Here is a 230,686-nt window from a genome sequence, read left to right on the forward strand (position 1 = left end):
TGAACAAGGCCGATCTGGCCGGGCTGCGGGCCGGCGGACCGGTGGCCGCCGCGGCCCGCGACTGTGCCGAGATCACCGCGCGCACCGGGATTCCGGCCGCGCCGATGGTGGCGCTTACCGCGCTCGCGGGTCTGGACGAGAGCATCCTCGACGACGAGACGGTCGCCGCACTGCGGGCACTGACCGGCGAGCCCGTCGCGTTGACCAGCCCCGATGCCTTCCTCGACGATGACGGAGCGCTGACCCGGCAGGTGCGCGCGCACCTGCTGGCCCACCTCGACCTGTTCGGCATCGCGCACGCCGTGGTGGCGCTGCGCGACGATCCGGCCGCCGGTGCCGCCGAGCTGCGCAGCCGCCTGTGCGAGGCGGGCCGGCTGGCCGGGGTACTCGACGCCGTCACGGCCGCCGGCGCGCGGGCCGCCTACCGGCGCATCGCCGCGGCCGAACGCACGCTGGCCGATCTGGCGGTCGCCGAACCGGACACCGCCGACGCGCTCGCCGGCCTGCGGTCCGACCCGCAGATCCTGGCCGCCCGGGCCGAGGTGGCCGCCGCCCTGTTCGGTGACGCCCCCGCCCGGTCCGCCGCGAACTGGCGAACCTGCGCCGACGGACCGCTGGACGAGCTGCACCGCGCCGCCGCGACGGATCTGTGCCGCGCCGCGCTGGCCGGAGTCGCGCGGTGAGCGCCCCGGCCGTCGTCGACCCGGTCGCCGCCGTCGACGAGCTGGTGCGGGCCTCGGCCCCCGGGCTGCCGACACCGCCGAACCCCGGCGGCCCGGTCCTGGTCGCCGGACCGGGGTGGGCCGGGGTCACCGCGGTCCGCGACGCGCTGGCCCGCCTGCTGCCCGACCGCGAGGTAAGTGAGAGCCCTACCGAGGCGGCCCCCGAGCTGGTGGTCTTCGTGGTGTCGGCGGCGGCGCCGCTGACGCCCTCGGACTGCGCGGTGCTCGACGCCGCGGCCGCGTACACCGACGCCGTGCTCGGCGTGATCAGCAAGATAGACCTGCACCGCGGCTGGCGAGACATTCTGCACCGCGACGCCGAGATCCTGGCCGCCCACGACGACCGCTACCGCGGCCTGCGGTGGGTCGGCACCGCTGCAGCCCCGGAGCTCGGCCCGCCGCGGGTCGACGAGCTGGCCACCGCCGTCACCGACGTGCTGGCCGACCCGGCGACGGCGTGCCGCAACCGCCTGCGGTCCTGGGCGACGGTGCTGACGGCCGCCGCCGGGGACCTGCAGCGGCGGGCCGAACGGCCCCGGGCCCGGCAACGGGACCTGATCGCCCGGCGCCGCGAACTGGTGGCGCGGACTCGGTTGGCCCGGGTGGAGTCCGACGTCGCCCTGCGCCGCGCGGTGCAGCAGACCCGCATCCGGCTCGGCTCCCGGGTGGCCGGGCGGTGCGCGGCGCTGCGTGCCGAGCTGTCCGTCGTGGCGGCGATGACGCCGCGGCGCATGCTGGCGGGATTCACCGACACCGCCGCCGACCGGGCCGCCGCGGCCTTCGGCGAACTCGACGACGAGATCTCGGTGCAGCTGACCCGGCTGTCCGAGCGGCTCGGGCTGCCGGTGCCCCCCGCCGGCCGCACCCCCGATCCACCTGTGCTGCCCGCTCCCGGACGTCCCGCACGACATCTGGAGACGCGACTCATGTGGGCGCTCGGCGGCGGGTTCGGGCTGGGCCTGGCCTGGACGTCGAGCCGGGCAGTCGCCGGTCTGGCACCCGCGCTGACCGGACTCGGGATGCTGTTCGGGTTGCTGGTGGGTCTCGTGGCGGGGTGCTGGGTGGTGACCGCTCGGTTGCTGCTGGCGCAGCGCGCCGCTCTGGACGGCTGGCTCTCGTCGGCGGTGGCCGAACTGCGCTCCGGGATGGAGCGGCTGGTCGCGGCCCGGCTGCTGGCCGCCGAGGCGGAGTGGTCCTGCGCGGCCGCCCGCCGGCGCCACCAGCGGGCGGACGCGGCCGCCGAGGAGCTGCGCGAACTGGACGCTCGCGCCCGGGAATGCGCGGGGGAGGCGGCTGAAACGGCCGCCGAATCCGGGCGCGTGCTGGCCGGAATCGAGGCGGCGCTGGCCGTCGTCGGCAAAGAATTGGCGCCACGGGACGAAGAAATAGGCAACTGAATCGTTCCTGTGAGTCACCGGACAGCACCTCGATTGTCCGGGACGGCCTCACCCGCGTTAACCTCTAAATTAGAGACTTACCGGCGCCTGCGTGATCGGGCGCCGGATCCGGTTACAGCCCGGAACCGAATGCACTCGGGGTAGGAGAATTTCGATGACCGCAGCGACCGTTCCCGGACTCGACACCGCGCCGACTAAGCATCAGGGTCTGCTGGCCTGGGTGGCCGAGGTAGCCGAGCTGACCCAGCCCGACCGGGTGGTGTGGGCCGACGGTTCCGACGAGCAGAACCGGCAGCTCTGCGAGCACCTGGTCTCCGTCGGCACCTTCCAGAAGCTCAACGAGGAGAAGCAGCCCAACTCCTACCTGGCGCTGTCGGACCCGTCCGACGTCGCCCGCGTCGAATCGCGCACCTTCATCTGCTCCGAGCGGGAGATCGACGCGGGCCCCACCAACAACTGGATGGACCCGGCGCAGATGCGGCCGCTGATGAACGACCTGTTCCGCGGCTGCATGCGGGGCCGGACCATGTACGTGGTGCCGTTCTGCATGGGTCCGCTGGCCGCCGAGGATCCCAAGCTCGGCGTCGAGATCACCGACTCCGAGTACGTCGTCGTCTCCATGAAGACGATGACCCGGATGGGCCGCGCGGCGCTGGAGAAGCTCGGTGACGACGGCTTCTTCGTCAAGGCGCTGCACTCGATCGGCGCCCCGCTGGAGCCCGGCCAGGCCGATGTGCCGTGGCCGTGCAACGACACCAAGTACATCACCCACTTCCCGGAGACCCGGGAGATCTGGAGCTTCGGTTCCGGCTACGGCGGCAACGCGCTGCTGGGCAAGAAGTGCTACGCGCTGCGCATCGCCTCGGTGATGGCCCGCGACGAGGGCTGGATGGCCGAGCACATGCTGATCCTCAAGCTGATCAGCCCGGAGGACAAGGCGTACTACATCGCCGCGGCGTTCCCGTCGGCGTGCGGCAAGACCAACCTGGCGATGCTGCAGCCCACCATCCCCGGCTGGCGCGCCGAGACCGTCGGTGACGACATCGCCTGGATGCGGTTCGGCAAGGACGGCCGGCTCTACGCCACCAACCCCGAATTCGGCTTCTTCGGCGTCGCGCCGGGCACCAACTGGGACTCCAACCCCAACGCCATGCGCACCCTGGAAAAGGGCAACTCGGTCTACACCAACGTCGCCAAGACCGATGACGACGACGTCTGGTGGGAGGGCCTGGAAGGCAATCCGTCGCACCTGATCGACTGGAAGGGCCACGACTGGACCCCGGAGTCCGGCACCAAGGCCGCTCACCCCAACTCGCGCTACTGCACCCCGATCTCCCAGTGCCCGACCCTGGCGCCGGAGTGGGAGACCCCCGAGGGCGTGCCGATTTCGGCGATCCTGTTCGGCGGTCGGCGCAAGACCACCGTCCCGCTGGTCAGCGAGGCGCACGATTGGCAGCACGGTGTGTTCATCGGCTCGACCATCGGCTCCGAGCAGACCGCGGCCGCCGAGGGCACCGTCGGCGCCGTGCGCCGCGACCCGATGGCCATGCTGCCGTTCATCGGCTACAACGTCGGCGACTACTTCCAGCACTGGATCAACATCGGCAAGAACAACGACGAGTCCAAGCTGCCGAAGGTGTTCTTCGTCAACTGGTTCCGCCGCGGCGACGACGGCCGGTTCCTCTGGCCGGGCTTCGGTGAGAACAGCCGGGTGCTCAAGTGGGTCATCGAGCGCATCGAGGGCCGCGGCAACGGCGCGACCACCCCGATCGGTGTGGTCCCCGGCGTCGAGGACCTGGACCTGGCCGGCCTGGACATCTCGATCGACGACGTCGCCGAGGCTCTGGCCGTCAACGATGACGAGTGGCGCGCCGAGCTGCCGCTGATCGAGGAGTGGTTCGAGTTCATCGGCGAGAAGCTGCCGACCGGTATCAAGGACGAGTTCGAGGCCCTCAAGCAGCGCCTGGCGTAGTTCGCCTCGACCGTCTGTCCGCCAAGCTCGTCGCAGCTCGTTCTTCGCTGCTCGACTTGTCAGTGGTCGTCGATCGCCCGGGTCCGATTGGACCCGGGCGATCGGCGTCTGCGGGGTATCGGCAAGGTCGTGGTGACCCCCGGAGGTCCTGATTGTGGATCACCGCGTCGAGCATTTCGATGCTCGACGCCGGACATTTCCGGTGAGTGCGGCCGACCCAAATTTTCTCATTGAATTCTTATTATTCAGGGGACGGTCTTGTCGGCTCCGGCCCATTTTTTGTCAGTATGCCGAACTAGTGTTCTAGATATGAGTAGGAGCGCGTACGCGGATCGGGAGGCGATATTCGCCGCCCTGGCCGCCGCCGAGGCTGCCTACGAGAAGCTCGCCGACTGCTCGCTGGACGTTTTGACCGCGGAGGAGGTGCTCGATGTCCTGGGGCGCCGGGAGGAGTTGGCGTGGCGCCAACCCGCCGTCGATCACCGGCTGCTGGCCCGCCTGGTCGCCGACGGCAACCCGGGCAAGCTGGGGGCGGCGTCGCTGAAAGTGGTGCTGGAGGAGCGGTTGCGGATCTCGCGGGCGGCGGCCACCCGACGGTTGCCGAGGCCGCCGACCTGGGCCCCCGGAACGCCATGGACGGCCAGCCGCACCCCTCCGTGCTGGTACGAAAGTGCGGCAGGGCACCAAGGATGACGTACCCGACAAGCCAAGGGACAGAGAAACATTCTCCCTTTCGGATCTTGACCCCGGTGGCAAGGTGACGGTTCGTTGGCAAGGTGATCGGCTAGGCAACGAAAAGACGTTGGGGACAACGGGAAGTGAGCCGGGTCGAGAACGTGAGAACCCTTCTCGACTTCGCCCACCTTCACGCCACGAATCAGGAGCAGACACGTGGAAACGATCTACCGGCGTGAGCGCTGCGGCAACAGGGTGCTGCCGGGTGACGGGTACATCCACACCACAAGCGTGACCCTCTGGGCCATTCACCATAAGGACTGCGCCCCGGATCTGACGAACGAAGTGTGCTTCGGCGTACCGCACCACTGGTCGGATCTATTGAGTAGTCACTACTGGCTGTCCCAGTGTGCAGGGTGTGCCCAGCGGAACCGCGAACGTGGTGCGTGAACTTGGCATGTAGTTAATAGGTCTGACTCTCAGTCCTCAGATTCGTCCCATGTGGCCAACGTTCCTGCGACGAGTTGAAGTGAAGTACCCCAGGTTTTGTTCCGATCCGTATAGGAGGATCAGGAATATGCCACGTCAGTATTCGCCGGAGTTTCGCCAGCGTGCGCTGCGGTTGTTGGACACCATGATGGAAGCCTCGGATGTTTCTGAGTTCGAGGCCATCAAGTCCGTGGCCAGCAAACTCAGTGCCTCGGAGGAGTCGGTGCGCCGTTGGCGGCGCAAAGCCCAGGTCGATGCCGGTGAGCGTGCCGGAACCAGCACCTCCGAGCACGCTGAGATCCGCCGGCTTAAACGTGAGAACGCCGAATTACGCAGGGCTAATGAGGTGTTGAAGTCGGCGTCTGCGTTTTTGCAGCGGAGCTCGACCGCCCCGCGACGAAATGATCGCCTTCATCGACACCCACCGCGATCAGTTCGGGGTTGAGCTCATCTGTCGTGTCCTGCGGGCAGCAATCCCGGGCTTTCTCACCTCCCGCGGCTACCGCGCCGCCCGCGCCCGCCCGGCCAGCAACCGCGCGATCCGCGACGAGCTGCTCATCGCCGAGCTCACGGTGGTGCATGAGAAGAACTTCTCGGTCTACGGGGTCAAGAAGATGCAGGTAGCGATGAAACGCCGCGGCTGGACCTTGGGCCGAGAACAAACGCGGCGGTTGATGCGCACCGCCGGCCTGCGCGGCGCGCACCGGGGCAAACCGGTGTTCACCACGATCAGCGATCCCGCTGATGCACGGCCGGCCGACCTGGTCAACCGGCACTTCGCCGCCCCAGCACCAAACCGGCTCTGGGTTGCCGACATCACCTACGTGCGGACCTGGGCTGGCTTCTGCTACACCGCGTTCGTCACCGATGTCTGCACCCGCAGGATCGTCGGCTGGGCCGTGGCGGCAACGATGCGCACCGAGGACCTGCCGCTGCAGGCATTCAATCATGCTGTATGGCAATCAAACTCAGATCTATCTGAGTTGGTGCATCATTCCGACCGCGGATCCCAGTACCTATCGCTGATCTATACCGAGCGTCTGGTTGAGCTTGGGATTGCGCCTTCGGTGGGCTCGCGCGGCGATAGTTACGACAACGCCCTCGCCGAGGCCGTCAACGCCGCCTACAAGACCGAGGTGATCCACCGAGGCAAGCCCTGGCGCAGTGTCGATGACGTCGAACTGGCGACCGCCCTCTGGGTGGCCTGGTACAACCAGGAACGCCTGCATGAAGCCCTCGGCTACGTTCCACCAGCCGAGTACGAGGCCGCCCTCACCGGCGCCTCACACCCCGCGAGCCAGCCAACCCCGGCCCTCGCAACCACCTAGGAACAAAACCTGGGGTATTTCACATTGTTGTTTGGGTTGCCAGGAGTACGAGTCACGCGTGTTGAGCGGCGCGCGGATGTAAAGCGAGAGTGGAATGTCCCGTCTCAGTGTGCGGGGTGCGTACTTTTGGGAGATTGGGCGCACCCAAGCACGGACCTCCGGCCCCCGTTAAGGCAGCTTCACTCCCTGTCATGCGGTTGAGGCTGGGGGTTTCGTGTGTTGTTTATTCCCAGTAGCGTGGTGCCCACTCTTCGATGGTGGACCACAGGATTCTGGGACAGTGCCGGAGTCGAACAGGGACCCTCGCAGGATGCGCTGACTGCGCCTCAAAAAGGGCCACTGCGCACTCCGTCATGATCACGGCAGAGGCAAATCCGTCTGCGAGTACTTTCATCGTGTCCTCGTCATCGCGGATGTAGTCAGACATCCACTTGAAGCCGTGAACGAAACTAGATGCGTAGGAATAGAACCTGTTGGATCCAAGCTCCATGCCAAGCGCCGACGTATCGGTCACATGTGGCGCAGGGTTTGCGTCGATCCACTTCGCAGACCACGACACAAAGTCAGCATAATTACCCGGCGGCTTCCGCTTGTTGGCTTTGGGCACAGCGGCGATGAGCGTAGCTCTCGCATCGTATTCAGCCCGGTGCCGTGAAAAGTTCTGATACTCAGGCGAATCCGCTGGGAGTCCCCGTGCCTCAAGTACCTTTTCCTCAATCCGAAGGAACGCCTGTTGCGGCTGGCGCTCGCTTTGTTCGAATCCAAGGGATCTGGCCCGCCGTTCTTCACGGCTCGGGTCGGCAAGCAGCCAGATGGTTTTCGCTGAAGCCTCCAGTGCGCAGCGGCAAAGTGACGCGACTGACGCGACGCTCGTACGTCCTTCCTGAAAAGCTGCAGTGTGTGCCTGGGCCGCTCCGACCAGGTTTTCCGTCCCACTCATCACGGGGAACCGGGCGGTTGAGCTAACGACAAAATCCCCCAGACCGGGCATGAAGTCCTGATCATCGAGTGCAAGACTGCTGCCCTTATCGGGCATCATCTTCCTCACGCCTACCTTGGTGTTGCCGCCATCGGCATCGACGCGCCGCCATAGCGACCACTCGTTCAGCGGGTAGGTCCGCACGGCCCGCTCGGTAATGCGCATGACTATGCCCATCTTCCTGAATTGGGTAGCGGGGTCCACGGCCTGCACCCTATAAGCCGGTCAGTGGCGTGCGCACGTCATTTGATGGCTGGCGACTGGGCGATCTAAGTCGCGCGTCCGTTACAGCACGCGGGTCGCCGGTGCTCCTGCAGAATTGAGGGGTGAGTCTTGGACACTACGATCCATACGGCCCGACGGAACCCGTTGGATTCCTCGGTAATGAGAAGTACGCCGGTCCTAGTCTCAACGAACCCTGTCCGTGTGGATCGGGCAAATTCGCTGGCGGCTGCCACCGCGACTTGTTCGGCTGGCACCTTCCACCCTTCGAGCCGCTCCTCACGGACGCTCGAACCGGCTTCGCCCACCAGGGTTGCTACGCAGCAGTGACCAACGATTGCAGCAGCAAGCTGTCCAACGAGCACTGGCTCTCCAAAGGCATCCTCTTGTCGGCTGGTGACGGTCAGCCTGTGTGCATCAGCGGCTTCAGTTGGCAACCCAATCACGAAGACTCCTTTTCCGCAGAGCGTCTCGGATCGAAAATTCTCTGCAGGCGGCACAACACGGCTTTAGCCCGCCTGGATAGGACAGCACTTCGCGTTTTCAACGCCCTCCGCCGCTACCAACAAGACCTGCTAGTCAAGCCCGATCCTCACGGCAATGAGTTCTTCTTGGCCAGCGGCGAAGAGATCGAACGGTGGCTGCTAAAGATGCTCTGGGGTGCCACCGCCGCAGGCGTGATCGCCGTCAACGGCAAGAAGGTCACAGAACTGACAGGGAGTGTCGACCGCGCGTCACTGGCCGACTACCTCTTTCGAGATGGTCCGCTACCCGATCAGTGGGGTTTGTACGTGGAAGGGCTTGAGGGACGAGAGGCGATGGCAAAGGCTGAAGTCGCGGTCACTGCTATGCCGGGGCCGGATGGTGGCTTGTGGCGTGGCGTCGCGGCCATGGGCGTAGTGGAGTTCGACTTTTACCTCGGAGTTCCCCCACCGGCCAAGGAGTCCGTTCTTTTCAGTCGCCCCGATGGGATCGGGTTGGGCGAAAGAGGCCAATCCACTGCGGTGACGTGCGAGGTTCAGAAGCTACTTGTCCTTGCCTGGGACCGCCCCGCTGGCGCAACCTTCAATCTTGAGTTCAAGGGGTCCAGTCCCGTGCCTGTCGGACCTCAACCAACAGTGAAAGTTACTTGACGAAGTACTCGCAGTTCACGGCATTGTTCCGTGCTTACGGATAAGTGCATCACCTACACGTTTTCGCACGCGACCGCGGATGCATCCGCCCGGGCTGCGACGCCAATGCCTACGAGTGCCAGGCCCACCACCTCGACCCGTTCGGCAAGGGCGGCGAAACCAACGTCGACGACATGTCGCTGGACTGCGGCCCCGACAACCGGATGGCCGACCAGTACGAGTGGACCACCGTGCTCAACGACGCCGGCCGAGTGGAGTGGCACCCACCCCCGACGCTGGACCGCGGCCAGGCCCATATCAACTCCGGTCACTTCCCCGAGGACCTGCTCGCCGATCTGCGCCGACGACGCGCCCAGCAACGCGGCGATTCCGATCCCGGCCCGCCGCCGGACCCGTACCCGCCGGCGCAGCCCGGTGAGGATCCACCCGGTACGGCGCCAACATGGTTCGGCAACGTCGCGGGATAAGGTTAGCCACAACCATAAGTTTGGGTGTCCTAAACCCTATTCAACGGGCCTGCTAACTGCATGAATCCTACGTAACGGCCCGGAAACGACTAGCTCGGCTAGGTTGCTGGCGTCGCGGGGTTGAGGTAAGGTTGCCCTCAGCGAAGGGGAGTAGTTCCGTTTCCGGTCCGACCGGGGACGCGGATGGTCGACATACTGGCGGCACTCGTGCGAACGGGTCCCGCCCGGTCATCCACCGGAGACATCCGGCGAGCGAGACCTTCAGGCCGACAACCCGTTGTCGACCCGAAGTCTCGCTGCGCACGTTCGAGAATCCGGGTCGCAGGACCGAAAAGGGACCGCGATGACCCCCCAGCTCCTCAACCGCCGACCCGCCTCGCCTCCCGGCCGACGGGTCCTGGTCCGGTCCCTGCTGATCACCGCCGTGCTGATCGTCCCGGCACTGGTGCTGCGGTTCGGCGGCGTGCACCCGAACCCGGTGGTCTCCCTGCTGATCTACGGCGCGGCCGTCGTCGCGGCCAGCTTCCTGCTGGCCTGGGCCGCCGAGGCCGCCCAGATCGACGTATCCGGCGGCCTGGCGATCGCCGTCCTCGCGCTCATCGCGGTACTGCCGGAATACGCCGTCGACCTTTACTACGCCTACGTCTCCGGCTCCGACCCGGTCTATGTGCAGTACGCGGCGGCGAACATGACCGGCTCCAACCGCCTGCTCATGGGCATCGGCTGGCCGGTGGTGGTGATGGTCAGCCTGTGGACGGCGAAACGGCTGACCGGCAGGCGGACCTCGGTGCTGGAACTGGAACCCGGCAACCGCGTCGAACTCGGCTTCCTGCTGATCGCCGGCGTCGCCGCGTTCGCGATCCCGGCCACCGGCAGCATCCACCTGGTCTTCGGCGTCGCGCTGCTGGCGTGGTTCGGCTTCTACCTCTACAAGATGATGCGCGGCGACGTGGAGGAGCCCGAGCTGATCGGTACCGCCGCCGCCCTGGGCGCACTGCCGCGCCGGGCCCGTCGCACCACGGTGATCACTCTGTTCGCGGTGGCCGCCGGCGCCATCCTGGTCTGCGCCGAACCGTTCGCCGAAAGCCTCATCGGAGCCGGCGCCCAACTCGGCATCGACCAGTTCCTGCTGGTGCAGTGGCTCGCACCGCTGGCCTCGGAGGCGCCGGAATTCATCATCGCGATCATCTTTGCCTCCCGCGGCAAGGGCACCGCCGCGATCGCCACCCTGATCTCGTCGAAGGTCAACCAGTGGACGCTGCTGGTCGGATCGCTGCCGATCGCGCACCTGGCCGGCGGTGGCGGTACCGAGCTGATGCTCGACGGCCGCCAGGTCGAGGAGATGCTGCTGACCGCTACCCAGACCATGATGGGCGTTGCGCTGATCCTGGCGCTGCGGTTCCACCGGTACTCCGCGCTGGCGCTGCTCGGGCTGTTCCTGGTGCAGTTCCCGATCACCTCCGAGCACGGCCGGGTGCTGCTGTCGATCGTCTACGCCGTGCTGGCGGTGGTCGGCCTGGTGATCAACCGCCACCACCTGTTGGCCACCCTGCGGGCGCCGTTCACCGGCGTTCCGACCGTGCACGCCGGGGGCGGCTCGACCGCGGAACGGCCGCTGCCAACAGCCTTATCGTAAAGTCCTCGGTATGCAGATCCGCGAGCACTGCGCGACACCCCAGGCAGCGGCGAAACCGGCGGTCGTCATGTACCCGTCGGGCACCGTGGTCACCTTCGGGGAGCTGGAGGCCCGCGCCAACCGGCTCGCGCACTACTTCCGGGCCAACGGGCTGCGCGAGGGCGACGTCGTCGCGATCCTGATGGAGAACAACGAGCACTACCACGCCGTCATGTGGGCGGCCCGGCGCGCCGGCCTGTACTACGTCCCGATCAACACCCACCTCGCCCCGGCCGAGGCCGCCTACATCATCGACAACAGCGGTGCCCGTGCGGTGATCGGCTCCACTGTGCTGGCCGACACCCTGAACGCGCTACCGGATGACCTCGAGAGGACGCCCGACCTGCTGTTGGTGGTCGGCGGAACCGTGGCGGGCTGGCACAGCTACCCCGAATGCGTGGCCGATCAACCCGACACCCCGATCGACGACGAGATCGAGGGCGACCTGCTGCAGTACTCCTCGGGCACCACCGGCCGGCCCAAGGGCATCAAACGCGAACTGCTGCACGTACATCCGTCGGAATCCCCCGGGCTGATGGCAATGCTGATCCAGTTCTGGATGCACCCCGACGCGGTCTATCTCAGCCCCGCGCCGCTGTATCACACCGCGCCGTCGGTGTGGAGTATGCAGGCCCAGGCCGGCGGCATCACCACCGTCATCCTGGAACGGTTCGACGCCGAGGGCTGCCTGGACGCCATCGCCACCCACCGGGTCACCCACGGGCAGTTCGTCCCGGTGATGTTCACTCGCATGCTGAAACTGCCTGCCGCCGTGCGGAATTCCTACGATATCTCCAGCCTGCAGCGGGTCATGCACGCCGCCGCCCCGTGCCCGGTGCCGATCAAGCAGCAGATGATCGACTGGTGGGGGCCGATCGTCGACGAGTACTACGCCTCCTCCGAGGCCATCGGATCCACCCTGATCAGCGCGCAAGAGTGGCTGGAACACCCGGGCTCGGTCGGCAAGGCCGCGCTGGCCACCATTCACATCCTCGACGAGAACGGCGTCGAACTGCCTCCCGGGCAGGCCGGGGAGATCTACTTCGAGGGCGGCCACGACTTCGAATACCTCAACGACCAGGCGAAGACTGCGTCCTCGCGGGACCGGCACGGCTGGCGCACCGTCGGCGACGTCGGCTACCTCGACGACGACGGCTATCTCTACCTGACCGACCGGCGGCACCACATGATCATCTCCGGCGGGGTGAACATCTACCCGCAGGAGACGGAGAACATGCTCGTCAGCCACCCCCGGGTGGCCGATGCCGCGGTGTTCGGCATTCCCGACGACGAGATGGGCCAGTCGGTCAAGGCCGTCGTGCAGACCGTCGACCCGGCCGACGCGACCGACGAATTCGGCGCCGAACTGCTCGGTTGGCTGCGAGATCACCTGTCGCACTACAAATGTCCGCGGTCGGTCTCCTTCGAGGCGGCCCTGCCGCGCACCGACACCGGCAAGCTCTACAAGCAGTCGCTGATCGACAAGTACTCGTGATGCGGGTCGTCGACCTTGCCGCCGAACCCGAGCCCACCGACCACACCACCGCCGGGGAGATCGTCGTCGGAATCGGCGACCCCGGCGCTCCGGGCGCCGAATACTGGCTGGACACAGCGACGTTCACCCTCGCCGAGGCGCACACCGCCGACCGGCGGGCGATCACCGTCGAGTCCGTCGACGACGCTGTCTCGGCGCTGCGGGCGCGGGTCGCCCGCTGGCCGCACGCCGCGACGGTGTGCGCCGACGTGCTGCGCGGCTTCGATCCCGCCGCCGATGCACTGGCCGGCGTGATCACCGAATCACTGGCCTACTCGACCCTGCAATCCGGCCCGGAGTTCGCCCGCTGGCTCGCCGAACGCGGGCCGGCCCGGGCTCCCGAGGACACCGGCGACCCGGTCCTGGTCGAACGTGACGGCGACACCGTCACCATCCGGTTCAACCGGCCGGGCCGGCACAACGCGTTCTCCACCGCCGCCCGGGCCGCGCTGCTCGACGGGCTGCGGGTGGTGCTGGCCGACCCGAGCGTCGAGGCGCTGGTGTTCACCGGCAACGGGCCGTCGTTCTGCAGCGGCGGCGACCTCGCCGAATTCGGCACGCTCGCCGACCCCGCGTCGGGCCACCTGGCCCGCACCCGGCACAGCCCGGCCCTGGCCCTGGATGCCGTCACCGCCCGGCTGGGCCGCGCGGCCCGCGCCGAGATCCACGGGCGGGTGCTCGGCAGCGGATTGGAGATGGCCGCCTTCTGCGGGTGGGTGGTCTGCGACGACACCGCGGTGCTGGGCCTGCCCGAGCTGAGCCTGGGACTGCTGCCCGGCGCCGGCGGAACGGTCAGCATCACCCGGCGCATCGGCCGCTGGCGCACCGCGTACCTGGTGCTGTCCGGGACCGACATCGACGCGCCGACCGCGCTGTCCTGGGGACTGGTCGACGAACTATCGGAAGGACGGGCATGACGCAGAACCGCGAAGGCGGACCCTATTTCGACGACCTGACCCGCGGCCAGGTGTTCGACACCGCACCGTCGATGACGCTGACCACCGGCGTCGCCGCCGTTCACCAGTCGATCCTCGGGGACCGGCTGCGACTGCCGCTGGACGCCGAGCTGTCGACGGCGGTGGCCGGCGGGCCGGTCGCCCACCCCGGTCTCGTGTGCGACGTCGCGATCGGCCAGTCCACCCTGGTCACCCAGCGGGTGAAGGCCAACCTGTTCTACCGCGGGCTGCGCTTCCACCGGTTCCCGCTCATCGGCGACACGCTGAGCACCCGAACCGAAGTCGTCGGCCTGAAACAGAACTCACTGCGCCCCGGGCGCGCGGCCACCGGGCTGGCCGCGCTGCGGATGACCACGACCGACCAGGACGGCCGGTTGGTGCTCGACTTCCACCGCTGCGCCATGCTGCCGCTGAGCGCGGAGCTGCACTCCGGGCACGCCGATGACCTGTCGACCATCGGTTCCGACGACGACGGGCCGGACCCGACGGCCGGCTGGGATCTCGGCGCCTACCGCCGGCTGGTCCCCGCCGTCGCCCCGCGCGGTGTGGAGATGACCAGCACCCCCGACGTGGTCAGCAGCGCACCGGAGCTGGCCCGGCTCACCCTGAATATCGCTGCAGCGCACCACGGTTCACAGCGACTGGTGTACGGCGGGCACACCATCGGCCTGGCGCTGGCGCAGGCGGCCCGGCTGCTGCCGAATCTGGTCACCGTGCTGGATTGGGACTCCTGCGACCACACCGGTCCCGTGCACGAGGGCGACGTGCTCTTCAGCCGGGTCCGGGTGGAAGCAGCCGCCGAGTCCGGTACCGGCGGCAAGATACTGACCCTGCGCTCGCTGGTCTACGCCGAAGACGACGAACGTCAGGTGCTGGACTGGCGCTACCGGGTCCTGACCGCCTGACACGCGGGACAATGAGCGGCGTGGACGACGCGGTGACGGCATGGGCGGCCAGCGGGCTGGCCGCGCTCACCGGACCCACCGACGGGCCCCCGGACTTCAGCCGCGCCCCGATCCTGGCCGCCGCCACCGACCTCGCCCCGGACGCGGCGACGCTGCTGACCGGGCGCGCCGGACTGCTCGGGGTGCGCCGGCGCGGCCGGATCAGCGCCGGCGGCGCCACCCGTCTGCTGGCCACGCTTGACGGCTGGGTGGCACTGACCCTGTCACGCCCCGATGACATCGCGGCCGTACCCGCCCTGCTGGAAGCCGACGCCGTCGACGCCGACCCGTGGCCGGAGGTGACGGCCTGGGCCGCCGGCCACCGCGCGGGCGAGATCGTGGCACGGGCGGTGCTGCTGGACCTGCCGGCCGCGGCGCTGGGGGAGACCACCGCGGCGCCACCGCGGATCCGGCAGTGCGGGCGCCGCGGGACGCCCCGGGCGGTGGCCGGGCTGCTGGTGGCCGACCTCACCTCGATGTGGGCCGGGCCGCTGTGCGCCCGCCGGCTGGCCGACGCGGGAGCGACCGTCGTCAAGGTGGAAAGCCCCCGTCGGCCCGACGGCACCCGCGCCGGCGACCCGCGCTTCTTCGACTGGATGAACGCCGGAAAGCTTTCCTGCACCACCGATTTCGACACTGACGCCGACCGGCTGCGGGCACTGCTCACGGTTGCCGACGTGGTGCTGGAGGGATCCCGGCCGGCGGCGCTGGCCCGGCGCGGGCTCGGTCCCGAGGACATCCCCGGCCCGCCCGGCCGGGTATGGCTGCGCATCACCGGTCACGGAGACGGCTCCGTCGAAGGTCGCGTCGCCTTCGGCGAGGGTGCAGCTCGCGTCGCCTTCGGCGACGATGCGGCCGTCGCCGGCGGGCTGGTCGGGCGGGCCCCCGACGGGTCGCCGGTGTTCTGCGGGGACGCCATCGCCGACCCGCTGACCGGTCTGGCCGCCGCGGCGGCCGTCAGCGAAGCACTGACCCGCGGCGGTGGTGAACTGATCGAGATCTCGATGGCCGCCGTCGCCGCCGAATACGCCGCACAGCCGTCCCTGCCGCAGGGCTATCCGCCGAACCCGCCGGTCGCCGCCGACCCCACCGCGCCGCCACCGGCCGCCGCCGCCTCTGCCCTGGGCGCCGACAACGCCGCGGTGGATGCCCTGGTCGCCGCCCGGAGCACCCGATGCTGATCACCCGTGCCGCCCTGCCGGACGGGCGCACCGTCGACATCCGGTGCACCGACACCCTCACCGCGGTCGCCCAGCGGCTCGACCCCCGACCGGGCGAGGACCTGCTCGACGCCGCCGGCGCCCTGGTGCTGCCCGGCCTGCACGACCACCACAGCCACCTCCGGGCGGCCATCGCCGCCACCGCATCGGTACCCGTCGGCCCACCGCGGGTGCGCAACCGTGCCGCGCTGGCCGTCGCGCTGGCCGCCGCGCAACCCGGCCCCGACGGCTGGATCCGAGCCATCGGCTACCACGACTCGGTCGCCGGCCCGCTGGACGCCGCCGCGCTCGACGCCCTGGTGCCCGATATCGCGCTGCGGGTGCAACACCGCAGCGGCGCGCTGTGGATCCTCAACACCGCCGGGCTGCGGCGCCTCGGCCGCGGCGGGCACCCCGACGGCCGGTTCCACCGAGACACCGAGGAACTGCGGCTGCCGCCCCTACCGCAGGACCCGGAACCGCTGAGCCGGCGGCTGGCCTCCTACGGCATCACCGGCATCACCGACGCCACCCCCGGCCAGAGCGCCGCCGACCTGGCGGAACTGGCGGCCCACGCCCGCACCGGCCGGCTCGTGCAGCGGCTGCACGCGATGGCGCCGGCCGGCACCCCCGCGGTCGACGGAATCACCCTCGGACCGGCCAAACTCATCCTTGACGACACCGATCTGGACCTGGACCGGATCACCGACTGGATCGCCGACCAGCACCGCCACCGGCACCCGGTCGCCGTGCACTGCGTCACCGACGCGCAGCTCGTCGTCACCCTGGCGGCGCTGCGCAGCACCGGCACCGCGCCCGGCGACCGCATCGAACACGCCGCCGTCGTCCCGCAGGACTGCCTGGACCAACTCGCCGAGGCGGGCGTCACCGTGGTCACCCAACCCAACTTCGTCGGCGAACGCGGCGACCAGTACCGCGCCGAGATCCCCGATGACGACCAGTCGGACCTGTGGCGGCTGGCCAGCCTGCGCGACGCGGGCGTGCCCGTCGCCCTGTCCACCGACGCCCCGTTCGGCGACCCCGACCCGTGGGCCGCCATCCGCGCGGCGGTGCACCGGCGCACCGGCTCCGGGGCGGTGCTGGGTGCCCGGGAACGGGTGTCCGCGGCCACCGCGATCGAGCTGTTCTGCGGATACCCGCAGGCCCCAGCCCGGCCGCGGACGCTGAGTCCCGGTGAACCCGCCGACCTGTGCGTCCTGTCGCTGCCGCCGGCGGAGGCGCTGTCCGAGCTGGATTCGGCGATGGTCGCCGCGACGGTGATCGCGGGGAAACTGTGTTATTCGGCGGGCTCGGACACCCGCCCAGGGTAGGGTCGCGCCATGTGGTCCCGTGCATCCAACATGCTGGCCGTCGATCCCGTCGAGCTGCTGGACGCCTCGGCCAAGTTGCCCGTCGTCGGCCCGTTCTTCGGCCAGCTCAGCGGCTACACCGCTATCGGCATGTGGGCCGGCCGGCACGCTCCGGGCATCGTCGGGGCGATCAGCAAGTCTTGGACCACCCCCAACCGCGGCTTCATCCGCCAGGCCGAGCGCGCCCGCACCCGCGCGGTGTCCGACGCCGCGCTGCGCGGGCTGGTTCCCGATGCGGACCTGGACATCGAGTGGCCGCGCACCGACTCGGTGCCGCCGGTGCTGCGGGCCGGTGAACACCTGCGCAACCGCTACCGCACCTCCGTGCGCTACGGCGACGACCCCGAGCAGGTGCTCGACGTGTGGCGCCGCAAGGACCTGTCCGGGCCCGCCCCGGTGATGATCTTCGTGCCCGGCGGTGCGTGGGTGCACGGCGGACGGATCCTGCAGGGCTACGCGCTGATGTCGCACCTGGCCGAGATGGGCTGGGTGTGCCTGTCGGTGGAGTACCGGGTGGCTCCCGGCCACCCCTGGCCGCGGCACATCCGCGACGTCAAGGCCGCCATCGCCTGGGCCCGCGCAAACGTGGACCGCTTCGGTGGCGACCGCGGGTTCGTGACCATCGCCGGCGCGTCGGCGGGCGGGCATCTCGCCGCGCTGGCCGGCCTGACCCCCGGGAACCCGGTATTCGAAACGGAACTGGCCCCCGGATCGGACACCTCGGTGGATGCCGTGGTCGGCATCTACGGCCGCTACGACTGGGAGGACCGGTCCACCCCCGAGCGGGTCGGCTTCATGGACTTCCTGGAACGGGTGATCGTCAAGCAGCGGGTCGAAGCCGCTCCCGAGCTGTACCACGATTCGTCGCCGATCGCCCTGGTGCACGCCGACGCCCCGCCGTTCTTCGTGATCCACGGCAGCGGGGACAACATCATCCCGGTGCAGCAGGCCCGCGACTTCGTGGCCGCGCTGCGGTCGGTGTCGACATCGATGGTCGGCTACGCCGAATTGCCCGGCGCCGGACACGGTTTCGACATGACCGACGGCGTCCGCACCCCGGTTATGGCCACCGCCGTCGGGCTGTTCCTGGAACAGGTACGACGGCAACCGGCGGACCTGGCGGCCCGAACCGCCATCTGAGCGGGCTGAGGAGATGAAGCGACTCACCGGCTGGGACGCGTTCCTGCTCTACAGCGAAGCGCCCAACGTGCACATGCACACCCTCAAGATCGCCATCGTGGAACTCGGCGACCTGGGCGAGCGGACCTTCGGCGTCGAGCAGTTCCGCGAGGTCATCCGCGGCCGGCTGCCCAAGCTGTACCCGCTGCGCTATCAGCTCGTCGACATCCCGTGGAAGTTCCATCACCCGATGTGGCGCGAACACGTCGAAGTGGACCTCGAATACCACATCCGGCCGCTGCGGCTGCCCGCCCCGGGTGGGCGGCGCGAGCTCGACGACGCGATCGCCGAAATCGCCGGCACCCCACTGGATCGCAGTAAACCGCTGTGGGAGATGTACTTCGTCGAGGGTCTGGAGGGCGGCCGGATCGCCATCGTCAACAAGATCCATCACGCACTAGCCGACGGGGTGGCCGCCGCGAACCTGCTGGCCTACGGGATGGACCTGCGCACCGGGCCGATCGGCGCCGAGGTCGACGACGCCATCGACCCCCCACCGACCCGGCGGCAGCTGATCCGTTCGGCATGGTCGGACCACTTCCGCCACCTCGCCGAGGTGCCGTCCACCATCGGCTACACCGTCGCCGGCCTGAACCGGGTGCGCCGCAGCTCCCGCAAACTCGCCCCGGACCTGACCCGGCCGTTCACCCCGCCGCCGAGCTTCATGAACCACGTGCTGACCCCCGAGCGGCGTTTCGCCACCGCCTCGCTGTCGCTGGCCGACATCAAGGAAACCAAGGCGCACCTGGATATTTCAATCAACGACCTGGTGCTTGCCATGTCGGCGGGGGCGCTGCGCAAACTGTCGCTGCGCTACGACGGGCACGCCGACTCTCCGCTGTTGGCGTCGGTGCCGGTCAGCTTCGACTTCTCCTCGGACCGGGTGTGCGGCAACTACTTCACCGGTGTGATGATGCCGGTGCCGATCCACCTCGAAGACCCGCTGGAGCGGGTGCGCCAGACGCACGAGGATGCGCTGCTGGCCAAGGAGACCAACCTGCTGATCGGCCCGGAACTGGTCAGCAGGTGGTCGAACTACATGCCGCCGGCCGCGATGGAATCGCTGTTTGCGTGGCTGTCCAAGATCGACGGGCCCAACAAGGTCCTCAACCTCAACATCTCCAACGTCCCGGGGCCGCGGGAATACGGCCGCGTCGGTGAGGCGGTGGTCTCCGAGCTGTACAGCGTCGGCCCGGTGACCGCGGCCGCGGGCTTGAACATCACCGTGTGGAGCTACGTCGACCAGCTGAACATCTCGGTGCTGTCGGACCTGGACACCGTCGAGGACGCCCACGAAGTCACCTCGGCCATGGTCGACGAGTTCGTCGAGATCCGCAGGGCCGCCGGTCTTTCCGAGGAGCTCACTCCGGTCCCGTTGGCGATGGGGCCGGCGTAGCTAGTCCGGAACCAGGTCCTGCAGTTCTCGGCGGGCGATCTTGCCGGTGATGTTGCGGGGCAGTTCGTCGAGCACCACGATCGACCGCGGCACCTTGTAGTTGGCCAGGTTGTCCCGCACGTGCTGCTTGAGGACCGCCTCGGCACCCTCGGCATCGGCGCCGGAATTCAGCACCACGAACGCGACCAGCCGCTGGCCGTACTCGGCGTCGTCCACGCCGAGTACCGCGGCCTCGGAGACGTCATCATGGCCGGTCAGGATCTTCTCCACCTCGATCGGGTAGACGTTCTCGCCACCGGAGACGATCATCTCGTCGTCCCGGCCGACGACGAAAAGCCTGCCCTCGGAATCGAACCGGCCCAGGTCCCCGGATGCCATGAAGCCCTCGTGGAAATCCTTGGTGCTGCCCGAGGTGTAGCCGTCGAACTGGGAACCGTTGCGCACGAAGATCTGTCCGACCTCGCCGGCGGGCACCTCGTGGAAATCGGCGTCCAGGATGCGCACCTCGGTGCCGACGGCCGGTCGCCCGGCGGTGTCCGGGGCGGCGCGCAGGTCCTCCGGCGTGGCCGTCGCGATCATCCCGGCCTCGGTGGCGTTGTAGTTGTTGTAGATCACGTCACCGAACTCGTCCATGAACCGGATCACCACATCCGGGCGCATCCGCGACCCGGAGGCGGTGGCGAACCGCAGGGTCCGCCCGGAATACCGGGCGCGCACGTCGTCGGGCAGATCCATGATCCGGTCGAACATCACCGGCACCACGCACAACCCGTAGGCGCCGTGGGTGTCGACGAGGGCCAGGGTGGCCTCCGGGTCGAACCGGCGGCGGGTGACGATGGTGCACGCCATCGAGGCCGCGAACACCAACTGCGAGAAACCCCAGGCGTGGAACATCGGCGCCGCGACGACGACGGTCCGGTCAGTGTGCCACGGTACCCGGTCCAGGATCGCCTTGAGCTCACCGAGACCACCACCGGAATGCTTGGCGCCCTTGGGGGTTCCGGTGGTACCCGAGGTCAGCAGAATGGTCTTGCCGGGCGCGGCCGGAGCCTGCGGGCGCTCGCCGGCGTGATCGGCCAGCAGCTTCTCGACGGTCTCCTCGGAGGTGTCCGGGTCCTCGCACCACGCGAGGATCCGCTCGGCGTCGCGCTCGGCGGTGGCCGTCTCGACGATGCCGGCGAACTCCTCGTCGTAGATCAGCACGTCGACGTTCTCCCGGGCCACCACCTCCGCCAGCGCCGGACCGGCGAAAGAAGTGTTGAGCAGCAGCGTGTTTGCGCCGATGCGGGTGGAGGCGATCAACGCATCGACGAACCCGCGGTGATTGCGGCACAGGATGCCGACACACGCCGCGCCGCGCTGCTGCAGTGCCGACGCCAGCGCGTCCGCGCGCCGGTCCACCTCCGCGTAGGTCAGTTCCCCGAGTTCGTCGATGAGTGCCACCCGCTCCGGTGCGCGCTGCGCCGACATGGCGAAACCGCTTGTTACCGAAAGCCCTTCGCGCTGCGCGGCGGCCATCACCTTCAGGTACTTGTCCGGGCGCATGGGGGCGATCACCCCGCCGCGGACCATGGTGTTGATCAGGCCGACGGCGCCGGCGACGCGGTCGAGCCCCGGAATGGCGACCATCGGATCAGCCGATCACCGGGAACCGGCGCTCGGCCGCCAGCTCGTCGAGCGCGGCCTGCATCACCGAGCGGACATGCGCGTCCACCTCGTCGACGTCGGGATCCTCGCCGAACTGCGCCACGATGTCGATCGGGTCCAGCACCCGCTGCACGATCTTGGTGGGCAGCGGCACGTTGAGCGGGACCACCGCCGAGAGCCCGAACGGGAAGCCGAAGGACACCGGCAGGATCTTCGCGCGCAGCAGCTTGTCCAGCCGCAGCAGCTTGGCCAGGCCGGTGCCGCGGGTCAGGTAGACCTGGGATTCCTGGCCGCCGATGCCGACCAGCGGGACGATCGGCACGCCGGCGTTCAGCGCGGCGCGGATGTAGCCGGTGCGGCCGTCGAAGTCGATGGTGTTGCGCGCGGTGGTCGGCCGGTAGGCGTCGTAGTCGCCACCGGGGAACACCACCACCAGCCCACCCGAGCGTAGCGCCTCGTCGGCGTTGTCGTGGTTGGCGTGGATGAAGCCGGTCTTGCCGAAGAACTCACCGGTCGGCCCGGCCAGCACCAGGTCGAAGGTGAGGGTGTAGATCGGCCGGTCGTAGCCGAACTGCTGGTAGAAGTCGGTGGCGAACACCGGTACGTCCATGGCGAACATGCCGCCGGAGTGGTTGGACACCACCAGGGCCCCACCGGTGGCGGGCACCTTCTCCAGGTCGTACACCTCCGAGCGGTGGTAGCCCTTGATCAGCGGCCGCAGCACGCTCATCACCTTGGCGGTCAGGCCCGGATCCCACTTGGTGATCTCGCCGGCCGGCAGGGTGTCGTCGGATGGTGTGGTGTCGTCACCGTCGGTGCTGCTCACCGGCCCCCCTCGCGGGTTAATTGGAACGTGTTCTAGTTATGGTATCGGACGCTCGTGCAGCAGGGTCGTGCGCAGCCAGTCGCACTGATCGTCGAACCAGCGCCGCACCAACTCGGTTCCCGGCGCCAGGCCGTCGAACCCGTGGAAGGCTCCGGGCACCACGGTGACCTCGCACGGCACCCCGGCGCGGCTCAGCGCGTCGGCGTAGGCCAGGTCCTCGTCGTGGAACAGGTCCTGGTTGCCCACGCCGATCCAGGTCGGCGGTAGTCCGGCCAGATCGGTGCGGCGGCCGGGCACCGCGATAGCGGGATCGGCGTCGCCCAGATAGCTGCGCCAGCCGAAGGCGTTGCTGCGCCGGTTCCACAGCCGTAGCCCCGGCGGCTGCGGGCAGTCATCGTGGGAACTGCGGTCGTCGAGCATCGGGTAGACCAGCAGTTGGCCGGCCAGCGCGATCTCGGCGCGGTCGCGGGTGTGCAGGGCCAGCGCGGCGGCCAGGCCGCCCCCGGCGCTGGCGCCGCCGATGGCGATCCGGCTCGGGTCGACGGCCGGCAGCCTCGTCAGCCAGCCCAGACCCGAGTAGCAGTCGTCGAGACCGGCCGGGTACGGGTGCTCGGGGGCCAGCCGGTAGTCCACCGCGGCGACCACGATCCCCAGCCGCTCGGCGAACCGCCGGCACAGCTCGTCGTCCATGGCGGCCGTGCCGATCACGTAGCCGCCGCCGTGGATCCACAGCAGCGCCGGCGCGGGTGCCGTCTGGTTCGGCGGGCGGTGCAACCGGACGCCGATGCCATCGGACGTGGTCAGCACGGTGACGCCGCGCGGACGCCGTCGGCTCATCCGCTCGGTGGCCGCCCGCACGATCGGGATGGTCCACGGCCGGACCGGGGCCTTCGGGGCCAGTCGGGCGGCGCGGCGCAGTTCGGGGTGGATATCGGTGACGGACATCGTCCTACACGCTAACCGGCGGCTTCGGCTTCGGCTTCGGAATCCAGCGGCGCCTCGGTGACGTCACGCCCGGTCACCGCCATGCCCCGCACCCAGTCCAGGAACCGGGCGATCGCGACCGCGGTGTAGTGCCCGTGCGAGGACCCGAAGATGTCGAATGCGTGCTGGGCGCCGGGGATCTCGGCGTACACCACCGGGGCCTGCGACACCGGTTCCAGCGCGGCGACGAAGTCGCGGGCCTCCTCGACCGCGATCAGCGAGTCGTTGGTGCCGTGCAGCACGAAGAACGGGGGAGCGTCGGGCCGGATGTGGTTGATCGGGGAGGCGTCGCGGTAGATCTCCGGATGCGTGCGCCAGTCCTTCTTCATCACCAGCCAGCGCAGCAACACCTTGACGAACGGGCCACGGCCCACACCCTCGGTGCTGACCATGTCGTAGCGGCCGTAGACCGGGACCGCGGCGACGACGGAGGTGTCGGCGTCCTCGAAGCCGGGCTGCCACTGCGGGTCGTTGGGCGTCAGGGCGGCCAGTGCGGTCATGTGGCCGCCCGCGGAACCGCCGGACAGTGCGATGAAGTCCGGATCGCCGCCGTAGTCGGCGATGTTCTCCTTCACCCAGGCCAGCGCGCGTTTGACGTCGACGATCTGGTCCGGCCAGGTGTGCAACGGCGACACCCGGTAGCCGATCGAGACGCACACCCAGCCCTCGTCGGCCAGGTGGCCCATCAGCGGGTAGGCCTGCGGGCGGCGCATGCCGATCACCCAGGCGCCGCCGGGGATGTTGACCAGCACCGGCGCCTTGGCGTCCGGGCGGAGGTCGCGGCGGTGCCAGATGTCGGCGCGGTTGGCGCGGTGCGGCCCGTAGCGAACGGTGTCGGCTCTCTCCACGTAGCGGCGTCGCGCGGAACCGGCACGGAAGAGACCGGCGGCCAGCCGGATCCGGCTGGGCCGGACCACCGCTTTGTAGTTCTCGCCGAGGGCGTCGCGCAGCGGTTCCTCGTAGTAGGGCATCGAGCGCAGGTTGCGCTGGTGGACGAACGCCAGCAGGACCCAGGACACCGCGGTCAGCGCGATGGCCAGCGGACCGGTGCGACCGTTGAAGTCGCCGCGGCGCCAGCGCCGCAGGGTGTCGATGACCGACGCGGTGCCCAGCCAGGGGGCGAGTTCGCTGGCCGGCCAGCCCAGGAAGAACACCGGGATGGCGTTCCAGCTGTCGCGGGTCAGGGGGCGAACGGCGTTGGCGGCGTTGGCCAGTTCGACGACGGCCCGCAGCAGCGGGCGGGGCCGGTTGCGTTTGCGCACGGAGGGCCTTCCTTTGGTTCGTCCCGATGCTACCGAGTCGGTGCCGCGCGCGAACGGGTCGGTGACCGGCGCAATGGGGCCCGCTCAACTTTACGAACATTGCCTATTCCGTAACGGGTTGAGTATCCTCTATTGTCGAGTCCGTGAGCGAAGAAGCTACCGAGAAACCCGCAGTCCTGGTCGAGCAGCGCGATCGTGTCCTGCTCATCACCATCAACCGGCCGGAGGCCAAAAACGCCGTCAACCTGGCCGTCAGCCAGGGCCTGGCGGACGCCATGGACCGGCTCGACGCCGATCCCGGCCTGTCGGTCGGCGTGCTGACCGGCGCCGGCGGCTCGTTCTGCGCCGGCATGGACCTCAAGGCGTTCGCCCGCGGCGAGCGCTGTGACATCGACGGCCGCGGACTGGGCTTCACCCAGAGCCCGCCGGCCAAGCCGCTGATCGCCGCGGTGGAGGGCTACGCGCTGGCCGGCGGCACCGAGGTGGCGTTGTCCTGCGACCTGATCGTCGCGGCGAACAACTCCGCCTTCGGCATCCCCGAGGTCAAGCGCGGCCTGGTTGCCGGCGGCGGCGGCCTGCTGCGGCTGCCGCAGCGCATTCCGTACGCCGTCGCCATGGAACTCGCGCTGACCGGTGACAACCTGTCCGCCGAGCGGGCGCACGAGCTGGGCCTGGTCACCACGCTGACCGAGCCGGGCGGTGCCCTCGACGGCGCCCTGGCGCTGGCCGCCAAGATCACCGCCAACGGCCCGCTGGCGGTGGCCGCGACCAAGAAGATCATCGTCGAATCCCGCTACTGGGGCGATGAGGAGCAGTGGACCGAGCAGATGAAGATCCTCGCCCCGGTGTTCCTGTCCAAGGACGCCCGCGAGGGTGCCGTGGCGTTCGCCGAGAAGCGCGCGCCGCAGTGGACCGGTAGCTGACGACGTGGCGGCGCCGGGCCGGGTGGGTGCTGCCCCTCGGCGCGGCGCCGTCGTCGTCGCCGGGCATTGAGTGCCCTGAATTTCCTGTGGTTTAATCGGAGAATCATGTTCTTCCATTTGGGTAATGGCGCTCCGCACTCGATCGGGCGTGACCAGGCCAGGCGGTTTCGATGAGCATTTCGCTGCTGTTGGAGATGGCGGTCTCGGCGAACCCGGACCGGGTGGCGGTGGTCGACGGTGACCTGCGGCTGAGCACCCAGGAGCTGTCCGATCTGGCCGACGGCGGCGCCGGCGTCATCGCCGACACCGGCGCGGACCACGTCGTCTACGTCGGCGTCGGCGGCGCCATGCTGCCGCTGCTGCTGTTCGCCTCCGCGCGCGCCGGCCTGGCCCTGACGCCGATCAACTACCGGCTCTCCGCCGAGGGCATCCGCACCCTCATCGACCGGCTGCCCGACCCGGTCGTCATCGTCGACGAGCGGTACCGGGAGATGGTCGGCGACGCCGGCATCGCGGTCATCGACTCGGCCGCGTTCCTGGCCGACGCGCGCACCCACGAGCCCGCCGCCGAGTTCGCCGACCCGGATGCCGTCGGGGTGGTGCTGTTCACCTCCGGAACCACCAGCGCGCCCAAGGCCGTCGAGCTCACCCACAACAACCTGACCAGCTACATCACCGGCACCGTGGAATTCGACTCCGCAGAACCCGGTGACGCGGCTCTGATCTCGGTACCGCCGTACCACATCGCCGGGGTCAGCGCCGCGCTGTCGAACCTCTATGCCGGCCGGAAACTGGTGTACCTGCCCGGCTTCGATGCCGACGAGTGGGTGCGACTGGTCGCCGAGGAGTCGGTCACCTCGGCGACGCTGGTGCCCACCATGCTGGACCGGGTGGTCGCCGTGCTGGAGGCCGGAGGTCACCGGTTGCCGTCGTTGCGGACCCTGGCCTACGGCGGGTCGAAGGTCGGCCTGCCGCTGGTCCGCAAGGCGCTGGCACTGCTGCCCGACGTCGGCTTCGTCAACGCCTACGGGCTCACCGAGACCAGCTCCACCATCGCCGTGCTGGGCCCCGACGATCACCGCGAGGCGCACGGGCACGACGACGAGGCGGTGGCCCGCCGGCTGGGGTCGGTCGGCCGCCCGGTGCCCGGCATCGAGGTGCAGATCCGCGACGAAGCCGGAAACGTGTTGGGCCCCGGTGAAACCGGCGAACTCTATGTGCGCGGCGAGCAGGTGTCCGGGCGCTACACCGGCATCGGATCGGTGCTCGACAACGAGGGCTGGTTCCCGACCCGCGACATCGCCTCGCTCGACGCCGACGGCTACCTGTTCATCGGCGGGCGCTCCGACGACACCATCATCCGCGGCGGAGAGAACATCGCCCCGGCCGAGCTCGAGGACGTGCTCATCGAGCACCCGGACGTGCATCAGGTGGCCGTCGTCGGCCCCGAGGACCCGCAGTGGGGGCAGAGCATCGTCGCCGTCGTCGTCCCGGTCGCCGGAATCACCCCGGACGCCGAGGAATTGCGCGAACATGTCCGCAAGAGCCTGCGTGGATCACGCACCCCGGACCGGGTGGTGTTCCGCGACGAACTGCCCACCAATGCCACCGGCAAGGTACTGCGGCGCGAGATCCTCGCCGACCTGGCCACCGACTGACCACACCGCTAGCGAAGGGACCATCCGATGGTGAAGAACGGCACCCGCCTGCAGAGCCAGGTCGACGACACCCAGGTGATCGTCGTCAAAACCGCCGACAGCCTCGACGACCTGCGCTGCGGCGGCGCCCCCATGGTGGCGCTGGACGCCGAGCGCTCCGGCGGCGCCCTGGACCCGGCGTTCGCCGGCGGCACGCTGATGGGCAAGCGCTACGTCGACGACGGCAACGCCGAGGTGCTGGTCACCAAGGCCGGCCAGGGCACGCTGTCGGTCGGTGACACCCCGCTGAGCATCAAGGAGGCCAAGCCGCTGCCCGCCAGCGACTGACCGCCGACGCAACGGGCCCGGGACTCTCGCGAGTCCCGGGCCCGTTGCGTTGTGCGAGCCGTTGCGGCTCAGGCGACCTCGATGACCATCGCCGCACCCATGCCGCCGCCGGCGCACATCGACAGCACACCGATGCCGCCGCCGCGGCGACGCAGCTCGTAGATGGCCGAGGTGACCATCCGGGCGCCGGTGGCCGCAATCGGGTGGCCCAGGCTGATGCCCGAGCCGTAGACGTTGACCAGTTCCTCGTCCAGGCCGAGCTGGCGGGTGCAGGCCACGGCCTGGGCGGCGAACGCCTCGTTGATCTCGAACAGCGCGACGTCGGAGATCTTCAGCCCGGCCAGCTCCAGCGCCTTCGGGATGGCGTAGATCGGGCCGCTGCCGGTGCGCTTGGCCGGGATGCCGACCTGCGACCAACTCAGGATGTTGGCCAGCACGTTCTCCTGCGTCTGCGGGGAGGCCAGGGCGACGACGGCCGCCGCGTCGTTGGTGCCCGAGGAGTTGCCGGCGGTCACCGAGAAGCCCTCGATTTCCGGGTGCAGCACCTTCAGGCCGGCCAGGGTCTCCATCGAGGTCTCCCGGCGCGGGTGCTCGTCGACGGCGAAGGTGACGGTGGACCCGTCGGCCTGCGGCACCTCGATCGGCACGATCTCGTCGACGAAGGAGCCGGCGTCGACGGCCTTGACGGCCCGCTGGTGGCTGCGCAGCGACCAGGCGTCCTGGTCCTCGCGGGTCAGTCCGTACTCGACCGCACAGTTGTGCGCGACGGTGATGGACATGTCGTACGGCGGGGCGCCGGGGGTGTCCAGCGGGTTGGCGGCCGGGGCGAAGCGCTCCCAGTCGCCTGCCTCCTTGCCGGTGGTGAAGGCCTTGCGCTTGAGGAACTGCGGCATGGTCGACAGCGACTCCATGCCGCCGGCCAGCAGGTGCCGGCTCATGCCCGAGGCGATCTGGCCGGCGCCGAATGCGATGGCGGCCAGGCTGGAGGCGCACTGCCGGTTGACGGCCGCACCCGGGATCGAGTCGTAGCCGAGGTCGACGGCGATGTAGCGGGCGCTGTCGCCGCCGCCCTGCAGGCTCTCGGCCAGGATCAGGTCCTCGAAGTCGGACGGGTCCAGCCCGGAGCGTTCGACGGCGGCGACGACGATCGGCTTGGCCACCTCGATGGCGGGCATGTTGGCCAGCGTGCCCTTGCGGGCGGTGCCGATTGCGCTGCGGGCCGCCGCGATGATCGCGGCCTTACTCTGTGCGGTCATGGGGTCTCCGGGGCTCAGGTTGGTTTACAGATAATGAGATTACCGTAACGGGATGGTTCGGCGGTAGACCGGTGTCCGCGGCGCCGGAATGGGGCGTCGATAGTGCGCAGACAGCGCGAGCGTGCGTGTCCCCGGCGGGGACACGCACGCTCGCGGAGACAGCCGAGGTGCAGGCAGCGTCAGCCCGCGTTCTCCAGGGCCACCAGCGCCTTGGCGATGGCGAAGAACTTGTTGGCGCCCAGCTGGCGGACGGTCTTGATGTTGAACGCCTGCTGCAGCAGTTCGGCGTCCTTGTCGGTCACTCCGGCCAGCGCGGCCGGGGAAGCGTCCAGGATCTCCTTGAGCGACTTCTCCTCGTAGGCCTTGTCCAGGGACTTGGTCAGATCGACCGATACAGCCATGCGAACTCCTTACAGGTACTGGCGCACGTGTGACGTGCATCGCCGGGCGGCGAGTGGGCCCAAGCTAGTGGAACTCGCTGTCAATCTGCTGTGAAGAACTACTCCGCGGGGGTGTAGCCGAAGGGCAGCAGCACGCTCTTGGCCTCGCAGTACGCGTCGATGCCCTCGGGACCGTTCTCCCGGCCGATGCCGGAGTTCTTGTAGCCGCCGAACGGCGCACCCGGGTCGAAGGCGTACATGTTCACCGCGTAGGTGCCGGTGCGGATTTTGCGGGCGATCTCGATGGCCTTGTCGTTGTCCGTGGTCCACACAGAACCGGCCAGCCCGTACACCGAGTCGTTGGCGATGCGCACCGCGTCGTCCTCGTCCTCGTAGGGGATCACCACGAGCACCGGCCCGAAGATCTCCTCCTGCGCGATGGCCATCGAGTTGTCGACGTCGGCGAACACCGTCGGCTCCACGAACCAGCCGCCCTCCAGGCCCTTCGGGCGCTGGCCGCCGGTGACGATGCGGGCACCCTCCTCGACGCCGGTGAGGATGTAGCGCTCCACCCGGTCGCGCTGCTTCTCGCTGATCAGCGGCCCGATCGCGGCTGTCGGGTCATCCGGCCGGCCGACCGGCATGGCGGCGACGGCGGCGGCGACCTTCTCCACCACCTCGTCGTAGCGCGAGGTCGGGGCCAGGATCCGGGTCTGGCCCACGCACGCCTGCCCGCAGTTCATCAACCCGGAGAAGACCAGCATCGGCAGGGTGGAGTCCAGGTCGGCGTCCTCCAGGATGATCGCGGCGGACTTCCCGCCGAGCTCCAGCGTGCACGGCTTGAGCCGCTCGGCGGCGATCTTGCCGACCTCCTTGCCGACGGCCGAGGACCCGGTGAAGGTGAACTTGTCGATCTGCGGGTTCGCGGTCAGCGCGCGGCCGGTCTCCGGGCCGCCGGGGACCACCGACAGCACACCCTCGGGCAGCCCGGCCTCGGCGAACACCTCGGCCAGCAGGTTGGTCGACAGCGGGGTCTCCGCGGCCGGCTTGAGCACGACGGTGCAGCCGGCCAGCAGCGCCGGGCCGAGCTTGTTGCAGGCCAGGAAGAACGGCACGTTCCACGCCACCACCGCGCCGACCACGCCGATCGGTTCGCGCAGCACCAGCGTCTGTCCGTACACGCCGTCGCGGATGTCGCGCCAGGTGTACTTGTCGGCCGCCCCGGCGTAGTACTGCAGTCCGGTCACCCCGGCGCCGAACTGCATGATGTCGACGATGGTCCCCGGCTGCCCGGTCTCGCACGTCAGCAGGTGCTTGAACTCGTCGGCGCGCGCGGTGATCAGCTCGACCGCCTTGGCGATGACGGCTTGCCGCTCGTGCGGCGTCATCCGGGGCCACGGGCCCTCGTCGAAGGCCTTGCGCGCCGCGGCGCAGGCGGCGTCGACGTCGGCGGCGGTGGCCAGCGGCGTCTGGCCCACCTTCTCGCCGGTCGCCGGGGAGAACACCTCGATGACCTCGGAGCCGGCGGGTTCGACCCACCGTCCGCCGATGAACAGCTTGTCGAAATCGGTGCGGTAGCCGGGGGTGGCGGTCTGTGTCATGAAACACACCCTACCCACTGCGCGGCAAAACGAGAACCTGTTTCAGTCCGGTGCCGAACCGGGCCGCAGCACCAGCACCAGATTGCTCACCAGGAACTCCCGCAGCACCGGAACAGCCGTCAATCCCCAGGCCCATCGTGGGTGGTAGCGGGGAAAAGCGGCCACCAGCATCCCGGTGCTGCGCGCCCAGTCCAGCCCGTCGGCCACCGACACCGCGAACAGCGACGACCCGTAGTTGTTCTTCGGCGGATGGCCGTGCCTGCGGGTGTACCGGGCCGCCGCCCGCGCCCCGCCGAGATAGTGCGTCAACCCCATCTCGTGACCGCCGAACGGCCCCAGCCACACCGTGTAGGACAGGATCGCCAGCCCACCCGGCCGGGTCACCCGCAGCATCTCGTTGCCCAGACGCCACGGGTCCGGCACGTGCTCGGCGACATTCGACGACAGCGTGACGTCCACGGTGGCGTCGGCGAACGGCAGCGCCAGCCCGGACGCCCGCACCAGGGTCCCGGAGCGGCCCGACGGCGGCGTCGGGCCGGCGTGTATCTCGGCCGGATCGGGCTCCACCCCGATGTAGGCCGCGCCGCGGGCGGCGAACGCGTCGGCGAAATAACCCGGGCCGCCGCCGACGTCGAGCACCGTCCGCCCGTCCAGCGCGGTTCCGGTCGCCCCGCGCCACAACTCGTCGACCATCGCCGCGGTATCGGCGGCCAGCGCACCGTAGAACCGGTCCGGCGCGGACTGCTCGAACCGGAATTCCCCCAGCAGCCGCACCGACCGGCGCAGGTCCGCGCGGCGCGCCAGGAACCGGGTCGGCGCAGGTGACGCGGGGCGGCGCATCGGTCCACCCTATGGGTTGCCGTCTTTGGGCGACCCGCGCCGCCCGCTATAGGCTGTCCGGGATGTCCGAGGTCCCGATCCGCTCCGTGCTGCTCTTGTGCTGGCGCGACACCGGGCACCCCCAGGGCGGCGGCAGCGAGGCGTACCTGCAGCGCATCGGGGCGCAGCTGGCCGCCTCGGGGGTCGCGGTCACCCTGCGCACCGCCCGTTATCCGGGCGCGGCGCCCCGCGGGCAGGTCGACGGCGTGACCATCAGCCGCGGTGGCGGCCGCTACACCGTCTACATCCGGGCCGGGCTGGCCATGGTCGCCGCCCGCGCCGGTCTCGGCCCGCTGCGGCGCGTCAAACCCGACGTGGTGATCGACGCGCAGAACGGGCTGCCGTTCCTGGCCCGGCTGGCCTACGGACGCCGGTCGGTGCTGCTGGTGCACCACTGCCACCGCGAACAGTGGCCGGTCGCCGGGGAGCGGCTGGCCCGCGTCGGCTGGTTCGTCGAGTCGAAACTGTCGCCCTGGCTGCACCGGCGCAACCAGTACGTCACGGTGTCGCTGCCGTCGGCCCGCGAACTGACCGAGCTGGGTGTCGGGTCCGACCGGATCGCGGTGGTCCGCAACGGGGTCGACGAGGCGCCGCCGGGGACCCTGGACGCCCCGCGGTCGGCGACGCCGCGGGTGGTGGTGCTGTCCCGGCTGGTGCCGCACAAGCAGATCGAGGACGCGCTGTCGGCCGTCGCCGCCCTGGCGCCCCGGTTCCCGGGCCTGCATCTGGACGTCATCGGGGGCGGCTGGTGGTCGGACCGGCTGGCTGAGCAGGCCGCCGCGCTGGGCATCGCCGACGCCGTCACCTTCCACGGCCACGTCGACGACGTGACCAAACATGAACTGGTGCAACGAGCCTGGGTGCAGGTGCTGCCGTCGCGCAAGGAAGGCTGGGGACTCGCGGTGATCGAGGCCGCCCAGCACCAGGTGCCGACCATCGGCTACCGGCACGCCGGCGGCCTGACCGACTCCATCGTCGACGGGGTGACCGGCCTCCTGGTGTCCGACCACCGAGAACTGGTGGACAGCCTCGCCGACCTGCTCGACGACGAGGTGGCCCGCACCGAACTGGGCCGCAAGGCCGCCGCCCGGGCCGCCGAATTCTCCTGGCCGCAGAGCGCCGAGGCGATGAGCACCGTGCTGGCGACCGTCGCCGCCGGCGGCTACGTCAGCGGCGTGCTCTGACGACGGCTCCCACCGCGCCGGCGACCAGAAGCGCCAGCCAGCACAGGTGCGCGGCGATCAGCACCCCCCGCCGCGGCGAGGGGGTCTGGCCGACGTCGGAGACCCGGTACAGCCGGATCTGATCGTCGGCGTACACCGGCGTCAGTGCCGCCAAAGTCGTCACCGCCGATCCCATCTCCCCGGCGGAGGTCTCCACCACCAGCCAGCCGACCCCGGCCCGGGCCAGCGCCTCCGGGGTAGCGCCGTCCAGCAGCAACCACTGCACCGTGCGGGCGTGGTTCCCCTCGCCGGGAACCGGCACACCGGCGATGAGCAGATCCCCGGTGGTCAGCACCTCGGCCGACACCCAGCGCGGCAGCGGGTCGAGCACCGGAGCCCCCGGCGCCCAGGAGAACTCCCGCATGGAGTCGGCGGGCAGTACCGCCACCGGGGCCGGATCGGCATTGATCCGCAGCGCGACGGCGGCGTACCCGCCGGGATAGCGCACCGAATGCACCGCACCGCCCACCCCGAACGCCAGATCCGGCAGTGCCGCCAGCAGCGCCGCGCAGCCCGCGGCGGCGACGACGGCCGGCCGCAGGACCGGCACTCGGCGCGCGATCACCGGCACCGCGGCGGCCGCGCACACCGCGTAGCCGGGGATCGCCAGGCCCACCCACTTCTGCGAATCGCGCAGCACCCCGAGCCCGGGCGCGAACTCGGCGGCGGCCTGCAGGACGGCCAGGCCGGGCGCGGTGGCGGCCAGCGCCGGAGCCACCACCGCGATCAGCGCCAGTACCAGCAGCGGCCGGGCCCGGGTATGCCAGGCGGCGTGCACCCCGGCGGCCACCAACGCCACCAGCGCCAGCGTTCCGACCAGCGCGAACCACGTCGTCCGTGACCCCGGCACGGAATCGGCGTTCCAGATGCCGCCGAGGCCGGCCAGTGTCCCGAGGGTGCCGAGCCCGGGCTCGGCACGCGACGCGAAGACGTCGAAACCCGGTGCGCCGGCCGCCCCGTAGGTCCGCAACGACCCGCCGGCGGAGGCCACCAGCCACGGCAGCGCCGCCACCGTCGCCAGCCCGGTCACCCCGAGCACGTCACGCCACCGGGCCCCGGCTCCCGGCGACGCGCAGCACACCAGCGCCACGACCGCGGCCATCAACCCGCCCGTCGGCGTCAACCCGGCCAGCGCCAGCCAGAAGCCGAGTGACCACCAGTGCACCTGCCGGGTGTTTTTGCGCAGCGCCAACACGGACACCGCGACCCACGGCAGACAGCCGAATCCCAGCAGCAGGCTCCAGTGCCCCTGCAACAGCCGCTCGGCCACATAGGGATTCCAGATCGCCACCGTCGCGGCCAGGAACTGCCCCGGCAGACCGGCGTCGACCAGGTCCGCGGCCAGCCGCGCCGCCCCCCAGCCGGCCAGCCACAGACCCAGGATCAGCAGCGCCTTGACCAGCACCCCGCCGTCGAGCACCGCCGAACCCAGCGCCACCGCGAAGTCCTGCGGCACCGCGCGCGCGGCCGACTCGGACAGCCCCAGGGCGGTGTCGGACAACCACGAGCGCGGGGTGGACACCGCGTCGCGCAGCAGCAGATAGCCCGGCGCCAGCAACGGCGCGGTGATCAGCAGACTGAGCAGCAGCGCGTAGCAGGGCACCGCGCGGCGGCGCGCCCGGGTCACCCTCGACCAGCCCCTACTTGGGGTCGCTGGACGGCCCCTGATCGAGCATCAGGTCGGGCCGATGCGCGGGCAGTTTCTCGGTCTCGGCCTCGGCCGCGGGCATCGGGCCGGTATCCGGCGGCCGTCGGCCGAACAGCCCGCCACCGTTGTCCAGACCCGGGTCGATCAGCGCGGCCTCGGTGCGCAGCCCGAAGGCGCCCAGCACGGCGCCGGCGATCAGCGCGACCAGCCCGGCCGCGGTGAACGAGATCGGCAGCACCCGGGTCCACAGCCCGATCCGGTCCCGCTCACTGCGCGCGGCAGCCACCTGGTGCTCGACGGTGTCCGACGTCGACGTGACCGTGTAGTCCGACAGTGTGCGCTCGGGGTGCAGGCCGTCGCGGGCGTAGTAGTGGTTGGCGTGTTCCTTGGTCTTCACGATGGTGCCCGACACCGGGTCCACCCAGAAGGTGCGGGACGCGGCGTAGAAGCGCTTCATGGTGATCTGCTCTTCGGGATCGACGCCCTCGAGCCCCCACATCGAGGCCAGCGCGGTGACCTCGGCGTCCTCGTCGTTCTCGTACAGCGACCGGTAGGCGACCGGCTTGGCCAGCTTCTCGCCGGTCGAGTCGTAGCCGATGTTCTGCACGAACTTGTAGGCGGTCAGCCCGTTGACGTCGTCCTCGCCGACGTAGTTGGCGTCCTCGGCGACCTGGGCGATCGGGTCGAACACCTGATACGACTTCTTCTCGGTGTCGAACGGGAACCGGTAGGTCAGGCCCTCGTGCGGCAGCGGCTTGGGCACGGCCGGCTCGGGGTGCTCGATGGTGCGCGGCCGCTGCAGGAAACCGCTGTCGGGAATCGGCAGGGCGGTCGAGCGGTCCAGCGACACGGTGTCCACCAGCGCCAGCAGCAGCCCCTGGTCCTCCTGCTTGTCGGTGCGCCGCACCAGGTCGCCGACCTGCAGCGTCACCTTGGTCGGGCCCGACGGCTGTTCGACGGTGATGGCGCGCACGGCCTCCACCGGGGTGTTCTCGGTGGTCCGGAAATGCGGGGTGGACAGCGACTGCGGGTCCAGGACCGTGCCGGTGCCCGAGCTGACCAGCCGGGCGTCCAGGTTCAGCGGTATCTGCTGAATGCGGCTGGAGGTGTAGGTGGACAACAGCAGTGCCGCGATCAGCAACCCGGAACCCAAGCCCAGCAATCCGCACGCCGCGATGCGCAAGAGCACTGCACGATTCACGTGGCGGTACCTTCCTTCAAAACCCGGGAGTAGGCGGCAAAACAGTCCGCTGCGACCCTAACAGTCGATTCTGGAATACGGGCCATCGAGCCCGCTCCCGATGGGCCGCGCGGCGGCGTCCGGCAAGATGATGCCATGGCAGCGCCGCGGGCACCCGAGGCCGTCGACCAGCAGGTCGGTGGCACCCGGAGCTTCCTGCCCGCGGTGGAGGGCTTGCGCGCCTGGGCCGCCATTGGGGTGGTGATCACACACGTCTCCTTCCAGACCGCGGCGTCACACGGCCCGTTGGGCCGGTTGCTGGGGCGCTTCGACCTGGCGGTCGCGGTGTTCTTCGCGCTGTCGGGGTTCCTGCTGTGGCGCGGGCACGCCGCCGCTGCCCGCGGACTGCGGCACCGGCCGCCGACGGTGCACTACCTGCGGTCCCGGCTGGTCCGGATCATGCCCGGCTACCTGGTGGCGGTGGTGGTCATCCTGTTGCTGCTGCCCGACGCCCGGGACGCCAGCCCGACGGTGTGGCTGGCCAACCTGACCCTGACCCAGATCTACGTGCCGTTGACGCTGACGCCCGGCCTCACCCAGATGTGGAGCCTGTCGGTGGAGGTGACCTTCTATCTGGTGCTGCCGCTGCTGGCGTTGCTGGCCGCCTTGCTGCCGGTGCGCGCCCGGATCCCGGTGATCGTCGGCGTCGGGGCGGCCAGTCTGGCCTGGGGACTGCTGCCGATCACGACGGCCGCCGGGGTCAACTTCCTGAACTGGCCGCCGGCCTACGGTTCCTGGTTCGCCGCGGGGATGCTGCTGGCCGAGCTGACGGTCAGCCGGGTCGGCTGGGTGCACCGGTTGGCCCGCCGTCGGATCCTGATGGCCGCCGTCGTGCTGGTCGCCTACGGCATCTCGGCGTCGCCGGTGGCCGGCCCGGAGGGGCTCACCCCGGCGACGCTGGGCCAATTCGTCGTGCGCACCGCGATGGGCGCGATCATCGCGTTCGGGCTGCTGGCCCCGCTGGTGCTCGACCGCCCGGACACGCCGCACCGGTTGCTGGGCAGTCCGGCCATGGTGACCCTGGGCCGATGGTCTTACGGGTTGTTCGTCTGGCACCTGGCCGCCCTGACGATGGCGTTCCCGGCGGTCGGCCGGTTCGTGTTCAGCGGCGACATGGTCGTCATCCTGGTGCTGACACTGATCTTCGGTTTCGCGATGGCGGCGGTCAGCTACGCGTTGGTGGAGCAACCGTGCCGGCAGGCGCTGCGCAACTGGGAGCGCTCACGGCGCGCCGCCCCGCCCCTGGACAGTTCCGTCACCGACACCCCCGAGCCCGCCGTCGCGGTGTAGCAGCGGCACGGCCGAGGCGGCCAGCAGCGCCAGCGAGATCAGCGCGAACAGCTGCACCCACATGCTGTTGCCTGCGTAGCCGTCGACCGACCGCCACGGATGCCGCGACAGCAGCGCACCCGCGAGTATCAGCGCGGTCGGCGCCCCGCCCAGGGTCAGCCGGCGGGTGGCCGCGGGCTGGTCGCGCAGCAGGTACAGCCCCCCGGTGGCCGCGGCGAAGATGACCGCGCCGGGGATCCCGGCGATCAGCGTGCCGACGCCGATCACCGCGGCGGCGCACACGCCCGGCGGCGGCGTCCACGGCCGGCACGGCGTACCGCCGGTCAACCTCCGGGCCGGCCACCAGGCCAGCAGCGCCAGCATCGGCAGCAGCGCCAGACCGCCGAACAGCCCGGCCCGGTAGCCGGTGTTGGACTCGAAGCGCAGGGTGATGGTGCCGTCGGTGCCGGCCGGCAGCACCCAGCCCTGCTGCCAGCCGTTGACCACCACCGGGGTCAGCGCCGACCCGTCGGGCCCGCGGGCGACCCACCCGGGACTCACGCTTTCGGGTACCACCAGCGCCCGCGCGCTCGGGGCGGGGCCGACGGTGATGTCCCGGCGGTCCGGGCTCCAGGCGTCCACCGCGGCGGGGGTGGCCGTGGCGGACGGCACCCGGGCTGCCGCGGGCGTGTCGAGTTCCGCGCCGTCGATGAAGAAGGCCGGGCCGGGGGAGACGATCAGTTCCTGCTGCCCGGCCGGCAGCTGGATCGGCCCGGAGATGCACGGGCGGGCCGGCACCGGGTCGCCGTCGAGCAACGCGCCCACGGTGGTCTGCACCGAGGTCTGCACGAACCGGCCGGCCAGCCCGATCACCGGGCCCTGACCGCACGCCAATGTGATGACCCGGTTGCGGTTGACGGCGGCGTCGGCCGGGGCGATCGGGCTGCCGTCCGGCCGCAGCGCCACCACCTCGGCCAGCCCGGGCGGCTTGACCTGGTCGAAGCCCAGTGACGTGCGGTCGATGATGTCGGTCCAGTTCAGCAGGCTGATCGACACGGTGTCGGTGTCGTGCGGGTACAGGCTCACCGTGGTCGACCCGTCCGGGGCCAGTTCGCGGACCTGCGGCCCGTTGCCCAGGTCGACGGCGACCAGGCTCGGGTGCGCGGGCAGCGCAGACGCGGCCGGGGTCAGCCGCAGCCCGCCGACCCGGGTCTGCGACGGCAGCTTCAGCGTCAGGGTGGGGTCGGCGTGGCTGGGCACAATGTGCTGCGGCGCCGTCCACGAGGTGCGCGGATCGCCGTCGGCGGCGGCGTAGGCCGACCCCAGCACGTCGATCAGGTCGGCGTCGCCCAGCGTGTAGGCCTTGCCCGGCTCCCGGATCAGGTCGGCGAGCTTGGGGCCCTGACGCGGCATCACCCACACGGTCGGGGTGACGGTGGTGGTCTGCGGGACGGTCAGCGTCCGGCTCATATTGACCGGTTCCTCGGGGGCCAGGGTCATCGCCGCCGCGCAGTGCACGCCGTCGGGGGCGTCCGCGCAGCCGGGCCGGCCGAGCAGCTCGGGGCCCAGATCCCAGCCGGCGACCGTCGCACCGGCCGGTGGGCCGGGCACCAGCAGCGTGTGCCGCAGGTTGACCGGGTGCGCGAAACCGGAGGCGTCGTACTGGGTGACGCTCAGGTCGGTGACGGCGAACTGCACGCCGGAGCTGCCGTCGTCGGTGCCGGCGGCGGTGATCCGCACCCACGGGGTCTCGCCGTAGGGCAGCGCGACGGTCAGCGGCTTGCCCGGCTCGGTGAACCGCAGCGTGCTGGTCCCGTTGACGGTGGAGATCTCCAGGCGGCGGATCTGCGCGCCGACGGCCGTGGCGCTGGGGGTGATGGTCAGGATCGCGTTGGTCACCGGGTGGTCGAAATCCACCTGCAGCCATTGCCCTACGGCGGGCTCCAGCGCATTGGACACCCACGCGGTGCCGCTGTCCCCGTCGATGGCGGCCGCCGGGCCGGACCCGGGCGTCACCGACGGCAGGGTGGTGGCGTCCGACGACGAACTGGAGGCGCTCAGCCGCCCGCCGGACCAGCCGGCGCGCACCTGGTCGGTGCCGGGGGCCGGGTAGTCCGGCACCCGGTTGGTGGTGTGGCGTTCGTCGCCGTCGGCCCGGGCGGCCGACGAATGGTTGTCCACCCGGCCGTAGTCGGTTTCCCGGCGCACCGGGGTGTCGGTGACTGTGACCAGCGGGGTGGGCAGACCGGCCGCGGCGGCGTCGCCGGTCAGCAGCACCGGGCCCAGCGGTGCGCGGGCGAGCAGCCGGCGTCGCTCGTCGATCCGCAGCAGCGCCTCGGGGCCGCCGTCGATGCGGGCCATCGCGTCGATGTCGGTCAGATACGGCGCACCCGGATTGCCGGCCGAGGACACCCGGTAGATCTCCACCGCCGGGTACAACGGCCGCAGCCCGCTGTCGGAGACGAAGCCCTCGAGTCGGCCCGGTCCGACCGGGTCACCGAACTGGGCCGCCTTGTGCAGGCCGGGGGAGCCCTCGATGGCGCGGTGCACCAGGATCGGCCGTGCCGAGCGGGAGGTGTCGGGGTCCAGGTCGTTGCGCAGCACCAGATAGGAGATGCCTTGACGGGCCAGGGTGTCGGCCAGCCCCGCCGACGGCCGTCCCGCGGCGAGCTGACGCTGCACCGAGTCCAGCGCCCGAATGGTCTGCGGCGGGTTCAGCGGGATGGAGTCGCGCACCCCCCACGGGGTGCGGCCGAGCACCTGCAGCGGCTCGTCGTGGCTGTTGCCCCACACCTGGGTGGCGAACGGCGCGCCGGGCACCACCAGCACCCGGCCCGGGGTGGGGTGGCCGGTGTTGTTCTCGGCGAGCCAGTCGGCGGTCTGCTGCCAGTAGTCGGGGATCTTGCTGAACCCGCCGGGCGGCATCAGCCGGCCGGACCAGGCCAGCGACGACGCCACCGCCAGCGCGGTCAGCACGACGATGCCCACCGCGACCCGCTTGTCGTCCTCGGGGTGGGTGAAGGCGCGCCGCCACACCGCCACCGGCGCGCTGCCGGGCAGCGGGATCCGGCCCAGCAGGTGGGCCAGGCCCAGGATCAGCGGGATCCGCACCACCGGTTCGAGCTTGTGCACATTGCGCAGCGGGGCCCCGGACGCGTCGAGGAAGTCCTGGACGCTCTCGGCGATCGGCGAGCCGAGCACACCGGAGTAGCCGATGGCCAGCAGCGTGATCCCGACGAACGCCATGACGATCAGCCGGCCCCGCGCCGGCATGGTCTTCAGCGCCAGGCCGGCCAGCCCGCCGGCGGCGACCAGGGTGGTGGCCAGCACCGCCGTCGTCCCGGTGACCAGCGACGAGGCCGCGGTGGCATCCGGTGCGACGAACGGGGTCCAGGCGTCGGTGCCGCGCAGCACCTCGGTCAGCGACGTCCACCGGGTGGTCACCCGGGAGGATTCGATGAAGTCCAGAAACGGTGGCGATATCCGGCCCAGCAGCAGCAGCGGGATCACCCACCAGGTGACCGCCAGCGCCGATGCCGCCAGCCACCAGCCGCTGAACTTCCACCAGCGGCCGTCCGGGCGGTGGCAGGCCCACCAGATGATCGCCGGCAGGCACGCCAGCAGGGTGGCGACGGCGTTGACCGCGCCCATCAGGGCCAGTGCGATCCCGGCCTGGCCGGCCAGCCGGCGCAGCGAGCGCCCGTCGTCGCGCAGGGCCAGCACCACCGGCAGCGCCACCCACGGCGCCAGCATCATCGGCAGGGTTTCGGAGCTGATGGAGCCCAGCGTGGTCAGCACCCGCGGCGAGACAATGAACGCGGTTGCCGCGACCACCCGCGACGACGTGCTGCCGATGCGCAGCGCCTCGGCCAGCCGCAGCAGCCCCCAGAAGCCGACCGTCAACAGCAGGGCCCACCACAGGCGCTGGGTGACCCAGCCGGGCAGGCCGAGCACGTCGCCGAGGACGAAGAACGCGCCGTGCGGGAACAGGTAACCGTAGGACTGATTCTGCGTCTGGCCGAACGGCAGGTCGGAATTCCACAGGTTGGCGGCGCGGGCCAGGAACTGTAGCGGGTTGGCCGTCAGATCCAGCTTGGTGTCCGGCGAGATCAGGCCGGGGGACTGGCCGAAGGTGGTGGCCAGGGCGACCGCCGAGACCAGCCACAGCCAGCGCCGGGACAGTCTCGGCGGCAGGATGTCGGCGGTACTCAGGGCCGTGCTCGGTTCCTTGGCGGGTGGTCCCGAACCACCCAGGGGGTTAGCGCTTGCCGTACTCGACGCGGTTGAGCACACCCGAGGAGTTCGGGTCGCCCGCGGTGATCTGCGGCTTGGTGTCCTGCTGAACCATCAGCGTCACGCCGAACACCGAGGCCGCACCGAGCAGCAGCCCGACCACCACGCTGGCGGCGGCCGGCACCACGAACCGGGTCATGTGGGCTCCTCGACGACATCGGCGGACGGTCGGACTGCTGGCCAACCTTACACGGGCGCAGTCGGTGCTCCCGGGAGCCGGGCTCTATCGTGAGGGGGCGTGGAGGAGAAGGCCGAGCCGACGGAGCTTGCGGAGTCGGCGGTGGCCGAATCCGGCCGTCGACTCCAGCCGCAGGGGGGAAGTGAGAATCGGATGAGCAATCGGCCCAACGGGTTGGCGACGCTGCTGGGAACACCGGGGCGCGCCGTGGCGATCCTGATCGCCTTCATTCTGGTCGCCGGTGTTTCGCTCGGGTCGATCGCATTCATGCTGTTCGGGCCGCGCGGCGGGTCCACCCCGTCGTCACCGCGGGCGGCCAAACCCGCCGCCGGGCAGCCGTGCTCGGCCGAGCCGCAGGTCGTTGTCGACGGTATGGCCATGACCCGCGACGGACTGGCGGTGACGCTGCGGCTGACCGGCGGATGTGATTCCGACGACGTGCTGACCGGTCCGGGGGTGGGCCTGTCGATCTCCGGCGGCTCGACCGACATCGCCGCCGGCGTCTTCGACCTCACCGGATCGCCGATCGCACTGCCGGGTGACCGGGACGCCACCCACACCTTCGTGTTCCCCGCCGGGATGTACTGGCGGACCCCGGAGCTGGTGTCGGCGCGGTATTCCTACGGGGACCTGACCGCGACGCTGACCGGCGCGAGCCATGGCAGTGGCTCCGGTGGCTACGGCTCCAGCGTGACCGCGCGCTCGCCCATGTCACCGGCGCACGGCAGCGCCGACGCCACCGCGGCCGCCGCGCTGGGTGAACTGTCGGCCGCCGATCGCAGCGTGATCAGCTCGTCGCTGGAGAACTGGTGGGTACCGCAGGTCAGCTCCAAGCGCGTCGGGCTGTATACCGACGGGATCACCTACGGCAACGAGGACATCCTGCGCAACCACCTGCAACTGCGCCAGCAGTACGACAACGTGCGGCTGCTGTGGGCCAACGACTGGTCCACCTTCGACATCGCCAACTGGTGGGTGACCATCGTCGGGGCGCCGTATTCGGATTCCGGCCAGGCCAACGGCTGGTGCGACAGCCACGGGATCGGCGTCAACGACTGCTTCGCCAAGGTGGTCAGTACCACCCGGGGCCCGGCCGGGACGACGGTGCTGCGGCACTGAACCGGGCGGTTCGGGGAGCGCAGGCGGAGTTGGCGCGAGCGTAGCGAGTGCCGGCGGAGCCGGAGAGAAGTCGGGGCCGCCCGTTACTGAATCGGGCGGTTCGGGGAGCGCAGGCGGAGTTGGCGCGAGCGTAGCGAGTGCCGGCGGAGCCGGAGAGAAGTCGGGGCCGCCCGTAAACAAACCCGGCGGATCAGGCCAGGTTGGACAGCACCGCGTAGGTGAGGACGGCGACCCCGATGACGCCGACGATCGCCAGCAGCGCCAATAGCATCGGGGGAATCGGCCAGGCCGAGGCGACCGGCGCGGGGTAGGCGCCGGAATTCGGATAGGCGCCCGACGTCGGATAGGGCCCTGGGTAGGCGGGCACCGGACCGCTGAGCATCGGGTTGGGCATCTGGTTCGGCACTGCCGCGGGCATGGGCGCCGGCATGGTCGGCATGCCCGGGGCTGCCATGGTGGGGGCCGACGGGGCCGGTGCCGGGGGTGCCGACGGGGTCCAGTAGGAGATCACCGGTTGTTCCTGGGGTTCCGGCGGCGCCGCGTCGGCCCACCAGTCGCCACCGGCGGTCGGGGCGTCGGGGCGTGCGCCCAGCTGCGTCGGGGCCTCGGCCCGCGGGCCTGCGATGTCGGTCACCGCGCCCAGCGCGTCGGCCAGTGCCGCGGCGAACGCGGTGCAGTCGGGATAGCGGTTGCCCGCGCTGGTCGACTGCCCGCGGTCGATGACTGCGTCGACGGCCGCCAGCTCCCCGCGCTCGTCGGCCAGCGCGAACCCGGGCCGCTGCGGGTGGCCGAGCAGCAGCCATGCCGCGGTCGCCGCCAGCGCGTACTGGTCATCACCATCGCCGGCGACGGCTTCGGGCCCGGAGATGCCGACGTCGGTCAGCGCGATCCGGCCCCCGCCCGCGGTGGCGACCATGATGTTCGACGGGTCCAGCTGCCGGTGCACGACGCCCTGGCCGCGCGCGTAGTCCAGCGCCTCGGCGGCGGCGGCGACCAGCTCGGTCACCTGGGCCGGAGGCATCCCGTCGGGATACTGCTCGGCCAGCAACCGGCCGGCGTCGGTGCCGTCGACGAAGTCCATCGCCAGCCACAGCCGGCCGGCGTCGCTGCCGCGGTCGTGCACCCCGACGATGTGCGGGTGCCAGAGGGTGGCGGCGGCGTCGGCCTCCCGGGTGAAACGTTCGGCGAACACCGGATTGTCCGACAGCTCGGCGGTCAGCACCTTGACCGCGTCTTGGCGCGGCAGCCGCGGATGTTTGGCCAGATAGACCTCGCCGGTGCGGCCCGATGCCAGCGGCCGCACCACGGTGTATCCGGCAACGGAGTCCCCCGCACTCAACGTCATGGCGGAAACTCTATCGCCGCACGTTGTTACGATTCCGCCCATGTCGACGTCCCAACGCCGAAACCGCCGGCCCACCGTGCGCCCGCTCACCGCGATCCTGAGCGTGCTGGGGGCCATCGCCATGGTCGCCGCCGTGGTGGTGGGGCTGAACCTGCGCAACCACCGCGACGGCGCTTCGGTGCAGACCGCCGAATCGCCGGCCGAGACCACGCCGGCCGCCGAGGCCCCAGCCCCGGCGAACTGCAGCCTGTCGCTGCGCGACAAGCTCGCGCAGCTGCTGATGGTCGGGGTCAAGGACGCCGCAGACGCGCGCGCCGTCGTGGCCGATCACAAGGTGGGCGGCATCTTCATCGGCAGCTGGACCGACCTGGGCATGCTGGGCGACCCGCTGCGCGAGATCGAGGCCGTCGCCGTCGACACCGAGGCGAAGATCCCGCTGGCGGTCAGCGTCGACGAGGAGGGCGGCCGGGTGTCGCGGCTGAAGAAGGTCATCGGCGAGCAGTTGGCGCCGCGCGAACTCGTCGCCGCCGGCAAGACCCCCGAGCAGGTCGAGGAGCTCGCCGAGCAGCGGGCCAAGGAGATGGTCAAGCTCGGCATCACCATTGACTTCGCCCCGCTGCTGGACGTGACCAGCGGCGATCCCGACGGCGCCATCGGCGACCGGTCGTTTTCCGGTGACCCGGCCGTCGTCACCAAGTACGCCGGGGCGTACGCCCGGGGCCTGAAAAAGGGTGGGCTGACCGCGGTGTTCAAGCACTTCCCCGGCCACGGCCACGCCTCGGGTGACTCGCACACCGGCGGGGTGAGCACGCCGCCGCTGGCGCAGCTGGAGAACAACGACCTGCTGCCGTACAAGGACCTGATTCCGCAGCACCTCGCCGAGGTGATGGTCGGCCATATGGTGGTGCCCGGTCTGACCGACGGCAAGCAGGCCAGCCTGAGCGGCCCGGCCTACGCCAAGCTGCGGGAGATGGGCTTCACCGACGTCGCGTTCACCGACGACCTGTCGTCCATGAAGGCCATCACCGACATCTACCCGGTGCCCGACGCCGTGCTGCTGTCGCTGCAGGCCGGCGCGGACATCGCGCTGTGGGTGACCACCGACGAGGTGCCCGCCGTGCTGGACCGGCTGGAAAAGGCCGTCGCCGACAATGAACTGCCCATGGAGCGGGTCAACGAGGCGCTGGGCCGGGTGCTGAAGATGAAGGGCGCCCCGCCGCTCGGCTGCTGACAGCGGCCGAGGTGAACGTCCGGAGCCCGGTAACTTACCCTGGAGTCAGTTCGTGGGGTTGACGGGAGGTGACGGGATGGCCGGTGGCACCAAGCGGTTGCCGCGCGCGGTGCGCGAGCAGCAGATGCTCGACGCCGCGGTGCAGGAGTTCTCCGTCAACGGCTACCACGAGACCTCGATGGATGCGATCGCCGCGCGCGCGGAGATCTCCAAACCGATGCTGTACCTGTACTACGGGTCCAAGGAGGAGCTGTTCGGCGCGGTGCTCGACCGCGAGCTGGGCCGGTTCATCGAAGCCGTCGGCGCCGACATCGATTTCACCCTGCCTCCGCGGGACATGCTGCGCTCCACCATCAAGGCGTACCTGACCTACATCGACGCCAACCGGGCGTCCTGGATCGTGCTGTACACCCAGGCCACCAGTTCCCAGGCGTTCGCCCACACGGTGCGCGAGGGCCGCGAGCGGATCGTCGAGATGGTCACCCGACTGCTCTCCGCCGGCACCAGGAATCCAATGCCGGAGAACGACTTCCAGCTCACCGCCATCGCGTTGGTGGGCGCCGGTGAGGCCGTCGCCAACCAGGTCAGCGTCGGCGACGTCGAGGTCGACGACGCCGCCGAGCTGCTGATCAACCTGTTCTGGCGCGGCCTGAAGGGCAAGCCGACTCCCGCCGACTAAGCGAGCGGCTTGCCGCGAGCGCAAGGTCGGCGGGAACGGCACAGTCCGGCGAGTGATTCAGCGCCCGCGCACCGTCGCGGTCAGATGCGGATACCCCTTCTTGAGGTTGCGCATGCTCAGATCCCAGCCGTCGACCACGCGTTCGGTGTACACCCCGACCGATGCCGGCAGCAGCACCGGCTTGCCGAACCGCACCGAGTAGTCCACCGCTGTCGGCAGCTGCCCTTCGATATTGGCCAGAATCGCTGCCGCGGAGAACATTCCGTGCGCGATCGCGGTCGGGAAGCCGAACAGCTTGGCGCCGATGCCGGAGGTGTGGATCGGGTTGTGATCGCCGCCGATCGACGCGTAGCGCCGGATCTGGCCCGGCGTGATCTTCAGAATCGAGTTGGGCGGCGGCAACTTCGGCGCCTTGGCCGGTTCGGGTTTCGGCTCGTCGGACAGGCTGGTGCGCTGCTGGTGCAGGAACGTCGTCACCTGCCGCCACGCGGTCTCGTTGCCGACGCTGACCTCCGAGACCAGGTCCACCAGCAGCCCCTTGCGGTGCTCCCGCAGGTTCGCCGCGGACACCGTGATCCCGACGGTGTCGGATACCGTGATCGGCCGCAGCCGGGTGATGTGGTTCTCGGTGTGCACCGAACCCATTGCCGGGAAAGGGAAATCGAACCCGGTGGCCAGCTCCATCACGGCCGGGAAGGTCAGCACGAACGGATAGGTCAGCGGCACCGTGTCGGTGAACCGCAGGCCGGTGACATCGGCGTAGGCCGCGACATTCGCCGCGTCGATCGGCAGCTGGTCGACGGTGACGGTGCGCGACGGCAGGGTGTCGCCGCGCGGGATCACCGGCAGCGCGCCGACGGCCGCGCGCAGCATGTTGGTCAGCGAGGAGGGTTGCGAGGCCATCGAAGTCACGCCCCCAGCATGGCCTGGCCACACACCCGGATGGTGTTACCGGTGATGGCCGACGAGGCCGGGCTGGCGAAGAACGCGATGGCCTCGGCCACGTCGACCGGCTGGCCGCCCTGGAACAGTGAGTTCAGCCGGCGGCCCACCTCGCGGGTGGCCAGCGGAATGGCCTCGGTCATCTTCGTCTCGATGAAGCCCGGCGCCACCGCGTTGATGGTGATGTCCTTCTCGGCCAGCGACGGGGCCAGCGCGTCGGTCAGCCCGATCATGCCGGCCTTGGTGGCCGCGTAGTTGGTCTGCCCGCGGTTGCCGGCGATCCCGGCCATCGAGGACAGGCCGATGATCCGGCCGCCGGTGCCGATCACGCCGTCGGCCACCAGGCCCTCGGTGAGGCGCTGCGGGGCCAGCAGGTTGACCGCGATGACGGCGTCCCAGCGGGCGTTGTCCATATTGGCCAGCAGCTTGTCTCGGGTGATGCCGGCGTTGTTGACCAGCACGTCGGCCCGGCCGCCGTGATGTTCGATCAGGTGCGCGGTGATCTTGGCGACGGCGTCCTCGGCGGTGACGTCCAGCGGCAGCGCGGTGCCGCCGACCCTGGCGGCGGTCTCGGCGAGCGCGTCGGCGGCGCCCTCGACGTCGATGGCCACCACCTTGGCGCCGTCCCGGGCGAACACCTCGGCGATGGTGGCGCCGATGCCGCGGGCCGCGCCGGTGACGATGGCGACCTTCCCGTCCAGCGGCTTGTCCCAGTCGGCCGGGGCCTGCGCTTCACCGGCGCCGACGCGGATCACCTGGCCGTCGACGTAGGCCGACTTGGCCGAAAGCAGGAAGCGCAGGGTGGATTCCAGGCCGCTGGCGCCGGGGCCGGCGTCCGGGGACAGGTACACCAACTGCACGGTGGCCCCGTGCTGCATCTCCTTGGCCAGCGAGCGGGTGAAGCCCTCCAGCGCCCGCTGGGCGATGCGCTCGTCGACGCTGCCGGTCAGCGCCTCGGGGGTGGTGCCGACGACGACGATCCGCCCGGACGGGGCGATGTTGCGCAGCAGCGGGGTGAAGAAGTCGTGCAGGGCGCGCAGATCGGCGGGCGTGGTGATGCCGGTGGCGTCGAACAACAGGCCGCCGAACCGGTCGGCCCAGCGGCCGCCGAGGTTGTTGCCGACGATGTCGTAGTCGTCGGCCAGCGCGGCGCGCATCGGCTCGGCGATCCGGCCGTCGCCGCCGATCAGCAGCGGGCCGGCCAGGGCCGGCTCACCGGCGCGGTAGCGGCGCAGGGTCTCGGGCTGCGGGACGCCGAGTTGCTTGGCCAGGAATGCTCCGGGCGCGGTGCCGAAGACGGAGGAGTACAGGTCGGACGGGAGTTTGGGGGCCACGGAAGCTGCCTCTCATATCGCAGTCGGATGCGGTCGGGTACTAACTTACTCCAGAGTAAGAAGGGTGGGTAGTATGGCCCCGTCAGAGCGTCACGCTCACGCCCCCAACCCAGGGAGAATCCTCGTGGCAACCGCAAAAACCACAAACGCATCGCAGCGCCGCCGGGCCGCCGTCCTCGGCGGCAACCGCATCCCGTTCGCCCGGTCCGACGGCGCCTACGCCCACGCCACCAACCAGGACATGTTCACCGCCGTGCTCGACGGCCTGGTGGACCGATTCGGCCTCGACGGCGAGCAGTTGTCCATGGTGATCGGCGGCGCGGTGCTCAAGCACAGCCACGACTTCAACCTGATCCGTGAGTCGGTGCTGGGCAGCAAGCTCTCGCCCTACACCCCGGGACTCGACCTCCAGCAGGCCTGCGGCACCGGCCTGCAGGCCGTGGCCATCGCCGCCGACGGCATCGCCTCCGGCCGGTTCGACGCCGTCGCCGCCGGTGGCGTCGACACCACCTCCGACGCCCCGATCGCATTCGGCAACGAACTGCGCCGCGCCCTGCTCTCGATTCGGCGCGCCCGGTCGAACGTCGATCGCCTCAAGCTGGCCGGCAAACTGCCCGCCAGCATCGGCGTCGACATCCCGGCCAACTCCGAGGTCCGCACCGGCCTGTCGATGGGCGAGCACGCCGCCATCACCGCCAAACAGATGGGCGTCAAGCGCGTCGACCAGGACGAGCTGGCTGCGGCCAGCCACCGCAACATGGCCGCCGCCTACGACCGCGGGTTCTTCGACGACCTGGTCACCCCGTTCCTCGGTCTCTACCGTGACGACAATCTGCGGCCCGGCTCCTCGGTGGAGAAGCTCGCCACCCTCAAGCCGGTATTCGGCGTTCGGCTCGGTGACGCCACCATGACCGCCGGCAACTCCACGCCGCTGACCGACGGCGCCTCGGTGGCGCTGCTGGCCAGCGAGGACTGGGCGGCCGCGCACGGCATCGAGCCGCTGGCCTACTTCGTGGACTCCGAGACCGCCGCGGTGGACTTCGTCAGCGGCGCCGACGGCCTGCTGATGGCGCCGACGTATGCGGTGCCGCGCCTTTTGGCCCGCAACGGGCTGACCCTGGCCGACTTCGACTTCTACGAGATCCACGAGGCGTTCGCCTCGGTGGTGCTGGCCACCCTGGCCGCCTGGGAGTCCGACGAGTACTGCAAGGACAAGCTCGGACTGGACGGCGCGCTGGGTTCCATCGATCGGTCCAAACTCAACGTCAACGGATCATCGCTGGCGGCCGGCCACCCGTTCGCGGCGACCGGCGGGCGCATCGTCGCCCAGCTGGCCAAGCAGCTCGCCGAGCGTAAGGCCGAAACCGGTAAGCCGGTGCGCGGCCTGATCTCCATCTGCGCCGCCGGCGGCCAGGGCGTCACCGCGATTCTGGAGGCCTGACACCACGCCTGACATCAGGCCGTAGTGGACGGAAACCATCTGTAACGCACGACGCTGTTCCCGGCGATAGACTGGGCAGCCCCGCGCTGTCGTCTGACCCCCCCGACCCGACGGCAGCGCGGGGCCCCACCCGCGCGAGTCCGCGTGGACGCCCGGTCGCCGGGGTTGAGGGGAGTTCGGCGGCCGGGCATCGGGGTGCCGGCCCACGAATGCGGCTTCGTCGCCGCCCGTCAGTGCAGGTGATCGACCAGTACGCCCTGTTCGCCGAACAACTCCGCGGTCCACCGCGCCAGGAGTGCGGCGTTGTCGCTGTCGTCGGGATGAAACCCCCGCTGGGTGTAGGCGAACAGCCGAGACAGCACCCGCCGGGAGAGAAACGGCGAGTGGCGCAGCCGATTGAGGCTGCGCAACAGCCGGACCGGGTTATAGGTGGCGCGGTCACCCAGCAGCGACAGGGCCGCGAAGAAGGCGACGCTGAGGGTGAACGTCGCTCTGATGACCCGCATGGTGACGATCCGTCGTCGTTCCGTTCCGCCGACCGCCCGGTAGACGTCGAACGCGACCGCCCGATGCTCGGACTCCTCGATGGCGTGCCACAGCAGCATGGACCGCACCTCCGTGGACCCGAGCAGCGCCTGGGCCCGTTCGTCGGTGAGCAGGGTTTCGGCGAACACCGCGGTGAAGTGCTCCAGCGCCGCGGTGATCGCCAGGCAGGTCAGCGGCGACAGCACCCGCTCGAACAGCTTCAGGTCCACCCGGGTGCGCCGGTCGATGAACCGGGTGGGGTAGCCCATCCGGTTCAGCCGGTCGTTCAGCGCACGGTGCTCGCGGCCATGGGTGACCTCCTGCCCGATGAAGCCCTGGACCTGCGCCTTCAGTTCGGGATCGGTGATCCGGTCGGCGTAGTGGCGCACCGAGCGGACGAAGAAATCCTCTCCCTCGGGAAACGTGGCGGACAGCTGGGCGATGACGTGGCTCATCACCAGGTCGCCGTCGACGAAGTGGCGGTCCAGCGACCCGTCCGGGTAGGCGAACCGGATGCGGCGCGCCCGGACGACGTGTTTACCTGCGGTGGCCGACTTTTCGATGTCCGTCATGCTGCATGTCCTAACGCTCCGGGTGGCTGAAACCGGGCAGGGCCCAGACCGTCAGGTAGGCCAGACCGAAGAAAGCGGCGACGGCCAACGCCACTCCGGTGGACTGCACCTGCGCCAGTGGTTCGCGAACCCAGCGCAGGGTTTCGGCCAGGACGTCGTCGGGCCGGGTGACCAGATCCCACGAGTTCCACCGCTGGAACCGGCCGATGACCACGCCGACCGCGCACAGCGCGACGGAGGCGACGATGGTGAGCCACCCGGCCAGCACACCGAATTCCCGGTCCAGCCGCTGGTGGACGAGTCGCATCGACACCACCCCGAGCATGATGCCGGTCCAGGCCGCGAATCCGTACTGCAGCACGTGCCGCCACAGTTCGTATCCCTCGGATAGATGCACGAGGTCGGTCACCAGGTACGGCGCGTTCGGCAGGAAGGCAAGCCAGCCGACGCCCAGCGGCAGCAGCCAGAACCGGGTGCGCACGGTAGCGAAGCCTACGGCGAAGAGCAGGGGCATCCACGCCAGGAAGAGATTCCACACCAGGAACCTGCTCGGGTAGCTCAGCGGCACGGCCGGGTCGGTGACACCGAGAACCACCGTCAGACCGGTCGTCACCAGTAGCGATGACAACAGGACGATCCGGCGCACCTCCACCATTCGGTCATTGTGCCCGGTGTCCGGGAGGCGGCGAGCAAAGAACGTCAGAAGGCGGCTTCGTCGAGCTCCATCAGGTCGTTGTCGAGGTTCTCGATGATGGTGCGGGTGGCACTCAGCTGGGGAAGCATGTTCTTGGCGAAGAACGACGCGGCGGCGATCTTGCCCTCGTAGAACAGCTTGTCCGCGCCGGTGGCGCCGGCGTCGAGCTTCTCGATCGCGACGGCGGCCTGGCGGGCCAGCAGCCAGCCGATCAGCAGGTCGCCGACGGCCATCAGGAACCGCACGGAACCGGTGCCGACCTTGTACACGCTGGGGGCGTCTTCTTGCGCCGACGCCAGGTACCCCGACAGTGCGGCGGCCATGCCCTGCACGTCGGCCAGCGCGTTGGCCAGCAGGGTGCGCTCGGCCTTGAGTCGGCCGTTGCCGGTGTCGTTGCGGATGAACTCCTCGATCTGGCCGGCCACGTACGCCAGCGCCTGACCCTTGTCCCGGATGATCTTGCGGAAGAAGAAGTCCTGCGCCTGGATGGCGGTGGTGCCCTCATACAGGGAGTCGATCTTCGAATCCCGCACGTACTGCTCGATCGGGTAGTCCTGCAGGAAGCCCGAGCCGCCGAAGGTCTGCAGCGATTCCTGGCCCAGCAGGATGAACGCCCTCTCTGAACCGCAGCCCTTGACGATCGGCAGCAGCAGATCGTTGACCCGCAGCGCCAGATCGGGGTCGATGTCGTGGACCGCGGCGACAACCTCCGCATCCTGGAACGAGGCCGTGTAGAGATACACCGCGCGCATACCCTCGGCGTAGGCCTTCTGGGTCAGCAGGCTGCGCCGGACATCCGGGTGATGGGTGATGGTGACCCGGGGCGCGGTCTTGTCCATCATCCGCGTGAGATCCGCGCCCTGCACCCGGTCCTTCGCGTAGGCCAGCGCATTGAGGTATCCCGTCGACAGCGTCGCAATGGCCTTGGTGCCCACCATCATCCGCGCCATCTCGATCACGTCGAACATCTGGGCAATGCCGGAGTGCACCTCCCCGACCAGCCAGCCCTTGGCGGGCACGCCGTGCTGACCGAACGTCAGCTCACAGGTGGCCGACGCGTTCAGGCCCATCTTGTGCTCGACGTTGGTGACGAAGACGCCGTTGCGCTCACCGAGTTCCCCGGTCTCGGCGTCGAACACGAACTTCGGCACCACGAATAACGACAGACCCTTGGTGCCCGGGCCGGCGCCGTCGGGGCGGGCCAGCACCAGATGAAGGGTGTTCTCGAACAGATCGTCCGCGTCGGCGGAGGTGATGAACCGCTTCACCCCGTCGATGTGCCAGGAGCCGTCGGGCTGCTGGATCGCCTTGGTGCGGCCGGCGCCCACGTCGGACCCGGCGTCGGGCTCGGTGAGCACCATGGTGGCGCCCCAGTCGCGGTCGGCGGCCAGGATCGCCCACTTCTTCTGATCTTCGGTGGCGTTCTCGTAGAAGATCTGCGCGAGGGTGGCGCCGCTGGTGTAGACCCACACCGCCGGGTTGGCGCCGAGGATGTGTTCGTGCAGGGCCCACAGCAGGGCGCTGGGTGCCGGCATCCCGCCGACTTCCTCGCGCAGGCCGACCCTGTGCCAGCCGCCTTCGACGACCGCGCGGACCGAGGCTTTGAACCGTTCGGGCAGGGTGACGGTGTGGGTGTCGGGGTCGAAGACCGGCGGGTTGCGGTCGCCGTCTGCGAAGGAATCGGCGATCGGGCCCTCGGCCAGACGCGCCATCTCCGACAGCATTTCCCGGGCGGTGTCGACGTCGATGTCGGCGAAGCGGCCCGTGCCGAATGCCTCGTCGATGCTCAGAACCTCGAACAGGTTGAACTCCTGATCGCGGACGTTGGACTTGTAGTGACCCACGGCTGTCCTCCTCATCGAGACTGCGAGAACACTACGATAGATCGATCGATTCATTTGGTGCGAGGCCAGGCCCCGAAGACGACGAGACCCCCGCCGGCGGCGGGGGTCTCGCGTCAGAGATTCAGCAGCCTTTAGAAGGCGGCTTCGTCGAGCTCCATCAGGTCGTTGTCGAGGTTCTCGATGATGGTGCGGGTGGCACTCAGCTGGGGAAGCATGTTCTTGGCGAAGAACGACGCGGCGGCGATCTTGCCCTCGTAGAACAGCTTGTCCGCGCCGGTGGCGCCGGCGTCGAGCTTCTCGATCGCGACGGCGGCCTGGCGGGCCAGCAGCCAGCCGATCAGCAGGTCGCCGACGGCCATCAGGAACCGCACGGAACCGGTGCCGACCTTGTAGACGCTGGGGGCGTCCTCCTGGGCGGCCATCAGGTAACCGGTCAGCGCGGCGGCCATGCCCTGCACGTCGGTCAGCGCGTTGGCCAGCAGGGTGCGCTCGGCCTTGAGTCGCCCGTTGCCGGTGTCGTTCTTGATGAACTCCTCGATCTGGCCGGCCACGTACGCCAGCGCCTGACCCTTGTCCCGGATGATCTTGCGGAAGAAGAAGTCCTGCGCCTGGATGGCGGTGGTGCCCTCATACAGGGAGTCGATCTTCGAATCCCGCACGTACTGCTCGATCGGGTAGTCCTGCAGGAAGCCCGAGCCGCCGAAGGTCTGCAGCGATTCCTGGCCCAGCAGGATGAACGCCCTCTCTGAACCGCAGCCCTTGACGATCGGCAGCAGCAGATCGTTGACCCGCAGCGCCAGATCGGGGTCGATGTCGTGGACCGCGGCGACAACCTCCGCATCCTGGAACGAGGCCGTGTAGAGATACACCGCGCGCATACCCTCGGCGTAGGCCTTCTGGGTCAGCAGGCTGCGCCGGACATCCGGGTGATGGGTGATGGTGACCCGGGGCGCGGTCTTGTCCATCATCCGCGTGAGATCCGCGCCCTGCACCCGGTCCTTCGCGTAGGCCAGCGCATTGAGGTATCCCGTCGACAGCGTCGCAATGGCCTTGGTGCCCACCATCATCCGCGCCATCTCGATCACGTCGAACATCTGGGCAATGCCGGAGTGCACCTCCCCGACCAGCCAGCCCTTGGCGGGCACGCCGTGCTGACCGAACGTCAGCTCACAGGTGGCCGACGCGTTCAGGCCCATCTTGTGCTCGACGTTGGTGACGAAGACGCCGTTGCGCTCGCCCAGCTCGCCGGTCTCGAAGTCGAACAGGAACTTCGGCACGAAGAACAGGGACAGGCCCTTGGTGCCCGGTCCGGCGCCCTCGGGGCGGGCCAGCACCAGGTGGAAGATGTTCTCGAACAGGTCATCGGAGTCGGCGGAGGTGATGAACCGCTTCACGCCGTCGATGTGCCAGGAGCCGTCGGGCTGCTGGATCGCCTTGGTGCGGCCGGCGCCCACGTCGGACCCGGCGTCGGGCTCGGTGAGCACCATGGTGGCGCCCCAGTCGCGGTCGGCGGCCAGGATCGCCCACTTCTTCTGATCTTCGGTGGCGTTCTCGTAGAAGATCTGCGCGAGGGTGGCGCCGCTGGTGTAGACCCACACCGCCGGGTTGGCGCCGAGGATGTGTTCGTGCAGGGCCCACAGCAGGGCGCTGGGTGCCGGCATCCCGCCGACTTCCTCGCGCAGGCCGACCCTGTGCCAGCCGCCTTCGACGACCGCGCGGACCGAGGCTTTGAACCGTTCGGGCAGGGTGACGGTGTGGGTGTCGGGGTCGAAGACCGGCGGGTTGCGGTCGCCGTCTGCGAAGGAATCGGCGATCGGGCCCTCGGCCAGACGCGCCATCTCCGACAGCATTTCCCGGGCGGTGTCGACGTCGATGTCGGCGAAGCGGCCCGTGCCGAATGCCTCGTCGATGCTCAGAACCTCGAACAGGTTGAACTCCTGATCGCGGACGTTGGACTTGTAGTGACCCACGGCTGTCCTCCTCATCGAGACTGCGAGAACACTACGATAGATCGATCGATTCATTTGGTGCGAGGCCAGGCCCCGAAGACGACGAGACCCCCGCCGGCGGCGGGGGTCTCGCGTCAGAGATTCAGCAGCCTTTAGAAGGCGGCTTCGTCGAGCTCCATCAGGTCGTTGTCGAGGTTCTCGATGATGGTGCGGGTGGCCGACAGCTGCGGGAGCATGTTCTTGGCGAAGAACGACGCGGCGGCGATCTTGCCCTCGTAGAACAGCTTGTCCGCGCCGGTGGCGCCGGCGTCGAGCTTCTCGATCGCGACGGCGGCCTGGCGGGCCAGCAGCCAGCCGATCAGCAGGTCGCCGACGGCCATCAGGAACCGCACGGAACCGGTGCCGACCTTGTAGACGCTGGGGGCGTCCTCCTGGGCGGCCATCAGGTAACCGGTCAGCGCGGCGGCCATGCCCTGCACGTCGGTCAGCGCGTTGGCCAGCAGGGTGCGCTCGGCCTTGAGTCGCCCGTTGCCGGTGTCGTTCTTGATGAACTCCTCGATCTGGCCGGCCACGTACGCCAGCGCCTGACCCTTGTCCCGGATGATCTTGCGGAAGAAGAAGTCCTGCGCCTGGATGGCGGTGGTGCCCTCATACAGGGAGTCGATCTTCGAGTCGCGCACGTACTGCTCGATCGGGTAGTCCTGCAGGAAGCCCGAACCGCCGAAGGTCTGCAGCGATTCCTGGCCCAGCAGCACGAACGCCCGCTCGGAGCCGCAGCCCTTGACGATCGGCAGCAGCAGGTCGTTGACCTTGAACGCCAGGTCGGCGTCGATGCCGTGGACGGCCTTGGCGACCTCTTCGTCCTGGAAGGACGCGGTGTAGAGGTAGACCGCGCGCATGCCCTCGGCGTAGGCCTTCTGGGTCAGCAGGCTGCGCCGGACATCCGGGTGGTGGGTGATGGTGACGCGCGGGGCGGTCTTGTCCATCATCTGGGTCAGATCGGCACCCTGCACGCGCTCCTTGGCGTACTCGAGAGCGTTGAGGTAACCGGTGGACAGGGTGGCGATGGCCTTGGTGCCCACCATCATCCGGGCCTGCTCGATGACGTCGAACATCTGCGCGATGCCGGAGTGCACCTCCCCGACCAGCCAGCCCTTGGCGGGAATCCCGTGCTGGCCGAAGGTCAGCTCACAGGTGGCCGAAACCTTCAGGCCCATCTTGTGCTCGACGTTGGTGACGAAGACGCCGTTGCGCTCGCCCAGCTCGCCGGTCTCGAAGTCGAACAGGAACTTCGGCACGAAGAACAGGGACAGGCCCTTGGTGCCCGGTCCGGCGCCCTCGGGGCGGGCCAGCACCAGGTGGAAGATGTTCTCGAACAGGTCATCGGAGTCGGCGGAGGTGATGAACCGCTTCACGCCGTCGATGTGCCAGGAGCCGTCGGGCTGCTGGATCGCCTTGGTGCGGCCGGCGCCCACGTCGGACCCGGCGTCGGGCTCGGTGAGCACCATGGTGGCGCCCCAGTCGCGCTCGGAGGCGATGACGGCCCACTTCTTCTGCTCTTCGGTGGCGTTCTCGTAGAAGATCTGCGCGAACGCGGCGCCGCCGGCGTACATCCAGACGGCCGGGTTGGCGCCCAGGATGTGCTCGTTGAGGGCCCACAGCAGGGCCCGCGGCGCGGGCATGCCGCCGAGCTCCTCACGCAGGCTCACCTTGTTCCAGCCACCCTCGATGCAGGCGCGCACCGAGGCCTTGAAAGGCTCGGGCAGGGTGACGGTGTGGGCGTCGGGGTCGAAGACCGGCGGGTTGCGGTCGCCGTCCTCGAAGGAATCGGCGATCGGGCCCTCGGCCAGACGCGCCATCTCCGAGAGCATTTCGCGGGCGGTGTCGACGTCGATGTCGGCAAACGAGCCCTGGCCGAGTGCCTTGTCGATGCCCAGAACCTCGAACAGGTTGAATTCCTGGTCGCGTACGTTGGACTTGTAGTGACCCACGGTTGTCCTCCTCATTGAGACTGCCGCTGAAGTTTGGATTTTCTTGGTTGGGTTCCGAACAAGTTACCCACCAGTAACCCATAACTATACTCACGGTGATGGCAAACGCAAGTTCTGTGATGCATTCGACCCACCGGTTGGCTGTGTGAGGAACGCGCAGGTCAGCCACCGGTTCGGAGACGGCCGCAGCGGCCCCGCCGGCAGGATTTGACGCCTGTCAGGTCTGATCTCGGCGGAATAACTTGTTTCCCAGCCAGACGATCGGGTCGTACTTGCGGTCGGCGACGCGCTCCTTCATCGGGATCAGCGCGTTGTCGGTGATTTTGATGTGCTCCGGGCACACCTCGGTGCAGCACTTGGTGATATTGCAGTAGCCGAGCCCGAAGGTGTCCTGCGCCATCTCCCTGCGGTCCACGACGTCGAGCGGGTGCATATCTAGCTCGGCGATGCGCATGTGGAACCGCGGCCCGGCGAAGTTCGCCTTGTTCTCTTCGTGGTCGCGGACCACGTGACAAACGTCCTGGCACAGGAAGCATTCGATGCACTTGCGGAATTCCTGGCTGCGCTCCACGTCGACCTGCGCCATCCGATACTCGCCGGGCTTGAGGCCCTTCGGTGGCGTGAACGACGGGATCTGGCGCGCCTTTTCGTAGTTGAACGACACGTCGGTGACCAGGTCGCGCATGATCGGGAAGGTGCGCAGCGGGGTGATGGTCACCGTGTCGGCCGGATCGAAGCTCGACATCCGGGTCATGCACATCAGTTTCGGCTTGCCGTTGATCTCCGCCGAACACGATCCGCACTTGCCGGCCTTGCAGTTCCACCGGACAGCCAGATCCGGCGCCTGGGTGGCCTGCAGCCGGTGCACGATGTCGAGCACCACCTCGCCCTCGTTGACTTCGACGGCGTAGTCCTGCAGCTCGCCGCCGTCGTCGTCGCCGCGCCAGACCCGGAGTTTCGCGTCGTAGGTGCCCATCGTCAGTTACTCCGTTCCGGATGGCCGGCGAGTTCGGTCTCGGTGTAGTACTTCTTCAGCTCGCCGAGTTCGAAGGTCGCCAGCAGGTCGGGCCGCATCGGCACCTGTGTCTCGGGGGTGACGACGACGTCGGGCACCAGCGGGTCGCCCCCGTCGGTGCGGCACACCAGCAACGTGTTGCGCCAGTCGGCGTCCATGTCGGGATAGTCGTCGCGGGTGTGACCGCCGCGGCTTTCGGTGCGGGCCAGAGCGGCCTTGGCCACGCATTCGCTGACCAGCAGCATGTTGCGCAGATCGATGGCCAGATGCCAGCCCGGGTTGAACACGCGGCCGCCGGTGACCGTCACGTTGTGGATGCGACGGCGCAGCTCGTCGAGTTTGGCCAGCGCCGCCTCGATCTCGTCGTGCCGGCGGATGATGCCGACCAGGTCGTTCATCGACTGCTGCAGTTCGTGATGCAGGTCGTAGGGGTTCTCCGGGTCCTCGTGCGCCTCGAACGGGGAAAGCGCACCGGCAGTGGCCGATTCGACCGCTGCCGCGCTCACCGCGGGACGGTTGTCCAGTGCCGCAACGTATTCAGCGGCGCCCAGGCCGGCCCGGCGGCCGAACACCAGCAGGTCCGACAGCGAGTTGCCGCCGAGCCGGTTGGAACCGTGCATGCCGCCGGAGCACTCGCCGGCGGCGAACAGCCCCGGCGTCGACGCCCCGCCGGTGTCCGGATCGACCTCGATACCACCCATCACGTAGTGACAGGTCGGCCCGACCTCCATCTCGTCCCGGGTGATGTCGACCTCGGCCAGTTCCAGGAACTGGTGATACATCGACGGCAACCGCCGCTTGATCTCCTCGGGCGTCATCCGCGACGCGATGTCCAGGTACACCCCGCCGTGTGGTGTGCCGCGTCCCGCCTTGACCTCGGAGTTGATCGCGCGGGCCACCTCGTCGCGGGGCAGCAGGTCGGGGGTGCGGCGCGCGGAATCGTTGTCGACCAGCCACTGGTCGGCCTCTTCCTCGGTCTCGGCGTACTGTCCGGCGAACACCGCCGGGATGTAGTTGAACATGAACCGCTTACCGTCGGAGTTCTTCAGCACCCCGCCGTCACCGCGCACACCCTCGGTGACCAGGATGCCCTTGACCGACAGCGGCCAGACCATGCCGGTCGGATGGAACTGGATGAACTCCATGTTGATCAGCGAGGACCCGGCGCGCAGCGCCAGCGCGTGCCCGTCGCCGGTGTACTCCCAGGAGTTCGACGACACCTTGAACGACTTTCCGATACCGCCGGTGGCCAGCACCACCGCCGGCGCCTCGAACAGCACGAACTGTCCGGTCTCCCGGTAGTAGCCGAACGCCCCGGCGATCTTCCCGTCGTCGGTCAGCAGTTCGGTGATCGTGGTTTCGTGGAACACCTTGATCCGGGCCTCGTAGTCGCCGTACTCGGCGTAGTCCTCCTGCTGCAGCGAGACGATCTTCTGCTGCAGGGTGCGGATGATCTCCAGTCCGGTGCGGTCACCGACGTGCGCCAGCCGCGGATAGGTGTGCCCGCCGAAGTTGCGCTGATTGATCCGGCCGTCCGGGGTGCGGTCGAAAAGCGCTCCGTAGCTTTCCAGTTCCCACACCCGGTCGGGGGCCTCCTTGGCGTGCAGCTCGGCCATCCGCCAATTGTTCAGGAACTTCCCGCCGCGCATGGTGTCACCGAAGTGCACCTGCCAGGAGTCCTTGGTGTTGACGTTGCGCATGGCCGCCGCGCAGCCGCCCTCGGCCATCACCGTGTGCGCCTTGCCGAACAGCGACTTGCAGATCACCGCGACCCGCAGGCCGTGCTCGCGGGCCTCGATCACCGCCCGCAGACCGGCGCCGCCGGCGCCGATCACCAGGACGTCGTAGGAATGCCGTTCCAGATCGGTCACTCAAATCCACCTTCGGAATCAGAAAAAAATTGGCTCAGCCGATGAACGTCGGGTCCGGGAACCAGTTGGCGGCCAGCGCCATGACGTAGAAGTCGGTCAGCATCAGGGTGCCCAGCGTGATCCAGGCGTACTGCTTGTGCCGGGTGTTGAGCCGGGAGACCTGGGTCCAGATCCAGTACCGGATCGGGTGTTTGGAGAAGTGCTTGAGCCGGCCTCCGGTGACGTGCCGGCACGAGTGGCACGACACCGTGTAGACCCACAGCATGATGACGTTGCCCAGCAGGACGACGTTGCCCAAACCGAACCGGAATCCGTTCGGGCCGTGGAACGCCACGATCGCGTCGTAGCTGTTGATCAGTGAGATCAGCACCGCGACGTAGAAGAAGTACCGGTGGGAGTTCTGGATGATCAGCGGCAGTTTCGTCTCGCCGGTGTAGGCCGCCCGCGGTTCGGGCACCGCGCAGGCCGTCGGGGACTGCCACACCGTGCGGTAGTAGGCGCCGCGGTAGTAGTAGCAGGTCAACCGGAACAGCAGTAGGAACGGCAGCGACAGTGCCGCATACGGCAGCCACCACACGTCGGGCAGGAAGGTGCCGAAATGCGCGGCGCCGGCCGGGCAGCCGCTCCCGGTGGCCTCGTCGTACTTCACCAGGCACGGTGAATAGAACGGGGTGAGGTAGTGGTACTCCGGTGCGTAGAACCACTTCTGCATGAACGCCCGGACCGTCGCGTAGATGATGAACGCGGCGAAGCCCAAGTCGATTCGGATCGGCGAGTTCCACCACGCATCCGTGCGCAGGGTGCGTTGGGAGATCGCCGCCCGGGTGGGCGAGAACACGCCGGAGCCCTGGCCGGGCCGGTTGGCGGTGGGGGCACTCATCTACGGTTCCCTTCGTCGGATCCGGCCGGCCGCGGCATGCTCGGCCGGTGGTTAGCGTTGGCCGCCGAGGCCCTCGTCGTCGACTCCCTGCCAGAAATCGCGGTCATAGCCGGTGTCGGGAATCGCGATCTTCTCGCCGACCGGGCGGGAGATGTGCTGGGAGAGCCCCAGCTCGTGCGCATCGAGCTCCAACAGCTTCAGGTCACCGAGGATGCGCTCGGCGTCCAGGACGATCCGGCGCATGGCGGGGGATTCGCCATAGCGGGCGCGCAGGGACATCACGGTGTGCTGCAGGCGACCGCTGAGTTCGTTGAGTTCGGCCAATTCCGTTGTGGTGGACAACAGGACCTCCTTGGGCTGAAGGTGTCATAAATCACAGTACGGTTCCCGATGTTAGTCACATCGCGAACCGAACGTGAGCTGCGTCACGTTCAAGGGGGCGGTTTGGCGAGGGTTAGGCGGAGTTGGCGCGAGCGGAGCGAGTGCCGGCGGAGCCGGACCGACACCGGGACCGACCCAATCAGTCGGGTTGCGTTTCACGCCCAGCGCAGCCGCACCTGCTCGCCGGGACGCAGTTGGGCGCCGCCGTCGGCGTCGGCGTCCAGCAGGACCCCGGCCACCGGATAGCCGCCGGTCACCGGGTGGTCCGGGCCGAAGACCACGGGTAGCCCGCTGGGTGGCACCTGGATCGCGCCGCGCACCAGACCGGCCGACGGCAACTGGCGCGTCGGGTCGACGTGCACCAGCGGCGGGCCGGTCAGCCGCATCCCGACCCGGTCGCTGGCGATGTCCACCCGCCAGGCGGTGGTCACCAGGGCGTCGGGGTCGGCCAGCCAGTCCAGCTGCGGTCCGGGCAGCATCCGCAGCGGTGAGCGGCCGGCTCCGGGTATCGGGGCGAGCGTCACCCGCGGATGGGTGGGCGGTCGGGGGCCGACGGGCAGCTGGTCCCCGGCGGCCACCGGCGCGGGGCCGATCCCGGACAGCACGTCGGTGCTGCGCGAGCCGAGCACCGGCGGCACGTCGATGCCGCCGCGCACCGCCAGATAGCAACGCAGGCCGCCGGCCGGCACGTCGACGGAGATCACCTGTCCAACCCGGGCGCGGGCAATGCTGTTGTAGCCGAACGCGATCCCGTCGACCCGCAAAATCGTGTGCGCGCCGGTGAGGGCGACCTCGACAACATCGCCGGGTTCGCCGCACACCCGGGCCGCGAACCCGCCGAGGGTGATTTCCACGCCGGCGGCCTGCGGCGGATTGGCCAGCAGCCGGTTGGCCAGCGCGTGGGCCCGGCGGTCGGCCGGTCCGGACGGCCCGACGCCCAGATCGGCGTGACCGGGCCGCCCCAGGTCCTGGATCAGCGCGAGCGGCCCCGGGCTCAGCACCAGTAGCGACGTCACGGGACTATCTCCCGGAAGCGCACCCAGGCGCCCGGGCGCAGCAGGGTGGGCGGATCGCGCTCGATGTCCCACATCCGCGCGTCGGTGCGGCCGATCAGCTGCCAGCCGCCGGGGGATTCGCGCGGGTAGACACCGCAGAACTCGCCGGCCAACCCCACGGCCCCGGCCGGCACTCGGGTCCGGGGCGTGGCGCGCCGCGGTACCGTCAGGCGCGGGTCGCCACTGGTCAGATAGCCGAAACCCGGTGCGAATCCTACGAATCCGACCCGCCACGGGCGCCCGGTGTGCGCGGCAATCACCTCGGCGCGGCTCAGGCCGGTCAGCCCGGCCACCTCGTCGAGATCGTCGCCGTCGTAGTTCACCTCGATCACGAGTTCGGTGCCCGCCGGTGGCGGAGGTGCTTCGGGCGGTTCCGGCAGTGCCAACCCGCCAAGGCGCCGGCGCACCCCGGCCGCGGAGGCCGGTCCGTCCAGCACCAGCAGCACCGTGCGTGCGCCCGGCACGATATCGACGACGCCGGGCAGTGCGGCGGTGCGCAGCGCCGCTGCGGCGGTCAAAACCGCGGTGGTGCCGGGGAATTCCAGCAGCAGTGCCCGATCCCCGAACGCGGTGGGGGAGGCCGTCACAGCATCGGCTGGTAGCTCGGTTCGCGGCGTTTGACGGTGGCGATCACCCGGTAGGTCACCGGCAGCATGAACACCTCGACCGCGGTCTTGTAGAACCAGCCCAGCGCGGCGTAGACGACGAAATCGTGGAAGCTGCTGATGCCGATCACCGCCGCGGCGATTGCGCAGAACACCAGGGTGTCGCCGAATTGGCCGGCGAATGTCGAGCCGATCAGTCGCGCCCACAGGTGGCGCTCCTTGGTCCGCTCCTTGATCGCCACCACCGCCCAGGCGTTGATGGTCTGGCCGACCAGGAAGCCGGCCAGGCCCGCCACGATCAGCCCGGTGTAGGACCCGACCACGTTCGCGAAATGCTCCTGGTTCGGGTAGTCGGCATAGGCGGGCAGGTACACGGTGACCCAGAAAGCCAGTGCAGCAAGGATATTCATCGCGAAGCCGAGCAGGATGGCGCGGCGTGCCGCAGCGAAGCCGTACACCTCCGACAGCACGTCGCCGATGACGTAGGTCAGCGGGAACACGATGAAGCCGCCGTCGGTGATGATCGGGCCCAGCGCGACGGACTTGGTGGCGGTGACGTTGGAGATGATGACCAGAGCGGTGAAGACGGCGACCAGCGTCGGGTAGTAGCGCGACCCGACCTGGGCGAAACCGGGCGTCGGGGCTTCTGCCGGTGTGGAGCTCACCCGTTTAATGCCTTGGCCAGCAGCGGCGGCAGGGTATCGGCGACGACCGGCAGTGACAGCACGCTGGAATAGGTGATCGCCGCCGACAGTTCCCGTCCGGTGAACACATTGCGACCGGTACTGCTGGCCCGCAAACCCGCGATGGCCGGCTCGGCCAGCAGCCGCGCCTGTTCGTCGTCGCTCTCGGTGGTCCAGATCAGCACATCGGCCGCGTCGAGCACACCGGCGATCTTGTCCAGCGGGATCACCGCGCGGTCACCGTCGGTGTAGCCGGACAGGCCGTCGGGGATGGTGAAGCCGAGCTGGGTCAGGAACTCGGTGCGCCAGCCGGGCAGGGTCGCGGTGACGCTGTTGCGATAGGACGTGTTGCCGCCGAGCAGCAGGGCCTTGCGGCCCTTGAACTCGGCGTTGTTGCCGGCGGCGGTGGTGAACTTTTTGTCGACGGCGGTGATCAGCTCGGTCATCTTCGGCGACTGGAAGCAGGCGGTCCCGATGGTCTTGGCCCGGTCCTTCCACGGGCTGAAGAACGCCGCGCGGCCGGGCTGGGGGACGGTCGGAGCGATCGCGGACAGCTTCTGGTAGGTGTCGGCATCCAGGCCGGCGTTGGTGGCGACGATCAGGTCGGGCTTGAGCGCGCTGATTCGGGCGACGTCGATCCCGTCGTCCAGACTGAGCACCTCGGGTTGGGCGGCCCCGAGGGCGGCCCGGCCCCACGGCCAGACGGCGAACGGCTCGCCACCCCACCATTCGGTGGTGGCGATCGGGACGATCCCGACGGCCAGCACGTCATCGGCGTCGGTGTAGCCGGCGGTCACCACCCGCTGGGGTGGCGACGGGATGGTCGTCTCGCCGAACAGGTGGGTGATGGTGACCGAGCCGCCGTCGGGAGTTCCGGGGGCGGGTTTGTCCGACGAGCAGCCGGCGGCCAGGGCCAGTCCGGCCACGCCGGTCAGCGCCAGGAAGCCGCGCCGCGTGCAGGAAGCGTCCATTTGCCCAGCGTATTTGGCGCGCGGTCGTGAGGGTGAGGGACCCGCCGATTCGCTCGCCGCGTTGATCCAGACACCACGCCGGTCAGAACCGACAAAACACCAGCGTGGACTCTGGATGAACGCGGCTACATGTGGGCGAGGTACTTGTTGGCCAGCCGCGACAGCCAGGCGGGGGAATACCGGCTGGCGTTGTAGAGCACCTCGGTCTGCCGGCCGACCGGGAAGTGCACCTGGTGCAGGAGCTTGCGCAGCCGCGACGGTTCGGTCGCCGAGACGATCGCCGCGGCGATATCGGTGGCGGTGAGGCTGACGCCGAGGGTATCGGTGGTACCGGTGTGCAGGTTGTCGGTCATCGCGGTCTGCACGAACAGCGGCCACATGGCGATCACCCGGATCCCGTATTCGGACCATTCCAGATCCAGCGCCTCGGTCATCGCCCGGACGAAGAACTTGGTGGCGCTGTAGACCGCGAGTTCGGGCTGGCCGTAGATGGCCGACGCCGAGCACAGGTTGACCACGGTGGCGTTGCCGGTGGCGCGCAGCGCCGGGAACGCGGCGTGCAGGCCGTTCACCACGCCCTTGCAGTTGATGTCGATCATCCGGTGCTGCGCGGTGACGTCGAGCTCCTCGAACCGGCCGCCGATAAGTACCCCGGCGTTGTTGATGAAGATGTCTAGCCTGCCGGCAGCCGCGGCGGTGAATTCGGTGATCCGGGCGGACATTTCGTCGTAGTCGGTGACATCGAGGTGGCCGGTGTACGCGGTGCCGCCGGCTGCGGTGATCTCGTCAGCCAGGGTTTCCAGGCCGACGGTGTCAATGTCGTAGCCGCCGACGGTATAGCCCTTGGCGGCGTACGCCAGCGCGGTGGCCCGGCCGATTCCCGCGGCGGCGCCGGTGATGAAAACAGTAGACATGTGCTCCCTCGTCATCAGGTCAGTGGTAGGCCGGCGTCGAGGAAGTCGAGCGCGGTAAGCAGCGGTGCCGGGTCCATCGGGGCGCCGTGCAGGCTCTGCATCAGCACCCCGGTGATCGCGCCGGCGGTGATGCGCAGCCGTGGATCGTCGGGGGACTGGCTCAGCCGGGTGGCCAGGGCGCCGGTGATCACCTCGATGGTTTCGATGTAGCCGAGGTACAGCGCGCCGGCGGCCTCGGGCAGCGAGTACATCAACGCCTGGCGCGCGGCTTCTTCGCTCCAGTCCGAGCCGCCGAACTGGCCGAAGACCTGCGCGAGGGCGAATCGGTATGCCCCGATCGGGGAGAGCTCGGACGGGGCGGCGAGGAAGGTGTCGACGATCGGGTTCAGCAGCTGGTTGGGGATGAGCAGCGCGGCCTTGTTCGGGAAATAGCGGAAGAAGGTGCTCGCCGAGATGTCGGAAGCCTCGGCGATCTGCTCGACGGTTGTTGCGCCGAAACCCTGTGCGTCGAAGAGGCGGAACGCCTCTCGGCGGATGGTTTCCCGGGTACGCATTTTCTTGCGTTCGCGTAGCCCGGGCGTGGTGGATCGGTCCGGCATGGCTCCATTCTGACTCATGGTGCGTAGTTCCTGTGAGGCCAGCCGGGAACCGGCGCGCGGGCCGGGTTACGCGCGCCGGTGCGACGGGTCTACAGCGCCGCCCAGACCGTCTTGGTCTTCAGGTAGCCCTCGATGCCCTCGTAGCCGAACTCCTTGCCGACGCCGGACTGCTTGTAGCCGCCGAACGGGACGTTGTGGTCGAAGGTCAGCTGGCAGTTCAGGCCCACCATGCCGGCGTTGAGCCGTCGGCCCAGGTTGTGCGCGCGGGCCAGGTTGGTGGTCCACGCGGTGGCGGCCAGCCCGTAGCTGGTGTCGTTGGCCATCGCGACGGCCTCGTCGTCGTCGTCGAACGGCAGGATGGTGACGACCGGCCCGAAGATCTCCTCCCGGTACAGCCGGGAGGTGGCCGGGTCGACGTTGGTCACCACGGTCGGCTTGACGAAGTAGCCCTTGCGGTCCACCCGGTAGCCGCCGCTGACGATCTCCACGCCGTCGCGCTTGCCCTGCTCGATGTAGCCCATCACCCGGTCCAGCTGCTTGGCACTGACCAGCGGGCTGATCATCGCGCCCTCGTCGCGGGGACCGCCGAGCACCAGGTTCTCGCCGATCATTGATATACCGGCCACCACCCGCTCGTAGACGCTGCGCTGCACGAAGACCCGGGAACCGCACACGCAGCCCTGGCCGGAGTGCACGAAGATGCCCATCGAGGCCATCATGATCGCCATGTCCAGGTCGGCGTCTTCGTAGATCAGCACCGGGGACTTGCCGCCCAGCTCGAGGGTGACCTTCTTCAGGTTGTCCGCCGAGCCGCGCATGATCTCCTTGCCGACCTCGGTGGAACCGGTGAAGGCGACCTTCTCCACGTCGGGGTGGGCGGTGATCGCCGCGCCGGCGGTGGCGCCGTAGCCGATGACGAAGTTGGCCACCCCCTCGGGCACGCCGGCCTCGGCAATCAGCCGCTCCAGCAGCACCGCGGTCAGCGGGGTCTCCTCGGCGGGCTTGACGACGGACGAGCAGCCGGCGGCCAGCGCCGGGGCGACCTTGGCGCAGGCGTTGAACAGCGGCCCGTTCCACGGGTAGATCAGGCCGACCACGCCGTAGGGTTCCTTGACCGTGTAGGTGTGGAAGTTGGCGTGCGTGCTGTTGACGCCGCCCTCCATCTGCACCTGGTAGGCGGTGCCGTTGATCTTGGTGCACCAGCCGGCGTAGTAGCGGAAGAACTCCGCACAGGTGGAGACGATCATCTTGGCCTGCGCCGGCGGCATGCCGGCGTCCAGCGATTCCAGCTCGGCGAACGCCTCGGCGTGCTCGTCGATCAGGTCGCCGAGGCGCCAGAGCACCTTGGCGCGCTGCCGCGCCGGGATGTCGGTCCACACCCCGGACGCGTAGCTGGCCTTGGCCGCGGCGACGGCGGCGTTGACGGCCTCCGGGCCGGCGTCGGGGAACTCGGTGATCCGCTCCTCGGTGGCGGGATCGACGACCGTGATGGTCTCACCGGTGCCGTGGCGCTTGGTAAGGGCTTCGACGACGGAACTGGCGACACTGCTCAGCGACAACGGGATCCTCCTCGGGTGCGTGGCGTACGTCACGCCACAATGCTGAGCACCTGCTTAGCATCCCGGGGATCGGTGGGTCAAGACCTGGCCCGCGGTTCGATCGCCACCAGCACCGCTCCCGCGGCGAAAGCGCCGATCGCGTGCCAGGGAATCGCTCCGTCCGGGGCGAACCCGGCCGCGGAGACCACGGTGATGCCGTAGGCGGCCAGCGCCACACCCACGAGCAGGCACAGGTCCGTCCAGCGCGCCGACGCGGCCACCCGGATCGCCGGCAGCGCCGAGGCGAAGATCCGCCGCAGTTTGAACAGCACCAGCATCTCCCCGGCCGTCACCACCGCCAGCAGGATCACCCACACTCCGCGCATCAGCCACCAGGAACCGCTGTTCTCCGGGAACTGGGGCAGCAGGCCCGCCGGGTAGGCGATCGCGGCGACCACCACGACCGGAACCATGTGCCACAGGTAGAGCGCCATCACGTTGTTGTTGGCCACCGCCAGTACGCCCCGGATCCGCCGCCCGCTCATCGCCCGGGTGACCATCGGGCCCAGCGTCACGGCGATCCCGGTCTGCGCGCAGCCGAAGAAGAACATCGCCAGCGACGGCGGGGAGGAGTTCTGGATGTGCTGGCCCGGAATGTCGATCATGCACACCGGGTACGGGCCGTAGCCGATCAGCACCGCCAGCATCACCGCCGACACCCCGAGCATGACCAGCGGAATCGGGCCGGGGCCGGAGAACCGGCCGGTGTTGTCTGCGGCCGGCCTCTTCCTCGCGGAAAAACGCCGCTCGTCGAACCGGCCGGTGTTGTCTGCGGCCGGCCTCTTCCTCGCGGAAAAACGCCGCTCGTCGAACCGGCCGTCGTACCAGGCGATGCCCAGGGTGTACATCGCGCCCCAGCACAGCAGGTAGTTCGCCCAGTTCAGGTACGGCACATCAGCGGCGTAGCTGAGCAGGTCCACCAGCGCCACACACAGACCCAGGGCCGCCGGCACCCACAACCCCCAGCGCCGCTGCGCGGCGATACCGATCGGGGTGAGGTAGACGACGATGGAGTACACCGCCAGGAACCACAGCTGCATGGCCACGGCCCAGCCGGCGTAGGTGAGCACCGCGGCGGGGGCACCGGCCAGCTTGGCGACGATCATCAGCGTCCAGATGAAGGCCAGATAGGCGCCGGTCGGCCCGAGCGTGGAGGACAACCGGCGCCGCACCCACTCCTGCCGCGTCATCTTCTGCGTGTCGCGCCAGTGCGCCCAGGACACCGCGCTCGCATAGCCGGCGGCCAGGAAGAACACCGGCACCGCCTGCATCAACCAGACCAGCCACTGCGTCCACGGGATGTCGACCAGCGGCTGCTCCAGCCCGAACTCGCCGGATTTGTAGGTGACGCTCGACAGCAGCCAGTGCCCGAAGACGATGAGCATGACGCCCGACACCCGGTAGTAGTCGACCGACAGGTTGCGCGGCGGTGCGGAGGTGGCGGTGTTGTCGTGTGCGCTGCCGGGGGTTTCGGCCATCGGTGTCTCTCCTGGGACGGGTTCTGAGTGCACCTTACGGCGCCTCACCCGGCCGGTCGCGCAGGAAAATGCCGCCGGCCGGCATCGGTTCCGCAGCCCGGTGGGTGAGCCTGCAGAATCCCCCGCGAAGCCACGCGGGCGGTCATATTGTTGGTGCCATGTCGAAGCTCACCGATTTCGCCCGGCAAAGCGCGAGTGCTCTGGGACGTGGCGTGACGAAGTATGCCGAGCGGGGCTCGGCGGAGTTGCACTACGCCCGCAAGATGTTCGAGGCCGGGGCGCTGAAGATGGACCCACTCACCTTCGCCAACCTGCTGGCCGACATGGCCCGCTGGGGTGAGATCGGGATGATCCCGGCGCTCAACGCCCGGCGCAGTCCGGACCGCGTCGCGGTGATCGACGACGACGGCGAGATGACCTTCGCCGAACTCGACGCAGCCGCCCACGCCGTCGCCAACGCGCTGCGCGCCAAGGGCGTCCAGGACGGCGACGGGGTGGCGCTGCTGATCCGCAACCACCGCTGGTTCCTGGTGGCGCTGTACGGCGCCGCCCGCGTCGGTGCCCGGATGATCCTGCTCAACAGCGAGTTCTCCGGCCCGCAGATCAAAGAGGTCTCCGAGCGCGAAGGCGCCAAGCTGATCATCCACGACGACGAGTACACCGCCGCGGTCGCCGAGGCCGACCCGCCACTGGGCAAGCTCCGGGCGCTGCCCACCAACCCGGACTCCGATACGCCGTCGGGCAGCACCGCGCAGACGCTGGCAGAGCTGGTGGCCAACGCCGACGGCAGGCCGGCGCCGCGGTCGTCCAAGCAGGCCAAGATCATCATCCTGACCAGTGGCACCACCGGCACCCCCAAGGGCGCCAACCGCGCCGCCCCGCCGTCGCTGGCACCGATCGGCGGCATCCTTTCGGCCGTCCCGTTCCGCGGTGGGGAGGTCACCTCGCTGCCGGCGCCGATGTTCCACGCGCTGGGCTTCCTGCACGGCACCATCGCCATGATGCTGGGCAACACCCTGGTGCTGCGCCGCCGGTTCAAGCCGGCCACCGTGCTGGCCGATATCGAGGCGCACGGCGTCACCGCGATGGTGGTGGTGCCGGTGATGCTGTCGCGCATCCTGGACTACCGCGACAGCCTGGAGACCAAACCGGACACCTCCAGCCTGCGGATCATCTTCGTCTCCGGCTCACAGCTGGGCGCCGAGCTGGCCACCCGCGCCATGAAGGACCTGGGTCCGGTGGTCTACAACCTCTACGGTTCGACCGAGATCGCCTTCGCCACCATCGCCCGCCCGCAGGATCTGCAGAAGAACCCCTCGACAGTCGGGCCGGTGGTCAAGGGTGTGCGGATCAAGATCATCGACGACAACGGCAACGAGCTCACCAAGCCCGGCGAGGTTGGCCGGATCTTCGTCGGCAACACGTTCCCCTTCGAGGGCTACACCGGCGGCGGCGGCAAACAGATCATCGACGGGTTGATGTCCTCGGGCGACGTCGGCTATTTCGATGACGACGGTCTGCTCTACGTCAGCGGTCGCGACGACGAGATGATCATCTGCGGCGGTGAGAACGTCTTCCCCGCCGAGGTGGAGGATCTGCTGTCGGGGCATCCGCTGATCGTCGAGGCGACCGCGCTGGGCGTCGACGACAAGGAGTGGGGCGCCCGGTTGAAGGCGTTCGTGGTCAAGGCCGACGGTGCCGATATCGACGAGGAAACCGTCAAGGCCTACGTCCGGGACAACCTGGCCCGCTACAAGGTGCCGCGCGAGGTGGTGTTCGTCAGCGAGTTGCCGCGCAATCCCACCGGCAAGATCCTCAAGCGGGTGCTGCGCGACATCGGCGAGGGCGTGGCCAACCTGGAGGACGGGGTGGCCAACATCCAGCAGCTGGTCGAGGACCGGGTCGATGCCGTCACCGAGGCGATCGGGGACGGGGTGGATGCCGTCGGCGACCGGATCGACGCGGTGATGCACCCCGGCGGGGACAAGCCCGAGTCGACCGACGGGGCGCAGTAGCCGCGCTCAGTCCGGGCCGGCCGGCCGTTGCGGCCAGCGTCGCGACGGCTTGGTGAACTCGTCACCGCCGGCCGTGGCGTCGCGCACGGACTCTTCGCCGAGTACCCGCGCGCGGATTTCGCGTCCCCGGTCGTAGGTCTGCTTGTCCATTGGTTACGGATCCCTCGGCAGGCCGAGCAGGCGTTCGGCGATGATGTTGAGCTGCACCTCCGAGGTGCCGCCGTAGATCGTCGTCGCGCGGCTGCCCATCAGGTAGTCAACCCACTTGCCGGACAATGACTCCGGGTCGCCGACGATGCCGTCGGTGCCGAAGGACGCCACCGCGAACTCGGCGTAGCCCTGCCCGGTGCGCATGGACAGCAACTTGGAGATCGCCGCCGACGGCATGGCGTCGCCGCCGGCCAGGGTGAGCAGCGTCGAGCGCAGGTTCAGCAGTTTGGCGGCGTGGCCCTCGGCGATCAGCCGGCCGGCCTCGTGCTGCTGAACCTGGTCGAACGCGCCGTCGGCGAGGAACGCGACGAACTGATCCAGCGTCGCGAGGAACCCGGGCTCACTGCTGCCGATCGAGACGCGCTCGGCGGTCAGGGTGTTGCGGCTGACCTCCCAGCCGCGGTTGACCTCGCCGAGCACCATGTCGTCGGGCACGAAGACGTCGTCGATGAACACCGTGTTGAACATGGCGTTGCCGGTCAGTTCCCGCAGCGGCTTGACCTCGACGCCGGGGGCCTTCATATCCAGCAGGAAGTAGGTGATCCCGTTGTGCTTGGGGGCGCTGGCATCGGTGCGGGCCAGCAGCGCACCCCACGCGGAGAACTGCGCGCCGGTGGTCCAGATCTTCTGGCCGGTGATCCGCCAGCCGCCGTCGACCTTGGTGGCCTTGGTGGTCAGACTCGCCAGGTCCGAGCCGGCGCCGGGCTCGGAAAACAGCTGGCACCAGATCATTTCGCCGCGGAAGGTGGGCGGCAGGAAGCGCTGCTTCTGCTCGTCGGTGCCGTAGGCCACGATCGACGGGATCAGCCAGGCGGCGATGCCCATGGCCGGCCGGCGCACCCGGCCGGTGCTGAACTCCTGGGCGATGATGATCTGCTCGACGGGCCCCGACGCCCGGCCCCACGGCCGCGGCAGATGCGGCTGCACCCAGCCGCCCTCGGCGATCGCGGCGTTGCGCTCGGGGCCGCCCGCCAGCGCCTTCAGCGCGGCCACCTCGGCGCGGATCTCGGCGCGCAGCTGCTCGGTCTCCGGATCGAGGTCGATGTCGATACCGCGCATTCCGGTGCTGGTGGCGGTGTCGACCACCTGCTGCGGGTAGTCGTCGGACCGGCCGAAGCAGGCGACCAGCGCCAGCGCACGGCGGTAGTAGACGTTGGTGTCGTGCTCCCAGGTGAAGCCGATGCCGCCGTGCACCTGGATGCAGTCCTGGGCGCAGTGCTGGGCGGCCACCGGCGCCAGGGTGGCGGCCGCCGCGGCGGCGAACTCGTAGTGGGTGTCGGTGTCCCCGGCCGCGCGTTCGTCGAGTGCGCGGGCAGCGTCCCACACCGCGGCGGTGGCGCGCTCGGTGGTGGCGATCATCTCCGCGCACTTGTGCTTGACGGCCTGGAACTGCCCGATCGGGCGGCCGAACTGCTCCCGGATCTTGGCGTAGGCCGACGCGGAGTCGGTCGACCAGCGGGCGACGCCGATCGCCTCGGCGGACAGCAGGGTCGACATCAGCGCCCGGGCATGGGTGCGTGACAGGTTGGTCAGCACTTTCTCGTCGCCGATCTCGACCGCGTTGGCCCGCACGTCGGCGATCGGGCGCGCCGGGTCGATGCTGGTGCGTTCGACGATCTCCAGGTCGGCGGCGTCGAGCACCACCCATTCCTCGCCGCTGTCGATGGCCACCGGCAGCACCAGCACCGCGGCCTGCCCGGCGGCCGGAACCGCGCGGACCTCCCCGCGGATCACCAGCGCGTCACCGGTGCGGGTGGCGGTCAGCCCGGAGTCGATGGCGTAGGCGGCGATGGTCTCGCCGGCGGCCAGTTCGGTCAGCAGCGGGTAGCCGGGATCGTGGGCGGCGATCAGCGCGCTGGCGATCGCCGACGGGACGAACGGGCCAGGCACCGCGCCGTAGCCGAACTCGGCCAACACGATGGCCAGCTCGACGATTCCGTAGCCGGCTCCGCCGACCTCCTCGGACAGGTGGATCCCGGTGAGGCCCTGTTCGGCGGCTGCTCGCCAGTACGGTGGCGGGTTCTGCAGCGGCGTTTCCAGGGCTTCGTGCAGAACCTCGGAGGGGGCGATGCGAGCGACGAGTGCGCGGACCGAATCGGCCAGGGCAAGGTGTTCTTCGGCGATCGCGATCGGCATGGGGCACCCTTCTTCTACGTCGACCAACCGGTGGGTCTGAGCGTCTGGTTCGGAGCCTACCCGGGTGGTTCTGCGGGCCGGGGCGAACTCGGCAACCCGCCGGGGAACCGCGGAGGGGTCGCAAGCGACAATTGCAGTGATGATCGACGATCTGTGGCTGCGGTGGCTGGTCACCGCACTTTTCCTGGTCAGCGCGGCCGAATGCGGTATCGCGCTGGCCCGGGGCGAACACCGCCGCGCCGACCTGGTTGACCAGGGGCTGCACATCCTGATGGCGGTCGCGATGGTGGCGATGGCCTGGCCGGCCGGCGCCGCACTCCCGACCACCGCGCCGATGCTGATCTTCCTGGCCGCCGCGGTCTGGTTCGGACTCCGGACGCTGTCGGTGCGCGGCGGTCGGACCGTCAACGCGTATCACTGCGTGATGATGCTGGCGATGGTCTGGATGTACGCCGTCATGGGCGGTGGGTTGACGCCGGTTCCGGCCGACGGCGGGACCTCGGCCGTCGGGCACGCCGCGCACCACGGCCACGCGGGTGCCGCCCCCGGAATGCACGCGCACACCCCACCGCTGATCACCGGAGTGAACTGGATCTTCACGGTTCTGTTCGCCGTCGCCGCGCTGTGGTGGCTCTACCGGCTGATCGTCTGTCGGCGATCCGGGGGCAGCGGGTGGGACGGTGCCGGTGACGCCGGCCAGGCGATGGCGGCCGCGGGCATGGCCGTCATGTTCGGGGTCATGCTGTGACCTCTCCCGAGCGTCGCGCCGACGCGGCCGTGCTGCGGCGCATCTGGCGACTGCATTTCTGGGTCGGGTTGTTCGCCGCGCCGGTCCTGGTGACCCTCGCCTGTTCCGGGCTGGTCATTCTCTACAGCCAGCCGATCGACGATGCGCTCAACGGCAACCTGCTGCTGGTCGCCCAGGGTCCGGAGTCGGTGCCGCTGGACGAACAGGTGACCACCGCCAAGCACCAGCTGGGCGCCGACTACGTCCTGGACGCCGTCGTCCCGCCGGCCGGGCCCGGCCGCTCCACCCGGGTCGACTTCCGCGCCCCGGACGCCGCCGAACACGGGGAGTCCGAGCTCACCCAGGTGTTCGTCGACCCGTACACCGGCAACTACCTGGGCCAGCGTGAATCCCTTTCCGGACTGGTCGGTTTCGCCAACCAGGTGCACCGGATGTTCGGCAACGACGGGCCCACGATTGCGCTGCCGTCGCTCGGGCACCTGATCAACCCGGCCGCCTATCCGGACGCCACCATCGGGGTCGGCGTGGCCAACCTGTGGTTCGAACTGACCGCCGTGTGGATCCTGGTTCTGCTGCTCACCGGCATCTACCTGTGGTGGCCGCGCGCTATCGAGAGTGCCAAACCCCTGCTGAAGATCCGGTGGCGCCGCGGCGGCCGGATCCGGTGGCGTGACCTGCACGCCGGGACCGGCATCGTCATCTCGGTCCTGCTGATCTGCTACATCCTGTCCGGGCTGACCTGGACCCGGTACTGGGGAGAGAACTGGCGGGCGGTGTCGGCCACCGTCGCTCCCTCGCTGAGTGTGTCCGCGCCGTCGACCCCGGCGACGTTGGGCGACTACGACCGCCTCGGCCGGCGCATCGCCTGGGCGGCCACCGACGACCCGATCTACGCCTCGCATCCCCGCGGGCCGTCCGCCGCCACCCTGTCGCTGGCCGATATCGACCGGATCGCCAAGGCCGAGAACATGGTTGCCGGCTATTCGATCATCCCGCCGGCGGACTCGGTGGTGGACGGGCAGATCGTGTACGGCAGCTACGCGGTGGTCAACCCCTGGCCGCAGCGGCTCTCCGAGCAGCGCACGCTCTACCTCGACCGGTTCAGCGGAGCCACCATCGCCAACGCCACCGCCGCGCAGGACGGTGCACTGTCGCGCCTGACCAGCCTCGGCATCGACATGCACATGGGGCACCAGCTCGGTCTGTTCACCCGGATCACCGCCACCCTGGCATGTCTGGGGGTGCTGACCATGGTGGCCACCGGGTTTCTGATGTGGTGGAAGCGACGGCCGGCCGGCCGCACCGGGCTACCCGGCCCGGCCGGGGACCGGACCCGCGCCGACACCCCCACTCGCACCGTCGTCGGCCTGGCGATCGCGGCGTTGGTGCTGAGTGTGCTGTTCCCGGCGTTCGGGGTGTCACTGCTGCTGGTCGTCGCCGTCGAGCGGGTGCTGGAGCTGCGGCGCCGTGCCGACCGCAATGGTGCGGCAGAGGCATTCGGCGAGCATCTGATTGACGAGGACGGCGACGTCGCACTGGGCACCGAGGGCGGGGGCTAGCCTGCCCGGGTGCTGTTGAGCGGCTGCGGCCAGGGCGACGGCGCGGGACGGGTCCGGACCATCTGCGGCCACCAGAACCAACGGCCCAGCAGCACGGCGACCGCCGGTGTCATGAAGGACCGGATCACCAGGGTGTCGAATAGCAGTCCGAGCCCGATGGTGGTGCCGATCTGCGCCACCACGACGAGTTCGCTGACAGCCATGGACATCATGGTGAACGCGAACACCAAACCCGCGGACGTCACCACCGATCCGGTACCGCCCATCGCCCGGATGATGCCGGTCCTGCACCCGGCGTGGATCTCCTCCTTGAACCGTGCGACCAGCAGCAGGTTGTAGTCGGCGCCGACGGCCAGCAGGACGATCAACGCCATGGCCATCACCATGAAATGCAGGTCCAGGCCGATGATGTGTTGCCACAACAACATCGACAGCCCGAACGACGCGCCGAGCGACACCACGACGGTACCCACGATCACCCCGGCGGCGACCAGGCTGCGGGTGACGATCAGCATGACGACGAAGATGAGGCACATCGCCGAGATGCCGGCCACCCAGAGGTCGTAGTTGTTTCCGTCTTTCATGTCCTTGAACACCGACGTGGTACCGGCGACGCGGACCGTCGACCCTTCCAGCGGTGTGCCTTTCACGGCCTCCCTGGCCGCCAGTTTGATGCCGTCGATGCGGGTGATGCCCTCCGGGGTGAGGGGGTCGCCGTCGTGGGTGATGATGAACCTGACGGCGTGTCCGTCCGGGGACACGAAATTCTTCATGCCCTTGGTGAAGTCCGGATTCTCGAAGGTCTCCGGGGGCAGGTAGAAGGTGTCGTCGTTGCGGGCATCGTTGAAGGCCCGTCCCATCGCGGTCTGGCCGCGCTGCATGGCGCTGGTCTGCTCCAGCAGTCCCCCTTGTACCGAGGTGACTTGTGCGAGAGACTCTTTCGTGTTGCGCAGCGTCGTGATCTGGGCTGGGATCTGCGCCAGCAGCTGCGGCATCAGGGTGTCGATGCGGTCCAGGTCGACGACGAGCGCATCCAGGTCGGCGGTCGCGACGTCGGCGCCGTCGAGGGCATCGAAAATCGATCGCACGGACCAGCAGAGGCCGATGTCGAAGCAGTGCGGTTCCCAGTACAGGTAGCTGCGCAACGGGTACAGAAAGTCGTCGAAATCACCGATACTATCCCGTAATTGGCCGACGTCCTCGACGGTCTGATGCATCTTCGCCACCATGGTGTGGGTCGTGGCAGCCATATCGGTCAGCAGCGTCTGCATCCGCGTCAGGGTGTCGATCGTGGCCGCGATGTCGGCGGTCTGCTGGCGTCCGCCGCGGATCCGGTCCCACAGATACTCCTCGTTGAGGTTCTGCACTGCGCCCTGCATGCTCAGCTGGGCGGGAAGCGTACTGAACTTCGTCGGTGTGCCGTCTGGCCGGGTGATCGCCTGGACGCGGCTGATACCCGGCATTGCGACCACCGCCCTGGCGATCCGGTCGAGCACCAGGAAGTCCGCGGGGTTGCGGACGTCGCGGTCCGTTTCGATGAGCAGGAACTCCTGGTTCATCCGCGCGGTGGAGAAGTGCCGTTCGGCGGCGGCATCGCCGGCCATCGCCGGCAGCGAACCGGGCAGGTAGTTGCGTTCGTTGTAGTTGGTGCGGTAACCCAGCAGGGTCACCAGCCCGATCAGCGACAACGCGGCGGCGCCCAGCAGTACCGGTGCGGGCCAACGCGCGATCAGCGCACCGACCCGGCGCCACTCCCGGATCCGCACGGCCCGTTTGGGTTCCAGACGACCGAACCGCGACGCCACCGCGACGACCGCGGGGCCGAGGGTGACGGCCGCCGACACCGCGACGACCATCCCCACGGCGAGCGGGATACCGAGGGTCTGGAAGTAGGGCAGCCGGGTGAAATGCAGGCACAGCGTTGCCCCGGCGATCGTGGAACCCGAAGCGACAATGACATGCGCGGTGCCGTGAAACATCGTGTAGTAGGCGGCTTCCGGGTCCTCCCCGTTGGTCCGGGCCTCCTGATAGCGGCCGATCAGGAAGATCGCGTAGTCGGTGGCCGCGGCGATCGTCAAGGTGACCAGCAGGTTGGTGACGAACGTGGTCAGACCTATCACCTGGTGGTAGGCCAGCAGTGCCACCGTTCCCCTGGACGCCAGCAGCCCGAGCAGCACCATTGCCAGCACGATCAGCACCGTGCCGATGGCCCGGTAGACCAGCGCCAGCATCGCGGTGATGACCACGAAGGTGAGCAGCGTGATGACGATTGCGCTGCGATCACCGGCCTGCTGCTCGTCGGAGGCCAGCGCCGACGGGCCGGTCACGTAGATCCGTACCCCCGGTGGGGCGGTGGTCTGCGATACCACCCGCTGGACCGCCTGCACCGACTCGTTGGCCAGGGATTCCCCCTGGTTACCGGCCAGGTAGACCTGCACGTAGGTGGCCATCCCATCGTTGCTCTGCACGCCGGCGGCGGTCAGCGGGTCACTCCAGAGGTCCTGGACGAACTCGACGTGGGTGTGGTCCTCGCGCAGCCGGTGAACCAGCCGGTCGTAGGCATGATGGGCGTCGGCGTCCAGCGGATTTTCACCCTCGACCACGATCATCACCGAACTGTCCGAGTGGAATTCGCCGAACACCTCGCCGATGCGTTTCATCGCGGTGACCGATGGCGCATACCCGGGGCTCATCGACACCGCTCGCATCTTCCCGACCACCTCCAGCGGTGGGATCGCGGTGTTCAGCAGGGCGACGACGGCAACCCACCCGATGATGATGGGAACGGCGAGACGCCGGATTCGGTTCGCCGGGCCTATCGGTCTCGGCCTCCGGTGAACCGGTCGAACAGTGCCACCCACCAGCCTCGCTTGCGGTTGGGGTCCGGCTGCGACAGCAGGAGTCCCGGTTCCCGCTCCACGGCCGCATAGCCGGCACGCTGCACCGCGTCGCACAGCTGCTCGACGGTGACCCCGGGTGCCGCATCGACGGTGGCGATCTTGGTGGCGATCTTGACCGAGGCCTGCACGCCGTCGAGCCTGTTCAGGAACTTCTCGACGCGTCGGGCGCACATCATGCACGTCATCCCGGTCACCTCGAGTTCGATGCGTCGGGCGGCCACCTCGTCGTGCTGTGCTGCCAGATCCGTCACGGCGTGATCCCTTCTCGATACGCCCCGCGGGGCCCGTCGAATATCAGTCGTGATGTTGTGGCGCAAAGTTCCCGGAGGTCTGCCGGTGGTGCGTCGAGCTGTGTCACCGACCGAACGTCGAGATCGATGGACGGAGACTCCGCGAGGAACTCGCCGTAGTCGCGCCCGTCCAGCCGTGTCCCCAGGGACAACCAGGCGTCGATGATCGACCAGCGTCCGGGATTCGCCCGGGCCCAGCCGCTGTCATCAAGCCGCCGTTTCCAGTCCGCCACGTCGAGCTCATCGGGCGCGAAGTCGGCCAGGAACACCGAATAGTCGACGACCGTCCCGCGCAGCGCGGTGATGTCCCGGCCCAAGCGGCGCGGCCCGCCGGGACGGGGCAACCGGCGCAGGATCGACTGTGCCGCAGCGCGGCCCGTGGTCACCTCTTCGCGCACGACCAGCCGCGGGCGGACGCCCAGCGCGGCGCACGCGTCGACCATCGAGACCAGGATGTCGCTGGAATCGACCAGCTGATCGGGCTCACCGAGGATTCGCGGCAGCCGCACCATGGTGAAGTCCAAGTCATCGGGGGCGCCGGCCACGACGACCTCGGCCAGCGCCTTGACCGCCGCGTACGGGTAGGGAGCCCGGCGGGGATCGACGACGTGGCGCGCCCCGATCTGATCGACGACGACCGAGGTGGACAGGTGCACCAGGCTGACCGCGCGACGCAGGCAGGCGTCGATGGTGACCGGAACGATGTCGAGGTTCGCCGGTCGCAGATCCGCGTAGGGCACCAGCATGTTCGCGCTGCCGATGCAGTTCACCAGCGTCGTCGCACCGGTATCGCACAGCAGCGCGTCGACCTCCGCGGGGCCGAACCCGTCGGGCATCCGCTCCAGGCGGACCCCGGGCATCCCCGCCAACGACTCCCACGGGTCCCCGTCGGGCAGCGCCGAACGCATCGCCAACACCACATCGGGCAGCGGGGTGCCGGCGCGGCGTGCGGCCAGCACAGCCTCGGCGAAGCCGCGACCGAGAATCCCGGATGCGCCCAGCACAACGACGGTGTCGGTGCGGTTGGCCACCGGTTCACCCGCGGGACGACGGGTCCGGCGGCTTTCCCAGACCGACATGTCGCGGTCGATCTCGGCGACGGTCGCCGGATCCGGCTCGGCGGGGATCCGGGGTGCGGCCGCCGCGAGTTCGGCGGCGGTGTCGGCGCTGATGAGATCGAAAATCGAAAGCTGCCAACCGAGGAGCCGGCGGGTCGGCGGCAGGATCTTGATCAGATCTAGTGAACCGATGCCCTCCTCGAGTAGTGAGGATCCGGTGCCGATGGGCCGGCCGAGGGCACCGCTCCACAGCGCGGCAAGCGCCACCGCGCGACCGCCGGCCACCGGATCGTGCTCGGTGCATCCGGGAGGCTGCGGCAGCGCGGTGCGGTCCACCTTGCCGCTCGGCTTGCGTGGAATGCCCGGCACTCCGACGACGAAGAACGACGCCACGCCCGAGGAGGCGAGGATCCCGCGGATCCGCGCCGCGACAGGGGGATCGTCGTCGCCGCCGTGTGTCCGCGGCGTACAGAACCAAACGCCCAGCGCGCCGTCGGAGACTTCGACGGCCAGATCGACGATGGCGGTATCGGCGCCGATCCGGGTGCCGATGGCGGCCGTGTCGACCCGCCGTCCGGAGATCTTCACCAGGGCGTCACGGCGCCCGGCGAACACCGGGTGACCGTTGACGATTCGCACCCGGTCTCCGGTGGCGAACACCGGCCGGGACATCCCGTCGGGCCCCACGACGGTGCCGAACGAAACCGACGGCCGTCCCAGATACCCGGCCGCGACGGGGTCGCCGACCACCACGATTTCGCCGAATGCGACGAACACCGTGTCGGGAAGCAGCGGCCGCCCCACCCGGGACCGCGTCGTCGGTTCGCCCGCGGCGCCGTCGCCGGCCAGTGGGAGCAGACTGACGATCACCGTGGTCTCGGTGGGCCCGTACGTGGAGATCAGCGAGACACCCCGGGTGGCCGGTGATTCGACCCAGCGGTCGACGGCGGTGCCGCGCACCGGTTCCCCGCCGATGATGACCTGGCGTAGCCGCGAACCGCCGATCGCCGCGATCGCGTCGGGGTCCTCGCAGAGCAAGTGCCACAGCGCCGTGGGTAGATCCAGCACGGTCGCCCCGCTGCTCACCACGTCGCGGGTCAGAGCCGGGAGATCGCCGGTCCGGGTGGCGGCGGAACGGATCAGTGCCGCCCCGCCGCGTACCGCGCCGAAGATCTCCTCGACGCTGATATCGGAGGTCAGTGGCGCGCACTGCAGCACGGTGTCCGTCGGCCCCCAGCCGTACGACTGTGCGATACCGGCGCAGAACGCGGCAAGCGAACGGTGTTTCACCTCGACGAGTTTGGCTTCGCCGGTCGTCCCCGAAGTCGGCATCAGGTACGCGGTGCGCTCTCCCAGGTCCGGGTCGGCGGCGACGATCTCCAGCCGAGCGTCGATGCGTACCCGAGTGGTGGCGTCGACCTCGGTGCCCAGCCGGACCGCCGCGGGGTCGATGATCCGTACTCCGATCCCGGTTTCGGCGATCCGGGCGGCACGCTCCTCGGCCTGCCGTGCGGAGTCGCAGGGGCAGTACGGGCAGCCGGAGAGATGGCCGGCCAGCACCAGGTCGACGGTCCGGTCGGTGCCGTCGTCGGTGACCACCAGCACCTCACCGGGCACGGCCTGGTTCTCTTCCAGCCAGGCCAGCCAGGGAAGCAGATGCGGGCGGCGGGTGAGCCCGTCGGGTCCGGAGGTGAACCAAGCCGGCCCGCCGCGGTGTTCAGGCGCGGCGTCGGCGCCCGGGGCGAGTGTGCCGCCGGTGGTGAGAACCTGCCATTTGCCGACGGTCATTGCAACGGGCCTGTCCCAGTTCGCGGCAAAGGATTTCAGTACCGTGGCGATCTGCTCGGCGATCCCGGAAATCGCCGCTTCGGTGGGTAGATCCGCCCGGTCCCAAATCGCGATCTGCAGTCGGTGCGCTGCCTCGTCGGCGATCGCGGCAACAGTCCTGCCCTCGATCGGACCGATGTCGGTGGTCAGCGGCGGTTCGGCCAGAAACGGCCGCAGCGACGGTGCGCACGGCTGCGGCAGATAGTTCAGGGTCAGCGCGTCGACTCCGGTCGCGCGGTTGATAGCCAGATACATCCGGCGGTACCGCTCTTCGCGCAACCACCGGCGGCGCAGCGCCTTGACGTAGCCGCGATCCATCGACCGCACCAGATCGCCGACGGAGGCAAACGGGGCGAACCGGACCTGCTGGGGCACCGAATTGACCAGGCAGGAGGCGACATCGAGGTCGGGCTCGCCGAATCTGTTGTCGATGGCGTGCACCAGCAGTGCATCGGTGCCGCCCCGCTCGCCCGCATCCACGGCCGTCGCCGCGGCGGCCACCAGGACATTGAGGGGAACCCGCTGTGCCTGGCACGCCGCCAAGAGCGCGGCGTAGTCGGCGCCCTCGATGACGACCGATTCGGTCGGTACGCCGCGCGCGGCATGCCCGGGCGTGCGGGAGTCGGCGCGTCGATGGTTCTCGGTGTCGTCGCGCAGTTCGACTGTGGTGGCGGCGGTCAGGCGCTGCAGCGCGTCGTCGATCAGCGCCGCCTCCCGCCGGTGTGCCTGTTCCAGGCTCCGTAAACCCTCTGCGCTGGAGATGAATTCGGCGTCTCCGGAAAGGTATCCACCGAGCTGGCCCTCGATGATCGCGGTGCCGCCGCCGTCGAGCAGGAGATGGTGACAGTAGGCGTCCAGGCCGCACACCGCCCCGTCGTCGTCGGTCCGCACGATGTAGCGCACCAGGGGTACACCGAGCAGGCCCGGTGCCCAGGTGGCCTTCAGCTGTGCAGCGGTATCGGTCGCGTCATCGGTGCACACCCGGACCAGTTCGTCGACCCGCAGCCTCGGTGCCAGTGCCGGGTAGCCGTCCTCGCTGCCGGGCTCCAGCACGCACAGGTGCACCGGGTTGGCCCGGATGGTCGCGTCCAGCGCGGACAGCAGCTCCGGAAGCCCCAGCGGCTGGAACCGGTAGCGCCGGCCGATGAGGTACAGGGCCGGATCGCCGTCCTGCACGACGCCGTTGTAGATATTGCGCTGTGACCGGCTCAGTGGAACGCGAATCGACGGTCCGGTGCCGGTCGTGGTCACCGCCCCTCCAACTCGCGAATCCACCCGGCGACTGACAGGTTCTCGGAGAGGCGTTGCGGGAGGTCGGAGGCACGGTCCACGTCGAGCTGCTTCATCAGCAGCACAAAGCGAACCGAATCCAACCCGAGATCACGAAGATCGGTCTCGTCCCCCGAGATGAAGTCCGAGTCGTCGACGTAGAGCACATCGGAGAGGGCGGCCAGAATCCGCTCGCGCACTGCGTCAGCCACCGGATGCCACTCCGGGTACGGTCCGGGTCAACTCGGCACGGATGACCTTGCCGGACGCCGTCCGGGGGATCGCCTCGACGGTGACGATCCTGGCCGGGCGCGCCATCGGCTCCGACTCGTCCCGGAAGCGCGCGGCGATTGCCTGCTTGAGGCGGCGGTCCCTGCCGTCGTCGACCGGATCGGCGGGCACCACCGCCAACCCGATCAGCGCACCGAACTCGGCGTCCGGGATCGCGAAACACGCCGCTTCGCGAACGCCGGTAACGGCTTCGGCGATCCGGTCCACCTCGTCGGGGGCGACGTTCACGCCGCCGGAGATGAACATCTCCGAGGCGCGGCCCCGGATGTAGAAGTACCCGTCGTCGCCCCGCTCCAGCAGATCGCCGGTGTTCACCCAACCGTCGACGAGGACCTCGGCGGTCTTGCCCGGATTGGCCCAGTACTCCAGCATGTTCGCCGGGGATTTGATCCAGAGCGTGCCCGTTTCGTCGATCCGGGTCAGCACACCGGGATACGGTCGTCCCACCGCACCGCCGGCGATCCGGTCGATGGATCCCTCGTGGGTGGGCAGACACAGTGCGGTACAGCCGGTTTCGCTCAACCCGTAGACCTGTGCGGTACGCACGCCGGCCAGTTCGAGATGGTCGACGTCGACCGCGACCGCCCGGGATCCGCCGTAGCCGACGAACCGCAACGACGGCGGCAACCCCGCGCCGGTGGACCGGAGTTCGGTGACCAGTCGGCCGATCAGGGTCGGGACCAGGCAGGTGGTGGTGACCCCGTGGGTCTGCAGGATGTCCAGCAGGGACGCGGTGTGCTCACCGCCGGTGATGCAGACACCGCCGTGCATCAGGCAGTTCAGGATCCACCACAGCCCGCCGATGTGGGTCGCCGGCAACGGCGAATACGTGGTCTCCCCGGGCGCCCAGTCGATCCAGTCCAACCCTTCGGCCGCCAGGATGTCGGCGACGGCGTAGAAGGTGCGGTTCGGCAGCAGCACGGCCTTCGGTTCCCCGGTGGTGCCACTGGTGAAAATCATCGCCACCGGATCATCGGGTCCGGCCCCGTCGACGACGGCATCCGGCTGCGGTGCGGTATCGGTTGCCGCAGAGTCGATTCCGATGTCGATAACCGGTAGCGCGCGCAGCTTCTCGGGCAGTGCGCCGGCGGAGAGCCCGCTGCCCGGGGCGAACGCGATGGCCGACGGGGTGGTGATCTCGGCAAAACGATTGATGGTGGCCGGTGGCATCGCGCCGTCGACCATCACCGCGATGGCTCCGATGCGGGCGCAGGCCAGCACGGCCAGATAGGTTTCCGGCCCGCTGTCGGAGACGATGAGCAGCCGGTCGCCCGGGCCGGCCGACGCGTTCGCGAGATCCGCTGCAATCCGCTGCGTCAGCGGATCCAGCTGACCGTAGGACACAGTGCCGGTCCCGTCGCAGCGCCGCAGCGCGACCTCCCCGGGCCGGTTTGCGGCCTCGGCGGCGACGCGCTGCCACACGGTGCGACGTTCCGGCGGGGGCGCGACCTGGTCTGGGTCCGACCGGTACTCGGTCATGGGATGTTCAGCGCCGCGAGTTCGACCTCGGCGGATGCGAATCCGCCATGCTCATCCCAGAATTCGATGGCGCACGGCACCTTCAGGTAGCGGAAGCGCCGTTGCACCACCTCGAAACCCGTGCACAGCAGGCGGGCGGAGAACTGGTGGGCGTTGACCGGCCGCCGGAACCGGGCGGACATATTCTTGATCAGCATGCTGGGCAACTGGTGATCGAAGTAGTCCTCGATGGACCAGCCCCGGAATTCCGGGATCTGCTCGTTGAGGATCGGCGGTGCGAAAGCGCTGTAGGCGATCTGGTTGAAACAGATCGTCAGCTCGGCAGCGTTGAAATGGCCGGTGGAACGGATGTAGGCGGACTCGCCGATGGCGAAGGTGCCGACGGAGAACACCGTGGTCTCGGTCGCCTTGTAGTCGGCGTCGAGCAGATAGCGGCAACCCTTGTACGAATAGGGTTCCAGTACCCGGTCGAGAAGGTCGGCATCGATCGGCACCATGTCGGTGGTGTCGAGCTGGGCCTGTGCGACAGGGCTGAGTTCTGTTGTGGTCATACTGGGTATCCCGGGGTTTCGAGGCCGTCCAACATGGTCAGCCGGTGGGTGGTGAGGTTGCCCGACGCCGTGCCGTGCTTGGCCCGGTGCATCAGAACGCGGTTGTCCCACAGCACGATGTCGCCGACCTCGTAGTGTTGGGTGTGGATGAACGGGGAGGCGAAGTCCGGGTCGAGCTGGCCGGTGGCCTCCATCAGGCCGGCCAGGATGGCCGGGTCGAGGATGTTGCCGTCGGCGTCCTCGATCTTGTTGGTACCGGATGCGCAGATGTAGAGGATCTCCTGGCCGGTGTGCGGATGCCGGATCACCGTCGGCCAGGTCATCGGCGGGGTGGTGCGGCTGATCTCGTCCCACACCTCGCCGATCGGGCGGTAGACGTCGTCGGGCCGAATCTTGATGTGCCGCCGCGGATCGTGGGTGGCGAACGTTCCGCGCACAGGTTCGCGCCGGTCCGCCGGCAGCGATTCCCAGACCCTGTTGAGGTCGATGAAATAGGTGCCGCGGTCGCTGCCGGGCACGGTGAGGGGGACCACCATGGAGAACGCGAACGGTTGCGGCATGAACATGTAGTCGATGTGCCAGAAGGCTCCGGTCTTGGGAACGCCCTGGCCCTGCTCGGTCGACGAGACGAAGATCTCCGGGAAGTCCCGGTGGTGGTAGATCGGCTCGTAGTAGGTGACGACTTCGCCGACGATGCGGCCCAGCTGGAGGAACTGAGCGGGGCTCGGGTGGACATCCTTGAGGACGATGAGCTTGTTGCGGTAGATCAGCTCGCGCAGCTCATCCCCGTCGAGGTCGGCGAGGCGGCCCGGGTCGATCCCGGTGACCCGGGCCCCCAGGCCTTCCCCTTTGACATTCAGTGGCATGGCTTTTGACTCTTTCCTTCGGCTTCTCGGCTTTTCAGTCGTTCGCCGGGGCCGGTTGGTTCCCGGAGACGGTGACCTCGGCGGCGGCGGACCAGCTCGACGGCAGCAACGGCGCCGACGAGGTCGCGCCCTCCGACGGCATTCGGGTCAGGCCGCCCGCTGCCATGGCCGCGGCACTCTCGGATCGGGAGGCTCCGAGGCGACCGGCCCCCGTTGCGCCGGCGGTGGCACCCGGCCGGGGCCGGGTGAGGACGGTGACTCCCGGATCGCCGGCATCGGCGGTGCCGTCGACGAATTCGTAGCGATAGTCGTGCAAACCGGCCTTGGTAGCAGCTTTCCGGCGCGTGCGCTTTCGGGCGTGCAACGCGATGCTGGCCGCGGCGGTGGCCACTACCTCCACCGGTACCTCGGCCACCGAACCCGTTCCGGTCTTCGGCCCGGCGGTCTCTGCGGGCGGGTCGACGTTGTGGACCGCATAGATGACGCCGCTCGGCGTCGCGGCCGCGGGCCCACTCGCCGGGGTCGTCGACGCTGCGGTAGCCGAGCCACCGGACGGCGGAACTCCCGCGGAGGCCCCGCCGGTTGCGGTCAAGGCGGCGGGCATCGGGGCCGAATCCTGACGCCGGGCCGGGGAATCCTGCTGGTCGGCCCGGATATCGGACGGCATCCCCGGCGCGGGGATCTTCGTCAGTAGAGCCAGCGCGCTCAGTGCGCTCAGGGCACTGAGCGCCGGAGCGAAGAAGGGCGTCAACAACAGGGCGTACGACGCGTAATAGGGGTACCAGAGTACGTCGTAGGCCAGCAGCGCGATCCCGGCGAGAATGATGGCGGTCCCCGGGTCGAGGCCCAGGCCCTGGAAGTAGTTCAGGAAATGCCCGTAAGGGTCGGTGATGAAATCACCGATGTCGCCGAGCGCCTGGCTGATCCGGCCCGGCAGATCCTGCAGCCCGCTGGTCTCGCCGCCGGCGGCGAGGATCTGCGGGGCCGGCGTGGTCGGTGGTGTGGCCGCCGTCGTGGTGTCGGCGGCGGCCTGGTAGGCCGACATCGTCACGGCGGCCTGGATCCACATGCGGGCGTAGTCGGCCTCGTTGAGGGCGATCGGAATCAGGTTGATGCCGAGAAAGTTGGTCGCGACAAGCACCCCGTGCACGACATGGTTGGCGGCGAGTTCGGCCAGCGACGGCATGGTGGCCAACGCGACGGTGTAGGCCGTGGCCGTGGTCTCCAACTGGGTGGCGGTAACGGCGGCGTTGGCGGCGGCCTGCTCCAGCCAGGCCAGGTAGGGGCCGTGCGCGGCGGTGTACTCGGCGGCACTGGGCCCGTGCCAGGCGGTGCCGGCCACCTCGGCCAGGACGGCGACCAACTCGCCGGCAACGGCACTGTATTCGGCGCTCAGCGACGTCCACTGGGCGGCCGAGGCCAGCATCGGCCCCGGCCCCGGGCCGGCGCTCAACAATGCCGAATGGACCTCGGGTGGCGACGCCATCCAGATCGGGGCGGACAAGGCTGCTTTTTCTCCTCACGCATGCGGTGAGCAGGAGATCGGACGGGCTGTGTCCCTCTGGGCCTCACCGTTGTTCTAGTCGTGCGCGGCCCGCAGTTGGTTCCCGGGAACGCGGCGTAGCGTCGTGGTCATGCGAACCGAAGGCGACTCCTGGGACATCACCACCAGCGTCGGCGCGACGGCCCTGCTGGTCGCGGCCGCCCGCGCGCTGGAGGCGCAACGGCCGCAGCCGCTGGCCGTCGACAAGTTCGCCGCGGTGTTCTGCCGCGCCGCCGGCGGGGACTGGGCGGCCGTCGTGGACGGTGAGTCCACCGACTCGCCGCTGAGCACCGCCGACTTCGGCACGGCGTTCGTCGCCTTCCAGGGGGCGCGTACCCGCTACTTCGACGCCTACTTCGCCGCCGCCGCCGACGCCGGGGTCCGCCAGGTGGTGATCCTGGCCGCCGGCCTGGACTCTCGCGCGTTCCGGCTGGACTGGCCCGACGGCACCGTGGTCTACGAACTCGACCTGCCCCGGGTGCTGGCCTTCAAGGACCAAGCGCTGGCCGGTGTCGGTGCGACGCCCAAGGCACGCCGGGTGGAGATCGCCGTCGACCTGCGCGACGACTGGCCCGCCGAACTGCGGGCCAACGGCTTCGACCCGGACGAACCGGCGGCCTTCATCGTCGAGGGTCTGATGATCTACCTGACCGCCGAGGCCCAGCACCGGTTGTGCGAGGGCATCGACGCGCTGGCCGCGCCGGGCAGCTGGGTCGGCATCGAGGACGGCGAACCGATACCGGAAGAGGACCTCGCCGCGGCGCGGGCCGCCGGCGACCAGGCCGCCGCGGGTGGCACCGACTTCTTCAACCTGATCTACAACGAACAGCACGAGCCGTCCCAGGACTGGTTCGGCGCCCGCGGTTGGACCGCCGAGGCCACCCCGCTGGCCGGTTACCTCGACGAACTCGGCCGAGGGGTGGAACCCGACTCCGACGGCGGCCAGATGGTGGCCCGGAACACTCTGGTCATCGCCCGGAAGGCCTGAGCACCGGCCTTATTGGGAATGATTTCCAATAAGGCGTGATTTTCGCTAGCCTGGCAGCGCGCGCAGCGTCGGTTGCGGGCGCGGAACGGCCGGGGAACCGGCAGGCCGATTCGTCCGACCATATGTGCGCAGGCTCACGCCGGGTGGCCGAGGGACCACTACCACTCGACGGTTAGCTTATGCAATGCTAACTTTCGAAAGTTAGCTTAGGCATATCTAGGTGAAGGGGTTGGTGGGCGCGCGCAGCGGGCCCACACGGGTAGTCATGACAAACGGCAGTGACATCGGATCGGTGCGCGAGGCGCGCGCCGACGCCGACGTGGTCAGCAGGTTCGCCACCTGCTGCAAGGCGCTGGGCCTGACGGTGTACGACCGCCGCCGCCCGGCCGACCTGAATGCGGCCCGCACCGGGTTCGCCGCACTCACCCGGATCGCGCACGAGCAGTGCGACGCCTGGGTGGGACTGGCCGCCGCCGGTGACCGCTCGCCGGGTGTACTGGCCGCCGCGTCCCGCACCGGTGCCACCGCGGGTGTGCTGTGCCGCCGCGCCGAACTGGCCCCGCGGGCACTGAACTTCCGCTACGACACCGGGCTCTACCTGGAATTCACCGCCGCCACCCCGGACGAGTACGACCTCGCCTACGCCGCCTCGCTGGCCCGCACCGGGGATTTCGCCGCCGCCGACGCGTTGGCGACCGAAGTGCTCGGCCGCCGACCGGACTCGCCCGAGGCCCGCTGGGTGCTCGCCGCCATCCACTACCGCGCCAAGCGCTGGGCCGACGTCGTCCGGCTGTTGACCCCGCTGGTCAACGACGACCGCTGCGACGAGACGTTCGCGCACGCCGCCCGGATGGCACTGGGCACCGCCCTGGCCCGCCTCGGCATGTTCGCCCCGGCGCTGTCGCTGCTGGAGGAACCCGCCGGACCGGTCGCCGTCGCCGCGGTCGACGGAGCGCTGGCCAAGGGCCTGGTGCTGCGCGCCCACGGCGAGGAGGCCGAAGCCGCCGAGGTGCTGCAGGACCTCTACGCCGCGCACCCGGAGAACACCGAGGTGGAGGCCGCGCTGTCGGACCCCACCTACCTCGTCGTCACCACCACCGCCGCGCGCATCGACGCCCGCACCGACCCCTGGGATGCCGAAACCGAGCCCGACGAGGCCGATTTCATCGACCCCGACGCGCACGAGCGCAAGGCAAAGCTGCTGGCCGAGGCCGAGCAGGAACTGGATCAGTTCATCGGCCTGGAGGAGGTCAAGACCCAGGTGGCCCGGCTCAAGAGCTCGGTCGCCATGGGCCTGCTGCGCCAGGAGCGCGGCCTGGCCGTCGCCCAGCGCAGCCACCACCTGGTGTTCGCCGGCCCGCCCGGCACCGGTAAGACCACCATCGCCCGCGTGGTCGCCAAGATCTACTGCGGTCTGGGGCTGCTGAAGAAGGAGAACGTCAAGGAGGTCCACCGGGCCGACCTGATCGGGCAGCACATCGGTGAGACCGAGGCCAAGACCAACGCCATCATCGACAGCGCCCTGGACGGCGTGCTGTTCCTCGATGAGGCCTACGCCCTGGTCGCCACCGGCGCCAAGAACGACTTCGGCCTGGTCGCCATCGACACCCTGCTGGCCCGGATGGAAAACGACCGCGACCGCCTGGTCGTCATCATCGCCGGCTACCGCGCCGACCTGGACCGCTTCCTGGACGCCAACGAGGGTCTGCGGTCCCGTTTCACCCGCAGCATCGAGTTCCCGTCGTACACCTCCGAGGAACTCGTCGAGATCGCCAATGCCATGGCGCGCCAACGCGACAGCCTGTTCGAGCAGGCGGCGCTGGACGACCTCGGCACCCTGTTCGCGCAGCTGGCGGCCTCCACCTCGCCGGACGCCAACGGCATCGACCGACGCAGCCTGGACATCGCCGGTAACGGCCGGTTCGTCCGCAACGTCGTCGAGCGCTCCGAGGAGGAGCGCGAATACCGGCTGGATCACTCCGAACTGGCCGGCACCCATGACTTCAGCGACGAGGCCCTGATGACCATCACCGACGACGATGTCCGCAGCTCCGTCGTGCCGCTGCTGCGCGGCCTCGGGCTCGCCGTGCCGGAGCAGGTCCGATGAGCAACGCCGGCCACGAGGACGAGCGCCGCGGGTTCAGCTCGCGCACCCCGGACAACAACAACCCCGACCGGGTCCGCTACCGCCGCGGCTTCGTCACCAAGCATCAGGTGACCGGCTGGCGGTTCGTCATGCGCCGGCTGTCCGCCGGTGTGGCCATGCACGACGCCCGGATGCTGGTCGATCCGCTGCGCAGCCAGTCCCGCGCGCTGACCACCGGCGTGCTGGCCGTCGTCGCCGCTGTCATCGGCTGCTTCATCTTCTCGCTGATCCGCCCCGGCGGGGACGCCGGCACCGACGTCGTGCTCGCCGACCGGGCCAGCTCGGCGCTCTACGTCCGGGTCAACGACCAGCTGCACCCGGTGCTCAACCTGGCCTCGGCCCGGCTGATCGCCGGCAAACCGGTCAGCCCCAAGGCCGTCAACGCCCGCCAGCTCGACAAGTTCGGCCGCGGTCCGCTGATCGGCATCCCCGGCGCCCCCGAGCGCATGGTCGCCAACACCGCGACCGACGCCGACTGGACGGTCTGCGAGGGCACCCCGGCCGCCGGTGCGGCCGCCGGCGTCAGCCTGATCGCCGGCCCCCCGGCCACCGACGGCGAACGGGCCCGGGCACTGCCCGGTGACCGCGCCGTGCTGGTCGACGGCCCCGGCGGCAGCTGGCTGCTGTGGAACGGCCGGCGCAGCGCCATCGACGTCAACGACCGCGCGGTCACCGGTGCGCTCGGCTGGGGCAACCAGCCTCCGCAGTCGCGGCCCATCTCCTCGGCCCTGTTCAACGCGGTGCCCGAGGGACCCGCGCTGCGGGCCCCCGCCATCGCGGGCGCCGGCACCCCGGCCGGCTACCCGGTGGGCGCACCCGTCGGTTCGGTGGTGGCCGCCTACGGATCCGGCGACGCACTGGACTACTACGCGGTGCTGAACGACGGGCTGCAGCCGATCTCCGGTGTGCTGGCCGCGATCCTGCGCAACACCGATTCGCACGGGCTGACCCAGCCGCCGCGGCTGAGCGCCGACCAGATCGCCACGCTGCCGGTGTCGCATCAGCTGGACACCGCCGCCTACCCGGACCGGGAACTGCGGGTCGTCGAACCCGCCCAGGCGCCGATCACCTGCCTGCAGTGGGTCAAGCCCGAGGGCGCGGCGACCTCCAGCGCCGGGCTGCTGTCCGGTGCGGTGCTCCCGGTGACCGACGTGAACCGCACGGTCCGGCTGGTCAACGCGCCCGCCGCCCGGGCGGCGATCACCCCCGGCTACGGCTACCTGGTGCAGACGGTCGGCAACGACGCCGCCGCACCCGCCGCCGGATCACTGTTCTGGGTGTCCGACACCGGCGTGCGTTACGGCATCGAGGGCGGTACCGGTCGCAACGACGGCCCCGTCAAGACCGCCGCCGCCCTGGGCCTGGACGGCCCGGCGCTGCCGATGCCGTGGTCGATCCTGTCGCTGCTGTCGGCCGGCCCCGCGCTGTCGCAGGCCGATGCCCTGACCGCGGCCGACTTCACCGCCCCCGCGCCGAACCCGACGGAGAACCGATGAGCAGGCTGATCTTCGAGGGGCGCCGGCGGCTGCCGCGCCCGGCCGCCCGCAAGGGCAGCATCGTCATCGAGGCGCCACCGGAGCTGCCGCGGGCGATCCCGCCGTCGCTGCTGCGCCGCGTGCTGCCGTACCTGATCGTCGGACTGATCATCGGCATGGTGGTCGCGCTGTTCGCCACCGGGATGCGGGTGCTGTCCCCGCAGGTGCTGTTCTTCCCGTTCGTGCTGCTGCTGGCCGCCACCGCGCTCTACCGCGGCAACGACGGCAAGACCCGCACCGAGGAGATCGACGCCGAGCGCGCCGACTACCTGCGCTACCTGTCGGTGGTCCGCGACAACATCCGGGCGCATGCCGCCGACCAGCGCGCGCGGCTCGACTGGTCGCATCCGGAACCCGCCGACCTGCCGGCGTTCGTCGGCACCCGACGCCAATGGGAGCGCGACCCGCACGACTCGGACTTCCTGGTGCTGCGCACCGGCCGCGCCGACGTGGCCCTGGACGCGACGCTGAAGGTCGCCGACGCCGTCGACGAGGTGGACCTGGAGCCGGTGTCGCACAGCGCCCTGCGCGCGCTGCTGGACACCCAGCGCACCCTGCCGGCCGCGCCGGCCGGGCTGATGCTGTCCCGGATCTCCCGGGTGCGCGTGGTGGGAGAGCCCGACGAGGTGCGCGCCGCGGTGCGCGCCTGGGTCGCCCAGGCCGCCACCTGGCACGACCCGACCGTGCTCGGCGTGGCGCTGGCCGGCCCCGGCCTAGAGTCCGACGACTGGTCCTGGCTGAAATGGCTACCGCACGTTGATGTTCCGGGTGTGATCGACGGGCTCGGCCCTGCCCGCTACCTGCACGCCGACGCTGACCGGCTGATCGCCGCCATCGGACCGGTACTGGCCGAACGCCCCCTGTTCGACGGCACCGCGGACCACGGCCTGCGGCACCTGATCATCCTGGTCGACGACCCGGGCTACGACCTGGACGCCTCGGTGCTGTCCGAGGCGCTGGCCGGGGTGACCGTGGTGCAGATCGGCGGCCCCGACCCGGGCCGCGACCAGTACCCCGACCCGGAGCGCCCCGTGCTGCGGGTGGCCGACGGCAAGATCGCGCGCTGGCAGGCATCGGGCTGGGAGACCGAGATCGAACAGGCCGACTCCTTCTCGCCGGCCGAGGCGGCCCAGTTGGCCCGCGGCCTGTCGCGCTGGGACTCCAACCCCGCCCACACCGGGCTGCGGTCGGCGGCCACCAACGGCGCCACCTTCACCACGCTGCTCGACATTCCCGACGCCTCCAGCCTCGACGTGCCGACGCTGTGGGCGCCGCGGCGCCGCGAGGACGAACTGCGGGTGCCCATCGGTGTCACCGCCAACGGGGAGCCGCTGTTCTTCGACCTCAAGGATGAAGCCGAGGGCGGTATGGGCCCGCACGGCCTGATGATCGGTATGACGGGTTCGGGCAAGTCGCAGACCCTGATGTCGATCCTGCTGTCGCTGTTGACCACGCACTCGGCCGAGCGGCTGATCGTCATCTACGCCGACTTCAAGGGTGAGGCCGGCGCCGACATCTTCCGCAACTTCCCGCAGGTCGTCGCCGTCATCTCCAACATGGCCGAAAAGCGTTCGCTGGCAGACCGGTTCGCCGACACCCTGCGCGGTGAGGTGGCGCGGCGGGAGAACCTGCTGCGCGATGCCGGCCGGCGGATCACCGGCAGTGCGTTCAACTCGGTCGCCGAGTACGAGGCCGCCCGCGACGCCGGGCACGACCTGGAGCCGCTGCCGACGCTGTTCGTGGTGGCCGACGAGTTCACCCTGATGCTCGCCGATCACCCCGAGTACGCCGATCTGTTCGATTACGTTGCCCGCAAGGGCCGCTCGTTCCGGATCCACCTGCTGTTCGCGTCGCAGACGCTGGACATCGGCAAGATCAAGGACATCGACAAGAACACCTCCTACCGGATCGGTCTGAAGGTGGCCAGCCCGGCGGTGTCCCGGCAGATCATCGGGGTCGAGGACGCCTATCACATCGAATCGGGCAAGAACCACAAGGGCGAGGGCTTCCTGGTGCCCGCGCCCGGTGCCACCCCGATCAAGTTCCGCAGCACCTACGTCGACGGCATCTACGAGCCGCCGCGGGCGGCGAAATCCGTTGTGGTCCCGGCGACCCCGCGTCCGCGGTTGTTCACCTCCACCGCCGTGGACGCCGACCAGGACGTCATCCAGATCATCGAGTCCGACCACGTCGAGGACTACGGCCCGCCGCGCAAGCTGATCGCCACCATCGGTGAGCAGCTCGCCAGCGTCGGCCCGAAGGCGCCGGAACTGTGGCTGCCGCCGCTGGACGAACCGATCCCGCTGGTCGAGGTGCTGGGCACCGCCGGCATCGCACCCGGGTCGCGCCGCTGGCCGCTCGGCGAGATCGACCGGCCGTTCGAGATGCGCCGCGATCCGCTGATCTTCGACGCCACCTCCGGCGCGGGCAACCTGGTCATCCACGGCGGCCCGAAATCCGGCAAATCCAGTGCGCTGCAGACGTTCATCCTGTCGGCGGCCGCGCTGCACGCGCCGGGCCAGGTCAGCTTCTACTGCCTGGACTACGGCGGCGGCGCGCTGGCCAAGGTGGCCGGACTGGCGCACGTCGGCAGCGTCGCCTCCCCGCTGGAGCCCGAGCGCATCCGTCGTACCTTCGGTGAGTTGGAAACGCTGCTGATCGCCCGCCGCCAGCAGGGCGCGGTGCCCGAGGGTGGCTACACCGACGGCTACGGCGAGGTGTTCCTGGTCATCGACAACCTCTACGCCTTCGGCCGCGACAACGTCGACCAGTTCAACACCCGTAACCCGTTGCTGGCCAAGGTGACCGAACTGGCCAACTCCGGCCTGGCCTACGGCATCCACGTCGTGGTCACCACGCCGAACTGGCTCGAGGTGCCGCTGGCCATGCGCGACGGTCTGGGCCTGCGGCTGGAACTGCGGCTGCCCGATGCCCGGGACTCCAACGTCCGGGTGGTGGGTGCCCTGCGCCGGCCGGCCGAGAGCGTGCCGATCGACCAGCCGGGCCGCGGCCTGACCATGGGCGCCGAGCACTTCCTGTTCGCCCGCCCGCAGCCCGAGCTCGTCGGCGAGCTGAACGCCGCGGCCGCCGGGAAGCGCGCCCCGGAGGTCCGGCTGCTGCCGACCGTGCTCGATCCGGCCGATGTGGCCCCGCTGTTCATCCCGCCGGAGCTGGTGGTCGTCGGCCGCCGCGAGGAGGACCTGGGACCGGTCGCCGTGGACTTCGCGGCCAACCCGCTGATGATGGTGCTCGGCGACACCCGCTCGGGCAAGACCAACCTGCTGCGCCACGTAATCCGCACGGTCCGGGAGAACTCCACCGCCGAATCGGTGGCGTTCACCGTCGTCGACCGCCGGCTGCAGCTGGTCTCCGAGCCGCTGTTCACCGACAACGAGTACACCGCCAACATCGACCGGATCACCCCGGCGATGCTGGGACTGGCGGCGCTGATCGAGAAGCGTCGGCCCCCGGTCGGGTTGTCCCCGGCGGAACTTGCCGAATGGTCGCGCCGCGGCGGCTCGGGCGAGCACACGCACTACCTGATCATCGACGACGTCGACGCCATCCCGGACGGACCGGCGATGTCCGGCCCGTACCTGGGCCAGCGGCCGTGGACCCCGCTGATCGGGATGCTCGCCGAGGCCGGGGATCTGGGACTGCGGGTGATCGTCACCGCCCGGGCCACCGGGTCCGGGCACATGCTGATGACCAACCCGCTGCTGCGCCGGCTCAACGACCTGCAGGCCACCACGGTCATGCTGTCGGGCAACCCGGCCGACAGCGCCCGGATCCGCGGGCACCGGTTCGCCCGCGCGGCGGCTGGGCGCGCCATGTTGTTCGACGACGGCGACCAGCCCACGCATCTGCAGCTGGTGCTGGTGCCCGAGGCGGTCGGTTCCACCCAATCGCATCTTCGCAATCAACAAGGAGAGGAGTTCGGCTCATGACCCTGAATGTCGTTCCCGAAGGACTGGCGGCAGCCGGCGCCGCTGTGGAGGCGCTGACCGCGCGGCTGGCCGCGGCCGAAGCCGGTGCGGCACCGCTGATTTCCGCCGTCATCCCGCCCGCCGCGGACCCGGTCTCGCTGACCAGCGCCGCCGGTTTCAGCGCGCACGGAGCGAACCACGGCGCGGTGGCCGCACAGGGCGTCACCGAACTGGGCCGCTCCGGCATGGGTGTCGGGGAGTCCGGCGTCAGCTACGCCACCGGCGACGCCCAAGCCGCGTCGAACTACCTGATCGCCCGCGGCGTCTGATGGTCGCCCCGGTGTGGATGGCTGCACCGCCGGAGGTGCACTCCACGTTGCTGTCTGCCGGGCCGGGTCCCGCGGCACTGTTGGCCGCCGCCGGGTCCTGGACCGGGCTGAGCGCGGAGTACAGCGCGTCGGCCGCCGAACTGATGTCGATCCTGGCCGACGTCGGCGCGGGCGCCTGGCAGGGCCCCAGCGCCCTGCAGTACACCGCCGCCCACGTGCCCTACCTGGCCTGGCTGGAGCAGTCGAGCGTGAACTCGGCGGCCAACGCCCTGGCCCACGAAGCGACGGCCGGTGCCTACACCGCGGCGCTCGCGGCCATGCCCACGCTGCCGGAACTGGCGCTGAACCACGTGATCCACGGCGTACTGATCGCCACCAATTTCCTTGGTATCAACCTGATCCCGATTGCGGTCAACGAAGCCGACTACGTGCGGATGTGGATCCAGGCGGCCACCACCATGGCCACCTACGACGCGGTCTCGACGGCATCGGTGGCGGCCGTGCCGACCGACGCCCCCGCGCCGATGCTGATGTCGATGGATGCGAGTGAGGCCGTCACGCAACCGGCCAACCTGGCCGCGACCGCGCAGGCCGCCGACAGCGGTGACGCGTTGAGCAACTCCAACGCGATCATCGACTTCCTGGAGAACTACATCAAGACCCTGCCGATGGGCGACGAGATCTTGAAGTTCCTCCGGGATCCGTCGTACCTGCTGACGTTGCTGCAGACCAACCCGGCTGCGGCGGCGCTGCTGATCTTCGCCATCGGCTGGCAGCTGGTGTTCCAGCCGGTCGGCTGGGGAACCTGGGGCGCGTTGCTCACCGCGCCGCTGTGGCTGCCGATCGTCGCCGGGCTGGGTCTGCTGGGCCTGGTCGGCCTCACTCAGCTGCAGCAGGACGCCCCGGCCGACCAGGGCGGCGACCAGGAGGCGGTCCGGGACTTGCCGCGCCAGGATCACCAGACGTACCCGGCCGTCAGCATCGCGCCCGCACCCGCCGGCGCCCCGGCGGCCCCGGCCGCACCCGTGGCATCCGGTGCTCCGGCCGGTGCCGCCGCCCCGGTCGCACCGGTGGCCCCGGCGGCGATGATCGCCTACGCGGTGAAGATGGATCCCGAGGAGGGGGTCGGCCCCACATTGACCGACCACACCGGGGCGAAGGCACCTGCCTCGGGCCTGTCCGCCCCGGCGGCAGCGGCCGCCATCGCCGCCGCGGCCGCCGCGAAGCGCCGGGCCCGTCGGTCCCGGGGCGCGTCGATCAAGGACCGCGGCCGCAAGTACGAATACGCCGACCTGGAGGCCGACGACGGCCCGACGGCGGCCGGGGAAACCCCGGAACCGGTCGGTGCCACGGCACGCACCGCGTCGGCCTCGGGCGTCGGCGCCGGGACGATGGGCGCGGCGGGACTGTTCGCCGGGACCGCCGCGGATGCCGACGCCGACGCGATCGGGCTGACCGCACTGCCCGAGGACGAACTCGGCGCCGGGCCGCGGATGCCGCTGTTGCCCGGCGGCTGGGGCCACACCCCGCCCGAGAACACGGGAGGGGAGGACCGGACAAACTGATCCCGCATCCCGACAACCCCGCAATGACTACCAGAATCCCAGTTCCACAACCTGATTGGAGAAGATGACGATGAGCCTTCTGGACGCTCACATCCCGCAGCTGGTCGCCTCCGAGGCCGCCTTCGGCACAAAGACCGCGCTGATGCGCTCCACCATGGCCGCCGCCGAGCAGAGCGCGGTGTCCTCGCAGGCGTTCCATCGCGGCGAGTCCTCGCTGGCCTTCCAGGCGTCGCACCACCGCTTCCTGGAGGTCGCCGCCAAGGTGAACATGCTCCTCGACGTCGCGCAGGCCAACCTCGGCGACGCCGGCACCACCTACGTCGCGCAGGACGCCGCCGCGGCCAGCACCTACAACTTCTGATTCCCCCTCTAGCAGAAAGAGAAAGGACCGACCATGGGTCAGATCATGTACAACTACCCGGCCATGCTGGGTACCTCGGCCGAGATGACCGGCTACGCAGGAACTCTGACCGGCCTGGGCGCCGACATCGCCGCCGAGCAGGCCGCACTGAGCGCCTCCTGGCACGGCGACACCGGCATGAGCTACCAGGCCTGGCAGACGCAGTGGAACACCGCCATGGAGGAACTCGTCCGGGCTTACCGGGCGATGGCCGGCACCCACGAGCAGAACACCGTCACCATGATGGCGCGGGACCAGGCCGAAGGCGCGAAGTGGATGTGAGCTCCAGGCTCACCAACGTGGCTGTAAGCGGTGGCCGCTAACGCCGTCGAACTGACCGTCGAATCCGCCTGGTTCATCGCTGAGGAGTCGGCGGCCGGTTCCTTCCCCTGGGTACTGGCCATCACTCCGCCGTATTTCGACGCCGCCGAGCGCGGCCCGTTCGCCGACCGGCAGCGGGCCGCCCTGGCGGGCCTCGGAGTGATCGACGACGGCCGCATCAACCCGGCCGTCGTCGACTGGGTCCGCACGGTGTGCTTCCCGGACCGCTGGCTGGAGCTGCGATTCGTCAAACCGGGGTCGCCCACGACGAAACCGGGCGGTTCGGCGAGGCTCGGCGGAGTGGACGGGAGCGGAGCGAGTGGCCGCGGAGCCGAGGGGAAGCCGGGGCCGCCCGCGACCGAACCGGGACCGCCGGATTCGACGGCCGGCGCGGACCTGCTGCGCGGACTGGTCGCCAAGCGCGGCGACCGCGTGGTGGTGGCCCTGCGCAGCGGCGGACTGCTGACGCTGACCTCGATGGACGCCGCCCACCCGCGCGACCTGGTGCCGATCGTCACCGTCGGCCTGGCCCGTGCCGCACCCGCGGTGTTCCCCGAGTTCGCCCTGCCGGCGCGGGTCGGGGCCCGGGCCGACGAGCGACTGCGGGCCGGGGTCGGCATCGTGGAGACGCTGGAGTACCTGGGCATCCCGCGGGCCGCCCGGCCGGTGATCGCCGCGGTGTACGGCGGGTCGCGCAACTACGCCGAGATCGTCGCCGGCGCCCGGGGCATCGGCACCGAGCAGACCTCGCCGGTCGGCCTGGGCATCATGGACGCCGAGCCGGGCCGGATCCTGGTCCGCCCGGAACGCGCCGACGACGGCGAGTGGATCTCCCACTTCGCCCCCGGCACCAGCGACGCCATCGCCCGCGCGGTCGACGACCTGACCGCCACCCTGCCCGACGGCCGCTGGTTCGCCGACGCCCGACTGACCCGAGACTTCACCGGCTGACCGGCCGGACCGAACACCAGCTTCACCAGCACGAGAAGAGAGAACCCGAGAACCCATGACTGTGACCCAGGAGAATCCGGCGGCTGCCGGCCCGGTGTTGCCGATCGTCCGCGTGGCGGTGCTCGCCGAGCGCCGCATCGTGGAGATGGCGCTGCCCACCGAGGTACCGCTGCGCGAGATCCTGCCCGCGGTGGTGCGTCTGGTGCATGCCGACGCCGACGCCGAGGCGGAGGCCGCCGAACCCGGCGCCGGGGGACGACGGCTGTCGCTCGCCCCGATCGGCGGCGCGCCCTACAGTCTGGACGCCAGCCTGGACACCGTCGGGGTGGTCGACGGTGACCTGCTGGCCCTGACCCCGACCCCCACCGGCCCGGCGGCTCCCGGCGTGGTCGAGGACGTCGCCGACGCCGCCGTCATCTTCTCCGCCGCCCGCCTCCGCGGCTGGGGCCTGGCCGACATCCGCCGGCTGGCCCACACCGCCGTCGTGATCACCCTGCTGGCCGCCACCGGACTGGCCGTCGCGCACCGGCTGGCCGTCGGCGGGCTGCTCGGCCTGTACGCGCTGGGCGGTCTGGCCGCCGTCGCCGTCGTCGCCGCCCTGTGGTGGCGCGGCCGCGCCGACGAACTGTCGGTGGCCGCGCTGGTTCCCGTCGGGGCGGTCTTCACCCTCGCCGTGCCGGGATCCTTCGGTGCGCCGCAGGTCATGCTCGGCGCCGCCGGCGTCACCGCCTGGGCGCTGCTGAACATCTTCCTCGGCACCTACGCCCGCAGCGTGTTCACCGCGGTGACCGCCGTCGGCATCGCGGTCGCCGTGGTCGCCGGGATCGCCGAGCTCTGGCCGGCGTTGCCGCTGGCGACACTCGGCGCCGCGCTGATGCTGGCCGCGCTGCTGCTGATCGTCCAGGCCGCGCCGCTGTCGGCGCTGTGGGCCCGGCTGCCGCTGCCGGTCATCCCCGCCCCGGGCGACCCGGTGCCGTCGGCGCCGGAGGCCGGTGTGCTGGCCGACCTGCCGCGCCGGGTCCGCCTCGCCGACGCCCACCAGAGCGGTTTCGTGGTGGCCGCCGTCGTGCTGTCGGTGCTGGGCTCGGTCGCCGTCGTCGCCCCGGGCGCCGGGGTGTCCCCGTGGGCCTGGTACCTGATCGGCGCCACCGCCGCCGCATCCATGCTGCGCGCCCGCGTCTGGGACTCGGCGAACTGCAAGCGCGCGCTGCTGGCCCAGCCGGTGCTGCTGGGGCTGTCCCTGATCGTCATGTTCGCCGTCAACGGCAACTTCGCGGGCGCCGGCTGGACCCTGCTCGGGCTGGCCGTGCTGACCCTCGGCGTGGTGATCGTCGCCGCCAACCCCGGTCTGGCCGAACCCGATGCCTACTCGATTCCCATGCGCCGCGTGGTGGGGCTGTGCTCGGCCGGGCTGGACGCCTCGCTGATCCCGGTGATGGCCTACCTGGTCGGGATCTTCGCCTGGGTGCTGAATCGATGATCCGCCGGGCGGCCCGGGTCGCCGGGGCTGCCACGGCCGTGCTGGCCGCGGTGGCGCTCAGCGGCGCGCCGGCCGGGGCGATCAACGAGCCCGTCGTCGACGCCGCGGCCCCGACCCCGTCGGGCAACACGGGTCCGAGCGTGCCGATGGCCCAGCGCGGCGAGTGCGTCGTCACCGCCCTGCGGACCGGCACCGACATCGCCGCGACGACGGCCGCCGCCCGGCAGCTGAACCTGCCCGGCGCGTGGGCGTACTCCCGCGGTGAGGGCCAGAAGGTGGCCGTCATCGACACCGGCGTGAACGCCGGACCGCAGCTGCCGAACCTCATCGGCGGCGGGGACTTCCTCGGCACCGGCAACGGCCTGACCGACTGCGACGGGCACGGCACCCTGGTGGCCGGTCTCATCGCCGGCCAGCCCGGCGTCGGTGCCTTCTCCGGGGTCGCACCGGGAGCGGAGATCATCGCGCTGCGCCAGACCTCCCCGCGGTTCTCGCCGAACGCCAACGGCCAGGACCCCGCCGCCACCCGCGCGGCCGCCGACATCGACTCGCTGGCCCGTTCGGTGGTGCACGCCGCCGATCTGGGGGCCCGGGTCATCGTCATCTCGATGACCACCTGCCTGCCCGCCGACTCCACGCTGAATCAGTCCGCGCTCGGCGCCGCGCTGCGCTATGCCGCCCGCGACAAGGATGCGGTGATCATCGCCGCCGCCGGTGACATCGGCGGGGCGAACACCAACTGCCAGGCCAACCCGCTGGGCGGGATCGCCGGCGGCGCCGACCCGCGGTCCTGGGGCGGGGTCGGCTCGCTCTCGGTCCCGGCCTGGTGGTCGCAGTACGTGCTCTCGGTCGGTTCCGTCGACGACGGCGGCCAGCCGTCCGGGTTCAGCATGTCCGGACCGTGGCTGGGCATCGCCGCGCCGGGGGAGAACATCCTCTCGCTGAGCAACGCCGCCGGCGGCGGGCTGGCCAACGCCACTCCCGACGGGCGCGGCAAGTACAACAACCTGTCCGGTACCGGCTACGCCAGCGCGTATGTGGCCGGGGTCGCCGCCCTGGTCCGCAGCCGGTTCCCGGATCTGCCCGCCAACCAGGTCGTCGACCGGCTGACCCGCACCGCGCACAACGGTGCCCGGTCCCCGTCGAACCTGGTGGGAGCCGGCGTCGTCGACCCGGTCGCGGCGCTGACCTGGGAGCTGCCGGCCCGCAACACCGGCCCGGCGCAGACGCCGATCGACGCACCGGTTCCGGTGCCCGAGGCCGACCACACCGGGCGCATCGTGTCCTTCACCGGGGCCGGACTGCTGGCCCTGATCGTCGCCGGGGCCGCACTGACCATGCGCCGGCGTACCGACCAGCCGGGGCCGGAAAATCCCAGCCCCGAACACCCCAGAGAGGAAGCCGTTTCGTGAGCAACCGAGGCTTCACCGTCGTCTATCCAGGCCCCGCGCGACTGACCCTGGTGGCACTGTTCGCCATCCCGGCGGCCATGGCCTACCCGTGGCACACCGACATCCAGCGCTGGATCCTCGGCGTCGCGGTGGCCGTGGCACTGCTGGCGCTGAGCTGGTGGCGCGGTGCGCATCTGAGCACCCAGGCGTGGCGGCGGTTGGCCATGCTGGTTCCGCGGCGAGGGGGGCACGGGGTGCACGCCGGCCTGGACCGCGGCGCCACCGACGCGCGCACCACCGCGGTGCTGTCGGTGCGCGGCGGCCCGGAGGCGACCGAACTGCCGCTGGCGCTGATCGCCGGCTACCGCGACCGCTACGGCGTGCGCGCCGACGGGGTGCGGATCGTGCAGTGTGAAACCGCCGACGGGACTTCGATTTTCATCGGTCTGACTATCGCGGCGGCGCCGAACCTCGCCGCCCTGCAGGCCCGATCGTCGGCGATTCCGCTGTGGGACACCGCCGAGGCGGCCGCCCGCCGTCTTGCCGACCAGCTGCGCGAACTCGGCTTCGACGCGGTGCCCGCGGTGGAGATCGAGGTGCCCGAGCTGCTCGGCCCGGAGGCCAAGGCGCGCTGGCGCACGGTGTCCGACGGCGGCGCCGGCTACGTCACCGGCTATGCGCTGCAGGCAGATTCGGGCCTGCCGGAGGCCATCGACGAACTTTGGGCGGCCGATTGCACCGAACGCTGGACGGTCGCCGAGATCCGGGGTGACGGCGTGGCGGTGGCCGCGGCCGTGCGCACCGACGACGCGCCGGAGTCCGACGGCTCCGGGCTGATCGCAGTGCGCGGACGTCAGGCCGCGGCCCTGGCCGCCCTGCACCCGATGTCGGTTCGCCCCGTGCTGGCCGCCTGCGGCCCGATCGAGCTGCTCGACGACTTGTCCTGGCCGGTCGCGGAGGCGCTCAAAGCATAGCCGCAACCGTTCGGCTCAATTCATTTTTTCGAGGTACAAAGCGCCCCAGATGATTTGGGTCAACGCGGCGGCGAGTTCGGCGTCGTAGTCGGACGGTTGGTGCGGCAGATTCTGGTGGCACGCACGTTCCACCATCCAGGTTAGTGCGCTGGCGACGGGTTGGGCGGGCAACTCACTGCGGATCGTCCCGTCGGTCTGGCCCCTGGTGATCACGCCGGAGAGATCGACGCTGATGTCGTTGAGCAACTGACGGTAGGTGGTGGCCACTGAGGCGTCGTAGCTGGACATCTCGTTGAGCGCGGTGATCAGTGCCTGATGCCGTCGGTAGCTGTCGATGATGCGGCGCATAGACACCTCAAGGTCGCCGGGATCGCGTCGGTCGGCGGCGTTCCACCACACGCCGGCGTCGTCGGACAACTCGCCGAACACGCGCCCGGCCAGCCGTCGGATCAGATCGCCCTTGTCTTCGAAATAGATGTAGAAGGTTGCGCGGGAGATGCCGGCTTCGGTGGCGAGTCGGTCGACGCTCAGATCGGTGAAGCTGTCCCCGTCGCGCATCAACCGCTCGGCAGCCTCCATCAGCCGGGTCTCGACGGCCGCGCGCCGTTGCTGTCTGCTGACTTGCGGTCTCCGTGGCATCGGGTCTCCCTGTCTATTCCGGCGCAAGTTTAGTGAGGCCGATTTGCATATTGACTAGACGGTAAGGCTAGACATACTGTCTAGACGTAGCGTTTAGTGAGCTGAGTCACCCAATTGGAGGAGCGGCAGATGAGTACCCGGATCACCGACGACGCCGCGGGTGTGCTCGCCGATCCGCGCGCCTACGCCGACGAGCAGCGACTGCACCAGAGCCTGGCTCACCTGCGCGCCCATGCACCGGTGTCCTGGGTGGACGTCGAGGGTTTCCGCCCGTTTTGGGCGATCACCAAGCATGCGGACGTGATGGACATCGAGCGGTGCAACGACCTGTTCGTCAACGCCCCACGGCCATTCCTGACGACCGCAGCGCTCGACGACAAGCTGTTGGCGGATCGCGACGCCGGTATCGGGCTGTCCACGCTCATCCACATGGACGACCCGCACCACCGGGATATGCGCAAGATCGGCGCGGACTGGTTTAGGCCAAAGGCGATGCGGGAGCTGAAGGATCGCTGCGACGAGCTGGCCAGGTTCTATGTCGACAAGATGGCCGCGCAGGGGCCGGAACTAGACTTCGTCCAGGAGATCGCGGTCAACTATCCGCTGTATGTGATCCTGTCGCTGCTGGGCCTGCCGGAGTCGGATTTCCCGAGGATGTTGAGGCTGACGCAGGAGCTGTTCGGTGGCGACGACAGTGAATTTCAGCGTGACGGCGGCGTCGAGGCAGTCCTGGCTACGCTACTGGACTTCTTCGCCTACTTCTCGGAGCTGACCGCTTCGCGGCGCGCACATCCCACCGACGATCTAGCATCGTCGATCGCCAACGCGACGATCAACGGCGAGCCGCTGTCGGACATGGACACTGCGTCCTACTACGTGATCGTCGCGACCGCCGGCCATGACACCACCAGCGCGGCCATCGCCGGCGGACTGCTGGCGCTGCTGGAGAATCCGATGGAACTGACGCGATTGCAGCGGGATCCCGCATTGATGGGTACCGCCGTGGAAGAGATGATCCGCTGGGTGACGCCGGTCAAGGAGTTCATGCGCACCGCGCAGGCCGACACCGAGATGCGCGGGGTTCCGATCGCGAAGGGTGATTCGGTCCTGTTGTCCTATCCGTCGGCCAACCGTGACGAAGAGGTGTTCGCCGACGCAGCACGCTTCGACGTCGGTCGTGACCCCAACAAGCACCTATCCTTCGGCTACGGAGTGCACTTCTGCCTGGGTGCCGCGCTGGCGCGCATGGAGATGAACAGCTTCTTCTCCGAACTGATCCCACGGATCGAGTCGATCGAATTGGCCGGTGAGCCCGAACTCGTCGCCACGACGTTCGTCGGCGGCGTCAAGCATCTGCCGATCCGCTTCTCGCTTAAGTGAACCCCGGGGGTCAGAACATCACCGGCGCCAGGAACTTCGTCATCCTGCGCAGGTAGTCCGGCTGACTGACGTGCAGGATGTGATTGCCCGGGAACCAGTGCAGCGCACAGCGATCCCAGTGCCGCCACAGTGCCTCGGACTGTTCCGGCGGGGCCAGCCGGTCGCCCAGGCCGGTGATGATCAGGCGTCGTTCCTTGGCCACCTGCGGCCGGTAGTTCAGCGGGCTGTGATAGGCCGACGCCGCCTCCGACGCGGCCCGGCTCACCCCGCCGCCGAGGCGGCCCAGCGCGACCAGCTTGTTGGCCGGGAACCACGAGTCGAACATCGACTCCGGTTCCACCACCGGCACATTCGGGATCACCGCGCGCAGCCGCCGGTCGGCGCTGGCGATCAGCGCCGAGGTGTAGCCGCCCAGCGACATCCCGGTCAGTGCGATCCGGTCAACGCCGGTGTGCTCCAGATAGTCCATCAGCGAACGGAAGTCGTAGACGGCCTGGCCCATGGTCTCGGCGAATCCGGCCATGCCGTTGGCGAAGATGCCGTAACCGGAGAACGGCGAACCTTTTTCGGCCCGCGGGCCGTGAAAGGGCAGGGTGTAGAGCATGATGTCGTAGCCGGATTTGAAGAACCACGGCAGTGAGAAGAACACCCCGTTGAACAGATACGGCGACCCCAGGAATCCGTGGATGACGCACAGGGTGGGCCGGGGGCCGTCGTCGTGACGCCAGTGCTGGGCTGCCACGGTGTTGTTGTTGCGGAGGCTGTTCCACAGTCCGCGCATCTCCGGGTTCAGCGGCCGGAAGCCGCTCTCGAACCGGATCTGGTCGACGTGGCCGTGCGCCAGCCATTCGGCCACCGGGCCGGCCGGGCGGGTGCTGACCCGCGGGGCCTCCGACGGCGCCGGGAACGACTTGGCCGCATCCTTTTCCGCGGCCAGCTCGGCGAAGAACTCCAGATGGCGCCGCTCGGCCAGCAGATCGGAACCACCCAGCATGCCGCCGAGCACCGGCGGCAGCATCGCCGCACCGACCAGCGAGGCGATCGCGGTGCGCAACCCGAGATCGGCCATCGCCGAGGCGTCGACCACGGCGCGCTGGGCCCAAGTCAGCTCCGCGCGGGTGGGCAGACCGCGGGAACCCGCCTCACCGCCGGCCACGTCGGGCATCGGGATGGGCGGATCGATCACGTCGTCGGAGAATTCGCCGGCAGTCACGTCCCGGATGCTACGCCGAACGGTTGCCAGGTTTGCGGCGTAATGTTCGGCCGGTGTGGGACCCCGGTACGTACCTCGAATTCGCCGATCACCGCGGCCGCCCGTTCTTCGACCTGCTGGCCCGGGTGGGCGCCGAGGCGCCGCGCCGCGTCGTCGACCTGGGCTGCGGTCCCGGAAACCTGACCGCCGTCCTGGCGAAGCGCTGGCCGGACGCCGTGATCGAGGCCGTCGATAGCTCGCCGGAGATGGTGGCCGCCGCCCGCGAGCGCGGCATCGACGCGGTACTCGGTGACGTCGCCGCCTGGACACCGAAACCCGACACCGACGTCGTGCTGACCAACGCCGTCCTGCAGTGGATTCCCGGCCACACCGAGCTGCTCCGGCACTGGGCCGGCCAACTGGCTCCCGGATCCTGGCTGGCGATGCAGGTACCGGGCAACTTCGACGCGCCCTCGCACCGGGCCGTGCGCGCAGTGGCCAAATCGCCGGAGTTCGCCGCCGATCTGGCCGACCTGCGGTTCCGGGGGCCCGACATCGTCGAGGACCCGGCCGGCTACGCCGCGGCCCTGACCGACGCCGGGTGCAGCGTCGACGCGTGGGAGACCACCTACCTGCACGAACTGCGCGGCGCGACCCCGGTGCTGGATTGGATCACCGGCACTGCGCTGACCGAGGTGCGCGCCCGGCTGTCACCGCAGCAGTGGGAGGCGTTCCGGCAGACGATCATTCCGCTGCTGGACCAGGCTTATCCGCCCCGGCCCGACGGGGTGACGTTCTTCCCGTTCCGGCGGGTGTTCACCGTCGCGCAGGTTCGCTAGCCGCATCGCGGCTGGGCCCGGTTGCCAGCGGCCTGTGATAGGTGTGAGCGATGACCCGCATCCGCGTGCGCGACGCCGTCGCACTGGCCGCAGCGCTTCTCTACGCCCTGCTGTGGATCGGCTGGGTCGCCGGCTGGGGCTGGCTGCACAGCTTCGACCAGGCGCTGCTGAACCCGCCGCACGCCTACGGTGTCGAGCATCCCGGCTGGGTGCAGGGCTGGAACGTCTTCAGCACGGTGTTCGGGCCCGAGGTGCTGCGCGGGCTGGTGCTGGTGCTGATCGTGGTGGAACTGATCCGCCGCAACTACCGTCCAGCGGTGTTTCTGCTGCTGACCGCGGGCGGCAGTGCACTGGTGACCGAGGTGGCCAAGACGCTGGCCGACCGGCCGCGCCCGGAGACCCGCCTGGTCGAGGCGCACGGGATGTCGTTCCCGTCCGGGCACGCGGTGGGAGACCTGGTCATCGTCGGCGGACTGCTGGTCGCCTACCTGCCGGTGATCGCGCCGCGGTGGCGGACCCTCGTCATCGCCCTGGGCGCGGCCGTGGTGGTGATGATCGGGGTGTCCCGGGTGGTGCTCAACGTGCACAACCCCTCGGACGTACTGGCCGGCTGGTCGCTGGGCTACCTGTACCTACTGGCCTGCGTGCGGTGGTACCCGCCGCGGCCCGCCCTCGAGGCCGCCGTCGCGGCCGCCCCCGGGACCGTCACACCGGCGGCCGGTACACCGCCAGCGCCCGATACATCGACGTGAAACTCGCGTGGGTCAACGCCGCGCCGACTTCCCCGTCGTGCGCGATCGGCGTGGGCCCGTCCACCGAGGTGAAGGAGAACTCGGGTACCTGCAGCTCGTGATAGAGCGGGCTGCGGGTCAGCCGGCCCAGCGCCAGCGACGACAGGATCCGCAACCGGGCCAGCGGCCGGCCGATCTCCAGCATCCGGATGTCGATCAACCCGTCGTCCATCCGGGTTCGGCGGGCCGGGGCGAACCCGGCGGGCAGATAGATCGAGTTGCCGAGGAAGAACAGCGAGGTCTCGATGGACTTGTTGTCGTAGCGGATGCGCACCGACCGCTCGCCCTGCATCGTCTTCCACAACGCGTAGGCGCCGGCCACCGGCTTGCCGACCTTGTGCTCGAAACGCTCCCGGGTGGCGACGAACTGCGGGTAGGCGCCGATGCTGGCGGTGTTGACGATGATGCCGGACTCGTTGAGCCGGATCAGGTCGACCTTGGAGACGGTGCCGTTGCGCACCGCGGCGATCGTCTTGTCCGGCGTCGGGCAGCCGATGTCCTTGGCGAAGTGGTTGAAGGTGCCGGCGGGGAACACCGCCAGCGGCTTGCCGGTCGCCACCGCGATCGCGGCGGCCGTCCCGACGGTGCCGTCGCCGCCGGCGATGCCGAGCACCTCCGCGCGGTCGGCGGCGTCGCGCAGGATCCGGTCCACGTCGTCGTCCTTCTTGAGTTCGACGATCTCGGCGGCCGGCAGTTCCCGGCGGACCTGCTCGAGCACCCGCGTCCCGGTCCCGCTGCCGGACGCCGGGTTCACCACCAGCACCAGGCCGGCGCCGTCGATCCGCGGCGGCGCATCCACCACCAGCGGCTCGGTCGGCGGCAGCTTGGTCTCCACGATCGGCGGCACCAGCTTGGCGCCCAGCACCGCGATCCCGGCGCCGATGCCGAACCCGGCCAGCACGTCGCCGGGGTAGTGCGCCCCGGTGTAGACCCGGGACAGGCCGACCAGGCTCGCCAGCCCGCCCAGCACCAGACCGGCCGGGGGGCTCTCCAGCCCGACGCCGAGCGCGAACGCCGCGGCGCTGGCCGAATGCCCGGACGGGAACGAGTTCGACTTTGGGTAGCGGTGGATGCGGCGCCACAGCGGCACCGCGTCGTGGCCGGGCCGGTCCCGGCGCCACAGCCGCTTGGCGCCCTGGTTGGCGACCAGGCTGGTGACACCGAGGGTGATCAGGCCGCGGACCGCGCCCCGGCGCAACGACGGGCGGCCGGTGGCGAACAGGCCCGCGGCGATGGCCATCCACAGCTTGGAGTGGTCGGCGGCGCGGGTCAGCGGCGGCAGCACCGCATCCAGCAGGGGAGTGTCGGTGCCGGCGACGGCGTCGAAAACTTCCTGGTCCAGGGTAGCCAGACCCCGGGTGATCTCCTGCACTCCTCGGCTGGGCACTGATCGGGCGGGCGGTCGTCTGGCCATTCGGCCACCTTAAGCCGTGTCCTCGCCCTCCGCGGGAGTGACGATGCGACGGGTCGCGACGACCTTGCCGTCGACCCGTTTGGTGACCGCGGCCGGGGCGGGCGGAACGTTGATCCGGCCCTGGACCGGGGCGCCGTTGCGGACCGCCGGCACCGACACCCGGCGGGTGCCGTCGGACGGGCCGTCGCGCCCGCCCGGCGCGCCGGCCGCCAGCGGGGCGCCCGGCATCATCGGCATCGCCCCCATCCCGGCGCCCGACGGGTGGGTGGCCGGCGAGGCCGGGCTGGACACCACCGGAAGGGTCCGGCCCGAGGTGGGCGCGGTGGCCGCCGAGGATCCCGGCGGCGGGCCCAGTAGGGCGGCCGATCCGCCGCCAGAGGAATCGCCGGGGCCGTCTCCGAGGTCCCCGCCCAGCTCGTCGGCGAGTGCATCGGCCAGCTCCTCGTCGGTCAACCCGCCGGTGCCGTCCAGCCCGCCGCGCTCGGTCGGGGTGGTCGCACCGGATTGCCCGAGCTGGGCGAACTGCCCGGCGAGCTGGCCGGCCAACTGCCCGGCCTGGGTGGGCAGCTGTGTCAGCGGCGACAGGGCCGAACCCGCCGTACCCAGCAGGCCCTGGCCCAGGCCGCTGAACATCTGCGGCAGCTGGCCGCCGATACCGGAGTCCGCGGTGGCACCCCGCACGGTCTGCGCGGAGGTTTGCTCGTTGGCGTCGAACTTGGTGGCGGCGTCACCGGCCTTGCCGTCGCGCTCGAGGGCCTCGGCGGCCGCGCGGCCGGCGTCGTCGGGGTCACCCCAGTTGCTGGCGATCTCCAGGACCTGGGCCCACCACTCGGTGAGCACCTTGCCGGCCAGCACCGGATCAGACGGGATCGGGGGAGGCGGCGGCAACCCCAGTAACTGCAGGTAGCGGACCGCGTCGGCATTGATGGTGCCCCCCATTGCGCCATGGTAGTTCCGCGGCGGGCCGGGCGGTATTCAGTTGCGCACCGGTGGTGCCCGTGATGAAACAGTGATTTGACCTCGGCGTTGCCGGTCGTGACGATGGAACGATGCCCCCAGTTATTGCGGCGGCCCCGGCTTCCCCTCGGCTCCGCCGGCGCGCGCTCTGTGGACTGGGCTTCGTTGAACGGCTCGGCGCGCGCCACCTCCGCCGAGCTTCGCTGAACCGCCAGATTATTCGAGCGGTGCTGTCCTGCGCTGCCGTGCTCATGCTGGCCGCTGTGCCGGTTGCCCGCGCCGATTTCGAGCCGTGGTTCGCCAACCGCGTCGGCAACGCCACCCAGGTGCTGGCGGTCACCGGCACCGGCGGGTCCAACGCCAAGATGGACGCCTGGGAGCGCACCGGCAACGGCTGGACAGCGGTTGCCGCCGGCATCCCCGCCAAGATCGGCGCCAACGGCCTGTCGGCCGACAGCAACGAGGGTTCGATGAGCACCCCGACCGGCGTCTTCACCCTGGACTACGCGTTCGGCACCAAACCCAATCCGGGCTCGGGCATGCGCTACGTGCAGGTGTCGTCGAACCACTGGTGGGACGGCGACTCGTCGAGCCCGACCTACAACACCATGCAGGTGTGCGAGAAGAGCCGGTGCCCGTTCCAGACCGGCCCGCCGTCGGGCACCGAGAACCTCAACATCGCGCCGTACGCGCACGCCGTGGTGATGGGCGTCAATCCGCAGCGCACCCCGGGCAAGGGCAGTGCGTTCTTCCTGCACGGCACCGACGGCGGCCCGACGGCCGGGTGCGTGGCGATCGACGACGCCACCTTGGTCAAGCTGATGGGCTGGCTCAAGCCGGGCGCGATGATCGCCATCACCTCCGCCACCTGATCACTCGTGCAGCGCGGGCCCCGGCGTGAGGTGAAAGCCGAGGCCGGCCGTTGACATCGTCGCCTCGTACGTGCGGTCGTAGCCGGTGGCGCTGATCTTCCAGCCCGCCGGGGTGCGCCGATAAGTGTCGGCGTAGAACGCCGCGCCGATCAGCATGAAGTCCGCGCCCGCGACGATCACCCGGTCCTGCAGGTACCACCGGCCGGTGGCCTCGTCGCCGTCGACGCTCAGTTCCGGGTGCGCGACCCGGTGCTCGGTGATCACCTCCCGCGGCAGCGCGGTGCGCATGTACGCCACCAGGGAGTTCCGGTCGTAGAACCGCAGCGGGTTGCCGTCGGGCGCCGACCCGTAGTTGCCGACGACGTCGTCGGTCAGCGTGTCGGCGAAGGTGTCCCAGTCCTTGGTGTCCAGCGCGCGCAGGTAGCGGTATTTGACCGCCTTGATCTCCCGTAGGTCATCGGCCATGGCCTGCATCCTGCTCCTTCCTCAGGTACGCCGCGGCCATCTCGGCCAGGGCGGCGCGCTCACGCGGCCAGTCGAGCGGGCTGCCGATGATCTGCCGGGCCAGCACCATGCCGCGCAACGCCGCCCAGATCACCTCGACGACGGCCGCGTCCGCGGGATCGTCGCTGATCAGTGCGCCGAGGGCGCCGATGGCGACGTTCATCTCGACCAGGTGCTGTCGGGAGCCGTCGCCGAGCCGACCGCGGGTGGCGGCCAGGATCTCGAAGGCCGCCATCGACGTCGGGCTGGCGTGACACTCCCAGGCGATGTCGATGACGGCCGACAGTCGCGCCGGCAGCTCCAGGCCGGCGACGTCGGCGGTGGACACCCGCTCGATGAGCCGGGCCACCCCGTCGTCGACGACGGCCATCAGCAGCCCGTCGCGATCCCCGAAGTGGTACTGGATGACGCCCCAGGTGACGCCGGCGCGTTCGGCGACGTGCTTGGCGGTGGCCGCCGGGAAGCCCTCCTCGGCGATGCACCGGACGGTCTCGGCGATGATCTTCGCGCGGGTCTCATCCCCGCGCCGGCGCGGCGCGGTGGTGCTGCGGGTGGGAGCGGCATTTGTCATTGTTGACTTTATAACATTGTCGTCTTTATGTTGGGGGCGTGACTCCAGCCCCCAGTCGCTATGCCTCGCTGACCCGCGCCCAACTCGCCGTCCTGGTGCCCGAACTCCTGCTCATCGGCCAGATGATCGACCGCTCCGGAATGGCCTGGTGCATCGCCGCATTCGGCCGCCCGGAGATGCTGCAGATCGCCATCGAGGAGTGGGCCGGCGCGAGCCCGATCTACACCCGCCGGATGCAGAAGGCGCTGCGCTACCAGGGCACCGACATCTACACCATCTTCAAGGGCCTGCAGCTCGACATCGGCGCCCCGCCGCAGTTCATGGACTTCCGCTACATCGTGCACGATCGCTGGCACGGCGAGTTCTACCTCGACCACTGCGGCGCCCTGCTCGACGTCGAACCGATGGGCGAGGACTACGTGCGCGGCATGTGCCACGACATCGAGGACCCGACCTTCGACGCCACTGCGGTCGCCACCAACGCCAAAGCGCAGGTCCGGCCCATCCACCGGCCCCCGCGCGAACCCGCCGACCGGAGCCCGCACTGCGCCTGGACGGTCAACATCGACGACGACAACCCGGAGGTCACCGGGCTGGCGCCACTGGCCGTCATCGAGCAGACCCGGGCCGCCGGCTGGGAACTCGGGCCCATCGACCCCGACGACGAGGGCGCGGCAGACTACGCCGGCCCGTTGCTGTCCGACGTCGACTTCGCCGCCTTCTCCAAGTCCGCGCTGGTCCGCATCGCCGACGAGGTCTGCCTGCAGATGCAGCTGCTGAACCTGTCGTTCGTGCTGGCGGTCAAGAACCGGGCGACCGATGCCGCCCAGGTTGCCGACATCTGCACCAAGCAGCTGACCGGGGTGGCCGGCCTGGGCGCCGAACGGATCCGCCGGGCGCTGGACCTGCCCGGCGGGGCCGACGGGGTGTGGGCCACCTTGGAACTGCACCCGCTGGTCAACCCGACGGGCTACGTCGACGCCGAGTTCTCCAGCGGCGCAATGCGGGTGCGCCGCAGCGCCGCCCACGACGACGGCACCTGGATCGACCTGTGCGGGCCCGGGCGCACCGAGGCGCTGCAGGCCATCACCACCGCCGTCGACCCGGGGCTGACCGCCGTCGTCACCGGCAACGACGCCGACTGGACCATGACGCTGGCACCCGCCGAACACCCGCACACCGAATCCGGTGAGGTCGCGGTGACCAAGTTCAGCGGCGGCTCCGATTTCGTTTTCCAGCCGCGCCGCTCACTGCCGCTGACTGTGGTGTAGCCGGGAGTTTCTGAAAGCCCGCTGAGCGCGGGTGTCGATCGGTCGGCACGCCGCGGGTGGCGGCTATGGTGGCCGGGTGGGCGACCCGATTGGCGTGTCGATAGGCACCTCCAACCTGGTCGCCGTCCGGGTCGGCCGCGCGCCGGTCAGCCGCCGGGCGGTGCTGACCCTGTTCGGTCACCTGCCCGCCGAAGTCGGCACCCCGGAGGAGAACGGCCACCTGCCCGATCCCGACGGCATGGTGGTGCGCGGGTTCGTCGAACGGGTCGGCGACCCCGTCCCGCTGGTGGTCGGCGACGGCGCGAGCTACCGCGGCGAGACGCTGCTGGCCACCGCCCTGTCCGCGCTGCTGGACCTGGTCGGTGGCGCCGGCGCCGGGGACGCCGTCACGATCGCCGCGCCCGCGCACTGGAGCCGGACCGCGCGCACCGCACTGCAGGCCGCACTGGCTGCCGATCCGCGGCTGGCCGCGATCCGCCCCACCCTGGTTCCCGACACGCTGGCCACCCTGACCGCGCTGCACGCCGACCCCGGACTGCCGGACACCGGCGTGATCGCGCTGCTGGATTTCGGCGCCAGCGGCACCGGACTCACCCTGGTCGACGCCGCGACCGGATTCACCCCGATCGGCGAGACCCAGCGGCTGCCGTTCTCCGGTGACGAGGTCGACGCCGCCGTCCTGCGCGCGGTGCTGACGGACCTGGAACGCCACGGCGACGTCGATCCCGCGGCGACGGCGGCCGTCGGCTCGCTGGTGCGGCTGCGCCACGAGTGCCGGGTGGCCAAGGAACGGCTCTCCGCCGAGCCCGCCGTCAGCCTCGTCGCCGCGCTGCCCGGGCACCACAGCGAGGTGCGGTTCACCCGGGCCGAACTCGACGCCCTGGTCGCCCCGGAGCTGGACGGCGTGTGTGACGCGCTGGTGGATTTCGCGTCGCGACACGGTGTTCTGCTGTCCCGGCTTTCCGCGGTCGCCACCGTCGGCGGCGGGGCGGCGATGCCGATTGTCACGCAACGACTTTCGGAGCTCTCATCGGCCCCGGTGGTCACCACGCCGCGCGCCGAGCTGAACGCCACCATCGGTGCCGCACTGCTCGCCGCCCGCGGCGACGACCCCGATGCGCCGACCGGAATCTCCTGGGCGGCAGCCGGTCTGAACGACATTGCCACCGGTCTGGCGCCGGCGCTGGACGACGATGCCACCGGACTGGCGCCCGGTATGGGCGACGACGACACCGCGCAGGCCGGGATCGAAGACCCGGCCGCCGTCGGTGCGCTGGCCTGGTCGATGGACGACGATGCGATCAGCGAGCCGCTGCCCTACCAACCCGACGCCGACTTTCCCGGTGCCGGCGGTTCGGACAACCCGTACCGGCCCGACGGGCCGCGCCCGCGGATAGACTACGACGTCGACAGCGGCCCGATTGTTCTGCCGCGCAGGAGATTCCGGTTTCCACAGTTGGCAATTGGCGCTGCCGCTCTGATCGGGACGTTCGCCTTCGGCTCGCTGATCTACGGCCTGGCCAACGACGCCAAGCCGATCGAACAGAGCACCACCCCGAAGCCGACCCAGCCGGTGCTGACCGCATCGCTGACCTCCGAGGTCCCGCCACCGCCACCGCCGCCTGAGCCTGCACCCGTCATCGAGGTACCGCCGGTGGCCACCACCACGACCGTCGAGTGGACGCCGACCACGACCCCGCCGCCCCCGGTCACCACCACGACCACGGTGCCGACGACGACCACGACCACCACCACGCCGTCGACCACCACCACAACCACGACGACCACCACCACGACGACAACGACGACCACCACCACGACCACGACGACGGTGCCGATGACGACGACCTACCTCAACATCCCGTTCGTCCCGGTCCCGATTCCGATCCAGGCGCCGGTGCACCAGCCGCCGCTGCAGCCCGGTCAGGTGCCGCTGCCGCAGGCGATCAACTGAGCCGGGACTTGAGTCCCGAGCTCCCGGGCAGCAGGGCCCGCGGCGGGGCATTCTGCGGATCCGAGGCGACCGAGGCCATAGATTGGTGCCACACGACGGGGTAGGGGTGTCAATGGCCGAGATTGACGGCAAGCGCAGGTTCATGCGCAGTTCGGATGCGTTCACTTGGGCGATGGAAGCCGACCCGCGGCTGCGGTCGACCATCGTCACCCTGGTGGTGACCGAGCAGTCGCCGGACTGGGATGCCGTCGTGCACCGCTTCGACCTGTTGACCCGGACGGTGCCGTCGTTCCGCTGGCGGGTGCTCGAATCCCCGCCGCCGGCGCCGCCGCGGTGGGAGACCGACCCCGACTTCGACCTGAACTTCCACGTCCGCCGGCTCTCGGCCGGGCCCGACGGCATGGCCGGGGTGCTCCAGATGTGCCGGGTGGCCGCCATGGAGTCCTTCGACCTGGCCCGGCCGCTGTGGCAGGTGGACATGATCGACGGGCTGCCCGGTGGCGCGGCGGCGATGATCGTCAAGCTGCACCACGCCCTGACCGACGGGATCGGCGGCGTGCAACTGGCGATGACGCTGTTCGAACTGGCCCCCGAGGGCCACCGGCCGGAGCTGCCGGATGTCCCGTCGTTGCGCCAGCCGACTCGCTGGGACGATCTGCGCGACGGCGTGCGCTACAACAGCAAGCTGGCGCGACGGCTGGCCACCGGCGCGGTGCGCACCGCGCCCCGCGCGTTCGGCGCGCTGGTGCGCAATCCGGTGAGTGCGGTGCGGGAGGCGGCGGCTACCGGAGCCTCGGTGTACCGCACCGTGCGCCCGGTGACGAAGACCGGGTCGGAGTTGATGACCGAGCGGTCACTGGTTCGCGCCGTGTCGACACACACGGTGTCGCTGCCGCGGCTGCGCTCGGCCGCGCACGCGGTGGACGTCGCGCTCAACGACGCCTTCGTCGCCGGGGTGGCCGGTGGGCTGCGTCGCTATCACGAGCGGCACGGGGTGAGTGTCGACGAGCTGCACCTGACCATGCCGATCAGTCTGCGCACCGACGACGACAGGCCGGGCGGTAACCGAATCACCCTGCAGCGTTTCGATATTCCGGTGGGTGAGGCCGATCCGGCGCTGCGGATGACCGAGATCCATCGGCGGGTGGCGCAGGTGCGCGCCGAACGCTCACTGCCGTTGACCCAGCTGATCGCCGGTGCGCTGAATCTGTTGCCGCGCTTCGTGCTCGGCGAGGTGCTGCTGCACGTGGACGTGCTGGCCAGCGATGTGCCCGGGGTGCCGGTCCCGGTCTATCTGGGCGGCGCCGCGGTCACCGAGCAGTACGCCTTCGGCCCGACGATCGGGTCGGCAGTCAACGTGACCCTGCTCAGCTACGTCGACACCTGCGCATTCGGCGTGGACGTCGACACCGCGGCGATCCCCGATCCGGAGGTGTTCCATGCCTGCTTGGTCGAGGGCTTCGACGAGGTGTTGGCGCTGGGGAACCCCCCGGCCTGAGGGGTTTTGCGGGTCAGGCTGCGACGGGCTCTTTGGTCTCGGCGCCCACCGGGCGTGCCGACGGGTGCCCGAACGCGCGGGCGGCCTCGCGGGCCAGGGTCTTGCCGGCGGCGGTGTTGGCGGCCATCGCGGCACGGTTGAGCCGCAGCAGCGAGGCGGGGCTCCACCAGCCGGCAAGGCGGTTGTGCCGCTGCGCCACGTCGAGTGCGGCCAGGCAGTCGCGGTAGCTGCCGGTGACGGTGTACTCGGCGGTGAACCAGGTCAGCACCAGTCCCGAGTGCTGGACGAGGGCGATCTGGAACATCGGCTGGCCGGTCTTGGCGTTGGTGCCGACGGTCTTGGTGGTGGCGGTCGTGCTGCTGGTGGACGCGGTGTTCATGGCGACTCCTGAGCGACTACGGTGCTACGTCTTTCGTAGCGATGCGCACAGCATTGCATATAAACCGTAGCAGTGCAACAAAACCGTAGCGTTGCGACGAAATCGCCGTTCCAGCCCGCTCAGCCGGACGTGTCACCGGCCGGTGAGCCGAGCGTCCCCGGGGGGTCGTCGTCCGGTGTTTCTGCAGCTTGAGGTGCTGTACCGGGCCCGGCGTCGGCGATCTTGGGCGCGGCGGGGGTCGGGCCGGACGCGGCAATCTCGGGTGCTGCGATTTTCGGCGCACCCGTCGCAATCCTGGGCGTCGCGCCGGTTGCGATTCTGGGTGCCGCAGGTTCCGCTGCGGCAATCTTGGGCGCCGCCGCACCAGCGGGAGCCTTGCCCGGGGTCTTGGCGGGGGAGGCCTGTCGTCGGGACCGCTCGATGACGGTCAGTTCGACGGCCAGTGCCAGCGCGGCCAGCACACACAGCACCACGTCGAACATGGTGGTGATCTGCTGGGCCAGGTCCGAGCCGTAGAACGCGTTCGGGTCGGTGGGCACGAAAGCCTCCACCCGCGGCACCAGCGCCACGCCGAGCACCACCCGGCACACCGTCAGGGTCAGCACACCCAGCAGCAGGCTGCGGGCCGCCAGCTTCGGCAGCCTGGTCAACCCGTTGACCACCAACCAGCCCGCCAGGACCGCGGTGAGCAGGTCGAACGCCATCAGTGCGGTCTGCGTGTAGGGCAGGCTCGGCACGTTCAGCACGGCGTTGAGGATCAGCGTGGCGATCCGCAGCACCGCCGACCCGACGGCCCACACCGCGACCAGCAGCAGCCCCTTGCCGACCGCCGAGCGCCAGGCCGCGGCCGCCGCCGGGGCCCGGGAGTCCGCCCGCACCAGCGCCACCGGCCCGGCGATCGCCGCGACCGCGGCCCACGCCAGGTAGGCCTCGAAACCGACCCCGTTGGTGCCGGTGCTCTGCGCGACGCCGTGGAAGGCGTCGATCAGCCGGCCGGCCGGCAGCCACCAGACCACCGCGCCGCCGATCAGCACCGCCACCCCGAGACCGGCGCCGGTCAGCCGGTTCGCCTCGTCGCGGGTGCGCAGCCAGCGTGCGGCCAGCACCACCGGCACCAGCGCCACCACCGCGTAGAGCACCGCGACCGCCACCACCGTCAGGTTCTGTCCCGCGGCGTCGCCACCCCAGATCGCCGGAAACGACCGTCGCGCACGGTAATACAGCGTCAGCCCAGCGCCTAGCACGGCCAGGACCGTCGTCACGTCGGTGATCACCCGGGCCGCGGCCGACCAGAGCCCGGAGTCGGTGGCCCCGCCCAGCACCGGCTGCGCGCACAGCAGGGCACCGGCCACCGCGAACCACACCGCCGGACCGACGCCGGCCGGCGGCGTACCGGTACCCGCCTCGCGGAACGCGTCGTAGACCGCGTAACCGGCGAAACCGGCCACGGCCACCAGGTTCGGGACGTTGAGGCCCAGCCGCATGCCCGAGAGGCTCTCCGGTGCGACATCGGGCGCGGTGACCGCGCGGTGCCCGACGTGGCTGAGCACCGCCGACATCACGGTGCCCAGCGCGGCCACGATCAACAGGGCGAACAGCCAGCCGCGCCCGCCGATGCCGAGACCGGTGTGCAGGTTCCACGGCAGTGCCAGGGCCAGCAGCGCCAGCACGGCGCCGAGTCCGTCGCGTCGCGCATCCGGCGCGGCGGACGGGCGCGTCGCTGGGTGTGAATCGGGCACGGTTGGCTCCCCCCGGATCGGTGCTAGGGCGTTCTGAACGCTAGCGGATCGCTATCGCCATCTCGAGCGTGCTCAGGACGCGGCCGCAACGTTCATCACGACGGGATCGGGCAGCGGCACGGTCCGCCCACCCAGGTCGATGATGCCGTGGGCGGCCCGGGTGACCTGGTGGGCGTCGGTCAGGTCGAGCAGGGTGAACTCCCGCAGCGGCGGGCCCGGATCGTCGGCCGCGTAGCGCACCGCCAGCACCCGCGCGGGATCGAACCCTGGGCCGACGCTGCGGTAGTGACGCAGGTCGGTGTTGGCCGGCGGGCTCAGCGGATTGCCCGATTCGCAGCGCACTCGCGGCACCCCCAGCCCGTCGACCATGACCGCGGTGCCGGCGGCCAGCACGGCCTGTGCGGCCGTCGTCGTCTGGTCGTTGTGCGAGTGCAGGCTCACCCAAGTGTCGCCCAGCAGCACCACCGGGGTCAGCGTGTTGAGGTAGTAGGGCAGCTGTTCGGTGGTCAGGCCCAGCGCCAGGCCCCACGGCGCCGCGACGTCCGGGTGCGCGTCGAGATAGTTGGCCAGCTTGACCTCGTCGCAGGCACGGGTGTCGCCGGCGGTGCCGTACAGGTCGGCCAGCCGGCCCGACACCGGGCGGATGCCGCGGTGCGCAGACGGCGCGATCGGTTGTTGCACGGCGGCGGCCCGGACGGCGGTGGCCTCGGAGATGGGCACCGGGTCGGCCGCGATCGACGGCGTGAACGGGTGCGCGACGGCGGCCTGCGCGCCGATCAGCGTCACCGGCGGCGCGGGCGGAGCCGCCGGGGTGTCGTCCCGCTCAGCGGAACCGAGTACGACGGCGACCAGCGCGGTCAGCACGGCGATGGTCAGGCCCAGTGCCGCCAGCGCCAGGATCACCGTGGCCCGCGGGTTGACGACAGACACCGGCGCGTCGATCCGGGTCGTTCGATCGTCGTTGATCCGGGTGGTCGGGTCGTCGTTCACGTCGACCGCCGGAACGCCGCGCGGGTGTGGGTGTCCAGCGGGTTGTCACCGGCGACGACGTCGAGCACCCGCAGGCCGGTCAGCCGGTCGTGCAGCCCGTCGCGCGGGGTCGAGCTGGTCATCATCGGCAGTGCCGCGGCGCCGAGGGTGACCGCGAAGATCAGGCTGCGGGCGACCGTCCGGGGCAGCCCGGGCAGCCGGTCGTCGTCGCTGACCAGCCGCAGGCCCAGCATCGTCTTGCCCAGTGAGCGGCCCATCAGCGCCAGCCACAGTTGCATCCACAGCCACACCGCGGCACACGCCAGCGGCGTCACCACGGTGAGCACCGCCGCGACGTCGAGCACGGCGCCGGCGATGGCCAGCGGGAAGATCGGCGCGGCGATGGCCGCCAGGTCCATCATGAACGCCGCCGCCCGCACGGTTCGCCCGGCGGGCACATCCCCGGCCCCGGGCGCCCCGATGAAGCGCCGGGTGCCGGCCTCGACGCCGCAGATCGGGCAGAACAGGGCGTCGAGCGCCAGCTGCGCCCCGCACTGTTCGCACCACCGCGGTGCGGTGTCCCGCCGCCCAACCATTGGCCCTCCGTGTCGGTCGCCTCACCTTAGCTTCGGTGGCGGTAACGAGTCGGCTTCCAGCGGCGATGGCACCGGTAGACAGGAACGTGTTTGACTGGAACCGAACCTAAAGGGAAATGCAGCCGGTGTTGTCGCCGTGCTGCCGTTGGGATGTTCAGGGGCGTAGCGCATGGATGTGATGCTGGGGGTGGCGGTCGACGGTGACCGTGGGCAGATCGCAATGCTCGACGCGGGACCCGGCCATGCCGTCATCGACGAGGCCGTTGTGCTGCTCGGTGAGCAGTCCGTCGACGAGCTGATCGCGCGGCTGGTCGCCACCGACCGCAGCCTCGGCGACGACGGCCACCGGCTGGTTTCCACCCGCGTGTGCTGCGAGGATCCCGACGTGGCCGCCGCGATCAGCGGCGGGCTGACCACCGCCGGGCTGGCCAACGTCGCCGCGGTGTCGGCGAGCGAAGCCGTCAGCGGGGCGATGCCCGTGCACGGCGAGACCGCGGCGCTGTCGCTGGGCACCGGATCGCTGGCACAGGAGGTCGCCCTCACCGGGGCGTCGGAGTCTCTGCTGTCCGCCGAAGCGTCCGCCGCGACCGGCATGGCGCCGGCCGTCGACGTGATGGCGACCGGAGTGGCCCCGGTGGTCGACTCCGGCGCGACATCGATGGCGCCGGCCATGGATTCGGACGCGACCTCGATGGCACCCGCGACCGGGGACGAGACGATGGTCGTCCCGGCCGGCACCGACCCGCTGCTCAACACCGAACGCCAGCAGCTGGCCTACTCGCTGGATCCCGACCTGGAACCCGCCGGCGAGGCGACCGCCTACGGACCGGCCGCTGCCGCCGAAGCCGGGTACGTGGACACCGGCTACGGCGACTACGACGACTACGGCTACGAGGATGGCTACGAGGAAGAGCCCGAACAGCGCGACCGCCGACCGCTGCTGATCGGCAGCACCGTGGCCGCGTTCATGATCGTCGGCTTCGCCACCCTGGCCGTCAGCGTCGCCGTCAGCATCAAACCGACGTCGTCTTCACAGGCGCTGCGGCTGCAGGACGACGCGGTACCCGGCAAGTACTTCCCGGTCGCCCCCGGTCAGGGCGTGCAGCCCGACGGCAACGCCTGGACGATGATCGAGGAGGCCCCCGCGACCGGCGCCGCGGTCGGCACCCCCGCGGTGCGGACCTTCCAGCCGCTGGCGCTGGGACCCAGCACGCAGACCGCAGCCCAGACCGCGGCGCAGACCGTTCGGGTCTATCCCGACGGCGCGATGACCGTCGGCGGGGCACCGGTGCCCGCGGTGACCCCGGCGGTCCCCACCCCCGGCACCAATGTCGGTGTCGGTGCCATCGGCGCGGTTCCCGGGGTGATCGTGCCCCAGGCGCCGCTACTGACCTCGCTGATCATCGGCAATGTGCTGCGCGAGGCTGTGCAGCTAGGCCCGATGAACCCGAACAACTACAACACGCCGCCCGGGTGGAACACGAAGCCCAAGCCCGGTGACCAGTTCAACGTCGACCCGTCCGGGTCCTCGGGAGCATCGACGCCGGGGGTGTCGTCGCCGGAGAACAAGCCGGAGTCCAGCGTGAGTTCGCCGTCTAGCCCGGGGGAGTCGCCGGAGAGCTCACCGGCCTCGCCCTCGGCGTCGTCGGAGGCGTCCCCGACCCCGAGCACCCGCGCCTCCGAGAGCGAGACGACGCCGTCGACGAGGGCGAGCGAGTCCTCGACGAAGCAGTCGGAGCCGGAATCCACCGCGAACAGCACGCCCAAGGCGTCGGAGTCGGTGCCCAGTAGTGCGAGCCGGAGCGCGGAGCAGTCCCCGGCGGAATCGCCGGTGCAGTCACCGGTCCAGTCTCCGGTCCACGAGAGCCCGGCCGTGGAGTCCCCCGCCGAGTCTCCCGCGGTGCAGTCGCCGGCCGTGCAGTCTCCGGCGGCCGCCTCCCCGGTGGAGCAGGCGCCGGCCTCAGTCGAGCAGGCGCCGGTGGTGCATTCGCCGGTCCAGCAGGCTCCGGTGCAGCAGCAACAGCAGGCCCCGGTTCAGCAGTCGGTTCAGGAAGCCCCGGCCGAAGCCCCCAGCCGCTCGGGCCGCAGCCCCTCCGTCTCTCTGCCCACGACGGAATCCTCCGGTGGCGGGATCTTCGGCGGCGGTAGCGGTAGCGGCGGATACGGCCGCGGTGGTGGCATCTTCGGCGGCGGCTCCGGCAACTGAGCCGCCAATGACAAGAGCCGCGACTCCTTCTCGGGGATGTCGCGGCTGGGGTCTGTGGAGCCAATGACGGGAATCGAACCCGCGTATTCAGCATGGGAATTTGCTGTAGATAAATCAATACTGTTCAGATAGATAATAATAGTTAGCTACAGGGACAATCAAATCGCTGATAGGGCGCGGTATCGGGTCACCGTTGCGAACCATCGGACGCGCGGTGCGACCCGCTGCAAACCCGCTGGTGACGGCCGAATGACGGTCGATCCCAGCAAACTCGAGGTGTGCCGGTAGCCGGTCCGTCACCAGACGTTCTATAAGGCCGTGTTCCGGCCCGCCGTGGCCCGTGCGAACCGCCTTGGCGGGGATTCGTCGGAATCGGCCAAATCGTCGCCGGTGCTGCCGCCAGCGCACAAGCTCCACGCGCTGCGGCACACCTACGCCAGTTTGTGCGTTTGCGGCCGGAATCCCGCCGTTGCAGCTTCGCGCTTCATGGGACACGCGAAGGTGACGACGACTCTGGCGATCTACACGCACCTGTTCGATGACCATCACGCCGAGACGATTGCCGCGCTGGAAGCGATGAGCCGCCCGACCGATGCGCCGAACGTCACACCGCTGCGGCGGCGGGGTTAGTTGGCACAGACGAACTTTGCGCCCTCTGACCGCAGCATCGTGAATGGGTCAACACAATTGACGCCAATCGCAGTGCAAGCATCGGGTATCAGAATGCGCTTCTTTGCATTCGGCTGTGATCGCTCGTGCGTGACAACCGTGTGCGAATGGGCGTGTGCAAAGGCCACAAGCGGGTAGTCCGCACCGGCTAAGAAAGTGTTGACAGCCGCACCGGTAAACGTTCCTGAATTCGCCCAGGTACTAAGCGTCTGCATGCTCGCCTGCACTGGCGGGTCAAGCGCTACAAATAAGCCGCTGTTCGTTGTTGCCCACTTGGACAGCTCATCCTTGCCGGCGTCTAGCTCTTTTTTCACATCGGCGATACTGCATAGCGAACCATCGTTGTTCTGTTCAACGAGCCAATCCCAGAAGCCTGGAGCGAAGTCTAGTCCGTAGTGCCGATTTTTGGCATCAATGAATACGTTGGCATCGATTACGTACATGGCTACATTGCCCCCACGTGCTCGCCGAGCTGAACGAATGTTTCATGCTTGCGTGTGCCCACCAATCGGTATGCATCGCGGAACAGTGTGTTTCCCGCTAAGGCATCACTGATGACGGCATGGGCGAACCGTTGGCTTACGCGGAGTGGCTGTGTATTGTAAAAATTTCCACCGCCATCGCCTTGTCGGCTTGCCAAAATCGCCAAAATCCGGTCGCGTTCAGCGATATAGCGACTGCGAAAGTTGTCCCATTCGATTAGGCCCGCATCGAAGATTCGTCTAAGGGCCACCAGTGTGCTGACCTTATATGCACGCGCCAACCGGTCGAGTTCTTCGGCGTCAAATGGCGGTCGTGGTCGGAAACTTGCCAGAGGAATTAGCACCTCAGCGGCGACGCTATTGCACCACCGTTCAATTTCATCATTCGCCGGGCTATCGAGCGTGCTGTTTGTGAGTGCGGTTTGTCCAAGCCAGATGTGGGCAACTTCATGAATCAGCGTGAATATTTGGGCCGCTTTCGTATCGGCACCATTGACGAAAATCAGCGGTGCCAATGGATCGGCCAGTGCAAATCCACGAAATTCTTCAGGATCAAGGACGCGATGTGTGTTGTTCCCGACGATTCCGCTAACCATCACGAGGATACCGGTGTCTTCGGTAGTATCGATTAAGCGGCGCAGAGCCTCAGACCAAGAACGGTCGCGGGCACGGTCTTCTGTCGTAAATTGTAGGCGGCGACGGATTTTATCGGCCGTGGTCGCTATGGAGTCGTCGGTGGTTACACTGCCAACAAAGTCCAGTTCGTCGTAGTCCTGGATTCGTGCATAGTGTTGGTACCACTCTTGGCGTTGCTCGCAGAGGTAGATAGTTTCGAGAAGGTCGGGACTAGGGTTCGCGATCGCCGTGTCACCAATTGTACGGAAATCGGGTATCGGCACCGTTTCTACAGGGGGCTCTGCCAGTAGCAGCATCCCCAGAGGCGCATGGGTGTAATTGGCGAATTTCTGCAATTCGTTGTACGTGGGTTTTTTCTCTCGTGTTTCCCACAATGGTAGATCGCGGAACGCGCGCTGCGCATAGATCTTCTCGCGGTCAAGTCTGGACCGTTCAATAGCCCAGTCCAGAAGGGCTGGCTCGACGTCAACCCGATATGTCGCCATTGGACTTGCCCCCTTCCCTCTACGGCTTGGGCGGATTATGCCATCACAAGCTTGGCGTCGGCGCGGTATCAACCTTGTGGCGAGCGCGTCCGAAGTGGGCGGGTGCCCCGCGTTCGTCATTGCCAACCATCGTCGCATCTACCTGTGACAACGCAGCAAACGTTCTCCGGCGGATGGTTCCGCCGACCCACGGTCAAACGACGGTCAAGATCGACCTGATGGGGTGGTTGAGATCTCGATACAAGCCGCTTACCGGCGGTTTTGTGGAGCCGATGACGGGAATCGAACCCGCGTATTCAGCTTGGGAAGCTGATGTTCTGCCATTGAACTACATCGGCGTGGTGCGGGACACAGGCTATCAAACGACCTTGCGTCGGCGCGGCCCGCGGTGGTGGCCGCTGCGGATGGCCGACAGGATGATCTCCTCGGTTCGCTGCCAGTCATAGACCACGTCCTCGTAGGTCAGTCGCATGTGCAGCAGACCCTGGCGGGCCGCCTGCTGGTCTCGGTGGCGGTCGGTGCGGAACTCGGCAGGTCCCAGGTGATAGGTGAGGCTGTCGGCCTCGATGATCAGCCGATCGCCGGCCAGCAGATCGACATGACCCACCTCGGGGATCTCCACCTGCAGATCCACCTTGACGCGCTTGCTGCGCAGTCGCAGCCGGACCATCGTCTCGGTGCCCGAGGCCGCGCGAGCATCGCAGAGGTCCAGGGCGCGGCGGATGTATCCGGGTGCGCCCTGGAAAGCCGACTCGACCTCGGTCGGGGTCAGGATCTCGGCGATCGGCTCCCCGGACATCGCGCGGAGTGAGGTGTTCAGTAGCGAGTCGCACACCACGGTGATGCCCTCGGGGTCCAGGCAGCGCAGCGCATGCCGCAAGGCGGTCAGCGGATCGTCGATGGCCGCCAACACCGGCTCGGGCCTGCTGAACTGTCGGCAGAAGCGGCCGGGGCGGGCAGCGTGGGCCCGATGACCACCTCGGACGTGCAGCTTCTGGTGGTGGGGCGGGATCCAAACGTTGTGGCGAGCGAGGGCCGGCAGACAGCTGAGTGCGCCTCCTCTTCTCACCGCCTCGACCGCGTCAGGCTCCGCGCCGCCTACGGCGTACCAACCGTGGTTGACCTGGGTAAACCGGCCGTTGCGCAGGCCCTGGCGCAGGGCACTGCGAGTCACGCCCCTCCGCTGCCACTCCGCCCACGGATGTACGCCCGGATCTTCCATGGGTTGAGTGTCGAACAGGTGCCGCGGCGGCCTCAGTCGGCGATCCACAGGCGTCTCCACGCGTGTGGAGTACCGAAAGTTGACGATGTAGACGCTTCATCCGGATAGTCCGGGCGCAGGCTCTCCACTGTCAACATTCAGTACTCATCGGCGGGGTATCTACGCCGCGGCGGCCAAAATGAGCGCCAGGTGGACCCGGAAACCGGCATGCATCCGCCCGGTGAGCCCCAACGGCCCGATACGCTCCTGGGGTGCTGCTCTCCGACCGCGACATCCGCGCCGAGATCGCTTCCGGCCGCCTGGGCATCGACCCGTTCGACGACACTCTGGTCCAGCCGTCGAGTGTCGACGTCCGCCTCGACAGCCTGTTCCGGGTGTTCAACAACACCCGCTACACCCACATCGACCCGGCGATCCGCCAGGACGACTTGACCACGCTGGTCGAACCCAAGGAAGGCGAGCCGTTCGTGCTGCACCCGGGCGAATTCGTGCTCGGGGCCACCCTGGAACGCTGCAGCCTGCCCGATGACCTGGCCGGCCGTCTGGAGGGCAAATCCTCCCTGGGCCGCCTGGGCCTGCTGACCCACTCCACGGCGGGGTTCATCGATCCGGGCTTCTCCGGACACATCACCCTGGAGCTGTCCAATGTTGCCAATCTGCCCATCACGCTGTGGCCGGGCATGAAGATCGGCCAGCTTTGCCTGCTGCGGCTGACCAGCCCCGCCGAACACCCCTACGGCAGCGCCAGCACGGGCTCGAAATACCAGGGTCAGCGCGGCCCGACCCCGTCCAAGTCGTACCTGAACTTCCGCCACTCCTGAGCCTCGCCGCATAGCCCGCACACAGCCTCCTTAGCTAGGCTCGACACCGGCTCGCGGGGGCGTAACGTGGTCCGTATCTCAAACGCGGGCGGTAACGCCGCGGCGGTCCGGGCCGATCAATCCGGTAGTCGCGCGCAGCCGACCCGGAATACGAAACGAATGACGCAGCTAAGGATCTTGGAGGGGTAGTGGACATCGTACTCGGTGTGTCGCTGACGCCGACGACGGTCCGAATGGTCCTGGTCGAAGGTGAAAATGCCGACGGCGTCACCCTCGATCATGATGTCATCGCGATCCTCGCCGACGAGGATATGGCAAATCCGGTCGGCCCGGCCGAGCAGGTCATCGCCGCGATCGAGGCCACCCGCGACGCCGCAGTGGACGGCGGGCACAGCCTGGTCAGCATCGGTGTGACTTGGCGTGACCACGATGCCGCCGCCGACCTCAGCGCCGCCCTGCGCCGGCACGGCATCGACGACGTCATGCTGGTCTCGGAGCTGCACGCCGCCGGCGCGCTGGCGGTGGCTGCCGGTGCGGCCATGGACTACCAGCGCACCGCCCTGATGTTCCTCGAGCGCGACACCGCCACCGTCTCGGTCGTCGACAACGCCGACGGTTCGATCATCAAGGTGCAGCGCGCGCAGTTGCACACCGCCGACGCCGTCGCCGAGCTGTGCGACATGCTCGCCGGGCTGCAAGACCTCGACGTCGCCCCGGACGGGGTGTTCGTGGTCGGTTCCGGGGTGAACCTGGCGGCCATCAAGCTCAATCTGGAGTCGGCGACGACCCTGACGGTCAACACCCCGGGCGAACCCGAGCTCGCACTCGCCCGCGGCGCCGCACTGGCCAGCACCCAGGCGCCGGCGTTCGAGGCCTCGACCGCCGGTCTGGCCTACGCGCTGGCCGAGGAAGGTACGACGGCGGGCCGCGCCTATGTGGCGGCACTGGCCGCCGCCGACGCGGGCGCCATCGCCGCGGCCGGGGTGTCCGCCGACGCGGTCACCAAGGTTGGGCCCGCTGACGTGCAGCAGCTCGCCTACAGCGCGGTTGACGATGCCGACGACGAGGCGTTCGACGCCGCGTTGCGCGCGGCCGTCGAAGACCTCGGCGAACTCGACGAGCCCGAACTCGACGGCGAGGAAGCCACCGAGGCCGAACGCAAGCCGTTCCTGCTGGTCGGCAGCGCGCTGACCTCGGTGTTCGTCATCGGCATCGCCGCGCTCGCGGTGTCGCTGGTGGTTGCGATCAGCCCCACCGCCAAACAGGACGCAGAGCCGCCACAGGCAGCGGCCCCGGCCCAGACGGTGCCGGCCGAGGCGCCCGCCGTCCCCGAGCGCGCCGCCGATCCGGCCCCGGCCGCCACCCCGGCCCCGGCCCCCGTCGCACAAGTCCAGACACCGGTCCCGCAGGCGCCGCGCACCGTCGCCGCCCAGGCACAGACCCCGGTCGTCCAGGCACCGGTACACACCCCCGCCCCGGTCGCGGTTCCGACCCAGGAGGCCGCGCCGACCAAGGAGGTCGTGGCACCCGTGGTGGCCCCGGTTGTCGCGCCGGTCCCCGAAGCCGTCACCACCCCGGCGCCCGCAGCCACCCCGGCTCCGGCGGCCGCCCCGGTCCCGGTCGCCGAAACCCCCGCGGCCCCGTCGTCGGTTCCGCAACCCGGCTTCTACCCCGGTAACAGCGATTACGGCCGCCAGTACCCGCAGCAGCAGTACCCGTCCTATCCCTCGCAGCGATATCCGTCCCAGCAGTACCCGTCGCAGCGCAGCTACCCGTCGTGGGACCCGCCGCAGCAGTACTACCCGGACAACGGGCGTGGGCGCGGCAGCGAGTCCAAACGCGGGCATGGCAGTGTCATTCCGTTGATCCCGCTGCCGTGGCCGTTCAACGGCCGGTGACCGATGTCACCGCGCTGATATTGCCGCTGGTCACACGCGCCGATAGCGGCCGAAACACCTCGCCGGTCACCTGACGTTCGTTCCCCGCTTGCGCGGATGTCGCCGCCCCAACACACCGGGCGCATACAAAGGCGTCATGCGATGCGCGGTATTCGGAACCGGCTACCTGGGGGCGACCCATGCGGCCGGGATGGCCGAGCTCGGCCACGAAGTCATCGGCGTCGACATCGACGAGGGCAAGGTCGCCAAGCTGGCCTCCGGCGAGATCCCGTTCTACGAGCCCGGTCTGGCAAAGATGGTGCGGGACAACCTGTCTGCGGGGCGGCTGCGGTTCACCACCGACTACCAGCTGGCCGCCGACCACGCCGACGTGCACTTCCTGGGCGTCGGCACCCCGCAGAAACGCGGTGAGCTCGGCGCGGATCTGCGCCATGTGCACGCCGTCATCGACGAGCTGGTGCCGCGGCTGACGCGCCCGGCGGTGATCGTCGGCAAGTCGACCGTCCCGGTGGGTACCGCCGCCGAACTCGGACGACGGGTCCGTGCCATGGCCGACGTCGACGTCGAGGTGGCCTGGAACCCGGAGTTTCTCCGGGAGGGTTTCGCCATCGAGGACACCCTGCGCCCGGACCGCATCGTGCTTGGCGTGCAGCCGGATTCAACCCGTGCAGAAAAAGCGGTCCGGGAACTGTACGCCCCGATGCTGGAAGCGCAGATCCCGTTCCTGGTGACTGACCTGCAGACCGCCGAACTGGTCAAAGTGTCGGCGAACGCCTTTCTGGCGACCAAGATTTCCTTCATCAACGCGATCTCCGAGATATGCGAGGCCGCGGACGCAGACGTGACGGTGCTGGCCGATGCGCTGGGGTATGACCCGCGCATCGGCCGGCGATTTCTTAACGCCGGCTTGGGATTTGGCGGTGGCTGCCTGCCCAAGGATATCCGCGCCTTCATGGCCCGCGCCGGTGAGCTCGGGGCCGCCAGCGCGCTGGGCTTCCTGCGCGAGGTGGACAGCATCAACATGCGCCGCCGTACCAGGATGGTGGAACTGACGACTCAGGCGTGCGGCGGGTCGCTGCTGGGCGCCAACATCGCGGTGCTCGGCGCGGCGTTCAAACCGGAGTCTGACGACGTGCGCGACTCCCCGGCGCTGAACGTGGCGGGTCTGCTGCAGCTCAACGGTGCCGCCGTCGCGGTCTATGACCCCAAGGCCGCGGAGAACTCCCGCCGGGTCTTCCCGACTCTGAACTACGCCACCAGCGTCAGCGAGGCCGTCGAGAACGCCGACGCGGTGCTGGTGGCGACCGAGTGGCAGGAGTTCATCGACCTGGATCCCGACGATCTGGCCGATCTGGTGCGGGCCAAGGTCGTGGTCGACGGCCGCAACTGCCTCGATGTCGCTCGCTGGCAGTCTGCCGGTTGGCGTGTGTACGGGCTGGGTCGGCTCGTACGCTGAATCCGTGGATTTCGGCGCAGAGTTTCTTGCACAGAACCGGGCCTTCGGCGACACCGTCTTGTCCGTGGACCCGGACACCCCGGTGCCGACCTGCCCGGGGTGGACGGCCAAGCAGTTGTTCCGCCACGTCGGGCGTGGCAACCGGTGGGCCGCCCAGATGGTCGCCGAGCACGCCACCGAGCCGGCCGACCCGGCGTCGGTGCCCGACGGCCGTCCCCCGGCGGACCTCGACGGCTCCCGGGCCTGGCTCGACGACGGGGCCCGGCTGCTCGTCGATGCCGTCGACGCCGCGGTCACCCAGGCTCATGCCGAGGGTGCGGACTGCAGCGTGTGGACCTTCCTGGGGCCTCGTCCGGCGCCGTGGTGGATTCGGCGGCGACTGCACGAGGTGCTGGTGCACCGCGCCGACGCCGCGATCGCCGGCGGTTTCACCTTCGACGTGCGGCCCGAGCTGGCCGCCGACTGCATCGACGAGTGGCTGGAGCTGGCGGTCGCGGTGAACTCGGACTTCGCCGGCCGGGTGGCACTGCTGGCGACCGACGAGGAACTCGGTGGCCGGGGTGACTGGACGATCGGCGGCGGCACCTGGACCCGTAGTTCCGGGGTGGCCGACGTGACGTTGACCGGGACCGTGCGCGACCTGCTGTTGGTGACGACGAGGCGGTGCACGTCGGCGGAGGCCGGGGTCGACGTGTCCGGCGACGAGGAGCTGTTGGCGACGTGGCTCGACGGCATGAAGTTCTGACCGGATAGGTTGATGAGCATGAGTACGCCGGTGAGTCGACGATGCGGGGCGAGCGCTAGCGAGTCCCGAGGAGGAGCGAACCAATGAGCACATCAGAGATCGCGACGGTGCTGGCCTGGCACGATGCGCTCAACGACCGCGACATCGACACCCTGGTGAAGCTGTCCAGCGACGACATCGAGATCGCCGACGCCGACGGGGCCGCTCAGGGCGAGGCCGCGCTGCGGGAGTGGGCCGCCGGCTTCACCGGCACGGTGACCACCGGTGACATGTACGTGCGCGACGGGTCGGTGGTGTTCGAGGAGACCTCCGACGACGGCATCGTTCGGGCCAGTGCCTTCCGCGTGGTGCACGACCACGTCACTTCGGTGTTCCGCCACGCGAGCCTCGCCGAGGCCCTGGCCGCCACCGGCCTGTGCGAGGAAGACCTCGACGCCTGAGCGGTAAAGCGCTGCCTGCCGCTGCTCTCGGTGGCGAGTGGATCACGCCCGGGCTCCGGGTGCCGCGGCGTAGACGTCCGCGTATGGAGCCGCCGACTGGTTACAGCGCGCCCTTGGCCCTGGCCACCGTCACGGAGTCCCTCCCATCGCTGGCCGGAGAGTATCAGCCGGGAATCCCCGGGCGCGCCCGTCGTTCGGATGACACCGACTCAGTAGGCTCTGGGGTATGCGCGGGATCATCCTGGCCGGTGGCTCGGGGACGAGGCTGTACCCGATCACCATGGGCGCGGGCAAGCAGCTGCTGCCGGTGTACGACAAGCCGCTGATCTACTACCCGCTGTCCACCCTGATGATGGCCGGCATCCGCGACATCCTGGTGATCACCACCAGCTTCGATCGGCCCGCCTTCGAGCGACTCCTCGGCGACGGCAGCCAACTCGGCATCTCACTGACCTACGCCGTCCAGGACGTACCCGACGGCCTGGCCAAAGCCTTCGTGATCGGCGCCGAGCACATCGGCAACCAGCCGGTGGCCCTTGCCCTGGGCGACAACATCTTCTACGGACCCGGCCTGGGCACCAGCCTGCGGCGTTTCGAAAACGTCGACGGGGGAGCGATTTTCGCCTACCGGGTCGCCGACCCGTCGGCCTACGGGGTGGTGGAGTTCGACGCCCACGGCAAAGCGCTGTCGGTGGAAGAGAAACCGGCGCAACCGAAGTCGCACTACGCGGTGCCCGGCCTGTACTTCTACAGCCCCGACGTCGTTGACATTGCGAAGGGTTTGAAACCGTCGGCCCGCGGCGAGTACGAGATCACCGAGATCAACCAGACCTACCTGGACGCCGGCCGGCTCACCGTCGAGGTGCTCGACCGCGGTACCGCTTGGTTGGACACCGGCACCTTCGATTCCCTGCTGGACGCCAGCGATTTCGTCCGCACCATCGAACGCCGCCAGGGGCTGAAGATCTCCATCCCCGAGGAAGTCGCCTGGCGGATGGGCTTCATCGACGACGACCAGCTCGCCGCCCGCGGCTCCGCCCTCAACAAGTCCGGCTACGGTACCTATCTGCTGGACCTGCTACGCCAGTGAGTCGGGTGTGCAGCCGGGCCAGCGGCGCCGGTGCCCACCAGTTCCACCGGCCCATCAGCGCCATCGCCGCCGGCAGCAGCACCATCCGGATCAGCGTCACGTCGACCACGATCGCGATGATCAGGCCGACGCCGAACATCCGCATGAACGCCACTTGGGAGGCGGCCAGCCCGGCGAACACGATGATCATGATCAGCGCGGCGGCCGTGACGATCCGACCCGTCGTCGCCAGGCCCAGCGCTACCGCCCGGGTGTTGGCGGCCGCGGTGCCGTCGGAGTCCTGCCAGAACTCCCGGATACGGGAGATGAGGAACACCTCGTAATCCATCGACAACCCGAAGGCGATGCAGAACATCAGCACCGGCAGGCTGGCCACCAGCGTGCCCATTTCGGTGGTACCCAGGCCGCCGAGGTGGCCGTCCTGGAATATCCACACCATCGCGCCGAATGTCGCCGACAGTGAAAGGACATTCAGCACCAAGGCCTTGATGGGAATCACCACGCTGCCGGTCAGCAGGAACAACAGCGTCATCATCACGACGGCGATCAGCATCAGCAGGACCGGCAGTCGGGTCGCGATTGCCGTGACGCCGTCACGATTGGCCTGCTCGGCACCGCCGAACGCGACGTCGGCGGCAGCCGGAGCCGGAACTTGGTGCAGCCGATCGAGTAGCGCCCCGGATCCTGGGCTGTAGGGCTCCTCCGCGGTGGCCACCGTGAAGAACACCGCATCGGCGCTGTCTTGACTCACTCCCGCGGCTCCGCTCGGCGGTGCCGCCGGATGTCCCGACAGGATCGTCGCGCTCGGGGTCGAGACCGCGAGCACCCCGTCGACGTCGCTGAGCGCGCGGGCGTAGGCGTAGAGAGCCGGGTTGTCCTGCGCGACACCGGTAATCACCACGTTGACCGCCGATCCGGCATCCTGCGTGAAGTCGGTCCGCATGGCGTCACCGACCTGCCGCGCGGGTGCAGACGCCGGCAGGATCCGGTCGTCGGGGAAACCGAACTTCACGTGCGCGAAGGGGAGTCCGGCGATCAGCAAGGGCACCAGTGCGGCCACCGCGGCCAGGACGGGCCGGCGCATGACGAGCTGTGACCAACGGTACCAACGGGTTTCGGTGATCGGAGGTCGAGGTTTCGACATTCCCACCCGATCTCCGGTCACCAGAATGGCCGCCGGTACCAGGATCAGCGACGCTACGGCGGCAAGCAGGACGACGGGTACGCCACCGTAGGCGAATGACCGCAACAGGTACATCGGGAAGACGGCCATGGTGGCCAGGCTCAGGGCGACGGTGACCGCGGAGAACACCACGGTGCGCCCGGCGGTGTGCAGCATGCGTCGGATCGCGAGGCCACGCTCGGTACCGTCGGCGACCTCCTCGCGGTACCGGTTCACCAGCAGCAGCGAATAGTCGATCGCCAGGGCGAAACCCAGGGCGGTGGCGAGGTTCAGCGCGAAGATCGAGACGTCGGTGATCTCGGCCAAACCCCGCAGCACCGCCATGGTGCCCATAACTGCGAAACCGCCGACGGCCAGCGGGATCAGCGCCGCGACGACGCCGCCGAAAACCCAGATCAGCGCGAGGAATGTCAGGGGCAGAGCAATGGCCTCGCTGACCGCGAGATCTCGCCGGCTCTGCTCGTTGATCTGCTCGGCGATCGGTCCCGGACCGCCTGCGGACACGGTGATGCCCTCGGGGAGGGGCAGTGTCGCAAGTTTCGCCAGGAGTTCGGCGGATCTCGCCAGGCCCGAGTCCTCATCGCGGCCGACGGCGGCGGTGACCAAAGCGGCGTGTCCGTCCCGGCTCAGGGCCCCGGCAGCGACGGGGTCCGGGAGGTCCCACGGCGAGCGCACCTGTGCCACGTCGGGGTTTTCTCCAAGTGTGGTGACCAGTTGCGCGACGGCAGCTTTCCCGCTCGGTCCGGTGAGGGCGGAATCCGATCGGACCAGCAGGTACAACGGCACGGCGCCTTGACCGAAGCTCTCGACCAGGGTTCGCGCGGATACGTTGGATTCGGCGTTCGGATCGGTGTAGCCGCCACTGGAGAGCATGGTGGCCGCCGGTGCGCCGAGTGCGCCGCACAGCGCCATCAGCAACCCGGCGATCAGCAGGACGCGCTTCGGGCCGGCCAACGCCCAGTGCGCGACGGCGTCAAGCACCGCGCTCCCGTATCTGTAGTTCCCGGGTGGCGGTAAGCAGTTCGGTGAACTGCTGGTCGATCCGTTCGGTGATCAGATCGGCGTGCCGGACGTGTTTGCGGTCCGCGGTCACGGCAATGCAGAACTCGCCGTTCCAGTTGAGTGCGAAGATGCTGGGGCCCATGCCGTGGTACAGCGGACCGGCGCCAAAGCATTGCCGTGCGGGGAGATTCGCGTATACCACGCCGTCGAGTGTCATACCGCTGGCATTGGAAACGATTGCGTTGCAGGGCCAATCGATGTTCTCGGCCAGCCCGAAGCGTTCGATCATCCGGAACAAAGTGCTGACCGCCTTGCCGGGTATGTACTCGTTCCACTGCCGGAACAGGTTGACTCCGCGGCGTTCCTGAGCCTCCTTGGCCTTCCGGGCTTGTACCGCTATGGCGGTGAGACGCTCGACTGGATCGGCGATGTCGTCGCACATGCCGATCCGCAGAATCGTGGTACTGCCGACACCTTCGGTGATGTAGTCGGATTGGTCGGCGTCGCGCATGGCGAACGGCACCGCCGCCACCAACGGCCGGTCCACGGACCGACCGTCCTCCTGCAGAGTCATGCGCAGGGCACGGCCCACACAGGACAGCAGCACGTGGTTGACGGTGACGTCCTGGGCATGGGCGACTTCGACCATGCTGTCGAAGGGCAGCACCGTCAGTGCGACCGTCGACTCCCCGGACAGCGTGCAGTTCAACGCGGTTCGTGGGGTCGTCGGACTGTGGCGCCGGTGCGCGCGGTCGATGCGTCGGGTTCGCAGCGTCGTTCGGAGCAGGCTGGGGAGTCGACGCAGCCGGGTGGCTTTGCGTCGGAACCCGTCGGCGACGACGGAACGGAGTCGCGGTTCGAACGTGCTGTCCGGATCGACGGGTCGAGCCGGTGTCCCCGAGACGTCGCCGGGGATGAACAGCGCACCCACCACGTCCATGGCGGCATCGCCGTCGACCAGGAGGTGATGCACCAGCGACACCAGATAGCAGAGATTCGAGCCCGCTTCCTCGATGACGTAGGTGTGCCACAGCGGTTCGGATCGGTCCAGGTGTCTGCCGCGGATATCGGCGAAGGCCTTGGCCGCACCGGCCAGCCCGCCGGGATCGGGCATGGCCAGGCGGGTGATATGCCGGCGTAGATCCACGTCCGTGGTGGGCACCAGCATGGAGCGGTCGATGTTGTACCAGGGGTCGAACAACACCTTGGTGTAGACCGGGAGCAGGTGCAGCCGATCGCCGACCTCGCGGATCAGGTGCTCGCACACGTCGCCGTCCACCGAGCTGCGATCCAACACCATCAAGCAGACCCCGTTGCCCACCTGCAGGTCGGTTTCCTGGTACAGCTGCCAGGCATCCATGCCGCTGATTCGTTCGGCGCGCGGACCCAGGTTCGACATCGCTGGGAATCTATCGGACTTCATCCAATTGAACCTCTAGTTCGGTGAACTCGCCGGCAAAGCACAGGTCCATCGGGTTTAGATGGTCCGAATGCGGTTCTGCAGTTCAAAATTAGAACGTGTGTCATCATCTCAGATGGGTCAGGATTTGTAACGACGATCAGGGATGTGGACTCAGGTGGCGACGCAGCAGAAAACCAACCTCGACGTGATCGGCGACGACTTTCCGCCCATCCCGTACAGCTGGTACGCGGTGGCCTTCGAATCGGAGCTCCGCCCCGGAACGGTGCTCACCCGAAACTTCGTCGACAGTGAGATCGTGGTGTTCCGCGGCGACTCGGGCCGGATCGCCGCAGTGGGACCCTACTGCCCGCATCTGGGTGCGCACCTCGGCAAACGCAGCCGGGTAGTCGGCGATTGCATCGAGTGCCCGTTTCACGAATTCCGGTTCGACACCACCGGCCGGTGCGTGGATACGCCGTACGATGCGCCGGCGCCGAACCTTGAACTCAACATGCTTCCGGTGCGCAACGTGCTGGGCATGGTGATGGTCTATTACGGTCCCGCGGACGAGCCGCCCGCGTTCGAGCTCGACCTGCCGGACAGCGACCCCGACTGGCACCGCATCCAGACCAACCGGCTGCACTTCCGGGCACATCCGCAGGACGTCAACGAGAACGGCTTGGACTACGGCCACTTCCAGACGGTGCACAAGTTCACCGACTTCACCATTGGCGAGCCGATGCGGATCGAAGGGCCGCGGATCCACACGGCCTACGGCGGCACCCGGCCCCTTCCCCTGGTGCACGGGGTCCGGTTCGACTTCACCTCGGTGCTGATCGGCCTGGGATTCTCGCTGGTGGAGATCGCGATTCAGGGCGGGTGGACGGTGCGCCAGATGGTGTTGCCGACACCTGTCGGGCCACGCGAGACCGACATCTACATCGGGATCAGCGCCCGTCGCCGCGCCAAGAGCCGCCTCGGCAGATTACTGATGGCGCCGATCGAGAAGATCATGGCGCGGATCGTTCTGGCCGTCGTGTCCTACGAGGTGCAGCGCGATCAGGTGATCTGGGACGAGAAGACCTATCTGGAGCATCCCAAGCTGACCCGCTCCGACGGTCCCATCGGCAAGTACCGCAGCTGGGCCCGGCAGTTCTATCGGGCGGCCGGCTAGCGACTCCGCGTCGCCCCCGCGGACTCGTTGATCCAGAATCTGTACTGGGGCAGCATGCCGGATCGCCTGCGTAGATTCTGTCTCGATGCGGGGCGGGCCCGCGGCGGACAGGGTGGGCCCGCGGACGACGGCGGCTGGGGGCGATCAGGGGTGGGCGTGCCGTGGGGTGGCCAGGACGGCGGCGATGGCGGTCGTCAACGGCACCGACAATGCCAGCGCAATCCCGCCCACCGCAGATCGGGTGATCTCGATCGCCACCGACTCCGAGGTCAGCACATCCGACAGTGACCGCCCGGCCACGCTGAACAACAGCAACAAAGGCAGCGCGCTACCGGCATAGGCCAGCACCAGCGTGTAGACCGTCGAGGCGATGTGGTCGCTGCCGACGCGCATGGCGGAGCCGAAAATCGTCCGCCGCGAACGGTCTCCGCCGACGGCGGCCAACTCGAACACCGCCGACGCCTGGGTGATCGTCACGTCGTTGAGCACACCGAGGGAGCCGATGATGAAACCGGCCAGCAGCAGTCCGGTGATCGATACGTGCCCCATGTACTGGGCGACCTCGTTGTTCTGATCCTCCGACAATCCGGTCAGATGCACGAATTTGATAGCGGCCCAGGACAACCCGGCCGACAGCAACAGTGCTGTCAACGTTCCCAACAACGCCGCGCTGGTGCGCAGGCTCACCCCGTGCGCCAGGTAGATGACGGCGAACAGGATCGCCGCCGACGCCACCAGCGCCACCGGAATCGCCGGCGCCCCGTCGCGCAGGGCAGGCAGCAGAAACACCACCAGCACCGCGAACGCCACCAATATGCCGACCAGCGCACGGAATCCGCGCCAGCGGGCCACCGCGACGATCACCACCGCGAACACCAGGGCCAGCAGCGCCAGCGGCAACCCGCGCTCGTAGTCGTAGAAGCCGTAGCTGGTCGCGCCCCCGTCGTCAACGGCCCGGATAACCCGAATATGTTCCCCGGCAGCAAGATTTGGCTGGCCCGGGCCCGGGGTGAATTCCAGCATGGTCTCCGCGCCCTGGTTCGGGCCCGAGGTCAGCGACACGACGGCCTGCACGCACTGCCCGCTGCCGGGCTGCCCGGGCCGCGGCGTGCCGGTGATCACCCGCCCGCCAGACGGACTGCCGCAATCGGCCATGCGCGTCGACGACACCGTCGCGGCCTCGGTGCTCACCGCGCCGCCGGAACCGTTCTGGAACGGCAGCGGGATGTCGACCTTGGCGCCGGTGGGCCACAGCACGACGGCCCCGATCACCACGGCCAGCCCGATCGCCGCCAACAGCCCCACCACGATCCGCGCGGCCAGCGGCCCCAGCGGCGACGGCCCGTCCAACGAGTGGGAGTGGGAGTGGTGGCTCACGGGCAACAGGGTAGCGGTGGTTACTGCTGGTAGTTCACAAGGAAGTTGCCCAGCCGCTCGATCGCCGCCGACAGGTCCCGTGCCCAGGGCAGCGTCACGATCCGCAGGTGGTCGGTGGCCGGCCAGTTGAAACCGGTGCCCTGGGTGACCAGGATCTTCTCCTGCAGCAGCAGATCCAGCACCAGCTGCTCGTCGCTCTGGATCTCATACACCTCGGGGTCCAGGCGCGGGAAGGCGTACAGCGCACCGCGCGGCGCGACGCAGGAAACACCCGGAATCGCGTTGAGCGCCGCGGTCGCGACGTCGCGCTGTTCCAGCAGCCGTCCGCCGGGTAGCACCAGGTCGTCGATGCTCTGATGCCCGCCGAGGGCAACCTGAATGGCATGCTGCGCAGGCACATTCGGGCACAGGCGCATATTGGCCAGCAGGCTCAGGCCTTCGATGAAGCTCGACGCGTGCTCCTTGGGCCCGGTGATGGCCAGCCAGCCCGACCGGTAACCGGCCACCCGATAGGCCTTGGACAGACCGTTGAAGGTCAGCGTCAGCACGTCGTGGGCGAGGCTCGCCATCGAGACGTGCTGGGCGTCGTCGTAGAGGATCTTGTCGTAGATCTCGTCGGCCAGGATCATCAGCTGGTGCCGCCGCGCCAGGTCGGCGATCTCGCTGAGCACCTCGCGGGTGTACACCGCGCCGGTCGGGTTGTTCGGGTTGATCACCACGACGGCCTTGGTGCGGTCGGTGATCTTGGACTCCAGGTCGGCGATGTCGGGCTGCCAGCCCTGGGTCTCGTCGCACAGGTAGTGCACGGGGGTGCCGCCGGCCAGCGCCGTCGTCGCCGTCCACAGCGGGTAGTCCGGCGCCGGGATCAGCACCTCGTCGCCGTTGTTGAGCAGGGCCTGCATGGTCATGGTGATGAGCTCGGACACCCCGTTGCCGAGGAACACGTCGTCGACGTCGAAGCGGGGGAACTCGTCGATCAGTTCGTAGCGGGTGACGACGGCACGGCGCGCGCTCAGGATGCCCTTGGAGTCGGAGTAGCCCTGGGCGTAGGGGAGGGCCTGGATCATGTCGCGCATGATGACGTCGGGCGCCTCGAACCCGAACGGCGCGGGGTTGCCGATGTTCAGCTTGAGGATGCGGTGACCTTCGGCCTCCAGCCGGGCAGCGTGGTCGTGGATCGGTCCGCGGATCTCATAGAGCACGTTCTGCAACTTGGTGGACTGCATGAACTCGCGCTGCCGCTGATGGGTATGCGGCGAGGGCAGCTGATGGGTGGTCACGCGTTCGATTCTCCCACGGGTGTCCATCGGGTTTTCCGAGGTTGCGGTGGGCAGCGTTCCGGGTTCGATTCGGTGACAACCTGGCCACAACATCGTCGACGGGCCCGTTGAGCAGCGGTTTCGCCCGTTTCGGGCGCTATCTTCGCGAGGTGGACATCTCCTCTGCTTTCCGCGCGCGTACCCTCGGCCCGCGTGTGTTCGGCTGCCTGGCTGTGGCGGGTATCACCGCGGTGATGGGCGCCGGTATCGCGCTGGCCGACGACGCGATCAACGGCGTCTTCGCGATGGACGGGGCCGACCTGTCCCAGGTGACGGTGAACACCACCTGCGGGCCCGACGGCTGCTCCGGCACCGCCCAGAGCAACGTCGGCTGGATTGCTCCGATCGCCCTCGACCACGGGGTCTGGCGCTTCCAGTACACCCGGCCCGACGCCTTCATCTGCCCGAACGGCAACTATGCGCCGGTGACGGTGTACTACGCGGTCAACCCGCAGACCAAGCAGGGCGTGATGTCGGCCGACTCCAACGGTGAGTGCCCGGGCGGCGTCGTCCAGCAGACCATGTTCAGCTTCCATCAGGTGGCCTGAACCGCCCCCTCTCGTCGAACTTGGAGCGGAATCAACTCGTCCGGTGAGTTCGTCCGGTGAGTAAAGTGCCACGGTCGGCGAGGGAGTGGTCGTTGACGACGGCGCCAAGCGGGCGAGAGCACCAAGAGCCAGAAAAAGGGCGGGACCGGTAAGGTCCCGCCCCTTTTGTGGGCTGTTGCGGTTAGCGTTTGCCGGGCCGACGGGCGCCGGGGGCCAGACCGAGCCCGACGACGGGCTTGGCCGGCTCGGCGGGTGCGCTCGGCGCCGCGGGAGCGGCGGCCTCGGCGGGTTCAGCGGCCGGAGCCTCCGCGGGTGCCTCGGCCGGAGCTTCGGCCGGTGCCGCAGCGGGGGCGGCCGGAGCGGCGGGCTTCTTGGCTCCCGGACGACGGGCACCGGCGGCCATGCCGAGCCCCTTGACCGGCACCGCGTCCGCAGCCGGCTTCTCGGCGGCCGGAGCCTCCGAAGCAGCGGGAGCTTCCGGAGCAGCCGGAGCAGCAGCGGGAGCGGCGGCAGCCGGGGCAGCCTTCTTGGCACCCGGGCGCTTGGCCCCACCGGCCATTCCGAGGCCCTTGACGGGCGCGGACGGGGCGGCAGGCGCAGCGGCCTCAGCCGCAGGAGCGGCCTCGGCGGCCGGAGCTGCAGCAGCCGGGGCGGCCTTCTTGGCGCCCGGACGCTTGGCGGCACCGGCCATCCCCAGACCCTTGACCGGGGCAGCCGGCGCGGCAGCCTCGGCGGCCGGAGCTGCAGCGGCCGGGGCGGCCTTCTTGGCGCCCGGACGCTTGGCGGCACCGGCCATCCCCAGACCCTTGACCGGAGCGGCGGCGGCCGGCGCGGCAGCCGGGGCGGCGGCCTCGGCCTTGACCGGCTCAGGTGCAGCCTCGGGCTCGGGCGCGGCCTCGGGTTCCGGCTTGGGCTTGGCGGCTTCGCGGGCAGCGGCCTCCTCCGCGGCGGTGCCCTTGGCCGGCAGCGTGACGCTGGACAGGTCCAGCGAGCTCAGCAGCAGCTGGGCCACGTCGAGCACCTCGACCTTATCCACCTCGCGGCTGGCGGCCACGTCGTCGACGCCGTCGCTCATCATCACGCGGCAGAACGGGCAGCCGGTGGCGATGGTCGTCGCACCGGTGTCCATGGCCTCTTCGGTGCGCTCGACGTTGACGCGCTTGCCGATGTGCTCTTCCATCCACATCCGGGCACCACCGGCACCACAGCACAGCGCGCGGTCGGCGTGCCGCGGCATCTCGGTCAGCTTCACGCCGGAGTCGTCGAGCAGCTCACGCGGCGCCTCGTACACCTTGTTGTGCCGGCCCAGGAAGCACGGGTCGTGGTAGGTGACGTCCTGGCCGACGGGGTTGACCGGGATCAGCTTCTTGTCGCGCACCAGCTTGTTGAGTAGCTGGGTGTGGTGCAGCACGGTGTAGTTGGCGCCGAGCTGACGGTACTCGCGGCCGACGGTGTTGAAGCAGTGCGGGCAGGTGGTGACGATCTTGCGGTCGACGGTCTCCACGCCCTCGAACAGCTCGTTGATGGTCTCCACGTTCTGCGCGGCGAGCTGCTGGAACAGGAACTCGTTGCCCGAGCGCCGGGCCGAGTCGCCGGTACAGGTCTCGCCGGTGCCCAGGACCAGGAACTTCACGCCCGCGGCGGCCAGCAGCTCGGCCGTCGCCTTGGTGGTCTTCTTGGCCCGGTCCTCGTACGCGCCGGCGCAGCCCACCCAGAACAGGTACTCGAAGCCCTCGAACGACTCGACGTCCTGGCCGTAGACGGGCACGTCGAAATCGACCTCGTCGATCCAGGTGGTGCGCTCCTTGGCGTTCTGGCCCCAGGGGTTGCCCTTGGTCTCCAAGTTCTTGAACAGCACGCCCAGCTCGGAGGGGAACTCCGACTCGACCATCACCTGGTAGCGGCGCATATCGACGATGTGGTCGATGTGCTCGATGTCCACCGGGCACTGCTCGACGCACGCGCCGCAGTTGGTGCAGCTCCACAGCACGTCGGGATCGATGACGCCACCCTGCTCGGCGGTGCCGACCAGCGGGCGCAGCGCCTGCCCGGGGCCCGATCCGGCGATCCGGATGAAGCCGTCCTCGGGGACGCCGTGGCCGTGCGGGAACTCGTCGTGCGCGAAGTCGACCGAGCCCTCCGGCGGCATCGGCTTGCCCTCGATGATGTAGGGAGCCTTGGCGAACAGGTGGTCGCGCAGGTTCATCATGAGCAGCTTCGGCGACAGCGGCTTGCCGGTGTTCCACGCCGGGCACTGCGACTGGCATCGCCCGCACTCGGTGCAGGTGGCCATGTCGAGGTTGCCCTTCCAGGTGAAGTCCTCGATCCGGCCGCGACCGAACACCGCATCCTCGGCGGGATCGTCGAAGTCGATCAGTGCGCCCTTGTACTCCATCGGCAGCAGCGGGCCCAGCGCGTTGGGCAGCCGCTTGAAGGTGACGTTGACCGGGGCCAGGCCGATGTGCAGGTGCTTGGAGTGCAGCACGATCAGCAGGAACGCCAGCATGACGCCCAGGTGCGCCAGCAGCGCGATGGTTTCGATCCACACATTGGTGGTCACCGAGAAGTTGCCCAGCAGCTTGGCCATGAACTCCGAGGCGAAGGCGCCGCCGCGGCTGTAGGGGAAGTCCTCCTTGAGCACGATCATCGACGCGCCGCGCAACGGGAGGTAGGTCGCGATGACGAAGAAGATCATGATGAGGATCTCCCACGCGCCGCCGTTGTGCGAGCCGTAGAACCGGGACTGGCGGCCGAGCTTCTCGGGGTTTTTCCGGATGCGGATGATCGCGAACACGATGATGCCGACCAGCACCGCGACGGCGAAGAAGTCCTGCAGGAAGCCCAGGATTGGTGAGCGGCCGATGAACGGGATGTGGAACTTGGGGTCGATCAGCACGCCGAAGGCCTCGAGGTACACCGTGGACAGGACGAAGAAGCCCCACATGGTGAAGAAATGCGCCAGGCCGGGGATCGACCACTTCAGCAGCTTCGTCTGAGCGAAGACCTCTTTGTTCTGGTTGATCATCCGCCGCACGAACTCGTTCTTGCGGCCCTTCTCGTCCTTGACGGTCTGACCGGAGCTGATCAGCTTGGTCAGCCACAGCACGCGCTTGACGGCGAAGTAACCGACGACGACTGCGGCAATCGCCGTGATGATCAACCGGCTGTGCTGAAGGGTTTCTTCGAGATGTTCGAGGTTCGATCCGTCTGCGAGGTACACGAAACGCCTCCGTCCGCCTGTTACTCAAGGGTAACTTAGGCATGGTTACTCGCCGGTAACTTAACTTCTATCAGCTCATACTGACATTTAGGAGATTCTTAGCGCTAGCTAGGATTGCCTAACTTGCTAGCGGCTGTGTCGCACCTCTCAGTGCAACAGGGGTCCCTCAGGCACCCAGCATTGCGCGCAGCATGGACAGCATTTCACTGCGCGATTCCGCGCCGAGCCGCCGCCGGATCCGCGCCACGTGGTGCTCGACAGTCTTCGCGGAGATGAACAACTGCGCCCCGATGTCGCGATACGGCATGCCCAACAGCAAGAGTTCGGCCACCTCCCGCTCCCGATCCGACAGGGCCGCCGGCCGCGCCGGCTCCGGGATTCCCGACGGGACCGTACCCGGCTCGGGGTCCTCCGCGGCGGGAGCGTCGAACTCGTCGGTGTTCTGTTTGAGGTCACGGGCCAGCGCCAGCATGGCCGTCGACACCCGCGGATCGTCGGTGCCCAGGGCGGCCTGGCCGGTCAGCCGGGTGGCATCCCAGGTCAGCCCGAACTGCGCCAGCCCCCGGGCCGCGGCGGCCACCTCCGCCGGGTCGACCTGACGGGCCAACACCCGCAGCCAGGCGCGTCCGGCCGCGGCCAGGGCGCGGGCGAAGTCACTGCCGGCCGAGGCGGCGGCCAGCGCCGCGGCGTGCGGGGCCATCGCGTCGGGATTGTTGGCCAGGATCGCCGCGTGCACCCCGGCCCAGTGCAGCGGCAGCGACCAGGCCGGGGGATCGCCGAGGGCGCCCAGCAGCCCGAACGCCGTCCGCAGCGGATGACGCAGCCGGTCGGCCTGGCGCATCCGCACCCCGGCCACCCACAGCTCGCCCAGCGGCAGCAGCGTGAACACGTCCACCGAGTACTCGGCGAGCAGGTCGACAGCGACCGAAAAATCCCGGTGCAGCGCCCCGGCGTCGCCGCTGCGCCGCGCGATCCCGGTCCGCAGCGCCGCCGCCCACAGCGCATCGCGCCGGTGCAGCCCGGTGTGCGGGGCCAGCGCCGCGGCGGCGACGAGGTTCCCGTCGACCAGCCAGGTCCAGGCCGTCAGTAACGCGTGGCGCGGCGCGAACAGTTCGGCCGGCGCGGCGTCGCGGGACAGCACCCCGCGGGCGCGCGCCGGATCGCCGGAGTGCAGCGCGGCCAGTGCGACGACGGCGGCCGGGTCGTCGGGCAGCGCCACCGTCGGCGCCGCGCCGACCGACTGGCCGAACAGGGCCAGCGCGGCGTCGTATCCGGATTCCACGCTGGTGCGCAGCCCGGCCGCCAGGTTGCGCGCGGCCCGGGCGGCCGAGGTGGGCACCGTCGCCTCGGCGGGTGCCGCGGTGGCCCGCAGCGCGGGCAGGTTCCCGGCGGCCAGTGCGACGACGGCCGCCGCCGCGCCGACCTCGGGGTCGGTCGCGGTGCCCGGCTCGGTCCCGCGCAGCCAGTCGAACAGTTCGGCGGCCGCAGCAGTGTTCCCGTCGTGACAGGCCACCGCGGCGGCCACCCGGACGGCGTCGGCGCGGGTGCCCGGGTCGGCCAGCAGCCCGTCGGCCACCGCGGCGGCCGCCGTGCAGTCGCCGGTCAGGGCCAGCGAATCGGCGAAGACGACGGTCGGATCGCTGGTCCCGGCGGCCAGCGCGGCCCGGTACAACCCGGCGGCCTGCTCGGGATGACCGGCCGTGACGGCGGACGACGCGGCGGTGCTCAGCCGCTCGGCCAGCCGCGGGTCCCGACGGCCGTGATCGGCCAGGGTGCGGGCCAGCGGCACGCCGAGAGTGCCGTGCGCGAGTTGGGATTCCAGCAGCGCGCTCTCCACCGCGTGGTGGCGCACCGCGCCGATCACCCCGCTGACCGCCTCGTGCAGCGCCGCGGGTGCGCGCAGCAGCCCGGTGCCGTGCGCGCGGTCGACGAGCTCGCGCGCCACCGCCGGCTCCAGGTCCAGCGCCGCGGCGATATCGGCCGGGCCGAGGCGGTCGTCGAGGGACAGCAGCGCCAGCGCGTCGAGCAGCGGTTCGTCGAGGCGGCGCAGCCGGTCGGGGTCGGGTGCACCGCGGGTCGGCAACACCAGCGCGGTCTGCTCGTGTTCCAGCACGTCGGTGAGCCGGCGCAGCTCCGGGCGCTGGCCCAGCGGCTGGGTGGCGACCACCACGGTTCGGTACGGATCGGCGGCGACGGTCACCAGCGCCGCGAGGGCGCCGTCGTCGAGCCGGTCGGCGTCATCGATGACCAGCGCCGATCCGCACGGTTCAAATCCCACCTCGGGGCGTACCTGGGTGACGACGGGCACTCCCGCGGCTCGCAGGCCGTCGCGCACCGCCGCCAGCACGGCGCTCTTCCCACTGCCGATACCCCCGGTGACCAGCAACTTCGCCGGATCCTGCGGATCGCGGAGCAGCTCGGCCACCCGGTCGGCGGCCCGCGGCGGCAGCTCACCGACGGCCGGATCGGTGATCACGGGAACAGACGACGCCTGGTCGGCCCCGAAGCCGCACCCCCGGTATCCGCCGTGGTCTGCGCCGTCGTCGGCGCCGGCGCAGAGGTCGGGGGTGTCGTGGGCGGAGTGGTCGGCGGCGTCGTCGGTGGCGTGGTGGGTGGGGTCGTGGTCGGTTGGGTGGTGGTCGTCGGCTGCGTCGTGGTGGTCGTCGTAGTGGGCTGAGTTGTCGTCGTGGTCGTTGTCGTCGTCGACTCCGTGGTCGATTCGGTGGTGGTGGTCGGCTCCGTCGTGGTGGGCTCGGGGCTGCTCGACGGCGGTGCGGTCGTCGTCGGTGGCGGCACCACCGAGCTGGCCACCGATCCGTTCTCGTCGGTGTAGGTCAGCGTCGCGCTCTCCTGCGGCTTCAGCGCCGTGGTGAGCACCGAGCCGTTGGGCAGCGTGATCGTCGTGGTGACCGGAGAGTTGTCCATCTCGCTGCCGGTCAGCGTGATGGCCAGACCCCCGGCCGAGGCCAGCGCGGCCGCCGCGGCGATCCCGAACAACACCGCCGGGCGCCGGTACCAGCGCAGCGGCGCGGCCGCCGGCTCCGGCTCCTCGGGCGGGGCGTCGAACTGCACCGGCGGGCGGGCACCCGTCGCGCCGACGGGGTAGTCCGGCCCGGAATAGGGGACCGGATCCGCGGCGCCGTCGGCATCCTCGGACCAGGCCAGACCGCGCGACGTCGCATCCGGGGCGTCCTCGCCGCCGGCATGCGTCGCCCAGCTCGCCGGGGCCATCCCGGTGGGCACCTCACCGGCGGCCGGGGCCAGACCCGTCGGCGCGCCGGCCTCGGCGACGGCCTGCGACAACCCGGTCTCCGCGCTCGCCTCGGCCACCAGGGGAGACAGCCCCGTCGGCGCACCCGCGGCGGCGATCGACGGCCCGGCGCCGTCGATCAGCTGCGGGGGCACCCCGCGCTCGGCGAGCCACCCGGCCCCGGCAGCGGCGGCCGAACCCGGGTCCGGAGTCGTCACGATCGGTGCCCGCAGCTCCTGCGACAGCCGCTCGGTGACCAGCGGAATCGCCGCACCGCCGCCGACGGTCGCCACCGCCGACAGCCGATCCGCCGGAATCCTGTTGTCCTGCAGCGCATCTCCGATCTCGTCGAGCAGACCCGCCAGCGGCTCGGCCAGCAGCGCTTCCAACTCGGCGCGGGTGAACCGCACGTCGGCGGCGCCCTCGGCGGAGATGACCGCGGCGGTGTCGGCCGACAACCGCTCCTTGGCCGTCCGGCACGCGGCGCGCAGCCGGGTCAGCGCGCCGACGGCGGCAGTGCCCATCGGGTCGGCACCGGCGGCTTGGGACTGCCCGGCCAGCACGGCGCTGAGCACCCCCTGATCGATCAGGTCACCGGAGAGCGACGAGCGCAGCACCGGGCCGATCGGGCGCATCCCGGCTGCGGCATCGGCCAGGGTCACCGTGGTGCCGGTGCCGCCCAGGTCCACCAGCACCACCACTCCGCTGCCGGGCAGGCCCGGGGCGTTGCCCAGTGCGGTCAGCGCCGCCGCGTTGTCCCGCACGATCTCGGTCGGGGCCCCCGAGCCGGACAGTGCGGGCCGGGCCTGTACCTGGGCGCGCAACGCCGACACCGCGGCCGGCCGCCAGTGCGCCGGGACCGCGATCACCATTCGCGGTGCGGGGCCGCCGGCGTCGCGGACCAGGGATTCCAGCGCGTCGGCCGCCAGCGTCGCGGCGTCGTGCGACGAGCCGTCGGGCGCGATCATCGGGACCCGGTCGCCGACCCGGTCGGTGAAACCCCACACCACCACGCCCGGTTCGCTCACCTTCGCGTTCTCCGTGGGCAGGCCCACCTCGGCGGGCCGGTGGCCGAACAGGGTGAGGACCGAACGCCGCCGCACGGGGGGACGACCGGTCCGGACGGCGACCATATTGGTGGCGCCGATCGACAGCCCGAGGGAATCCATGGGTACCTCATCCGTTGGCGTTGCGCGGTTGCCGTCCACCCTAGACGTACCCCTAAGGGTGGACAATCCCCTAACCGTACTTCCCCTAAGGGGTGCCACGGGGCGGCGGGGCGCAACCCGATCCCCTCGCAGCTTCCGGCGACCTAGGATTTCGGTGGTAACCCGCTGTGCATCGATTGAACGGAGTCCGTCATGGCAAATGAACTGCTGGACTTCGTCATGGGTCTGGTCCGCGACCCGGCCGCCGCCGCGAACTATCACGCCGACCCGGCCAAGGCCATCGCCGATGCGCATCTGACCGGGGTGACCAGTGCCGATGTCAACAACCTGATTCCCATGGTGTCCGATTCGGTGTCCATGGCGACGCCGGGATTTGGTCCGCCGGGGCTCGACAGCGTCCCGGTCGGGGGGTTGAACGCGGTGGACAGCAACGTCTGGTCCTCCGGCGCGGCGCACGCCGCCTTCGAGGCGTTCGACGCGCATGTGCCCGGCGTGGTGGCCGATCAGCTGCACACACCGGTCATCCAGGACCCGGGAGCGGTGTCCGGCGTGCTCGCGGCACCCGTCTCCGCGCTGCACGACGGCGGCGTGCAGCTGCCGTCGTTCGACTCATTCGACCAGGTGGGCGGCATCGGTACCGCGCTTCCGGACCCGGTGGACGCGCACCCGGCGGACCCGGTCTTCGAGGACTGGGCGCACCCGGCGCACGACGCCGGCCAGGTCGATCCCGGCCACGGCGGGTTCGACATCTTCGGTCACCAGTGATTCCCCTTGGGGGTGCCTGGGGATAGGCCCGCACAACGACGGCCCGACAGCGGAGTACCGCTGCCGGGCCGTCTCTTTTTGCTGCCTGGATACCTCTATTTACCTGCGGTTTCTCCCGTTCTCGGGGATTGTGCAGCCGGATTCGCAGTGCCCCCAATATGCCCCTAATCCCCTAACGTTTGGGCGTGGTACACCCCTAATGGGTGGTGCGGGATGACGGGTGGTAACCCCGTTTCGACACCGGTTGCGCGGTCATAACGTGTATTTCACAAGCCGAACCCCGGCAAGAGACCCGAAAGGAACTCCCATGAACGTCATCGACTGGATCCTGAACCTGTTCCGCGACCACAACGCCGCCAGCGCCTTCGTGATGGCCCCCGGCCAGGTCATGACCGACGCCGGTCTGGGCGGTATCTCCCCGGTTCAGCTGGCCTCGGTCGCCAGCACCGCGGTGCCCGGGCTGATGCTCGGCAGCGACCCGGTGGTCGGCCTGCAGCGCGCGGTGTCGAACTACCACGGCTTCGACAACGGCTACGGCTACAACGGGTTCTCCAACGGCTACAGCTACGCACAGCCCGCCGGCTACGCGCCGACCTATGCGCCCAACGTCGCCTCGCCGACCTGGGCGCCGCAGAACACCCTCGCCGCGCAGACCGACCTGGCCAGCCACAACTCCACCTCCTTCATGAGCCCGGACCAGTACGCCGGGGCCAACTCTCAGCAGGGCGGCTTCAACCTGGGCTTCGGCGACATCACCCTGGGCTCGAAGACCACCGCCAGCAACGGCGCCGCGGTGATCAACGGCAACAACCGCGGTGACATCGTCAGCGGCGACGGCGCGGTGCTGGGCAACGGCAACTCCGTCACCAACGGCGACACCTGGGCCGGCGCCGGCGCCAACGTCAACCAGGGCCACGGCGTCCTGCACTCCGTCGGCAACGACACCAACACCGGCAGCGGCTCGATGATCAAGGGCAACGACGGCCCGGTGCTGCAGAACGTCGACGCCAGCGGCGGCAACGGCGGCGCCGCGGGCGGCGGCAGTGGTAGCGGCGGCCTGCTGGGCGTCGGGATCGGCAACAGCAGCCACGGCGGCAACGCCGGCGGCGGCGGGATCACCTTCGTCAGCAAGGACACCGGAAACACCGTCGGCGGCGACCAATCACACGTCACCGGCGTCGGCAACTCGACCGCCAACCCGACGCACGTGGTGTCCCAGCCGCACAACACCGTGGTCAACGACTCCTACAACCCGTCGCACACCACGGCCGTCAGCTCGACCACCAACACCGGGTTCGACAACGGCAACCACGCGGTGCAGCCGACGCTGGGCAGCCTCGCCGGTCAGCCGGCGGTGGACCACTCCACCGTGCAGCCGGTGCTGGGCAACCACGCGGTCCAGCCGGTGATCGCCGCGCCGAGCCCCCTGCCGGTGCACAGCACTCAGCCGGTGCTGGGCACCAACCACGGGTACGACGCCAACGCCGGCTACCAGCCGCAGCCGAGCCACTCGGTGTACGACGGCGGGTCGAGCCACTCGGTGTTCGGCGGTGCGCATGTCGCCACCCCGGTGGCCGACGCCGGTGGGCACGCCGGCTTGACCGGCAGCGAGCACCACGGTCTGGGTCTGTAGCCGCCGGGCGGATCGGCGATGCTCGGTGGAGTGGTCGGGAGCGTAGCGAGTGCCCGCGGAGCCGAGGGGAAGCCGGGACCGACCGCGTCAAACCCAGCGATCAAACCCCGCGACGGCGGGGAGCCTCCCGGCTCCCCGCCGTTGTCGCGCCTACCGTGAACCGTGAACAGAGAGGTTTAGTCCCGTGACCCAACCGCAGGACCGGCGGCCCGTCGCGGTGATCGTCGAACTCATCGACCACACCGCCGCCATCGCCGCGCTGCACGACCGCCGCGACCTAGCCGAGCGGCTGGCCGCGGCCAAGGTCCGGATCAGCGACCCGCAGATCCGGGTGGTCATCGCCGGGCAGCTCAAACAGGGCAAGAGCCAGCTGCTCAACTCACTGCTGAACCTGCCGGTCGCCCGGGTCGGCGACGACGAGACCACCGCGCTGATCACCGTCGTCAGCTACGCCGACCAGCCGATCGCACGACTCGTCGTGGCACCCAGCCTGGGGGCGGCACCCGGTGTCCCCGAACCCGGGGCACCCGAGTACATCGACATTCCCATCGACGCCATCCGTACCGACCTGCGCCGGGCCCCGATCGCCCGCGGCCGCGAGGTACTGCGAGTGGAGGTCGGCGTGCCCAGCCCGCTGCTGCGCGGCGGCCTCACCTTTATCGATACCCCCGGCGTCGGCGGGCACGGCCAGCCGCACCTGTCGGCGACCCTGGGGCTGCTGCCCGACGCCGACGCCATGCTGATGATCAGCGACACCAGCCAGGAGTTCACCGAACCGGAGATGCGGTTCCTGCGGCAAGGCCAGCAACTGTGCCCGGTGACCGCCGTCATTGCCACCAAGACCGACCTGTACCCGCACTGGCGGGCGATCGTCGCGGCCAACACCGCGCACCTGCAGCGCGCCGGTGTCGACGTGCCGCTGATCCCCGCGTCGTCGCTGCTGCGCAGCCACGCGGTGTCCACCAACGACGCCGAACTCAACACCGAATCCAACTTCCCGGCCATCGTGTCGTTCCTGTCCGAACGGGTGCTGTCCCGAGAAACCGACCGGGTGCGCGACGCGGTACTGGCCGAAATCGCTTCGACGGCAGAACATCTCACCCTGGCGGTGGATGCCGAGCTGGCCGCGCTCGACGACCCGGACAGTGTCCGCCGGATCACCGAGGACCTGGAGCGACGCCAACAGGACGCCTCCGACGCGCTGGCGCACACCGCACTGTGGCAGCAGGTGCTCAACGACGGCATCGCCGATCTCACCGGCGACGTCGACCATGACCTGCGTGCCCGGTTCCGGGAGATCGTCAGCGACGCCGAAGCGGTGATCGACAGCTGCGACCCGACTGTGCACTGGGCCGAAATCGGTGCGCAGGTGCAGGATTCGGTGGCCACCGCCGTCGGCGACAACTTCGTCTTCGCCTACCGGCGCGCCGAGGCGCTGGCCGCCGAGGTCGCCCGCACCTTCACCGAGGTCGGGTTCGACGGCGTGGACATCCCCGAGGTCAACGCACGGGACATGGGTGCGGAATTCACCGGGCTCAAGGCCATCACCCGGCTGGAATCCAAACCGATCGGCTTCGGGCACAAGGCCGTCACCGGCTTGCGCGGCTCCTACGGCGGTGTGCTGATGTTCGGCATGCTGAGCTCGGTGGTCGGCCTGGGCATGTTCAACCCGCTGTCGCTGGGCGCCGGTCTGCTGTTGGGCCGCAAGGCCTACCGGGAGGACATGGAGAACCGGATGATGCGGGTGCGCAGCGAGGCCAAGACCAACCTGCGCAAATTCGTCGACGACGTGTCGTTCGTGGTCGGCAAGGAGTCCCGGGACCGGCTCAAGACCATCCAGCGCCAGCTGCGCGACCACTACCGCGATATCGCCAACGAGACCGCCCGCTCACTCAACGAGTCACTGCAGGCGACGCTGAACGCGGCCCGGCTGGAGGAGAACGAGCGCATCACCCGGGTCAACGAACTGTCCCGTCAGCGCAACATCCTCGGCCAGGTCAGCGACAACGTCGTCAACCTGCGGGCGCCACGGTAAGGCCACCCGGGGTCACGGTCCGGGTCAGGTTGATCCGCGGCCGTTGATGCGTGGTCTCGGAGCTGCTCGTCGTCGTGGTCGTGGTCGTGGTCGTGGTCGACGACGTTGTTGAGGTGGTGGTCTCGGACTCCGAGGTGGTCTCGGACTCCGACGATTCGGTGCTCGTCTCGTTGGGGGCGGCGACCTCGCTGGTGGAGATCGGCACGCTGGTGCTGTAAGTGGTGGTCTCCGGCGACGGGGTGATGAGCGACGGGGTGGTGGAGGAGACCGTCGATGCGATCACCCGCTGCGGCGGGGGAGGCGGCGCGTCCCACTCGTCGGACATCCGCACGACCAGCGCGAACAGCGTCACCACGACGATCAGCGCCAGGCCGCCGGCGGCGAACACCGCGGTTTGGGTCTGGTACCAGGGGCCCTCGTCGTCGTCCACGGCTCTCGACATTAGTTGACCGGACCGAGGCCGACGGCGCGCACAGCGAAACCCAGGCTCGCACGCGCCGTCGACGCCGGGCCGACACCGTAAACTCGCAACCGCAATGAGCACCAGCGATCAGGTGCGCGCCATCCTGGCCGCGACAACCCGTGCCTACCGGAGCGACCCGGCCTACCGGGGGCGTGACGGTCTGTTCGCCGAACTGGACCGGCTGTCCTGGCAGCTCAACCAGCCCATCCGCATCGCGCTGGCCGGCACCCTCAAGGCCGGCAAATCGACGCTGGTCAACGCGCTGGTCGGGGAGACGATCGCGCCGACCGACGCGACCGAGGCCACCCGCATCGTTACTTGGTTCCGCCACGGGCCCACCCCGAAGGTCACCGCCGTCGGGTACGACGGGCGCCGCACCCACCTGCCGATCATCCGCGCCGACGGGCTCAGCTTCGACTTCGGTGCGCTCGACGCCGCGGCGGTCAGCGTCCTGGACGTCGAATGGCCGGCCACCGAGCTGATCGGCGCCAGCATCATCGACACGCCGGGCACCTCGTCGCTGAACGCCGACGTCTCCCAGCGCACCCTGGCTCTGTTGGTACCCGACGACGGCGTGCCCCGGGTGGACGCGGTGGTGTTCCTGCTGCGCACCCTGAATGCCGCCGACATCGCGCTGCTGACCCAGATCGGTTCGTTGGTCGGCGGATCGGCCGGTGCGCTCGGCGTGATCGGGGTGGCCTCACGCGCCGACGAGATCGGGTCCGGCCGCATCGACGCCATGCTCTCTGCCCGCGACGTCGCCGCGCGGTTCACCGCCGAGATGGACAAGACCGGGATCTGCCAGGCCGTCGTCCCGGTGTCCGGGCTGCTGGCGCTGACCGCGCGGACCCTGCGCCAGGGCGAGTTCATCGCCCTGGAGAAGCTGGCCGGCGTCGAGGCCACGGTGCTGAACAAGGCCATGCTGAGCGTGGATCGATTTGTCCGCGAAGATGATTCACTGCCGGTGGACCCCGAGACGCGGGCGGCGCTACTGGACCGGTTCGGCATGTTCGGTATCCGCATCGCCATCACACTGCTGCGCGCCGGGATCACCGACTCGGTGGCGCTGGCCGACGAACTGCTGGAACGCAGCGGACTGGTCGCGCTGCGCGACGTCATCGACCAGCAGTTCGCCCAGCGCTCCGAGCTGCTCAAGGCGCACACCGCGCTGCTCGCGCTGCGACGGCTGGTGTCGGACAACCCGTTTCACGCCACCGCCGCGGTGATTGCCGACATCGACCCGCTGCTGGCCGACACCCACGCCTTCGAGGAGCTGCGCCTGCTGTCCCAGTTGCGTTCGCGATCAACCACATTGAACGACGACGAGGTGGCCTCGCTGCGGCGGATCATCGGCGGATCGGGCACCGACGCCGCCAGCCGGCTGGGTCTGACCCCCGACGTGCCCTACGACGGCCCGCGGGCCGCACTGGCCGCCGTCGGGCGCTGGCGCCGCCGCGCCGAGCATCCGCTCAACGATCCGTTCACCACCCGGGCGTGCCGGGCCGCAGTGCGCAGCGCCGAGGCACTGGTCGCCGACTACCGCGCGCGCGGTTAGCGGCCGCGGGGTTGGCGTTGGCCGCGGTCAACGCTCGCGGTTAGCGCTCCCCGCGCGGGAACAGCGTCGGGAGGTGACGGCTGGAGGTGACCGTCTCGGTCACGGTGCTGGTGCTGGTCACCGTCGACGGGGCCTCGGTCGTCGTGGTGGTGGCGGGCGGTTCCGTCGTCGTGGTCGGCGCCTCCGTCGTGGTCTGCGCCGGGGCCTCGGTGGTGGTTGGTGCCTCCGTGGCGGGTGCTTCGGTCGCCGGTGCTTCGGTGGCCGGTGCTTCGGTGGCGGGCGCTTCGGTGGCCGTGTTTGCCGGTGACTCCGCGGGCGCCTCGGTGCTGACCGGGGCCGACGTCGTGGCCGGGGCGTTCGACGGGTGCTGGTGATCCTTCTTGTCCGACGAGCCGGTCAGCGACACGATGCCGTAGATCGCCAGGGCCAGGATCAACGCGGCGACCGCGCCGATCGCCACCAACGCGGCGGGTTTGCGGAACCACGGCTGGGACTCGGGTGCTGGGTTGGCCTCGGTGGGAGCGCCGTAGTCGGCGCCATAACCCGAGTCGTAGCCGGCGTCGTAGCCGGCCGTGTTGGGTTCGGTGTACTCGCTGTAGGCCTGTCCGCCGGCGCCGTAGTCGGCGGCCTGAGTGGCATCGCCGTAGCTGGCGGCCTGCGTCGGCTCGCTGTAGCTGCCGTACTGGGTCGGCGCATTGTCAGGGTCGTCGGGGTATCCGTTGGCCACGGGAGCCGATAGTAACCGCCACAGCTGTGCCCTCCGGTGGCCGCAACCAAGCTGTGACGGGTCTGCGACCTTGGTTTCGGAGAGCCGTCGTCACCGGAGGCGGTCGAGCCAGGCCAGGCCGAAGCGAACGGCCAGGCCGAGGTTTCCGATCTGGCAGTGGTTGCCGGCATCTTCGTCGGCGGTGAAGACCCGCGTCGTCACCGATCGGGCACCGACCAGGTTCTCGGCCTGTCGAGACAGCTGGTGCAGCGGGACGTAATGGTCGTCCGCGCCGGCCAGCAGAAGAACGTCGCCGGTGACTCGATCCGAAATATCGCGGGTACTCGTCCCGCGCGCCGCCGTCAGGAAGTCGTATGCCGAGGCGGTTCCGGTGATGTGCATGCCCTGCTGGAGCCCCCAGGCCGAGACGGGCTTGTGCGCCGCGGCCACGCGTGCGGCGGCGTTGACCAGAGCCCGGGCGCGCAAGGCCAGCAACACCCGGACCCCGACAGCAGCTCCCCGGCCGATCTGGCGCGCAACCACCTCGAGTTCGTCGTCGAGGATGTCGAACGCGATGACCCGCTTCAGCCGCGGTTCGAACGCCGCAGCCCGCACGACCAGGCCGCCGCCGAGTGACACGCCGATGGCGGTGACGCCGTGGTCGATGCCGAAGTGATCCAGCACCGCGGCCACCGGCCGTTCCCACTCGGGCGTCATCGGGAGGCCGTGGTCCTCCAGCGCGCCGCCCTGGCCGGGGCCGTCGAAGGCGATCACCCGGTAGCCGGCGGCGGCCAGACCGGTGATCATCGGCAGGAACTCCTCGACGTAGCTGTCGAACCCGCCGAAGATCAGGACGGTGTCGTCGGGGGTTCCGGCCGGCCCGAGGTCATAGGCGGGAAGGGCGCCTCCCTGATAGGCGACGTCGGTGGGCTGCACCTGATACAGGCCACGCATGTCGGTGAGGAACCGGGCGCGGAAGCCGGGCCGTCGCGGATCGGTTGGGGCCATGAAGAATTCGGCCGCGCGCAGGAAGTACGCGGCGGCCAGGGTCCGCTGTTGGTCCCGGGCCTGCTCGGAAAGCGCCAGGAAACCGTCGATCCATTCGGGGTAGCCGTCGGCGCGCGCCGCGAGGGCGGCCACGCCGGGAATGGCCTCCGGGCCGATCCACTGCACCCACCGGTTGCACTGGAAGTTCAGGCTCGTATCCGGGTGGAAGGCGTGGTAGCCGATGACCGGCGCATCCGCTCTCCAGTCGAGGGCGCGTGCCTGCGGGTTGTCGGAGGGCGTCATGACCCCGACCTTATCGCAAGTTAACTTGCGATAGTATGGCGGTCGTGTCTGAGATGCGTCGCCTCGGCCGGCGCGGGGAAGCCCTCCGTCGTGCAGTGCTCGACGCTGCCATCGACGAGATTGTGGCGGGCGGCGCCGATGCGGCGACGGTGCTGAACATCTCCCGGCGCGCCGGCGTCCACGAGACGTCCGTCTATCGACGGTGGCAGACCCGCGAGAACCTGATCCTGGAGGCGTTGCTCGAGCGCAGTGGTCTCGACATCCCCGCGCCGGATACCGGATCGCTGCGCGGCGACCTGGTGGCGATCGCCCGGTCGGTGAGCGTTTTCATTCAGTCACCGGTTGGCCAGGCGCTGCAGCGCGCCGGAGCCCGGTCCGCTCCCGTCGATGACGAGGGTCTTCGGGCCTTCTGGCGCGCCCGCCGGGTGGCACTCGAGAGCGTCATAGACCGGGCGAAGGCTCGCGGCGAGCTCGAACAGGATGCCGATGGATCCCTGCTCGTCGAGGCGCTTGTGGCGCCGCTGCACTTCCGCATTCTGCTGAGTCGGGAGCCGATCGAGGCGGATCTCCCCGAACGATTGGCCGATCTGGTTCTGCGTGGAGCGCAGCGCGGCTGAGGGGCGGGTTCGCAGAATTCAGCGGAGCTGGCGGATGACCCCGTCGGCGAAGACCTCGAGGTGATCGAGGTCGGCCAGGTCCAGCACCTGCAGGTACACCCGCGCCACCCCGGCCTCGGCGAACGGGGTCAGCCGGTCGACGATCTCGTTCGGCGTGCCGACCAGCGGGGTGTTGGTGCGCAGCTCGTCGAGTTCACGCCCGATCGCGTCGGCGCGGCGGGTGACCTCGGCGTCGTCGCGGCCCGCGGCGACCACGAAGCAGGCCGAATACGTCATCGAGTCCGCGGCCCGTCCGGCCGCCGCGACGGCACCGGCCACCCGGTCGAACTGCGCGGCGATCACCTCGACCGTGCAGAACGGGACGTTGAACTCGTCGGCGAACCGGGCCGCCAGCCGCGGCGTGCGCGTGGGGCCCAGACCGCCGATGATGATCGGCGGGTGCGGGCGCTGCGCCGGTTTGGGCAGTGCGGGGGAGTCGGTGACGGTGTAGTGACGGCCGGCGTGGCTGAACGTTCCGGTCGCCGACCACAACCCGGTGAGGATCTCCAGCTGCTCCTCGAGGCGGTCGAAACGCTCACCCAGCGGCGGGAACGGAATGGCGTAGGCCTCGTGCTCCTTGGCGAACCAGCCCGCGCCGATACCGAAATCGACCCGGCCGTCGCTCATGTCGTCGACCTGGGCGACGGATATGGCCAGCGGCCCGGGGTGACGGAACGTCGCGGAGGTGACCATGGTGCCCAGCCGGATCCGACTGGTTTCGCGGGCCAGCGCGCCGAGGGTCACCCACGAGTCGGTCGGGCCGGGCAGCCCGTCGCCGCTCATCGCCACGTAGTGATCGGAGCGGAAGAACGCCGAATACCCCAGCGCCTCGGCGGCTTGGGCGACGGCCAGCTGATCGGCGTAGGAGGCGCCCTGCTGCGGTTCGACGAATACCCGGAAGTCCACGATTGCCAGGGTAGCCGGGGGATTCCGGCTCACCCGATGCAATGCGGGCGCAGAATCGGGGGATGGGAAAGGTTGCCCCGAAAGTGCGGATCAAACGGATCTACGACGACCCCGCTCCTGACGACGGAGCCCGGGTGCTGGTGGACCGGCTGTGGCCGCGCGGGATTTCCAAGGAGCGCGCCGAGCTGGAGGAATGGTGCAAACAGGTCGCGCCGTCCACCGAGCTGCGCAAGTGGTACAGCCACGACCCGGCCAAGTTCGCCGAGTTCGGCAAGCGCTACCGGGCGGAGCTGACCGATCCCGAGCACGCCGAGGCGCTGGCGCATCTAAGGGAGCTGGCCCGCGGTCCGCAGGGTCTGACGCTGCTGACCGCCAGCCGGGCGCTGGACATCTCCGAAGCGGCCGTGCTGGCCGAGCTGCTCAACAAGTAGGAACCGGGGCCGCTCTAGTCAGACCGATGGCAGTACCAAATGCTGACCTGTGGGGCGCTTCATTTGGATAATCCACACGAAGGCGCTCACAGGTCAGCATTTGGTACTGAATTTTCGGCGCGGAGCAGAGGGGCGCCAGAGTGGGCGGGCCGGGGCCGGTCAGAACGCCTGAACACCCTGGGTGGCGACCTGCATGCCGTGACCGGTGGTGTCGTTGGTGAATCGGGTGCCGTCGGAGGTGGCGTCGATGGTCCAACCGTTGGCCGAATAGGTCTGGTAGTCCAGTTTGACCACCGGGATGTCACCCAGGTTGCCGACCACCCAGGTCAGGGTTCCGCTGCCGTTCACGCTGACCCCGTTGGCCTTGAATCCGTCTTTCATCGGGGCATTGGCGAAGTCGGACTCGCAGGCCACGGAGGCGGTGGTCAGCTGGCAGCGGGTCTTGCCGGACTTGGTCTCGATGAACACCAGGCCCGATTCGTTGGCCGGCAGGGTCGTCGCCCCGGGTTTCGGCCCGGCGGTGGCCGTGGGGGGTGGGGCGGCACTTGGCGACGGCGCCGGTGTGGTCGGCGGATGTACCTCGGGCCGGGAGGTAGGGATCGTCGGTTCGGTCCCGGTGCCGCAACCCGGGCAGGTGGCGGTCCCGTCAACGACGGTGTTGCAGCCGGCCAGCGCTGCGGCGGCGATCGCGGCGCCGGCCACCGCCAGCCATACCTGCGTTGTGCGCACCCGCTGCTCCTCGAACTACTCCCGGCAACTGGCTACGACGCTACCGGCCCCCGCGTGGCCGGACCCGGTGCCGCGCCGGTGCCGGGAACACCCGATGTCTCCGCCCGATGTGCATTCCCACAGTTCGGGGCCGAAAAAACACGAATTCCGGGGGTCGGGAATGAATCGGCACCGGGGGTGGTTGAGGATATCGATAACATGAGTGCACTGGACTCAACTTTGCCTTGACAACCCTATCGTCGGGAGGCAAGCTTGAGCGCAGCTCGCTCAGATTTCAATTCTGCTATTTCAGGAGGCAACAACTATGGCTCGTGCGGTCGGCATCGACCTCGGGACCACCAACTCTTGCGTCGCGGTTCTGGAGGGCGGCGATCCCGTCGTCGTCACCAACTCCGAAGGCTCTCGCACCACCCCGTCGGTCGTCGCGTTCGCGCGCAACGGCGAGGTGCTCGTCGGGCAGCCCGCGAAGAACCAGGCTGTGACCAACGTCGACCGGACGATTCGCTCGGTGAAGCGGCATATGGGCACCGACTGGACCGTCGAGATCGACGGCAAGAACTACACGGCTCAGGAGATCAGCGCTCGCACGCTGATGAAGCTCAAGCGTGACGCGGAAAGCTACCTGGGCGAAGACATCACCGATGCGGTCATCACCGTGCCGGCGTACTTCAACGACGCCCAGCGTCAGGCCACCAAGGAAGCCGGCCAGATCGCCGGCCTCAACGTGCTGCGGATCGTCAACGAACCGACCGCGGCCGCCCTGGCCTACGGCCTGGACAAGGGCAGCAAGGAACAGACCATCCTGGTCTTCGACCTCGGCGGCGGCACGTTCGACGTGTCCCTGCTGGAGATCGGCGACGGCGTGGTCGAGGTTCGTGCCACCAGCGGTGACAACCACCTCGGTGGCGACGACTGGGACGATCGGATCGTCGACTGGCTGGTCGAGAAGTTCAAGTCCACCTCGGGCATCGACCTGACCAAGGACAAGATGGCCATGCAGCGGCTGCGTGAAGCCGCCGAGAAGGCCAAGATCGAACTGAGCTCTTCGCAGAGCACCTCGATCAACCTGCCTTACATCACCGTCGACGCGGACAAGAACCCGCTGTTCCTCGACGAGCAGCTGACCCGCGCCGAGTTCCAGCGGATCACCCAGGATCTGCTGGATCGCACCCGCAAGCCATTCCAGCAGGTGGTCAAGGACGCCGGCATCGCCGTCGGCGACATCGACCACGTCGTGCTGGTCGGTGGTTCCACCCGCATGCCCGCGGTGACCGAACTGGTCAAGGAACTCACCGGTGGCAAGGAGCCCAACAAGGGCGTCAACCCGGACGAGGTTGTGGCCGTCGGTGCCGCGCTGCAGGCCGGTGTGCTCAAGGGCGAGGTCAAGGACGTTCTGCTGCTCGATGTCACGCCGCTGAGCCTGGGCATCGAAACTAAGGGCGGGGTGATGACCAAGCTCATCGAGCGCAACACCACCATCCCGACCAAGCGGAGTGAGACCTTCACCACCGCCGACGACAACCAGCCGTCGGTGCAGATCCAGGTCTTCCAGGGCGAGCGTGAAATCGCCGCGCACAACAAGCTGCTCGGTTCGTTCGAGCTCACCGGGATTCCGCCGGCCCCCCGCGGCGTGCCGCAGATCGAGGTCACCTTCGACATCGACGCCAACGGCATCGTGCACGTCACAGCCAAGGACAAGGGCACCGGCAAGGAAAACACGATCAAGATCCAGGAAGGCTCCGGCCTGTCCAAGGAAGAGATCGACCGGATGATCAAGGACGCCGAGGCACACGCCGAGGAGGACAAGCAGCGTCGGGAGGAGGCCGATGTCCGCAACCAGGCCGAGTCGCTGGTGTACCAGACGGAGAAGTTCGTCGGTGAACAGCGCAGCGCTGAGGGCGGTTCCAAGGTCCCCGAGGACACGCTGACCAAGGTCGAAGCGGCCATCGCCGATGCGAAGACCGCCCTCGCCGGTACCGACATCGCCGCCATCAAGTCCGCGATGGAGAAGCTGGGCGAGCAGGGCCAGGCCCTGGGCCAGGCGATCTACGAGGCCGCGCAGGCCGAGCAGGCCGCCGGTGGTGCCGATTCGGGTTCGGGCGCCGATGACGTTGTCGACGCCGAGGTTGTCGAGGATGACCAGGAGAACAAGTGAGCGAGAACGATTCGCACGAGCCGGTGACTGTCACCGACAAACGGCGCATCGACCCGGAGACGGGTGAAGTTCGCGAGCACACCTCCGGGCCGGCCCCCAGTGGGCCGGCACCGGAGGTGCCCACCATCTCGGAGGAATCGCAGAACGAGGCCGCCGAGCTGATCGCCGACCTGCAGCGTGTGCAGGCCGATTTCGCGAACTACCGCAAGCGTTCGCTGCGCGACCAGCAGTTCGCCGTCGACCGGGCCAAGGCCTCGGTGGTGGCGCAGCTGCTGCCGGTGTTCGACGACCTGGATCGCGCCCGCGCGCACGGAGACCTGGAGTCCGGCCCGCTCAAGGCGGTTGCCGACAAGCTCGCCGCCACGCTGGAAAGCCTGGGGCTGGCCGCATTCGGTGACGAGGGCGACGCGTTCGACCCGGAGATCCACGAGGCCGTCCAGCATGAGGGCGACGGATCGAACCCGGTGCTGGGGACCGTGATGCGCAAGGGCTACCGGCTCGGTGATCAGGTGCTGCGGCATGCGATGGTCGCCGTCGTCGATGCCGTCGAGAACATCGCCGGTGACGACGACACCGGGCAGCGTCCCGATGCGCCCGCGAATTCATAGGCAAAGGACGAACATTCAGATGAAGACAGGCAAGGAGGTGACGCTCGATGGCCCAGCGTGAATGGGTTGAGAAGGACTTCTACTCCGAACTGGGCGTCTCCTCCGACGCCACCCAGGACGAGATCAAGAAGGCCGCTCGCAAGATCCTGGCCGAGAACCACCCGGACCGCAATCCGGGCAACGCCGCGGCCGAGGAGAAGTACAAGGCCGCGTCCGAGGCCAAGGACGTGCTGTCGGATCCGGCCAAGCGCAAGGAGTACGACGAGACCCGGCGGATGTTCGCCGGCGGCGGCTTCGGCAATCGGTTCCGCGGTGGCGGGGGCGGCGGCTTCAACGGATACGGTTCCGACGGAGCCGAATTCAACCTCGGAGACCTGTTCGACGCCGCCGGTGAGACCGGCGGCGCCAATATCGGTGACCTGTTCGGCGGCCTGTTCGGGCGCGGCGCGCAGCCGCGGCCCAGCCGGCCCCGACGCGGCAAGGACCTGGAAACCGAGACCGAGTTGGACTTCATGGAGGCCACCAAGGGCGTCGCGGTCCCGCTGCGGCTCACCAGTCCCGCGCCGTGCACCAACTGCCACGGCAGCGGTGCCCGGCCCGGCACCAGCCCGCGAGTCTGCGCGTCCTGCAACGGGTCCGGCGTCGTCAACCGCAACCAGGGTGCGTTCGGGTTCTCCGAACCCTGCTCTGAATGTCGCGGCAGCGGGTCGATCATCGAGCACCCGTGCGACGAGTGCCGGGGCAGCGGGGTCGCCACCCGCACCCGGACCATCAACGTCCGGATTCCCCCGGGTGTCGAGGACGGCCAGCGGATTCGGCTGGCCGGGCAGGGCGAGGCGGGCCTGCGCGGCGCGCCCTCGGGTGACCTGTACGTCACCGTCCACGTCCGTCCGGACAAGGTGTTCAGCCGCGACGGCGACGACCTGACGCTCACCATCCCGGTCGGCTTCACCGAACTCGCCCTGGGCACAACACTTTCGGTTCCCACGCTGGACGGCAAGGTCGGCGTCCGGGTGCCCAAGGGAACGGCCGACGGTCGGATCCTGCGGGTGCGCGGACGGGGCGTGCCCAAGCGCAGCGGCGGAGCCGGCGACCTGCTGGTCACCGTGAAGGTGGCCGTCCCGCCCAAACTGGAGGGTGAGGCACTGGAGGCGCTGGAGGCCTACGCGGCCGCCGAGCGGGCCAGCGGCTTCGATCCTCGCGCGGGGTGGGCCGGGAACAGGATGTGATCGGCGATGAACGAGGCAGTGGGGAGTGAGGGATCGACCTTTCTGATCTCGGTCGCCGCCGAGTTGGCCGGCATGCACGTGCAGACCCTGCGCACCTACGACCGGCTCGGACTGGTCACCCCGCAGCGTAGTTCCGGTGGCGGACGCCGTTATTCGGAACGCGACGTCGAACTGCTGCGCGAGGTGCAGCGGCTGTCCCAGGAAGAAGGCGTCAACCTTGCCGGGATCAAACGGATCATCGAGCTGACCAACAAGGTGGCGGCGCTGCAGGCCCGGGTCCGCGAACTGGGCGAAGAGGCCGATGCCGCGCGGTCCGGGCGCCGGCCGGGGACCGCCGTTGTCGTCTGGCAACCGCGGGGCCGCCGGCCGCAATAGGCGGTGACGGAACGGTCCGATCCAACCGGGAGAATGGCGTCATGACCGCAACGCTGGTGGCCCGTGACGTCGCAGGCGGATTCGCCCACCGCACCCTGTTCGAGGACGTCGACCTGACCGTCGCCCCCGGCGACGTGATCGGCGTCGTCGGCGCCAACGGGGCAGGTAAGAGCACCCTGCTGCGGATATTGGCGGGTGATCTCGCCCCGCTGGCAGGCTCCGTCGGGCGTGCACCCACTGACGCCTTCGTCGGCTGGCTGCCCCAGGAGCATGAGCGGGTGGTGGGGGAGACCGTCGCCGGCTACCTCGCCCGGCGCACCGGATGCGCGGCGGCCACCCGAGCGATGGACGCCGCCGCGGAGGCGCTCGACGACGATCGCGGTGCCGACGAATACGCGGTGGCACTCGAACACTGGCTGGCCAGCGGCGCCGCCGACCTGGACGAACGGATCCCGGCGGTGCTGGCCGACCTGGGCCTGACAGATGCGCTGCAACCGGAATCGACGCCGATGACGGCACTGTCGGGCGGACAGGCCGCCCGGGTGGGCCTCGCGGCACTGCTGCTTTCGCGATTCGACGTGGTGTTACTCGACGAGCCCACCAACGACCTCGACCTGGACGGGCTTTCCCGACTGGAACGCTTCGTCGGTGATCTGCGCGCCGGCGTGGTGCTGGTCAGCCACGACCGGGAATTCTTGGCGCGCACCGTTACCCGGGTGCTCGAGCTGGATCTGGCCCAGCACACCACCACCGTCTACGGCGGCGGATACGAAAGCTACCTGGCCGAGCGCGAGGTCGCCCGCCGGCATCGACGCCAGGAATACGAGGAATTCGCCACGAAGAAGGCGGATCTGGTGGCACGTGCGCGCACTCAGCGTGAGTGGTCGAGCCAAGGTGTGCGCAACGCGATGCGCAAATCACCCGACAACGACAAGATCCGCCGTCGCGCCCAGTCGGAGTCCAGCGAGAAGCAGGCGCAGAAGGTGCGTCAGATGGAAAGCCGGATCGCCCGGCTGACCGAGGTCGAGGAGCCGCGCAAGGAATGGCAGCTGCAGTTCACCATCGGCGCTGCGCCGCGGTCGAGTTCGGTGGTCGCGACGCTGAACGACGCGGTCGTGCGCCGCGGCGATTTCACCCTCGGCCCGGTTTCGCTGCAGGTCGACGCCGGCGAGCGGATCGGCATCACCGGCCCCAACGGGTCCGGAAAGTCGACCTTGCTGCGGCTGTTGCTCGGACAGTGGGCGCCCGACGAGGGCCGCGCCGCACTGGGCGCCAACGTCGCGATCGGTGAGATCGACCAGGCCCGAGCGGGTTTCACCGGTCCGGAGCGTCTGGTCGACCGTTTCGAGGCGGCGGTCCCCGGCTTCTCCACCGTCGAGGTGCGCACGCTGCTGGCGAAGTTCGGACTGGGCGCCGATCATGCCGAGCGCAGTGTCGACGAGCTTTCCCCCGGTGAGCGGACCCGCGCCGGGATGGCGCTGCTGCAGGCTGTCGGCACCAACGTCCTGGTGCTCGACGAGCCCACCAACCACCTGGACCTGCCGGCGATCGAACAGCTGGAGGCCGCGCTGGACAGCTACGACGGCGCGCTGCTGTTGGTGACCCACGACCGCCGGATGCTGGAGAACGTCCGACTTGACCGCCGCTGGCTGGTCCGCGATGGCCAGGTCAGCGAACTGTAGCCGGAGCCGTTTGACGGAGGGGCGGCCTATGAGGCTCTCCTGCCGGATCTCTTCCTCGCAAGCTCGTCGAATCAGACGGGACTGATGCGGTCTGATCGCTTCCTCGCTTCCTCGCTTCCTCGTTCCTCGCAAGCTCGTCGAATCAGACCGGGTCGCACTGGATCTGCTGGGGTGGGGCGCCCTTGTCGATCAGTGCTGCGCGGGTGGCGGCGATCATTGCGTGATTGCCGGCGATTAGGATCTGCCGATCCCCCCAACCGCCGTAGGAGGTGACCACCTCGGGCAGCAACCCGGTCTGGCGGACGTGCAGGCCGCGCGGCGGGGTCGGGTCGGGATAGTCGGCGGCCCACGGCGGATCGGATGCGAACATCGACACCGGCGTCACCGACAGCCACGGATTCTGCGCGGCCAGCTCCCACAGCGTTTGCAGGTCGTAGAGTTCGCACGGGTAGCGAGCCCCGAAAAACAGGTGCACGCGCGGGTTTTCGCCGTATCGGCACATGTCCATGATGATGGCGCGCAACGGTGCCAGCCCGGTGCTGCCGGCGACCATGAGGACGTCACCACCCTCGGGATCCACCTCCAGCGACCCGTGCGGGTTGGACAGCCGCCACCGGTCCCCGGCCCGTGTCTCATCGACGATGGCGTTGCTGACCATCCCGCCGGAGACGGCACGGACGTGAAACTCGATGCGGCCCTCGGGATTCGCCGGAATCGCCGGCGACAGGTAGCGCCAGCGCCGGGCAACCTGCGGCACCGACACATTGACGTACTGGCCGGACAGGTAGTTCATCGGGCGATCCAGCATCAACCGCACGACGGCCAGGTCCCGGGACACCCGTGCGGTCTCCACGACGGTGCCCTCCCACCAGGCGGGGCCCGCGTCGGCGTCGGCCGCTCCGCTCATCACGCCGGCGATCAGGTTGATGGCCTCCCGTGCGGCGTCGTCGACGGCCGGGGTGAACCGATCACCCAGCTCGGCGGCCAGGGTGGCATAGATGGCGTGCGACATGGTCTCGTAATGCTGTTGTGTTGCAACGTATTTACGATGGTCGCGGCCGAGCTGGGCGAGGAAGGCCACCGGTGCCTCGGCGCGCTGGGCGACGAACTCGTCGAACAGCCAGCCGAGCACCCGGCCGAACACCTCGCGCTGGGCGGTCATGTCCGGCGGGAACAGATCGCGGACCTCGGGGTCCAGCGCGAACCAGCAGGTGAAGATCCGGCCGATCAGGTCGTCGGAGTCGCGGCCGGTGAGCGCAGCACGCAGCAGCGTCAGCGACGTGCGATCTTCCAGGCCCACGCGGTCGATCCTAATCAGACCGAACGGAGCGGAGGCCGGGACCGCCTGCGATATCAATCAGGCGGTTCGGCGAGGCTCGTGCACGTAAGTGGTACGCCGACCGTCATCGGCGGTTGAGATACCACTTACGAACAGCCGCGACGCGTCTCACGGGTAAAACCCCAGGTCAGCAGTTGGCCCGGCAAGCCCCCGTGCACATAAGTGGTACGTCGACTCTCACCGCCCCGTTGAGGAACCACTTACGTGCACGTCCTACGGCTCAACCGAGCGGCAGGACCGCATTCTGCGACGTTGAGGACCCGGGCGTGGCGGCTGCGCTGCTACGGGAGTGGGGTCGCCTGCAGGATGCGGTCGTTGCCGTCGTCGACGATGTAGATGACGCCGCGCGCGTCCACCGCGATGCCGCTGGGCTCGGCCAGCCCGTCCAGCCCCAGGGTGCGCTGGGTTTGGTCCGCAGTCATCAGCACCACTCGGTTGTTCCCGCGGTCGGTGACGTAGACCGTTCGTGCCCGATCCACGGCAATGCTGTGGGGCGACTTCAGCCCGGTCAACGGCAACTCGACCGGCGCGGATGCCCCGGGCGACAGTTGGAGCACCCGGTTGTTCGCGGCGTCGGTGACGTAGACGGCGCCGGAGCCGTCGACCGCGACGTCCTGCGGGCCGACGAGACCCGGGAACGGCAGGGTGCGGGCATCGCGGCCGTCGGCGGTGACCGCCAGGACCCGGTCATTGCCCCAGTCGGCGATATAGATCCAACCGTGGGGGTCCGCGGCGATGCCCTGGGGATTGTCGAGGAGGGCAATCGGCAGGGCCTTGGCGCGGAAGGCCCGATCCTGTCGGACGACGACGCGGTTGTTGCCGCTGTCGGTGATGAACAGCGTCCCGTCGCCGAGCGCCACGCCTGCGGGTCCGTCGAGGCCGGGCACGCGCAGGGTTGTCGGGGCGGAGCCGGTGGCCACCGCGATGATCCGGTCATTGCCCCAGTCCGCGATGAAGACCGTGCCCGCGCCGTCGACCGCGACTCCTTCGGGCCGGCTCAGCCCGTGCACCCGCAGCGTGCGGTGCGCGCAGCGGACCTTCGTGCCGGCCACCGCCGGTACGGCGTACTGCGGCGGGGCGGCGGGCGGTGTGGCGTACTGGGGGTGCGGCGACGGCGGCAGGGCAGCGGCATCCACCGACGTGGGCCAGCCGTAGCTGACCGGCGGAGCGTCGGAGTCGTCGGGTTCGATCACGTGGTGCGCGGCAGCCGGGGCTGCCGGGTCGAACGACGTGACGGGCGGCTCGGGCTCGACCGCCACGAGCGCGTCGGGCGGGACCTGGTCGACGGGCACCGCGGCATCCGGCACGTCCGCGGGCCGGGCCAAGGCGACCTTGGCGGCGTCGACGCCCAGCCACGCGGCACTTGCGGGCTCGGTGGGAGCCGGCGCGGGTGGTGGCGGCGCTACGGGTTCCGGGGCGACCATCCCGGACAGCGCGGCCCGGGCGGCGTCGAGCAACGCACCGGCCGAGCCGAACCGGACCGCCGGGTCCTTGGCCAGCCCGGTCGCGATGACGGCGTCGAAGGCGGCGGGAACGCCGGTGTCCGACGGGCGGGGTGCCGGTTTGGCCAAATGCCCGGTGATCTGCTGCTCCAGGGTGTCCCCGGCATACGGCGTTCGCCCGGTGAGGCATTCGAACAGCACGCACGCCAGCGCGTAGACGTCACCGGCAACCGTGGCGTCCCCGGCCTCGAACCGTTCCGGCGCCAGGTAGGCGAACCGGCCGACCGACGACGGGCCGCTGCCGTGAGCGAACCCGGTGAGCATCGCGAAGTCGCGTTTCCCGACGGTGATGTTGGCCGGCCGGATCTCGCCGTGCACCAGCCCGACGGCGTGCGCGGCATCCACCGCGTCGCCGACCTGCTCCAGGACGGCCACCGCGCGCTGCGGACTCAGCAGCCCGTCCGCCATGAGCGACCGGCCGGCCACGGGGCGCGTAACGAAGTATTCGTCATCGATATCCAGGACGGCCGGTACGTGCGGATCGTCGAGGGAGGCCAGCAACCGCGCGCCATCGAAAAAGCGCTGCCGAGAAGCGTCGTCGACCAGCCGCACCACGGTGACCTCGCGGTCGGTGACGGTGTCGTGGCCGCGGAACACCTGCGTCGACTCGTTGCGGTCGAGCTGTTCGACCAGGCGGTACCGGCCCAGCGCTGTCTCGGCCACCGGCCCCCCTGTCGTCACGCCTTGACCGTAGCGGGCAGCGGAACCCCCGGCCAGGACAAGCCCCTACAGCCCGACGATCCCGCGATGCAGCACCAATATCCCGATCACGATCAAGGTGATGGCGACCAGGGCGCCGCTGTGCCGCTGCAGCCAGCCGTTGAGCCGCAGCAGCGCCGGATCCAGCCGCCCGGCGGAGGCGATATACCCCAGCACCGGCAGCGCGACCGACGAGGTGGACACCACCACGAAACCCGCCGCCGCGACCGGGGTCAGCGCGCCGAGCCCGGAGTTGGCGATCACCAGGCCCGCCGCCACGCACATGAACAGCACCTTGACGTTGACCACCGTCAGCAGCGCGCTGAGCCCGAACAGCTTGGCGGGGCGCGCCTCGGTGAGCTGACGCAGGCCGGGCAGTTGATGCGGGCGGCTGGCCCGGGTGAACCAGCGGAAGATCCCGAACACGATCAATGCGGCACCGACGACGATGCGCACCCACGACGCCCAGGTCGGCGGCGGGCCGCTGTCGGCCTCCAGCAGACCGGGCAGGGCGGTGAACAGCGTTGTCAGCGCGGCGATCCCGAGCACCCAGCCCGCCAGGAACGCCAGCCCGGATTCGCGGGGACGGTCGCCCTGAAGCACCAGAACCGCGGGGATGATCGAGATCGGGGACAGCGCGATCACCAGGGCCAGCGGCAGCACCTCGACGGCGGCCGATCCCAGACTCGCGCTCATCGACTGCACCTCGCCGTCGGGTCAGGCATCGAGGACGCCCTGTTGTAGCACCAGAACGCCGATGGCGATCAGGGTAACCGCGATCAGCGCCGGACTGTTTTTCTCCAGCCGGATCCGCATCCGCGTCAGGGTGGCGTCGAACCGGTCGCCGGTGAACAGGTAGCCGAGGATCGGGATCGCGACCGTCGAAGCCGCCGTCACCACGAACGTCGCCGCCGCGACCGGAGTCCATCGACCCAGGTGCGCGTTGCTGATCACCAGTCCCGCCGCCACGCAGATGAACAGCACCTTGAAGTTGACCATGGTGAGCACCAGCCGCAGACCGAACACCTTCACCGGGCTGGTACCGGTCAGCCGGTCGACCCCGGGCAGTTGCGGTGACCGGTTTCCCCGCGTTGCCCACCGGTAGATCCCGACAGCGATCAGCGCGCCGCCGACCAGGATGCGGGTCCACGCCGACCATTCCGGGGTGTAGCTTTCGTCGGGATCCATGGCCTCGGGCAGCGCGGTGAACATCGCGATCAGCACAGTGATGCCGCACAGCCAACCGGCCAGATATGCCAGCCCGGACGCGCGCGGCCGGTTGCCCTGCACGACGAGCACCGCCAGCACCACGGTGAACGGCGACAGCGCGATCACCAGGGCCAGGGGCAGCACCTCGGCGGAGGCGGAAAGCAGGTTGGTGTTCATGGGTGTCGGCCGCCTGCGGTGTCGGCCACCGGTCCCCTCGTCTCGTGGTGTCGCATCCTTACCGCGTCGACCGTACTGGCCCGGGCTTCGGGTGGTGCTGCGAGGTTACGGATCCGCTGCGGGCTCAGGGTCGGACGCGGTGTCGGTGGGGGCGCAGTCGGACTCGGTGTCGACGGCCGGTGGCTCGGGTGCCGCGGTGGCGGTGGCGACGACGGGCACCCGTCCGACGCTGATGGCGATGCCGAGCAACAGCAGCAGCACCATGGACACCAACCAGACTCCGAGTAGTGGCGCGCTGAGGTGGCGGACCAGGGATCGGCTCAGCCCCATGACCATTTGTGCCGCAAACAGTCCGTAGAGCAGCGTCAGACCCAGCGAGGTGATGCCGGCGCCGGTGCCGGTGATGGTCCCGAACAGCCGGAACGACGATCGGGCGCCGGCGCCGAACACGATCACCGCGATCGACCAGGTCAACGCCGCGGCCGCGGCGAGCAGGAGGAAGACCACCTGCGCGTCATGGGTGTGGGTGAGGTTCAGCCCCACCCAGGGGACGACGGCGGGCGGCAAGGTGGCCAGCGCCGTCACCACCGCCCGGCCGACCAGCCCCTTGCCAGCGGGACGGGCGGCAACGGCGATGAGCCCGAACGCGAGGCCGATCGCCAGCCACGCGACGCTGAACCCGGCCATTGGCGTCGACGCGTGGTAGGCGCGCGCCATTCTCACCGCGAAGGCCGGTGCGGTGAGGACGATCCCGACGGCCGCGATGGCGACCAGGATCCCCGCGACGATGAATCCCGCGGGGTGGCGCATCGGTGGGGCCGGCGGACGCGGCGGGGGCATCGGGTAGCGCATCGGGCCGGGCGTCGGCATGGGCCCCGGGTAGCGGACCGGGTAGGGCTGCTGCTGGAGGTAGGACGATTGTGGCTGGGCGTAGGGCTGTTGCGGCTGCGCGTAGGAGATGGGCGGCGCCTCGTCATCGCCCGCCCGAGTAGCCGTGGTGGCGTCCGCGGCCAGCAGACCACCGACCAGGCCGCGCAGCTGGCCGTCGTCGTCGAGGTTCAGGTCGTGCTCGAAGGCCTGGCCGACGAGGGTGACGAGTTGTTCGCGGGTCAGCGTGCGACCGGTGACGGCGACGACGCGCTGCGACAGTGCGCTCAGCCGGTCGGGCTCGGTCACCTGTTCTCCTGACGTCGGCGGTGTTCCTCGAGCGTAGGGCGGTTGGGGGCTGCGGAGCTGCGGAAGTTCGGTGGACGGTCAGGGGGCCGTGTCGGCCGCGGGCGTTCCGTCGGGAGTACCGGGTACCGGCCCGGAAGGAGGTTCGACGCCGACCAGTGGTGTTGCTTGGCTGACGGGCACCTTTCCGCAGCTGACGGCAATGCCGAACAGCAGGAAGACCACCGGTTCCACCCGTGACGCCCACAAGTTGACTGAGTAGAGGGATGTGAACCCGCTGATGTAGATCACGGCGGTGAGGACACCGTCGGCGATGGCGGTCAACAGGCCGAACACCCCGAAGGACCGCAAGCCGGTGATTGCGGTGATCAGCATTGCAATGTTGAAGGTCACCGTCGGGCCCAGTAACAGCGCATTCGCGGATGTTTCCGGAATGGAGTGGTAGTCGAGGAATCCGAAGAAGATGATCCCCGTCAGCGCCGCCAGCGCCGCCGACGCGGCGGCGATGATGGCAAAAACCCGCGTCGCGCCGCGAGCGCCGACGGCGATCGCGGTAAAGCCCATCGCGACGATCAGCCAGCTGACCCGGCTCGCCAGCATTGCGGGGGTCAGGTAGCCGAAGAGGTGGGTGTCCTCCAAGAAGTAGTCCCCCGCAAACGTGAGTACGCCCCAGACCAGAGCCGCCAGTGCGATCAGGATTCCCCCGACGATGAAGCCCACCGGGTGGCGGGTCGTTTGGGGTTGTCGAGGTGGCGGCATCATCGGGTAGCCCGGCGCCATCGCGGGGTTCATGCCGGGCCAGCTGGGCTGCGGGTACGCCTGCGGGTACCCGGGTTGAGGAGCGGGGTAGCTGGGTGCGGTGGGTTGACCGTAGGACATCGGGGGTCCGACGACCTGTTCGTCGGCCGGTCCGTCCGAGCTCATCCCGCCGACCAGTCCGCGCAACTGGCCATCGTCATCGAGGTTCAGATCGTGCTCAAAGGCCCGCCCGACGAGGCTGACGAGTTGTTCGCGGGTCAGCGTGCGACCGGTGACGGCGACGATGCGATCCGACAGTGCGCTCAGCCGGTCGGGCTCGGTCACCTGTTCTCCTGACGTCCGCGGTGTTTCCGGGGAAAGCCTATGGCAGCCCTGGATCGCGGGGCAGCGGCAATCCGGTGGACGGTCAGGGGGTGTCGGCCGCGGGCGTTCCGTCGGGAGTACCGGGCCGCACCGGCGCGGAGGGTGGTCCGAGGTCCGGATAGGACGGATACATCGGGCCCGGTGAAGCAGTGACGGGCACCTTTCCGCAGCTGACGGCAATGCCGAACAGCAGCAGGGATACCACGTCCAGCAGGGAAAGGATCCGTGTTGGCCACCCGATCCCGAAGAACGAGCTGAGAATCATCAGGGTGCTGAAAACACCGTAGGCGACCCCCGCGACCAGGCCGAACGCCCCGAAGTACGTCCGACCGGTAGTGCCGGCGACGAGCAGTGCAACAGCGAACGCCAAACCAGTAGCCGTAAGCAGCAGCGCGATGAGCCCGTGGGCGAGTCCGGGAAGCAATACCTGGAAGACGATGGAGATCACGATCGTCAGTGCGGCGGCTGAGGCCGCGACGATCGCCGATACCCGTGTTGCCGCCCGGGTATTGGCCGCGACAAGGACGAACGCGACTGCGAGCAGCAGCCAGCCGGCCCGGCTCAACAGCAGCAACGGGCTCAAACCGTGGTGGTAGCCCGCGCGGTAGGTGTATCCCCCGAAGACGAGGAGCGGTGTGCCCAGGGCGATCAGGATCCCGCCGACGATGAATCCCGCGGGGTGTCGGGTGGGTGCCTTCGGTGCGCGCAGGGGTGGTGCAATCAGCGGGTAGCCGGGCGCCATCATGGGGTTCATGCCGGGCCAGCCGGGCTGTGGGTACGCCTGCGGGTAGCCCGGTTGCGGATAGGGATAGCTGGGTGCGGCGGGTTGTCCGTAGGACACCGGCGGTCCGCCGACCTGTCCGCCGGCGATTCCGCCCGAGGTGAGCCCGCCGAGCAGGGCCCGTAGCTGGCCGTCGTCGTCGAGGTCGATCTGGTGCTCGAAGGCGCGCCCGGCGACGGTCACCAGCTCCTCGCGGGTGAGGTTGCGCCCGGTGAGCGCGGTGATGCGCTCAGACAGTGCGCTCAGCCGATCGGGCTCGGTCACCGGTTACTCCTGACGTCCGGGGTGCTCAGAGCAGCCTATGGCACCGCGGGTACTAGACGGCGCGGCAAAGCGGTCAGGTGCCGAGCGGATCCGCAGGACTGCGGGCGGTTAAGGGGTGGCCGCCACGGCTTTGACGGGTACGCGCCCGCAACTGACGGCGATCCCGAACAACACCAGGAACACGCTGGACAGCAGGGCGAGGATCAGCGTCGCCGCGTGGAGGCCGAAGAACGGCAGGAGAGACAGTAGAACGCTGAGGATGCTGTACCCGGCTCCGGTGACAACGCCGAAGGTGCCGAAGGAAGCCCGGCCCGTGACGCCCGTGGCCAGTACCGAAACAGCAAACGCAACGGAAAGTCCGTTGATCAGCAATGGCGCGAGCCCGCTCGGCAGGACGATGAACCAGCCGACGGCGAGCGTGACTGCCGCACTTGCCAACGCCGATCCGGTGCCAACGGCAGCGGACGTTCTCGTCGCCGTCGCACCCGCATTGGAGGTGATCAGCGCAAACGCCACCGCGAACAGCAACCAGACGACGATGACGCCGAATGATGTTGGGCCGACGCCACCGAAGTAGTGCCAGTAGTAGGTGCCGCCGTAGCGGTAGCCAATAGCCCAGCGGTGGACGAGCGAAACGATTGTGGTCAGCACGATCAGGATCCCGGCCACGATGAACGCCGCCGGGTGCCGGGTGAGTCTGTTCGGCGGAGGCGGCATCACGGCGTGTCCGGGCACCATCGCGGGATTCATTCGGGCCGGCACGCCGGGTTGCGGGTACGCCTGGGGATAGCCGGGTTGGTAGCCGACGTGTGCGGGTTGTCCGTGGGACACCGGCGGCTCACCCTGTTGTCCCGTGGAGGCCGGCGCCGCGGGCCCGGTGGGTTCCGTACTGAGCCCGGTCGAGGAGAGTCCGCCTACCAGCGCGCGCAGCTGCCCGTCGTCGTTCAGATCGATCTGGTGCTCGAACGCTCGTCCGACGACGATCACCAGTTCGTCGCGGGGCAGGGTGCGTCCGGTCAGTGCGTTCACCCGCTGCGACAGCGCGCTCAGCCGATCAGGCTGTGCCATGCGGATCAACCTAGCTCAGCGGATGTTCGAGCTTGATGACCCCGGAGTCGTCGCTGACATACACCGTGCCGTCGGGCGACACCGCCATGTCGTAGGGGTTGCTGAGCCCCTGGAACGGCAGGACCTTCTGGGTGCTCGACCCCGCCGGTAGTGCCAGCACTCGGTTGTTCTTGAAATCCAGTGCATAGACCGTGCCGCTGGCGTCCACCCCGACACCGTTGGCCTGCTGGATCCCGCTGAACGGCAGGGTTTGCTGCTTGCCGGTCGCCGGATCCAGCTTCACCACCTGGCCGGCATTGAGGTTGGCGACGTATACCCCGCCCGAGGAGTCCGCCGCGATCGCGACGGGCCGGCCGGTGGTGCCGAACGGAATTCGACGCGCGGAGGTCGCACCCGGCGCGAGCGCCTGGATCCAGTACTTGCCGTCGTCGTCGGCGGTGAAATCGGTGACATAGATGGTGCCGCCGGAATCGACGGCCACGTCGGCGTAGAGATTGCCGCCGGAGATCGGCAGCTTCTGCAGTGTGGTGGATCCGGCCGGCATCTTGAAGATCCCGTTCTGGTCTCCGGTGGTCATGTAGACCCCACCGGCACTGTCGGTGGACATCCGCACGAGCGACGCGGCTTCCCCGGTCAGCGGCACGGTGCTCGGCGCCGCGGCTCCGGGTGCCAGAACCAGCAGGCCGGGTTTGTTGTTGACGTAGACGGTGCCGTTGCGGTCGACGGTGAGGGCGCGGCGGGTCACGTTCAGCGGGAGCCGGGTCTGTACGGGTGTCACCGCGGGCGGCGAGTCCGGCGTCGGCGTGGGTTCTGAGGGCCCCGGCTCTGAGGGATTGGGCTCGGTCGGTGCGGGTTCGCCAGGAGAGGGTTCCGAGGGCGCGGGTCCGGCCGGTTCGGAGGGGGCGCCTTCCGACGGGGTCGGCTGCGGCGTCGTGCCGGACGCGTCGACGGGCGTCGACGCTCCCGCTGACGGCGTGTCGGCGGGGGAGGACCCGGCCGGAATGCTGGGTGCCGGTCCGGCCTGCTGTTCGGCTGTGGGCCCGCTGGGCTTGACCACCAGCCAGATCGTCACGCCGACGGCGCTGACCACCGCCAGGACCGCGGCAACGATGGCCCAGCGCAACATGTTCCGGTTCCGCTTCGGCGGCTGGCCGGGTTGGCCGGGAGCGAACCAGGCCCCGCCGTTCTGGGCATCACCGGATGGCCACGTCTGACCGGGCAGCGGCGCCTGTTGAAAGGCATCACCGGACTGCCAGGGCTGGCCGGGTGCCGGTGCCTGCTGATACGACGGGGGTACCTGCTGCGTCGGTGGTTCGAACCGGGAAACCGGCGGCTCGAACACCTCGGTGAACGGATCGGGTGGTTCTGTCACAGCGCCCCTCTCGTAGTGACCCCTCGACGATAGGCCAGGCCTGCGCCGATCGTTGATCTGACCGCCCGCCCGGTGCGGCCGAGATTGGTGATCGGGGCGCCCGCCGCCGGGACTTAACGTTCAGGTGTGGGTAGTTGTGGGACGGTGTCGAGGCCAAGGCGACGGAGCGCGGTGGTGCTCGGGGGTGCGCTGGTCGCCGTGGCGATGCTGGCCGGGTGCGGTCCCGGGCAGCGGGACCCGGTCGCCACCACTGCTGCGACCGGCACGACGACGACCACCGCCATCGCCAGCCCGACGGCGACCTCCACTCAGGACTGCGGCAAGGTCTACATCGACTACAAGCCCCCGCTGGCCGAGCAGCACATCCGCTGCACCCTGCAGCCGGCGGCGGGACTGACACTGGCGGTGTCCAGCGACCCGTCGTGGTCCTTCGAACTACAGCGTGCGGGCACCACCGTCCAGCGGTTCACCGAGATCACCGACAAGATCGGCCAGAGCGGGGTGGCGCCGCTGCTGGCCGACCTCGACGGCACCGGCATCCCGTCGCTGTTGGTGGTGAACGGCCGCGGCGGTACCGGCGGCGAGCCCATGGCGGTGTGGAAGTTCAACCCAGAAGAGACCGAATTCGTCCGTGCCGGTGAGATTTTCGGGTTCCGGCACTATTACCGCAGCACTGAGGGGCTCTTCGGTCTCTATGCGCACTCCGGTGCCGGAGCCGGCGTCGTGACGCTCTACCGCTGGGACGGCGACAGCTTGGTGGCGGTGGTGCTGCTGGATGTCCAGACTCCGGACTGGACCGTGCAGTCCACCGACAAGCGGGTGTGGCTGCGCAACAAGAACGTCATGTGCACTCTCAACAAGGACGACTACCCCGCCGGATCACTGGCCGCGTGGCGGGCCCAACTGACGGCGGCCGGGTTCGACCCGGCCACCGCCGCCGAGCATTTCTGCATGCAGCCGTGGGTGGGCACCCTCTACCGCTGAGCGGTCGGTCTCGGTCCTCACGATCGCCGGGTAGGGCCTACGCTGACGGACATGTCCGCCTCGACCACATCGGCGCCGACGCCGACCCTCGGGGTGACAAAACAACGATGACGGCGTTTCTCCTGACGTTGACGGGTCTGGCTTTTCTCGACTCCCTCAACGTCCTGAACATCGGCGTGATCTCGGCCGTCATCTACGGCAGCCGATTGAACCGTCAGTCCGTGCTGCCCGGCGGAGTCAGCTATATCGCCGGACTTCTCACGGTGACCATCACCTTCGGGCTGTGCGTGGTGCTCGGATTGGGGCTGCTCGCGGATCTGACCGACTTCCACCTGACCCCGGCGGTCAGGTATTGGGGCGAGCTTGTGCTGGGTGTGCTGCTGATCGGGCTGGCGTTCGTGCCGCTGGTCGCCCAGAGCACGACGCCGGGCTGGGCCCTGGGAGCCATGCGCGATCGCCCCTGGCTGCTCGGATTCCTCGGTGCGGCAGTCGGCCTCGGGCAGGCCCCCACCGCGGTTCCCTATCTGACGGCCTTGGCGATGATCGCGGCGCTGCACCCCCGCCCGGGGGGCTGGCCGCTGATGATCGTCGGGTACTGGATCGTCGCGATGCTGCCGTGCATGCTCATCCTCGGGCTCTCGACGCTCAAAAGCCGGCGAGCCGTCCGCGCGCAGCGCTGGCTGGTGCGCAACGTCGCCAAGTACGGGCCGATCGGCGTGCGCCTGTTGTTCCTGGCCGTCGGTGTCGCGTTGGTCGCGGACGCGCTCGTCCACCGCAGTCGGTGGTGGTGACTCGGGGAGCCTGGCGGAGGCGGGCCGGTTGTGACCACGGTCATAGCCCCCAGGAAAGTTGAGCGGAATAGGCTCAACCTTGACGTGGTTGACCACTACGACAAGCATTTGCCGGGCGACTACGTGTGTGCCCGTATCGAAGAAAGTGAGGTGTCGTGGACTCGTTCAACCCGACCACGAAGACCCAGGCGGCGCTGACGGCGGCACTGCAGGCGGCCACCGCTGCCGGCAACCCGCAGGTGGCACCCGCCCACCTGTTGATGGCGCTGCTCACCCAGAACGACGGGATCGCCGCGCCGCTGCTGGAGGCTGTCGGCGTTGACCCCGCGACCATCCGAGCCGAGGATCAGCGACTGCTCGACGCGCTGCCGAGCGCGACGGGCGCCAGCTCCAGCCCGCAGCTCTCGCCGCAGTCGATCGCGGCCATCACCGCTGCGCAGCACCTGGCTACCGAGATGGACGACGAGTACGTCTCCACCGAGCACCTGATGGTCGGGCTGGCCGGCGGCAACACCGACGTCTCGACCCTGCTGAACCGGCACGGGGCGACTGCCGACACTCTGCGTGAGGCGTTCGTCAAGGTCCGCGGCAGCGCCCGGGTGACCAGCCCGGACCCCGAGGGCAGCTACCAGGCGCTGGAGAAGTACTCCACCGACCTGACCGCGCGCGCCAAGGAGGGCAAGCTCGACCCGGTGATCGGCCGCGACACCGAGATCCGTCGCGTCATCCAGGTACTGAGCCGTCGCACCAAGAACAACCCGGTGCTCATCGGCGAACCCGGCGTCGGCAAGACCGCCATCGTCGAGGGCCTGGCCCAGCGCATCGTCGCGGGCGACGTGCCGGAATCGTTGCGGGACAAGACCGTTGTGTCACTGGACCTGGGGTCCATGGTGGCCGGCGCTAAGTACCGCGGTGAGTTCGAGGAGCGCCTCAAGGCCGTCCTCGACGACATCAAGAACTCCGCCGGGCAGATCATCACCTTCATCGACGAGCTGCACACCATCGTGGGTGCGGGCGGAACCGGTGAGGGCGCGATGGACGCCGGCAACATGATCAAGCCGATGCTGGCCCGCGGCGAGCTGCGGCTGGTCGGCGCGACCACGCTCGACGAGTACCGCAAGTACATCGAGAAGGACGCCGCGCTGGAGCGCCGTTTCCAGCAGGTGTTCGTCGGGGAGCCGTCGGTCGAGGACACCGTCGGCATCCTGCGCGGCCTCAAGGACCGCTACGAGGTGCACCACGGTGTGCGGATCACCGACTCGGCGCTGGTCGCCGCGGCGACCCTGTCCGATCGCTACATCACCAGCCGCTTCCTGCCGGACAAGGCCATCGACCTGGTCGACGAGGCCGCGTCGCGGCTGCGGATGGAGATCGACTCCCGCCCCGTCGAGATCGACGAGGTCGAGCGCGTCGTGCGGCGCCTGGAGATCGAGGAGATGGCGCTGGAGAAGGAGGAGGACGACGCCTCCAAGGAGCGGCTGGAGCGGCTGCGCGCCGAATTGGCCGACAAGAAGGAACATTTGGCCGAGCTGACCGCACGGTGGCAGAACGAGAAGAGCGCCATCGACGTGGTCCGCGAGCTCAAGGAGCAGCTGGAGGACCTGCGCGGGGAGGCCGACCGGGCCGAGCGTGACGGCGATCTGGCCAAGGCCGCCGAGCTGCGCTACGGTCGGATTCCGGAGGTGGAGAAGAAGCTCGACGCCGCCGTCCCGCAGGCCCAGACCCGCGAGGACGTCATGCTCAAGGAGCAGGTCGGCCCCGACGACGTCGCCGACGTGGTGGCGGCGTGGACCGGCATCCCCGCCGGGCGTCTGATGGAGGGTGAGACCGCCAAGCTGCTGCGGATGGAGGACGAACTCGGCAAGCGTGTCGTCGGCCAGAAGGCCGCCGTCGCAGCGGTTTCGGATGCGGTGCGGCGATCGCGGGCCGGCGTTGCCGACCCGAATCGGCCGACCGGATCGTTCCTGTTCCTCGGGCCTACCGGTGTCGGTAAGACCGAGCTGGCAAAAGCGTTGGCGGACTTCCTGTTCGACGACGAGCGCGCCATGACCCGGATCGACATGAGCGAGTACGGCGAGAAGCACTCGGTCGCAAGGCTGGTCGGTGCCCCTCCGGGGTACGTCGGCTACGACCAGGGTGGTCAGCTGACCGAGGCGGTCCGCCGGCGGCCCTACACCGTCGTGCTGTTCGACGAGGTCGAGAAGGCCCACCCGGACGTGTTCGACGTGCTGCTGCAGGTTCTCGACGAGGGCCGGTTGACCGACGGCCAAGGCCGCACGGTCGACTTCCGCAACACCATCTTGATCCTGACCTCCAACCTGGGGGCCGGTGGTACCGAGGAGCAGGTGATGGCAGCGGTGCGCTCGGCCTTTAAGCCGGAGTTCATCAACCGCCTCGACGATGTGCTGATGTTCGAGCACCTCAAGGAAGACGAGCTGGTGGAGATCGTCGATATCCAACTGGCACAACTGCAGAAGCGCCTGGCGCAGCGGCGGTTGACGCTGGAGGTCTCACTGGCCGCCAAGCAGTGGCTGGCCGAGCGCGGGTTCGACCCGCTCTACGGTGCCCGCCCGCTGCGCCGGCTGGTGCAGCAGGCCATCGGCGACCAGCTGGCCAAGCTGCTGCTGTCCGGCGACGTGCACGACGGCGACGTCGTCCCGGTGAACGTCAGCGCCGACGGCGACGGGCTGGTGCTGGGCTGACGACGAAGCGCCGAGGAACGAGGTGTGAGGAGTCGGCCCCGACACTCTGGGGTAGCTGGTGCGGCAGTGAAATCGCCCCCGGCTCTTTCGAGAGCCGGGGGCGATTTCGTGCCCGCACCCTACCGACCGTGGGCGTCCACCAACCCGTCGTGCGAGTAAGCGCCACGGTCGGCGGATCTTGGCCCGCGTTAGAACTGCACCTGGGGCGGGGCCTGCTGGCCCTCGGGGGCCTTGTAGAACTCCCGCTTGCTCACCCCGGCGGGACCGGCGACGAACATCCACGGGATGGTGACGACCTTCTGGTTCAGCGTCGACACCGCGTCGTTGTAGTACTGCCGCGCGAATGCCAGCTGGTTCTCGGTGTCGGCCAACTGCTCCTGCAGTTGCAGGAAGTTCGCCGATGCCCTCAGATCGGGGTAGTTCTCGGCGACCACCATGACGTTGCCGATCGCCCGGTCCAGCCGGGCCTGCGCCTCGGCCTTCGCATCGACGTTGTCGGACGCGGCGGCTGCCGCCACTCCGGTGCGTGCGGCGGTGACTTCCTCGAACACCGACTTCTCGTGCGCCGCATAACCTTTGACGGTGTTGACCAGGTTGGGCACCAGATCTGCCCGACGGGTCAGCTGCACGTCGATGCCGCCGAGCGCCTCCTGGGCGCTGACGTCGAGTCGCCGCAGCGAGTTGAATGCGATGATCCCGAAGGCGATCAGCGCGACGACGATCACCACGACCACGATGATCGCGATTCCCGTTCCACCCATGAGCTAGCTCCTCACTGTCGGTTTGTGTCCACTATGGCTGTTCGGCGCCACGTTCGCGCCCCCTTGGTCACCAGGTTCCCCCGCCGCCGCCACCGCCGCCGCCCCAACTGCCGCCCCCGCTGCTCCAGCCACCGCCGCCGGAGGACGAACTCGACGACGACTGCGACGCGGTGTAGGCGCTGATCGAACTGGACACGGCCGAGTTGAAACTGGCCAGGCCGTCGGAGAAATTGCCGGCGGAGTACAGGCCGGCCGACTGGCCGACGGGCACCGGGTACCACCACGGCACCGGTGGCTCGGTGTTGGTGGCGGCCCGGTACTTCGCCGCCCACTTGTCGGCCACCCCGAATGCGACGGCATACGGGATGTAGGCGATGTACAGGTCCTGGCGCGCGGCGTAGTCGAACCGGTCCTCGCTCGACGGGGTGGCCAAAAGACGTCGGAAACCGGCTGCCCGTGACCATAATTCGCGTCCGGCCGGGGTGCGACGGGTGGTCGCCCCGGTGGCCAGCAGCCCGAACCCGCAGATGGTGAACGCCGCGAACGGCGCGCCCCACATGGTCGGGGCGAGAAAGCCGACGAACCCGATCACCGCCGCCACCGCGGACAACAGGAGCAGTACCCGGCCGATCAGCCCGGACCACGAGGTCTGCATCACCCCGGTGTCCTCGGACCAGGACCGGCAGGCATTTGCCACCGTCTTTCTGGCCCTGATCAGCGTCTGGCCCGTGGACACCGCGCCGTCGACGGCGAAGGCGGCACCGGGTGTGGTGACGCCCAGTGCGGTACCCAACGCCCGGCCGACCGGGTCGATGGCGGCCCACTGCTCGGGGGTGCCGATGCCGGTGACCGTCCAATGGCGGGAATCGGAGCGGTCGAGCCGGATGAGTTTGCGGTCGGCCAGGGACAGCAGCGTCGCGACCATCGCGTCGTCGCCCTCGGTCTCGTCGGCGATGTAGCGGGTCTGCGCCGGTCCGAGGCCCTGCGGCGGGACGTAGAGCACCGGGGTGCCCGGGGGGATCTCGCGTTGCATCCGGAACAGCCAGAGCCCGGCGCCCGCGGCCAGCAGGGTCAATACGGCGACGAGAACCGTCATCGGTACCGAGTGGCCGAGGACGTAGTCGAATTCCACTGTCCACCCCACGGTGGCGCGCGGCGGCGCCGGCACGGACAGATCGGCGCGCACCGTCACCGGGTTCTGCGCGGGCAGGTTCGCCGCGGCCACCGTCAGATGTGCGGTGCCGGCACCGTCGATCGTGCACGGGATCTCCCCGGAGGCCGACGCCACGCAGGCCACCTGCCCCGACGGGCCGGGCAGGTCGATGGTGGTGGTGGCGTGGACGATCGGCTGGGCCCAGAACCCGACGACGTCGTAGTAGAACGCCGACGCCGGCGCCGACGCGTTGGTCCCGGCCCGGGTGATGAACTGCCCCTCACCGGCCGACGGCGGGACCAGGCCGCCGTTGATGTTGTAGTCGATGACGTAGACGTGCGGGCCCGGCGCCACCGTCACGTTCGGATTGCCGATCCGGGCGACGTAGAAGGCACCGTTGTTGCGCCACTCGTAGCCGACCTCGCCCGGTTGACCGTCGACGGTGACCTTGGTGACCGTCGGGATGGTGCGGGCGTGCGGATCGGTGCGGTCGGCGATCGGGAAGAACCGGAAGATGCCGTGCTTACCGGCGGCCATGTCGATGGTGAGCTGCTCGGAGGCGTACATCCGGCCGTCGGCGTCGACCCGGTAGTGCGCCGTGTAGTCGGTAATCACCGACTGGCGGTCGACATCGCCGGCGGAGGAGTCGAGATGGGCGAAGATCGCCGGCCACAGCAGCCCGATGGCCGAGAGCGCGCACAGCACCGTCGTCCAGATGATCCGGCGGATGCCCGAGTACGGAGTCACGAGCCAGCTCGGCGCAACCGAGGACGACGATGCCACCTGACGATTGTGACAGCGCGACGGCGCAGCGGAACCCACGAATTTCCTGGAGAGGCCGGTTTGTCCCGGCCAGCGGAACCGGGTTGTCGGCCGCAGGTCGCTGGGCACTGAATGACGGGCCGACCAGCTACGAACACGAACTGTGGAGTGCGCTCGGTGAAACCGCAGGTCACGGCGCTGGGCTATCGGCGGTGAGGGAGGCTCGCCTACGCCGGCCGCACCGGGATCAACGCGCTTCGTCGCCGGCCGGGTAACCGCAGGTAACCAGGTTGTGACCTGCACGGGTTCTATAAAATTGCTATACCTCTACTACGCTGTTGGCGATGGTCCCGTTTTGGTTCACGCTGTCCGCACTCTGCTTTGTGGGTGCGGCGGTGCTGCTGTGGTTCGACTATGACCGGCGCCGCGGACACGGCCGCCGGCGTAAGTCGTGGGCGCGTTCCCACGGGTTCGACTACGAACCGGAATCCACCGAGATCCTGTCCAAGTGGAGCCGCGGCGTCATGTCGACCGTCGGCGACGTCACCGCCCGCAACGTCGTGCTGGGCCAGATCCGCGGGGAAGCCGTCTTCATCTTCGACCTTGACGACGTCGCGACGGTCATCGCGCTGCACCGCAAGGTCGGCACGAATGTGGTCGTCGACCTGCGGCTCAAGGGTCTCAAGGAGCCCCGCGAGAACGACATCTGGCTGCTCGGCGCCATCGGCCCCCGGATGGTCTACTCGACCAACCTCGATGCGGCCCGGCGCGCCTGCGACCGTCGGATGGTCACCTTCGCCCACACCGCGCCCGACAGCGCCGAGATCATGTGGAACGAGCAGCACTGGACGCTGATCTCCATGCCGATCAGCAGCGGTCGCTCCCAGTGGGACGACGGCCTGCGCACCGTCCGCCAGTTCAACGACCTGCTGCGGGTACTGCCGCCGATCTCGGCCGAGCTGCCCGGCGCCACCCGTCGTCCCGACGCCGGCCGGCCGTTGGCTCCGTCCGCCCCGGCCCCGCCGGCCGAACTTCCGCCGGGTCGCAGCGGCCAGCCGTCCGGGCTGCGCACCGACGCCCCGCACGGGGTGCGGGTCCGCCGCGGATCCCGCACCGGCCGGCAGTGACCGCACCCCAGGTCGACGCCGCCGACCGCGCGGAGCTGGCCGAGCTGGTCCGCCGGTTGGCCGTCGTGCACGGACGCGTCACCCTGTCCTCGGGCCGGGAATCCGACTACTACGTCGACCTGCGCCGCGCCACCCTGCAGCACCGCGCCTCCCCGCTGATCGGGAAGCTGCTGCGCGAACTCACCGCGGACTGGGACTACGCCGCCGCCGGCGGACTGACGCTGGGTGCCGACCCGGTCGCGACGGCGATCATGCACGCCCCGGGCCGGCCGATCGACGCGTTCGTCGTCCGCAAATCCGCGAAAACCCATGGCATGCAACGACTCATCGAAGGCTTCGACGTCGCCGGGCAACGCGTCCTAGTGGTCGAGGACACCTCCACCACCGGCGCTTCCCCGCTGACGGCGGTCCGCGCGGTCCGCGAGGCCGGCGGCGAGGTCGTCGGGGTGGCGACCGTCGTCGACCGGGCCACCGGAGCTGCGGAGATCATCGAGGCCGAGGGCCTGCCCTATCGCAGCGTGCTGGGCCTGGCCGACCTGGGGCTGCCCGGGGCCTGACCGGCTGGGGTAGGACCTGCGATGACGAGGAAACCGGCCCGCGCGTTCCTGGCTGTTCTGCTGACCCTGACGGCTGTGCTGGCCGGCTGTGGCACCACCGGTGACCAGCGGGTTTTCGGGGCACAGAGCGTCCCTCTCGGCCAGTCGCTGGCCGTGCTGGGCTGGAACATCTCCGTCGCCAACCTGCGGTTCGCCGACGACAAGGTGCTGATCGACGTCGACGCAGCACCCAGTGACCCGTCGGCACCGCGCGCCGATGCCCGCGAGGTCCGGTTCGGCCTGTACGGCGCGCTGGCCCACCCCGTCGAGGCCACCGGCCTGGGCAGCTGCGACGCCGTCGTCGGCTCCGACGTCAACCCGCTGCGCACCTCCGCCGACGCGTTCAGCGGAACCGTGTGTCTGGGCCCGGTCTCAGATCAGGCGCAGGTCCGCGGGGTGTACCTGTACTCCCCGCGCGACCGGATCGCCGGAAGCACCGTCGCCTACCCGGCGGCGTTCCCGCTCGGACTGCCGCGCACCCCGGTCAGCGATTCCGGCCTCGTGCTCTACAGCACCAGCGCCGAGGCCTGGCGCGCCGACGGGAACGTGCTGACCCCGGCGTCGCTCGGCGATCCGGTGGCCTTCACCGGCAAGGGCTATCTGCTCCTCGGGTTGCGCGCCGAAGCCGTCGCCGAGCGCTACCGCGACGAGGCCGCCGAACGCGGCGGGCCGCTGATGATCGTGATCGCCCCGACGCTGCCCGCTCCCGGCCTCAACCCAGCGTGCCAGGCTTACGGGTCCTCGGTGCTGATCATGCCGGAGTCGTCGCTGGACGCGGTGGCGGTGAGCGCGTCGCTGTGCGCCCAGGGCGACGTCAACGAGGCCGTCCTGTACCCGACGGTGTCGATCATCGGCACCCACGCCGGTCTGTGGACCCGGACGTGACCGATCCGGGCCCCACCGAGTGGGGCGGTGGTCACGGTGTCGGCCCCTGGGCGGACGAGCACGACGGCCCGCCGCCGGAGGATCCCCGCTACGACCCGACGCTGCTGGCCGAAGGGGATACCCGCAACGTCGTCGACGCCTACCGGTACTGGACCCGCGAGGCGATCATCGCCGACATCGACACCCGTCGGCACCCGCTGCACGTGGCCATCGAGAACTTCGGCAACGACGCCAACATCGGCGGGGTGGTTCGCACGGCGAACGCGTTCGCCGTCGACACCGTGCACATCGTCGGACGACGACGGTGGAACCGCCGCGGCGCCATGGTCACCGACCGCTACCAGCGGCTGCGCCACCACGACAGCACCGCCGAACTGCTGGCCTATGCCCGCTCGGCGGGGCTGAAGGTCGTCGCCGTCGACAACGTGCCCGGCTCGGTGCGGCTGGAAACCGCTGAGCTGCCCCGCAATACGCTGATGATCTTCGGCTCCGAGGGACCCGGTATCAGCGGCGAGGCCCGTGCCGGCGCGGACCTGCTGGTGTCCATCGCCCAGTTCGGCTCGACCCGCAGCATCAACGCCTCGGTGGCCGCCGGGATCGCCATGCACGCGTGGATCCGCCGCCACGGCGACCTCGACGCGGCCTGGTAGGGCAGACTTGGCTCCCATGGAACAGGTGTGGGCCAACCGGGCGGGTTCGGCGGAGACGGCGATTGCGACACGGCATTTCCAGCGGCTGTGGGGAATCCCCGGGACCCAACTCGGTGTCGTCGGCTGGCCCGCGGTGCGCCGCGAGCGGCTGTTCGGGGTGTGGCACTACTGGTGGCAGGCGCACCTGTTGGACTGCCTGGTCGACGCCCAGCTGCGCGCCCCGAATGCCGATCGGCTGACCCGGATCACCCGGCAGATCCGCGGCCACTGGCTGCGCAACCCGGGGTGGACCAACAGCTACTACGACGACATGGCCTGGCTCGCGCTGGCCCTGCAGCGCGCCGGCGGCTACCTGGGCGTGGACACCGCCCGCGCCACCGACACCCTGACCAAGCAGCTCGTCGGATCCTGGTCACCGGCTGACGGCGGCGGCATCCCGTGGCGCAAGTCCGACAAGTTCTTCAACGCCCCCGCCAACGGCCCGGCCGGCATCTTCCTGGCCCGCCACGGCCGGGTGCACCGCGCCACCGAGATGGCCGACTGGATCGACGCCACCCTGATCGACCCGGACTCGCACCTGGTGTTCGACGGGATCAAGGACGGGTCCCTGGTGCGCGCCCAGTACACCTACTGCCAGGGCGTGGTGCTCGGCCTGGAGACCGAACTGGCCATGCGGACCGGCGAGCCGCGGCACCTCGCCCGGGTACGACGGCTGGTGGGCGCGGTAGCCACGGAGATGACCGACGGCAAGGTGCTCCACGGTGGCGGTGGCGGCGACGGCGGCCTGTTCAACGGGATCACCGCCCGCTACCTGGCGCTGGTCGCCACCTCGCTGCCCGGTGACACCGACGCCGACGCCGAGACGCGCGACACCGCGGCGGGGATCGTGCTGGCCTCGGCCGAAGCGGCATGGGAGAACCGGCAGAGCGTGGACGGCCTGCCGCTGTTCGGACCGGTGTGGGACCGCGTCGCGGTGATCCCAGAGCTACCCAAGACCGCCGCGGTCAAGATCGACGGCGGCGTCAACCCCTCGGAGGTCCCCGAGCACGACCTGTCGGTGCAGCTGGGCGGCTGGATGCTGATGGAAGCCGCGCACACGCTCAGCCACGCCTAAGTCAGAACCGATTGAAGCTCAGCTCAATTCGACAGTGAGCTCAGCGCCGGTGGCCGCGATCACGTCGTCGACCCCGACGCCTGGGGCGAGTTCGCGCAGGATCAGCCGTCCGTCACCCGGTACGTCGATCACGCACAGATTGGTGATGATCCGGTCGACCACACCCTGACCGGTCAACGGCAACGTGCAGCGGTCCACGATCTTGGGATTGCCGGCCTTGTCGGTGTGCTCCATCAGCACGATGACGCGGCCCGCGCCGTGCACGAGATCCATTGCGCCACCCATGCCCTTGACCATCTTGCCGGGCACCATCCAGTTGGCCAGGTCGCCGTCGCGGGACACCTCCATGCCACCCAGCACGGCGGCGTCGATGTGGCCGCCGCGGATCATCCCGAACGACAGCGCCGAATCGAAGTACGCTGCACCGGGATTGACGGTCACGGTCTCCTTACCGGCGTTGATCAGGTCGGGGTCGACCTCGTCCTCGGTCGGATAGGGCCCGGTGCCCAGGATGCCGTTCTCCGAGTGCAGGATGACGTGTACGTCGCCGGTGAGATAGCCGGGGATCAGGGTGGGCAGGCCGATTCCGAGATTGACGTATTCGCCGTCGACCATCTCCTGGGCCGCCCGGGCAGCCATTTCGTTGCGGGACCATCCGGTCGCGACGCTGGTGTCGGCCATGTCAGTTCGCCTCCTGCGGCTCGCGCACGGTGCGCTTCTCGATCATCTTGTCCTGCGGTCCGGTGTGCACGATGCGCTGGACGAATACGCCGGCCAAATGCACTGCGCCGGGGTCTATTTCGCCCGGTTCCACGAGCTCCTCGACCTGCGCGATGGTGATCCGGCCGGCCATCGCCGCCAGCGGGTTGAAGTTCATGGCGGTCTTGTTGAACACCAGGTTCCCCAGGGTGTCGGCGCGTTTGGCGTGCACCAGGGCGAAGTCGGCGTTGATCGACTCCTCCAGCACGTAGCGCTTGCCGTTGAACTCCCGGACCTCCTTGGGCGGGGAGGAGACGGCGACCGAGCCGTCGGCGCCGTACCGCCACGGCAGGCCGCCGTCGGACACCGGGCTGCCCACCCCGGCGGGGGTGTAGAACGCGGGAATGCCCGCACCGCCGGCGCGGAGCCGTTCGGCCAGCGTGCCCTGCGGGGTCAGCTCGACCTCCAGCTCCCCGGACAGGTACTGGCGGGCGAATTCCTTGTTCTCACCGACATAGGAGGCGGTGACGCGGCGGATCCGCCCCAGGTTCAGCAGCAGGCCCAGCCCCACGCCGTCGATCCCGCAGTTGTTGGAGAACACCTCGAGGTCTCGTGCCCCGGACTCGGCGACGGCGGCGATCAGTTGGTCGGGGATGCCGCACAGGCCGAAGCCGCCGACCGCGATGGTGGCGCCGTCGGCGATGCCGGCGACGGCCTCAGCCGTCGACGCGTAGACCTTGGATGCCATGGTCCGCCCTTTCAGATCGTGGGTGCCGGGTATCCAACGTTCACTGTGCAAACGGTGGGATAAACACGGGTTCGTTCTGGACGACTGAACAATATCCTGCGTGTGACGTGCAAGGGAAACGCGATCGGGGTCGGGAAACTGTTCGGTGAGTGGTCAATATCGTCGTGGACGTTCATTCAATGAACGCCTAGGATTGGCGGCCGTGACGACTTCGGCGGACGGATCGGGCCCCGGCGTCAACGTGGTGGGGCGCGCCGCGGCGGTGCTGCGTGCGGTGGCCGCGGCCGAGCCGACCGGGATATCCACCACCGACCTTGCGCGGTCGGCGGGACTGGCCCGGCCCACCGCACACCGGCTGCTGACCGCGCTGGCCGCCGAGGATCTGGTGGCCCGTGACAGATCCGGACTGTGGTCGTTGGGCTCGGAGCTGTACCTGCTGAGCGTGGGCGCCGCGGCCCGCTACGAGGTCACCGGCCGGGTACGCCCGGCGGTGGCGCGGCTGGCACGGGAAACCGGCGAGAGCGCGTTCTTCTCCGCCCGCCGGGGTGACGAGACGGTGTGTGTGCTGGCGGAGGAGGGCAGCTTCCCGCTGCGCTCGCACGTCCTGCACGTGGGGATCAGGTTCCCCCTGGCCGTGGCCAGCGCCGGGCTGGCGATTCTGGCGCACCTGCCCGACGCCGATGTCGACGGCTACTTCGCCCGGGTGCGGCCCGAGGAGGGCTGGGGGCCGGCGCACGCCGAGCCGCAGATCCGCACACGTATCGCCGCCACACGGGAGACCGGATACGCGATCAATCCCGGGCTGATCGTCGAGGGCAGCTGGGGCATGGCCGCGGCGGTGTTCGACGGCAACGGCGCTCCGGCCTGGGCGTTGAGCCTGACCGGGGTGGAGACGCGGTTCAAACCCGAGCGGCGCAGGGAACTCGGTGACCTGCTGCTGCACCAGGCCCATCTGCTGTCCGGGGCCCTGCAGACCTGAGGTGACCGCGCGGGGTTCCGCAGGCGGATCTGGGTGCGGATCAGCCGAGCGAATAGCATCACCGGTATGACCACGGCCGCCACCGCACAGCGCACCCGCTGAGCTACGCGCTGATGGCACGCAGACACGGCTGGGCGGGGGACCCGCCGGCTGACGACGAGGAGGCGGTGGCGCGGATCGTCGCCGCCGCGGTCGCCACCATCGACGAGACCGGCGCCGAGATCGGCATCGCCGAGGTGGCCCGCTCGCTCGGGGTGATCCGGCAGACCGTCTACCGGTACTTTCCCAACGCCGAGGCGCTGATGGCCGCGGCGGCCGTCGCGTCGGTCGGTTCCTTCCTCGACCGGATCGAGGAGCAGCTGGCCGGCATCACCGACCCGTCGGCCGCCGTCACTGAGGGGCTGGCCTTCGTGCTGGAGACGTTGCCGGTCACCCCGCACCTGGGATTGCTGCTGATGCCCGCGCACACCAACCGATTTCTGCCGGCGATCACCTCGGAGCAGGCGCGGCACTTCGGCCGGTCCATGCTGGACCGCTTCGAAGTCGACTGGGCCGCCTACGGATACGACGACAGCGCCCTCGACGAGCTGGTCGAGTTCGTGCTGCGCACCGTGCAGTCGTTCGTCACCGATCCGGGACAGCCGCCGCGGGACGGCGCGGACCTGCGTCGCTACCTGGCCCGCTGGGTGGGTTCGGCGGTTGCCGCCCAACCGATTCAGCGATAGCGGACGTCGAAGCCCGTCACCCCGTTGAGCCACGCCGAGCGCAGCCGCTTGGGCTCGCCGAGCTTGGTGATGTCGGGCAGCACGTCGGCGATGGCGTTGAACATCAGGTTGATCTCGGTGCGGGCCAGGTTGGCACCCAGGCAGAAGTGCGTGCCCTGCCCGCCGAACCCCAGATGCGGGTTGGGGTTGCGCAGCACGTTGAACTCGCTCGGGTTCTCGAACACGTCGTCGTCGAAATTGGCCGAGGCGTAGAACAATCCGACGCGCTGACCCGCGGAGATCTCGGCGCCACCGAGTTCGACGTCGCGGGTGGCGGTGCGCTGGAAGGCATACACCGGGGTGCTCCACCGGACAATCTCGTCGGCCGCGGTGACCGGGCGCTCCCGGCGATAGAGGTCCCACTGCTCGGGATTGTCGAGAAAAGCGTTGAGCCCGTGGGTGATCGCATTGCGGGTGGTCTCGTTGCCGGCGACGGCCAGCAGCACCACGAAGAAGCCGAACTCTTCCTCGGTCATCCACTCGCCGTCGAGGTCGGCGTGCACCAGCTTGGTGACGATGTCATCGGCCGGGCAGCGGCGCCGCTCGTCGGCCATGCCGTAGGCGTAGGCCAGCAGTTGGGCGTTGGCGACGGCCGGGTCGTCCAGCCCGGCGTCGGGATCCTCCAGGTTGACCACCGAGTTCGCCCAGTGGAATACCTTCTCGTGGTCCTCGGCGGGCACACCGATCAGGTCGGCGATGGCCAGCAGCGGCAACCGCGAGGCGATATCGGCGACGAAGTCACCGGAGCCGGTGGCCGCGGCCTCCTCGACGATGCGCCTCGCCGCGGTGCGCAGTTTCTCCTCGAGCTCGGCGACCGCGCGCGGGGCGAACAGCCGGGACACGATGCGCCGCAGCCGGGTGTGTTCGGGCGGATCGTGGTTGATCAGCAGGGCCTTGGTGAGCTCGATCTTCTCCTCGTCCATCCCCTCGAAGAAGCTGATCACCACGCCCTTGCGGTTGGCGGAGAAGGTGTCCGGGTCGCGCGAGATGGCCTTGATGTCGGCGTGCCGGCTGACCACCCAGAACCCGCCGTCGGTGAAGCCCCCGGTGCCGGGCTCCTGCGCGTTCCACCACACCGGCGCGTTTTTGCGGAGTTCGGCGAACTCGCGCAGCGGGATGCCCTCGGCTAGCACATCGGGGTCGACGAAGTCGATGCCGTCGGGCCGGGGGCGAAATGGACAGCGCGCGGTGGAGGTCATCGGGTCCTTTCTCCGGCCGCGGTCGGGGACGCGGCGCAACGACCATGACCATACACAAGATATATGAACTGTATGGTCAGTTGGGCTCGATGCACCCCACCCTGCGCTCTCCTGCCCTGGGCCCTCGCGGCCACCGGCCTCGGCCTACCATCGCTGAGGTGACCACTTCTGAACGCACCCGCATCGACTTCGGCTCCCGGATCGGCGTGTGGTGGGCCAGTGACAGCTGGGCCATGCCCGAGGCGCAGCAGGTGGCCCGCGAGATCGAGGCGCTCGGTTTCGGGTCGCTGTTCCTGCCCGAGGCGTTCGGCAAGGAGTGCCTGACCCAGTCGGCGGCCTTCCTGGCGGCCACCGAATCGCTGGTGATCGGCACCGGCATTGCCAACATCCACGTCCGGGTGCCCGCGGCCGCCGAAGCCGGCGCCCGCACCCTCACCGCGCTGCACCCCGGACGCTTCGTGCTGGGACTCGGGGTCAGCCACGGCCCGCTGGTCGATGCGATGGGCGGGACCTACACCAAGCCGCTGGCCACCATGCGCAACTACCTCGACGGCATGGCCGCGGTCTCGGACCGGATCGAACCGGGCATCGGCCGGCCGTCCCGGCTGCTGGCGGCACTCGGTCCGAAGATGATCGAGCTCTCCGGCACCCACGCCGACGGCGCGCACCCGTACCTGGTCACCCCGGAGCACACCCGCGTCACCCGGGACATCCTCGGGCCGGACAAATGGGTGGTCTCCGAGCAGGCCGTCGTCGTCGGCGGTGACGACGCCCAGCAGCTGGCCTACGCGCATCAGCACCTGGACATGTACTCCATGCTGCCCAACTACCGGAACTCCTGGCTGCGTCAGGGTTTTGACGAATCCGACCTGGTGCGCGGCGGCTCCGACCGGCTGGCCCGCGCGCTGGTGGGCATGGGTTCACTGGCCGACGCCGCGGCCTCGGTGACCGCGCATCTGGACGCCGGGGCCGATCACGTCGTCATCCAGGTGCTCGGTGAGCGCCCGGGCATCGACCCGCGCCCGGCGCTGCGTGAGCTGGCCGCCGAGCTCGGGCTGGGGGCAACCGGGTTCCGGTGAGTGGGACCGGTGCTGGCGGCGTGCACCGACGCGGGCTTCACTGATCCGAAACCGGCTTTCTCGGTATCGGAGGGGCAGTTACATGGCTGGATTACGCTCGGCAACAATGATTATCACGGTCGGCGGTGCGCTGATCGGGGGTTGGCTGGTGTCGGCCGGGACTGCCGTCGCCGACGACCCGCTGCAGGGAATCAAAGACTTGGTCGTCAGTCAACAGCTATCGTCCAAGTGCGCGCCGCTCAACTACAACACGGCACTGGAGCGCGACGCGCAGTATTACGCCCGCAACTTCCCATCCAAGGCGTCCGTGAGTGGATACGACGGCGAGATTCGGCAGAACATCGGCATCGCGGACCCCAAGGCCAAGGCATTGGAATTGTTGACGTCCGGTGTACGTCAACAGGTTCAGGATTGCGGCTTCACCGAGTACGGAGTGGGCTTCTACCGTCTGGGCGAAACCGACTACGTCACGGTGGTGTTCGGCAAGCCGACCCCGGCACCGGACGCGACCCCGGAGAAGCCGAAGAAGGAAATCACCCTGGGCAAGCGCCCGTCGTCAACGGGGGGCACGGCGCCTCAGGTGACGGTTACCTCCGATGTCGATGTCTACGATGCGCCCAACGGAACGGGTAAGAAGATCAACGGCATATTCCTACACCAGGGAAGCAAATACGATCTGATCGCGCCGTGCAGCGACAACTGGTGTCATCTGACGATTCCCGAGGTCCAGAGCGGGGCGGGCTGGGTCTACCAGGACGGATTTCTTTCGGTTCCTTAGCTGTTCTTGCCTGCCGAGGACCGGCACTCAGGGGCCGGATACGGCACGAAGGCCGTAGAGGTAGGTCCTCAGGTACTCGTCGAGGAACGGCTCCCGGATCGGCTCGGGGATCGCGATGAGCAGCGCGTAGAGCCCGACCAGGAACGAGATGCCGTTGTGCATCACGTCGACGTCGGCCGGGATCTGACCGTCGTCGCGGGCCCGCGTCAGATCGTCGACGACGGCGACGATGAACGGGTGCGTCGCCCACTCGTCGGTGGGCGGCGCGGTCGATGAAAAATGCAGTCCGACAAAGTCTTTGAACAGATACCGGCCCAGGCGCACCTTGAGCTGCTCCAGCACGGCGATCGCCTCGGTCAGCGTCGCGCGCACGTCGTGCGGTGCGGCGAAGCGCCGGGTGAGCTCGGCGGCCATCCGCTCCTCCTCGCGGCGCTCCAGTTCGATGAGCACGTGTTCCTTGGTGGGGAAGTGGAAGTAGAAGGTGGCGTGCGCGACGCCGGCGGCGGCGACGATGGCGCCGGTGTCGGCGGCGGCCATGCCGGCGCGCCGGAACTCGGCGATCGCCGCGCCCAGCAGTCGCTCCCGGGTCTGCTGGCCCTTTCGGCCCCGCGTGGCGGTGTCGGTCGGCTTGGTCACCGGGCCAGTCTAGGGCAAAAATAACTGACTAAACTCAGAAAACGCTTTTCTTATGGGCGCGCGAGCGCTAGCGTGCACCTGGGATTATTCCCGTCCTCACGGCCGGGGAAGATCTGACTAAAGTCACAAAGGAGGCGCGGTGCAGATTCTCGCCGAGGTTCAGGACCTGCCGAAGGCGGGCAACATCAGGGCGCAGTGGGTCTGCCTGTGGTCGGGCCCCGCGGTGGCGCTCGTGCTGCTCATCGCGGCCGTCGCGTTCCCCGGATTCCACCCGCCGATGTCGCCCGAGATGTCCGCCGACGCGGTCGCGGCCTTCTACTCCGCGCACACCGCCGGCATCCGGTTCTCCCAGGTCACCTTCAACCTGTGCGGCATCCTGGTCGTGCCGTTCTTCATGGTGATCGTGGCGCAGATGAAGCGGATGGCCGGCCAAACCGACGTGTTCGCCTTCTGCTACCTCACCGCGGTGATCAGCGGCGGCACCTTCTTCGCGCTGTCCAACATCTTCTTCCTGGTCGCGGCGTTTCGCCCGGACCGCAACCCCGACTTGATCCAGCTGCTCAACGACCTGGCCTGGATCGTGTTCATAGCGCCGATCGGGATGCTGGTCAGCCAGTTCGTCCTGCTGGCACTGGCCGTCCGGTTCGACGACGGGCCCGATCCGATCTTCCCGCGCTGGGTGGGCTGGTATTCGCTGGCCACCGCCGCGGCCATCGTCCCGTCGGCCGCCGCGGCGGTCTGCCGCACCGGCCCGCTGGCCTGGGACGGACTGATCTCGTTCTGGCTGCGTAACGGTGCGCTGGCGGCGTTCGTGGTGGTGATGTTCTTCGTCCTGCGCCGTACCCTGGTGCGCCAGGCGGTGACCGACGGCGTGGTCGCCGCGTGAGCGTGCTCAGCCCGTCGGGCTACGTCACCACCCCTGACGGCAAGCCCGCCGGCAATCGCGACGTCGTCCTGATGACGTGGTTCTTCCCGCTCTGGTACGGGCTTTTCGGCATCATCATCTGCCTGCTGGCCCGGGTCACCCCCCCGCCGCGCCCCGATGTGACGACGGCCGACAAGGTCGCCTTCTTCGTCCAGCACCACACCACCATCCAGTGGGGATTCGTTGGGCTGCTCATCCTGCTGGGCGGGGCGGCGATGACCAACGGCCTGGTCGGCTACCAGATGAAGCGGATGTCGACCGGCCCGGTGCTGGCCTACGGCTACATCGGCGGCATGGGCGTGGGCGCGCTGCCCGGGTTCCTGCTCGTCTCGGTCTGCTTCCTGACCGCGGCGTTTCGCCCCGACCGCGACCCAGAGCTCATCGGGCTGCTCTACGACCTGGGGATGCTGTCCTACAACGGATCGCTGGGCTGCTTCACCGCGGCGTACCTGGTGCTGGCGATCGCGGTGCTCTACGACAAGAACAACATCTTCCCGAAATGGTTTGCCTACATCTCGATCTGGCAGATCATCACCGAGGTCGTCGCCACCCAGATGTTCCTGTTCCCGTCCGGACCGTTCGCCTGGAACGGCTCGATCTCGTTCTGGGTCGCGGTCGCCGAATTCTCCGTGTGGCTCGGCGCGCTGATCGTCATCCTGCGCAAGGCCGCCGCGGCCGAACCGCCCGTCGGCGCTGCATTGGTGGGAGCTACCCGATGAAGCAACAGGATTCCGTCGTAACCGACCCCGCGCCGTCGGCAACCGACGACGGACCGCGGCTGCCCGGAGACATCAACATGTGGGTGATGGTGCTGGGCGACCTCATCATCTTCTCCGCGTACTTCATCATCTACGCCATCTACCGGCACATGGACCCGACGGGATTCCTGGCCTCCCAGCAGCACCTGGACATCAACATCGGCTCGGTCAACACCGTCGTGCTGCTGACCAGCTCGTGGTTCATCGCCCGGGCGGTGCTGGCCGCACGCGCCGGTGACCACGTCCGAGCCACCCGGATGGTGTACTCCGCCGGCGCTTGCGGGGTCCTGTTCATGGTGCTCAAGAGCTACGAGTGGGCGGTTAAAGTCACTGCCGGGCACACCAATTCGGAGATGTTCTTCTCGTTCTACTACGTGATCACCGGCGTGCACCTGGTGCACATGCTGATCGGCCTGATCACCCTGGGCGTGGTGATCCGGGAACTGCGCAACCCCGCGCGACGGCGGACCTGGATGGTCGAAGCCGGCGCCACCTACTGGCACATGGTCGATCTGCTGTGGGTCATCATCTTCGGCCTGTTCTACGTGATGAGGTGACATGAGCGACACGGTTCCCCACACCAGCGTCCGCGCCCTGAACTGGGCGTGGATCGCGCTGGTGGCCATCACTATCGCCTTCTGGCGACTGGCGCCCGCGCATTTCACCGACACCGTGGTGCCCAGCGTCGGGGTCACCGCCCTGGTACTGGCGCTGACCTTCGTCAAGGCCCGGGTGATTTTGCGCTACTTCATGGAAATGCGCAGCGCCCCGCGCTGGCTGCGGACCGGGACCGACGTCTGGCTGGTGCTGCTGCTCGGCTCGGTCTTCGGGATCTACCTGCTCTGAGCGCTATCCCCGCTCGGCGGCCGGTTCGGGGGTCTCGTCCCCGTCGGTGGTCCCCGCTGCTTTGGCGGCCTTCCGGCGGCGCCACCACTCGTAGACCATCGGCGCGATCGAGGCCAGCACGATCAGCAGGAAGATCGGCTCCAGCAGCTTCTGGATGATCGGGAACCCACCGAGCCAATAACCCAGCAGCGTCAGGCCGATGCCCCACACCGCCGCGCCGACGGCGTTGTAGAGGGAGAACACCGCATAGTTCATCTTCGCGGCACCCGCGGTCAGCGGGGCCAGCGTCCGCACGATCGGCACGAACCGGGCGATCACAATGGCGATTGGGCCGCGCTGCTCGAAGAACGCGTGCGCCTCGTCGAGATAGCGTTGCTTGAGGAACCGGGCGTCGGGCTTGAACATCTCCAGGCCGATGAACCGGCCGATGAAGTAACCGACCTGGCCGCCCAGGATGGCGGCGATGGGGATGAAGACCAGCAGCTGCCAAAGCTGGAAACTCGCCTGCGGTACTCCGTCGGCCGCCGCCGTCGCCGCACCGCTGGCAGCCAGCATGCCCGCCACGAACAGCAGCGAGTCGCCCGGCAGTACTGGGAACAACACCCCGGACTCGACGAAAATCACCAGCAGCAGCCCGGCCAGCGCCCAGGTGCCGAAGTAGTTCAGCAGGTGCACCGGATCCATGAAGTCCGGCATCAGCGCCAGGTAGGTGGTGGCCTCTGGGGCAGCGGTCGTGATCACGACGGTCAGGGTACCCGTCGGTAACGCGGGCTCATGTCTCGTGACCGGCGCACTCCTGCGATACTGGCGGGGACTTTATCCGCGCTCAGGCAGGTTCAGCCGTCAGCCAGGAGGAAATTCCATGCCCATCGCCACGCCCGAGGTATACGCCGAGATGCTGGCCCGCGCCAAGGCGAACTCGTTCGCCTTCCCGGCCATCAACTGCACGTCCTCGGAAACCATCAACGCCGCGATCAAGGGCTTCGCCGACGCCGGCAGCGACGGCATCATCCAGTTCTCCACCGGTGGCGCGGAATTCGGTTCCGGCCTGGGTGTGAAGAACATGGTCGCCGGCGCGGTGGCGCTGGCCGAGTTCGCGCACAGCATCGCCGCGCACTACGACATCACCATCGCCCTGCACACCGACCACTGTCCCAAGGACAAGCTGGACACCTACGTCCGGCCGCTGCTGGCGATCTCCGCCGAGCGCGTCGCCAAGGGCGGTAACCCGCTGTTCCAGTCGCACATGTGGGACGGCTCGGCGGTGCCGATCGGCGAGAACCTCACCATCGCGCAGGAGCTGCTGGCCCAGGCCGTGGCCGCCAAGATCATCCTCGAGGTGGAGATCGGCGTCGTCGGCGGCGAGGAGGACGGCGTCGAGGCCGAGATCAACGACAAGCTGTACACCAGCTCGGAGGACTTCGAGAAGACCATCGACGCCCTCGGCGCCGGCGAAAAGGGCCACTACCTGCTGGCCGCGACCTTCGGCAACGTGCACGGCGTGTACAAGCCGGGCAACGTCGTGCTCAAGCCCGAGGTGCTGGCCGAGGGGCAGCGCGTCGCCGCCGCCAAGCTCGGCCTGGGCGCCGACGCCAAGCCCTTCGACTTCGTCTTCCACGGCGGTTCGGGCTCGCTGAAGTCGGAGATCGAGGACTCGCTGCGCTACGGCGTGGTGAAGATGAACGTCGACACCGACACCCAATACGCCTTCACCCGTCCGGTCGCCGGCCACATGTTCGCCAACTACGACGGTGTGCTGAAGATCGACGGCGAGGTCGGCAACAAGAAGGTCTATGACCCGCGCAGCTACCTGAAGAAGGCCGAAGCGTCGATGACCGAGCGCGTCATCGAGGCGTGCAATGACCTGCACAGCTCGGGGAAGAGTGTGTCAGCCTGATTCGACGAGCGGCCAGCCGATTCGACGAGGCGAGGAACGAGCCGAGGACGGGATCGGCTGTGGAAGTTCCGGTTCCGCGAGGAAGAGGTCAGGCTGCGAAGGCTGCAGCTTAACGGTTTGAGTGCGTGGCCCGGTCGCTAAGCGGCCGGGCCACCACTGTTTGCAGCCGACGCCGCGATCGTGGACCCGAGCTGGTACAGCCCGGCGGCGTTCGAATCCCCGCGGGTGAGCAGAACGACGACCAGGATGACGACGGCGACCAGTGCCGCGATCACCAGTACCAGCGCGACCACCCAGCCCCAGCTACCACGCTTCGGCGGAACCGGACGGGCCGGGATCGCCTGCGGGGTGGCTTGCGCGGCGCGTCCCGGGTCGGTCGGAGGTTCGGTGCCGGGCACGTCGAAGATCTCGGTGGCCGGGTCCGGCGGGGTGCTGATGATCTGGGTCGAGCCGGCGTCGAAGGCCGACGGCGCGGTGAACCGGCGCTCCGGCTCGGCCGGGGCATCGGTGGGCAGCATCTCGGTCTCGGCGAACGACGGATCGGCTGCCGGGGTGGTGTCCGGATCGTGGTCGGCGGGGGTCGACATCGGTGGGGGTTGTCCTCCCGTTCTGCGCGACGGTTCCCCCTCAGCCTAGTCGGGCTCGGCGCCGACATGACACCATGGGCCGTATGACACGCATGGGTGATCTGTTGGGCCCGGAGCCGGTACTGCTGCCCGGGGACCCCGAGGCCGAGGACCTGCTGGACGCCGGCGAGAACGCCGCGTCGGTGGCCGCCGGGCACCCGTCGGCCTCGGTGGCCTGGGCTGCGCTGGCCGAGCAGGCGCTGGCCGACGACAAGGTCGTCACCGCCTATGCCTACGCCCGCACCGGCTATCACCGCGGCCTGGATCAGTTGCGCCGCAACGGCTGGAAGGGTTTCGGCCCGGTGCCGTTCGCCCACGAACCGAACCAGGGATTCCTGCGCTGCGTCGCCGCACTGGCCCGCGCCGCCGACGAGATCGGCGAGACCCCGGAGTACCAGCGCTGCCTGGACCTGCTCGACGACTGCGATCCGGTGGCGAGGGTGGAGCTGGGCGTCAAGTAGCGCTTGGCTACGCGACCGGGAGCTTGAGCACCTGCGTAGGTCCATTGTCGGCGACGTAGCCGTCGATGAGCGCCATGTCGATGTAGAGGCGCCCGTCAATTTCGCCGTAGTCGTGGATGGGCACGATGTGGGCGTTGTGCAGTCGAGCCGCGGAGTGCGCCCCGCGGCGGAACCGCTGCTCGAATGTGGGGTCCTGGGCGAAGTTCGCCGGCAGCAGCTTCACGGCGACGATCCGGTCGGTGCCGCTGTCGGGAGCGCGCCAGACCTCGCCCATGCCGCCGCGGCCGAGCAGGTCGAGCAGCCGGTAGCGCCCGAACGGTGTGCCCTCCACGAACGCTCCTCCTGCCACGCAAAGCCGTTTCAGAGACCAACCGGTGACGGCAGCGTCGATCGGCACCAAAAGGCGTGGTGGATCAGTGCTGCCAGAACAGGGTGAGTCCGTAGCCGAGGCCGGCCAGGGGCTCGATGCCGCCGAGCAAGCCGTAGATGCGCAGCACCAGGTCGAAGAACCAGCCGTTCAGCGGCGGCACCATGAGCAGCACGATCAGGATCAGGAAACCCCACTGCCGCATGGGTTCCAGGGCCTGGCGGGTCTGCGGGCTCAGGTGCGGCTCCAGTGCGCCGTAGCCGTCCAGACCGGGGATCGGCAGCAGGTTCAGCACCAGGGCCATCACCTGCAGCAGTGCCAGGAATGAGATCCCGGCCCAGAACACGCTGTGTTCCGGGGTGTGGCCGACCCGGGTCGCTGCGAGCAGCAGCACCGCCAGGATCAGGTTGGCCGACGGCCCGGCCAGCGAGACCAGGCTGCGCTGGCGCTTGGTCATGAAGTTGATGCGCACCCACACCGCTCCGCCCGGCAGGGCGATGCCGCCCATGAGGATGAACAGGATCGGCAACAGCAGCGACATCACCGGGTTCGCGTATTTCAGCGGGTTGAGCGTCAGGTAGCCGCGGACCGCGACATCGTGATCGCCGAAGCGCCAGGCCGTGACGGCGTGGCCGAACTCGTGCAGGCACAGCGACACCACCCAGCCCGCGATGACCAGCACGAACACCGAGGCGTAGGCCATCACCGGGATCGGTAGCGAGGCTTCCCCGGCGAACCAGGCGCCGACCCCGCCGAGCGCGGCCACCCCGAGGACGGCCAGAAACACCGGGCTGGGTCGGACAGCAGGCCGGATGGGATGCACGGTCACCCCACCATCATGGCCGAGCGTGGGCCGAAACCAACCCGCGCGGTGGGTAAGACCCACGTTCGGCGGTGGATCGAGTAGCGACGGGCGTGCCACGACTACAGCAGGCGAGCCACGGGTACCGCGGGCCCCGTCACGAGTACCGAATGTTTACCGGTGGCAGCCGATAACTGGATAATCCACGCGAAGGCCCGCATTCGTCACGGTTTGGTACTGCCCAGCGGAAGAGCTGTATCGGCACAGCACCTACCCAGACCGATATTTGGATAATCCACCTATCGCCCGCCCCAGGTGTTCTTCCGATACGCCGCGGCGAGTACTGCGCTGCTCAGCCGACCCGCAACCAGTCCACGGTGTGGCGGTAGAACGTGGAGCGGCGCACCGGGCGGGGGATCTCCACGCCGTCGCGGACCACCCGGGCGCCGGTGGTGCCCAGCTGCGCGGCCCGGCCGGCCACCCAGCGATGCCGGCGCCACCGCCCGCGGTCGACTGCGGCCCGCAACCCCGGTGCGGTGTCCAGAGGCTCGATCCGCAGCGCGGTGACCACGCCGTCGAACAGCACGGTGTCATCGACGATGCCCTCGCCGACGATCTGCCCGGACCCCGGCGGCGGCAACCACAAACCCTTGCCGACCAGCACCGTTGCCGTCTCGTCGCGGATCAGCGGCACGGCCCTGGCCGCCCCGCTGCGCGCGCGCCCGGCAAGCCGGGCGCGCCGCAGCGGTGCCACGGCCAGGTCGAGCCGCTCCAGCCGCAGCAGGCGGGTCAGCACAACCGACAGCTCGGCATCACCACCGGCCACCAGAAGCCGCCCCTCGTCCGGCAGCACAGAGTCGATGTCGGTGGCTGAGGCCATGTCGTGGGCCGGCAGATCCGACAGCGCGGCCGGCACGGACCGGTCGCCGAACCGCAGCAGCACAGCCGGGGGCATGCTCACTTGGCTCCTAACCGGTTGACGGGGCGCTTGGTCGGATAAGGTAGCTCACCGGCTGGGAGGCAGATTCCTAGTGACAGGCGGGAGAGTAGGCCATGCCGGCAATTGTCCTGATCGGAGCCCAATGGGGTGACGAGGGAAAGGGTAAGGCCACCGATTTGCTCGGTGGGCGAGTCCAGTGGGTGGTGCGCTACCAGGGCGGCAACAACGCCGGGCACACCGTGGTCCTGCCGACCGGCGAGAACTTCGCCCTGCACCTCATCCCGTCCGGCATCCTCACCCCCGGCGTCACCAACGTCATCGGCAACGGCGTCGTCGTCGACCCGGGCGTGCTGCTCGACGAGCTCAAGGGCCTCCAGGACCGCGGCGTCGACACCGCCCGGCTGCTGCTGTCGGCCGACGCCCACCTGCTCATGCCCTATCACGTGGCCATCGACAAGGTCACCGAGCGCTACATGGGCTCCAAGAAGATCGGCACCACCGGCCGCGGCATCGGGCCCTGCTACCAGGACAAGATCGCCCGCATCGGCATCCGCGCCGCCGACGTCCTCGACGAGGCCGCGCTGGCGCAGAAGATCGAGGCGGCCCTGGAGTTCAAGAACCAGGTGCTGGTCAAGATCTACAACCGCAAGGCGCTGGACCCCGACGAGGTGCTGACCACCCTCCTGGAACAAGCCGAAGGCTTCAAGCACCGCATCGCCGACACCCGGCTGCTGCTGGCCGAGGCGCTGGCCGAAGGTCAGACGGTGTTGCTGGAGGGCTCTCAGGGCACCCTGCTCGACGTCGACCACGGCACCTACCCGTTCGTGACATCGAGCAACCCGACTTCGGGCGGTGCGGCCGTCGGCTCCGGCATCGGCCCCACCCGGATCACCACCGTGCTGGGCATCCTGAAGGCCTACACCACCCGGGTCGGCTCGGGCCCGTTCCCCACCGAGCTGTTCGACGAGCACGGCGCCTACCTGGCCAAGACCGGCGGGGAGGTCGGGGTGACCACCGGCCGGGCGCGGCGCTGTGGTTGGTTCGACGCCGTCATCGCCCGCTACGCCACCCGGGTCAACGGCATCACCGACTACTTCCTGACCAAGCTCGACGTGCTGTCCAGCCTGGAGACCGTGCCGATCTGCGTCGGCTACAGCGTCGATGGCCGGCGCACCGACGAGATGCCGATGACCCAGTCCGAATTCGCCCGCGCCGAGCCGGTGTATGAAGAGATGCCGGGGTGGTGGGAGGACATCTCCGACGCTCGGGAGTTCGACGACCTGCCCGCCAGGGCCCGCGACTACGTGCTTCGGCTCGAAGAGCTGGCCGGGGCGCCGATGTCGTGCATCGGCGTCGGTCCGGGCCGCGATCAGACCATCGTGCGCCGCGACGTGCTGGCGGCCCGGTGACCGAAAACGGCCCGGTGACCAGCGCAGGCCACAAAGACGACGAGGATCACGCGCAGTTCGGTGGCTTCCCGGTTTTCGAGGCCGCCACGCCCGGGCCCGGCTTCGGCGAGTTCCTGACCGGCATGCGCCGGCTGCAGGACCTGGCCGTCTCGACCGACCCCGACGACGACACCTGGGATGCGGCGGCGAAGCAGGTCAACGCGCTGGTGCAGCTGTTGGAGCCGTACCGCTGCGGCGAGGGCGTCGGGCCCGCCGGGCGCACCCCGAAATTGCCCGGCGCCGGCAACCTGCTGATGCCGGAGTGGAAGGTCACCCGGTTCGATTCCGACGGCGTCGAGCTGATCGTCACCTTCAGCCGGTACCACGTCGGCGGCAACAACGCCGTGCACGGCGGGGTGCTGCCGCTGCTGTTCGACTCGGTGTTCGGCATGGTCATCCACGCCACCGGCCGGCCGATCAGCCGCACCGCCTACCTGCACGTGGACTACCGCAAGGTCACCCCGATCAATGTCGGTCTGACCGCGCGGGGCTGGATCACCGAGGCCGAGGGCCGCAAGGCGTTTGTCGCCGCCGACCTGCGTGATCCCGACGGGAATGTGCTCGCCGGGGCCAACGGCCTGATGATCCGGCTGCTCCCCGGACAGCCGTAACCCCTGCGCGCGGCGCGACGGCGGGCCATGCTGGTGGGCGTGACCGACCGACCCGCCGCCGTTCCCCCGCCACGAGGCACCGTCACCGATTCCCAGACCGTGCTGCTGCCGTCGGCGCGCAAGATCGCCGACCTGACCGGCCCGGGCATCACCGACGCGCTCGGCGTCGGCGGCACCGACCTCGGTGTCTCGGTGGTCGCGCCCAACGGCGCGATAGTCTCGGCGTTCGGCGACACCTTCTCCGGCCCGAAGCCGGGTTCCGGGGACTGGCGGGCGCCGGTGCTGCTGATCGGCTCCGGTGACGCCGCGACCCCGCTGCGCTGGAACCGGGCCGGCGGGCCGAACCCCAACCGCGCCGAGCAGCCCTGGTTCTACGTGCACGACAGCGCCGCCACCGGCTGGCGCCGCGGCGGGTTCTCCACCGTCATCCCGTCGGACCTGCTGCGGGTCGGGGACCGAATGTACATGCACGTCATGGTCAATCGGGATTATCCGAACGTCATCTGGACCGAGATCTGGACCTCGGCCGACAGCGGGGTGAGCTGGACGCACATGGGGGAGCAGGCCAAGTTCGCCGCCGACCTGCACGGCGGGCGCGCGCAGTTGTGGGCCTGGGACTACAACCCCGACGACGGCTGGGTGTACGTCGTGTCCACCGGCAACACCCGCGACACGGGCATCATCCTGCGCCGGGTCCGACCAGCCGACATCGGCAACCGAGATGCATACGTGGGCTGGGGATTTGCCAACTCGGTGTGGGCCTGGGGCAACGAGCCGACCCCCATCACGCCGCCGGGGGAGCGGTGGGGCGAGCTGTGCCTGCGCCGGCTGGCACCCGGAAAGTGGGTGCTCGGCGGCTTTCTGGCGTCCGCGGCGGCGCTGGGCTACCGCACCGTCACCTCGCCGACGGCCAATCTTTATCTGGCGCCGGTGCAGAAGCCGGTGGTCGGCTCCAGCTGGTCCGACGAGGACCACGCGCACGGGCGTGTCGCCCAGCTCTATGGCGGCTACCTGCTGCCCGGATCGCGACTCGGCGTGGCCGGTGGCGTCGGTCTGGTTGTGTCGCAATGGAATACCAACGACGGCTGGCCCTACCGTGCCATGCAGTTCGCGGCGACCCTACGCGACACCACGGCCTGACGCGACACCACCACGACCTGAAACGACATCACCACCCAGCGCGACACACGATCACCCGTTGAGCGAGGCCTCCAGCAGATCGAGGTCGTGCATCAGCGTGCGCAGCACCTCGTCGTCGATGCGGTTGGCATCGCGCTCGGCGATGAACGACTCCCGTTCGGCGGCAATCATTTCCAGCCGTAGCCGCCGGTAGGCCGCCGCGGGCGCGGGTCCCTGTCCCTCGTCGCTCTCCATCGGTTGCTTCCAGGCATCCGAGCGACGGCGGTTGTTCCACTCCCGCAGCAGCCGGGCGGCGGCCTCGTACGCCGCCATCGGCTTGCCCTCCTCGCGGGCGTCGGCCAGCAACTCGTTGAGCCGACGGTCGGCGCTTTCGGCGGCCCGGGTGCGCGCGGCGACGATCGCCAGCGCGTCCGCCCGGGCGTCGTCGCCGCGCACCCCGAGCGTGCGCACCAGCCACGGCAGCGTCAGCCCGTGCAACAACAGCGTGCCGATCACCACGACGAAGGTCAGGAACACGATGTAGGGCCGGCCGGGGAACTCGTCGCCGGACAGCGTCGTCATCGGCACCGCGAACGCCGCCGCCAGCGACACCACCCCGCGCATCCCCGCCCAGGCGACCACGAACAGGGCGCTCGGCGGCGGGCGGTTGCCGCCGGGAACCAGCCACGACGGCGTCAGATACGCGAAGGCGAACACCCACAGGATGCGTACGACGAGCACCGCGGCGAACACCGCGACCGCCGAACCGAGCAGCACGGTCGCCGGGATCCCGGTCAGGTCCCGGACCACAGCCGGCAGCTGCAGCCCGATCAGCAGGAACGCGACGGACTCCAGGATCAGCTGTACGGAGCGCCAGACGGCCTGGTCCTGCAACCGGGTGGCGTAGCCGGCGTCGGTGGCCCGCTGGCCCAGCATCAGCGACGCGGTCACCACCGCCAGCACACCGGATGCCTGCACCTGCTCACCGATCAGATAGCAGACGAACGGCGCGACCAAGCCGATCGCACTCTCGGCCACCGGGTCGTTGAGCCGGGCCCGGACGAACAGGATCAGCTTGCCCATGACCACGCCGACCAGCACCCCGCCCGCCACCGCCCAGACGAACACGCCGACCGCATGCCCCCAGCTCTCGGCCATCCCGATCGCGGCAGCCAGCGCCAGCTTGTAGGCGGTCAGCGACGTCGCGTCGTTGAGCAGGCTCTCGCCGCCGAGCAGACTCATCAACCGGCGCGGCAACCCGAGCCGGCGGCCGATGGCGGTCGCCGACACCGCATCCGGGGGAGCCACGATCGCGCCCAGCACCAGCGCCGCGGCCAGCGGAAGCGCCGGCACGGTCTGGTAGGCGACAAACCCGACCACCGCAGTGGTGGCCAGCGGCAGCCCCACCGCCAGCAGGCCGACGGTGGCTGCGTTCTTGCGCAGATCCATGTACGAGCTCTCCAGCCCGGCGGTCCACAGCAGCGGCGGCAGGATCACGTACAGCACGAACTCGGGATCGAGAACCAGCGTGGGCAGGCCGGGGATGAGCGTCATGGCCAGCCCGGCGACCACGAGCATCAGCGGCGAGGACAACCCGAATCGCCGGGCGATCGCGGCCAGCAGGACCGCGGCGACCACTGCCGCCAGCACCTCTGCGGGCAAAATGTTGCCTCCGTTCAGGATTCCTGCACCTATCCTGGGACGGGTGTGCTCCCGCCCCGCCCCGACTTTGCGCGCCCGGGTTCCGCGCGCCCGGACTCCCGCGGTCGGGACGGCACGGTGAATTCTGTCAGCATGCCCGATCACCGGCCGCGCGTCGCACTGTTGGGATCCGGTGAACTTGGCGCCGAGCAGGTCGCCGCGTTCACCCGGCTGGGGGTCGAGGTCGTCGCGGTGGACAGCCGCCCCGGCGGTGCGGCCGCCCGCATCGCCGACGCCGCCGAGGTGGTAACGCTGACCGATCCGGAGGCGCTGACGGCGTTGCTGCGCCGCGTCGCGCCGGGCTATGTCGTCAGCGCCACCGACGCGGTGGCCGCCGGTGCGCTGGCAGCGTTCGAGGACGACGGCGCGACCGTGGCGCCCAGTGCCCGCAACGTTCGGCTGGCCCTGGACCGCGAGGGGCTGCGCCGGTTGGCCGCCGACGAGCTCGGACTGCCCACCGTGCCGTTCTGGTTCGCCGCGTCGGCGACCGAACTGGCGGCGATCGCCGAGCACGCCGGCTTCCCGATGGTGGTCAAGCCGCTGGTCGCGCTGCCGGGTGAGGGCCAGTCGGTGCTGCTGCGGCCCGCCGACGTCGAACCGGCCTGGCAGCGTGCGGTGTCGGTGGCCGGCCGGATCACCCACCAGCGGGTGCTGGCCGAGGCCGTCGTCGAGATCGACTACGAGCTGACCCTGCTGACCGTGCGTGGCGCCGACGCGACCATGTCGTTCTGCGAACCGATCGGGCACCGCCAGCTCGACGGCTTCGCCGGCTCGGCCGTCACCGAGTCCTGGCAGCCCCAGCCGATGAGTCAGGTGGCGCTGGAATCGGCCCGCTCGATCGCGGCCCGGATCGTCAACGCGTTGGGCGGCCGCGGCCTGTTCGGGGTGGAACTGCTGGTCAGCGGCGACGAGGTGTATTTCTCCGACGTCACCGGCTGGCCGACCGAGGCGGGTCTGCTGACCCTGGTGTCGCAGCGGCTCAACGTGTTCGACCTGCACGCCCGCGCGGTGCTGGGGCTGCCGCTGGACACCATCATGGTCAGCCCGTCGGCCGCCGAACTCACCTACGGTGGCGCCGACGCCGCGCGCCCGGGCATCGACGCGCTGGCCATGGCCCTGCAGGTGCCCGAGACCGATGTGCGAGTGTTCACCGGGTCCGGCCGCGCTGCGCAGCGGCGCCTCGAGCTGACACTGGCGACCGCCCCGGAGGTCGCCGAGGCCCGGGACCGGGTACGACGGGCGTCGTCCGCGCTGCGGGCGAACGCCGGAGGCAGGAGTGGGAAACCGGATGAGCGAGAGCGCTGACCGCGACGGCACTGACCGCGACGACGACGAACGCACCGGCGGCAGCCCGCTGCCCTTCATGGTCGCTCTCGGCGTGGTGGTGCTGGTGCTGATCGGGATCGGCCTCAACGCGCTGCTGAACTCCGACGAGCAGACCGATCAGGACCAGGTGATCCGCGCCGCGATCGGCCAGAACGACGCCCTGCAGCGGGTCGACTACAACGCGTACGCCGGGTTCACCTGCCCGTCGCTGGTCGGGACCGCCGATCAGCTCGCCGCGCGGCAGAAGGCGTCGGTGGCCGCCCACGGCGACCGGTACGTCGACGGGGTGAACAACATCGTCGTCGACGGTGACCGGGCGACGGCGACCGTCGTCTACTTCTTCGGCGACGACCGGTCGAAGAAGGTCGACACCGCAACCACCTTCGAGCGGCACGATGGCCACTGGCAGGTGTGCACCGCATCGTGACCGCGGGTCATCCGGGCATAAACTGACCGGGTGAACTACGCCGGAGACATCACCCCCGAACAGTCCTGGACCCTGCTGTCCGAGCACCCCGACGCCGTGCTGGTGGACGTCCGCACCCCCGCCGAATGGGCGTTCGTCGGCGCGCCGGACCTGACGGATCTGGGCCGCGAGGTCGTCTTCGTGCCGTGGAACCGCACCGATGGCACGCACAATGAGGACTTTGTGGCCGATCTGATCGCCGCCGGTGTGACACCGGGTGATCGGCCGGTGGTGTTCCTGTGCCGCTCGGGCAACCGGTCCATCCCGGCGGCCGAGGTGGCCACCGCGGCCGGCATCGCCCCGTCGTACAACATGCTCGACGGGTTCGAGGGGCAGCTCGACGAGCAGCGGCACCGCGGCCGCGGCGGCTGGAAGTCCGTCGGGCTGCCGTGGGTGCAGTCGTGAGCTCTGGTTCCGATCAGGCTGATTCCGTCGCGTCCGTCCCGTCGGTTCGCATTCCCAAGTCGCTGCCCGAGGGCGTCAGTCAGGCCACCATCGGGGTGCGCGGCGGGCTGATGCGCTCGGGGTTCGAGGAGACCTCCGAGGCGCTTTTCCTGAACTCCGGTTACACCTACGCCACCGCCGCCGACGCGGAGAAGGCGTTCACCGGTGAGATCGACCGGTTCGTCTACTCCCGCTACGGCAACCCGACGGTCCAGATGTTCGAGGAACGACTGCGGCTGATGGAGGGTGCCGAGGCGGCGTTCGCGACGGCCAGCGGTATGGCCGCGGTGTTCACCTCGCTCGGGGCGCTGCTGGGTGCCGGGGACCGCCTGGTGGCCGCCCGCAGCCTGTTCGGCTCGTGTTTCGTGGTGTGCAACGAGATCCTGCCGCGCTGGGGTGTGGAGACGGTGTTCGTCGACGGCGAGGACCTCGACCAGTGGGAGCAGGCACTGTCGGTGCCGACCCAGGCGGTGTTCTTCGAGACGCCGTCGAACCCGATGCAGTCGCTGGTGGACATCGCCGCGGTCGCCGAGCTGTCCCACGCCGCGGGCGCAAAGGTGGTGCTGGACAACGTCTTTGCCACCCCGCTGCTCCAGCAGGGCCTACCGCTGGGCGCAGACGTCGTGGTGTATTCGGGCACCAAGCACATTGACGGCCAGGGCCGAGTGCTCGGCGGCGCGATCCTGGGGACTCGCGAGTACATCGACGGGCCGGTGCAGACGCTGATGCGCCACACCGGGCCCGCGCTGAGTCCGTTCAACGCGTGGACGCTGCTCAAGGGCCTGGAGACCATGCCGCTGCGGGTCGACTACGCCAACGCCTCGGCGCTGCGCATCGCGGAGTTCCTGGAGGGCCACCCCGCGGTGAGCTGGGTGAAATACCCATTCCTGGCGTCGCACCCGCAGTACGAGCTGGCCCGACGGCAGATGTCCGGCGGCGGCACGGTCATCACCTTCGAACTCGTGGCGCCCGTTGACGGCGGCAAGGCGCGGGCGTTCGAGGTGCTCGACAAGCTGAAGCTGATCGACATCTCCAACAACCTGGGCGACTCCAAGACGCTGATCACCCACCCGGCGACCACCACGCACCGGGCGATGGGCCCCGAGGGCCGCGCCGCGATCGGCCTGGGCGACGGCGTGGTGCGCATCTCGGTGGGCCTGGAGGGCACCGAGGATTTGATCACCGACCTGGGCCAAGCGCTGGGCTGAGCCTGCGAGGCCCAGGGCGCAGGAGACAGGTCGTTTCAACCGGCGCCTGGGCCAAGCGCTGGGCTGAGCCTGCGAGGCCCAGGGCGCAGGAGACAGGTCGTTTCAACCGGCGCCTGGGCCAAGCGCTGGGCTGAGCCTGCGAGGCCCAGGGCGCAGGAGACAGGTCGTTTCAACCGGCGCCTGGGCCAAGCGCTGGGCTGAGCCTGCGAGGCCCAGGGCGCAGGAGACAGGTCGTTTCAACCGGCGCCTGGGCCAAGCGCTGGGCTGAGCCTGCGAGGCCCCCTTCCCCTCGACCGTGAGCCTTAGCCAACCGCCAGGTTGCGGGAGGTCCACGTTCGGCGGTGTGGCCACGTTCATCCGGAACAGAGGCTGGAATCCGGTGCTGGAAATACGGCGTGGGTTCTGAGTCAACGGGAGAGAGCGGCATGTCGACCGGGGACACGCACTCGGCCGGGTGGTTGGGCTCAGTCGATGCCCGTCGACCCCTCGGCACGCTGTTCGTAGCCGGCGCGGGTCGTGCGGTCGAAGTCGAGGAACACCCGGTCGTTGCCGAGCCGGTGGCTGAGCCAGCGGCGGGCGCCGGTGGGTAGCACCGAGGAGGCGGCGGCGAGGTAACGCATCATCCCGGGCACCGAGGTCGCCGTCGTGGGCCTGTCCAGGACCTTGACCACCGCCGCGGCGACGTCGGCCGGTTCGACGGTCTGCTGGGCGGCCGTGGTGTGTGTCCCCGCGATGAGTTCGGTGTTGGTGAAGGTCGGCATGATGGTGCTGACGTGCACGCCCTGGGGCGCGAACTCGTCGGACAGCGCGGCGCTGAGGCCGACGACGGCGAACTTGGTGCCGGCGTAGACGGCCTGCCCGGGTACCGGGATGAGGCCGGCGACCGACGCGATGTTGACGACGTGCCCCGAGCGCCGCGCCGCCATCTCCGGCAGCACCAGCCGGCAGCCGGTCAGCACGCCGTACAGATTCACCTCGACCGCGGTGCGAATGGCCTGGTCGGACTGTTCCAGGAACGGGCCGACCGGCATAACCCCCGCGTTGTTGATCAGCACGTCGATGCGGCCGCCGTCGCCTCGGGCTGCATCGAGGAACGCGGCGAACGACTCCGGCGCGGTGACGTCGACGGGATGTCCGGTGACCGTGCCGCGGGCGGACAGCTGCGCGACGGCGGCGTCCAGGGCCGGGCGGTCGCGGTCACCGATGACGACGCGTGCCCCGCGGTCCAGCAGCGCCTCGGCGGTGGCGTAGCCGATGCCGCGGGCGGCTCCGGTGATGACGACGGTGCGGCCCGCGATGTTGTTCATGGCGTGACCCTACCCGCTGATAATTGACACCTGTCAATAGTTCAGCAGTGGGCCTGGGCGGCCAGCTCGCGGATCGGTGCGTGCCACACCTCGCCGTGGCCGGGCACCAGGATCTCGGCGTCGACGTCGGCCAGCGCCGTCAGGCTGGCGCGACACCGCGCCTCGTCGTGGTTGAACACCGACGGCAGCAGCTGCGGCCCGACCCGGCCGCTGACCGGATGGCCGGTGACCAGCGCATCGCCACTGACCAGCACCGAACCCACCAGGTACGAGCAGTGCCCGCCGGTGTGGCCGGGGGTCGGCACCGCCCGCGGCGCGCCCGGCAACGCGGCGGCCAACTCCGGGGTCAGTGCGGCGGCGGTCGGTATGCCGGCCGGGGTCAGCGCGCCGAGCCGGGCGATCTCCAGCGACCAGCGCAGCCACCGGGGCCGCCAGGCCTGCCGGGCTATCTGGGTGGGGGACGCCTGTTCCAGATAGTCGCGGCGGGCGTGGCCCACCTCGTCGGCGTGGCAGTACACCGGCACGTGGTGTTCGCCTGCCAGCCAGATCGCGGTGCCGAAATGGTCCACGTGGGCGTGGGTCAGCAGCACCGCGGCGACGTCGGCGGGCCGGTAGCCGAGCTCGGCCAGCGACGCCAGCACGGCGGAGCGGTCACCGGGAAATCCGGCGTCGATCAGCAGCACCGCGTTGTCGCCGGTCACCAGCGTCCAGTTCACGTGCGGGGTGTGCGCGGCGTAGACCGTGTCGGTGACCCGGACGAGGCTGTTGCCGGCCACTGTTGCCATGGCGTCGAGCCTAGAGCGTCGCGGGCCCGCGGGCCGATGGACGACGGGACCCAGGGCGCCCTGATGCGTGGCCGCCGGTTGGAGTAGAAACAAGGACGTGGCTGAACTCAAACTCGGATACAAGGCATCGGCGGAGCAGTTCGCGCCTCGGGAACTCGTGGAGCTGGCGGTGCTGGCCGAGGCGCACGGCATGGACAGCGCGTCGGTCAGCGACCACTTCCAGCCGTGGCGACACGAGGGCGGCCACGCTCCGTTCTCGCTGGCCTGGATGACCGCGGTCGGGGAACGGACCTCGCGCATCCAGCTGGGCACCTCGGTGCTGACCCCGACGTTCCGCTACAACCCGGCGGTGATCGCGCAGGCTTTCGCGACCATGGCCTGCCTGTACCCGGATCGGGTGTTCCTGGGTGTGGGCACCGGCGAGGCACTCAACGAGATCGCCACCGGCTTCACCGGCGAATGGCCCGATTTCAAGGAGCGGTTTGCCCGGCTGCGCGAGTCGGTGCGGCTGATGCGGGAACTGTGGCGCGGGGGCCGCGTCGATTTCGACGGCGACTACTACCACCTCAAGGGCGCCTCCATTTACGACGTGCCCGCGGACGGGGTGCCGGTCTACATCGCGGCCGGCGGACCCGTCGTCGCCAAGTACGCCGGGCGGGCCGGTGACGGCTTCATCTGCACCTCCGGCAAGGGCGCGGAGCTCTACGCCGAGAAGCTGATGCCCGCCGTTGCCGAGGGTGCCGCAGCCGCCGGCCGCAGTGTCGAGGACATCGACAAGATGATTGAGATCAAAATCTCCTATGACCCGAATCCTGAACTGGCACTGGAGAACACCCGATTCTGGGCGCCGCTGTCGCTGACCGCCGAGCAAAAGCACGACATCGACGACCCAATCGAGATGGAGCGCGCGGCCGACGCCCTGCCCATTGAGCAGGTCGCCAAGCGCTGGATCGTGGCCTCGGATCCCGACGAGGCCGTCGAGAAGGTCGGCCAGTACGTCTCCTGGGGTCTCAACCACCTGGTGTTCCACGCCCCGGGGCACGACCAGCGCAGGTTCCTGAACCTCTTCGAGACGGATCTGGCGCCACGCCTGCGCAAGTTGGCGTGACCGAGGTCTGCCTGAATCCCCGTCCGGTCGGCCCGGCTGACACACTGTAGGTCGTGTCCGACACCGCCAGCCGCACCACCGCGATCTACATCGCCGCACCCGAGGGTGACACCGGAAAATCGACCATCGCGCTCGGCATCCTGAATCGGCTGCGTGCCATCGCGCCGCGGGTCGGGGTGTTCCGGCCGATCACCCGCGTCGGCGAGGGCCGGGACTACATCCTGGAACTGCTGCTCGCGCAGAGCACCGCCGGACTGGACTACGACGAATGCGTCGGCGTCGGTTACCAGCAGCTGCACACCGACACCGACACCGCGATCGCCACCATCGTCGACCGGTTCCATGCGATGGCCGACCGCTGCGACGCCGTGCTGATCGTCGGCAGCGACTACACCGACGTCGCAACACCCAGTGAACTCTCGGTGAACGCCCGGATCGCGGCCAACCTCGGCGCCCCGGTGGTGCTGGCGGTGGGCGGGCAGGGCCGCACCCCCGCGCAGATCGCCCAGTCCGTCGAGGTGTGCCTGGCCGAGATCGCCGCCCAGCATGCGCACACCGCGGCGGTGGTGGCCAACCGCTGCAACCCCGAACAGCTGGCGGACGTCGCCGCCGCGCTCGCACCACTCGCGAAGAACTCCTACGTGCTGCCCGAGGAACCGATGCTCACCGCCCCGTCGGTCGCCGAACTGCTGGAGGCCGTGGACGGCACCATGATCAAGGGCGACGAGGCATTGCTGGGCCGGGAGGTGCTGGGCGTGCTGGTGGCCGGGATGACGGCAGAGCATGTGCTGGAACGGCTTTCCGAGGGCATGGCCGTCATCACCCCGGGGGACCGCTCCGACGTGGTGCTCTCGGTGATGGGTGCCCATGCCGCCGAGGGGTTCCCGTCGCTGTCCACGGTGATCCTCAACGGCGGTCTGGACCTGCACCCGTCGATCGCTGCGCTGGTCGACGGCCTGCGGCTGCGGCTGCCGGTCATCACCACCGATCTGGGCACCTTCGAAACCGCGAAAACCGTTGCCGGCACCCGCGGCCGGATGACCCTGCGGTCCCAGCGCAAGATCGACACCTCGCTGGAGCTGATGGAACGCCACGTGGACGTCTGCGAACTGGTCGCCGCGCTGTCGCTGCCGATCCCGACGGTCACCACCCCGCAGATGTTCGAACACGAGCTGTTCGAGCGCGCCCGCTCGGACCGCCGCCGGATCGTGCTGCCCGAGGGCGATGACGACCGGATCCTGCAGGCCGCCGGCCGGCTGCTGCGCCGCGGCGTCGCCGACCTCACCATCCTCGGTGAGGCATCGGTGGTCCGGGCGCGCGCCACCGAACTGGGCCTGGACATCTCGGCGGCCGACGTCATCGACCCGGTGAGCTCGCCGCTGCGCGATGGGTTCGCCGCGCAGTACGCCGAACTGCGCCGCAAGAAGGGGGTCACCCACGACCAGGCGCGCGAAATCATGCGTGACGTCTCCTATTTCGGCACCATGCTGGTGCACAACGGGATGGTCGACGGGATGGTCTCCGGCGCCCGGCACACCACCGCCCACACCGTGCGCCCGGCGCTGGAGATCATCCGCACCGCGCCCGGCATCAACACCGTGTCGTCGATCTTCCTGATGTGCCTGGCCGACCGGGTGCTGGCCTACGGTGACTGCGCCATCGTGCCCGACCCCACCAGCGAGCAGCTCGCCGACATCGCCATCAGCTCGGCGCTCACCGCCGCGCAGTTCGGCATCGACCCGCGGGTCGCCATGCTGTCCTACTCTACGGGATCCTCCGGTGCCGGTGCGGATGTGGAAAAGGTCGCTGTGGCAACCCAACTGGTCCGCGATCGGGCACCGGAAATCCTGGTGGAAGGCCCGATCCAGTACGACGCCGCGGTGGAGCCCACCGTCGCGCTGACCAAGATGCCCGATTCCCCGGTCGCCGGGCGGGCCACCGTGCTGATCTTCCCGGACCTCAACACCGGCAACAACACCTACAAGGCCGTGCAGCGCAGCGCGGGCGCGGTCGCCATCGGGCCGGTGCTGCAGGGGCTGAACAAGCCGGTGAACGACCTGTCCCGCGGGGCACTGGTGACCGACATCGTCAACACCGTGGCCATCACGGCCGTCCAGGCGCAGGGGGAATTGCGGTGAACCGCACGGTCCTGGTGATCAACTCTGGATCATCGTCACTGAAATTCTCACTGGTACAGCCCGATTCCGGCCTGGAGATCGCCGACGGCATCGTCGAGCGGATCGGCGACGACCCGTCGTCGGCGCGGGTGCGGTTCGGCGAGCGCACGGTGTCCCGGTCCTGCCACGTCGCCGATCACGACGCCGCCCTGCGGCTGGCCTTCGAGATGCTCACCGAGGCCGGCGGCGACCTGGACACCGTCGGGCTGGTCGCCGTCGGACACCGGATGGTGCACGGCGGGCGGCGGATGTACGCGCCGACACGGCTCGACGACGAGGCGGTGGCCGTCATCACCGAGCTGTCCCCGCTTGCGCCGCTGCACAATCCGCCGGGACTGCACGGCATCGAGGTGGCCCGCCGGCTGCTGACCGACGTGCCGCACGTCGGGGTGTTCGACACCGCCTTCTTCCACGACCTGCCCGATGCCGCCGCCCGCTACGCCATCGACCGGGAGATCGCGGAACGCTGGCAGATTCGCCGATACGGATTCCACGGCACCTCGCACCGCTACGTCAGCGAGCAGGCCGCGCAGTTCCTCGGCAGGCCGACTACCGAGCTGAATCAGATTGTGCTGCACTTGGGTAACGGTGCGTCGGCGTCGGCGATCGCCGGCGGCCGGGCGGTGGACACCTCGATGGGAATGACGCCGCTGGAGGGCCTGGTGATGGGCACCCGCAGCGGCGACCTGGACCCGGGGATCATCTTCTACCTGGCCCGCGAGGCGGGCATGTCCTCGGCCGAGATCGAGAGCATGCTCAACCGCCGTTCCGGGGTGTTCGGTGTCGGTGGTGCCATCGACTTCCGGGAACTGCACCGGCGCATCGACGCTCGTGATGCCGATGCCCGGCTGGCCTACGACATCTACATCCACCGGCTGCGCAAGTATATCGGCGCCTACTTGGCCGTCCTCGGTGGCGCGGACGTCATCTCGTTCACCGCGGGGGTCGGGGAGAACGACGCGGCGGTGCGCGCGGATTCCCTGGCGGGGTTGCAGCGGTTGGGGATTCACATCGACGAGACCCGAAACCGTGCGCCCGACAGCGGGATCCGCCGGATCTCGGCCGACGATTCCCCGGTCACCGTGCTGGTGGTGCCCACCAACGAGGAACTGGCCATCGCCCGCGACGTGGTGGCCGTGGTGGACCTGATCAGCCCGGAAGCCGCCGGTTGACACCCAGCCCGACGCCGGTCGCGGCGGCCAGGGCGACAGTGGCCAGCACCACCCAGGCGTGGCTGGCGTCGCCCGGCACGATCTGGTAGCCGAGCTGGTTGCGCAGGTCGGTATAGGCGCGGTCGAGTTCGTCGAGGTTCTCGGCGTGGAACAGCCGCCCGTCGGCGATCTCGGTGATCCGTCGCAGCGTCGCGTCGTCCACGGGTACCGGGATCTGCTGCCCCTGGATCTCGACGGTGCCGTTCGGGGTGCCGAAGGAGATCGCCGAGATCTTGACGCCCTGCTCCTTGGCCGAGCGCGCGGCGGTGAACCCGCCACGGGTGGCGTTCGGGTCGGCCGGGACGGTCTCCTTACCGTCGGATTCCAGCACGATGGACATCGGCGGCGGGCCCTCGCCGCCGCCGATTGACCCGGACACCGCGGCGATCTGGGCGAGCGCGGTGAGAATACCCTCGCCGGTGGCGGTGCGCTCCTGGGCCTGCAGCTTGTCGATGGCGGCGTCCATGGCGTGCCGGTTGGTGGTCGGTGGCATCAACACCGTTGCGGTTCCGGCGAATTCGACCAGACCAAGGTTGATGCCGGCCGGTAGCGTATCGGCGAACCGCTTGCCCGCCGCCTTCGCGGCCTCCAACCGGCTGGGGGCGACGTCGCGGGCGACCATGGATTCGCTGACGTCGATGACCAGCATGACGATGGCCCGGTTGCGCGGAATCCGCACATCGTGGGTGGGGCCGGCGAGTGCGACGGTGAGCAGCACCAGGCCCAGGGCGGTCAGCGCCGCGGCCAGGTGCCGCAGCCGGGGGTTGGGACTCGGCGGGGCGACGGTGTCGAGCAGTTCGGTGTTGGCGAACCGCAGCACGTGGCGGTGCCGGCGCCGCAGCATCAGCAGGTAGCCGGCGACGGCGGCCGCGGCGACGAGGGCGAACAGGAAGAACCACGGGTGGGCGAACCCGGTCAGCGTCACCGGGCCCAGCAGCGGCAGATCCATGGGCGCCGAGGCTAGCCGGGAACCCTCGGGGATTCCCCAAACCGGCTGGGGGTTTGCTGTGCCCGGTGGGGAGGCGTGGTTTCCGGGCGTAGGCTCGGGCTCCGTGTCCGACCCGGTGGCGGTTCCGCTGACACCGGCCGTGGCGGTGTCGGTGTGGCTTTTCGACCCGGTGACCGTGGTGCTCGTCGGGCTTGCGGCACTGGGCTATTGGCGAGCATGGCGCAGCGCTCCCGCGACCGACCGTGGTGGTCCCGACGGGAACACAAGCGCGGCTGCGTGGTGTTTCGGTGCGGGCCTGGTGCTGTGGCTGCTGACCGGTTGCAGCGCGATCGCCGTCTACGCCCCGGTGCTGTTCTGGATGCGGGCGCTGCAGGTGCTCGTGCTGATGTTCGCGGTGCCCCTGCTGTTGGCGTGTGGCCGCCCGGTGGCCACCGTCCGGGCGGGCCTCGGCGGCGGGGCCCGGCGGCGCCTGGACGACGCGCTCGCCTCGACGCCGGCCCGGATGCTGATCTCTCCGGCGCCGACCGCGCTGGTGATGCTCGGCACGCCCTGGCTGCTGTACCTGACACCGTGGTACGTGGCCTCGATGACGGGTCCGATCGCGTCGGCGACGCGGGTGTTGCTGGTGCTCATCGGGTTCGGCTACTTCTACAGCCGCATCCAGGCCGACCCGGTGCCGCACCGCTATTCACCGATGATCTCCATCTGCATCAGCGTCGCCGAGTCGATCGGCGACGGGCTGCTCGGCGTCGTGCTGTGGCTGGGTCCGTTGGTCGCCGTCGACTACTACGCGGGTCTGCACCGAACCTGGGGACCCAGCCCGCGGGTGGACCAGTCCATCGGCGCGGGCATCCTGTGGCTGGTCGCCGACGTGCTCAGCCTCGGCTTCCTGCTGGTGCTGATGCGCGCGCTGCGGCTGCACGAAGCCCGGAGGGCCGAGCAGGTCGACGCCGAACTCGATGCCGCCGACCTGTCGGTGGCCGACGGTGATGCCCCCGGGCCGGAACCGCCCGGAGCTCCCTGGTGGCTGTCGGATCCGCAGCTGCGGGCCCGGTTCGGGCGCTGAGGTCAGCCCGTCAAAACGTCGTCATCGGCCGTACGGTATTGGCCATGTCGATGAGCGTGTAGCGGTGCGTCTGGCTGGGGGACAGTCGCGCCAGTGTGCGCAGCGACGCCTCCACGCCCAGGCGCAACCCGGATTCGGTGAACGGGAAACCGAGGATGTGATGCGGGTCGGCGGTGTTGTCGATGATCCAGTCCAGCGCGGTGCCCAGCACCAGCGCCCGGATCTGCGGGACCCGCGGCTCGGTCTCCGGCAGCGTGTCCACGCGGCGGGCGGCCTCCCGGATCTGTTCCTCGGTGACCTCGCTGATCGACCGGGCGGACAGCATGGTCACGGCGCTGGTCAGCCGCGCGGTGGTGAAATGCCGCGACGTCGAGGGGACCGCGTCCAGCGTCTGCACCGAGGCCTCGCGGTCGCCGCGCACGGCCTGCGCCCGGGCCAGCCCGAACCCGGCGGCGATAACCCCGTTGTCGGTGCGCCACACCGTCTCGTAGAAGCTTTCCTCGTCGGCGCCGCCGGACAGTTCCGCGGTGGCCGCCAGCGCCAGCTTCGGCGCCAGCTCACCCGGAAGCGCGTCGAGCACTTCGGTGAAATGCCTTGTGGCGCCCTCATAGTCGGTCGACAGCAACTCGGATACCGCGCGGAACCAGATGAGCCGCCAGGGTCGGCCCACCTTGTTGGCCAGGTCGTCGAGCTTGCTGGCCGCCTTGGCGACGTCGCCCAGATCCAGCAGCGCGCGGACCTCCATCAGTGGGACCTCGACGGAGGTGCTCAAGTCGATGCCCTCGGCATCCAGCGCGCCGTGCCGGGCCGCGCGCAGCGAATCCAGGGTCTGCACCGGCTGGGACAGCACCGTCGCCGAGAGCACTGCGGCCCCCGGGTCGGTCGGGTCGACCAGCGGGACGGGCAGCGCGGTGACGATCTCGGTGGCGGTCAGCTTCTCCGAGTGCGGTTGCCCGTCGAGGTAGACGTCGGTGTGGGCCACCAGCAGTTTCACCCCGAACGTGGACCGTGACGGGCTGAACATGGTGGACAGGCCGGGGCGGGGCAGCCCGGTATCCTGGGCGACGACTTCGCGCAGCACACCGAGTAGTTGACCGGCCATCTCCTCGGCACTGCCGAACCGCCGGCGCGGATCCGGATCGGCGGCGCGGCGCAACAACCGGGCGAAGCTGTCGTACTTGGCCAGCACCGGATCGTCCTCGGGCAGCCCGTCGAGATAGCGGCCCTTCTTCACCGGCATCACCAGGGTCAGCGCCGCCAGGGTGCGCCCGACGGTGTAGATGTCGCTGGCCACCGTCGGGCCGGTGCGGACGATCTCCGGCGCCTGATAGCCCGGGGTTCCGTAGAGGAAACCGAACGAGTTGATGCGCGACACCGCGCCCAGGTCGATCAACTTGAGCTGGTCGCCGGTCAGCATGATGTTCTCCGGCTTGAGGTCGTTGTAGCACAACCCGATCGAGTGCAGATAGCCCAGCGCCGGCAGGATCTCCAGCATATATCCGATCGCCTGTGGCACCGGAAGCCGCAGTGTGCCATGCTGTTTGAGCGACAGGCCGCCGACGTACTCCATCACGATGTAGCCGACCGGTTCGCCGCGACTGTCCGGGTGCTCGACGAAGTTGTAGATCTTGACGATCGACGGGTGCGCCACCTCGGCCAGGAATCGCCGCTCGGCCATCGCGATGGCCTGTGCCTCGGCGTCGCCGGAATGCACCAGGCCCTTGAGTACGACGGGGCGTTCGTTGACATTGTGGTCGACGGCCAGATAGATCCAGCCCAGACCGCCGTGGGCGATGCAGCCCTTGATCTCGTACTGGTCGGCCACCATGTCGCCGGGCTTGAGCTGCGGCACGAACGAATACTCGGCGCCGCAGTGCGGGCAGTTGCCGGAGATCGCGCCCGGGCCGTCGGGGCCGGATCGGCCGACCGGGCGGTTGCAGCTCCAGCAGAAGCGTTTCTTCTCCCCGACAACGGGATTGGTCATCAGCGCGGTCAGCGGGTCGAGCTCGGGCGCCGGATGCATCTCGACCAGCCCACCGCCGACCCGGCGGACCGGCGCGACCATCCGCACCGGCTCGGAGGTCCGGGTGGTGTCGGAACGGCCGGAGGACAGGTCGTCGTCATCATCGTCGTCGTCGAAGTCCGGGCGGTACACCGCCTGGGTGGCCATCGGCCGCAGCGTGGATGCGGAATCGGCGAACACGTCGGCCCGCTGGGTGCCGGGGTCCTCGGCCTCGGGGACGTCCTCCGGTGTCTCGTCGGCGCTCATGTCAATCCACATACCTGGCCGCCGGAGGTGTCGGTGTCGGCCCCAAAACCGTCAACCACTTGCGGTACAAGGTATTCCAGGTGCCGTCGGCGCGGACGCGGGCCAGCGTGCCGTTGACGAACCGCACCAGCCCGGTGTTGGCCAGGTTGATACCGATGCCGTAGGGCTCCTGGGCCATGCTGGGCCCGACGATGTGCAGGTACGGGTCTTGGGACATCAGCCCGGCCAGGATCGTGTCGTCGGTGGACACCGCGTCGGCCTGACGCTGCTGTAGGGCCACCAGGCAGTCGGCCCAGGTCACCACCGACACGATGATCGGCGCCGGGTAGATCTGCTGGATCCGGTCCAGGCTGGTGGTGCCGCGCACCGCGCACACGCGCTTGCCCGACAGATCCGACCACTGGGCGATCGCCGAACTGCGCGGCGCCAGAATCCGCTGATACGCATAGAGGTACACGGTGGAGAAGTTGACCTGCTTGCGGCGTTCGCAGGTGATGGTCATGGTCTTGACCACGATGTCGACCTGCTCCTTCTGCAGGGCGGTGATCCGTTCGGCCGAACTGAGGATGCGGTACTCGATCTGATTGGGGCTGCCGAAGATGTCCCGGGCCACCTCACCGGCCAGGTCCACGTCGAAACCGTTGATATCGCCGGTTACCGGATCGCGGAAGCTGAACAGGTTGCTGCCGACGTCCAGCCCGACGATGAGACGCCCGCGGGCCCGGATCTTGGCGACCGCGGCGTCGGCGGCGGCCTTGTCCGGGAACGGCCGCAGGCTGGCGGTGGCGTTGCAGTCATCCGGCGAACTGGGGGCGGTTGCGCGCTCGGGCGGCAGTTCGGCCATCCCGGCCGGCGTCGGCGGCGCGAGGCTCAGCGACGGTGGGGTGGGCGGCACGCTGACGGCGCCGCAACCGGTCAGCAGCACCGCACCGGCCGCGGCCAACAGCCGACGGCCGATCATCGGTACTCGCTCATCCGCGGCCAGAGTCCCAGCGCCACGGCGATCGCCGCGCCCAGCGACAGCACGATGCCGCCGACGGTGGTGCCCGACAGCACCCGCTGGGCCGACACGATGTCACTGCGCAACTGGTTGCGGCTGGCCTTGAGCCCGGACGACAGTGCCTGCTCCAGCTTGTCGAAGGCGGGGGTGGAATCGTCCTCCCCGGTGCCCAGTGCGACCTGCGTGGCGGCCTGGTAGTTGCCGACCGAGATGTAGGCGTTGATCCGCTCGTCGGCGGACTGCCAGCGGGCGAGCAGTTGGTCGGCGTCGGCCAGGTCGGACTTGTCCACGCTGTCGTGCCGGGACAGATAGCTGGTCAGCAGCTCGTCCATGGTCTGCATGCGGTGGTAGTAGGACTGCTTCCGGGCGTTCTCGTCGCCGCGCCGGATCAGCGACAGGGTCTCGTCGGCCCGGGCTTGCTGGGCGGTGATCGACAGGTTGGTGATCACCCGCAGCGAGTCCGCCGAGGTGTTCTTGGCCTGCCGGCTGCCGGCCGTCGAGATGATCAGCGCGGTGCCGACCCAGCCGACCATCACCGCGATCGCCAGACCGCCGGCGACCAGCCCGAGGTTGATCCGGCGCCGGGTCCGCCGGGCCAGCCAGCGCGCGGCGAACAGCCCGAACACGATGGTGGTCGCCACCACCAGGATGGCCGGCGCGGGGATGCGGGTGGACGCGGTGGTCGCGGCGTCGACCCTGCCCGAAGCCCACTCGTAGAGCTTCTGGGCATCGGGCAGGATGCCGTCCTGCATCAGCGACGACGCCTCCGACAGGTACGAGGAGCCGACCGGGTTGCCGGCCCGGTTGTTGGTGCGGGCGGTCTCGATCAGCCCGGTGTAGACGGCCATCCGGGCGTTGATCCGGCCCAGCAGCTCCTGCATGGTCGGGTCGGTCAGTCCGGACGAGGCCTGGGTCAGGGCGACCGACGCATCGGTGAGTGCCTGCTCGTAGCGCTGCCGGACGGGCTGCGGCTCGGTCCCGGCGATGAACGCGGTGGCCGCGGCGGCGTCGGCCACCGACAGTTTGGTGTAGAGCTGCCCGGCCGCGAACGACAGCGGTTCGGTGTGGTTGAGGACGGTGGTCAGCGCCTGCTGGCGGGAGTTGATCGCCGTCGAGGTGGCGAATGCGGTGAGCACGCCGAGAGTGGCCAGGGTCAGGCCGATGGCCAGGATCCGGCCGGGCGTCGTCCACAGGAACCACCAGCGCGGCAGCGCCTGGCCGGGCCGGGAGCGGGAGGCCAGGGGCTCGGTGGACGGGTGCGCCAGCTCAACCGTCACCTGTCGTGGCCTGCCTTCCCGAAGCCTTGCCGGACAACTCACCTCTTGGGTAAGCAAATTCTAAGAACATTGTGTGACAGTTGGGGCCGGTTCGCCAGGACTGGCGCGAGTGTCGAGTACCGGCGTGTCTGTGAGCGGCGCTTTCTGCTTATCCTGGACGCGTGCGTGGTGACGGCGACGGCTGGGTGATTTCCGATGCGGGAACCCATCATTGGGGGCGCCACGGCGCGGCCGGCCTGCTGCTGCGCGCGCCACGCCCGGACGGCGGGGCCGCGGTGCTGCTGCAGCACCGCGCGCCGTGGAGCCACCAGGGTGGCACCTGGGGACTGCCCGGCGGCGCCCTGGACAGCCACGAAAGCCCCGAGCAGGCCGCCGTGCGCGAGGCCCACGAGGAGGCCGGACTGGCCGACACCGCCCTGCGGGTGCGCTCCACCGTGGTCACCGCGGAGATCGTCGCGCTCGGCGGCGGCCGGTGGAGCTACACGACCGTCATCGCCGACGCGGCCGAGCTGCTCGACACCGTCGCCAACCGGGAGAGCACCGAGCTGCGCTGGGTGGCCGAGGAGGACGTCGACGGCCTGCCGCTGCACCCCGGGTTCGCCGCCAGCTGGCCGAGGCTGCGCGCGGTGATCGCCGAACTCCCGCTGGAGTGAGGCTCAGGCCAGCGCGGCGGCCAGCGCCGCGGCGGCCGCGCCCGGGTCTTCGGCGGCGGTGATGGCCCGGACCACGACGATCCGGGTGGCCCCGGCCGCCAGCACCTCGTCCAGTCGCTCGGCGTCGATGCCGCCGATGGCGAACCAGGGCTTGTCGGTGCCACTGGCCGCGGCGTGGCGTACCAGGTCCAGTCCGGGTGCCGGGCGCCCGGGTTTGGTCGGGGTCGGCCAGCACGGGCCCACGCAGAAGTAATCCACTGGTTCCAGTAGCGCCATATCCACCTGCGCCTCGTCGTGGCAGGAACGCCCGATGATCACCGCGGGCCCGACAATGTCTCGGGCGACGGCCAGCGGCAGGTCATCCTGGCCCAGGTGCAGGACGTCGGCCCCGGCGGCGCGGGCGATGTCGGCGCGGTCGTTGACCGCCACCAGGCGGCCGTGCCGGCGGGCGGCGTCGGCCAGTATCGCCAGGGCCTCGAGTTCCTGACGCGCCTCCAGCGGCCCGAAGCGCGCTTCGCCGGCCGAGTCCTTGTCGCGCAACTGGATGATGTCCACCCCGCCGGCCAGGGCGGCATCGGCGAATTCGGCCAGATCGCCGCGTTCCCGGCGCGCGTCGGTGCACAGGTACAACCGCCCCAGGTCACGGTGCGTGGCGGTCGGCGCGGGTTCGGTGTGGGGCACGGACCGAGCGTAGTCGCCGGTCGGCGGGCAGTAGGCTGGACGGGCAGGTGGCAGGTGAAGGGAGACGGCGCGGATGGGCGGGACGCTGGCCGTACTCGGCGGCGGGGTGATCGGCCTGTCGGTGGCCCGCCGCGCGGCCCGCGACGGCTGGACCGTGACCGTGCACCGCGGCACCGAACCCGGCGCCTCCTGGGTGGCCGGCGGCATGCTCGCCCCGCACAGCGAGGGCTGGCCCGGCGAAGAGGAACTGCTGCGCATCGGCCTGGAATCGCTGGCGCTGTGGCGCGCCCAGGGTCCCGGCAGCTACCGCGACGGCCTGCCCGAGAACATCATCACCGCCCGAGAATCCCTGGTGGTCGCCGTCGACCGTGCCGACGTCGCCGACCTGGCGACGGTGCGCGATTGGCTTGCCGCCCAAGGCCATCCGGTGGTCGCCACCACCGCCGCCCGCGACCTGGAACCCCTGCTGGCCCGGACCATCCGGCACGGCTTCCTGGCCACCGACGAACTCGCCGTCGACAACCGCGGTGTCGTCGAGGCGCTGCTCGCCGACTGTGAACGCCACGGCGTCGGCTGGGCGGGCCCGGTGGACGACCTCGCCGACGTCGACGCCGACCAGGTGGTGATCGCCACCGGCATCGACGCCCCGAAACTGTGGCCCGGCCTGCCGGTCCGCCCGGTCAAGGGCGAGATCCTGCGGCTGCGCCGACGCCCCGGCGCCCTGCCGGTGCCCACCCGGGTGATCCGCGCCCGGGTACACGGACGCCCCCTCTACCTGGTGCCCCGCACCGACGGCGTCGTCGTCGGCGCCACCCAGTACGAACACGGCCGCGACACCGCGCCGTCGGTCAGCGGTGTGCGGGACCTGCTGGAGGACGCCTGCGCGGTGATGCCCGGGCTGGGCGAATACGAACTGGCCGAAGCCGCCGCCGGACTGCGGCCGATGACCCCCGACGGCGTGCCCGTGGTGGGCCGGCTCGACGAGCGCACCCTGGCCGCGGTAGGGCTGGGCCGCTCCGGATTCCTGCTGGCGCCGTGGACCGCACAACGCATCGCCGAGGAACTCGCGGACTCGGCCCGGGCGCCGCGACCGGGCCGGGCAGACAGAGCCACCGCATAGCTGAAGGGCAGGAAACGATGAAGCTGATCGTCAACGACGAAGAGGTCGAGGTCGCCGCACCGGCCACCGTCACCGCGCTGCTGGCGCAGCTCGGCTACCCGGAGAAGGGCGTGGCCGTCGCGGTCGACTATACGGTGCGCCCCAAATCCGCCTGGCAGCAACCACTTTCCGAGGGCGACCGCATCGAGGTGCTGACGGCGGTGCAGGGTGGCTGAGGACGCCTCGCCACCGGAGGACGCTGCGCCACTGACCATCGCCGGCCGCACGTTCGGATCCCGGCTCATCCTGGGCACCGGCGGCGCGGCCAACCTGACCGTGCTCCAAGAGGCGCTGGTGGCCTCGGGCACCGAGCTGACCACCGTCGCGATGCGCCGGATCGACGCCGAGGCCGGAACCGGCGTGCTGGAACTGCTTCAGCGCCTCGGTATTTCGATGCTGCCGAACACGGCGGGCTGCCGTGGCGCCGCCGAGGCCGTGCTCACCGCCCAGCTGGCCCGGGAGGCACTCGGCACCAACTGGGTGAAGCTGGAGGTGATCGCCGACGAGCGTATCCTGCTGCCCGACGCCGTCGAATTGGTCCGCGCGGCAGAGCAACTCGTTGACGACGACTTCGTGGTACTGCCGTACACCACCGACGACCCGGTGCTGGCGCGCCGCCTCGAAGACGTCGGCTGCGCGGCGGTGATGCCGCTGGGCTCGCCGATCGGCACCGGACTGGGCATCGCCAACCCGCACAACATCGAGATGATCACCGCCGCCGCGGGTGTCCCGGTGATCCTCGACGCCGGCATCGGTACCGCCAGCGACGCCGCGCTGGCCATGGAACTCGGCTGCTCGGCGGTGCTGCTGGCGTCCTCGGTGACCCGCGCCGCCGACCCGGCGATGATGGCCGCCGCGATGGCCGCCGCCGTCACCGCCGGCCTGCTGGCCCGGCGCGCCGGACGGATCCCGAAGCGGTTCTGGGCGCAGGCGTCCTCGCCGACCGGATCGGTGTCGTCGTGGACCGCGACCGGGTGCAACAGCTAGGTGACCCCGATCCGTCGCTACGCCGCCCTGGGCAGCTCGATGGCCGCCGGGCCGGGCATCACGCCCCGGGTGCCGGGCAGCCCGCGGCCGGCCGGACGGTCGGAGCGCAACTATCCGCACCTGGTCGCCGAGGCGTTGGGCGCCGAGTTGACCGACGTCACGTTCTCCGGTGCGACGACGGAAAACCTGTTGTCGCGCAAGCAGTTCGGCGCACCACCGCAGCTGGAGGTGCTCGACGAGAGCGCCGACCTGGTCACCATCACCATCGGCGGCAACGACGTCGGCTACGTACCGATGATGATCGCCGCGCTGACCCCCGGGCTGCTGCACCGGCTGCCCGGCGTCGGGGCCGGACTGACCGGCCTACTCGACCCGGCACGCCGCGAACTCGCGCTGGCCGCCGCCGGCCCGGCGCTGCGCGCCGTCGGCACCGCGGCCCGCGACGCCGCACCGAACGCCCGCATCGTGTTCGTCGACTACCTCACGCTGCTGCCCCCGGCCGGGCAGCCCGCCCGGCCGCTGTCGGAGCGCAACGCCGAGCTGGCCCGCCACGTCGCCGCCCGGCTGGCCGAGATCACCGCGTCCGCCGCGACCGACACCGGCTGCGAACTGGTGAGCGCCGCCGCGGCCAGCGTCGACCACCACGCGTGGTCGCCCGACCCGTGGACGGCCGGCCCCGGACTCTCGGTGCCGCTGTTGCTGGGGCGCGCCCCGCTGACCTTCCACCCGAACGCCGCCGGGATGCGCGCGGTCGCCGACCTGGTACTCGACCACCTCGGGGCGGATCGATGATCGAGCTGCGCGACCTCACCAAGCGCTACGGCGCCACCGCGGCCGTCGACGACCTCACCGCGACAGTGGAACCCGGCGTCGTCACCGGGTTCCTCGGCCCCAACGGCGCCGGGAAATCCACCACCATGCGGCTGGTCCTCGGCCTGGACCGGCCCACCGCCGGCACCGCCACCATCGACGGGCGTCGCTACCGCGACCTGGACCACCCGCTGCGCACCGTCGGCGCGCTGCTGGACCCGCGACAGTTCCAGCCGCACCGCACGGTGGCCGCACACCTGAGATGGATCGCCGCCAGCAACGCCATCCCGCGTGCCCGGGTGGACGAGGTGCTGGGCGAAGTCGGGCTCGACACGGTCGCCGGCCGGCGGGCCGGCACCCTGTCGCTGGGCATGTGCCAGCGCCTGGGTATCGCGGCCGCGCTGCTGGGCGACCCGGCCGTGCTGCTGTTCGACGAACCGGTCAACGGCCTGGACCCCGAGGGCATTCGCTGGGTGCGCACCCTGATGCGCGACCTGGCCGCCGATGGTCGCACCGTACTGGTGTCCTCGCACCTGCTCTCGGAGATGGCCGACACCGCCGACCGGCTGCTGGTCATCGGTCGCGGCCGGTTGCTGGCCGCCACCACCGTTGCCGACTTCCGGGCCCGCGGTACCGGCGGTGGTGTTCGGGTCCGCAGCCCGCAACTCGCGCAGTTGCGCACCGCGCTGACCGACGGCGGCCACACCGTCGTCGACGACGGGCCCGACGCGCTGCTGGTCACCGGTACCGATACCGACAGGGTCGGCCAACTCGCCGCCGACCGCGGCGTCGTCCTGCATGAATTGACCGACCGCACGGCGTCCCTGGAGGACGCCTACCTGGAACTGACCGACCCGGTCACCGACTACCGGGCCGGGCAGCCGTGATCGCCGCCGTCCGCGCCGAGGCGCTCAAACTGACCGGCACTCGCGCGCCGCTGGCCGCCGCGGCCGCCGCGGTCGCACTGTCGGTCGGGATGGCCGCGCTGCTGGCCTACACCGCCTACATCGGCGAACCCATGTCACCAGGCAAGGCCGCCAGCGGCGCCGCGCTGCTGGGCGTGCCGATCCTGATGGTGCCCGCCGCGCTGTCGATCACCGACGAATACCGCTCCGGGATGATCCGCACCAGCTTCCTGGCCGTCCCCAACCGCGCCCTGGTGCTGGCCGCCAAGGCGGTGGTGGCGGCGGCCTATTCCGCCGTCGTCGCCGCGGTGGCCGGCTACGCCTCGGTGCTGGCCGCCCGGGCGGTGGCGCGACCGAAGGTGGCCGCCGGACTCGACCCGACCGGCGCCGACACCGTGCGCACCGTCGCCGCGATCGCGGTGGTCGCCGCGCTGGCGGCCGCGCTCGGGGTGGGTGCCGGCGCGCTGATCCGGGCCGGCTCCGGAGCGGTCGCCGTCGTGCTGCTATGGCCGCTGGTCGCCGAGACCGCGCTCGGGATACTGCCGGGCGTCGGAGCCAGGGTCGGGCCCTACCTTCCGTTCGCCGGTGCCTGGGAGTTCGCCGGCATCACCACGCTGTATTCGTTCCGGTCGGCATTCGGCTCCCTGGGCGGGCTCGGCTATTTCGCCGTCGTGGCGGCGGCGCTGCTGGCCGCCGGCATGCTCACGGTGACCCGCCGGGACGCGTGAGCCCAGTTTGCGTACCGAGGCGGTCCGGCGAACCGATAACGTGGTTTCAATGGGATGGGGATTGCGCGGCCGCCGGGCCGGGAAAGCCGGCATTGCGGTTTTCGCGAGCGTGCTGGTCGGATTGACTGCCGGGTGTGGCCACGAAGCACCGGCCTGCCCGAAGGATCCGGGGATCGAAGCCGCGGAGAAGTTCGGCCGGGAACTGCAGAAAAAGATCGACGTCGACGCCATGTTCGCTCACCTGCAGAAACTGCAGGACATCGCCGACGCCAATCACGGCACCC

199 protein-coding genes, 1 tRNA gene, 1 pseudogene and 1 other annotated feature (2 of these 202 cut by a window edge) are annotated in these 230,686 nt (G+C 69.6%); of the genes and pseudogenes, 104 read left to right on the forward strand and 97 right to left on the reverse strand.

All coding sequences use genetic code 11. From position 1 onward, the window contains the following. The 5 genes from G6N16_RS03990 to G6N16_RS04010 form a co-directional block, all read left to right on the forward strand. On the forward strand, positions 1-683 hold the 3' portion of the coding sequence (locus tag G6N16_RS03990; protein WP_234805852.1) for a hypothetical protein. 280 nt of this gene lie to the left of the window's left edge; the window shows 683 of its 963 coding nt (coding positions 281-963); its start codon lies off the left edge, out of view; it ends in the stop codon at positions 681-683. Next, complete coding sequence (locus G6N16_RS03995) at positions 680-2,119, forward strand: hypothetical protein (protein WP_133052932.1); 1,440 nt, start codon at positions 680-682, stop codon at positions 2,117-2,119. The genes G6N16_RS03990 and G6N16_RS03995 overlap by 4 nt, the downstream gene beginning before the upstream one ends. A 154-nt stretch (positions 2,120-2,273) precedes the next feature. Further along, entirely contained in the window at positions 2,274-4,091 is a 1,818-nt protein-coding gene (locus G6N16_RS04000; protein ID WP_083031014.1) for a phosphoenolpyruvate carboxykinase (GTP), read from the forward strand. A gap of 309 nt (positions 4,092-4,400) precedes the next feature. Then, entirely contained in the window at positions 4,401-4,784 is a 384-nt protein-coding gene (locus G6N16_RS04005; protein ID WP_083031016.1) for a DUF222 domain-containing protein, read from the forward strand. Positions 4,785-5,343: 559 nt separating this feature from the next. Then, positions 5,344-6,583, forward strand: a protein-coding gene (locus G6N16_RS04010; protein ID WP_110810842.1) for an IS3 family transposase whose coding sequence is annotated in 2 segments (ribosomal slippage) — positions 5,344-5,633 and positions 5,632-6,583 — 1,242 coding nt in all. Because the reading frame shifts where the segments join, the coding sequence is not laid out codon by codon here. Continuing rightward, positions 5,619-5,734: a sequence feature (AL1L pseudoknot), on the forward strand. It overlaps the preceding gene by 116 nt. Positions 6,584-6,806: 223 nt before the next feature. On the opposite strand, the gene G6N16_RS04015 is transcribed toward G6N16_RS04010, so the two are convergent. Next, the gene (locus G6N16_RS04015) at positions 6,807-7,766 is read right to left on the reverse strand and encodes a hypothetical protein (protein WP_133052933.1); all 960 of its coding nucleotides are present in this window, start codon (positions 7,764-7,766) and stop codon (positions 6,807-6,809) included. 344 nt (positions 7,767-8,110) lie between these two features. Here G6N16_RS04015 and G6N16_RS04020 point away from each other — a divergent pair, with 344 nt between their 5' ends. The 10 genes from G6N16_RS04020 to G6N16_RS04065 all read left to right on the forward strand — a co-directional run bounded on the left by G6N16_RS04020 (position 8,111) and on the right by G6N16_RS04065 (position 19,637). Beyond that, on the forward strand, positions 8,111-8,917 hold the full coding sequence (locus G6N16_RS04020; protein WP_133052934.1) for a hypothetical protein: 807 nt from the start codon (positions 8,111-8,113) through the stop codon (positions 8,915-8,917). 44 nt (positions 8,918-8,961) lie between these two features. Next, complete coding sequence (locus G6N16_RS04025; protein ID WP_083031019.1) at positions 8,962-9,384, forward strand: HNH endonuclease signature motif containing protein; 423 nt, start codon at positions 8,962-8,964, stop codon at positions 9,382-9,384. Positions 9,385-9,727: 343 nt separating this feature from the next. Then, on the forward strand, positions 9,728-11,020 hold the full coding sequence (locus G6N16_RS04030; protein WP_083031021.1) for a calcium:cation antiporter family protein: 1,293 nt from the start codon (positions 9,728-9,730) through the stop codon (positions 11,018-11,020). Between the two features lie 10 nt (positions 11,021-11,030). Further along, a complete protein-coding gene (fadD4, locus tag G6N16_RS04035; protein ID WP_083031022.1) occupies positions 11,031-12,554 on the forward strand; it encodes a fatty-acid--CoA ligase FadD4 in 1,524 nt (507 codons plus the stop codon). Then, positions 12,551-13,510, forward strand: coding sequence for an enoyl-CoA hydratase/isomerase family protein (locus tag G6N16_RS04040; protein ID WP_083031024.1), 960 nt, complete (start codon positions 12,551-12,553; stop codon positions 13,508-13,510). Before fadD4 ends, G6N16_RS04040 begins: the two co-directional genes overlap by 4 nt. After that, positions 13,507-14,454: a MaoC family dehydratase gene (locus G6N16_RS04045; RefSeq protein WP_083031025.1), complete on the forward strand. Its 948-nt coding sequence runs from the start codon at positions 13,507-13,509 to the stop codon at positions 14,452-14,454. Before G6N16_RS04040 ends, G6N16_RS04045 begins: the two co-directional genes overlap by 4 nt. Positions 14,455-14,465: 11 nt before the next feature. Next, positions 14,466-15,674 carry a CoA transferase gene (locus G6N16_RS04050; RefSeq protein ID WP_083031027.1) on the forward strand — a complete coding sequence of 403 codons (1,209 nt, stop codon included), beginning with the start codon at positions 14,466-14,468 and terminating at the stop codon, positions 15,672-15,674. Continuing rightward, positions 15,668-17,023 carry an amidohydrolase family protein gene (locus tag G6N16_RS04055; RefSeq protein ID WP_083031029.1) on the forward strand — a complete coding sequence of 452 codons (1,356 nt, stop codon included), beginning with the start codon at positions 15,668-15,670 and terminating at the stop codon, positions 17,021-17,023. Before G6N16_RS04050 ends, G6N16_RS04055 begins: the two co-directional genes overlap by 7 nt. Positions 17,024-17,032: 9 nt before the next feature. Beyond that, a complete protein-coding gene (locus tag G6N16_RS04060; protein WP_083031030.1) occupies positions 17,033-18,202 on the forward strand; it encodes an alpha/beta hydrolase in 1,170 nt (389 codons plus the stop codon). Positions 18,203-18,215: 13 nt separating this feature from the next. Next, positions 18,216-19,637, forward strand: coding sequence for a WS/DGAT/MGAT family O-acyltransferase (locus tag G6N16_RS04065; RefSeq protein ID WP_083031032.1), 1,422 nt, complete (start codon positions 18,216-18,218; stop codon positions 19,635-19,637). Here G6N16_RS04065 and fadD12 read toward each other — a convergent pair whose 3' ends face one another. From fadD12 to G6N16_RS04085, 4 genes are all read right to left on the reverse strand, one after another. Next, positions 19,638-21,266 carry an acyl-CoA ligase FadD12 gene (fadD12, locus tag G6N16_RS04070; protein ID WP_083031033.1) on the reverse strand — a complete coding sequence of 543 codons (1,629 nt, stop codon included), beginning with the start codon at positions 21,264-21,266 and terminating at the stop codon, positions 19,638-19,640. Between the two features lie 4 nt (positions 21,267-21,270). Then, positions 21,271-22,014 carry a lysophospholipid acyltransferase family protein gene (locus G6N16_RS04075; RefSeq protein ID WP_083031063.1) on the reverse strand — a complete coding sequence of 248 codons (744 nt, stop codon included), beginning with the start codon at positions 22,012-22,014 and terminating at the stop codon, positions 21,271-21,273. Between the two features lie 132 nt (positions 22,015-22,146). After that, positions 22,147-23,055: an alpha/beta hydrolase gene (locus G6N16_RS04080; protein WP_083031035.1), complete on the reverse strand. Its 909-nt coding sequence runs from the start codon at positions 23,053-23,055 to the stop codon at positions 22,147-22,149. 11 nt (positions 23,056-23,066) lie between these two features. Continuing rightward, entirely contained in the window at positions 23,067-24,356 is a 1,290-nt protein-coding gene (locus tag G6N16_RS04085; RefSeq protein ID WP_083031036.1) for an alpha/beta hydrolase, read from the reverse strand. A 143-nt stretch (positions 24,357-24,499) separates the two neighbouring features. Between G6N16_RS04085 and G6N16_RS04090 the strand changes: the two genes are divergently transcribed. From G6N16_RS04090 to G6N16_RS04100, 3 genes are all read left to right on the forward strand, one after another. Next, the gene (locus G6N16_RS04090) at positions 24,500-25,279 is read left to right on the forward strand and encodes a crotonase/enoyl-CoA hydratase family protein (RefSeq protein ID WP_083031038.1); all 780 of its coding nucleotides are present in this window, start codon (positions 24,500-24,502) and stop codon (positions 25,277-25,279) included. 170 nt (positions 25,280-25,449) lie between these two features. Further along, positions 25,450-26,937 (forward strand): class I adenylate-forming enzyme family protein, encoded by a 1,488-nt coding sequence (locus tag G6N16_RS04095; protein ID WP_083031040.1) that lies wholly within the window; start codon positions 25,450-25,452, stop codon positions 26,935-26,937. A gap of 27 nt (positions 26,938-26,964) precedes the next feature. Continuing rightward, a complete protein-coding gene (locus tag G6N16_RS04100; RefSeq protein ID WP_083031041.1) occupies positions 26,965-27,264 on the forward strand; it encodes a hypothetical protein in 300 nt (99 codons plus the stop codon). Positions 27,265-27,332: 68 nt separating this feature from the next. On the opposite strand, the gene G6N16_RS04105 is transcribed toward G6N16_RS04100, so the two are convergent. The 4 genes from G6N16_RS04105 to G6N16_RS04120 form a co-directional block, all read right to left on the reverse strand. After that, positions 27,333-28,520: a thiolase family protein gene (locus G6N16_RS04105; RefSeq protein WP_083031043.1), complete on the reverse strand. Its 1,188-nt coding sequence runs from the start codon at positions 28,518-28,520 to the stop codon at positions 27,333-27,335. A gap of 179 nt (positions 28,521-28,699) precedes the next feature. Then, on the reverse strand, positions 28,700-28,921 hold the full coding sequence (locus tag G6N16_RS04110) for a hypothetical protein (protein WP_083031044.1): 222 nt from the start codon (positions 28,919-28,921) through the stop codon (positions 28,700-28,702). A 98-nt stretch (positions 28,922-29,019) separates the two neighbouring features. Further along, entirely contained in the window at positions 29,020-30,501 is a 1,482-nt protein-coding gene (locus tag G6N16_RS04115) for an aldehyde dehydrogenase (RefSeq protein ID WP_083031064.1), read from the reverse strand. Between the two features lie 42 nt (positions 30,502-30,543). Next, complete coding sequence (locus G6N16_RS04120) at positions 30,544-31,341, reverse strand: class I SAM-dependent methyltransferase (protein WP_083031046.1); 798 nt, start codon at positions 31,339-31,341, stop codon at positions 30,544-30,546. Between the two features lie 62 nt (positions 31,342-31,403). On the opposite strand from G6N16_RS04120, the gene G6N16_RS04125 reads away from it, so the two are divergent. Further along, a complete protein-coding gene (locus tag G6N16_RS04125; RefSeq protein WP_083031047.1) occupies positions 31,404-32,564 on the forward strand; it encodes a glycosyltransferase family 4 protein in 1,161 nt (386 codons plus the stop codon). Here G6N16_RS04125 and G6N16_RS04130 read toward each other — a convergent pair. Beyond that, positions 32,548-34,230, reverse strand: a complete 1,683-nt coding sequence (locus G6N16_RS04130; protein WP_179961176.1) for an MmpA family trehalose lipid delivery protein — start codon at positions 34,228-34,230, stop codon at positions 32,548-32,550. The genes G6N16_RS04125 and G6N16_RS04130 overlap by 17 nt on opposite strands. A gap of 13 nt (positions 34,231-34,243) precedes the next feature. Next, positions 34,244-35,452: a cell envelope lipid trafficking protein PgfA gene (locus tag G6N16_RS04135; RefSeq protein ID WP_083031049.1), complete on the reverse strand. Its 1,209-nt coding sequence runs from the start codon at positions 35,450-35,452 to the stop codon at positions 34,244-34,246. Positions 35,453-35,587: 135 nt separating this feature from the next. Between G6N16_RS04135 and G6N16_RS04140 the strand changes: the two genes are divergently transcribed. Then, complete coding sequence (locus G6N16_RS04140) at positions 35,588-36,781, forward strand: acyltransferase family protein (RefSeq protein ID WP_083031051.1); 1,194 nt, start codon at positions 35,588-35,590, stop codon at positions 36,779-36,781. Here G6N16_RS04140 and G6N16_RS04145 read toward each other — a convergent pair. After that, the gene (locus G6N16_RS04145; protein WP_407663677.1) at positions 36,713-40,942 is read right to left on the reverse strand and encodes an alpha-(1->3)-arabinofuranosyltransferase; all 4,230 of its coding nucleotides are present in this window, start codon (positions 40,940-40,942) and stop codon (positions 36,713-36,715) included. The genes G6N16_RS04140 and G6N16_RS04145 overlap by 69 nt on opposite strands. Positions 40,943-41,018: 76 nt before the next feature. After that, positions 41,019-41,192 carry a DUF2613 domain-containing protein gene (locus G6N16_RS04150; protein ID WP_083031052.1) on the reverse strand — a complete coding sequence of 58 codons (174 nt, stop codon included), beginning with the start codon at positions 41,190-41,192 and terminating at the stop codon, positions 41,019-41,021. 192 nt (positions 41,193-41,384) lie between these two features. On the opposite strand from G6N16_RS04150, the gene G6N16_RS04155 reads away from it, so the two are divergent. After that, positions 41,385-42,350: a hypothetical protein gene (locus G6N16_RS04155; RefSeq protein ID WP_083031054.1), complete on the forward strand. Its 966-nt coding sequence runs from the start codon at positions 41,385-41,387 to the stop codon at positions 42,348-42,350. A gap of 190 nt (positions 42,351-42,540) precedes the next feature. Here G6N16_RS04155 and G6N16_RS04160 read toward each other — a convergent pair whose 3' ends face one another. Then, positions 42,541-43,695 (reverse strand): protein kinase domain-containing protein, encoded by a 1,155-nt coding sequence (locus tag G6N16_RS04160; RefSeq protein WP_163787768.1) that lies wholly within the window; start codon positions 43,693-43,695, stop codon positions 42,541-42,543. Between the two features lie 40 nt (positions 43,696-43,735). Here G6N16_RS04160 and G6N16_RS04165 point away from each other — a divergent pair, with 40 nt between their 5' ends. Continuing rightward, positions 43,736-44,926, forward strand: coding sequence for a glycoside hydrolase family 3 N-terminal domain-containing protein (locus G6N16_RS04165; protein WP_083031055.1), 1,191 nt, complete (start codon positions 43,736-43,738; stop codon positions 44,924-44,926). A gap of 76 nt (positions 44,927-45,002) precedes the next feature. Next, positions 45,003-45,605, forward strand: coding sequence for a TetR/AcrR family transcriptional regulator (locus tag G6N16_RS04170; protein WP_083031057.1), 603 nt, complete (start codon positions 45,003-45,005; stop codon positions 45,603-45,605). A 57-nt stretch (positions 45,606-45,662) separates the two neighbouring features. Here G6N16_RS04170 and G6N16_RS04175 read toward each other — a convergent pair whose 3' ends face one another. Both G6N16_RS04175 and G6N16_RS04180 read right to left on the reverse strand, forming a co-directional pair. Next, positions 45,663-46,508 (reverse strand): MaoC/PaaZ C-terminal domain-containing protein, encoded by an 846-nt coding sequence (locus G6N16_RS04175; RefSeq protein WP_083031068.1) that lies wholly within the window; start codon positions 46,506-46,508, stop codon positions 45,663-45,665. Between the two features lie 5 nt (positions 46,509-46,513). Next, complete coding sequence (locus G6N16_RS04180; RefSeq protein WP_083031058.1) at positions 46,514-47,881, reverse strand: 3-oxoacyl-ACP reductase; 1,368 nt, start codon at positions 47,879-47,881, stop codon at positions 46,514-46,516. Positions 47,882-47,954: 73 nt separating this feature from the next. Here G6N16_RS04180 and G6N16_RS04185 point away from each other — a divergent pair, with 73 nt between their 5' ends. Continuing rightward, positions 47,955-49,322, forward strand: coding sequence for an acetyl-CoA C-acetyltransferase (locus tag G6N16_RS04185; RefSeq protein ID WP_083031059.1), 1,368 nt, complete (start codon positions 47,955-47,957; stop codon positions 49,320-49,322). 230 nt (positions 49,323-49,552) lie between these two features. On the opposite strand, the gene G6N16_RS04190 is transcribed toward G6N16_RS04185, so the two are convergent. From G6N16_RS04190 to G6N16_RS04270, 17 genes are all read right to left on the reverse strand, one after another. Next, positions 49,553-50,419 (reverse strand): metal-dependent hydrolase, encoded by an 867-nt coding sequence (locus G6N16_RS04190; RefSeq protein ID WP_083031060.1) that lies wholly within the window; start codon positions 50,417-50,419, stop codon positions 49,553-49,555. A gap of 10 nt (positions 50,420-50,429) precedes the next feature. After that, the gene (locus G6N16_RS04195) at positions 50,430-51,074 is read right to left on the reverse strand and encodes a DUF1361 domain-containing protein (protein WP_083031061.1); all 645 of its coding nucleotides are present in this window, start codon (positions 51,072-51,074) and stop codon (positions 50,430-50,432) included. Positions 51,075-51,118: 44 nt separating this feature from the next. Continuing rightward, positions 51,119-52,957 carry an acyl-CoA dehydrogenase gene (locus G6N16_RS04200; RefSeq protein WP_163787769.1) on the reverse strand — a complete coding sequence of 613 codons (1,839 nt, stop codon included), beginning with the start codon at positions 52,955-52,957 and terminating at the stop codon, positions 51,119-51,121. A 131-nt stretch (positions 52,958-53,088) separates the two neighbouring features. Continuing rightward, on the reverse strand, positions 53,089-54,927 hold the full coding sequence (locus G6N16_RS04205; RefSeq protein WP_163787770.1) for an acyl-CoA dehydrogenase: 1,839 nt from the start codon (positions 54,925-54,927) through the stop codon (positions 53,089-53,091). Positions 54,928-55,058: 131 nt separating this feature from the next. Then, positions 55,059-56,897 (reverse strand): acyl-CoA dehydrogenase, encoded by a 1,839-nt coding sequence (locus G6N16_RS04210; protein WP_083030566.1) that lies wholly within the window; start codon positions 56,895-56,897, stop codon positions 55,059-55,061. Between the two features lie 217 nt (positions 56,898-57,114). Continuing rightward, the gene (locus tag G6N16_RS04215) at positions 57,115-57,873 is read right to left on the reverse strand and encodes a succinate dehydrogenase/fumarate reductase iron-sulfur subunit (protein ID WP_083030565.1); all 759 of its coding nucleotides are present in this window, start codon (positions 57,871-57,873) and stop codon (positions 57,115-57,117) included. Between the two features lie 2 nt (positions 57,874-57,875). Next, positions 57,876-59,783 carry a fumarate reductase/succinate dehydrogenase flavoprotein subunit gene (locus G6N16_RS04220; RefSeq protein ID WP_083030564.1) on the reverse strand — a complete coding sequence of 636 codons (1,908 nt, stop codon included), beginning with the start codon at positions 59,781-59,783 and terminating at the stop codon, positions 57,876-57,878. A 34-nt stretch (positions 59,784-59,817) separates the two neighbouring features. Further along, positions 59,818-60,663, reverse strand: a complete 846-nt coding sequence (locus G6N16_RS04225; protein WP_083030563.1) for a succinate dehydrogenase subunit SdhC — start codon at positions 60,661-60,663, stop codon at positions 59,818-59,820. Between the two features lie 51 nt (positions 60,664-60,714). After that, positions 60,715-61,005, reverse strand: a complete 291-nt coding sequence (locus G6N16_RS04230) for an Rv0250c family protein (RefSeq protein WP_083030562.1) — start codon at positions 61,003-61,005, stop codon at positions 60,715-60,717. A 194-nt stretch (positions 61,006-61,199) separates the two neighbouring features. Further along, positions 61,200-62,060: a 5-oxoprolinase subunit C family protein gene (locus G6N16_RS04235; RefSeq protein ID WP_083030561.1), complete on the reverse strand. Its 861-nt coding sequence runs from the start codon at positions 62,058-62,060 to the stop codon at positions 61,200-61,202. Continuing rightward, entirely contained in the window at positions 62,057-62,686 is a 630-nt protein-coding gene (locus tag G6N16_RS04240; RefSeq protein ID WP_083030560.1) for a 5-oxoprolinase subunit B family protein, read from the reverse strand. The genes G6N16_RS04235 and G6N16_RS04240 overlap by 4 nt, the downstream gene beginning before the upstream one ends. Beyond that, on the reverse strand, positions 62,683-63,378 hold the full coding sequence (locus G6N16_RS04245; RefSeq protein WP_407663678.1) for a queuosine precursor transporter: 696 nt from the start codon (positions 63,376-63,378) through the stop codon (positions 62,683-62,685). Before G6N16_RS04245 ends, G6N16_RS04240 begins: the two co-directional genes overlap by 4 nt. Beyond that, the gene (locus tag G6N16_RS04250; RefSeq protein WP_083030558.1) at positions 63,366-64,358 is read right to left on the reverse strand and encodes an ABC transporter substrate-binding protein; all 993 of its coding nucleotides are present in this window, start codon (positions 64,356-64,358) and stop codon (positions 63,366-63,368) included. The genes G6N16_RS04245 and G6N16_RS04250 overlap by 13 nt, the downstream gene beginning before the upstream one ends. Positions 64,359-64,483: 125 nt before the next feature. Next, on the reverse strand, positions 64,484-65,272 hold the full coding sequence (locus G6N16_RS04255) for an SDR family oxidoreductase (protein WP_234805825.1): 789 nt from the start codon (positions 65,270-65,272) through the stop codon (positions 64,484-64,486). Between the two features lie 14 nt (positions 65,273-65,286). After that, complete coding sequence (locus G6N16_RS04260; protein WP_083030556.1) at positions 65,287-65,871, reverse strand: TetR family transcriptional regulator; 585 nt, start codon at positions 65,869-65,871, stop codon at positions 65,287-65,289. An 89-nt stretch (positions 65,872-65,960) separates the two neighbouring features. Then, complete coding sequence (locus G6N16_RS04265; RefSeq protein WP_083030576.1) at positions 65,961-67,424, reverse strand: aldehyde dehydrogenase family protein; 1,464 nt, start codon at positions 67,422-67,424, stop codon at positions 65,961-65,963. 83 nt (positions 67,425-67,507) lie between these two features. Next, complete coding sequence (locus tag G6N16_RS04270; RefSeq protein WP_083030555.1) at positions 67,508-68,947, reverse strand: acyltransferase family protein; 1,440 nt, start codon at positions 68,945-68,947, stop codon at positions 67,508-67,510. A gap of 158 nt (positions 68,948-69,105) precedes the next feature. Here G6N16_RS04270 and fadD2 point away from each other — a divergent pair, with 158 nt between their 5' ends. Next, on the forward strand, positions 69,106-70,962 hold the full coding sequence (gene fadD2, locus G6N16_RS04275; RefSeq protein WP_083030554.1) for a long-chain-fatty-acid--CoA ligase FadD2: 1,857 nt from the start codon (positions 69,106-69,108) through the stop codon (positions 70,960-70,962). Positions 70,963-70,968: 6 nt separating this feature from the next. Here fadD2 and G6N16_RS04280 read toward each other — a convergent pair whose 3' ends face one another. Beyond that, on the reverse strand, positions 70,969-71,112 hold the full coding sequence (locus tag G6N16_RS04280; RefSeq protein ID WP_179961177.1) for a hypothetical protein: 144 nt from the start codon (positions 71,110-71,112) through the stop codon (positions 70,969-70,971). A 3-nt stretch (positions 71,113-71,115) separates the two neighbouring features. Continuing rightward, a complete protein-coding gene (locus tag G6N16_RS04285; protein WP_083030553.1) occupies positions 71,116-73,308 on the reverse strand; it encodes an acyl-CoA dehydrogenase family protein in 2,193 nt (730 codons plus the stop codon). Positions 73,309-73,447: 139 nt separating this feature from the next. Here G6N16_RS04285 and G6N16_RS04290 point away from each other — a divergent pair, with 139 nt between their 5' ends. Next, positions 73,448-74,056: a DUF5134 domain-containing protein gene (locus G6N16_RS04290; protein WP_083030552.1), complete on the forward strand. Its 609-nt coding sequence runs from the start codon at positions 73,448-73,450 to the stop codon at positions 74,054-74,056. Continuing rightward, positions 74,053-75,615 (forward strand): PepSY-associated TM helix domain-containing protein, encoded by a 1,563-nt coding sequence (locus G6N16_RS04295; RefSeq protein WP_083030551.1) that lies wholly within the window; start codon positions 74,053-74,055, stop codon positions 75,613-75,615. The genes G6N16_RS04290 and G6N16_RS04295 overlap by 4 nt, the downstream gene beginning before the upstream one ends. On the opposite strand, the gene G6N16_RS04300 is transcribed toward G6N16_RS04295, so the two are convergent. Genes G6N16_RS04300 through G6N16_RS04335 form a run of 8 tightly spaced genes read right to left on the reverse strand, consistent with a single transcriptional unit; the run spans position 75,612 to position 87,650 of the window. Beyond that, positions 75,612-78,479 carry an MMPL/RND family transporter gene (locus tag G6N16_RS04300; RefSeq protein ID WP_179961238.1) on the reverse strand — a complete coding sequence of 956 codons (2,868 nt, stop codon included), beginning with the start codon at positions 78,477-78,479 and terminating at the stop codon, positions 75,612-75,614. The genes G6N16_RS04295 and G6N16_RS04300 overlap by 4 nt on opposite strands. Next, positions 78,431-78,766 (reverse strand): heavy-metal-associated domain-containing protein, encoded by a 336-nt coding sequence (locus G6N16_RS04305; RefSeq protein WP_083030550.1) that lies wholly within the window; start codon positions 78,764-78,766, stop codon positions 78,431-78,433. The genes G6N16_RS04300 and G6N16_RS04305 overlap by 49 nt, the downstream gene beginning before the upstream one ends. Further along, positions 78,763-82,941: an AMP-binding protein gene (locus G6N16_RS04310; protein WP_234805822.1), complete on the reverse strand. Its 4,179-nt coding sequence runs from the start codon at positions 82,939-82,941 to the stop codon at positions 78,763-78,765. Before G6N16_RS04310 ends, G6N16_RS04305 begins: the two co-directional genes overlap by 4 nt. After that, complete coding sequence (locus G6N16_RS04315) at positions 82,938-83,159, reverse strand: acyl carrier protein (RefSeq protein ID WP_083030573.1); 222 nt, start codon at positions 83,157-83,159, stop codon at positions 82,938-82,940. Before G6N16_RS04315 ends, G6N16_RS04310 begins: the two co-directional genes overlap by 4 nt. A 4-nt stretch (positions 83,160-83,163) precedes the next feature. After that, positions 83,164-84,672: a fatty acid--CoA ligase FadD10 gene (fadD10, locus tag G6N16_RS04320; RefSeq protein WP_179961239.1), complete on the reverse strand. Its 1,509-nt coding sequence runs from the start codon at positions 84,670-84,672 to the stop codon at positions 83,164-83,166. Positions 84,673-84,725: 53 nt separating this feature from the next. Then, a complete protein-coding gene (locus G6N16_RS04325; protein WP_083030548.1) occupies positions 84,726-85,280 on the reverse strand; it encodes an FcoT family thioesterase in 555 nt (184 codons plus the stop codon). Then, a complete protein-coding gene (gene scoE, locus G6N16_RS04330; protein WP_083030547.1) occupies positions 85,277-86,146 on the reverse strand; it encodes a (3R)-3-[(carboxymethyl)amino]fatty acid oxygenase/decarboxylase in 870 nt (289 codons plus the stop codon). The genes G6N16_RS04325 and scoE overlap by 4 nt, the downstream gene beginning before the upstream one ends. A gap of 34 nt (positions 86,147-86,180) precedes the next feature. Next, entirely contained in the window at positions 86,181-87,650 is a 1,470-nt protein-coding gene (locus tag G6N16_RS04335; protein WP_083030546.1) for a PPE family protein, read from the reverse strand. Between the two features lie 130 nt (positions 87,651-87,780). Between G6N16_RS04335 and G6N16_RS04340 the strand changes: the two genes are divergently transcribed. The 12 genes from G6N16_RS04340 (at position 87,781) to eccE (ending at position 103,695) form a co-directional block, all read left to right on the forward strand. Next, positions 87,781-88,677, forward strand: a complete 897-nt coding sequence (locus G6N16_RS04340) for an SAM-dependent methyltransferase (protein ID WP_083030572.1) — start codon at positions 87,781-87,783, stop codon at positions 88,675-88,677. A 265-nt stretch (positions 88,678-88,942) separates the two neighbouring features. Further along, a complete protein-coding gene (gene eccA, locus G6N16_RS04345; protein WP_083030545.1) occupies positions 88,943-90,784 on the forward strand; it encodes a type VII secretion AAA-ATPase EccA in 1,842 nt (613 codons plus the stop codon). Next, complete coding sequence (gene eccB / locus G6N16_RS04350) at positions 90,781-92,319, forward strand: type VII secretion protein EccB (protein ID WP_083030544.1); 1,539 nt, start codon at positions 90,781-90,783, stop codon at positions 92,317-92,319. The genes eccA and eccB overlap by 4 nt, the downstream gene beginning before the upstream one ends. Further along, positions 92,316-96,305, forward strand: a complete 3,990-nt coding sequence (gene eccCa / locus G6N16_RS04355; RefSeq protein ID WP_083030543.1) for a type VII secretion protein EccCa — start codon at positions 92,316-92,318, stop codon at positions 96,303-96,305. Before eccB ends, eccCa begins: the two co-directional genes overlap by 4 nt. Further along, the gene (locus G6N16_RS04360; protein ID WP_083030542.1) at positions 96,302-96,613 is read left to right on the forward strand and encodes a PE family protein; all 312 of its coding nucleotides are present in this window, start codon (positions 96,302-96,304) and stop codon (positions 96,611-96,613) included. Before eccCa ends, G6N16_RS04360 begins: the two co-directional genes overlap by 4 nt. Further along, positions 96,613-98,178 carry a PPE domain-containing protein gene (locus G6N16_RS22025; protein WP_083030541.1) on the forward strand — a complete coding sequence of 522 codons (1,566 nt, stop codon included), beginning with the start codon at positions 96,613-96,615 and terminating at the stop codon, positions 98,176-98,178. Before G6N16_RS04360 ends, G6N16_RS22025 begins: the two co-directional genes overlap by 1 nt. A gap of 70 nt (positions 98,179-98,248) precedes the next feature. Then, positions 98,249-98,539: a type VII secretion protein EsxS gene (locus G6N16_RS04370; RefSeq protein ID WP_083030571.1), complete on the forward strand. Its 291-nt coding sequence runs from the start codon at positions 98,249-98,251 to the stop codon at positions 98,537-98,539. A 33-nt stretch (positions 98,540-98,572) separates the two neighbouring features. Then, positions 98,573-98,860: a WXG100 family type VII secretion target gene (locus G6N16_RS04375; protein WP_083030540.1), complete on the forward strand. Its 288-nt coding sequence runs from the start codon at positions 98,573-98,575 to the stop codon at positions 98,858-98,860. Positions 98,861-98,890: 30 nt separating this feature from the next. Then, the gene (locus G6N16_RS04380) at positions 98,891-99,850 is read left to right on the forward strand and encodes an ESX secretion-associated protein EspG (RefSeq protein ID WP_083030539.1); all 960 of its coding nucleotides are present in this window, start codon (positions 98,891-98,893) and stop codon (positions 99,848-99,850) included. Between the two features lie 55 nt (positions 99,851-99,905). Continuing rightward, positions 99,906-101,330: a type VII secretion integral membrane protein EccD gene (eccD, locus tag G6N16_RS04385; protein WP_083030538.1), complete on the forward strand. Its 1,425-nt coding sequence runs from the start codon at positions 99,906-99,908 to the stop codon at positions 101,328-101,330. Then, on the forward strand, positions 101,327-102,742 hold the full coding sequence (gene mycP / locus G6N16_RS04390; RefSeq protein WP_083030537.1) for a type VII secretion-associated serine protease mycosin: 1,416 nt from the start codon (positions 101,327-101,329) through the stop codon (positions 102,740-102,742). Before eccD ends, mycP begins: the two co-directional genes overlap by 4 nt. Next, the gene (gene eccE / locus G6N16_RS04395; protein ID WP_083030536.1) at positions 102,739-103,695 is read left to right on the forward strand and encodes a type VII secretion protein EccE; all 957 of its coding nucleotides are present in this window, start codon (positions 102,739-102,741) and stop codon (positions 103,693-103,695) included. The genes mycP and eccE overlap by 4 nt, the downstream gene beginning before the upstream one ends. Positions 103,696-103,710: 15 nt before the next feature. Here the strand turns inward: eccE and G6N16_RS04400 are convergent, their stop codons facing one another. Further along, a complete protein-coding gene (locus G6N16_RS04400) occupies positions 103,711-104,334 on the reverse strand; it encodes a TetR/AcrR family transcriptional regulator (protein ID WP_083030535.1) in 624 nt (207 codons plus the stop codon). A 129-nt stretch (positions 104,335-104,463) separates the two neighbouring features. Here G6N16_RS04400 and G6N16_RS04405 point away from each other — a divergent pair, with 129 nt between their 5' ends. Further along, complete coding sequence (locus G6N16_RS04405; RefSeq protein WP_083030534.1) at positions 104,464-105,714, forward strand: cytochrome P450; 1,251 nt, start codon at positions 104,464-104,466, stop codon at positions 105,712-105,714. Positions 105,715-105,724: 10 nt separating this feature from the next. On the opposite strand, the gene G6N16_RS04410 is transcribed toward G6N16_RS04405, so the two are convergent. Continuing rightward, positions 105,725-106,879: an alpha/beta hydrolase family protein gene (locus G6N16_RS04410; protein ID WP_083030570.1), complete on the reverse strand. Its 1,155-nt coding sequence runs from the start codon at positions 106,877-106,879 to the stop codon at positions 105,725-105,727. A gap of 101 nt (positions 106,880-106,980) precedes the next feature. Between G6N16_RS04410 and G6N16_RS04415 the strand changes: the two genes are divergently transcribed. Beyond that, positions 106,981-107,745 carry a trans-aconitate 2-methyltransferase gene (locus G6N16_RS04415; protein WP_083030533.1) on the forward strand — a complete coding sequence of 255 codons (765 nt, stop codon included), beginning with the start codon at positions 106,981-106,983 and terminating at the stop codon, positions 107,743-107,745. 50 nt (positions 107,746-107,795) lie between these two features. Then, a complete protein-coding gene (locus tag G6N16_RS04420; RefSeq protein WP_083030532.1) occupies positions 107,796-108,497 on the forward strand; it encodes a phosphatase PAP2 family protein in 702 nt (233 codons plus the stop codon). On the opposite strand, the gene G6N16_RS04425 is transcribed toward G6N16_RS04420, so the two are convergent. Continuing rightward, on the reverse strand, positions 108,451-109,950 hold the full coding sequence (locus tag G6N16_RS04425) for a bifunctional phosphatase PAP2/diacylglycerol kinase family protein (protein WP_083030531.1): 1,500 nt from the start codon (positions 109,948-109,950) through the stop codon (positions 108,451-108,453). The genes G6N16_RS04420 and G6N16_RS04425 overlap by 47 nt on opposite strands. 9 nt (positions 109,951-109,959) lie before the next feature. Then, positions 109,960-110,889: a hypothetical protein gene (locus G6N16_RS04430; protein WP_083030530.1), complete on the reverse strand. Its 930-nt coding sequence runs from the start codon at positions 110,887-110,889 to the stop codon at positions 109,960-109,962. 236 nt (positions 110,890-111,125) lie between these two features. Here G6N16_RS04430 and G6N16_RS04435 point away from each other — a divergent pair, with 236 nt between their 5' ends. Beyond that, a complete protein-coding gene (locus G6N16_RS04435; protein WP_083030569.1) occupies positions 111,126-111,779 on the forward strand; it encodes a L,D-transpeptidase family protein in 654 nt (217 codons plus the stop codon). Here the strand turns inward: G6N16_RS04435 and G6N16_RS04440 are convergent, their stop codons facing one another. Beyond that, positions 111,780-112,253: a nuclear transport factor 2 family protein gene (locus tag G6N16_RS04440; RefSeq protein WP_083030529.1), complete on the reverse strand. Its 474-nt coding sequence runs from the start codon at positions 112,251-112,253 to the stop codon at positions 111,780-111,782. Continuing rightward, positions 112,234-112,854: a TetR/AcrR family transcriptional regulator gene (locus G6N16_RS04445; RefSeq protein ID WP_083030528.1), complete on the reverse strand. Its 621-nt coding sequence runs from the start codon at positions 112,852-112,854 to the stop codon at positions 112,234-112,236. Before G6N16_RS04445 ends, G6N16_RS04440 begins: the two co-directional genes overlap by 20 nt. A 38-nt stretch (positions 112,855-112,892) precedes the next feature. Here G6N16_RS04445 and G6N16_RS04450 point away from each other — a divergent pair, with 38 nt between their 5' ends. The 3 genes from G6N16_RS04450 to G6N16_RS04460 all read left to right on the forward strand — a co-directional run bounded on the left by G6N16_RS04450 (position 112,893) and on the right by G6N16_RS04460 (position 117,577). Next, a complete protein-coding gene (locus tag G6N16_RS04450; protein ID WP_083030527.1) occupies positions 112,893-114,125 on the forward strand; it encodes a hypothetical protein in 1,233 nt (410 codons plus the stop codon). Positions 114,126-114,201: 76 nt separating this feature from the next. Beyond that, a complete protein-coding gene (locus G6N16_RS04455; RefSeq protein ID WP_110810817.1) occupies positions 114,202-116,079 on the forward strand; it encodes an Hsp70 family protein in 1,878 nt (625 codons plus the stop codon). Between the two features lie 112 nt (positions 116,080-116,191). After that, the gene (locus G6N16_RS04460) at positions 116,192-117,577 is read left to right on the forward strand and encodes a wax ester/triacylglycerol synthase domain-containing protein (RefSeq protein ID WP_234805820.1); all 1,386 of its coding nucleotides are present in this window, start codon (positions 116,192-116,194) and stop codon (positions 117,575-117,577) included. A gap of 13 nt (positions 117,578-117,590) precedes the next feature. Here G6N16_RS04460 and G6N16_RS04465 read toward each other — a convergent pair whose 3' ends face one another. The 4 genes from G6N16_RS04465 to G6N16_RS04480 form a co-directional block, all read right to left on the reverse strand. Beyond that, positions 117,591-117,956 carry a hypothetical protein gene (locus tag G6N16_RS04465; RefSeq protein ID WP_083030526.1) on the reverse strand — a complete coding sequence of 122 codons (366 nt, stop codon included), beginning with the start codon at positions 117,954-117,956 and terminating at the stop codon, positions 117,591-117,593. Positions 117,957-118,075: 119 nt separating this feature from the next. Continuing rightward, positions 118,076-119,695 (reverse strand): DUF7937 domain-containing protein, encoded by a 1,620-nt coding sequence (locus G6N16_RS04470; protein ID WP_133052920.1) that lies wholly within the window; start codon positions 119,693-119,695, stop codon positions 118,076-118,078. A gap of 72 nt (positions 119,696-119,767) precedes the next feature. Then, a complete protein-coding gene (locus tag G6N16_RS04475) occupies positions 119,768-120,685 on the reverse strand; it encodes a DUF6777 domain-containing protein (protein ID WP_083030524.1) in 918 nt (305 codons plus the stop codon). Next, positions 120,682-121,260, reverse strand: coding sequence for an RDD family protein (locus tag G6N16_RS04480; RefSeq protein WP_083030523.1), 579 nt, complete (start codon positions 121,258-121,260; stop codon positions 120,682-120,684). The genes G6N16_RS04475 and G6N16_RS04480 overlap by 4 nt, the downstream gene beginning before the upstream one ends. Positions 121,261-121,429: 169 nt before the next feature. Between G6N16_RS04480 and G6N16_RS04485 the strand changes: the two genes are divergently transcribed. Next, positions 121,430-123,466: a hypothetical protein gene (locus G6N16_RS04485; protein WP_083030522.1), complete on the forward strand. Its 2,037-nt coding sequence runs from the start codon at positions 121,430-121,432 to the stop codon at positions 123,464-123,466. A 318-nt stretch (positions 123,467-123,784) separates the two neighbouring features. Continuing rightward, complete coding sequence (locus G6N16_RS04490; RefSeq protein WP_234805819.1) at positions 123,785-124,096, forward strand: site-specific integrase; 312 nt, start codon at positions 123,785-123,787, stop codon at positions 124,094-124,096. Here G6N16_RS04490 and G6N16_RS04495 read toward each other — a convergent pair. From G6N16_RS04495 to G6N16_RS04510, 4 genes are all read right to left on the reverse strand, one after another. Continuing rightward, complete coding sequence (locus G6N16_RS04495; protein WP_083030521.1) at positions 124,093-124,578, reverse strand: DUF4411 family protein; 486 nt, start codon at positions 124,576-124,578, stop codon at positions 124,093-124,095. The two genes, G6N16_RS04490 and G6N16_RS04495, sit on opposite strands and share 4 nt — an antisense overlap. 2 nt (positions 124,579-124,580) lie before the next feature. Then, complete coding sequence (locus tag G6N16_RS04500) at positions 124,581-125,738, reverse strand: ImmA/IrrE family metallo-endopeptidase (protein WP_083030520.1); 1,158 nt, start codon at positions 125,736-125,738, stop codon at positions 124,581-124,583. A 264-nt stretch (positions 125,739-126,002) separates the two neighbouring features. After that, positions 126,003-126,076 (reverse strand) — tRNA-Gly (locus G6N16_RS04505). 20 nt (positions 126,077-126,096) lie between these two features. Continuing rightward, on the reverse strand, positions 126,097-126,912 hold the full coding sequence (locus G6N16_RS04510) for an endonuclease domain-containing protein (protein ID WP_234805818.1): 816 nt from the start codon (positions 126,910-126,912) through the stop codon (positions 126,097-126,099). A 299-nt stretch (positions 126,913-127,211) separates the two neighbouring features. Between G6N16_RS04510 and dcd the strand changes: the two genes are divergently transcribed. The 6 genes from dcd to rfbA all read left to right on the forward strand — a co-directional run bounded on the left by dcd (position 127,212) and on the right by rfbA (position 133,410). Then, entirely contained in the window at positions 127,212-127,781 is a 570-nt protein-coding gene (gene dcd / locus G6N16_RS04515) for a dCTP deaminase (RefSeq protein WP_083030518.1), read from the forward strand. A 188-nt stretch (positions 127,782-127,969) separates the two neighbouring features. Further along, on the forward strand, positions 127,970-129,679 hold the full coding sequence (locus G6N16_RS04520) for a DUF7159 family protein (protein ID WP_163787771.1): 1,710 nt from the start codon (positions 127,970-127,972) through the stop codon (positions 129,677-129,679). A 136-nt stretch (positions 129,680-129,815) separates the two neighbouring features. Next, positions 129,816-131,135, forward strand: coding sequence for a UDP-glucose dehydrogenase family protein (locus tag G6N16_RS04525; RefSeq protein WP_083033143.1), 1,320 nt, complete (start codon positions 129,816-129,818; stop codon positions 131,133-131,135). 4 nt (positions 131,136-131,139) lie between these two features. After that, on the forward strand, positions 131,140-131,880 hold the full coding sequence (locus tag G6N16_RS04530) for a maleylpyruvate isomerase family mycothiol-dependent enzyme (protein WP_083033141.1): 741 nt from the start codon (positions 131,140-131,142) through the stop codon (positions 131,878-131,880). 83 nt (positions 131,881-131,963) lie between these two features. Next, on the forward strand, positions 131,964-132,320 hold the full coding sequence (locus G6N16_RS04535; RefSeq protein WP_083033140.1) for a nuclear transport factor 2 family protein: 357 nt from the start codon (positions 131,964-131,966) through the stop codon (positions 132,318-132,320). A 226-nt stretch (positions 132,321-132,546) separates the two neighbouring features. Next, the gene (gene rfbA, locus G6N16_RS04540; RefSeq protein ID WP_083033138.1) at positions 132,547-133,410 is read left to right on the forward strand and encodes a glucose-1-phosphate thymidylyltransferase RfbA; all 864 of its coding nucleotides are present in this window, start codon (positions 132,547-132,549) and stop codon (positions 133,408-133,410) included. Here rfbA and G6N16_RS04545 read toward each other — a convergent pair. Together G6N16_RS04545 and G6N16_RS04550 are read right to left on the reverse strand one after the other, a co-directional pair. Beyond that, on the reverse strand, positions 133,361-135,574 hold the full coding sequence (locus G6N16_RS04545) for an MMPL family transporter (RefSeq protein ID WP_234806002.1): 2,214 nt from the start codon (positions 135,572-135,574) through the stop codon (positions 133,361-133,363). The two genes, rfbA and G6N16_RS04545, sit on opposite strands and share 50 nt — an antisense overlap. Next, complete coding sequence (locus tag G6N16_RS04550) at positions 135,567-136,994, reverse strand: wax ester/triacylglycerol synthase domain-containing protein (RefSeq protein ID WP_163787772.1); 1,428 nt, start codon at positions 136,992-136,994, stop codon at positions 135,567-135,569. The genes G6N16_RS04545 and G6N16_RS04550 overlap by 8 nt, the downstream gene beginning before the upstream one ends. Positions 136,995-137,172: 178 nt before the next feature. Here G6N16_RS04550 and G6N16_RS04555 point away from each other — a divergent pair, with 178 nt between their 5' ends. Then, positions 137,173-138,171 carry an aromatic ring-hydroxylating oxygenase subunit alpha gene (locus G6N16_RS04555; RefSeq protein ID WP_163787773.1) on the forward strand — a complete coding sequence of 333 codons (999 nt, stop codon included), beginning with the start codon at positions 137,173-137,175 and terminating at the stop codon, positions 138,169-138,171. A gap of 144 nt (positions 138,172-138,315) precedes the next feature. Here the strand turns inward: G6N16_RS04555 and G6N16_RS04560 are convergent, their stop codons facing one another. Both G6N16_RS04560 and G6N16_RS04565 read right to left on the reverse strand, forming a co-directional pair. Then, a complete protein-coding gene (locus tag G6N16_RS04560; protein ID WP_110810949.1) occupies positions 138,316-139,548 on the reverse strand; it encodes a YibE/F family protein in 1,233 nt (410 codons plus the stop codon). Between the two features lie 20 nt (positions 139,549-139,568). Continuing rightward, the gene (locus tag G6N16_RS04565; protein ID WP_083033131.1) at positions 139,569-140,855 is read right to left on the reverse strand and encodes a pyridoxal phosphate-dependent aminotransferase; all 1,287 of its coding nucleotides are present in this window, start codon (positions 140,853-140,855) and stop codon (positions 139,569-139,571) included. Positions 140,856-140,977: 122 nt separating this feature from the next. Here G6N16_RS04565 and G6N16_RS04570 point away from each other — a divergent pair, with 122 nt between their 5' ends. Continuing rightward, complete coding sequence (locus G6N16_RS04570) at positions 140,978-141,415, forward strand: hypothetical protein (RefSeq protein ID WP_133052996.1); 438 nt, start codon at positions 140,978-140,980, stop codon at positions 141,413-141,415. Positions 141,416-141,596: 181 nt separating this feature from the next. Here the strand turns inward: G6N16_RS04570 and G6N16_RS04575 are convergent, their stop codons facing one another. From G6N16_RS04575 to G6N16_RS04585, 3 genes are all read right to left on the reverse strand, one after another. Continuing rightward, positions 141,597-144,635: a (Fe-S)-binding protein gene (locus G6N16_RS04575; RefSeq protein ID WP_083033128.1), complete on the reverse strand. Its 3,039-nt coding sequence runs from the start codon at positions 144,633-144,635 to the stop codon at positions 141,597-141,599. Between the two features lie 166 nt (positions 144,636-144,801). After that, a complete protein-coding gene (gene iniR / locus G6N16_RS04580; protein ID WP_234806001.1) occupies positions 144,802-147,111 on the reverse strand; it encodes an isoniazid response ATPase/transcriptional regulator IniR in 2,310 nt (769 codons plus the stop codon). Then, a complete protein-coding gene (locus G6N16_RS04585; RefSeq protein ID WP_083033126.1) occupies positions 147,108-149,054 on the reverse strand; it encodes an Hsp70 family protein in 1,947 nt (648 codons plus the stop codon). The genes iniR and G6N16_RS04585 overlap by 4 nt, the downstream gene beginning before the upstream one ends. Before the next feature lie 192 nt (positions 149,055-149,246). On the opposite strand from G6N16_RS04585, the gene G6N16_RS04590 reads away from it, so the two are divergent. The 3 genes from G6N16_RS04590 (at position 149,247) to G6N16_RS04600 (ending at position 153,487) form a co-directional block, all read left to right on the forward strand. Beyond that, complete coding sequence (locus tag G6N16_RS04590) at positions 149,247-149,819, forward strand: Rv0340 family IniB-related protein (protein WP_083033124.1); 573 nt, start codon at positions 149,247-149,249, stop codon at positions 149,817-149,819. A 307-nt stretch (positions 149,820-150,126) separates the two neighbouring features. Then, entirely contained in the window at positions 150,127-151,452 is a 1,326-nt protein-coding gene (locus tag G6N16_RS04595) for an IniB N-terminal domain-containing protein (RefSeq protein ID WP_083033123.1), read from the forward strand. 184 nt (positions 151,453-151,636) lie between these two features. After that, positions 151,637-153,487, forward strand: a complete 1,851-nt coding sequence (locus tag G6N16_RS04600) for a dynamin-like GTPase family protein (protein ID WP_083033121.1) — start codon at positions 151,637-151,639, stop codon at positions 153,485-153,487. Here G6N16_RS04600 and G6N16_RS04605 read toward each other — a convergent pair. Further along, the gene (locus G6N16_RS04605; protein WP_163787774.1) at positions 153,465-153,917 is read right to left on the reverse strand and encodes a hypothetical protein; all 453 of its coding nucleotides are present in this window, start codon (positions 153,915-153,917) and stop codon (positions 153,465-153,467) included. The two genes, G6N16_RS04600 and G6N16_RS04605, sit on opposite strands and share 23 nt — an antisense overlap. A gap of 106 nt (positions 153,918-154,023) precedes the next feature. On the opposite strand from G6N16_RS04605, the gene G6N16_RS04610 reads away from it, so the two are divergent. Then, positions 154,024-155,505 carry a dynamin family protein gene (locus G6N16_RS04610; protein WP_083030107.1) on the forward strand — a complete coding sequence of 494 codons (1,482 nt, stop codon included), beginning with the start codon at positions 154,024-154,026 and terminating at the stop codon, positions 155,503-155,505. 40 nt (positions 155,506-155,545) lie between these two features. Here G6N16_RS04610 and G6N16_RS04615 read toward each other — a convergent pair whose 3' ends face one another. Beyond that, positions 155,546-156,232 carry a hypothetical protein gene (locus G6N16_RS04615; protein ID WP_179961180.1) on the reverse strand — a complete coding sequence of 229 codons (687 nt, stop codon included), beginning with the start codon at positions 156,230-156,232 and terminating at the stop codon, positions 155,546-155,548. 90 nt (positions 156,233-156,322) lie between these two features. Beyond that, on the reverse strand, positions 156,323-157,501 hold the full coding sequence (locus G6N16_RS04620; RefSeq protein WP_083030106.1) for an alpha/beta hydrolase: 1,179 nt from the start codon (positions 157,499-157,501) through the stop codon (positions 156,323-156,325). 53 nt (positions 157,502-157,554) lie between these two features. Between G6N16_RS04620 and G6N16_RS04625 the strand changes: the two genes are divergently transcribed. Then, positions 157,555-158,118, forward strand: a complete 564-nt coding sequence (locus G6N16_RS04625) for a TetR/AcrR family transcriptional regulator (RefSeq protein ID WP_083030121.1) — start codon at positions 157,555-157,557, stop codon at positions 158,116-158,118. 18 nt (positions 158,119-158,136) lie between these two features. Here G6N16_RS04625 and G6N16_RS04630 read toward each other — a convergent pair whose 3' ends face one another. Continuing rightward, entirely contained in the window at positions 158,137-159,063 is a 927-nt protein-coding gene (locus tag G6N16_RS04630) for an LLM class F420-dependent oxidoreductase (protein ID WP_179961181.1), read from the reverse strand. Positions 159,064-159,125: 62 nt separating this feature from the next. On the opposite strand from G6N16_RS04630, the gene G6N16_RS04635 reads away from it, so the two are divergent. Beyond that, positions 159,126-159,494: a DUF488 domain-containing protein gene (locus tag G6N16_RS04635; RefSeq protein WP_083030105.1), complete on the forward strand. Its 369-nt coding sequence runs from the start codon at positions 159,126-159,128 to the stop codon at positions 159,492-159,494. Between the two features lie 159 nt (positions 159,495-159,653). On the opposite strand, the gene G6N16_RS04640 is transcribed toward G6N16_RS04635, so the two are convergent. After that, a complete protein-coding gene (locus G6N16_RS04640) occupies positions 159,654-160,223 on the reverse strand; it encodes a hypothetical protein (protein WP_083030104.1) in 570 nt (189 codons plus the stop codon). 304 nt (positions 160,224-160,527) lie between these two features. Here G6N16_RS04640 and dnaK point away from each other — a divergent pair, with 304 nt between their 5' ends. The 5 genes from dnaK to G6N16_RS04665 are packed head-to-tail and all read left to right on the forward strand — an operon-like array spanning position 160,528 to position 166,272. Continuing rightward, entirely contained in the window at positions 160,528-162,378 is a 1,851-nt protein-coding gene (dnaK, locus tag G6N16_RS04645; protein ID WP_083030103.1) for a molecular chaperone DnaK, read from the forward strand. Then, complete coding sequence (grpE, locus tag G6N16_RS04650) at positions 162,375-162,986, forward strand: nucleotide exchange factor GrpE (RefSeq protein ID WP_083030102.1); 612 nt, start codon at positions 162,375-162,377, stop codon at positions 162,984-162,986. Before dnaK ends, grpE begins: the two co-directional genes overlap by 4 nt. A 47-nt stretch (positions 162,987-163,033) precedes the next feature. Then, on the forward strand, positions 163,034-164,215 hold the full coding sequence (dnaJ, locus tag G6N16_RS04655) for a molecular chaperone DnaJ (protein WP_083030101.1): 1,182 nt from the start codon (positions 163,034-163,036) through the stop codon (positions 164,213-164,215). A gap of 6 nt (positions 164,216-164,221) precedes the next feature. Then, entirely contained in the window at positions 164,222-164,590 is a 369-nt protein-coding gene (locus tag G6N16_RS04660) for a heat shock protein transcriptional repressor HspR (RefSeq protein WP_083030100.1), read from the forward strand. Positions 164,591-164,631: 41 nt separating this feature from the next. Next, complete coding sequence (locus G6N16_RS04665; RefSeq protein ID WP_083030099.1) at positions 164,632-166,272, forward strand: ABC-F family ATP-binding cassette domain-containing protein; 1,641 nt, start codon at positions 164,632-164,634, stop codon at positions 166,270-166,272. A gap of 142 nt (positions 166,273-166,414) precedes the next feature. Here the strand turns inward: G6N16_RS04665 and G6N16_RS04670 are convergent, their stop codons facing one another. The 9 genes from G6N16_RS04670 to G6N16_RS04710 all read right to left on the reverse strand — a co-directional run bounded on the left by G6N16_RS04670 (position 166,415) and on the right by G6N16_RS04710 (position 176,978). Then, positions 166,415-167,572 carry an FAD-binding oxidoreductase gene (locus G6N16_RS04670; protein WP_083030098.1) on the reverse strand — a complete coding sequence of 386 codons (1,158 nt, stop codon included), beginning with the start codon at positions 167,570-167,572 and terminating at the stop codon, positions 166,415-166,417. Between the two features lie 320 nt (positions 167,573-167,892). Continuing rightward, positions 167,893-169,794 carry a serine/threonine-protein kinase gene (locus G6N16_RS04675; RefSeq protein ID WP_110810783.1) on the reverse strand — a complete coding sequence of 634 codons (1,902 nt, stop codon included), beginning with the start codon at positions 169,792-169,794 and terminating at the stop codon, positions 167,893-167,895. A 45-nt stretch (positions 169,795-169,839) separates the two neighbouring features. Beyond that, complete coding sequence (locus tag G6N16_RS04680; protein ID WP_083030119.1) at positions 169,840-170,508, reverse strand: GAP family protein; 669 nt, start codon at positions 170,506-170,508, stop codon at positions 169,840-169,842. A 21-nt stretch (positions 170,509-170,529) separates the two neighbouring features. Then, entirely contained in the window at positions 170,530-171,198 is a 669-nt protein-coding gene (locus tag G6N16_RS04685) for a GAP family protein (protein ID WP_083030096.1), read from the reverse strand. 105 nt (positions 171,199-171,303) lie between these two features. Then, positions 171,304-172,374 (reverse strand): hypothetical protein, encoded by a 1,071-nt coding sequence (locus G6N16_RS04690; protein ID WP_083030095.1) that lies wholly within the window; start codon positions 172,372-172,374, stop codon positions 171,304-171,306. A 78-nt stretch (positions 172,375-172,452) separates the two neighbouring features. Further along, positions 172,453-173,454 carry a hypothetical protein gene (locus tag G6N16_RS04695; protein ID WP_083030094.1) on the reverse strand — a complete coding sequence of 334 codons (1,002 nt, stop codon included), beginning with the start codon at positions 173,452-173,454 and terminating at the stop codon, positions 172,453-172,455. An 82-nt stretch (positions 173,455-173,536) separates the two neighbouring features. Further along, complete coding sequence (locus tag G6N16_RS04700; protein WP_083030093.1) at positions 173,537-174,538, reverse strand: hypothetical protein; 1,002 nt, start codon at positions 174,536-174,538, stop codon at positions 173,537-173,539. A 108-nt stretch (positions 174,539-174,646) separates the two neighbouring features. Continuing rightward, complete coding sequence (locus G6N16_RS04705) at positions 174,647-175,606, reverse strand: proline-rich domain-containing protein (protein WP_083030092.1); 960 nt, start codon at positions 175,604-175,606, stop codon at positions 174,647-174,649. 10 nt (positions 175,607-175,616) lie between these two features. After that, entirely contained in the window at positions 175,617-176,978 is a 1,362-nt protein-coding gene (locus G6N16_RS04710; protein WP_083030091.1) for a PQQ-binding-like beta-propeller repeat protein, read from the reverse strand. Between the two features lie 174 nt (positions 176,979-177,152). Here G6N16_RS04710 and G6N16_RS04715 point away from each other — a divergent pair, with 174 nt between their 5' ends. The 3 genes from G6N16_RS04715 (at position 177,153) to clpB (ending at position 181,455) form a co-directional block, all read left to right on the forward strand. Continuing rightward, the gene (locus G6N16_RS04715) at positions 177,153-177,962 is read left to right on the forward strand and encodes a hypothetical protein (RefSeq protein WP_133052902.1); all 810 of its coding nucleotides are present in this window, start codon (positions 177,153-177,155) and stop codon (positions 177,960-177,962) included. 107 nt (positions 177,963-178,069) lie between these two features. Next, entirely contained in the window at positions 178,070-178,753 is a 684-nt protein-coding gene (locus G6N16_RS04720; protein ID WP_083030089.1) for a GAP family protein, read from the forward strand. 155 nt (positions 178,754-178,908) lie between these two features. Next, positions 178,909-181,455 carry an ATP-dependent chaperone ClpB gene (gene clpB / locus G6N16_RS04725; protein ID WP_083030088.1) on the forward strand — a complete coding sequence of 849 codons (2,547 nt, stop codon included), beginning with the start codon at positions 178,909-178,911 and terminating at the stop codon, positions 181,453-181,455. Positions 181,456-181,643: 188 nt separating this feature from the next. Here the strand turns inward: clpB and G6N16_RS04730 are convergent, their stop codons facing one another. Together G6N16_RS04730 and G6N16_RS04735 are read right to left on the reverse strand one after the other, a co-directional pair. After that, on the reverse strand, positions 181,644-182,216 hold the full coding sequence (locus G6N16_RS04730; protein WP_083030087.1) for a LemA family protein: 573 nt from the start codon (positions 182,214-182,216) through the stop codon (positions 181,644-181,646). A 67-nt stretch (positions 182,217-182,283) separates the two neighbouring features. Then, positions 182,284-184,152, reverse strand: a complete 1,869-nt coding sequence (locus tag G6N16_RS04735) for a DUF2207 domain-containing protein (protein ID WP_133052901.1) — start codon at positions 184,150-184,152, stop codon at positions 182,284-182,286. Positions 184,153-184,475: 323 nt separating this feature from the next. Between G6N16_RS04735 and ttfA the strand changes: the two genes are divergently transcribed. Genes ttfA through G6N16_RS04760 form a run of 5 tightly spaced genes read left to right on the forward strand, consistent with a single transcriptional unit; the run spans position 184,476 to position 188,503 of the window. After that, positions 184,476-185,258 (forward strand): trehalose monomycolate transport factor TtfA, encoded by a 783-nt coding sequence (gene ttfA, locus G6N16_RS04740; protein ID WP_083030085.1) that lies wholly within the window; start codon positions 184,476-184,478, stop codon positions 185,256-185,258. Further along, on the forward strand, positions 185,255-185,815 hold the full coding sequence (pyrE, locus tag G6N16_RS04745) for an orotate phosphoribosyltransferase (RefSeq protein WP_083030084.1): 561 nt from the start codon (positions 185,255-185,257) through the stop codon (positions 185,813-185,815). The genes ttfA and pyrE overlap by 4 nt, the downstream gene beginning before the upstream one ends. Before the next feature lie 21 nt (positions 185,816-185,836). Further along, positions 185,837-186,739, forward strand: a complete 903-nt coding sequence (locus G6N16_RS04750) for a hypothetical protein (protein WP_083030083.1) — start codon at positions 185,837-185,839, stop codon at positions 186,737-186,739. After that, the gene (locus G6N16_RS04755; RefSeq protein ID WP_083030118.1) at positions 186,736-187,389 is read left to right on the forward strand and encodes a TrmH family RNA methyltransferase; all 654 of its coding nucleotides are present in this window, start codon (positions 186,736-186,738) and stop codon (positions 187,387-187,389) included. Before G6N16_RS04750 ends, G6N16_RS04755 begins: the two co-directional genes overlap by 4 nt. A 16-nt stretch (positions 187,390-187,405) precedes the next feature. Then, positions 187,406-188,503, forward strand: coding sequence for a glycoside hydrolase family 76 protein (locus tag G6N16_RS04760; RefSeq protein WP_083030082.1), 1,098 nt, complete (start codon positions 187,406-187,408; stop codon positions 188,501-188,503). An 18-nt stretch (positions 188,504-188,521) separates the two neighbouring features. On the opposite strand, the gene G6N16_RS04765 is transcribed toward G6N16_RS04760, so the two are convergent. Continuing rightward, positions 188,522-189,184: a CoA transferase subunit B gene (locus G6N16_RS04765; RefSeq protein ID WP_083030081.1), complete on the reverse strand. Its 663-nt coding sequence runs from the start codon at positions 189,182-189,184 to the stop codon at positions 188,522-188,524. A 1-nt stretch (position 189,185) separates the two neighbouring features. Further along, positions 189,186-189,950, reverse strand: coding sequence for a CoA transferase subunit A (locus G6N16_RS04770; protein ID WP_083030080.1), 765 nt, complete (start codon positions 189,948-189,950; stop codon positions 189,186-189,188). Positions 189,951-190,143: 193 nt separating this feature from the next. Here G6N16_RS04770 and G6N16_RS04775 point away from each other — a divergent pair, with 193 nt between their 5' ends. Beyond that, positions 190,144-190,929, forward strand: coding sequence for an IclR family transcriptional regulator (locus G6N16_RS04775; RefSeq protein ID WP_407663616.1), 786 nt, complete (start codon positions 190,144-190,146; stop codon positions 190,927-190,929). 113 nt (positions 190,930-191,042) lie between these two features. Next, positions 191,043-191,654: a TetR family transcriptional regulator gene (locus G6N16_RS04780; protein ID WP_083030079.1), complete on the forward strand. Its 612-nt coding sequence runs from the start codon at positions 191,043-191,045 to the stop codon at positions 191,652-191,654. Here G6N16_RS04780 and G6N16_RS04785 read toward each other — a convergent pair. Continuing rightward, the gene (locus G6N16_RS04785) at positions 191,645-192,892 is read right to left on the reverse strand and encodes a cytochrome P450 (RefSeq protein ID WP_083030078.1); all 1,248 of its coding nucleotides are present in this window, start codon (positions 192,890-192,892) and stop codon (positions 191,645-191,647) included. The two genes, G6N16_RS04780 and G6N16_RS04785, sit on opposite strands and share 10 nt — an antisense overlap. 158 nt (positions 192,893-193,050) lie before the next feature. Between G6N16_RS04785 and G6N16_RS04790 the strand changes: the two genes are divergently transcribed. After that, positions 193,051-193,971 (forward strand): LLM class F420-dependent oxidoreductase, encoded by a 921-nt coding sequence (locus G6N16_RS04790; RefSeq protein ID WP_083030077.1) that lies wholly within the window; start codon positions 193,051-193,053, stop codon positions 193,969-193,971. A 106-nt stretch (positions 193,972-194,077) separates the two neighbouring features. Continuing rightward, positions 194,078-194,749, forward strand: a complete 672-nt coding sequence (locus G6N16_RS04795; protein WP_083030076.1) for a spore germination YkwD domain-containing protein — start codon at positions 194,078-194,080, stop codon at positions 194,747-194,749. Positions 194,750-194,776: 27 nt separating this feature from the next. Here G6N16_RS04795 and G6N16_RS04800 read toward each other — a convergent pair whose 3' ends face one another. Beyond that, a complete protein-coding gene (locus tag G6N16_RS04800; RefSeq protein ID WP_234805774.1) occupies positions 194,777-195,385 on the reverse strand; it encodes a TetR family transcriptional regulator in 609 nt (202 codons plus the stop codon). A gap of 139 nt (positions 195,386-195,524) precedes the next feature. Here G6N16_RS04800 and G6N16_RS04805 point away from each other — a divergent pair, with 139 nt between their 5' ends. Genes G6N16_RS04805 through G6N16_RS04820 form a run of 4 tightly spaced genes read left to right on the forward strand, consistent with a single transcriptional unit; the run spans position 195,525 to position 197,914 of the window. After that, positions 195,525-196,271 carry a hypothetical protein gene (locus G6N16_RS04805; RefSeq protein ID WP_083030075.1) on the forward strand — a complete coding sequence of 249 codons (747 nt, stop codon included), beginning with the start codon at positions 195,525-195,527 and terminating at the stop codon, positions 196,269-196,271. Continuing rightward, positions 196,268-197,029 carry a hypothetical protein gene (locus tag G6N16_RS04810; protein ID WP_110810782.1) on the forward strand — a complete coding sequence of 254 codons (762 nt, stop codon included), beginning with the start codon at positions 196,268-196,270 and terminating at the stop codon, positions 197,027-197,029. Before G6N16_RS04805 ends, G6N16_RS04810 begins: the two co-directional genes overlap by 4 nt. Further along, positions 197,026-197,625, forward strand: coding sequence for a cytochrome c oxidase subunit 3 family protein (locus G6N16_RS04815; protein WP_083030073.1), 600 nt, complete (start codon positions 197,026-197,028; stop codon positions 197,623-197,625). Before G6N16_RS04810 ends, G6N16_RS04815 begins: the two co-directional genes overlap by 4 nt. A 1-nt stretch (position 197,626) precedes the next feature. After that, positions 197,627-197,914 (forward strand): cytochrome C oxidase subunit IV family protein, encoded by a 288-nt coding sequence (locus G6N16_RS04820; RefSeq protein ID WP_083030072.1) that lies wholly within the window; start codon positions 197,627-197,629, stop codon positions 197,912-197,914. 3 nt (positions 197,915-197,917) lie between these two features. Here the strand turns inward: G6N16_RS04820 and G6N16_RS04825 are convergent, their stop codons facing one another. Further along, entirely contained in the window at positions 197,918-198,610 is a 693-nt protein-coding gene (locus G6N16_RS04825; RefSeq protein WP_083030115.1) for a VTT domain-containing protein, read from the reverse strand. A 166-nt stretch (positions 198,611-198,776) separates the two neighbouring features. On the opposite strand from G6N16_RS04825, the gene fbaA reads away from it, so the two are divergent. Continuing rightward, complete coding sequence (fbaA, locus tag G6N16_RS04830; RefSeq protein ID WP_083030071.1) at positions 198,777-199,811, forward strand: class II fructose-bisphosphate aldolase; 1,035 nt, start codon at positions 198,777-198,779, stop codon at positions 199,809-199,811. 137 nt (positions 199,812-199,948) lie between these two features. On the opposite strand, the gene G6N16_RS04835 is transcribed toward fbaA, so the two are convergent. Continuing rightward, positions 199,949-200,398, reverse strand: a complete 450-nt coding sequence (locus tag G6N16_RS04835; RefSeq protein ID WP_083030070.1) for a hypothetical protein — start codon at positions 200,396-200,398, stop codon at positions 199,949-199,951. 83 nt (positions 200,399-200,481) lie between these two features. Here G6N16_RS04835 and G6N16_RS04840 point away from each other — a divergent pair, with 83 nt between their 5' ends. Then, positions 200,482-200,898, forward strand: coding sequence for a DUF3151 domain-containing protein (locus G6N16_RS04840; RefSeq protein WP_083030069.1), 417 nt, complete (start codon positions 200,482-200,484; stop codon positions 200,896-200,898). A gap of 37 nt (positions 200,899-200,935) precedes the next feature. On the opposite strand, the pseudogene G6N16_RS04845 reads toward G6N16_RS04840, so the two are convergent. From G6N16_RS04845 to G6N16_RS04855, 3 genes and pseudogenes are all read right to left on the reverse strand, one after another. Beyond that, positions 200,936-201,229: pseudogene (locus G6N16_RS04845) on the reverse strand (serine/threonine-protein kinase); the annotation flags it as partial. Positions 201,230-201,311: 82 nt separating this feature from the next. Then, positions 201,312-202,094, reverse strand: coding sequence for a site-2 protease family protein (locus G6N16_RS04850; protein ID WP_083030068.1), 783 nt, complete (start codon positions 202,092-202,094; stop codon positions 201,312-201,314). A 325-nt stretch (positions 202,095-202,419) separates the two neighbouring features. Continuing rightward, entirely contained in the window at positions 202,420-203,022 is a 603-nt protein-coding gene (locus G6N16_RS04855; RefSeq protein ID WP_163787959.1) for a peptidase M50, read from the reverse strand. A 98-nt stretch (positions 203,023-203,120) separates the two neighbouring features. Between G6N16_RS04855 and G6N16_RS04860 the strand changes: the two genes are divergently transcribed. From G6N16_RS04860 to G6N16_RS04870, 3 genes are all read left to right on the forward strand, one after another. After that, positions 203,121-204,416 carry an adenylosuccinate synthase gene (locus G6N16_RS04860; RefSeq protein WP_083030066.1) on the forward strand — a complete coding sequence of 432 codons (1,296 nt, stop codon included), beginning with the start codon at positions 203,121-203,123 and terminating at the stop codon, positions 204,414-204,416. Next, complete coding sequence (locus G6N16_RS04865) at positions 204,413-205,066, forward strand: PaaI family thioesterase (protein WP_234805773.1); 654 nt, start codon at positions 204,413-204,415, stop codon at positions 205,064-205,066. Before G6N16_RS04860 ends, G6N16_RS04865 begins: the two co-directional genes overlap by 4 nt. 102 nt (positions 205,067-205,168) lie before the next feature. Continuing rightward, positions 205,169-206,206 carry a glycoside hydrolase family 183 protein gene (locus tag G6N16_RS04870; protein ID WP_234805779.1) on the forward strand — a complete coding sequence of 346 codons (1,038 nt, stop codon included), beginning with the start codon at positions 205,169-205,171 and terminating at the stop codon, positions 206,204-206,206. Between the two features lie 51 nt (positions 206,207-206,257). Here the strand turns inward: G6N16_RS04870 and G6N16_RS04875 are convergent, their stop codons facing one another. Further along, the gene (locus G6N16_RS04875) at positions 206,258-207,847 is read right to left on the reverse strand and encodes a Na+/H+ antiporter (protein WP_163787775.1); all 1,590 of its coding nucleotides are present in this window, start codon (positions 207,845-207,847) and stop codon (positions 206,258-206,260) included. Positions 207,848-207,979: 132 nt separating this feature from the next. On the opposite strand from G6N16_RS04875, the gene purT reads away from it, so the two are divergent. The 4 genes from purT to G6N16_RS04895 are packed head-to-tail and all read left to right on the forward strand — an operon-like array spanning position 207,980 to position 211,330. Beyond that, the gene (gene purT, locus G6N16_RS04880) at positions 207,980-209,191 is read left to right on the forward strand and encodes a formate-dependent phosphoribosylglycinamide formyltransferase (RefSeq protein WP_083030063.1); all 1,212 of its coding nucleotides are present in this window, start codon (positions 207,980-207,982) and stop codon (positions 209,189-209,191) included. Next, positions 209,175-209,639: an Rv0361 family membrane protein gene (locus G6N16_RS04885; RefSeq protein WP_083030062.1), complete on the forward strand. Its 465-nt coding sequence runs from the start codon at positions 209,175-209,177 to the stop codon at positions 209,637-209,639. Before purT ends, G6N16_RS04885 begins: the two co-directional genes overlap by 17 nt. A 30-nt stretch (positions 209,640-209,669) precedes the next feature. Then, complete coding sequence (locus G6N16_RS04890; protein WP_083030061.1) at positions 209,670-210,083, forward strand: rhodanese-like domain-containing protein; 414 nt, start codon at positions 209,670-209,672, stop codon at positions 210,081-210,083. Continuing rightward, a complete protein-coding gene (locus G6N16_RS04895; RefSeq protein ID WP_083030060.1) occupies positions 210,080-211,330 on the forward strand; it encodes an O-succinylhomoserine sulfhydrylase in 1,251 nt (416 codons plus the stop codon). Before G6N16_RS04890 ends, G6N16_RS04895 begins: the two co-directional genes overlap by 4 nt. Before the next feature lie 464 nt (positions 211,331-211,794). Here G6N16_RS04895 and G6N16_RS04900 read toward each other — a convergent pair whose 3' ends face one another. After that, a complete protein-coding gene (locus G6N16_RS04900) occupies positions 211,795-212,637 on the reverse strand; it encodes an SDR family oxidoreductase (protein ID WP_083030059.1) in 843 nt (280 codons plus the stop codon). A 41-nt stretch (positions 212,638-212,678) separates the two neighbouring features. Beyond that, positions 212,679-213,422, reverse strand: coding sequence for an MBL fold metallo-hydrolase (locus G6N16_RS04905; RefSeq protein WP_083030058.1), 744 nt, complete (start codon positions 213,420-213,422; stop codon positions 212,679-212,681). Positions 213,423-213,519: 97 nt separating this feature from the next. Between G6N16_RS04905 and fgd the strand changes: the two genes are divergently transcribed. The 3 genes from fgd to G6N16_RS04920 are packed head-to-tail and all read left to right on the forward strand — an operon-like array spanning position 213,520 to position 217,879. Next, complete coding sequence (fgd, locus tag G6N16_RS04910; protein ID WP_083030057.1) at positions 213,520-214,530, forward strand: glucose-6-phosphate dehydrogenase (coenzyme-F420); 1,011 nt, start codon at positions 213,520-213,522, stop codon at positions 214,528-214,530. A gap of 53 nt (positions 214,531-214,583) precedes the next feature. Further along, the gene (gene pta / locus G6N16_RS04915) at positions 214,584-216,668 is read left to right on the forward strand and encodes a phosphate acetyltransferase (RefSeq protein WP_083030056.1); all 2,085 of its coding nucleotides are present in this window, start codon (positions 214,584-214,586) and stop codon (positions 216,666-216,668) included. Then, a complete protein-coding gene (locus G6N16_RS04920; protein ID WP_179961183.1) occupies positions 216,665-217,879 on the forward strand; it encodes an acetate kinase in 1,215 nt (404 codons plus the stop codon). The genes pta and G6N16_RS04920 overlap by 4 nt, the downstream gene beginning before the upstream one ends. On the opposite strand, the gene G6N16_RS04925 is transcribed toward G6N16_RS04920, so the two are convergent. Next, the gene (locus tag G6N16_RS04925; RefSeq protein ID WP_083030054.1) at positions 217,857-218,867 is read right to left on the reverse strand and encodes a VWA domain-containing protein; all 1,011 of its coding nucleotides are present in this window, start codon (positions 218,865-218,867) and stop codon (positions 217,857-217,859) included. The two genes, G6N16_RS04920 and G6N16_RS04925, sit on opposite strands and share 23 nt — an antisense overlap. 103 nt (positions 218,868-218,970) lie before the next feature. Here G6N16_RS04925 and G6N16_RS04930 point away from each other — a divergent pair, with 103 nt between their 5' ends. Further along, the gene (locus tag G6N16_RS04930; RefSeq protein WP_234805772.1) at positions 218,971-219,933 is read left to right on the forward strand and encodes a cytochrome c oxidase assembly protein; all 963 of its coding nucleotides are present in this window, start codon (positions 218,971-218,973) and stop codon (positions 219,931-219,933) included. A 10-nt stretch (positions 219,934-219,943) separates the two neighbouring features. Here G6N16_RS04930 and G6N16_RS04935 read toward each other — a convergent pair whose 3' ends face one another. From G6N16_RS04935 to glnX, 3 genes are read right to left on the reverse strand one after another with little or no spacing between them, the layout of a single operon-like run. Beyond that, positions 219,944-222,202, reverse strand: coding sequence for a serine/threonine-protein kinase PknG (locus G6N16_RS04935; protein WP_163787776.1), 2,259 nt, complete (start codon positions 222,200-222,202; stop codon positions 219,944-219,946). Position 222,203: 1 nt separating this feature from the next. Next, positions 222,204-223,163, reverse strand: a complete 960-nt coding sequence (locus G6N16_RS04940; protein ID WP_083030051.1) for a glutamate ABC transporter substrate-binding protein — start codon at positions 223,161-223,163, stop codon at positions 222,204-222,206. Next, entirely contained in the window at positions 223,160-224,479 is a 1,320-nt protein-coding gene (gene glnX / locus G6N16_RS04945) for a protein kinase G-activating protein GlnX (protein WP_083030050.1), read from the reverse strand. The genes G6N16_RS04940 and glnX overlap by 4 nt, the downstream gene beginning before the upstream one ends. 161 nt (positions 224,480-224,640) lie before the next feature. Between glnX and G6N16_RS04950 the strand changes: the two genes are divergently transcribed. Further along, entirely contained in the window at positions 224,641-225,132 is a 492-nt protein-coding gene (locus G6N16_RS04950; protein ID WP_083030049.1) for an NUDIX hydrolase, read from the forward strand. A gap of 3 nt (positions 225,133-225,135) precedes the next feature. Here the strand turns inward: G6N16_RS04950 and thiE are convergent, their stop codons facing one another. Next, positions 225,136-225,813, reverse strand: a complete 678-nt coding sequence (gene thiE, locus G6N16_RS04955; RefSeq protein ID WP_165756823.1) for a thiamine phosphate synthase — start codon at positions 225,811-225,813, stop codon at positions 225,136-225,138. Positions 225,814-225,886: 73 nt separating this feature from the next. Between thiE and thiO the strand changes: the two genes are divergently transcribed. The 7 genes in view from thiO to G6N16_RS04990 are tightly spaced (at most 49 nt apart) and all read left to right on the forward strand, a layout consistent with a single transcriptional unit that may run on beyond the window. Continuing rightward, the gene (gene thiO, locus G6N16_RS04960) at positions 225,887-226,933 is read left to right on the forward strand and encodes a glycine oxidase ThiO (RefSeq protein ID WP_083030048.1); all 1,047 of its coding nucleotides are present in this window, start codon (positions 225,887-225,889) and stop codon (positions 226,931-226,933) included. A gap of 17 nt (positions 226,934-226,950) precedes the next feature. Then, positions 226,951-227,148 carry a sulfur carrier protein ThiS gene (thiS, locus tag G6N16_RS04965; protein WP_083030047.1) on the forward strand — a complete coding sequence of 66 codons (198 nt, stop codon included), beginning with the start codon at positions 226,951-226,953 and terminating at the stop codon, positions 227,146-227,148. Between the two features lie 31 nt (positions 227,149-227,179). Next, positions 227,180-227,959: a thiazole synthase gene (gene thiG / locus G6N16_RS04970; protein WP_165756824.1), complete on the forward strand. Its 780-nt coding sequence runs from the start codon at positions 227,180-227,182 to the stop codon at positions 227,957-227,959. A 9-nt stretch (positions 227,960-227,968) separates the two neighbouring features. Then, positions 227,969-228,751: an SGNH/GDSL hydrolase family protein gene (locus tag G6N16_RS04975; protein WP_234805778.1), complete on the forward strand. Its 783-nt coding sequence runs from the start codon at positions 227,969-227,971 to the stop codon at positions 228,749-228,751. Further along, positions 228,748-229,656 carry an ABC transporter ATP-binding protein gene (locus tag G6N16_RS04980; RefSeq protein ID WP_083030045.1) on the forward strand — a complete coding sequence of 303 codons (909 nt, stop codon included), beginning with the start codon at positions 228,748-228,750 and terminating at the stop codon, positions 229,654-229,656. The genes G6N16_RS04975 and G6N16_RS04980 overlap by 4 nt, the downstream gene beginning before the upstream one ends. Continuing rightward, a complete protein-coding gene (locus G6N16_RS04985; protein WP_083030044.1) occupies positions 229,653-230,402 on the forward strand; it encodes a hypothetical protein in 750 nt (249 codons plus the stop codon). The genes G6N16_RS04980 and G6N16_RS04985 overlap by 4 nt, the downstream gene beginning before the upstream one ends. Before the next feature lie 49 nt (positions 230,403-230,451). Next, positions 230,452-230,686: the 5' end (the start) of a M28 family metallopeptidase gene (locus tag G6N16_RS04990; RefSeq protein ID WP_083030043.1), read on the forward strand. The gene runs 1,286 nt beyond the window's last position; only the first 235 of its 1,521 coding nucleotides appear in the window; its start codon is at positions 230,452-230,454; its stop codon lies off the right edge, out of view.

The sequence above is a fragment of the Mycolicibacterium insubricum genome (assembly GCF_010731615.1).
Taxonomy (GTDB): domain Bacteria; phylum Actinomycetota; class Actinomycetes; order Mycobacteriales; family Mycobacteriaceae; genus Mycobacterium; species Mycobacterium insubricum.

Bases quoted from the DNA above. Each gene is read 5' to 3' on its own strand.
- G6N16_RS04000 (WP_083031014.1), top strand. From the start codon at position 2,274: ATGACCGCAGCGACCGTTCCCGGACTCGACACCGCGCCGACTAAGCAT.
- G6N16_RS04005 (WP_083031016.1), top strand. From the start codon at position 4,401: ATGAGTAGGAGCGCGTACGCGGATCGGGAGGCGATATTCGCCGCCCTG.
- G6N16_RS04030 (WP_083031021.1), top strand. From the start codon at position 9,728: ATGACCCCCCAGCTCCTCAACCGCCGACCCGCCTCGCCTCCCGGCCGA.
- fadD4 (WP_083031022.1), top strand. From the start codon at position 11,031: ATGCAGATCCGCGAGCACTGCGCGACACCCCAGGCAGCGGCGAAACCG.
- G6N16_RS04045 (WP_083031025.1), top strand. From the start codon at position 13,507: ATGACGCAGAACCGCGAAGGCGGACCCTATTTCGACGACCTGACCCGC.
- G6N16_RS04050 (WP_083031027.1), top strand. From the start codon at position 14,466: ATGAGCGGCGTGGACGACGCGGTGACGGCATGGGCGGCCAGCGGGCTG.
- G6N16_RS04055 (WP_083031029.1), top strand. From the start codon at position 15,668: ATGCTGATCACCCGTGCCGCCCTGCCGGACGGGCGCACCGTCGACATC.
- G6N16_RS04060 (WP_083031030.1), top strand. From the start codon at position 17,033: ATGTGGTCCCGTGCATCCAACATGCTGGCCGTCGATCCCGTCGAGCTG.
- G6N16_RS04065 (WP_083031032.1), top strand. From the start codon at position 18,216: ATGAAGCGACTCACCGGCTGGGACGCGTTCCTGCTCTACAGCGAAGCG.
- fadD12 (WP_083031033.1), bottom strand. From the start codon at position 21,266: ATGGTCGCCATTCCGGGGCTCGACCGCGTCGCCGGCGCCGTCGGCCTG.
- G6N16_RS04075 (WP_083031063.1), bottom strand. From the start codon at position 22,014: ATGAGCGTGCTGCGGCCGCTGATCAAGGGCTACCACCGCTCGGAGGTG.
- G6N16_RS04080 (WP_083031035.1), bottom strand. From the start codon at position 23,055: ATGTCCGTCACCGATATCCACCCCGAACTGCGCCGCGCCGCCCGACTG.
- G6N16_RS04095 (WP_083031040.1), top strand. From the start codon at position 25,450: ATGAGCATTTCGCTGCTGTTGGAGATGGCGGTCTCGGCGAACCCGGAC.
- G6N16_RS04100 (WP_083031041.1), top strand. From the start codon at position 26,965: ATGGTGAAGAACGGCACCCGCCTGCAGAGCCAGGTCGACGACACCCAG.
- G6N16_RS04105 (WP_083031043.1), bottom strand. From the start codon at position 28,520: ATGACCGCACAGAGTAAGGCCGCGATCATCGCGGCGGCCCGCAGCGCA.
- G6N16_RS04110 (WP_083031044.1), bottom strand. From the start codon at position 28,921: ATGGCTGTATCGGTCGATCTGACCAAGTCCCTGGACAAGGCCTACGAG.
- G6N16_RS04115 (WP_083031064.1), bottom strand. From the start codon at position 30,501: ATGACACAGACCGCCACCCCCGGCTACCGCACCGATTTCGACAAGCTG.
- G6N16_RS04120 (WP_083031046.1), bottom strand. From the start codon at position 31,341: ATGCGCCGCCCCGCGTCACCTGCGCCGACCCGGTTCCTGGCGCGCCGC.
- G6N16_RS04125 (WP_083031047.1), top strand. From the start codon at position 31,404: ATGTCCGAGGTCCCGATCCGCTCCGTGCTGCTCTTGTGCTGGCGCGAC.
- G6N16_RS04140 (WP_083031051.1), top strand. From the start codon at position 35,588: ATGGCAGCGCCGCGGGCACCCGAGGCCGTCGACCAGCAGGTCGGTGGC.
- G6N16_RS04150 (WP_083031052.1), bottom strand. From the start codon at position 41,192: ATGACCCGGTTCGTGGTGCCGGCCGCCGCCAGCGTGGTGGTCGGGCTG.
- G6N16_RS04155 (WP_083031054.1), top strand. From the start codon at position 41,385: ATGAGCAATCGGCCCAACGGGTTGGCGACGCTGCTGGGAACACCGGGG.
- G6N16_RS04160 (WP_163787768.1), bottom strand. From the start codon at position 43,695: ATGACGTTGAGTGCGGGGGACTCCGTTGCCGGATACACCGTGGTGCGG.
- G6N16_RS04165 (WP_083031055.1), top strand. From the start codon at position 43,736: ATGTCGACGTCCCAACGCCGAAACCGCCGGCCCACCGTGCGCCCGCTC.
- G6N16_RS04170 (WP_083031057.1), top strand. From the start codon at position 45,003: ATGGCCGGTGGCACCAAGCGGTTGCCGCGCGCGGTGCGCGAGCAGCAG.
- G6N16_RS04175 (WP_083031068.1), bottom strand. From the start codon at position 46,508: ATGGCCTCGCAACCCTCCTCGCTGACCAACATGCTGCGCGCGGCCGTC.
- G6N16_RS04185 (WP_083031059.1), top strand. From the start codon at position 47,955: ATGGCCCCGTCAGAGCGTCACGCTCACGCCCCCAACCCAGGGAGAATC.
- G6N16_RS04190 (WP_083031060.1), bottom strand. From the start codon at position 50,419: ATGACGGACATCGAAAAGTCGGCCACCGCAGGTAAACACGTCGTCCGG.
- G6N16_RS04195 (WP_083031061.1), bottom strand. From the start codon at position 51,074: ATGGTGGAGGTGCGCCGGATCGTCCTGTTGTCATCGCTACTGGTGACG.
- G6N16_RS04215 (WP_083030565.1), bottom strand. From the start codon at position 57,873: ATGGGCACCTACGACGCGAAACTCCGGGTCTGGCGCGGCGACGACGAC.
- G6N16_RS04225 (WP_083030563.1), bottom strand. From the start codon at position 60,663: ATGAGTGCCCCCACCGCCAACCGGCCCGGCCAGGGCTCCGGCGTGTTC.
- G6N16_RS04250 (WP_083030558.1), bottom strand. From the start codon at position 64,358: ATGGACGCTTCCTGCACGCGGCGCGGCTTCCTGGCGCTGACCGGCGTG.
- G6N16_RS04255 (WP_234805825.1), bottom strand. From the start codon at position 65,272: ATGTCTACTGTTTTCATCACCGGCGCCGCCGCGGGAATCGGCCGGGCC.
- G6N16_RS04260 (WP_083030556.1), bottom strand. From the start codon at position 65,871: ATGCCGGACCGATCCACCACGCCCGGGCTACGCGAACGCAAGAAAATG.
- G6N16_RS04270 (WP_083030555.1), bottom strand. From the start codon at position 68,947: ATGGCCGAAACCCCCGGCAGCGCACACGACAACACCGCCACCTCCGCA.
- fadD2 (WP_083030554.1), top strand. From the start codon at position 69,106: ATGTCGAAGCTCACCGATTTCGCCCGGCAAAGCGCGAGTGCTCTGGGA.
- G6N16_RS04280 (WP_179961177.1), bottom strand. From the start codon at position 71,112: ATGGACAAGCAGACCTACGACCGGGGACGCGAAATCCGCGCGCGGGTA.
- G6N16_RS04285 (WP_083030553.1), bottom strand. From the start codon at position 73,308: ATGCCGATCGCGATCGCCGAAGAACACCTTGCCCTGGCCGATTCGGTC.
- G6N16_RS04290 (WP_083030552.1), top strand. From the start codon at position 73,448: ATGATCGACGATCTGTGGCTGCGGTGGCTGGTCACCGCACTTTTCCTG.
- G6N16_RS04325 (WP_083030548.1), bottom strand. From the start codon at position 85,280: ATGACCACAACAGAACTCAGCCCTGTCGCACAGGCCCAGCTCGACACC.
- scoE (WP_083030547.1), bottom strand. From the start codon at position 86,146: ATGCCACTGAATGTCAAAGGGGAAGGCCTGGGGGCCCGGGTCACCGGG.
- G6N16_RS04340 (WP_083030572.1), top strand. From the start codon at position 87,781: ATGCGAACCGAAGGCGACTCCTGGGACATCACCACCAGCGTCGGCGCG.
- eccA (WP_083030545.1), top strand. From the start codon at position 88,943: ATGACAAACGGCAGTGACATCGGATCGGTGCGCGAGGCGCGCGCCGAC.
- eccB (WP_083030544.1), top strand. From the start codon at position 90,781: ATGAGCAACGCCGGCCACGAGGACGAGCGCCGCGGGTTCAGCTCGCGC.
- eccCa (WP_083030543.1), top strand. From the start codon at position 92,316: ATGAGCAGGCTGATCTTCGAGGGGCGCCGGCGGCTGCCGCGCCCGGCC.
- G6N16_RS04360 (WP_083030542.1), top strand. From the start codon at position 96,302: ATGACCCTGAATGTCGTTCCCGAAGGACTGGCGGCAGCCGGCGCCGCT.
- G6N16_RS22025 (WP_083030541.1), top strand. From the start codon at position 96,613: ATGGTCGCCCCGGTGTGGATGGCTGCACCGCCGGAGGTGCACTCCACG.
- G6N16_RS04370 (WP_083030571.1), top strand. From the start codon at position 98,249: ATGAGCCTTCTGGACGCTCACATCCCGCAGCTGGTCGCCTCCGAGGCC.
- G6N16_RS04375 (WP_083030540.1), top strand. From the start codon at position 98,573: ATGGGTCAGATCATGTACAACTACCCGGCCATGCTGGGTACCTCGGCC.
- eccD (WP_083030538.1), top strand. From the start codon at position 99,906: ATGACTGTGACCCAGGAGAATCCGGCGGCTGCCGGCCCGGTGTTGCCG.
- mycP (WP_083030537.1), top strand. From the start codon at position 101,327: ATGATCCGCCGGGCGGCCCGGGTCGCCGGGGCTGCCACGGCCGTGCTG.
- G6N16_RS04400 (WP_083030535.1), bottom strand. From the start codon at position 104,334: ATGCCACGGAGACCGCAAGTCAGCAGACAGCAACGGCGCGCGGCCGTC.
- G6N16_RS04405 (WP_083030534.1), top strand. From the start codon at position 104,464: ATGAGTACCCGGATCACCGACGACGCCGCGGGTGTGCTCGCCGATCCG.
- G6N16_RS04410 (WP_083030570.1), bottom strand. From the start codon at position 106,879: ATGCCCGACGTGGCCGGCGGTGAGGCGGGTTCCCGCGGTCTGCCCACC.
- G6N16_RS04420 (WP_083030532.1), top strand. From the start codon at position 107,796: ATGACCCGCATCCGCGTGCGCGACGCCGTCGCACTGGCCGCAGCGCTT.
- G6N16_RS04425 (WP_083030531.1), bottom strand. From the start codon at position 109,950: ATGGCCAGACGACCGCCCGCCCGATCAGTGCCCAGCCGAGGAGTGCAG.
- G6N16_RS04430 (WP_083030530.1), bottom strand. From the start codon at position 110,889: ATGGGGGGCACCATCAATGCCGACGCGGTCCGCTACCTGCAGTTACTG.
- G6N16_RS04440 (WP_083030529.1), bottom strand. From the start codon at position 112,253: ATGCAGGCCATGGCCGATGACCTACGGGAGATCAAGGCGGTCAAATAC.
- G6N16_RS04445 (WP_083030528.1), bottom strand. From the start codon at position 112,854: ATGACAAATGCCGCTCCCACCCGCAGCACCACCGCGCCGCGCCGGCGC.
- G6N16_RS04460 (WP_234805820.1), top strand. From the start codon at position 116,192: ATGGCCGAGATTGACGGCAAGCGCAGGTTCATGCGCAGTTCGGATGCG.
- G6N16_RS04465 (WP_083030526.1), bottom strand. From the start codon at position 117,956: ATGAACACCGCGTCCACCAGCAGCACGACCGCCACCACCAAGACCGTC.
- G6N16_RS04480 (WP_083030523.1), bottom strand. From the start codon at position 121,260: ATGGTTGGGCGGCGGGACACCGCACCGCGGTGGTGCGAACAGTGCGGG.
- G6N16_RS04485 (WP_083030522.1), top strand. From the start codon at position 121,430: ATGGATGTGATGCTGGGGGTGGCGGTCGACGGTGACCGTGGGCAGATC.
- G6N16_RS04495 (WP_083030521.1), bottom strand. From the start codon at position 124,578: ATGTACGTAATCGATGCCAACGTATTCATTGATGCCAAAAATCGGCAC.
- G6N16_RS04500 (WP_083030520.1), bottom strand. From the start codon at position 125,738: ATGGCGACATATCGGGTTGACGTCGAGCCAGCCCTTCTGGACTGGGCT.
- G6N16_RS04525 (WP_083033143.1), top strand. From the start codon at position 129,816: ATGCGATGCGCGGTATTCGGAACCGGCTACCTGGGGGCGACCCATGCG.
- G6N16_RS04535 (WP_083033140.1), top strand. From the start codon at position 131,964: ATGAGCACATCAGAGATCGCGACGGTGCTGGCCTGGCACGATGCGCTC.
- rfbA (WP_083033138.1), top strand. From the start codon at position 132,547: ATGCGCGGGATCATCCTGGCCGGTGGCTCGGGGACGAGGCTGTACCCG.
- G6N16_RS04550 (WP_163787772.1), bottom strand. From the start codon at position 136,994: ATGTCGAACCTGGGTCCGCGCGCCGAACGAATCAGCGGCATGGATGCC.
- G6N16_RS04565 (WP_083033131.1), bottom strand. From the start codon at position 140,855: ATGGACACCCGTGGGAGAATCGAACGCGTGACCACCCATCAGCTGCCC.
- G6N16_RS04585 (WP_083033126.1), bottom strand. From the start codon at position 149,054: ATGGATTCCCTCGGGCTGTCGATCGGCGCCACCAATATGGTCGCCGTC.
- G6N16_RS04590 (WP_083033124.1), top strand. From the start codon at position 149,247: ATGGCAAATGAACTGCTGGACTTCGTCATGGGTCTGGTCCGCGACCCG.
- G6N16_RS04595 (WP_083033123.1), top strand. From the start codon at position 150,127: ATGAACGTCATCGACTGGATCCTGAACCTGTTCCGCGACCACAACGCC.
- G6N16_RS04610 (WP_083030107.1), top strand. From the start codon at position 154,024: ATGAGCACCAGCGATCAGGTGCGCGCCATCCTGGCCGCGACAACCCGT.
- G6N16_RS04620 (WP_083030106.1), bottom strand. From the start codon at position 157,501: ATGACGCCCTCCGACAACCCGCAGGCACGCGCCCTCGACTGGAGAGCG.
- G6N16_RS04625 (WP_083030121.1), top strand. From the start codon at position 157,555: ATGCGTCGCCTCGGCCGGCGCGGGGAAGCCCTCCGTCGTGCAGTGCTC.
- G6N16_RS04635 (WP_083030105.1), top strand. From the start codon at position 159,126: ATGGGAAAGGTTGCCCCGAAAGTGCGGATCAAACGGATCTACGACGAC.
- dnaK (WP_083030103.1), top strand. From the start codon at position 160,528: ATGGCTCGTGCGGTCGGCATCGACCTCGGGACCACCAACTCTTGCGTC.
- dnaJ (WP_083030101.1), top strand. From the start codon at position 163,034: ATGGCCCAGCGTGAATGGGTTGAGAAGGACTTCTACTCCGAACTGGGC.
- G6N16_RS04660 (WP_083030100.1), top strand. From the start codon at position 164,222: ATGAACGAGGCAGTGGGGAGTGAGGGATCGACCTTTCTGATCTCGGTC.
- G6N16_RS04665 (WP_083030099.1), top strand. From the start codon at position 164,632: ATGACCGCAACGCTGGTGGCCCGTGACGTCGCAGGCGGATTCGCCCAC.
- G6N16_RS04680 (WP_083030119.1), bottom strand. From the start codon at position 170,508: ATGAGCGCGAGTCTGGGATCGGCCGCCGTCGAGGTGCTGCCGCTGGCC.
- G6N16_RS04685 (WP_083030096.1), bottom strand. From the start codon at position 171,198: ATGAACACCAACCTGCTTTCCGCCTCCGCCGAGGTGCTGCCCCTGGCC.
- G6N16_RS04705 (WP_083030092.1), bottom strand. From the start codon at position 175,606: ATGGCACAGCCTGATCGGCTGAGCGCGCTGTCGCAGCGGGTGAACGCA.
- G6N16_RS04720 (WP_083030089.1), top strand. From the start codon at position 178,070: ATGACGGCGTTTCTCCTGACGTTGACGGGTCTGGCTTTTCTCGACTCC.
- G6N16_RS04730 (WP_083030087.1), bottom strand. From the start codon at position 182,216: ATGGGTGGAACGGGAATCGCGATCATCGTGGTCGTGGTGATCGTCGTC.
- ttfA (WP_083030085.1), top strand. From the start codon at position 184,476: ATGGTCCCGTTTTGGTTCACGCTGTCCGCACTCTGCTTTGTGGGTGCG.
- G6N16_RS04750 (WP_083030083.1), top strand. From the start codon at position 185,837: ATGACGAGGAAACCGGCCCGCGCGTTCCTGGCTGTTCTGCTGACCCTG.
- G6N16_RS04760 (WP_083030082.1), top strand. From the start codon at position 187,406: ATGGAACAGGTGTGGGCCAACCGGGCGGGTTCGGCGGAGACGGCGATT.
- G6N16_RS04765 (WP_083030081.1), bottom strand. From the start codon at position 189,184: ATGGCCGACACCAGCGTCGCGACCGGATGGTCCCGCAACGAAATGGCT.
- G6N16_RS04770 (WP_083030080.1), bottom strand. From the start codon at position 189,950: ATGGCATCCAAGGTCTACGCGTCGACGGCTGAGGCCGTCGCCGGCATC.
- G6N16_RS04780 (WP_083030079.1), top strand. From the start codon at position 191,043: ATGGCACGCAGACACGGCTGGGCGGGGGACCCGCCGGCTGACGACGAG.
- G6N16_RS04785 (WP_083030078.1), bottom strand. From the start codon at position 192,892: ATGACCTCCACCGCGCGCTGTCCATTTCGCCCCCGGCCCGACGGCATC.
- G6N16_RS04795 (WP_083030076.1), top strand. From the start codon at position 194,078: ATGATTATCACGGTCGGCGGTGCGCTGATCGGGGGTTGGCTGGTGTCG.
- G6N16_RS04815 (WP_083030073.1), top strand. From the start codon at position 197,026: ATGAAGCAACAGGATTCCGTCGTAACCGACCCCGCGCCGTCGGCAACC.
- G6N16_RS04820 (WP_083030072.1), top strand. From the start codon at position 197,627: ATGAGCGACACGGTTCCCCACACCAGCGTCCGCGCCCTGAACTGGGCG.
- G6N16_RS04825 (WP_083030115.1), bottom strand. From the start codon at position 198,610: ATGCCGGACTTCATGGATCCGGTGCACCTGCTGAACTACTTCGGCACC.
- fbaA (WP_083030071.1), top strand. From the start codon at position 198,777: ATGCCCATCGCCACGCCCGAGGTATACGCCGAGATGCTGGCCCGCGCC.
- G6N16_RS04835 (WP_083030070.1), bottom strand. From the start codon at position 200,398: ATGTCGACCCCCGCCGACCACGATCCGGACACCACCCCGGCAGCCGAT.
- G6N16_RS04840 (WP_083030069.1), top strand. From the start codon at position 200,482: ATGACACGCATGGGTGATCTGTTGGGCCCGGAGCCGGTACTGCTGCCC.
- G6N16_RS04855 (WP_163787959.1), bottom strand. From the start codon at position 203,022: ATGCCCCCGGCTGTGCTGCTGCGGTTCGGCGACCGGTCCGTGCCGGCC.
- G6N16_RS04860 (WP_083030066.1), top strand. From the start codon at position 203,121: ATGCCGGCAATTGTCCTGATCGGAGCCCAATGGGGTGACGAGGGAAAG.
- purT (WP_083030063.1), top strand. From the start codon at position 207,980: ATGCCCGATCACCGGCCGCGCGTCGCACTGTTGGGATCCGGTGAACTT.
- G6N16_RS04885 (WP_083030062.1), top strand. From the start codon at position 209,175: ATGAGCGAGAGCGCTGACCGCGACGGCACTGACCGCGACGACGACGAA.
- G6N16_RS04900 (WP_083030059.1), bottom strand. From the start codon at position 212,637: ATGAACAACATCGCGGGCCGCACCGTCGTCATCACCGGAGCCGCCCGC.
- G6N16_RS04905 (WP_083030058.1), bottom strand. From the start codon at position 213,422: ATGGCAACAGTGGCCGGCAACAGCCTCGTCCGGGTCACCGACACGGTC.
- G6N16_RS04925 (WP_083030054.1), bottom strand. From the start codon at position 218,867: ATGGATCTGCCGCTGCTGGGCCCGGTGACGCTGACCGGGTTCGCCCAC.
- G6N16_RS04935 (WP_163787776.1), bottom strand. From the start codon at position 222,202: ATGAGCGCCGACGAGACACCGGAGGACGTCCCCGAGGCCGAGGACCCC.
- G6N16_RS04940 (WP_083030051.1), bottom strand. From the start codon at position 223,163: ATGATCGGCCGTCGGCTGTTGGCCGCGGCCGGTGCGGTGCTGCTGACC.
- thiO (WP_083030048.1), top strand. From the start codon at position 225,887: ATGGGCGGGACGCTGGCCGTACTCGGCGGCGGGGTGATCGGCCTGTCG.
- thiS (WP_083030047.1), top strand. From the start codon at position 226,951: ATGAAGCTGATCGTCAACGACGAAGAGGTCGAGGTCGCCGCACCGGCC.
- G6N16_RS04980 (WP_083030045.1), top strand. From the start codon at position 228,748: ATGATCGAGCTGCGCGACCTCACCAAGCGCTACGGCGCCACCGCGGCC.